Origin of the sequence: Nocardioides kongjuensis (assembly GCF_013409625.1) — a bacterium.
Taxonomy (GTDB): domain Bacteria; phylum Actinomycetota; class Actinomycetes; order Propionibacteriales; family Nocardioidaceae; genus Nocardioides; species Nocardioides kongjuensis.
Window position 1 is genome coordinate 395772 of the sequence record NZ_JACCBF010000001.1, and the last position, 230686, is coordinate 626457.

The window sequence follows — 230686 nt, forward strand, 5'->3', positions numbered from 1 at the left end:
CGCCGACGGCGATCACGGTGGTCGCGGCGAGCGCGGTCGTCGTACGCCGCCGGCGGCGCAACCTGCGTCCGGCCGCTCTCGCCACGCCGGGGTCCGCGGGCGGCACCGCGAAGTCGTCGATCCGCTCGGTGAGGAGGTCGCCCAGGTCGATGCTCATGCTTCGTCTCCCGTCGTGAAGGCGCCGCAGCGGCGCAGGCTGGTCAGGGCGGCCGCGGCCTGGGACTTCACCGTCCCCCGCGAGCAGCCGAGGGCGGTGGCGATCTGCTCCTCGCTCAGGTCCTCGTAGTAGCGCAGCACGATGACCGCACGTTGCCGCGGCGGCAGGGCCCGGACCGCGGCCCACATCCGCTCGCGCTCCGCGACGGCGCCGTCGTGCGCCTCGGCGACCAGGCCGGTGTCGACGGCCGGGTGCGGCCGCTCGCGACGCGACCACGCCTTGCGACGCAGGCCGAGGACCTCGTTGAGGACCATCCGGTGCAGGTACGCCTCCGGGCTGTCGGCCCGTCGTACCCGGCCCCACGAGGCGTAGGCCCGCGCGAAGGCGGCCTGGACCGCGTCCTCGGCGGTGGCCGCGTCGTCGGCGACGGCGCGTGCCAGCCGGTACAGCCGCGGCCACTGCGCTGCGAACAGGTCGGCGTACTCGCGCTCGTCGTCCACCAGCACCTCCTGGACGAAGGATGCCGGAGGGTGCGCGGTCCCGAGGCGTTCCATACCTCCTTGATGTCGGTGGGGGCCGGTTCGGTTGGGTCGGTGTGATGATGCGGGCATGGCCCGACTTGTGGTGCTCGCCGTCCTCGCCGCCCTGCTCACGCCCGCCACCTCGGTGTCAGCCCAGCCGGACAGGCACGCCGACCTCCCGCTCGCCGGTCGGGTGATCGTCATCGACCCGGGCCACCAGCTCGGCAACTCCCGCCACCGTGCCGAGGTCGACCAGCCGGTCCCGGCCGGCAACGGCCAGACCAAGCCCTGCAACACGACGGGCACGGCGACCAACGGCGGCTTCCCCGAGGCCACCTTCACCTGGCGTGTCGCCACTCGGCTCGCCGCCCGCCTGCGCGCCCTCGGCGCCGAGGTCGTGCTCACCCGCACCACCAACAGCCGTGCCGACTGGGGTCCGTGCGTCGACGTCCGCGGCCTGCTCGGCAACGCCGGCTACCGGGGCTGGGACCGCCCGGCCGACCTCAAGATCAGCATCCACGGCGACGGCTCCCTCAGCGGCGGCCGCGGCTTCCACGTCATCGTCGCCGCCAAGGCCGAGGGCCGCGCCGCCTCGACGGCCTTCGGGCGCACCGTCCGCGGCGCCCTCCACGACCGCGGCTTCCGCGACGCCACCTACACCGCCGGCGGCCGCGGGCTCACCCACCGCTCCGACCTCGCCACGCTGAACCTCTCCGAGGTCCCCACCGCGATGGTCGAGCTGGGCAACATGCGCAGCGCCGCCGACGCCCGGGTGATGACGTCACGGAAGGGTCAGCGGCGCTACGCCGCGGCGCTGGCGGCCGCCGTCAGTCGCTACCTGCGGTGAGCCGGGCCACGCCGGCCAGTGGGATCGGCAGCCAGGTCGGCCGGTTCCGGGCCTCGTAGATGCACTCGTAGACCGCCTTGTCGACGACGTACGCCGTCAGCAGGGCGCGCGCCGCGGGCCAGAGCGGCTGCCCGCCGAGGTAGGCGGCCAGGAACGCCTTGCGGTTGCGGCGTGCCCACTCGTCGGCCCGGACGCTGCGCTGGTGCAGCACGTCCGGGTCCTCCTCGGGCATCGACTCGGCGACGGCGTGCGGTGCGTAGTCGAAGGAGCGCAGCATGCCGGCGACGTCGCGCCAGGGGGAGTCGGGCAGCACCCGCTCGGCCAGCGGCTTGGCGGGCTCGCCCTCGAAGTCGACCAGCTTCCAGCCGAGCACGGTGCGCAGGGTCTGGCCGAGGTGGAGGTCGCCGTGCACCCGCTGGACGGGCACCTCGCGCAGCTCTGCCACCGCCGCGAACACGCGCTGGGCCGACGAGGCGTACTCCGCCAGCTCCGGCACCACCTCGAGCGCCGCGGTGAGCCGGTTGCCCATCGCGGTCGCCAGGTCGGTGCCGGCGATGGACGACGTCGGGAAGGACTCGGCCAGCTGGGCGTGCACCTCGGCGAGCGCGGTGCCGAGGCGGGCGGCCTCGCTGGCGAAGTCGCCGCCGACCTCCTCGGCGTGCAGGTCGGCCTCCGCGAACAGGTCGCGCACGCTGGCCAGGGCCAGGTCCCAGCCGTCGCTGGCGGTGCGCAGGAACTGCTGCAGCATCCCGAGCTGCAGGTCCTCGACCTCGATCCACCCGTAGAGCTGCGCGACGTGGGTCGATCCGGCCTCGGTGAGCACCCGGTGGGTGGTGATGTCGGGGTTCTCGCCCGGGGTCACCTTGCGGAACAGCTTGAGCACGGAGTCCTCGCCGAACAGGATCGACGAGTTCGACTGCTCACCGCTGAAGAGCGAGCCCGGTGCGTCGAGGTCGAGGTCGTGGCCCGGCAGGCGCACGAAGCCCGGGCGCTCGCCGAAGGCGTGCAGCAGGTGGGCGGTCGCGGCGCGGTCGCTCGGGGCGTCGTACGCCGGCCGCCCGGCCTCGTCGTCGGCGGGCCAGTGCCCGACGTACGCGTGCTCGAGCCTCTCCTGCGGCTCGTCGTAGAGGGCCAGGGGGACCTGGTAGAGCTCGCGGTCGCCGTCGTCGTCGTAGGTGACCTCGACGAGGAGCACGACCACCTCGGGAGCGGAGCCGAGGCGCAGCAACTCCCGGGTGCCGGTCACGGTGAACGCGCGTCCCTTGCCGCCGAACCAGCGGCGGTGCTCGAGGAACGGGGCGAGGAAGGAAGCAGTCACAGCACCGGCCTCCCCGTCGTCTCCGGATCCGTCAACCGGAACCAGTAGAAGCCGTGCCCGCTCAGCGTCAGGAGATACGGGAGCTCGCCGATCCGGGGGAACGGCACGCCGCCGAGCAGCTCCACCGGCACCCGGCCCTCGAACCGGCGCAGGTCCAGCTCGACCGGCTGCGGGAAGCGGGAGAGGTTGTTGACGCACAGGATGACGTCGTCGGTGTCGTGCTCGCGGACGTACGACAGCACGGTCGGGTTGGACCCGCCGAGGTCGCTGAACGTGCCGAGCCCGAAGGCGTCGTGCTGGCGCCGGATGTGGATCATCCGGCGGGTCCAGTGCAACAGCGACGACGGGTTCTCCAGCTGCGCCTCGACGTTGACGCTCTGGTAGCCGTAGACCGGGTCCTGGATGGTCGGCAGGTGCAGCTTGCCGGGGGTGGCGGAGGAGAACCCCGCGTTGCGGTCGGGGGTCCACTGCATCGGCGTACGGACGCCGTCGCGGTCACCGAGCCAGATGTTGTCGCCCATCCCGATCTCGTCGCCGTAGTAGAGGACGGGGGAGCCGGGCAGCGAGAGCAGCAGCGCCGTGAACAGCTCGATCTGGTTGGTGTCGTTGTCGAGCAGCGGCGCGAGCCGGCGGCGGATGCCGATGTTGGCCTTCATGCGGGGGTCCTTGGCGTACTCGCCCCACATGTAGTCGCGGTCCTCGTCGGTGACCATCTCGAGGGTGAGCTCGTCGTGGTTGCGCAGGAAGATGCCCCACTGGCAGCCCTCCGGGATCGCCGGCGTCTGCTCCATGATCTCCGAGATCGGGAAGCGCGACTCGCGCCGTACGGCCATGAAGATGCGCGGCATCACCGGGAAGTGGAAGGCCATGTGGCACTCGGTCCCGACGAAGGTCCCGTCCGCCTGCTCCTCGGGCCCGAAGTACTCCACGACGTCGGTCGGCCACTGGTTCGCCTCGCAGAGCAGCACCCGGCCGGGGTAGTTCTCGTCGACGAACCGGCGCACCTTCTTGAGGAAGTCGTGGGTCTCCGGGAGGTTCTCGCCGTTGGTGCCGGGGCGCTCGTAGAGGTACGGCACCGCGTCGAGCCGGAAGCCGTCGAGGCCCATGTCGAGCCAGAAGGCCATCGCCTCCAGCATCGCGTCGTGGACCTTGGGGTTGTCGAAGTTGAGGTCGGGCTGGTGGTGGAAGAACCGGTGCCAGTAGTACTGGCCCCGCGTCTGGTCCCAGGTCCAGTTCGACGGCTCGGTGTCGACGAAGATGATCCGCGCGTCCTGGTAGAGCTCGTCGGTGTCGGACCAGACGTAGAAGTCGCCGTACGGGCCGTCGGGATCGCTGCGCGAGGCCTGGAACCACGGGTGCGCGTCACTCGTGTGGTTCATGACGAAGTCGATGATCACCCGGATCCCACGCTCGTGGGCGGCGTCGAGGAACGCGTGGAAGTCGTCGACGGTGCCGATCTCGGGGAGGATCCCGGTGTAGTCGGCGACGTCGTAGCCGCCGTCGCGCAGCGGCGAGGCGAAGAACGGCGGCACCCACAGGCAGTCGACGCCCAGCCACTGCAGGTAGTCGAGCTTCTCGGTCAGGCCCTGGAAGTCGCCGGTGCCGTCGGCGTTGGAGTCGCGGAACGAGCGGACCAGCACCTCGTAGAAGACCGCTGTCCGGAACCACTCGGGCTCCTGGTTGAGCACCGTCGTCGCAGGGGTGGTCACAGGTGCTCCTTCACGGTCAGGATGTGCGCCGGCTGCGCGGGGTCGAGCCGGACGTAGTCGTGCTCGCCCCAGGTCCACTCACCGCCGGTGAGCTCGTCGTGGACCGTGAACGAGGTGCCCGGCTCGAGGCCGAGCGCCGCCAGGTCGAGGTGGACCATCGACTCGCGGACCTGGTGCGGGTCGAGGCTGAGCACCACGATCACCGTGTCGCGGCCCGCCCGCTTCGACCAGCAGACGACGTGGTCGTCCTCGGCCTGGTGCAGGTGCAGGTTGCGCAGCAGCTGCAGCGCCGGGTGGGCACGTCGGATCGCGTTGAGCCGCGTGACGTACGCCGTCAGACCGTTGCCGTTGGTGGCACCCGTCGCGGTCGTCCAGTCCCGGACCCGGATCTGGTACTTCTCCGAGTCGAGGTACTCCTCGCTGCCCGGCTTGACCGCCACGTGCTCGCCGAGCTCGTAGCCGGCGTACATCCCCCACGACGGCGAGGACATCGCGGCCAGCACCGCGCGGATCCGGAAGGCGGCCGGGCCGCCGTACTGCAGGAACTCGTGGAGGATGTCGGGGGTGTTGACGAAGAAGTTCGGCCGGACCCGGTGCGCCGACTCCTGCGACACCTCGCGCAGGTAGTCCTCGACGTCGACCTTCTCGGTGCGCCAGGTGAAGTACGTGTAGGACTGGTGGAACCCGATGGCGCCGAGGGTCTGCAGCATCGGCGGCTTCGTGAACGCCTCGGCGAGGAAGAGCACGTCGGGGTCGGTACGACGGACCTCGGCCAGCAGCCACTGCCAGAACGCCACCGGCTTGGTGTGCGGGTTGTCGACCCGGAAGATCCGCACGCCGTGGGCCATCCAGTGGCGCACGACGCGCAGCACCTCGGCGGAGATGCCGGCGGGGTCGTTGTCGAAGTTGACCGGGTAGATGTCCTGGTACTTCTTCGGCGGGTTCTCGGCGTACGCGATCGACCCGTCGGCTCGGGTCGTGAACCACTCCGGGTGCGTGGCGACCCACGGGTGGTCGGGTGCGCACTGCAGCGCGAGGTCGAGCGCGACCTCGAGGTCGAGGGCCTTCGCGGCGGCGACGAAGGCGTCGAAGTCGCGGATCGTGCCGAGGTCGGGGTGGACGGCGTCGTGTCCGCCGTCCTTGCTCCCGATCGCCCAGGGGGAGCCCTTCCAGTCCGGGGGAGTCGGCTCGCCGTCGGGCAGCACCGTGTTGTTGGGGCCCTTGCGGTTGACCTCGCCGATCGGGTGGATCGGCGGCAGGTAGATCACGTCGAAGCCCATCGCGGCCACCGCGGGCAGGCGTTCGGCCGCGGTGCGGAAGGTGCCGCTGGTGACCTCGCCGGTCGCCGGGTCGTAGGTCGCGCCCTCGGAGCGGGGGAAGAACTCGTACCAGCTGCCGAACAGCGCACGGGGCCGGTCGACGTACACCGGGAACGGGCCCTCCACGGTGAGCAGGTCGCGCAGCGGGTGGGCCTCGAGGGTGCTGACGACCTCGGGCGACTCGAGCTGGGCGAGGCGTGCCTCGACGGGCCGCTGGTCGTCGGCGGCCGCGGCGATCGCGGCCTCGACCGTGGTCTGCTCGGCCGCGGTGAGACCACCGCCGGCCAGGACGCGCTCGAACAGCAGCCGGCCCTCGGCGAACATCAGCTCCACGTCGACGCCGGCTCGGATCTTGATGCCGGCGTCGTGGAACCAGGTCCCCAGCGGGCTCGACCACGCGTGGATCTCGTACGCCCAGGGGCCCTCGGCGTCGGCGCTGACCCACGCCTCGTACCGGTCCACGGTGAACCGGTCGCGGGCCGGCAGCGCCTGCATCCGCACCGGTGGTCGTCGTACGCCGTCCGGGCCGACCAGGACCACCTCGGCTCCGAGGCGGTCGTGTCCCTCGCGGAACACGGTCGCGCTCACCGGGAACGGCTCGCCCAGGGCGGCCTTGACCGGCAGGTGGCGGCTCTCGGTGGGGTTGTTGGTTCCGGCCTCGAGGACCGGCTCGACGTCGATCACGGGGATGCGTCCGACCATGACTCGAACCTATCGAGTCCCCGATGGGGTGCGTCTAGGGCGTGGCCAGGTCCCAGACGTCGACCGGGTCGCCGGCCGCGAGCGGAGCGCCGTCGGCGGGCAGGTCGATCAGCGCGTCGGCACCGGCGAACCAGCCGAGGAAGCCAGAGCCGGGCGGGCCCCACGGGGCGACCGTGCCGGTGGCCCGGTCGAGCCGGGCACGCCGCAGCTGGCGCTTGCCCCGCAGCGGCTCGAGCGGCTCGGTGAGGGTGGCGCGGACGACCGTGCGCTGGGGGCGCGGGTGCCCGAAGGCCAGCCGCAGCGCGGGCCGGACGAAGACCTCCCACGAGGTGAGGGCGCTGACCGGGTTGCCGGGCAGGCACACGACGGGTGTCGTCCGGTGGAGCAGGCCGGAGCCCTGGGGCATCCCGGGCTGCATCGCGACCTTCACGAACTCGACCCCGCGCGGCCCCAGCCCGTCCTTGACCACCTCGTACGCCCCGGCGCTCACGCCCCCCGAGGTGATCACGAGGTCGACGTCGCCCGCAGCGAGCTCGCCGTCGAGCAGCGCCAGGAACGTCGCAACGTCGTCCTCGACCCACAGCTTGCGCACCGCCACCCCGCCCGCCTCCTCGACCGCGGCCGCGAGCAGCGCACCGTTGGCGTCGCGGATCTGGCCGGATCCCGGCGCGGGGTCCTCGGCCAGCTCGCTGCCCGTCGACACGACGAGGACGCGCGGGCGCCGTCGTACGACGACCTCGCGGACGCCGAACGCCGCCAGCACCCCGACCTGCGCCGGCCCGAGCGTGCAGCCCGCCGCCAGGACCTCCTGGCCCTGCGCCACGTCGGAGCCGGCCGTGCGCACGAAGCTGCCGACCGCGCGGGCCTCGCGGATCTCGACGGTGTCGGTGCCGCCGTCGGTCACCTCGACCTCGACGACCGCGTCGGCGCCCGCTGGGACGGCGGCGCCGGTCATGATCCGCCGGGCCGTCCCGGGCGCCAGCTCGCCCACCGGCGCACCGGCGGGGATGTCCTCGCCGACGCTGAGCCTGACGGGGGAGTCCGGGGTGGCTCCCGCGACGTCGGCCGCGCGCACGGCGTACCCGTCCATCCCGGAGTTGTCGAACGCCGGCAGCGGCTCCGGCGCCGCCACGGCCTCGCCCAGGACGCGACCCCGTGCCTGCTCGAGCGGGACCGTCTCGGTCGGCCACGGCCGGTCCGGGCCGTGGCCGGCGGCGAGGAGGGCGGCGACGTGACGCTGGTGCTCGGGGACCGGGCGGAGAGGTGCGGTAGTCATCGGCGCCAGCCTAGGCGCAGACGCCGCCGGGAGAATTGCGACGGGCGAGGCAGCCCCCATGACTCCACCCCGCCCGTCGGTACCACCCCAACGGCCCGGGGTGCGTCCGCGTTACGCGGAACCCGGTGTCACATCTACCGATCACCTCGCGGACGCGTATTGGATCGTTCAAGTGCGATTGGCTACCGTCGGTCCATGCGTGCGATCCGGAGGTTCACGGTCCGCCCCGTCCTGCCCGACGCGCTCGCCTCGCTGGGTGAGCTCGCGGCCAACCTGCGCTGGTCCTGGCACCCGCCGACCCAGGCGTTGTTCGAGACGATCGACGCCGGGCTCTGGCAGGAGTCGGGCCACGACCCGCTGCGGATGCTCGGCGAGGTCAGTGCGGAGCGGTGGGCCGAGCTGGTGGCCGACGACGACTACGTCCGACGGGTGGCGCACGCCCGCGCCGACCTGGCGTCGTACCTCTCCGAGGACCGCTGGTACCAGCGCGCCCGCGCAGCCGAGCCCGACCGCACCTGGCCGACCTCGATCGCCTACTTCTCGCCGGAGTACGGCATCACCGCGGTGCTGCCGCAGTACTCCGGTGGCCTGGGCATCCTCGCCGGCGACCACCTCAAGGCCGCCAGCGACCTCGGCGTGCCGATCGTCGGCGTCGGCCTGCTCTACCGCCACGGCTACTTCAAGCAGGCGCTCTCGCGCGACGGCTGGCAGCAGGAGAGCTACCCGGTCCTCGACCCCGACGAGCTGCCCCTGTCGCTGCTCCACGAGCACGACGGCAGCCGTACGACGATCGCGATCCGGATGCCCGACGGCCCGGACCTGCTCGCCCGGGTCTTCGTGGCCAGCGTCGGCCGGGTGCCGCTGCTGCTGCTCGACACCGACGTCGAGGAGAACCCCGAGGCCTACCGGCTCGTCACCGACCGGCTCTACGGCGGCAACACCGAGCACCGCCTGCGCCAGGAGCTGCTCCTGGGCGTCGGCGGCGTGCGCGCCCTGCGCGCGTACTCCCGGATCACCGGCGCCCCGGCGCCCGAGGTCTTCCACACCAACGAGGGCCATGCCGGCTTCCTCGGGGTGGAGCGGATCCGCGAGCTGACCGCGGAGAGCGACGTCGACTTCGCCACGGCGCTGGAGGCCGGCCGGGCGTCGACGGTGTTCACCACGCACACCCCGGTGCCGGCGGGCATCGACCGCTTCCCGCGCACGCTGGTCGAGCAGTACCTCGGCGAGCACGGTGCGACCCCCGGCGTACCCGTCGACCAGGTCCTCGCGCTCGGCGCCGAGGACTACGACGGCGGCGACCCCGGGGTGTTCAACATGGCGGTGATGGGCTTCCGGCTCGCGCAGCGCGCCAACGGCGTCTCGCAGCTGCACGGCCACGTCAGCCGCGGCATGTTCAACGGGCTGTGGCCCGCGTTCGACGAGGCCGAGGTGCCGATCACCTCGATCACCAACGGCGTGCACGCGCCGACCTGGGTCGCGCCCGAGGTCGTCGCACTCGCCGAGGCGCAGGGCGCCGACTACCACGGCGACGACACGGGCGCGTTCTGGGCGGCCTTCGACAAGGTGCCCGGTCCCGACGTGTGGCGCACCAAGCGTGCGCTGCGTGAGCGGCTCGTCGACGACGCCCGCCGCCGGCTGCGCAAGTCGTGGGAGAAGCGTGGTGCCTCGCCGGCCGAGCTCGGGTGGATCGACGACGCGCTCGACCCCGACGTGCTGACGATCGGCTTCGCGCGCCGGGTGCCGTCGTACAAGCGACTCACGCTGATGCTGCGCGACCCCGACCGCCTCAAGGCCCTGCTGCTGCACCCCGAGCGCCCGGTCCAGCTGGTGGTCGCCGGCAAGGCGCACCCCGCCGACGACGGCGGCAAGCGGCTGATCCAGGAGCTGGTCCGCTTCGCCGACGCCGAGGACGTCCGGCACCGGATCGTGTTCCTCCCCAACTACGACATCGCGCTCGCGCAGCCGCTCTACCCCGGTTGCGACGTGTGGCTCAACAACCCGCTGCGCCCCTACGAGGCCTGCGGCACCTCGGGCATGAAGGCCGCGCTCAACGGAGGCCTCAACCTGTCGATCCTCGACGGGTGGTGGGACGAGTGGTACGAGCCGGAGTTCGGCTGGCCGATCCCGTCCGCCGACGGGCTCGAGGACTACTCCGACCAGCGCGACGACCTCGAGGCTGCCGCCCTCTACGACCTGATCGAGAACGAGGTCGCGCCGCGGTTCTACGACCACGACCACGAGGGCGTGCCCGCGGGCTGGGTCGAGATGCTGCGCCACACCTGGGCCAACCTCGGCCCCAAGGTGCTCGCCACCCGGATGGTCCGCGACTACGTCGAGAAGCTCTACGCGCCTGCCGCCCACAACGCCCGTGCGCTCGCCGCCGTCGAGAACGGCGCCCGCGACCTGGCGCAGTGGAAGGCGCACGTCCGCGGCGCCTGGCCCGGCGTCCGGGTCGAGCACGTCGAGGCCGAGGGCATCGGCGACGTCGCCGAGGTCGGCGCCGTCCTCCACGTCCGCTCCTACGTCGCGCTGGGCGAGCTCTCCCCGCAGGACGTCGAGGTGCAGCTGGTCCACGGCCGCGTCGACGCCGAGGACGACATCGTCGCCGCGTCCGTCGTACCCCTCAGGCTCGTCGAGTCCTACGACGGCGGCCGCCACCGCTTCGACGGGGAGGTCGCCCTCGGCCGCTCCGGCCCGTTCGGCTACACCGTCCGGGTGCTCCCGGCCAACCCCCTGCTCGTCGCACCCGCCGAGCTCGGTGTGGTCGCCCTGGCCTGACCGACCCGGCCCGAACTGGCCTCGAACATCCGCCGACCCGGCAGAAAGTGGCATGACGATGAGCCACTTTCTGCCGGGTCGGCGTGATTTCCGCGCACTTTCCTGCCGGGTCGGCGCACGACGGGAGCCACTTTCTGCCGGGTCGGTCAGGTGTCGGTCTCCTGCATGACGACCACGCTGCGCGCCCCGATGCTCAGCACCGCCCCGACGGCGACCTCGGTGCCGCCCGGGAGCCCGGGGTCGGTGGACAGCACGACCGAGCCGGCGTGCACCCAGTCGTTGTCGGGCAGGTGCACCTCGACGGCCTCGGCGCCGGCGTGGAACCAGATCAGGAACGACGTGTCGATCTGCTGCTCCCCGCGCGGGCCCGGCTCGCGCAGCGGCTTGCCGGACACGAACATGCCGATGGTGCGCAGCGAGGAGTCGTGCCAGTCCTCGTCGGTCATCTCGCGGCCCGACGGGTGCAGCCAGGCCAGGTCCTTGGGGCCGCCGACGATCGCGGGCCGGCCCTCGAACCAGTGCCGCTGGCGCAGCGCGTGGTGCTCGCGCCGCAGCCTCAGCGCCGCCCGGGTCACCTCGTACACGTCCAGCCACGCGTCCTCGGCCCGCCAGTCCACCCACGAGATCTCGTTGTCCTGGCAGTAGGCGTTGTTGTTGCCGCGCTGGGTGCGCCCGCGCTCGTCGCCGGCCGTCAGCATCGGTACGCCGTTCGACAGGCACAGCGTGGCCATCAGGTTCGCCGCCTGCCGCCGCCGCAGCGCCACCACCTCGGGATCGGAGGTCTCGCCCTCGACGCCGTGGTTCCACGACCGGTTGTCGTCGGTGCCGTCGCGGTTGTCCTCGCCGTTCGCCTCGTTGTGCTTCGCGTCGTACGACACCAGGTCGCGCACCGTGAACCCGTCGTGCGCGGTGATGAAGTTGACGGAGTTGTACGCCGACCGGCCGTCGTCGGCGTACAGGTCCGAGGAGCCGGCCAGCCGGGTCGCGACGGAGTGCAGCCCGTCGGACCGGCCGCGCCAGAAGTCGCGGATCGTGTCGCGGTACTGGTCGTTCCACTCGACCCACGGCGGCGGCATCCCGCCGACGAGGTAGCCGTCCATCGAGGTGTCCCACGGCTCGGCGATCAGCTTGACGTGCCGCAACACCGGGTCCTGGCCGATCGCGATGAGCAGCTTGCAGGCCATGTCGACGGGGATGCCGTCGCTGCCGGCGGTGCGGGTCAGGGCCGACATCAGGTCGAACCGGAAGCCGTCGACGTGCATCTCGGTGACCCAGTACCGCAGCGAGTCGAGGATCAGCCGCAGCGCGAGCGGGTCCTCGGTGTTGACCGTGTTGCCGCACCCCGTCACGTCCCAGTACGTGTCGTCGTAGCCCTCGCTCGTCGGCACCCGCCGGTAGAAGCCGCGGTCGTCCAGTCCCCGGAAGGAGTACGTCGGTCCCTCGGCCCCCGCCTCGGCGGTGTGGTTGTAGACGACGTCGAGGATCACCTCGATGCCGGCGGCGTGCAGCGAGCGCACCATCTGCTTGAACTCGCTGACCTGGCCGCCGCGGTCGCCCGACGAGGAGTACGACGCGTCGGGCGCGAAGTAGCTGATCGGGTTGTAGCCCCAGTAGTTCACGCTCCCGCGCTCCAGGAGCGCCGGCTCGGAGAAGAACTGCTGCACCGGCAGCAGCTCGACAGCGGTTACGCCGAGGTCCTGGAGGTACTGGGTCACCACCGGGTGCCCCAGCCCGGCGTACGTGCCCCTCAGCTCGGGAGGGACCCGGTCGTGCAGCTTCGTGAACCCCTTGACGTGCAGCTCGTAGATCACCGTGTCGCGCCAGCGGCGCCGCATCGCGACGTCGTCGCCCCAGTCGAAGGCCGGGTCCACGACCACGCTGTGCGCGTCGTCCTCGGTGCCGGCGACCGCGAGGCCGTAGGGGTCGAGCAGCAGCGTGTCGGGGTCGAAGCGCAGGCCCTCCTCCGGCTGCCACGGTCCCTCCACCCGGAAGCCGTACCGGGTGCCGGGCGCGACGTCGGGTACGGCACCGTGCCAGATGCCGAGGGACTGCTCGGTCAGCGGGAGCCGCCGCTCGCCGGCCTCGTCGTCGAACAGGCACAGCCACACGGCGCTCGCGGCGGGGGAGTGGACGGCGAAGTTGGTGGACTCGGACGACCAGGTCGCGCCGAGCGGCCAGTTGCGTCCGGGCCACACCGGGGCCTGTTCTCCGAGGGTGCGCCAGAGGCCGGGGGTCACCCGGCCCATTGTGCCTGCGCCCCGGTGCGGCACGCCCAAAGGAAGGGTTCAGGTGACCGCGCCGGTCCCGACGCGGCAGAATGCGGACGGGGACGGGGTCCCAACCTCACAACGAGGCCCCAGTACGTCGTGACGAGAGGGAGCAGATGACTGCGGAGTTCGTGCGCCTGGAGGTTGCCGACGGTGTCGGGACCATCCGGCTCGACCGGGCCAAGGCGATGAACGCGATCAGCATCCAGGTCCAAGACGAGCTGGCTCTCGCTGCCGCCGAGGCGACCGACCGCAGCGACGTGCGGGCCGTCGTCGTGTGGGGTGGCGAGAAGGTGTTCGCCGCCGGCAACGACGTCAAGGAGATGGCCGACATGTCCTACACGGACATGGTCGACCGCGTGCAGAAGCTGCAGGACGCCGTCAACGCGGTGGCCCGGATCCCCAAGCCCGTCGTGGCGGCGGTCAACGGCTACGCCCTCGGCGGCGGCTGCGAGCTCGCGCTCGCTGCCGACGTGCGCTTCGCCGCCGACAACGCCGTGCTCGGCCAGCCCGAGGTCCTCCTCGGCATCATCCCGGGCGCCGGCGGAACCCAGCGGCTGCCCCGCCTGGTCGGGCCCAGCAAGGCCAAGGACCTGCTCTACACCGGCCGGTTCGTGAAGGCCGAGGAGGCGCTCGCGATCGGCCTGGTCGACCGCGTCGTCCCCGCCGCCGAGGTGTACGCCGAGGCTGTCGCCTGGGCGTCGCGGTTCGCCACCGCGGCGCCGTACGCGCTCCGGGCGATCAAGGAGACGGTCGACCGTGGCCTCGAGGTCGACATCGAGACGGGCCTGCAGGTCGAGCGGCACAGCTTCGCCGCGATCTTCGCGACCGGCGACAGCCGCACCGGCATGCAGTCCTTCATCGAGAACGGCCCGGGCAAGGCCACCTTCGAGGGACGGTGACGCCGGTGAGCAGCAGCGACGACAAGTTCACCGCGGCCGACGACGCCGCCGTCGACCGCGGCCGCACGACGCCCGGCGCGAGCCGCTCGCTCACCGCCGCACGGGTGCGCGACAACATCGCCCGCGTCGTGTGGGTCGTCTGCATGGCTCTCGCGCTGGTCCTGGCGGTCGCCGCGTTCACCTACGCGCTCGAGGCCAACCAGGACAACGGCCTGGTCAAGCTCGTCCGCGACCTGGCCGACACCTTCGACCTCAGCGTCTTCGACCTCGACAACCCGGTGAAGGCCTTCACGGGCAAGAACGCCGTGGTCAAGACCGCGCTGTTCAACTACGGCCTCGCCTCGGTGGTCTACCTCGTCATCGGCCGGGTCCTCGAGCGCATCATCCGCCCCTGACACGGGCTCGCCCCGGCCCGGCTCCCTGTGGTGGACGCCACGTGGACGAGGTTCCCGTCGTTGGTGACCGGGCGGTAGCCTGCGAGACGCTGTCCTCAGCGGACCAGAGCTGTTCCCTGCCCGACCACGCGGCAGGGCTCACGTTGCACAGGAAGGGGCCGGTCCGGCCACAACCATGACTCTCTCCAACATTGTCGTCCTTGTGAAGTACGTCCCCGACGCCACGGGTGACCGGAAGTTCGAGGCGGACAACACTGTCGACCGCGTCGGCGTCGACGGTCTCCTCTCCGAGCTCGACGAGTACGCCGTCGAGCAGGCTCTCCAGATCAAGGAGAAGCGCGCCGACGAGGAGATCACCGTCACCGCGCTGACCGTGGGTCCGGCCGAGGCCGAGGCCGCCGTCCGCAAGGCGCTGCAGATGGGTGCCGACAAGGCCGTCCACGTGCAGGACGACGCGATCGCCGGCTCGGATGCCGTCGCGACCTCGCTGGTGCTCGCCAAGGCGATCGAGAAGATCGGTGTCCCGGAGCTCGTCGTCGGTGGCCTCGCGTCCACCGACGGTGGCCTGAGCGTCGTCCCGGCGATGCTCGCCGAGCGCCTCGGCCTGCCGCAGGTCACCCTCGCGGCCGTCGTCGAGACCCAGGGCGACCAGGTCCGCATCAAGCGTGACGGCGACACCGCCACCGAGGTCGTCGGCGGCACCCTCCCGCTGGTCCTCTCGGTCACCGACCAGTCGGGCGAGGCGCGCTACCCGTCCTTCAAGGGCATCATGGCCGCGAAGAAGAAGCCGCTGGAGTCGCTCACCCTCGCCGACATCGGCGTGGACGCCTCCGAGGTCGGCCTCGACGCCGCGTGGACCAAGGTCGACAACGTGACCGCCCGTCCCGCGCGCACCGCCGGCGAGATCGTCAAGGACGAGGACGGCTCGGGCGCCACGGCGCTGGTCGAGTTCCTCGCGTCGAAGAAGTTCATCTGAGGAGCCTGATCCATGTCTGAAGTTCTCGTTCTGGTCGACCACGTCGACGGCGCGGTCCGCAAGCCCACCTACGAGCTGCTGGCGATCGCCAAGCGCATCGGTTCCCCCTCGGCCGTCTTCATCGGCGGTGCCGACAAGGCCGCCGCCGCGGCCGACGCGGTCAAGGCGTACGGCGCCGACAAGGTCTACGTCGTCGACGACGCCGAGATCAAGGGCTACCTCGTGGCCCCCAAGGCCGAGGTGCTGCAGCAGCTCGCCGAGAAGACCTCGCCGGCCGCGATCCTGATCCCGGCCTCGGCCGAGGGCAAGGAGATCGCCGGCCGTCTCGCGATCAAGCTCTCCTCGGGCCTGATCACCGACGCCGTCGACGTCCAGGTGAACGGTGGCGAGATCGTCACCACCCAGTCGGTGTTCGCCGGCAACTTCACCGTCGACGCCAAGGTCGTCAAGGGCACGCCGATCATCGCGGTCAAGCCCAACGCCGCCGCCCCCGAGGAGGGCGCGGGCGCCGGTGCCGTCGAGCAGTTCGCCGCCACGATCTCCGACGGTGCCAAGACCGCGCAGATCGTCGCCTCGCAGCCGCGCCAGGCCACCGGTCGTCCCGAGCTCACCGAGGCCGCGATCGTGGTCTCCGGTGGTCGTGGCACCGGCGGTGACTTCACCGCGGTCGAGGGCCTCGCCGACGCGCTCGGTGCCGCCGTGGGTGCCTCGCGTGCCGCCGTCGACTCGGGCTGGAAGCCGCACACCTTCCAGGTCGGCCAGACCGGCAAGGTCGTCTCGCCGCAGCTGTACGTCGCCAACGGCATCTCCGGTGCGATCCAGCACCGCGCCGGCATGCAGACCTCGAAGACCATCGTGGCCGTCAACAAGGACGAGGAGGCGCCGATCTTCGAGCTCGTCGACTTCGGCGTCGTGGGTGACCTCCACACCGTCCTCCCGGCCGTGACCGCGGAGATCGAGAAGCGCAAGGGCTGAGCCAGCCGCTCACCCGGCCGCGGGACGTCGTACTCCGGTACGGCGTCCCGCGCTGCATTTGCCGCGGCTTTGATCGATTAAATCCAGTGGCTTAGTGTTCTTCGCGTGAAGACCGTCGCCGCCCTGCTCCTGGTGCTCGCCACCCTGCTCGTCGCTCCCGCCCCGGCCGCGACTGCCGACGACACCTGGCTGCCCACGACGGGGCCGACCTTCAACAACCCGATGGGCGGGTACAAGGCGCGCACCAAGGTGGTCCGGCGCGTGCACGCCGCGATCCGGCACGCCCCGGCGGGATCGACGATCCGGATCGCGACCTACAACATCGACCGCAACGACACCGCCCGGCTGCTGCTCAAGGCGCACAGGCGCGGCGTGCACGTGCAGATCGTCGTCAACGACAACATCATCGGGAAGACCATCCGGGGGCTCCAGGCGCGCCTGGGAGGCAACCGCAAGTCGGACAGCTTCCTCTACATCTGCACGAGCGCGTGCCGCAACGGCTCCCGCACCGGCAACCTGCACATGAAGGTCTACTCCTTCAGCGAGACCGGGGCCGCCCATGCCGTCGTGATCAGCAGCTCCAGCAACCTCGGGTACGGCGCCGCGGCCGGCCAGTGGAACGACGCGCTCACCGTCAGCGGCGACGACGCCCTCTTCGCCGCCTGGACCCAGGTGTTCGAGCAGCTGAAGCGGGACCGGACCGCTAAGCCTCGCCACCTGGAGTACTCCAGCGAGACCGTGGGTGCCGACTTCCAGCGCGTCCGCGTCGCGCGGGCGGCCACCGGCGACCCGCAGCTCCAGCGGCTGCGCCGCGTCGACTGCGCGGCACCCGGCGGCCTCGGTGACGGCCAGGGGCACAGCGTGGTGCGGGTGAACATGTACGCCTGGTACGCCGGCCGCGGCGAGGCCCTGGCCCGCGAGCTCGCCTCGATGCGCGCCGAGGGCTGCGACATCGCCGTCGTCGGCTCGGTGGTCAGCGGGCCGGTGGTGAGGATCCTGCAGAAGGCCGGCATCCCGGTCCGGATCGCCGACTGGGACTGGGGCGAGAAGCTCTCGACCGCCGGCGACGAGATCGTCTTCGGCGCGCGCTGCTACTCGCACCTCAAGTACGTCACGGTCGACGGCACCTTCCGCGGAGCCGCCACCCACGTGGTCTGGACCGGCTCCGAGAACTGGTCGCCGCCCGGGCTGAGCAGCGACGAGGTCACCTTCGAGGTGCACGACCCGGCGGTCGTGGCGGCCTACGACGCCCAGTGGCAGAAGATGTTCGCCAGCACCCGGATCACCCACAAGCCCGGCATCCAGCCCAAGAGCCGCCCCTGCGCCTGACGCTCCTATCCTTGGTGTCATGACTGCCGAGGTCGAGGTCCGCGAGGTCGCCCAGCGCGCCCGCGTCGCCAGCCGCTCGCTGGCCCTGGCGACGCGCGCCCGGAAGGACGCCACCCTGCACGCGATGGCCGACGCCCTGCTGGCGCGCGCCGACGAGATCCTCGCCGGCAACGCCGAGGACGTCGCCCGCGCCGAGGCCGACGGCACGCCGCCCAACATCATCGACCGGCTCCGGCTGACCACCGAGCGGCTCGAGGGCATGGCCCAGGGCCTGCGCGACGTCGCCGGCCTCGCCGACCCGGTCGGCGAGGTGGTCCGCGGCAGCGTGCTGGCCAACGGCCTCGAGCTGCGCCAGGTCCGGGTCCCGTTCGGCGTCGTCGGCATGATCTACGAGGCCCGGCCCAACGTGACCGCCGACGCGGCCGGGATCTGCCTCAAGTCCGGCAACGCCGTCCTGCTGCGCGGCAGCTCGTCGGCCCGGTCGAGCAACGCCGCGATCGTCGCCGTCCTGCGCGACGCCATCGCCGCGTCGGGCCTCGAGGCCGACGTCGTCCAGCTCGTCCCCGGCGACACGCACGACAGCGTCAAGGCACTGATGCGCGCCCGCGGCCAGGTCGACGTGCTGATCCCGCGCGGGGGAGCCGGCCTGATCCAGTCGGTCGTCAACGAGTCCACGGTGCCGGTCATCGAGACCGGCGTCGGCAACTGCCACGTCTACGTCGACAGGGCCGCCGACCTCGACAAGGCGCTCGCCATCGTGCTCAACGCCAAGACCCACCGCACCAGCGTCTGCAACGCGGCGGAGTCGCTGCTCGTGCACGCCGACGTCTCGGGGGAGTTCCTGCCGCGGGTCGTCGCCGCGCTGCAGGAGGCCGACGTGACCATCCACGGCGACGACGCGTTCGCCGGGTACGACGGCGTCGTGGCGGCCACCGACGAGGACTGGGCGAGCGAGTACCTCTCGCTCGACATCGCCGCGCGCGTCGTACCCGACCTCGACGCGGCGCTGGACCACATCCGCACCTGGTCGAGCGGTCACTCCGACGCGATCGTCACCGAGGACCTGGCTGCCTCACGGCGCTTCGTGGCCGAGGTCGACTCGGCCGCGGTGCTGGTCAACGCGTCGACCCGGTTCACCGACGGCGGCGAGTTCGGCTTCGGCGCCGAGATCGGGATCAGCACCCAGAAGCTGCACGCCCGCGGCCCGATGGGCCTGCCCGAGATGACCTCGACCAAGTACGTCGTCATCGGCGACGGCCACGTCCGCTGACGTCAGGCGCCACAGGCCCCAGGCCATCGCGGCCAGGGCCGCGAGCGACACCGCGGTCGAGACCGGGGTCCGGTGCGGCACCTCGCCGAGCACGAGATGGGCGAAGCCGAGCGTCAGCAGGCAGTTCACGACGTTGAGCACCGGCATCGACGCCGACAGCCGGGCGGCGCGGTAGGCCAGCTGGTTGACCGCGACCCCGCCGACGCCACAGGCGGCCAGCACGACGTACCACCGGTCCGCCTCGACCAGCACCGACATCAGCGCGAACAGGGTCCCCGACGCGGTGCCGAGCAGGAACGCCCGTCCGGTCGGGTGCGGTACGCCGCCCGCCACCGCGACCAGCAGCGCCGCCACCACCGCGCAGGCGCCGACGGTGCCGACCAGCAGCCCGGTGTCCACGGGCGCCCCGGCCTCACGGGCGTCGGTCGCGAGCAGCAGCGCCGCGATCGCGAGCCCGGTGACCGCCACGGCGACCAGCTCGGTCCGGCTCGGGCGGGTGCGGGCCAGTGCTGCGCGCAGCGGGACGGCGAGCACGATGCCCAGGACCCCGATCGGCTGGACCAGCCCGATCGGGCCGTGGTCGAGCGCCAGCACGTGGAAGGTGAACCCGACCGGCCCGAGCACCACCGCGAGCAGCAGCGCGACCAGCGGAGCCCGGGCCGCCGCGAGGTGCTGGCTCGAGGTCGACACCGCGGTGGTCAGCGCGCCCGCGAGCGCGAACACGACGGCCAGCCAGATCACGGTGGCGAGGCTAGGAGCGCGAGGTGGACGGTCGGTGAATCCCCGGTACTCCAGGGGGTCTGGCGTCCGGACAGTTCCCGCGACCGGGTAGGTTTCGCGACATGGCAGGCTCCCCGGACCGGATCTACGCCGACCCCTCGGTCGAGCGACTCTTCACCGGGGCGACCGTCATCACGTTCGTGCGCACCGTCATCACGCTCGCGATCGCGGTGTGGGCGGCGTACGACCACAGCCTGACCCTGATCGTGGTCGGCCTGGTCACCTACTGGGTCGGCGACAGCATCGACGGCGAGTGGGCGCGCTGGCGCGACTGCGAGACCCGGATGGGCGCGGTCGTCGACATGATGTGCGACCGGCTCAGCTGCGGTGCGCTGTACGTCGGGCTGGTCTGGCTGCAGCCCGGCGGCTGGATCAGCGACGAGCCGATGAAGTGGATCGGCATCCCGATCGCGATCTACCTGTTCGAGTTCATGGTCATCGACATGTACCTGTCGCTGGCCTTCCTCGCCTGGCCGATCCGCAGCCCCAACTACTTCCACGTGATCGACCGCCGGATCTACCTGTGGAACTGGTCGCGCATCGGCAAGGCCGCCAACTCCGGCGCCTTCGCCGTCATCCTGCTGGTCAGCGGGTGGGTGTGGCTCGGCACCCTGATCGCGATCGGCCTGCTGGTCCTCAAGTGCGTCTCGCTGGGGTGGCTGCTCAGGCTCGGGCTGCCGGTGCCCACGCGCGAGGCGAGCCCCGAAGGGGCCTCGGCAGCATGATCTTGTGGCTGACGACGTTCGCCTTCAGCATCGCGTCCGCCCTGCTCCCGTTCCTGCCGATCGAGGTCTACATCCTCGGAGCCGGGGCCGCCGAGGCCGGCACGGCCACCGCCATCTCGCTCGGCATCGCCGCCGGCGCGGGCGCCACCATCGGCAAGGTGATCGTCTACGAGGCCGCCCGTCGCGGCTCGGAGTCGAAGTGGGCCCAGAAGAAGCTCTCCGGCCCGAAGATCAAGGCGTCCTACGACAAGTGGATGCAGCGGATGCAGGGCCGGCCCTGGTACGCCGCTGCGATCATGTTCGTCGCCGCCTCGGCCGGCATCCCGCCGCTGCTGGCGATGGCGGCCATCGGGGGCATCCTGAAGATGCCGATGTGGGTGTTCGTGCCCACCGTCTTCCTCGGTCGCACCCTGCGGTTCTCGCTGCTCTTCCTGGGCGTCGACTTCGCCGTGCACTGAGTCGTCCGGCTCGCTCGTTCCTCGCTCGCTCCTCCGCCCAGAAACGGCGGGCGGTGCGGCGATCACTGCGCCGCATGTCGGGGATGCGCCTGGGGTTGGATACGATGCCGCCATGCTCAGCCAGATCAGCCAGGTCGCCCTCCTTGTCGCCCGCGCCGCGGAGGAGCACGGCGAGCCCGCCGTGAACCCGTGGTTCATCGGTGGCGGTGTGCTGGCGTTCCTCCTCTTCCTGCTCCTCGGCCTCGTCTGGTTCGGCGGCGGCCGCGACCACAGCTGAGGCCGGCTGTGTCGTTGGTGAGCCTGTGACAGACGCGCCCCGTCGTCCCCGGATCGGGGTGATGGGCGGCACCTTCGACCCCATCCACCACGGCCACCTCGTCGCCGCCTCGGAGGTCCAGGGCTGGTTCGACCTCGACGAGGTCGTCTTCGTGCCCACCGGCCAGCCGTGGCAGAAGGCGGACCGGGCGGTCTCGCCGCCCGAGCACCGCTACCTGATGACGGTCATCGCGACCGCCGCCAACCCGCGGTTCACGGTGAGCCGGGTCGACATCGACCGGGGCGGGCCGACGTACACCGGCGACACGCTGCGCGACCTGCGCAGGCTGCGACCCGACGCGGACCTGTACTTCATCACGGGCGCCGACGCGCTCACCGACATCTTCAGCTGGCGTGACGCCGACGAGCTCTTCGAGCTGGCGCACTTCGTCGGCTGCACCCGCCCCGGGGCGGAGATGGACCCGGCCACGCTGGCCCGGATCCCGCACGACCGGGTCACCATGGTCGAGATTCCCGCCCTGGCGATCTCGTCCACCGACTGCCGCGAGCGACAGCGGGCCGGCCAGCCGGTCTGGTACCTCGTCCCCGACGGCGTCGTCCAGTACATCACCAAGCACGGCCTCTACCCGGCCGCACCCGGAACGGATACCCCATGACCGCCACCGACCACGCCGTCCGGCTCGTCCACGCCGCTGCCCTCGCCGCCGCCGACAAGCTCGCGACCGACCAGCTCGCCTTCGACGTCAGCGAGCAGCTCGCCATCACCGACGCCTTCCTGCTCGCCACCGGCGCCAACGACCGCCAGGTCCGCGCCATCGTCGACGAGATCGAGGACAAGCTGCGCGAGCTCGACGCCAAGCCGATCCGCCGTGAGGGCCACCGCGACGGCCGCTGGGTGCTGCTCGACTACGGCGACGTCGTCATCCACGTCCAGCACTCCGAGGAGCGCGAGTTCTACGCCCTCGAGCGGCTGTGGCGCGACTGCCCGACCATCGACCTGCCCGCCGAGGTCCACGGTCCCGTGGCGTGACCGCCCGCCGCATCGTCCTGGTCCGCCACGGGCGGACCGCCTGGAACGCCGAGCGCCGGATCCAGGGCCAGCTCGACGTCGAGCTCGACGCCACCGGCCTCGAGCAGGCGCGCGTCGTCGCGCCCCTGATCGCTGCCCTCGACCCGGTCCTGGTCTGGTCCAGCGACCTGGCCCGTGCCCGGCAGACCGCCGACACGATCGCCAAGGAGGCCGGGCTCGTGCCGACGTACGACGAGCGCCTGCGCGAGTTCCGCCTGGGGGAGTACCAGGGCATGACGCACGCCGAGCTCGACGCCCGCGACCCCGCGGCCTTCGACCTCTTCCAGCGCGGTGAGTGGGACTCCATCCCCGGCGCCGAGACCACCCGCGAGGTGGCCGAGCGCTTCACCGCCGCCGTCACCGACCTCGCCGCCGCCCTCGGCCCGGGCGAGACCGGCGTCGCCGTCTCCCACGGCGCCGCCACCCGCTCCGGCCTGGTCACCTTCCTCGGCTGGCCCCTCGAGCTCGCGCACGACCTGCGCGCCCTGGGCAACTGCGCCCGCGTGGTCCTCGAGGAGCGCTCGACGGGGCAGTGGGCGCTCGCGTCGTACAACGGGTGACCCCCCGATTTCACCTTGTGTGGGGGGTGTGGCTAGTATTTCCGTCGTTGCCCCGCTTCAGGGCGGGCGATGACACCCGGGGGTGTGGCGCAGCTGGTAGCGCACCTGCATGGCATGCAGGGGGTCAGGGGTTCGAGTCCCCTCACCTCCACCGAACAGAAGGCCGGATCCGACAGGGTCCGGCCTTCTTCGTCGTCGGGGGGCGTGTGCACGTCGGGTCGTGGTCGCTGTTCCCGACCGGAGACCGTCAGGGCCAAGACCTCAACTGACCCGGGGTGACGCCGATGGGTCGTGCGTCTCCTGTTCCGAGGAGCGTCGATGTCGTCGGGATCCAGCGTCCATCTGGGAGGGCGAGATGGCCGATGGCGCCAGCACCGTCAGAGTGCGGTCCTCGTCGATGCCCGCGTTCTTGATCACCCCTGTCGCCTGTCAGCTGTGGGTCGGGTCGGCCGTCGTCGCAGCGCTGGTCCTCCCGGTGGCCCTCGACCATCGGGTCGGGGAGGGACACACCGCTCACGAGCCGTGGACCGCGCTCGCGATCGTCGCTGCGTCGGTGGTGAACGTCGAGATCGGCAGGGTCCTCGAAGGGGGTGCCGCGTTCAGCCAGCGTCCTCACAAGGCGCTGTCGACGTGGGCCTTCGCATGCGCGATCGTCCTCTCGGTCGGCTGGCTCCTCCCGGTCGTCGCGTGCTGCTACGCCCACGCCCGCTGGCGCGGCCTGCGGGTGCCGCTGTGGAAGTGGGTCGGGTCGGCGGCGTACGTCGTCCTGGCCGGCGTCGCGGCCGCCGGGGTCGTGCACACGGTGCTCGGCGAGGAGAGCCTGACCCGTGGCAACGGTCTGTGCGGGATGGTGGCCGTGCTGGCAGGGACTGCGGCGTTCCTGGCCGTCCAGACGGTCATGTTCCACGGCAGTGCCTACCTCAACGAGGCCGGCGACGAGACCTGGCTGCGACGGACACTCCGGCAACCCACCTTCTACCTCACGGAGGTCGGTGTCCTGCTGGTCGGCGGACTGACGGCCGCGGTCTGGATCGCGGCACCGTGGTTCCTCGTCCTGCTGCTCCCCGTGTTCGTGCTCGCCCAGCGTGCCGCTCTCCACGAGCCCCTGCGTCAGCGTGCCGAGCACGACGACAAGACCGGGCTCCTGCGGTTCGAGGCGTGGGACCGTCAGGCACGTACGGCGGCCGCCCGCTGCAGCCGACACGGACGTCCCTGGAGCGTCCTGTTCGCCGACCTCGACCACTTCAAGCTGTTCAACGACACGTGGGGACACCTCGCCGGCGATCTCGCGCTCGAGGCCGCGGCTGCGGTGATCCGCGACGAGCTGCGCGACGGCGACCTGGTGGCCCGCTTCGGCGGCGAGGAGTTCTGCGTCTTCCTTCCCGGGACGGGTCTGGCCGATGGCCGCGCGCTCGCCGAGCGCGTCCGCGCCGCGGTCGCAGCCACCGACCTTCCCGGGACCCAGGGACTGACGGTGAGCGTCGGCGTCGCCACGGTCGAGCCGGGCTGCGACTCGTCGTCAGGGGCCGGGACGGGCGCACCGGACCTGGCTGACGTCGTCCGCAGCGCGGACCGCGCGTTGTACGCGGCCAAGGAGGGGGGTCGCGACACCACGAGGGCCCACCTCGCGCACTGAGGCCCGCCCGTCACGAGGAGCGCCGAGCGGCTGCCGAGCAGGTCGCTGGGCTTCGCCGCCGATGGGTGCGCAGTCGACTCGTCACCGTCGGCACCGGACTCGACCCGCGTCGGCGTACTGTCAGCCGTGCGCAGCGCGCGCCGTGGCACCCGTCGAGAGCGAAGCGGTGGCGGAGCGGAGCAGGTCGTGCAGGGCCTCGAGTGCCGACTGCATGCGCGCAGGGTCCGGGTCGGCCAGCTCCTGGAAGACCAGCCCGTCGAGCGCGGCGAACACCGCGTGGTCCAGGCCGGGGAGGTCGGCCAGTCCGATGCGTTCCAGCTCTCGCCGAGTGGCGTCTCGGTAGGTGTCATAGAGGCTGGCCACCAGCGGGCGCAGCTCAGGACGCCGCCGGCTCTCCAGGATCAGCTCGTACTGGAAGGCCTGACCGTCTGCATCGCTGGTCGCCATCTCGACCAGGGTCCGCGCGAAGTCGTCGACCGAGCCGGTGCCGGACTCGAGCGTCGATCGGTCCAGGCTTCGCTCGAGGACGTACTTCAACGCCTCGGCGATGAGGTTGTCGCGGTTCCCGAAGTGGTGGCTCACCAAGCCGTGCGTGACGCCCGCCTCCTCGGCCACGGCCCGGTTCGTCACCTTGCGCAGTCCCGCTCGCGCGACCACCCGGATCGTCGCCTCCAGGAGCGCCTCGCGACCTCCGCCGTACTGCACGGCCCGGGATGACTCGTTGCTCATGCTGCTCCTCGCTGATCACCGTCAACCTACCGAACCGCGCGGGGAGAGACGTTCGCCGCGCGCCGTCGCAGAACTAGCCACTTGACAAGTTTGATGTGATCCGGGTTACTTGTCCCAAGAACTTTCCACTTGGATAGTTTAAGTCACGCAACCAATTTCTGCGGGGTGCACATGTCTGTCGCCGAACCCACCGGGCCCACCACTGCGTTGCGCAAGGACGCCGTCGGCGTGGTCGGGATCCTCTTCTTCGTCCTCTCGGCCCAAGCACCCCTGACCGGCATCGTCGGGGCCGCCGCGCTGGCGGTCGCCCTCGGCAACGGCGCCGGCGCACCCGGTGCGTACCTCGTCGTGGGCCTCGTCATCATCCTCTTCGCGGTCGGCTTCACCACGATCACTCGGTACGTCGACAGCGTCGGCGGCTTCTACGCACTCATCCGCGCCGGCCTCGGCGTGAGCGTGGCCCGCGTCGGGTCGTGGCTGGCGCTCATCACCTACAACACGATCCAGGCCGCGATGTACGGCCTGTTCGGAGCGACGGCCAGCGGCCTGATCGCCCGGTACCTGCACGTCGACGTGGCGTGGTGGGTGGTCGTGCTGGCAACCGTGGCCCTGGTCTACGCCTTCGGCCGCCGCAACATCGAGGTCGGGGCACGGGTGATGGCCGTGCTGGTGAGCGCCGAGGTCGCCATCCTCCTGGCATTCGCCATCGGCGTCATCGCCCGGGGGAGTGCTCCGCACGGCTTCGACCTCACCGCCAGCTTCGGCCCGCACGCCGTCACCGCGGGAGCGCCGGGAATCGCGGTGCTGTTCGCGATCGCGTCGATGTTCGGGTTCGAGTCCACGGCGATCTACGCCGGCGAGGCCCGGGAGCCCCAGCGCACGGTCCCGCGGGCGACCTACCTCTCGGTGAGCCTCATCGCCGTCTTCTTCGCCTTCATCATGTGGGTGCTCATCTCCTACTACGGTGCAGGCGCCGCGCAGGGGGCCGCGCTCGACACCCTCGCCACCGACCCGGGCAACTTCGTGCTCGGTCCGGTCAGCAGCGTGCTCGGCAGCTGGGCGGCGGACCTGACGTCCGTGCTGCTGTGCACCTCGCTGCTCGCCGGCCTGCTGGCGTTCCACAACATCGTGAACCGGTACCTGCACGCCATGGCCGAGCACGACGAGCTGCCCCGTCGCCTGTGCCGCACCAACCGGCACCAGGCTCCCGCGGTCGCGGCCGCTGTCCAGTCGATCACCGTCGTCCTGGTGATGGCGTGGTTCATGATCGGGGACAAGAACCCCGTCGCCACGCTGTTCGGATGGCTCAGCGGCCAGGCCGTCGCAGCGCTGGTCGTCCTGTACGTGCTCGTCTCCATCTCGATCATCCGGTACTTCCGGTCCCACCGCGTGCACTCCAACGCGTGGAGCACCACGGTGGCGCCGGCTGTCACCGTGGTGCTGATGCTCGGGGAGCTGTTCGTCATCGTGAAGAACTTCCAGACCCTCACCGGCGGCAGCCAGACCACGTGCGAGGTCCTGCTGTGGTCGGTGCCGGCGGTGACGCTCCTCGGCTGGCTGGTCTCGACGGCCTTCAAGCGCCGGGCACGGTCCGGCGCCGTCGAGGTCGCGGTCGAGACGGCGGCCTGAGATGAGCGTCCAGGTCGCCGTCGTCGGGAGCGGCCCCGCCGGCTGCTACACCGCCCAGGCCCTCCTCAAGGCCCGTCCCGGAGTCGGGATCACCCTCGTGGAGCGACTCCCCGTCCCGTTCGGGCTCGTGCGGTACGGCGTTGCAGCCGACCACCAGGGCACCAAGGCCGTCACCCGGCAGTTCGACCGCGTCCTCGCGCACCCGGACGTGAGCTTCGTCGGCAACGTCGAGGTCGGCACCGACGTCAGCCTCGAGGCCCTGCGCTCGAGCTTCGACGCGGTCGTCATCGCCACCGGCCTCGACCGCGACCGACGACTCGGCATCGCGGGGGAGGACCTGCCCGGTGTGGTCGCGTCCGGCCGGCTGACCCGGTGGGCCAACGGACATCCCGACGCGACCCACGCACCGCCGTGCCTCGGCCGGCGCGTGGTGGTCATCGGCAACGGCAACGTCGCGATCGACGTCGTACGCCTGCTCGCGAAGGAGCAGAGCGACTTCGAGGGCAGCGACCTCCCGGGCGAGGTGGCGTCGGCACTGGCCGCCGCCCGGGTGGAGGAGGTCGTCGTCGTCGGACGAGGAGCGGTGGCGGACGCCAGGTTCGACCCGGCCATGGTCAAGGAGCTGGCCCACATCAGCGGCGCGACGTTCGACGTCGAGGGCCTCACGAGCGGCGACGCGAGCCCGCAGGCGCACGCCCTTCGCCACCTCCGGGACGGCCAGCGGCGCGGGGACCGGGTGACGGTCCGGTTCAGGTTCGGCTGGACCCCGGTGCGGATCGCAGGCAATGGCCGGGTGGAGGAGGTCGTCTTCGCCGACACGACCCGGACCGAGCGCTCCGTCGTCACCGACCTGGTCGTCTCGGCCATCGGGTTCACCGGACCGGCCGCACTCGTCCCGGACGACATGCGGGCCGAGGAGGGGCGGGTCGGATCCGGCCTCTACTGCGTGGGATGGGCGCACCGCGGGCCCCGCGGCACCATTCCCGACGCCCGCGCGGACGCACGCCTCGTCGCAGCCGCCGTCCTGGACGACCTGGACGCACGGCGTACGTCGTCGGTCCGGTCCGATCCGCAGCGATGCTTCGCCGGCGTGCCCGCCACGGATCTGGCCGGCTGGCACGCCATCGACCACCACGAACGGTCCACTGCAGGCCACGGCCGCACGCGCAACAAGGTCACCGACCGTCGGGCGCTGCTCCAGCTGGCCCGCCCCCACCTCAACCACCTCGAAGGAGAACCAGCATGACCATCGACGTCTTGTACGGGACCGAGTCAGGCAACGCCGAGATGGCGGCCGAGGAGATCGTCGCGGCACTCGGCGACGCGCGGGCCGTCGACCTCCAGGACATCGGCCCCGACGACCTGGACCCGACCACCGTGTACCTGGTGCTCTGCTCCACCTACGGCGACGGCGAGCTGCCGGCTTCGGCCCAGCCGTTCGTGGACGCCCTTCACGCGCAGCAGCCCGACCTGACCGGCGTGCGCTACGCGGCCTTCGGACTGGGTGACAGCAGCTACGCAGAGTCCTACAGCCTCGGTGGCAACCAGCTGGCCGAGTGTCTCGACGCCCTCGGCGCCGAGCGCTTCGGTGACTTCGGCCGCCACGACGCGTCGAGCAGCGACGATCTGGTCGCCTCGGCGGTGGCGTGGGCGGAAGCGGTCCTCGCCGATGCCGCCACCGCGGCGGCTTGAGGCGCAGCGATGACGACACTGACGACACTGCAGTCCGCCACCGATCCGCTGCCCTACCTGAGCGCGGAGTACCGGAGGGATCCCTATCCGTTCTACGCGGCCCTGCGCGCGCAGCACCCGGTCCACCGCCATCCTGACGGGTTCTGGGCGATCACCTCCTACGACGCGCTCCGCAACCTGCTCTACGACCGGACGCTGGGGGTCGCCGAGCTCGACTACGGTCCCGCCGGTCCGCTGCACGACAGCATGCTGGGCGCCGACGCCCCGAAGCACACCCGCGTGCGCCGTACCCACAGCCGATGGTTCACCCCCAAGGCGGTGAGGACCTGGACCGACATCACCCGGACCGAGGTCGACGCCCGGCTCGACCGGATCGTTGCGGATCGGGCGAGCTTCGACGCGGTCCACGACCTGGCCTTCCCCGTCACCTTCGCCACCATCAGCCACCTGCTCGGAGTTCCCGACACCGACGGGACCAAGGTGCGGCAGGCGACCTACGACATCGGCAAGAGCCTCGGCCTCGCCCCGACCGAGGCGGAGGCGGCGGGCACCGCTGCAGCGTTCGACTGGTTCGTCGGCCACATCGAGGACCTGATCGCCGACAAGCGGCGCCGGCCCGGTGACGGGCTCCTGGACGCCTTCCTCGGATTCGAGGACGAGGGGACGATGTCGCACGACGAGGTGATCGCCTCGACGACGCTGCTGTTCGCGGTGGGCCACCTCGACATCACCTACCTCATCGCGCACGGCATCAAGCTGATGGCGGAGCATCCCGAGATCCTCGACACCTACCGTGAACGGCCCGACCAGCGCGAGGTGATCGTCAACGAGACCCTGCGTCTCGACACCCCCGAGCAGTTCGTCGTCCGCACCACCACCCAACCGATCACCGTCGGCGGAGTCGACATCCCCGCCGGCGAGGTCCTGGTCCTGTTCATCGGCGCCGGGAACCGCGACCCGCTCGTCTTCGACGAGCCCGACACCTTCCGGCTCGACCGCGACGTCGACCTCAGCAAGCACCTCGCCTTCGGCGGCGGCATCCACGGCTGCGCCGGACAGGTGCTCGCCCGCGCCGAGGCCCACGTGGTCTTCACCGCACTGGCCGAGCGGTTCACCACTCTCGAGCTCGCAGGGCCCGTGGTCCACGACCACTCCGACTTCATCCGCTCGATCACCGCACTTCCCATCGCGGTCCGCTGACCGCCCGACCGAGGAGACGCCTCGTGACCATCCAGACCGACGCGCTGCGCTCGACCCCCTTCTCGCCGCGCTTCCCCGCAACCACGGGCGAATCGATCGACGTGTACGGGTTCGCCGTACCGCTCTGGTACACCGACCCGGAGACGGAGTACGACGCCATCCGCAACCGCGTCGCCCTGCTGGAGTTCTCCATGCTCTACAAGTGGGACCTCACGGGAGCCGACGCGCTCGCCGTCGCCGACGCGGTGTTCTCGCGCAACCTGCGCGACCTCGGCCCGCGACGCATCGCCTACGGCGTCGTCGTGACGCCGGACGGCTACATGCTCGACGACGTCACGGCGGCGGTCCTGGGTGAGGGCCACGTGCGCATCATCGGCGGCAACCCGGCCACCGGCCAGGCACTCGAGGTGGCCGGCGCCGGACGCGACGTCCAGGTCGCCGAGATCCGCGACACGCTGGCGGTGCTGTCCGTGCAGGGACCCAACAGCAGGGCCCTGCTCCAGCGCCTGACGGACCGCGACATGTCCAACGAGGCCTTCCCGTACTACACCTTCGACCCGGCGACCGAGATCGCCGGCATCCCCGCGCACGTCAACCGCATGGGCTTCACCGCCGAGCTCGGGTACGAGGTCATGGTTCCCGTGGAGCGAGCCCTCGAGCTCTGGGACGCGGTCCTCGCGGCGGGCCAGGACCTCGGCGTCCAGGCGGCCGCCGCGGCCGCGCTCATGCAGGTCCGCGTCGAGGCGGGGATGATCATGGGCGACGTCGAGTACGACGAGACCAGCACACCCTTCGAGTGCCGGATGGGCTGGGCCGTCGACCTCGAGAAGGCCGACTTCCAGGGGCGCGGAGCGCTGCTGGCCCACAAGGACGACGTCCGGACCCGGGTGGTCTCGGTGACCCTGGACTGCGCCCCCGACGTCGCGGAGAGGGCCCGACTTCTCCACGACGGATCGGAGGTCGGCTTCGTCACGATGGCGGTGCCCTCGCCGGCCCTCGGCGGTGCGACCCTCGCGCTGGCCCGCGTCGCCGCCCCGGCGGCGAGGATCGGCACCGAGCTCGGTCTCGACGGCGAGGTCGGCCGGGCCGTCGTCGTCCGCACCCCCGTCCACGACCCCGAGCGCACCCGCGTCCGGAGCTGAGAAGAGCTGACATGAACCGCTACGTGCTCACCCTGCGTTGTCCTGACCAGCCGGGCATCATCCGTGCCTTCGCCGACGGCGTGGTCGACGTCAAGGGCAACATCGTCGACAGCCAGCAGTACACCGATCCCGACACCGGCACCTTCTGCCTGCGCGCCGAGTTCGATTCCCCGGAGGTCAGTGCCGAGGCCGTACGCCGCACGCTCGTGGACGCCCTGGCCGACTTCGACCCGATCATCGGCCTGCGTGACGCGGACCATCGCCGTCGCGTGCTCGTGATGGTGTCCAAGTTCGACCACTGCCTCGTCGACCTGCTCTACCGCCACCGCACCGGAGAGCTGCCCGTCGACATCCCGGTGATCGTCTCCAACCACCCCGACCTCGCGCCGATCGCCGCACAGGCCGGCATCGCCTTCGTCCACCTGCCGGTCACCAGGGACACCAAGGCGCAGGCAGAAGCCGATCTCCTCGCCCTCGTGGAGCAGCACCAGATCGACTTCGTGGTGCTGGCCCGCTACATGCAGGTGCTCTCCGACGACCTGTGCGGCAAGCTCTCCGGGCGGGTCATCAACATCCACCACTCGTTCCTGCCCGGCTTCAAGGGCGCCAAGCCGTACCACCAGGCCCACGCCCGCGGGGTGAAGCTGATCGGGGCGACCGGGCACTACGTCACCGCCGATCTCGACGAGGGACCCATCATCGAGCAGGACGTGCACCGCGTGAGCCACGCCTACACCGCCGACCAGCTGGTCGCACTGGGCCGCGACGTCGAGCGCACCGTGCTGTCGCGGGCCGTGCGTCGGCACGCCGAGGACCGTGTGCTGCTGGTCGGCGCGCGCACGGTGGTCTTCGCGTGAGCGCGCGCATCCTCGACGGGGCCGCGACTGCTGCCGCGATCAAGGCCGAGCTCGCCGCCCGCGTGGAGAAGCTCCGCGAGCACGGCGTCGTCCCCGGGCTCGGCACCATCCTGGTGGGCGAGGACCCCGGCTCGACCTGGTACGTCGCCGGCAAGCACCGCGACTGTGCCGAGGTCGGCATCGACTCGATCAGGATCGACCTACCCGCCGACGTCTCCCAGGCGACGGTCGAGGAGGCGGTCCTGCGGCTCAACGCCGATCCGTCGTGCACCGGCTACATCGTGCAGCTGCCGCTTCCGGCGCACATCGACGAGAACGCCGTCCTCGGGCTCATCGACCCCGAGAAGGACGCCGACGGCCTGCACCCCACGAACCTCGGCTGGCTCGTGCTCGGTCGACGAGCTCCCTTGCCGTGCACCCCGAACGGGATCATCGAGCTCCTGCGCCGCCACGGCCTGGACCTCGACGGCGCCGAGGTGGTGGTCGTGGGTCGCGGCGTGACCGTCGGACGACCGCTCGGGCTGCTCCTGACGCGGCGTACGGAGAACGCGACGGTGACCCTGTGCCACACCGGGACCCGCGACCTCGCCGCGCACACCCGGGCTGCCGACGTCGTGGTGGCGGCAGCGGGGGTGGCCGGCATCATCACCGCCGACATGGTCAAGGCCGGCGCCATCGTCCTCGACGTCGGTGTCTCACGCACCGCCGACGGCAAGATCGCGGGCGACGTCGCCCTCGACGTCCACGACGTCGCCGGCTGGGTGTCCCCGAACCCGGGCGGAGTCGGACCGATGACGCGGGCCATGCTCCTGAGCAACGTCGTGGAGGCCGCGGAGGTCCGGTCCTCGGGCACGCTGGAGCGGTGATCTCGCCCAGGGCGAAGGCGTCCCACGCCGCTGACCGGGCCGGGCCGTCACCAACCGCGTGCACCGCTCCGCCCAGCGGGTCGTAGCGAGCGGCACTGCGTTCGTGGCAACGTGTGCGCACCGGTGGAAAGGAGCGCCATGACGTACGGCGTGCAGCAGATCGACGCGCCGCTGACCGCGCACGCGGTGTTCCTGGTGCTCTCGCTCGAGCCCGGTGAGGCGGCCGCGGCCACGGTGCGGGCCGCGTTGGCCGACCTGTCCGGCGTCGTCGAGACGGTCGGCTTCCGGGACCCGGCGGCGATGCTCAGCTGCACGGTGGGCATCGGGAGCGGAGTCTGGACCGCGGTGACCGGGACGCCGCCGCCCGCCCAGCTGCACGCGTTCCGGCCGGTCGTGGGTGCGACGTACACGGCGGCAGCGACGCCCGGGGACCTGCTGGTCCACCTGCGCAGCGACCGGGCCGATCTGTGCTTCGAGACGCAGCGGCTGCTCATGGACAGGCTGCGCGGCGCGGTCCGGGTCGAGGACGAGACGACCGGATTCCGCTACTTCGACCAGCGGGACCTGCTCGGCTTCGTCGACGGCACCGCGAACCCGGTCGGGGACGACGTGCCCGGGGCGACCCGGGTGGGCGAGGAGGACGGCCTGCACGCCGGCGGGAGCTACGTGGTGACGCAGAAGTACCTCCACGCCCTCGACCGCTGGAGCTCGCTGCCGGCCGAGGTGCAGGAGCAGGTGATCGGCAGGACCAAGCTGGACAACGTCGAGCTCGACGACGCGGCGGCGGGGCAGCGCTCCCACAAAACGTTGACGACGATCGTCGACGACGACGGCACCGAGCGCGACATCCTGCGCGACAACATGCCCTTCGGCAGCCCGGGCGCGGGGGAGTTCGGCACCTACTTCATCGGCTACTGCCGTGACCTGTGGGTCATCGAGCGGATGCTGGAGCGGATGTACGTCGGCGACCCGCCCGGCCTGCACGACCGGATCCTCGACTTCTCCGTCGCGGTCACCGGCACGACCTACTTCGCGCCGTCCGCCGCCTTCCTCGACGCGCTGGGTACGCCGACCGCCACCGCCCCGCCCGCCGACGGGTCGCTCGGCATCGGCGGCAACCGGCCGTCGAACCACCCACCGAGCTGACGACCGAACCCGACGACCGCGCCCCCGACGACCGCCCCCCGACGAGAGGACTCCCGATGGACCACCTGATGCGGCACCTCGCCCCGATCACCGCGGCGACCTGGAAGAACCTCGACGACGAGGCCCGCGACCGGCTGGCCCCGGTGCTCGGCGCCCGCCGGCTGGTCGACTTCGGCGGCCCCCTCGGCTGGGAGCACTCCGCCATGAGCACCGGCAGGGTGAGCGCCGCCGAGGACGGCCCGCTCGCCGGCACGTCGCTGCGGCGGCGGGTGGTCCTGCCGCTCGTCGAGGCCCGGGTCCCGTTCTCGCTGTCGCGGGCCGAGCTCGACGACGACGCCCGCGGTGCCCTCGACACCGACCTCGGACCGCTCGACGAGGCGGCGGTCCGGCTCGCCGAGCTCGAGAACCGGGCCCTGCTCTCGGGCGACTCCGGCTTCGCCGGCATCATCGGCTCGACGCCGCACCCGGTGCTCAGCCAGGGCGGCGACCCGGCACTCCTCCCGCGTCAGGTCGCGCAGGCGGTCGAGCTGCTGTCGCGTTCCGGTGTCGGTGGACCGTACGCGCTCGCGGCCGGGTCCACGACCTGGATCGAGGTGCTCGGTGGCAACGACGCGGGTGGCCAGCCGCTGAGGCGCCACGTCGAGCGTGCCCTCGACGGCCCGATCGTGTGGACCCCGGGGGTCGACGGCGCGGTCGTGGTGAGCACGCGTGGGGGAGACTTCCGCCTGGAGGTGGGGCAGGACATCTCCCTCGGCTACGCCGGCCACACCGCCGACACGGTCGAGCTGTACCTCGAGGAGTCCTTCGCGTTCCAGGTCGCCACCCCGGAGGCGGCCGTCGTCATCCGTTAGCGTGCCGGTCGCGTCCGATCTCGGGAGGGCTCGTGCTCAGCCGGTCGGACCGAACCGCTCCACCCGGATCGCGCCCGGCTCCACCCCGCAGTCGAGCAGCAGCTCCTCCGCGTAGGCGGCGAAGCGGGCCGAGCCGCAGACGAACGCGATGTCCGTGCCGGCGAGCAGCGGGGCGAGCTCGTCGGCGGTGAGCGGACCCGCCGCCCGCGTGTCGGTGGCGGTGCGGGTCCAGGCAAGCGTGGCACCGGCGCGGGCGAGCTCGTCGGCGTACGGCAGCTCCTGCGGCGAGCGACCCGTCGCGACCACCCGGAGCAGCGGGGAGCGGCCCAGCCGGCGGGCGGTGCGGGCCATGGCGACGGCGGGGACGACGCCGGTCCCGCCGACCAGGCACAGGGCCGGGGTCGTGGTGTCCCACGTGAACCAGCGGCCGATCGGACCGCGCATCTCCAGCACGTCGCCGACCTCGGCGACGTCGGCGAGGAACTCGGAGACCTCGCCGTCGGGGAGCCGTTCCACCAGGAACTCGACCAGCGGGTCGTCCTCGTCGGAGGCGATCGAGTAGGAGCGCTGGGCGGTGTAGTCGTCGGGTGCCCTGAGCCGGATCAGGTAGTGCTGTCCGGGCCGGTGGCGGTGCCGGTCCTCGACATGCATCCGCAGCCGGACCGTCGAGGGGGTCGGCAGGTCCTTCTCGATGATCCGTCCGGTGGTCCAGGTGGTCTCGAGTGCGCGCACGCCGTCGATGGATCCGCTCATGGTGTGGACCTCAGTCGCCCTGGTAGCGCTGCTCGAGCCACGGGTCGCCACGGTCGTGGTAGCCGTTCTGCTCCCAGAACCCCGGCCGGTCGTGGGCCATCAGCTCCAGCCGCGAGACCCACTTCGCCGACTTCCAGAAGTACAGGTGCGGCACCAGCAGCCGGGCCGGCCCGCCGTGCTGCCGGGGCAACGGCTTGCCGCCGTAGTCCCAGACCACCCAGGCCTTCCCGTCGACGACGTCGCTGAGGGGGAGGTTCGTCGTGTAGCCGGTGCTCGAGTGGGCCATGACGTACGCCGCCTCCGGCCTGGGGCCCGCCGCCGCGAGCAGCTCGTCGACGCTCACCCCGCGGAAGCTGACGTCGAACTTCGACCACGCGGTCACGCAGTGGATGTCGCCGAGGAAGCTCGACCCGGGCAGCCGGTGGATCTCGTCCCACGTCCAGGTCGTGGGCTGGTCGACCAGGCCGTCGACGGTCAACGACCAGCGTGCCGTGTCGACCTCGGGCGTCGCCTCCGCGGTCAGCACGGGCCAGCCGGCGCCGGTGTCGTACTGCCCGGGTGGCAGCCGGCCCTCGTGGCCGCGTCTGCGACCGAGAAATCCACGCGTGACCGGCATGGCTGCTCCTGTGATCGAGGTGGCGGACGTAGCGAACAGCGTGGACCGCCGCCGGGATCGAGGCAAGGCTCTGCTTCCGGCGTTGTCGGGCTCCAGACCGGGGCCGGGGGCGTCGGGAGCCTCCTCAGCGATCGGTGAACCGCACCTTGGGGCTGCGGCAGATCAGCAGGCGGCGCACTCGCGCGCCGTCGCCGGTGAGCTGCGCGCTGGCGTTGAACGAGGCCTCGAACGCCCCGTCGCGGCGGGTCTCGCCGAGCACGAGCTCGGTGCCGTCGATGCGGGCGCCCTGGAGGACGTGGTGGGTCAGGACGCTCACCTCGCGCTGGGCGAGGTAGACCTCGAGGCCTGCCCGGTCCCCGTCGAACTCGGCGGCCCGGTCGCCGGTGGAGAAGAGGATCGAGAGCCGGAAGTCGTCGGTGATCATGTCGAGGACGCGCTCCGGCGTCGTCGAGTCCATGATCTCGAACCAGGCGTGCAGCAGGGGAGTGGTGCTCATCGGGGTCGGCTCCTCAGGCATCGGGCAGCAGGGACAGCTCGGTGTCGAAGGACACCTGGTAGGCCGCGATCAGGCCGGCGTCGTCGATGCGGACCGACGCCAGGAAGTAGCCGGTCGTCGTCCGCTCGTCCTCGACGACCTTGCCGTAGACGAACTCGACGTCGTCGGCGACGCTCTCACGGAGCGGGACGTGGCGGCGGACCACGTCGCCGCGGCCGGACAGGTAGCTGCGCAGGTCCTCGCGGCGGGTGCCGCGCACGGCCTTGCCGGGCAGCAGGATCGCGGATCGCACGTCAGGCGCGAGGAGGTCCATCGCGGTGTCGAGGTCACCGCTGTCGACGGCGGCGTAGTAGCGGACGAGGGTCGTGCTGGGCATGACCTGAACCTAGTTCACTTCGCATTTGCTGTCCAGCGCGCTTGCTCGCGGACGGCGGTGCGCCTAACCTGAACTGAACTCAATCCAATTCGCATGGAGGACGCCGTGGTCCACGCCTGGCCAGAACTCGACCCCGCGCTGATGGCGCCCGTCGCCGAGCGCGAGCAGCTGCGTGAGGTCGTGCGTGACCTGCTGCGCAAGCACGCCGACCACGAGCAGGTCCGCGCGGCGGCCGGGTCCACGGGCGGCTACTCCGCGGACCTCTGGCGCCGGCTCAACGCGGAGCTCGAGGTCGGTCGGCTCGCGGTGCCCGAGCAGGTCGGCGGGCACGGCTTCGGGATCGCCGACCTCGCGGTCGTCCTCGAGGAGTGCGGGGCCGCGCTGCTGCCCGAGCCGGTGCTGAGCTCCGCGGTGCTCGGCTGCCAGGCCCTCGCGGCCGCCGACCAGCCCGCCGGGATCGGCGACCTGCTCGAGCCTGCCCTGGCCGGCGATGCCGTCGTCGCGGTGTCGCTGGGCGGCTCGCGGCTGACGGCCGAGCGAGCCGGCGGTGAGTGGCTGGTCTCCGGCCGTCGCGAGCGCGTGCTGCACGGCGCGGCTGCCGACCTCGTCGTCGTGGACGCCGCGACGCCGGAGGGGATCGCACTGTTCGTGCTGCGAGCCGACGACCTGGCCGTCACGGAGCGGACGACGATCGACCCGACCCGTCGACAGGCCGACCTGGGCGCCGGCGCCGTGCCCGCGCGCTGCGTCGTGGGGCCCGAGCGGTCCCCGCGGGTCGTCGAGCGGCTGCGGTCCCTGGGCGACCTCGCCGTCGCCGCCGAGCACACCGGGATCGTCGGGGAGCTGCTCCGCAGCACCGTGGAGTACGTCGAGCAGCGCGAGCAGTTCGGCCGGGCCATCGGCTCCTTCCAGGCCGTGAAGCACCGTCTCGCCGACGTCCTCGTCGACCGTGAGCGGGCCCGGTCGGCGTCGCGCTGTGCAGCGGTCGCCTTCGACGCGGGTCCGGGTGAGGCTGCGCTGCCCGTGGCGATCGCCGCCGCCGTGTGCGCCGACGCCGCGATGCGGACCGCCCACGAGTCCGTGCAGCTGCACGGGGGGATCGGCTTCACGTGGGAGCACCACGCCCATGGCTACGTCCGCCGGGTGCTGGGGGACGAAGGCCTGTTCGGCTCGTCCCGGGAGCAGCGCGCACGGGTCGCCGACCTGGTCGGCGTCTGATCCCGCACGACGACGAAGGGGCGCCCGGCCGAGCCGGGCGCCCCTTCGTCGCGCACGCGTCAGCTGCTGACGGTCGTGGCGGCACTCAGGCCGAACACCAGGGCCGAGGCGAGGCCGCCGGCATAGGCGCGGTGGTAGAGCCCGCCGGTGTCGGAGCCGGCGCAGAGCAGCCCGGGGATCGGCGTACCGGTGGCGTCCAGGACCCGCGCCTGCTCGTCGATCCGGATCCCGTGGAAGGGGAAGGTCACGGCGGGCACGCACTCGACGACGTACCAGGGGCCCTCCGTCATCGGTGTGGCGTCCTTCGCGCGCCCGGGCGTCAGCGGCTCGCTCCCCGCGGCGGCGCGGTTGAACTCCTCGATGGCGGCCCGGATCGCCGTGCCGTCGTAGCCCCACTCCTCGGGGAGGTAGTCCAGCTCGTCGAGCGTCTCGGCCAGTCCCACCCGGCCGCCGCGCCGACTGGCGAGGGCGTACTTGTCGACGGCGACGGCGCCCTCGACGTACGACGCCACGATCCACTCGCGGTGCACGCGGGCGTCGCAGATCAGCAGCCCTCGCGACTCCGGCTGCTCCAGCAACGCGATCGTCGTGAGGTGGTCGCCCAGCGTCTCGTCGGTGAACCGCTGGTTGTCGAGGTTGAAGAGCAGGGCGTGCTCGCTGTAGTAGAGCGAGAGGTCGACGAAGTCGGCCGGGTCGGCGAACCGGACGCCGCTGGGGACCAGGTGCCCGTAGAAGCCGGCGTCCTCGGCGCCGGTCGCCGCGCCCACGGCCGTGGCGAGGCGGTAGCCCGCACCGGTGCTGCGCGGGTTGGACCGCAGCTGCATCTCCCCGGCCCGCGGGTGCACCTTCTCGGCGAGCAGTGCCGGGTCGCCCTGGAAGCCTCCGGTCGCCAGCAGCGTCCAGCTCGCGCGGATCTCCTCGGGGCCGTCCGCGCCGGCGACCTCGGCGCCGACGACGCGGCCGCCGTCGGTGAGCAGGCGGCTGGTCGCGGTGCGCAGCCGGACCTCCCCGCCCGTCTCGACGACGATCCGGCGGCACAGGTCGACGTACTGGTTGGTGTCGAACTGGTGGCCACTGCCGAAGCCGAGGACCGGGACCGCATCCTGGGCGTCGACGCCGACCGACCGGATCCACGCGACGGCGTCGGCGAACCGGTCGACGAGTGCGTGCCGCAGCCCGACGTCGCCGCGCGGGTTCACCTCGTCCATCACCTCGCGGCTGGGCGCGGTCCAGGCGTAGCCGGCGAAGCGCGCGGACCCGCCGACGTCGTCGCCGACCTCGACGACGACCACGCGCCGACCGTCCTGTGCGGCACGTGCGGCGGCGGTGAGCCCCGCCATCCCGGCGCCGATGACCAGCAGATCCGTCTCGACCATCTCGCTGTCGCCCCTTCCGTTCGTGATGCCCCTCACCTTAAACTAAACTCACTTCAGTTCAAGAGGGTGGTGGGAGATGGGCCGGGAGTCCGGACGCCAGGGCGCCGCGCCAGCCGGCCCGGGCGCGGCGTTGCGCGTGCGGCTCTTCCGGCTGCTGATCGGCGCGCAGCTGGTGAACGCGATCGGCGTGTGGGTCCACGTCGTCGGGGTGCAGTGGCTGCTCACCGAGCGGGGAGAGGCCGCGATCGTCGTGTCCCTCGCTCCTGCGGCGATGTCCCTGCCGTTCATCGTGCTCGCGCTGCCCGTGGGCGTCGTCGTCAGCCATGCGCGGCGCCAGCGACTGATCGGCTGGGCGGTCGCGGTGTCCGCGGTCGCCTCCGTCGCGGCGTCCGTGCTGGTCGCCACGGGGGCCGACCGGGCGATCCCCCTGCTGGTCACCGTCCTCGTGGTCGGCACCGCCCTGGTCGTCGTCGGTGTTGCCTGGCAGTCGCTGCTGCCGGAGGTCGTGCCCCGCGCGGCGGTGCCCTCGGCGGCCATGGTCGACGGAGCCGTGTTCAACATCGCCCGGGCCGTCGGCCCGCTCACCGCCGGCGTCGTGCTCGGCCTCAGCGGTCCGTTCGTCCTCTTCGGCGTGGTCACCGCGCTGTTCGCGGCGGGTGTGCTGCTGCTGATGCTCGCCGGTCCCGCGGGCACGAGCCGCCCGCCACGGACCGAGTCGATCGGTGCCGCGGTCGCAGGTGCGCTCCGCTTCGTCCGGCACTCGCCGTGGACGCGCGGGCTGCTGCTGCGCATGGTGCTGTTCGGGCTGCCCGCCAGTGCGTTGTGGGCCCTGGTCTCGCTGGCGATCCACGACCTGATCGGGCTCGGCGCCGCGGGCTTCGGCATCGCGATGGGCCTGCTCGGGATCGGCGCGGTGACCGCGGCGCTGGCCCTCGGCCGGCTTCGCGCCCGGCTTCGCGCCCATGTCTTCGTCGCCCTCCTCGCCGCCGGGTACGCCGCCAACCTGCTGGCGCTCGGCCTGGTTCGCCAGCTCTGGCTGCTGGCGCCCTTCCTCGTGCTCGCCGGGGTGGGCTGGGTCGCGGTGCAGAGCACGTGGATGATGCTCGCGCACCAGGCGCTGCCGGACTGGGTGCGCCCCCGCGTGATCGCCCTGGTGCTGATGCTCTTCCAGGGCACGCAGGCGCTCGGTGCGCTGTGCTGGGGCGCGGCGGCGGACCTCGTCGGCATCGACAGGGCGCTCGGGACCGCCGCCGCCGTCCTCCTCGGGTACGCCGCCTGGCTGGCCCTGGGTGGCCTGCGCTCGAGCTCCGGCATCGAGCCGGTGCTCGCCACGCCCGACGCCGCGATCCCCGCGCTCGTCGAGCGCGCCGAGGACGGCGAGCTGCTGGTCCGCTACGAGTACCTCGTCGAGCCGGGCCGGGAGGCCGCCTTCCGGCGGGCGATGGCCGACCTGCGGCTGTCCCGGCTGCGGCTCGGTGCACGCGCCTGGCGCCTCGACTCCGAGCAGGCCGAGCGCCACGTCGAGACCTACCGCGTGCGCGACCGCGCGCTGCTCCTCGAGCAGGAGACCACCCGGCTGACGGTGCCCGAGCGACGGCTGCGCGACGCCGTCCGGGCCCTCAGCACCCAGACCTCCGGCCCGCTGCTGACGTCGACGGGACCGGATCGATCAGGAGGAGACGGATGAACGAGAACGCAGTGACCGGTGCCCGGTTCACCGGACGGACCGCGCTGGTGAGTGGTGGTGGGTCGGGGATCGGCGCGGCGGTGGCCCGCCGGCTGGCCGCGGAGGGTGCGACGGTGCACGTCGCCGACGTGGTGGGCGACAACGCCGCCGCGGTGGCGGCGGAGGTGGGCGGCACGCCGTACGCCGTCGACGTCACCGACCCGGCCGCCGTCGACGCTCTCGTCGACGCGATCGCCGCGGCCGGTCCGCTCGACGTGGTGGTCCACACCGCCGGCGTCGACGACCCGGTCGCCAAGGCCTGGATCCGCGAGGCCGGTGAGAGCGGCGACCCGGTCGACGTGATCGGCCGGCTCACCGACGAGCAGTGGCGCCGGGCGATGGCCGTCAACCTCGACGGCACCTTCCACGTGCTGCGGGCCGCCGTGCGGGCGATGCGGCCCCGGGGGAGGGGCGCGATCGTCACGGTCGGCTCCTCGGCCGCCTTCGACACCTTGGTCGGCTATCCCCACTACGCCGCGTCGAAGGCGGCCGTGCACGCGCTGAGCCAGTCCGTCGCGAAGGAGGCCATCGCGTACGGCATCCGGGTCAACACGGTCGCCCCCGGCCCCGTCGACACTCCCATGGCCGGACGTACGCCGGCCTCGGTCCGCGCGGCCATGGAGGCGACCGGCGCGCTCGGCTACGCGAGCGCGGACGAGCTCGCCGACAACATCTGCTACCTCGCCTCGCCCGGCGCCTCGAACGTCGTGGGTGCGGTGCTCCTCAGCAACGGTGGGCGGTTCACCGTCTGAGCCTCGGGCTCGCCCGGCGCCGAGATTTCCTCGAGCCGCCGCTTGACAGGTGTACTGAACTCACTTCAAACTAAACTGAATCCAGTTCGGTTCAGAAAGGACCAATGACATGGTGGACACCGACCACGTTCTTCTCGAGAAGGACGGCGACGTCGCCCGGGTGTGGCTCAACCGCCCCCACAAGAAGAACGCCGTCACGGTGGAGCTGCTGCACCGCCTCGACGAGATCATCAAGGAGGTCGACGAGGACCCCGAGCTGAAGGTGCTGGTCCTGCGCGGCGTGCAGAACCAGTTCTGCTCCGGCTTCGACCTCGACGAGCTGCTCTCCGACTTCATCGGCACCACCACCGCGATGGACGTCGCGGTGCTCAGTGCGCAGGTCTGCGACCGGCTCTACTCGATGAACACCCCGTCCGTCGCGGTCCTCGAGGGCTACGTCACCGCCGGTGGCTTCGAGCTGATGATCTCCTGCGACTTCGCGATCGCCTCGGACGACGCCAAGATCGGCGACTTCCACATCCGCCGCGCGCTCTTCGGTGGCGCCGGCCCGATCTACCGCCTGCCCCGGATGATCGGCCTGCGCAAGACCAAGGAGCTCATGCTCACCGGCAAGCTGCTGTCGGGCCAGGAGGCCAAGGACTTCGACCTGATCAACGACTCGGCGCCGGCCGAGGAGCTCGACCAGCGCGTCGAGGAGTTCATCGGCACCCTGACCGACAAGTCCCCCTTCATGATGAAGCTGACGAAGATGGCCATCAACCAGGGCCTCGACGCCGACGTGAAGTCGCTCATGATCATGGAGCACCTGGCCGTCGGCAACGCGCTGCAGTCCGAGGACGGCAAGGAGGGCGTCCAGGCCTTCCTGCAGAAGCGCGAGCCCAAGTGGGTCGGTCGCTGACCCGTCCGACCCTGTCCGCGCTGGAACCACCCGAGGAGATGACCGCCGTGCCGGCGACGTCCGAAGCACCCCACCTGAGGGGCAGCCGCTGCCGCGCCTGCGCCAACGTCGCCTTCCCGGAGGCGACCGGCTGCCAGCGGTGCGGGAGCACCGACCTGGATGCCGTGGCGCTGGCGCGCACCGGCACCGTGTGGGCCCACACGGTGCAGCGGTTCGCGCCCAAGTCTCCTCCGTACGTGCTCCCGGCGGAGGGCTTCACGCCCTTCGCCGTGGGGTACGTCGAGCTCGCCGACGGCGTCCGGGTGGAGGCCGTGCTCGATGCGACCACGGTGGACGACCCGGCCGAGCTGACCGCCGCGACGGTCACCCTGGTGGCCACCGACCCGGTCCCGCGGTTCGCGACCCGGGAGTGGCTCGCCGGTCGTGACCTCGAGGAGGCCCGGCGATGAGCGACGAGGTCGCGATCATCGGTGCCGGACTGTCGCGGTTCGGCCGTCAGCCCGGCGTCACCGGGCGGACGATGGCGGTCCAGGCGATCCATGCCGCCCTCGCCGACGCCGGCATCACCTGGCCCGACGTCCAGGTCGCCTTCGGCGGCAGCGACGGGGCCGGCCTCGCCGACACCCTGGTCGCCGAGCTCGGCCTGACCGGCATCCCGTTCACGAACGTCAAGAACGGCTGCGCGACCGGCGGCAGCGCCCTGGTCGCCGCGGTCAACGCGATCCGCTCGGGCGCGGCCGAGGTCGCGCTCGCCGTGGGCTTCGACAAGCACCCTCGCGGAGCGTTCGACCCCCGTCCCGAGGACTGGGGGCTGCCCGCCGGCTACGGCGACGCGGGCCTGATGGTGACCACCCAGTTCTTCGCGATCAAGATCGCGCGCTACCTGCGCGAGCACGACCTGCCCGAGAGCCTGCTGGCGCGGGTCGCCGCCAAGGCCTACCGCAACGGAGCGCTCAACCCCAACGCGTGGCGTCAGGAGGCGTTGACCGAGGAGCAGGTCTCCTCCTCCGCGATGGTCAACGACCCGCTCACCCAGTACATGTTCTGCTCACCCGGTGAGGGCGGTGCCGCGATCGTGGTCGCCAGCGCCGCCGCCGCGAAGCGGCTGCAGGCGCGAGCGGTCAAGGTCCTCGCCGTCGCACCACGCACCCGCGCCTTCGGAACCTTCGAGGTGTTCAGCCCCTCGATCCAGGGTACCGGCGACCCGACCAGCGTCAGCACCACCGCTGCCCGGGCGGCGTTCGAGCTGGCCGGCGTCGGCCCGGCGGACATCGACGTTGCGCAGCTGCAGGACACCGAGGCCGGAGCCGAGCTGATGCACCTCGCCGAGTGCGGCTTCTGCGAGCACGGCGATCAGGAGAAGTGGATCAGCGCGGGCGAGACCGAGATCGGCGGCCGGCTGCCCGTCAACACCGACGGCGGCTGCATCGCCAACGGAGAGCCGATCGGCGCCTCCGGGCTGCGCCAGGTCCACGAGATCGTGACCCAGCTGCGGGGCGAGGCCGGCGCGCGCCAGGTTCCCGGCACGCCGCGGCTCGGGTTCACCCATGTCTACGGCGCGCCCGGCGTCAGCGCCTGCACCGTGCTGGGGGTCTGAGATGGGCACACCCGACATCGACACCTTCGTCGCCGAGGCGCGGGCGTGGCTCGCCACCGTGGCCGAGCCCCGCACCCGCCGGGCCTGGGGAGAGGGCTCCGACAGCGTCGCGGTCTTCGAGAACTGGACGGCTGAGGAGGAGCGCGCGCAGACCGACCGGATCCGCGCCTACGAGCAGGCCAAGTTCGACGCGGGCTTCGGTGCGATCACCTGGTCCGAGCAGTACGGCGGCCGCGACCTGCCCACGTCGTACCTGCTCGCCTTCCGCCGGGTCGAGGCCGAGTACGACGTCCCGCGGCGCACCGAGATGTTCCCGGTCACCCAGCAGCTGATCGCCCCGACCATCGCCCAGTGGGGGAGCGAGGAGCAGCGGGCGAGGTACGTCCGCGCGATGCTGCGCACCGACCTCATCGCCTGCCAGCTGTTCTCCGAGACCGGGGCGGGCTCCGACCTGGCGGCCGTGCGCACCCGCGCGGTGCGCGACGGCGACGCGTGGGTCATCGACGGCCACAAGGTCTGGACCTCGGGCGCCCGCATCGCCGACCACGGGCTGGCCATCACCCGCACCGACCCGGCTGCCGCCAAGCACGCGGGACTGACCGCCTTCCTGGTGCCGATGGACGCCGCCGGTGTGCAGGTGCGGCCGATCCGGCAGATGACGGGCGGCAGCTCGTTCAACGAGGTCTACCTCGACGGCGTGCGCCTGACCGACGCGCACCGGCTCGGCCCGGAGGGCCAGGGCTGGAAGGTCGCGCTGACCGTCCTCGCGTCCGAGCGGCTCGACTCGGGCAACCTCGGCCTCGACAACGCCGACCAGGCCGTGGAGCTGGCCCGCAACCTGGGCCGGCCGCTCACCGAGCTCGAGCGGGACCAGGTCGCCGACCTGGTCACCCGCAGCTACGTCCAGCGCCTCACCGGGATGCGGGTCGCGGCGGCCGTCGTCGCCGGGCACGACGCCGGCCCCGAGGCGTCGGTCGGCAAGCTGCTCGCGACCGACACGATGGCCCGCACCTCCGAGGTGGTGCGGACCCTGCTCGGTCCCGACCTCACCGTCGAGAGCGACCGCTGGGGCGCCTGGGCGTGGACCGAGCACGTCATCGGCGCGCCCGGCTACCGCATCGCCGGCGGCACCGACGAGATCCAGCACAACATCCTGGCCGAGCGGGTGCTCGGCCTGCCGAGGGAGCCCCGCTGATGGCCACCGACACCCGGCCCACCCCGGCCGAGCTGCACGCCCTCGACCTCCAGGAGCGGGTCGTCGCCGGCCTGCGCGGCCAGGGGTACGACGGCGCGGCGACCGCGCTCGAGCCGATGCTGGGCGGCCACTCGGGCCTCACCTACCGGATCACGCTCGGCGAGCAGTCCTTCGTGGTGAAGGCCGTCCCGCCGGGCCAACGGGCGATCGGCCGCCACGACATGCTGCGCCAGGCGCGGATCATGGCCGCCCTGGCGGACACCGACGTCCCGGTGCCCCGGATCTGCGCCACCGACGAGACCGAGCCGGGCTGGTTCGCGATGAGCCTCGTGGCGGGGGAGTCCCTGGAGCCGGTGCTCGACGACCCGCCGGTCGAGCCGGACCTCGCGGCGGCACGGATGCTGAGGGCGGCCGAGATCCTCCCGCAGCTGCACCGGGTCCCGCTCGACCGCCTGCCGGTCGACGCCGAGCCGCTCTCGCCGGCCGACGAGCTGGCGCGCTGGAGCCGCACCCTGGGCGCCGTCCCGCCCGAGCTGGTGCCCGGGGCGGACCGCCTCGAGCGGCTGCTCGCGGACGCGATCCCGGCCGCCGTCGCGCCGGTCCTGGTCCACGGCGACTACCGGCTCGGCAACCTGCTGTCCGTCGGCACCGAGCCGGCGGCGCTCATCGACTGGGAGATCTGGAGTCCCGGCGACCCGCGGGTCGAGCTGGGCTGGTTCCTCGTCTTCGCCGACGGCGCCAACTTCCCGGGTGTCGGGAGGGTCGTGCCCGGCCTCCCCACGCCCGACGAGCTGGTCGACCGGTACGCCGACGGCGGCCCGCCGCCGGCCGAGCTCACCTGGTTCGACGCGCTGGGCCGGTTCAAGATGGCCGCGATCATGGGCCACAACCTGCGCCGTCACCGCGAGGGTCGTCATCACGATCCCGCCCAGGAGCTGCTGCCCGCGACCATCGCGCGCCTCATCGAGACCAGCACCGACCGGCTCACCTGACCGCCGTACACCGCACCGACGCGAGAGGCATCCCCCGTGGACTTCCACCTCACCCCCCGCACCGCCGACCTGGCGGCGCGGCTCGAGACCTTCATGACCGAGCACGTCTATCCCGCCGAGGCGGTGTACGACGCCCAGATCGCCGCCAACGCGAACCCGCACGAGCAGCCCCAGGTGATGCGTGACCTGCAGCGGACCGCGCGCGAGCAGGGACTGTGGAACCTGTTCATGACCCACGGCGAGCGCGGGGCGGGCCTGACCAACCTCGAGTACGCGCCCCTCGCCGAGATCGTCGGACGCTCGATCATCGGCAACGAGGCGATCAACTGCTCCGCGCCCGACACCGGCAACATGGAGATCCTCGCCATGTACGGCACGGAGCAGCAGCAGAAGGAGTGGCTCGACCCGCTGCTGGACTGCGAGATCCGCTCGGCGTTCGCGATGACCGAGCCCGAGGTCGCCAGCTCCGACGCCCGCAACATCACCTCCACGATCCGACGCGACGGCGACCACTACGTGCTCAACGGCCGCAAGTGGTACACCTCCGGCGTCCTCGACCCCGACTGCCGCCTGATCATCTTCATGGGGAAGTCCGACCCGCAGGCGCCGACGTACCGCCAGCAGAGCATGATCCTGGTCCCGGCCGACGCGCCGGGCGTCGAGGTCGTGCGGGACCTGCCGATGTTCGGCTACCACGACCGGCTCGGCCACGGCGAGGTCACCTTCACCGACGTCCGGGTCCCCGCGGAGAACATGCTCGGCGCCGAGGGCGACGGCTTCGCCATCGCCCAGGGCCGGCTCGGACCGGGCCGCATGCACTACGCCATGCGCGCGATCGGCATGGCCGAGCGGGCGCTGGAGCTGCTGTGCCGCCGGGCGCAGACCCGTGAGGCGTTCGGCGGACCACTCGCCGACCAGGGCGTGGTCCGCGAGTGGATCGCCCGCAGCCGGATGGAGATCGACCAGATCCGCCTCTACACGTTCAAGGCCGCCTGGCTGATGGACACCACCGGCAACGCGTCCGCGCGCACCGAGGTCGCCGCGATCAAGGTCGCGGCGATGGAGGTCGCCCACCAGGTGGTCAACCGCGCCGTCCAGGCGTGGGGCGCCGCCGGGGTCAGCGACGACACCGTGCTCGCCCGGCTGTTCTCCCTCACCCGCGCCCTGCAGGTCGCCGACGGACCGACCGAGGTCCACCTGCGCAGCATCGCCCTGCGCGAGCTCAAGAAGTACGGCGCGAAGGACGGCGCGAAGGACGGTGCAGCATGACCGGGCTCCTCGACGGCCGGGTCGCCCTCGTCACCGGCGCCACCCGCGGCCTCGGGCGGGCGATCGCCGACGCCCTCGCGACGGCCGGAGCCACGGTCGTCGTCTCCAGCCGCAAGGCCGACGCGTGCGAGCAGGTCGCCGCCGAGATCAGCGCGGCCACCGGGGTCCGCGCCCACCCGCTGCCCCTCCACGTCGGCGACTGGGACGCGATCGAGCCTGCGGTCGACGCGATCGTCGCCGAGCACGGCCGGATCGACGTCCTGGTCAACAACGCGGGCATCGCGCCGCTCGCGCCGTCCGCCAAGGACGTGACCGAGGCACTGTTCGACAAGACGATCGACGTCAACCTCAAGGGCCCGTTCCGGTTGATGGCCGTCGCCGGGGCCCACATGCACGCCGCCGGTGGCGGCTCGATCATCAACATCTCCAGCATCGGCGCCGAGCGGCCCAGCCCGCCCGAGGCGACCTACGCCGCCTCCAAGAACGGGCTCAACGCCCTCACCCGGGCCTTCGCCCAGGAGTACGGGCCGACCGTGCGGGTCAACTGCGTGATGCCCGGCGCCTTCGCCACCGACATGGCCAGCGAGTGGGACGACGAGTTCATCGGCCTGGTCACCCACCGGCTGCCGGCCGGGAGGCTCGGCGACCCGCGCGAGCTGGCGGGCCTGGTCGTGCACCTCGCCTCCGACGTCGCGGGCTACACCACCGGTGCGCTGATCCCCGTCGACGGCGGCCGGACGGCGGTGTACTGATGTCCCTCGCGCAGCCGTTCGCGGCCTTCGACCTGACCGGTCGGGTCGCCGTGGTCACCGGTGCGTCGTCGGGGCTCGGCGCGGGCTTCGCGCGCACCCTCGCGGCGGCCGGCGCCACCGTGGTCGCTGCCGCCCGGCGGGTCGACCGGCTCGCCGAGCTGGCCGCCGACGTACCGGGGCTGGTGCCGCTCGCCTGCGACGTCACCGTCGGCGCCGACCGGGAGCGGCTCGTCGCCACGGCCGCCGAGATCAACGGCGGCGTGGACGTGCTGGTCAACAACGCCGGCATGCCGGGGCCGCCCGACGCGCTCACCGAGTCCGAGGAGGAGTTCGGTCGGATCCTCGACCTGAACCTGACCGCGGGCGTCCGGCTCGCGGTCGAGGTCGTCCGCGCCCTGCCCGAGGACCGCGCCGCGTCGATCGTCAACATCTCCTCCGTGGTCGGGCTGGTCTCCACCGCCCCGATCGGTGGCGCCGGCTACGCCGCGTCCAAGGCGGCCGTCATCGGCGTGACCCGCGAGCTGGCCGGCCAGTGGGGTCGGCGCGGGGTCCGGGTCAACGCCCTGGTGCCCGGCTGGTTCGATACCGAGATGACCGAGGGGCTCTTCACCAACGAGAAGTCGGCCGGGTGGGTCCGGCGCAACACGATCCTCGGCCGCGGGGGCCGGGAGGGCGAGGTCGACGGCGCGCTGCTGTTCCTCGCCTCCGAGGCATCGAGCTATGTGACCGGCCAGGTGCTGGCGGTCGACGGGGGCTGGACCGCGCGATGAGCCTGCCGCGGACGATGCGCGCCCTGCGCCTGACGGCCTGGGGGAGCCCGCCGGAGCTGGTCGAGGTGCCGGTGCCCCGGCCGAGCGCCGGCCAGGTGCTGCTGCGGGTCGGCGCCGCCGGGCTGTGCCACTCCGACCTGCACGTCATGGACTCGCCTCCCGGGCGGATGCCCTACGAGCTGCCGTTCACCCTGGGGCACGAGGTCGTCGGCACCGTCGTCGACGCGGGCCCCGAGGTGGACCCGGTCTGGCTCGGACGGCAGGTCGCCGTGCACGGCGTGTGGTCGTGCGGCCGCTGCCGGGCCTGCCGGCGAGGTCGGGAGAACTACTGCTTCGCCCTCACCGGGCCGGTCGGCTGCGGTCTGGGGTACGACGGTGGTCTCGCCGACTACCTGCTGGTGCCCGACGTGCGCCACCTCGTCGCGGCGCAAGGAGCCGACCCGGTGCGCCTCGCGCCGCTCACCGACGCCGGGCTGACGGCCCAGCACGTGGTGCGCTCGCTCGACGGCGAGCTCGACGGCGCGACGGCGGTCGTGATCGGCGTCGGCGGCCTGGGCCACCTCGCCCTGCAGCTGCTCGCGCCCGCGGACCTCGCCTGCCTGGTCGCGGTGGATCCGCGAGCCGACGCGCGCACGCTGGCCATCCGCCTGGGCGCCGACGCGGTGACCGCGGACGCCGCGGACGCCGCGGAGTGGCTCGACGACCGCGAGGACGGCCACGGCGCCGACGTCGTGATCGACTTCGTCGGCACGCCCGAGACCATGCGCGCCGCGGGCGACCTGCTGGCGCCGGGCGGCCGGATCGTCGTGGTCGGCTCCGGCGGGGGCAGCATCGAGGTGGCCAAGGGCCGTGACCTGCCGCGCGGGTTCGCCGTCGCCGCGCCCTTCTGGGGCACCCGGCGCGACCTCGAGGAGGTCGTCGCGCTCGCCGCGACCGGCGTCGTGCGCGCGGAGACCGAGACATTCACCCTGGACGAGGCGCCGGCGGCCTACGCGCGGCTGCGCGCCGGCGGGGTCCGCGGCCGCGCTGTCGTCGTCCCGGAGCAGTGAGCACAATCAACGTGGAGCAGGAGGCTGGGACATGAGGCAGCTGGCGCAGGAGCTGGTCGAGCGTGCGGAGCTCGAGCCGGACGCCATCGCAGTGGTCGACGGGGAGGGCGTGCACACGCTGCGCGAGGTGGTCGCCCAGGCGGGGGAGGTGGCCGACCTCCTCGACCGCTCGCTGGTCGGTGCGCCCACCGTGCTCGTCCAGGCGGACAACTCCTGGCGCACCCTGGCCGCCGCCGTCGCGGTGGGCCTGCGCGGTGGTCTGATCGCCGTGATCAGCGGGCACGCCGCCCGCTCGGAGTACGACCTCGCGCTCGAGGACATCCAGCCCGACGCGGTCATCGCCTCGGCCCAGGCGATCGCGACCTGGCAGGTCGACGGCGCCACGATGCCCGTCGTCGGCGAGGTGCTCGACGGATGGCCCCTGCGGGCCGCGGCCGGCGGCCGGACCACCGGGGTCGAGCGGTGGAACGGCGGTGTCGTGATCGCGATGACGTCGGGTTCGACCGGCCGTCCCAAGTGCGTCGTGCAGTCCGAGTCTGCCCTGCGCTACGCCGGGCAGGCGACGATCGACGCCGTGGGCCTGGTCCCCGGCGACCCGGTCGGCGCACTCGTCCCGCTGTCCAGCGTCGCCGCGTTCTGCTTCGGCATGCACCTGCCCGCCCTGCTGGGCAGCCCGATGGTCTGCCTCGACAAGTGGAGCCCCGAGGACGCCGTCGCCCTGCTGCGCGAGCACCGGGTCGCCTGGACCATGCTGGTCCCGACGATGGCCCTGCAGCTCTCGCTGGTGGCCGGCTCGGAGGGCTCGCTGGCGTCGTTGAAGGCGATGACCGTCGGCGGCGGCCCGATGAACACCCATGCGCTGGAGACCGCGGAGCTGCACCTCGGCACCCGGTTCCTGCGGGTCTTCGGCATGTCCGAGTGCCTCGGCCACACCACGCCGCTGCCGACCGAGCCGGTGGCGACCCGCCTGGGCCGGGACGGTCGCCCGTTCCCCGGGACGACGGTCCGCGTCGTCGACGCCGGCGGCCGCGTGCTGCCCGACGGGGAGGTCGGCAACGCCCAGGTCCGCGGCCCGTCCCTGTTCGTCGGCTACGCCCGCGAGGGCGCACCGCGGATGCCGGACCTGACCGCCGACGGCTTCTTCCCGACCGGTGACCTGGCGCGGGTGAACGAGGACGGCACCATCAACATCCTGGGCCGCGAGAAGCAGGTCATCATCCGCGGCGGCCGCAACATCGACATCAACGAGGTCGAGGCGGCCCTGGCCGCCATCCCGGGGGTGGCGCAGGTCTGCGTCGTACCCGTGCCCGACGACCTGCTCGGCGAGCGGGCCGCGGCTCTCGTCGTCTCCGCGGGCCCGGTGCTCGACCTCGCCGCCGTGCGCGAGCACCTCGCCGCGGCGGACTTCCCCAAGTTCAAGTGGCCGGAGTTCGTCTACGCCGTACCGGCGCTGCCGCAGAACCGGGTCGGCAAGCTCGACCGCAACGGCGCTGTCGCGCTGGCGACGCGGCTGGCCGCGCCCGGATCCGGCGCGGCCCGCTGAAAACGGGCGGCCCCGCGGGTTACTCTGATCTGAATTCACTTGGAGTCAAGGACGGCCTGATGACGGTAGACGAGCAGGAGCGCACCGAGAGCCCCCGGTCGAAGCGGCGGATGATCCTCGACGCGGCGATCGACAACTTCGGCGGCGTCGGCTTCGAGCACACGAAGTGGGCGACGATCGCCGACGAGGTCGGCATCGGGCAGACCGCGCTCTACCACTACTTCGAGTCCAAGGTGCACTGCCTGCTCACCATCATGAGCACCGAGCTGGAGCGCTCCCTCGAGCGCACCCGCACCGTCACCGCGGGCGTGGACGACCCGGGGGAGAAGATCCGGGTCGCGGTCGCGGCGGCGTTCGACGTGACCCAGCGCGAGGCGCTCCAGGCGCGGATCCTGATGAGCCACCAGGACCTGCTCGTCGGCGAGCGCTCCTCGAAGCGGGAGGAAGCCGAGCGACAGCGGGCGCGCGAGCTGGTCCGCGAGATCGAGCACGAGTGGGCCGGCCTGATCAAGGCCGCCACGACGGCTCGGCGGCGGCGCAAGGACGACCAGATCGTCCTCGCCCGGCTGATGCTCGGCATGATCAACAGCGTGTGGCGCTGGTACCGGCCCGAGGGAGCGCACTCGCTCGAGGAGATCTCCGGCGTCGTCGTCGACTCGTGCGCACGACTGATCGACTGATCGACTGACCGGCTGATCCCTGGCCCCACCGCCAGCAGATCCGGTCGCACGGCAACGGCCGGGACGTCGTAGGACGTCCCGGCCGTGCTCGTCTCGGCTCCCTCACCTCAACCGAATTCAAGTCAGGAGACTGCTGATGTACAACCTCATCGTCCTCGCGTCGAAGCCGTCGGAGTGGACCCACGACGAGTTCATCGCCTGGTGGCGCGGCGAGCACGCCGACGTGACCTACCCGCTGCCGGGCCTGCGGCGCTGGCTGCACACCGAGGTGCTCGGCGCGATGGACGACAAGCGCTCGGCCGGTTGGGACGGCATGTCGGTCCTCAGCTTCGACGACCGGGAGGCGCTGGAGGCGGCCCTGGCGAGCGAGGAGTGGCAGCGGGCCGTCGCCCACGTCGGGTCGATGGGCGGTCGCAGCATCATCGTGACGGGCGACGAGCGGGTCATGGTCCCGCTCGCCTGAGGTGTCCGGGAACGCCAGGAGGCCCCGACGCGACGCGTCGGGGCCTCCTGTGCTCTCGGGAGGAGCAGGGGTCAGCCGGTCACTGCTTCGGGGAGATGAAGTCGCTCTTGGCGACGAACTCGCCGTTCTCGACCTCGACCCGCACGCCGGCGTCGGTGCCGAGGTGGTCGTCGCTGGAGTACGACAGCGGCGGCACGATGCCGGTCTCGACGTCCTGGGCGGACTCGATCGCCTTGGCGATGCTCGCCTTGTCGACCTTGCCGTCGATCGAGCCGAGGATGATCGACAGGGCCTTGGCGTAGCCGTAGGTCGCCAGCGAGTAGAGGTCCGGCTCGGCGCCGTCGCCGTACTTCGCGAGGTCGTCGCGGTACTCCTGGACGGCAGGGTCGTCGGCGGTGGTCGGCTTGGTCAGCGCGACGCCGCGGAAGCCCTCGGCGTTCGCGCCGGCGAGCTCGACGGTGGCCTCGATGACCGCGGGCGCGTACCCGTAGGCCTGGACGTCGACGCGCTGCAGGGCCGCCTCGTTGAGGTAGGCCGCCGCCTCCTGGGGCGGGAGGATGAGGAGGACCGCGTCGGGGTCCTGCTTCTTGACCGCGGCGAGCGCCGGGCCGTAGTCGGTGGTGCCGATCTTGACCTCGACGTTGTCGGCGCTGCCGCCCTCGGCCTGGATGGTCTTGGCGGCGGTGTCCTTGACGGTCACGAAGGCGGCCGGGTCGTCGTGGACGATGGTGATCTTGCGGGCACCCTCCTCGAGGGCCCACTCCGCGGCGATCTTGGCCTGGTTCTCGTACAGCGTCTGGGTGCCGAAGAGCAGGTCCTTCGGCGGGTCGTACCAGCTGGTCAGGCCACCGTAGGTGCCGAAGATCGGGGTCTTGTTCTGCTCCAGCACGAGCGGGAAGGTCGCCTCGGTGGTGGCGGTTCCGTTGGCGTTGGCGATCACGTCGACCTTGTCCCGGGTCACCATCTCGCGCGCGATCTGCAGGGTCTGCTGGGGGTCGAAGGCGTTGTCCTTGTAGACGAAGTCGACCTTCTCGCCGTTGATGCCCCCGTCGGCGTTGACCTTCTTCCAGAAGGTCGAGGCGCCGACCATCTGGGGGTTGCCGCTCGAGGCCTGGGCGCCGCTGAGCGGGAACCAGGCCCCGATCTTGATCGAGTCGTTGCCCGAGGAGGAGTCGCCGTCCGCGCTGCCGCAGGCGGCCAGCATCAGGGTCGCGGACATCGCCAGGGCGGCCGCGCGCAGCAGTTTCATCAAGAACCTCCAAGTTGAGTTGAGTTCACTTCAGTGTAGGCTCCGTCACATCTCGGCTGCAAGAGTTTCCTGAACTGAATTCACTAGCCCGCGTCGTACGGCGCGGCACGAGGAGGATCTCGACGATGACGGACCTGAGCACCATGACCGTGCTGGTGACGGGCGCGACCGGTGGGCTGGGGGAGGCGATCTGCCGCCGGCTCGCGGCCGACGGAGCCGGTGTCGTCGTCACCGACCTCGACCGGGACGCGTGCGCGCACCTCGTCGCGGGGCTCCCCGCCCCGGAGCGGCACCTCGCGCTGGCACAGGACGTGAGCAGCGAGACGGACTGGGAGGCCGTCGTCGACGCCGTCCGGGCCCGCTTCGGCCGCCTCGACGCTCTCGTCAACAACGCCGGCATCGGGGGGATGGCGTCGGTGACCGACGAGACCCTGGCCGGCTGGGACCGGATCGTCCGCGTCGACCAGACCGGTGTCTGGCTCGGGATGAAGCACGCCGGTGCCCTCGTGGAGGAGGGTGGCGGCTCGATCGTCAACATCAGCTCGATCCTCGGGATCGGCGGCGGCCTCGGCAACAGTGCCGCCTACGCCGCCGCGAAGGGGGCGGTCACGAACCTGACCAAGAACGCCGCACTGCACTGGGCGCAGCGCGGGGTGCGGGTCAACTCGGTGCACCCGGGCTTCATCGGCACCCGGCAGCTCCTGGACCGCTTCGAGGGGTCGCCCCGACACGCCGCCATGCTCGCGAACACGCCGATGGGCCGCCTGGGGCGGGCGGAGGAGGTGGCCGCGGTCGTGGCCTTCCTGGTGAGCGACGACTCGTCGTACATGACCGGCAGCGAGGTCCGGGTGGACGGCGGCTGGTCGGCGCGCTGAGCCCGCCTCAGCGGAACAGGTCGACGCCGGAGCGAGTCTCGGCGTCGACCTCGCCCCGCTCCGCGAGCAGGTCCAGGTGCGCGATCGTCTCGCAGATCGCCACCATCTGGTTGAACTGGTCGAGGTGGGCGAGGGGCACCGCGCGACGGGTCCACGACAGCCGGGCCGCGACGGCCGCGGCGCTCTGCCGGGGTGCGGCGGCGACGGCTGCCCGGGTCTGCGCGAGCCGGTCGTCGTGGTGGTCCAGCAGGACGCGGACCCGCTGGTGGACGCTGCCGCCGGGCAGCCCGTGCGCAGGTAGCAGGATCGCGTCCGGCCGGGCCAGGAGCGACTCGAGGGAGCGCAGGTAGTGCCCGAGCGGCAGGTCCCAGTCGCCGAGCTCGAAGCCGATCGACGGGGTGATGGTCGGCAGCACGTGGTCGCCCGAGAACAGCAGCCGCTGCTCGGCGTCGTGGAAGACCAGGTGGCCCTTCGTGTGGCCCGGGGTCGCGACGGCCTCGAGGGTGCGGTGGCCGACCTCGATCGGGCCGGGATCGAGCCAGTGGTCGGGGTCGGCCCAGTCGGCGGCGTCGAACGGCTCGCGGATCGTCGCCGCCAGGACGTCGTCCGCCAGGCGCGCGGCTCCGGACCGGCGCAGCTGGTGGAGCGAGGTGGTCGGCACGTTGCTGCCGAGCCGCTGGACTCCGTGCAGACCGGGTTGCTCCGGGCGGCCGAGGTGCACGCGCGTGCCGTGGCGCTCGCGGAGGCGCACGGCGAAGGTGTAGTGGTCGCGGTGGATGTGGGTCACGTAGACGTCGCGGACGTCGGCGGGCGCGCGGCCGATCGTGGCCAGGCCGGCGGTCAGCTCGGCGAAGGCCGAGGGGACCGCCCAGCCCCCGTCGACGAGGGCGAGGTCGCGTCCCGCGCCCAGCTCGACCGCGTAGACGTTGACCGCGCGGAGCCCGTCGTTCGGCATGCTCAGCACGATCCGGTGCACGCCGTCGGCGACCTCGTGGCAGGCCGGGGCCTGCCACCAGGGCGGCGGCGTGCTCACGCGGGACCGGACGAGCCGACCTCGCCGAAGTAGGCCTCCTCGGCCCGCGCCGCGAAGCCCTCGTCCTCGGCGCTCCCGGTCGCCACCACCTCGCCCTGGCGCAGGACCACCACGGTGGAGCACGTCTGCAGGGCGCGGGGCAGCGACTGGTCGAGCAGCACCGTGGTGATGCCCTGCTCGGCCAGGGCGGTGATCTGGCGGTACACCTCCTGCACCATGGCCGGCGACAGGCCCAGGGCGGGCTCGTCGAGGATCAGCACCTGGGGATCGGCCATCAGCGCACGCGTGATCGCCACGAGCTGCTGCTCGCCGCCCGACAGGGCACCGGCCGATATGTGCATGCGGGTGCGCACCCGCTCCGGCAGCCGTTGGGCCATCTCGTCCAGCGTGCTCGCCAGCCGACGACCGCCCAGGCCCATGGCATAGGCCGACACCTCGAGGTTCTCGCGCACCGAGAGGGTCTTGAACAGTGCCCGGCCCTCCGGGACGAGGCTGATCCGCAGGTCCTCGCCGTCGGCGGCGCGGATCGTCCGCTCGCCCGAGGACGGGGTGAGCGAGCCGTGCAGGAGACGGCCGAGGGTGCTCTTGCCCGCGCCGTTCGCGCCGACGATGCCGACGATGCCGCCCCGTGGGATGGACAGGTCGATGCCCCGCAGCGCCTGCACGCCGCCGTAGTGGTGGCCGACGTCGCTGAGGGTGAGGACCGGCTCGCCGCCGAGGGGGAGGGGCGCGGCGGCAGCGCTCTCCTCGTCGATCACGCCGAGGTACGAGCGGCGCACCTCGGGGTCCTGCAGCACGGTGTCGGGCGTGCCGGTCGTGATCGTGTGGCCGAAGTCGACCGCGACGACCCGGTCGGCGACCGAGAACAGGTCCTCCAGGACGTGGTCGATGATCAGCACCGAGGTGCCCTCGTCGCGGACCCGGCGGATGTGCCCGGCGAGGATCTCGCGCTCGTCGGCGTCGAGGCCGCCGAACGGCTCGTCGAGGATGAGCAGGGCCGGCGACTCCGCGATCGCGCGGGCGAGGTCGGCCCGCTTCTGCAGGCCGAAGGGCAGCTCGGCGGGGCGACGGTGGGCCACCTCGCCGAGCCCGACCGCCTCCAGGAGCGCGAATGCGCGGACCCGGTCGGCCGGGCTGATCCGGCGGCGCACCGCCAGCACGTTCTCGATGACGGTGAGCTCGCCGAAGAGCTCGGCGTGCTGGAAGGTGCGCCCGATCCCGGCGCGACGGCGCCGGGTGGTGCGGACCCGGCGCAGGTCCTGGCCGTCGAGGGTGATCCGGCCCTCGACCTTGCCGTCGCCGGTCAGACCGCTCAGCGCGTTGACGAAGGTGGTCTTGCCGGCGCCGTTGGGGCCGATCATCGCCAGCACCTCCGCGCGAGCCAGCGTCAGCGAGGCGTTGTCGACGGCCTGCAGGCCGCCGTACCGCACGCCGAGCCCGTCGACCGCGAGCAGGTCGTGCCCCGGTCCGCCGGTGCCGTGGCCGGCCGGGAGGGCGACGCCCTCGGCCGCCTCGGTGCTGCCCGCCACCGCGGCGCTGCGCAGCCGCTCGGACCAGTGGGTGAACCGGTCGAGCACGCGGCCCGCCGTGGGAACCACACCGTCGGGCAGGAAGATCAGGGCGAGGATCAGCAGCCCGCCGACGAGGTAGGGCTGGTCGATGCTGAGGTCGGAGGCGATGCTCGGGGCCCAGGCGAGGAAGGCGCCGCCCGCGACGGCACCGACCAGGCTGCCGGTGCCGCCGAGGACGGTCGCGGCGATCAGGTTGATCGCCAGCACCAGCGAGAACGACTCGGGGCTCACGAAGCCCGAGACCAGGCCGAGCATCACGCCGGCGAGGCCCGCGACGGCGCCGCTGAGGGCGAACCCGATGGAGGACTGGGCTTCGGGCGAGATGCCGACGGTGCGCGCCACGATCGGGTGGGTCTTGGCGGCGACCAGCCGCATCCGCACGGGCGTGCGACGGACCAGCTCGGCGAGCGCGATGCAGACGCCGAGCGTGGCGACCACGATCGCGAGCGCGGTGTCGTCGGAGGCGTAGAAGTCCCCGAACAGCCAGCTGAAGCCCATCACCGAGACGCCCTCGTCGCCGTTGGTCACGTCCTTCCAGACCAGGACCACCTCGGTCACGACGAGGGTGAAGGCCAAGGTGAGCAGGGCGACGTAGAGGACGGAGAAGCGGGAGCCGGCGAAGCCGAGGAAGGCGCCGAGCACGCCGCAGGTGGCCATGGCGAGCGCGACCGTCACCTCGAGCCGCCACTCGTGGGAGCTGCCCCACGCGGCGGTGTAGGCGCCGATCGCCAGCAGTGCCGGGTGGCCGATGGACCAGATCCCGCTCCAGTGCGCGAGCAGGCTGATCGAGAGGATCGTGATGGCGTAGACCGCGGCGAGCGCGACCGTGAAGGCGGTGTAGGTCGGGATGCTGCCCGAGGTGATCATCACGACGACGACCACGGCGCCCACCGGTCCACCGAGCAGCCGGGCGAGCAGCCAGGCCTTCACCCAGATCGGTGACATCGTGCGCGCGGGTGCGCTGTTGCTGGCCATCGTCGTCGCCTTCGTCCGGATGTCGTCGTGGTCGGGGGAGGTCAGGGAGGTGCTCACGCCGTCACACCCGCTCGAAGACCGGGCGGCCGAAGATGCCCTGCGGCCGGACGAGGAGGACCAGGATGGCGACGCTGAACACGAAGGTGTCGCGGAAGCTCGCCGAGACGTACGCCGCCGCGAGGTTGTCGAGCACGCCGATGATCAGGCCGCCCACGACGGCGCCGACCATGCTGTTGAGCCCGCCGAGGAAGATGCCGGCGAAGGCGCGGAACATGACCGGTGCCATGACGACCGGGGTCAGGCCGGTCTTGGGGGCGTAGAGGAGCACGCCCAGCGTGGCGAGGGCCAGTCCGAGGACCCACGCGATGCGGGCGACCCGGTGCGCGTCCACGCCCATGATCGCGGCGGTCTCCGAGGACTCGGCCACCGCGCGCATCGCGGAGCCGAGCGGCGTGCGGGTGAACAGGTAGCCGACCAGGCCCATCGCGACGGCAGCCAGCGCCAGCGCCAGCAGGTCCTGCACGGTCACCCGGGAGCTGCCGATCGTCACCGTTCCGTCGACCAGGCGCGGGAACGCCTTCGGCTGCTCGCCCCAGTGCTGGCCGATGTAGTGCTCGACGATCAGGGAGAGTCCCATCGTCACGACCAGGGCCGCGAAGAGCCGCCCCTGGCCGAGCGGGCGGATCAGCACCTCGCGGACGACCAGGCCGCTCACCGACCCGAAGACGATCGCGGCGACGGCGGCCAGCACCAGGGCGAGACCGCTGTCGTGGAGGCTCAGGGCGACGTACGTCGCCATGGTCGCCATGGTCGCGAGCGCGAAGTTCATCACGTCCGTCGATCGGAAGACGATCACGAGGCCCAGCCCGATCAGCCCGTACACGGCGCCGTTGGCGAGTCCTCCGATCAGCGTGATCAGGAGTTGGTCCACGTTGCTGCACCTCCGGCGCGTCGTCAGGCAGGTGTTCCCCTGCCAGGCAAACTGAGATGAGTTCAGTTTAGGTGGTCGAGGGTGTGACCGCAACCACGTCCTCGCGTCGGTCGGCACCGCTCTCGCCGACGACGAGCATCAGCGCCTCCGCGACGCAGGCCGGTCGAGTGCTCGTGTCCAGCTCGAGCGTGTAACGGACCCGCCCCAGTGCGCCCGAGGGGTGGTCGGTGACCTCGACCAGCTCGGCCCGTGCCCGGAGGCGGTCGCCGGGGCGCACGCTCGCGGGGAACCGGACCCGCTCCAGGCCGTAGTTGACAGCGCGATCGATGTCGGCGAACTCGAAGACCTCGGCGCTGAGGCGGGGGATCAGGGAGAGCACCAGGTAGCCGTGGGCGATCGTCGCGCCGAGGTCGCTCGCGGCAGCGCGAGCCGGGTCGACGTGGATCCACTGCCAGTCCTCGGTGACGTCCGCGAAGCCGTCGATCCGCGGCTGCTCCATGGTCAGCCAGCCGCTCACTCCGAGCTCGGCTCCCGCTGCGTCGCGGAACGCGTCGACGCCGCGGAACACCCGGGTCATGCCGCTGCTCCCGTGTCGGCGAGGTGGGTGGCCGGAGGACGGTGCCGGTGGGTCGCCATGGTGTCAGTGTTCATGAACTGAAGTTAGTTCAGGTACGCTGCGGGTGTCCAACCCGAGGAGGGACGCCATGAGGAGTGCGCAGCTGCACGTCGTCACGTACCCGACGGGCCGGATCGGCCCCGAGCAGTTCGCCGTGGTCGAGGTCGACCTGCCCGGTCCCGACGAGCTCGCGGACGGCGAGGTGCTCGTCCGCAACACCTGGACGTCGGTCGACCCGGGCCTGCGGCTGCGGCTGCGGGCCGCGGCTCCCGACGGCTACTTCGCTGCGTTCCCGCTGCGCCGGGCCATGGACGGGATCCTCACCGTGGGCGAGGTCCTCGCCTCCCGGGCCGCCGGCTTCGCGCCCGGCGACACCGTCAGCCACTCGCTGGGCTGGCGCGAGCACGCCGTCGTCCGGGCCGACGAGGCGGCGATGAACGGGATCGGGACGCTGCGGCGCCTCGACCTGTCGGCCGCCGAGGCGCAGTGGTACCTCGGCCCGCTCGGGCCGATGGGCCTGACGGCGTACAGCGGGCTGGCCGTCGTCGACGCGCTCGACGGCGGCGGCGTGCTGTGGGTGTCGGCGGGCGCCGGAGCGGTGGGTTCCCTGGTCGCGCAGATCGCGCGCGAGCTCGGACACCGCGTGATCGCGACCGCGGGCTCGACGCAGAAGGTCGCCTGGCTGCGCGACGAGCTCGGGGTGGAGGCGTTCTGCTACCGCGACGAGTCCCTGCGCGAGGGACTCGCCCGGCTCGCACCCGACGGCATCGACATCTACTTCGACAACGTGGGTGGGGACCACCTCGAGGCCGCGCTCGACGCGTTGCGCCTGCACGGCCGGATCGCGCTGTGCGGCACGGTGTCCGACTACGAGGCGCAGCCGCGCGGGCCGCGCAACATCTTCCTCGCCACGGCCAAGCACCTGACCCTCGCGGGCTTCCGCGGCAGCCTCCACCTGGACCTGCAGCCGGAGATGGAGCAGCGGGTCGGGACGTGGCTGCGCGACGGGAGGGTGGTGCACCGCGAGTCCGTCTACGACGGGCTGGCGAGCGCTCCCGCGGCGATGGCCGACATGCTCGCCGGCCGCACGGTCGGCAAGACGCTCGTGCGGCTCTGAGCCGGACGAGCCTCGGGACGGATCAGACGAACGAAGGTGGAGCAGATGGTGGACGAGACGATCGTGCTGGTCGACGGGGCGCGCACCCCGGTGGGCAGCTTCGGTGGGGTGTTCAAGGAGGTCCCCGGCTTCGAGCTCGGGGCCGTCGCCGCTCGGGGCGCGCTGTCGCGCGCCGGGGTCGAGGCGGCGGACGTCGACGAGGTCGTCATGGGCTGCATCGGTCAGGTCGGCCCGGACGCCTACAACGCGCGCAGGGTCGCGCTCGCGGCGGGGCTGCCGACCGGCGTACCGGCGTACACGGTGAACCGGCTGTGCGGCTCGGGCCTGCAGGCGATCTGGTCGGCGGCGATGGAGATGCGGTGGAACGGCCTCGACATCACGCTCGCGGGCGGGGACGAGTCGATGACCCGGATGCCGTTCTACGACTTCGGCGCCCGCGACGGCTACCGGCTCGGCGACCGGTCGCTGGCCGACGGGACGGTGATGATGCTGACCGACCCGTTCCACGGCTTCCACATGGGCGTGACGGCGGAGCGGGTCGCCGAGAGGTACGGCGTGTCGCGGCTCGAGCAGGACGAGTTCGCCGCGGAGTCGCAGCGCCGGGCCGCGACCGCGCAGGCCAGGGCGGTGTTCGGCGAGGAGATCGTCCCCGTCGAGGTCGGTGGTCGCAGGCCGGTCACCGTCACCGAGGACGAGCACCCCAAGCCCGGCACGACGGTGGAGGCGTTGGCCGGTCTGCGGCCGGCCTTCCAGCGCGACGGCACGGTCACGGCCGGGAACGCGTCTGGCGTCAACGACGGTGCGGCCGCCGTGGTCCTGGCCCGTGAGTCGGCCGCCGCCGATCGTGGCCTGCGACCGCTGGTGGCGCTGGAGGCGGTGGCGACGGCGGCGATGGAGCCGGAGCTGATGGGATACGCCCCGGTGCTGGCCCTGCGCTCCCTGTTCGAGAGGACCGGCACCACACCCTCCGACATCGGCACGATCGAGCTCAACGAGGCCTTCGCCTCCCAGGCGGTCGCGTGCATCCGGGACGCCGGCCTCGACCCGGAGCGGGTGAACCCCTACGGCGGCGCGATCGCGCTCGGTCATCCGGTCGGCGCGACGGGGGCGATCTTGTCCCTGCGGGTCGCGCGCGACCTCGTGCGGCGCGACCTGGAGCTGGGCGTCGTCACCATGTGCATCGGCGGCGGCCAGGCCCTGGCCGCCCTCTTCCGCCGGGTCTGAGCGCCCGAACAACGAGAACAACGAGAGATCGAGGAGAGTCATGGGTCGTTTCGACGGGCGAGTGGCCGTCATCACCGGAGCCGCACGAGGGATCGGGTTCGGCACCGCCGGCCGCTATGCCGAGGAGGGCGCATCGGTCGCGATCGTCGACCTCGACGAGGCCGCTGCCGCCGAGGCCGCGGCCAAGCTGCCCCTGGCCGAGGGCGCCACGGCGATCGGCGTGGGCGCGAACGTCTCCGACGCCGCGTCGGTCGACGCCGCGATCGAGCGGGTCGTCGCCGAGCTCGGCGGGATCCACATCCTGGTCAACAACGCGGGCATCACCCGCGACAACCTGCTGTTCAAGATGACCGAGGACGACTGGGACCTGGTCATGGGCGTGCACCTCAAGGGTGCGTTCTTGATGACCAAGGCCGCGCAGAAGCACTTCGTGGAGCAGAAGTACGGCAAGGTCGTGAACATCTCCTCGATCTCCGCGCTGGGCAACCGGGGCCAGGCCAACTACTCGGCGGCCAAGATGGGCATCCAGGGCTTCACCCGGACCCTGGGCATCGAGCTGGGCCCGTTCGGGATCAACGTCAACGCGGTGGCGCCCGGGTTCATCGCGACCGAGATGACCGACGCCACCGCGGCCCGGCTCAAGCTCGACGTCGACGAGTTCCGCCGCCTCAACGCCGAGGCGGTGCCGGTGAGGCGGGTCGGCCAGCCGGCCGACATCGCGGCGGCGGTGACCTTCCTGTCCAGCGACGAGGCGTCCTACATCACCGGCCAGACGCTCTACGTGGACGGTGGCGCAAGTGTCGGCTGAGCGGGCGCTGGTCGCCGAGACGGAGGAGTTCGTCCGCCGTGAGGTGCTGCCGATCGAGGACGAGCACGACGGCGACGTGGAGGCGGCCGGTGGCGAGGACCTGCGCCGCGAGCTGCAGGCGAAGGCCGCCGCGGCGGGGCTGCTCTCGCCCCACGGGCCGGTCGACTGCGGCGGCCTCGGGCTGGGGATGGTGGATCGGGCCCCGGTCTTCGAGGCGGCCGGGCGTGGGCTGTTCGGCCCGATGGCACTGAACATCAACGCCCCCGACGAGGGCAACATCCACCTGCTCGACCACGTCGCGACCCCCTCGCAGCGGGACCGGTTCCTGCGGCCCCTCGTCGCGGGCACGGTGCGCTCGGCGTTCGCGATGACCGAGCCGGCGCCCGGCGCCGGGGCGGACCCCTCGATGCTGACGACCCGCGCCACGAGGGTCGACGGGGGCTGGGTCGTCAACGGCCACAAGTGGTTCATCACCGGCGCCGACGGCGCGGGCTTCTTCATCGTGATGGCCCGCACGAGCGGCGAGCCGGGAGCCGCCGGCGGCGCGACCATGCTGCTCGCTCCGGCCGACACACCCGGGGTCGAGGTGGTGCGACACATCGGGACCGTGGACCGCTCGATGCTCGGCGGTCACTGCGAGATGCGGTTCACCGACGTCTTCGTGCCCGACGAGGACGTGCTCGGCGGCGTCGACGAGGGCTTCCGCTACGCCCAGGTGCGCCTGGGGCCGGCCCGGATGACCCACGTGATGCGCTGGTCCGGTGCGGCTCGCCGTGCCCACGAGGTCGCGGTGGGCCACGTCGCCGGACGCGAGGCGTTCGGCGGCCGGCTCGCCGACCTCGGCATGATGCAGCAGCTGATCGCCGACAACGAGATCGACCTCGCCGCGACCCGCGCGCTGCTGCTGGCGGCCTGTCGTGAGCTCGACGACGGGGGTCGGGCCTCCGAGGCCACCTCGATCGCGAAGACCTTCGCCGCCGAGGCGCTGCACCGGGTCGTGGACCGGGCGACGCAGATGTGCGGCGGGCTGGGGGTCTCCCGTGACCTGCCGGTGGCGCGGATCGCCCGCGAGATCCGTCCCTTCCGCATCTACGACGGTCCTTCCGAGGTGCACCGCTGGTCGATCGCCAAGCGCGCCGTGCGTCGCATCGCCGGTGGTGGGCGATGAGCGAGCTGACCGCTGCCGAGCTGGCCGCCGTCGCCGACCGCCTCGACCTCGCCGGCGTCAGCACGGCCGGCCCGTTGACCTCGGACCTGATCGCCGGTGGCCGGTCGAACCTGACCTACGCGATCACCGACGGCCGCACCCGGTGGGTGCTGCGCACCCCACCCCGCGCCGGCCGGACCGCGTCGGCCCACGACGTGGCCCGCGAGCACCGGGTCACCGCAGCGCTGATGTCCTCCGGCGTCCCGGTCGCCGACGCGGTGCTGCTCTGCGAGGACGAGGCCGTGCTCGGCGTGCCATTCACGGTCAGTGGCTTCGTCGACGGCGTCGCGATCCGGACCCAGGCCGACCTGGCGTCGTACGACGACGACCGGCTCGCCACCGTGGTCGACAGCCTGCTGGAGACCCTGGCCGCGCTGCACGGCGTCGACCACGTCGCTGCGGGCCTGGAGACCTTCGGCCGGCCCGACGGCTACGCCGCTCGCCAGCTGCGACGATGGTCGGGACAGTGGGACACCGTCGGTGAGGAGCGCCTCGACGGCCTGGCCCGCGAGGTCGTCGCCCGGCTGACCGCGGCCCTGCCCGAGCAGCGCGCCACCGCGGTCGTGCACGGCGACTACCGCGTCGACAACACCCTCCTGGCGCCGCCCGGCACGGCTCGGGCCGACCGCGTCGCCGCCGTCGTCGACTGGGAGCTGTCCACCATCGGTGACCCCGTCGCCGACGTCGCGATGATGTGCGCCTACCGCCACCCGCCGTTCGACCTCGTCGTCGGCGCTCCCAGTGCGTGGACCAGCCCCCGCCTGCCCTCGGTCGACGACCTCGCCACCGGCTACGAGCGGGTCGGCGGCGTCGCCCTCGAGCACTGGGACTTCCACCGGGCCCTCGCCTGCTTCAAGGTCGCGGTCATCTCAGCCGGCATCGACCACCGGCGGCTGGCTGGCTCGGGTTCGGGCACCGGCTTCGACACGGCCGGCGAGGCGGTCGAGCCCTATCTCGAACAGGCAGCCCGGCTCGTTCGGTGAGGGGTGACGCGGTCAGGTCCCGTGCGCAGAGGCGGTGACTGTCACCGGGGCGTCGGTGTCGCACGGCTGGGCCGCGCATCGCGACCCGGATGTTGTCGGTGATGCGGGCCGCCAGCAGGTCGGTGAGGACCGGGTCGCCGTCCAGCTCCGGGATCTCCGCCAGCATCCGCTCGACGAGGTGACCGGCGAGCCCGTTCATCTCGCCGGTCAGCGCACCGCCTGCTCGTCCGCGTCGAGGTCCGGGGTCCGTTCGGCGCCGGTACGACGGGCGCGGACCACGCCGAGGGCGGCGACCACCGGGAGCGGCGCCAGCAGGGCCCAGTTCACCCAGTCGGTGCGTCCGGTCAGCAGGTCGAGGTTGGACAGCATGAGGCAGCCGCCCGCGACGAGTCCGGCCAGGCCGAGCAGCGGCGCGACCACGACGCGCAGCGCGCTGTGACCGCGTCGGTCGCGCAGGAAGAACCGGACGATGCTCACCATGCACACGGCCTGGAGCGCGACGACGCCGATGATTCCCGCACCGTTGGTCCACAGCAGGAGCTCGAGATAGGGGTCGCCCTGCAGGACGAGGGTCAGGACGACGAGCGTCAGGGAGGCGAGGGTGGTCACCATGCTGGCGTTGGCGGGGGAGCGGAAGCGCGGGTGGGTCCGCCCGAGGCGGGCCGGGAGCATCCCGTCGCGGCCGAGCGCGAACAGGTACCGCGACGTGGCGTTGTGGAAGGCGACGGTGGCGGCCAGGATGCTGGTCACGATCAGCGCCTCCATGGTGTGCTGCGCCCACGGGCCGAGGTAGGAGTCGGCGAGCATGAAGTACAGCCCCTGGAAGGCGTCGGACAGCGCGTACTCCTCGAGGCCGGGCACGCCGAGCGCGGCGACGGCGATCCACGCGATGAAGCCGTAGAAGAGCGCGAGGAAGCCGACGGCGGCGTACGTCGCGCGGGGCACCGTGCGCTCGGGGTCGCGGGCCTCCTCGGCGTAGATCGCGGTGCCCTCGAAGCCGATGAACGCACCCAAGGCCAGCACGAACATGGCGCCGCTGGAGCCGTTGAAGACGTGGCTCGGCTCGAACGGCACGGCCGCCTGGTCGGGTGCCCCGTCGGTCACCAGCACCGCCACGGCGAGCACGACCAGGATGAGCACCTCGAGTGACATGAGGACGGCGAGCACCCGGGCCCCGATGTCGATCTGGCGGTAGCCCAGGAACGCCACGACGACAACGCCGGCCAGTGCCCACACCGACCAGTGGGCGTGCAGGCCGAGCAGGTCGTCGGAGGTGGTCGTGGCGTAGAAGCCGAGGAAGCCGTAGAAGCCCGCGCAGATCAGGCCGTAGGACAGCAGCGCCACCAAGGCCGCCGCGCCTCCGGCGCGCGGGCCGAGACCCCGGCCGATGAACGCGTAGAAGGCGCCGGCGTTGCGCACGTGCTGGGCGAAGGCGGTGAACCCGGCCGCGCACAGCACGTAGACGACGCCGCTGAACACGTAGGCGCCCGGCGTGCCGATTCCGCCGAGGCGGAAGGCGAGGGGAGCGGCGCCCGCCATCACGGCCAGCGGAGCCGCAGCGGCGACGACGAAGAAGAAGATGTCGAAGGCGCCCAGCTTGCCGGAGGCGAGGCCGGTCCGGTCCTCCGGCGTGCTCACCGAGCCGCTCCGTCCGTGACGCCCGCGATCGTGGGCCACCACGAGGGATCCGTCCACAGTCCGAGCTCCTGCTCCAGCGCGGCCCCGACGCCGAAGACGGTCGCGTCGTCGTAGGTCCGGCCCACGATCTGGACGCCCGTGGGTACGCCGTTGGGCGCGATCCCCGACGGCACGGCGAGCACGGGGACCCGCCCGATCACGTTGAACGGCAGCGTCATCAGCTTGTCGAACACCGCTCGGGTGTCGGTGCCGGGCTCGTCGGCGGCGAAGCCGGTGGTCGCGATGGTGGGGCACAGGAGGACGTCGTGGTCGGTCATCAGCTCCGCGAAGGGCCGGTAGAAGGCCGACTCGGCGACCAGCCCCTGGACGTGGTCGCCCGCACTCGACGCGGCCGCGGCGAAGGCCCGGGTGTAGGGCATCAGCTGGTCGGCGCGCGTCGGGTCGCCGTGCAGCACCTCCTCGATGAACGGGCCCATGATCGCCCCGAAGTGCGGCCACGCGGTGTCCAGGACCCGTTGCGGTCCCCACGGCAGGTCGACCTGCTCGACGACGGCACCCGCGTCCTTGAGCGCCGCGGCAACGGCGCGGGTGTTGGCCTCGACGGCCGGGTCGACGTCGTACCCGCCGAGGTCCGGGCACAGCGCGACCCGGACCCCCTCGAGACTGCGGACGACGCCCGCGACGTGGGCGCTGTCGCGCAGTGATGCGGCGTCTCCGACCCACGGCCCGGAGATCACGTCCTGGAGGAGGGCGACGTCGGCGACGCTGCGCCCCATCGGACCGTCGGCGCAGTAGGTGTCGGAGTTGAAGGGGGCCAGGCCGGGCACACGGCCGAAGGGCGGCTTGAAGCCGACCACGCCGCAGAAGGAGGAGGGGATCCGGATCGAGCCGCCGATGTCGGACCCGGTGGCCAGCACGGTCGACCCCGCCGCGAGCACCGCGCCCGCGCCGCCGGAGGACCCGCCCGGCGCCAGGTCGGTGTTCCACGGGTTTCGGGTGACGCCCCACAGCTTCGTGTGGGTGACCGGCGCGCAGCAGTACTCCGGTGTCGTCGTCCGGCCGTGGACCACGGCGCCGGCGTCGATGATCCGGTCCACGATCGGGTGGGTCTCGGTGGCGACGTGGCCCTGCTCGAGGAGGCAGCCCTCCTCCTGCAGGTGTCCGGTGATGGGCTGCTCCTCCTTGAGCATCAGTGGGATGCCCTCCAGGGGCCGCAGCGGCTCGCCGGCGGCGATCCGCTCCTGGGAGACGACGGCGGCCGCACGAGCCTCGTCGAGCCACTGCTCGGTGACGGCGTTGATGACCGGCTCGGTGACCGCGGTCCGCGCGATCACCGCCTCGAGCAGGTCGATGGGAGAGAGCTCGCGGCGCCGGAACATCTCGGCTGCCCGCGTCGCGGTGATTCGGAACAGGTCCACGGTGGCCTCCACGAAGTCCGTACACCGTACGGTCCGTACGGTGTACGGACGATAACGTGGCGCCATGACGGCACGTCAAGAGGTCGACCGGGAAAAGTCCGAGGGGCGGCAGTACGTCAGTCGCGACGACGTCGTCGAGGCTGCCTTCGCGCTCGCCGAGAGCGAAGGGCTCGACGCGCTGACGATGCGCCGGCTCGCCGCCCGTCTCGGCCGGGCGCCGATGAGCCTGTACACGCACGTGAAGAACCGGGAGGACCTGGTCGACGCGATGGTCGAGCGGCTGATCGCCCGCCTCGACCTCGGCGAGCGTCCCGGTGAGACCTGGCAGGAGGCGCTGCGCACCGCTCTCGCCGGCTACCGCGACCTCGCCGTGCGGTCTCCCCGGGTGTTCGAGCTGCTGGCCCTGGCGCCCTACGACTCCTCGCCCGTCAGCCCCCACCTCGCCCGGATGATCGCCCGGCTGGAGCGCGGCGGGCTGGACCCCGACCAGGCGCGCCAGGTCCTCGGCATCGTCGACGCCTATGCGTCCGGCTTCCTGGTGGTCTGGGCGCGCACCCGGTTCGAGGGGACCACTGCTGCCGCGGACGTGCCCTCGAGTGTCGCCGGACTGCGGGACCTGGCGACCTTCGAACCGGGGCTCGAGGCGCTCATCGCGGGCCTCGACGCGACGCTGGTCCGTGTTCCCTAGGCTCGCCACCGTGACCGAGACGACAGGCGCACGGACGACAGGCGGGGTCTCGTACTGGTGGGCCGACCTCGGCCTCCCCGAGCCGCAGGACCCGCTGCCCGGTGATGTCGAGGCCGACGTCGTCATCGTCGGGGCCGGCTACACCGGGCTGTGGACCGCGTACTACCTCGCCGGGCTGCGGCCCGACCTCGACGTGCGCGTCGTCGAGCAGCGGTTCGCCGGGTACGGTGCCTCGGGGCGCAACGGCGGATGGCTGTCGGCGTCGGTGACCGGTGGGCTCGACGGCTACGCGCGCACCCACCCGCGGGCCGACGTCGCCCGCTTCCAGCTGGCCATGAACGACGCGGTCGACGAGGTGATCCGGGTCGCCGAGCAGCACGGCATCGACGCGGAGGTGCGGCGGGGCGGCACCTTGCTGGTCGCCCGCAACGCCGCCCAGGCCGGGCGGGCGCGGCAGGCCGCGGAGACCGCCGAGCGGTGGCCGGAGACCGGTGCCCGGCTGCTGACCGCGGCCGAGGCCGACCGGCGGATCCGGGTCGCCGGGACGCAGGCCGCGATCTGGGAGCCGCACTGCGCGCGGATCAACCCCGCCCGGCTGGCCCATGGCCTCGCGCGGGTCGTGCGGGAGCGTGGGGTGCGGATCCACGAGGGCACGACCGTCCGCTCGATCGCCGCCGGCCAGGTGGAGACCGACCGCGGGACGGTCCGCGCGCGGCACGTGATCCGCGCGACCGAGGGGTTCACGGCCGGGCTCGCCGGCGAGCGCCGCACCTGGGTCCCGATGAACTCCTCGATGATCGTCACCGACCCGCTGCCCGAGGAGACGTGGGCCGGGATCGGCTGGGCGCACCACGACACCCTCGAGGACCTCGCCCACGTCTACTCCTACGCGCAGCGCACGCCGGACGGGAGGATCGCGATCGGCGGGCGCGGCAACCCCTACCGCTTCGGCTCGCGCACCGACCTCGACGGCGACATCCCCGACCGCACCGTCCAGCACCTGCGTGGGGTGCTCTGCTCGTGGTTCCCGCAGCTGGCCGACGTCGGTATCGCCCATGCGTGGAGCGGCGTCCTGGGCGTGCCGCGCAACTGGCGCGCGACGGTCGCCTACGACGCCGCGAGCGGCCGGGGCTGGGCCGGCGGGTACGTCGGAACCGGCGTCACCGCGACCAACCTCGCCGGACGCACCCTCGCCGACCTGGTCGCGGGGGAGCGGACCGACCGCACCACGCTGCCGTGGGTCGACCAGCGGGCCCGGCCGTGGGAGCCGGAGCCGCTGCGCTGGCTCGGCATCCACGGCCTGTACCGCGCGTACGGGCTGGCCGACCGGCTCGAGGCGCGCGGCGGGCGTCGTACGTCGTGGGTCGCGACGCTCGCGAACCGCGTCAGCGGTCGGTAGCGCCTTCCTCGCGCAGCCGCGGCTCGGTGCGCAGCTCGGGCCTGATGCCCTGCTTGTCGGCGTAGAACGCACGCACCAGGTCCATGTCGGCGACCACGTCGCCGGTGGGGTGGAAGCTCGGTCCCATGCCGAGCGTGCGGGTCGGGCCGTCGACGAACCCGAGGGTGACCGGCAGCCCGGTCTGCTCGGCGATCCGGTAGAAGCCGGGCTTCCAGAACTCACCCTTGCTGCGCGTGCCCTCGGGCGCGATGACGAGCTGGAAGGCGTCGTCCTCCTCGGCGGCCTTCAGCAGGGCACGGATGGTGGCGCCCGGGCTGGAGCGGTCGAGCGGGATGCCGCCGGTGCGGCGCAGCACCCAGCCGACCGGGCCGTTGAAGTAGTGCGCGGCGACGAGCACGCGCGGCCGGGCGCCGTTGGCCCACGCGATCGCCAGCATGGCGACCCAGTCCCACTGCGAGGTGTGCGGTGCGCCGACGAGGATCCCCGCCTCGGGGACGTCGCCGACCAGTCGCCACCGGGTAGCCCTGAGGGCCCCACGGGCGATCGAGCGGCGGACCCGCATCCTGTGTGCCATGGCGTGACCGTAGCGCGTGGCCGGCGCGCTGTGACGTCCGCCATGATGGCTGGACCTCAAGCCTGCTCGAGGTTCTAGCGTCCTCACCGTGAACGGACCCCTCGCTGACCGGTTCAAGGCCGGATTCCGTCGCCACGCCGCCGGCGTGGCGCTCGTCGTGGGCGAGACCCCGGACGGGCCGGTGGGCGTCACCGTGTCGAGCCTCTCCTCGGTCAGTGCCGAACCTCCGCTGCTGTCCTTCTCGCTGGCTCGCACGAGCAGCGCGGGGCCACGGCTCGTGGGTTGCGACGCGCTGGCGGTGTTCGTGCTGGCTGCGACCCAGGCGGACCTGGCTGCGGCGTACGCCGACCGGGAGGCCGAGCGCTTCACCCCTGGCCAGGGTTGGGTGCGCGAGGGAGGTCGACTGGTGCTGCCCGACGCGGTGGCGACCTTCCGCGGGCGTCCCGGGCACGTCATCGAGGCCGGTGGGTCGTGGGTGGTGCTGCTCGAGGTCGAGCGGGTCGACCTCGGGGCCGCCGCCCCGCCGCTGGTGCACCACGACCGCGCGTACTGGGTGCCCGCCGAGCTGCCCCGCACCCGTGCCCTGCGAGCGGCCGAGGGATAGTCCCACCGCAGCGCGACGGTGGCGCTCAGCGCTCGCCGGGCTCGCGGTACTGCGGGTCGACGTGCAGTCGCTCGTGGCGCGGTCCGGTCGGACCCGACGGCGGTGTGTGGTCGGCCGGGTGGGCGGGCTGGTCGAACCGGTCGGTGTCGTGGGCGACCTGCTCGTTGCGCCGGCGGTCGGCGACGAAGGCCCAGATCATGCCTCCGACGATGAATGCGGCCACGACGACGCCCACGATGAGCCAGGCAGGGGAGATGTCCATGGCGGGGCGGTACCCCCGTGCGCCGGGCGCAGTCCCGACACGCCTCCGCCGAGTCTTGACTCGTTCAAGAAAAGTGGCATGCTGGGTCCCATGACGGCGCCCGACTTCCAGCAGCAGCTGCGGGACGTCGAGCTCCGGGTCACGCGACCCCGGCTCGCGGTCCTCGAGGCGGTGCACGCGCACCCCCACGCGGACACCGAGTCCATCATCTCCGCGGCGCGTGCACTGCTGCCGGAGGTCTCCCACCAGGCGGTGTACGACTCGCTGCACACGCTGACCCACGCGGGGCTGGTGCGCAGCATCAAGCCCGCCGGGTCCGTCGCGCGCTACGAGACCCGCACCGGGGACAACCACCACCACGTCGTGTGCCGGACCTGCGGGTCCATCGCCGACGTGGACTGCGCGGTCGGCCACGTGCCGTGCCTGACCGCGTCCGACTCCCACGGCTTCGTCATCGACGAGGCCGAGGTCATCTATTGGGGCCTGTGCCCCGAGTGTTCATCCCGCCCCCAGTAGGTCCTGAAAGGATCCTGATGTCTGACAGCACCCAGCACACCGAGCCCCTCGTCACCGAGGAGCCGCAGGACGCGCAGCAGGCGGCCGGCAAGTGCCCGGTCATGCACGGTCTGACCCACCCCACGCAGGGGTCGCCGAACCACCAGTGGTGGCCGAACAAGCTGAACCTCAAGATCCTCGCGAAGAACCCGACCGTCGCCGACCCGTTCCACGGTGAGTTCGACTACAAGGCGGCCTTCCTCGCCCTCGACCTCGACGCGGTCAAGGCAGACATCAAGGCGACGCTGACCGACTCCAAGGAGTTCTGGCCGGCGGACTTCGGCCACTACGGTCCGCTCTACGTCCGGATGGCCTGGCACTCGGCCGGCACCTACCGCGCCCAGGACGGCCGCGGCGGTGGCGGCACGGGTCAGCAGCGCTTCGCGCCGACGAACTCCTGGCCGGACAACGGCAACCTCGACAAGGCCCGCCGCCTGCTGTGGCCGGTCAAGAAGAAGTACGGCCGTTCGCTGTCCTGGGGTGACCTGATGATCCTTGCCGGCAACGTCGGCCTCGAGGACATGGGCTTCCCGACCTTCGGCTTCGGTGGCGGTCGCCCCGACGTGTGGGAGGCCGACGACGACATCTACTGGGGTCCCGAGTCGGAGTGGCTCGACGACCAGCGCTACACCGGTGAGCGCGACCTCGAGGACCCGCTCGCGGCGGTCCAGATGGGCCTCATCTACGTCAACCCCGAGGGTCCCAACGGTCACCCCGACCCGCTGGCCTCCGCGGTCGACATCAAGGACACCTTCACCCGGATGGGCATGACCAACGAGGAGACCGTCGCGCTCATCGCCGGCGGCCACACCTTCGGCAAGACCCACGGCGCCGGTGACGCCGCGCTCGTCGGTCCCGAGCCGGAGGCGGCCCCGATCGAGGAGCAGGGCCTGGGCTGGAAGTCCTCCTTCCAGTCCGGCAAGGGCATCGACGCCATCACCTCGGGCCTCGAGGTCACCTGGACCTACCACCCGACCCGCTGGGACAACGAGTTCTTCCACATCCTGTTCGCCTACGAGTGGGAGCTCTTCCAGTCGCCGGCCGGCGCCAACCAGTGGCGTCCGGTCAACGACGGCGGCGCCGACCTCGTGCCCGAGTCCTTCGGTGACGGCAAGCGCGAGCCCCGCATGCTCACCTCCGACATCGCGCTGCGCGAGGACCCGGAGTTCCGCGAGATCTCGCTGCGGTTCAAGGAGGACCAGGCCGCGTTCACCGACGCGTTCGCCCGCGCCTGGTTCAAGCTGACCCACCGCGACATGGGCCCCAAGGCGCGCTACCTCGGTGCCGAGGTCCCGGCCGAGGACTTCATCTGGCAGGACCCGATCCCGGCCGGTACGCCGCTCACCGACGCGCAGGTCGCCGACCTCAAGCAGGCCATCGCCCGCGCCGGTCTCTCGGTCTCGCAGCTGGTCTCGACGGCCTGGGCCTCCGCGTCGACGTACCGCAGCTCCGACAAGCGCGGCGGCGCCAACGGTGCTCGCATCGCCCTCGAGCCGCAGAAGTCGTGGGCGATCAACCGTCCGGCCGAGCTGGCCACGGTGCTCGCGAAGCTCCAGGAGATCGCCACGGCCCAGGGCGCGTCCCTCGCCGACACGATCGTGGTCGCGGGCTCCGTCGGTGTCGAGCAGGCGGCGAAGGCGGCCGGCTTCGACGTGACCGTCACGACCACCACTGGTCGCGGCGACGCCACCCAGGAGCAGACCGACATCGACCTGGTGGGCTACCTCGAGCCCAAGGCCGACGGCTTCCGCAACTTCCTCGCGAAGTCGAGCAAGTTCCCGGCCGAGTTCACGCTGGTCGACCGCGCCAACCTCCTCGGCGTCAGCGCCCCGGAGCTCACCGCCCTCATCGGCGGCCTCCGCGTGCTCGGCACCAACTGGGACGGCTCGGACCTCGGCGTGTTCACCGACACCCCGGGCGTGCTGACGAACGACTTCTTCGTCAACCTGCTCGAGCTCGGCACCACCTGGACGGCGACGGACGCCTCGCAGGAGGTCTTCTCGGGCACCACCGCGGACGGCCGGACCTGGACCGGCACCCGCAACGACCTGGTGTTCGGCTCCAACTCCGAGCTGCGCGCCCTGGCCGAGGTCTACGCCAGTGACGACGCGAAGGAGAAGTTCGTCAACGACTTCGTCGCTGCCTGGGCCAAGGTCATGGACGCCGACCGCTGGGACCTGCGCTGATCGCGTGACCCGCTGACGCACTGAGCGGAGGCCGCCCCACCCGGGGCGGCCTCCGTTCGTTCTTCCGGCCCTACGGCAGGATGTGAGCCATGACCGACGCTCCGGACAACAGCGGCATCGCCTACGTCCACGCCCCCGAGAAGCACCGCTACGAGATCCGCGACGGCGAGACCCTCGCCGGGTTCACGCAGTACCGACTGCCCGACGACGTCCACGTCGACTTCGTCCACACCGAGGTCGACGACGCGTACGGCGGCCGCGGGCTCGCCGGTGAGCTGGTCGCTGCCGCGCTGGCCGACGTCCGCGAGCAGGGCAAGCGGATCATCGCGCACTGCCCCTACGTCGCCCGGTGGCTGACCAGGCACCCGGAGTACGACGACATCACCGACCCCGCGCTGTGAGCGCCACCCCGCGCCGGCACGTCTTCCTCGACAAGGCGCGGCCGGAGGCCTACAAGGCGGCGCTGGCGCTGTCCGAGCAGGCCGGCGCGGCCGCCGAGGCCGCCGGTCTCGACCGGCGGTTCGTCGAGCTGATCAACCTCCGCGTCTCGCAGATCAACGGCTGTGCCTACTGCCTGGACCTCCACCACCGCAACGCGATCGAGGCGGGGGAGTCGGAGCGGCGGATCGCCGTGCTGGATGCGTGGTCGGAGACCGGGCTGTTCGACGAGCGGGAGCGGGTGGCGCTCGCCCTGGCCGAGTCGATCACGCGGCTGCCCGAGCCCGAGGAGCGCCTCTACGCCGAGGACATGGCGCGCGCGGTGCTGGGTGACGAGGCCTACAGCGCGGTCGCGTGGGTCGCGATCACGATGAACGCCTTCAACCGGATCTCGATCACCAGCCACCACCCGGTGCGGTAGCGCGAGCCGTTCACCTCGCGCACGCCTCGCGGCCAACTGCTGCTGGTGACCGGTTGACGCGGGCTCCCTAGCCTCCGGGCGATCGCGCCGAACAGCGGCGCGGAGGAAAGGGACATCCCGAGCATGCGATCTCGCATCAAGACGACCGCACTGGCCGCGGTGCTGCTGGCCGGAACCGCCGGTGTCGGCGCGGGCCTGGCCAACCAGGCCACCGCCGCCGAGCCCGCCGCGGGCAAGGCGAAGAACGTGATCTACCTGCTGGGCGACGGCATGGGCCGCACCCACGTGACGGCGGGCCGCGAGCGCTTCTACGGCGCCGACGGCAAGCTGAACATGGAGACGATGCCGGTCGTGGGCCAGGTGTCGACGTACGCCGTCGAGAAGAACTCCGGCCAGCCCGGTGCCGCCGACTTCCACCCCAACCTGGTCACCGACTCCGCCTCGGCCGCCACCGCGTGGTCCTCCGGCGTCAAGACCTACAACGCCGCGCTCGGCATCGACGGCAAGGGCAACCTCGCGCCGACGGTCATGGAGCAGGCCCACGCCGCCGGCCTGGCGACCGGCAACGTGTCGACCGCCGAGATCACCGACGCGACCCCCGCAGGCCAGATGTCGCACGCGCTCGCGCGCGGCTGCCAGGGCCCGACGTACTCGGCCGCCAGCTGCCAGGACAACGCGATCACCGGCACCGACCTGCCGACCAGCGACGTCCGGGTGACCCCGATCGCCGACCAGATCGCGCGCAACCAGACCGCCGACGTCATCCTCGGTGGCGGCCTGTCGCGCTTCGACGCCGCCGACGAGAGCGCGCTCGAGGCGAACGGCTACAACGTGCTCGGCTCGCCGGCCACCCAGACCGTCGCGACCGAGACGGACCTCAACGGGGCGAGCGGCCAGAAGGTCTTCGGCCTGTTCAACAAGGGCAACATGACGATCGAGAAGTCCAAGCAGGACAACCCGGCGTCGCCCGAGGCTCTCGAGCCGACCGTCGCCGAGATGACCAGCAAGGCGATCGACCTGCTCAAGGCCAAGAGCGCCGGCAACGGCGGCAAGGGCTTCTACCTCCAGGTCGAGGGCGCGCTCATCGACAAGCGCTCGCACGCCAACGACGCCGCGCAGACGCTCGAGGAGATCAAGGCGTTCGACGACGCGGTCAAGGTCGCGCTCGACTTCGCCAAGGCCGACGGCCACACCCTCGTGATCGTCACCGCCGACCACGAGTGCGCCGGCTTCAACATCATCGAGAAGGGCACCTTCACCAACGCCGAGGCCGACGTCCCCCCGGTCAACAAGGACTCGGGCAACCCCGCCAACAGCTCGACCCCGCTGCGCACGGCCAACCAGGCCAGGGCAGCCGGTCGTGAGGCGTTCGCCCCGGCGACCTTCCGCACCAAGGACGACCCGGCGTCGGTCCACGACGGCGACGCCTCGGCCAGCCTGTGGCTGACCTACCTGTCGGGCAACCACACCGGCGCGGACGTCCCGATCTTCGCCTACGGTCCCGGCTCGTCCGCGATCAGCGCCGAGATCGACAACACCGACCTGTTCGGCATCGTCCGCAGCGCGCTGAGCCTCGACGGCTCGGGCAGTGCGGTGAAGACCGCGTCGACCACCACGCTCCAGGCGCCCAAGACGGCCAAGGCGGGCAAGAAGGTGACCATCAGCGTCGCCGTCACGCCGGCCGCCGCGACCGGCTCGGTGAAGATCCTCGACAAGGGCAAGGTGGTCAGGACGGTCGCCGTCTCGGGCACCGCCGTCAAGGTCAAGGTCAAGCTCAAGAAGGGCAAGCACAAGCTGACGGCGCAGTACGCCGGCAGCACCTCGTACGACCCGTCGACGTCGCCGACCGTGAAGGTCCACGTGCGCTGACATGAGGTTCCGTATCACTGCCGTCTCGGTCGCCGCCGCACTCGCCCTCGCGGGTTGCGGCGGCGCCGGGAACGGCGGCTCCGCCGCCTCCTCGACCCCGTCGACCACCCCGAGCCCGGTGATGGTCACGTCCTTCCCCGACCTCCCGGCCGCGACCGGGGAGCCGGACCTGCCGGGCATCGCCACGGCGGCGCCCGCCTCGGCCGACACCGTGGGCCACATCCCCGGGCCGTTCGACGACCGCTTCCGGCTCGGCGAGGTGAGCTTCGACGGCCAGCGCGTCGTCGGCGCGCTCGAGGTCACCAGCGACGTCTCCGACCTCCTCGAGCTGCAGGTGCTCGCCGGGTTCTACGACGCCTCGGGCACCCTGATCGGCCGCGGCCGGTTCACCCACCACCTCGACGAGGAGACCCACCACGACGACGGCCCCCCGTCCGAGCACGAGTCGTTCACGATCGCCGTACCGATGAGGCTGCGCGGTCAGGCCGTCTCGGCCGCCGTCGGCGTGCCGGTCCTCGTCAACGAGTAGCCGGCCGAGCGCCGACCCGGCACGAAGTGGCTCCTCAAACGCGCTGACCCGGCAGAAAGTCGCACGACAAGAGCCAGTTTCTGCCGGGTCGGCGCAATTCCCGGGCCAGTTCCTGCCGGGTCGGCGGGAGCCGGGGGTCAGGTGATGGTCATCCCGCCGTCGACGGCGAGGGTCTGGCCGGTGACGTAGCCGGCGGCGTCCGAGGCGAGGAAGACCACGGTGGCGGCCAGCTCGCGCGGGTCGCCCTTGCGGCCGGCGGGGATCCGGGCCTGCTGGGCCTCGAGGTAGCCCGGGGGGTAGCTGTCGGTCATCTCCGAGACGAAGAAGCCGGGGGCGATCGCGTTGACCCGGATGCCCTTGCGGCCGGTCCACTGCTGCGCCAGGTCACGGGTCAGGCCGATGACGCCCGCCTTGGAGGCGGCGTACGCAGCCTGGGGGAGGCCGGCGGTGGTGATGCCGAGCACCGAGGAGATGTTGACGATGCTCGAGCCCGGCTGCATCACGCGGCCGCAGGCCTGGGCCATCCAGTAGCTGCCGTTGAGGTTGATGTCGATGACCTGGGTGAACTGCTCGGGCGTCTCCCGCGTGGCCGGTACGGCGGTCCCGACGCCGGCGTTGTTGACCAGGATGTCGACCCGCCCGAACTCCGCCATGGTCGCGTCGACGAGGGCCTGGCAGGAGGCGGGGTCGGCGACGTCGGTGGCGACGCTGAGCGCTCGGCGCCCCGCGGCCTCGACGAGCGCGGCGGTGTCGGCGAGCCGGTCGACGCGGCGCGCGCCCAGCGCGACGTCGGCGCCGGCCTCGGCCAGCGCCTTGGCGAAGTCGACACCCAGCCCGGAGCTGGCGCCGGTGACGACGGCGACCTTGCCGTCGAGGCGGAAGAGATCGGTGACGGTCATGCCCCGACGGTAGCGGCCCCGCCTGCGGCACGACCGCGGGCGGCAACTAAGGTTCACCTAACTCTCCTGACCCCGAAGTGGAGGCCCGGTGCAACCGGTCGTCGACCGCCCGCTGGCAGCGCTGTGGCAGCGCTACGGCCGCTTCCGCGGCCGGTTCGTGCTCGCCGTCGCCATGTCGACCCTCAACAAGGTCGCCGACGTCGTTCCCGAGCTGCTCATCGGCGCGGCCGTCGACGTCGTGGTCCGGGGGGCGGACTCGTTCGTCGCAGACGTGCTCGGCGTCGAGTCACGCTACGCCCAGCTCGGCTGGCTCGCGGTGGTCAACCTCCTGGTGTGGGTCGTCGAGTCCGCCTCGGAGTACGCCGCGGACGTGCTCTGGCGCGGGCTGGCCCAGGGCATCGAGCACGAGCTGCGGATCGAGGCCTACGACCACGCGCAGCACCTGCACCTGGGCTGGCACGAGTCCCGCCCGCAGGGCGCGACCCTGGCCACCCTCAACGACGACGTCAACCAGCTCGAGCGGATGCTCGACGTCGGACTGCCGCGGATCTTGCAGACGGCCCTCAACGTGCTGCTCGTCGGCGCGGTCTTCGCGGCGGCCTCCTGGCAGCTGATGCTCTACGCCTTCGTGCCGATCCCCGTCATCGTGGTCGGCTCGCTGGTCTTCCAGCGGCGCCTCGAGCCGCTCTACGACCGGGTCCGGGTCGCGGTGGCCGACCTGTCCGGCGCCCTCGGAGCCAACCTGGCGGGCATCGCCACGATCAAGGCGTTCACCGCCGAGGACCGCGAGCGCGACCGGATCGCGACCGTCTCCGCGGCCTACCGGGAGGCGAACGTCGCGGCCATCCGCTCCTCGGCCGCGTTCGTCCCGCTGGTGCGGATGGCGATCCTCGCCGGCTTCACCTGCACCCTGCTGCTCGGCGGCCGGGCGACCCTCGACGGCGACCTCGAGCTCGGCCTGTACTCCGTGCTGGTCTTCATGACCCAGCGGCTGCTCTGGCCGCTGACCGAGATCGCGGAGGTACTGGACCTCTACCAGCGCGGCCGCGCCTCCACGGCCCGGATCCTGGACCTGCTGGCCGTGCCGGTCGACGTGCCCGCCGGAGCGGTGCGGCCCACCGGACCGGTCGGTGGGCGGGTCGAGCTGCGCGGGGTCCGGGCCGGGTACGCCGACGGGCCGGACGTGCTGCACGACCTGGACCTCGTCGTACCGGCGGGGGAGACGCACGCGATCGTCGGCCCCACCGGCGCCGGCAAGTCCTCGCTGCTGCGGCTGGTGCTGCGCTTCGACGACCCGCGCGCGGGCCAGGTGCTGCTCGACGGCACCGACGTGCGCGACCTCGCCTGGGACGCGCTGCGCGGCTCGATCGGCTACGTCGCCCAGGACGTCTACCTGTTCAGCGGCACGATCGCCGACAACATCGCCTACGGACGGCCCGACGCGAGCCGCGAGGAGGTCCGCGCCGCGGCGCAGGCGGCGGCCGCGGCCGAGTTCGTCGAACGCCTCGACGGCGGGTACGACGCGTGGGTGGGGGAGCGCGGCATCACCTTGTCGGGCGGGCAGCGGCAGCGGATCGCACTGGCCCGTGCCCTGCTGCGCGAGCCGGCGCTGCTCGTGCTCGACGAGGCCACCAGCGCGGTCGACAACGAGACCGAGGCGGCCATCCAGCAGTCCCTGCGCCGAGCCGGCGAGCGGTGCACGACGATCGTGGTCGCGCACCGGCTCTCGACCGTGCGCCACGCCCACCGGATCTGGGTCCTCGACGGCGGTCGGGTGGCCGAGGCCGGCACCCACGACGAGCTGGTCGCCCGCGACGGTGCCTACGCCGCCCTGTGGCGTGTCCAGACGGGTGAGGCCGCGGTCTGAGCAGCCCTCCTCGGCGACTATCCTTTGGCCGTGAGTGAAACGGCTGCATCCCCCGAGGTCCACTACGACGCCCATGCCGTCGAGGAGAAGTGGCTTCCGGTGTGGGAGCGCCTCGACCCCTTCCGCGCCGACGACGCGGCCGTGCTGACAGGGGAGAAGCCCAAGTTCTACGGGCTGACGATGTTCCCCTACCCCAGCGGCGACCTGCACATGGGCCACGCCGAGGTGATGGCGCTGCACGACGTCCTGTGCCGCTACAAGAGGTTCCGCGGGTTCGAGGTCCTCAACCCGATGGGCTGGGACTCCTTCGGCCTGCCCGCCGAGAACGCCGCGATCAAGAACGACGAGCACCCGGCGACCTACACCTACGCCAACATCGAGACCCAGTTCACCTCGTTCCAGAAGTACGGCCTGAGCTTCGACTGGTCGCGCCGCCTGCACACCTCGGACCCCGAGTACTACAAGTGGACCCAGTGGCTGTTCCTCAAGCTGCGCGAGCAGGGCCTGGCCTACCGGAAGAACTCGCCGGTCAACTGGTGCCCCAACGACCAGACCGTGCTGGCCAACGAGCAGGTGCTGGCCGACGGCACCTGTGAGCGGTGCGGCGCCGTGGTCACCAAGAAGGAGCTGACGCAGTGGTACTTCCGGACCACGGCGTACGCCCAGGAGCTCTACGACTCGCTCGATGACCTGCAGGACAGCTGGATCGCCAAGGTCGTCAACGCGCAGCGCAACTGGATCGGTCGCTCCGAGGGCGCCCACGTCACCTTCGACGTCGCGGGGCACGACCCGATCAAGGTCTTCACCACGCGCCCCGACACGCTGGTCGGCGCGACCTTCATGGTCGTCGCGGCCGACGCCAAGCTGGCCCAGGAGCTGGTCGCGCCCGAGCGTGCGCAGGCGCTGGAGGACTACCTCGCCGAGGTCCGCAAGTCGTCCGACATCGACCGCCTGGCGACCGACCGGCCCAAGACCGGCATCGACCTGGGCGTGACGGCGACCAACCCGCTGACCGGCGAGGAGATCCCTGTCTGGGCGGCCGACTACGTGCTGGCCGACTACGGCACCGGCGCGATCATGGCGGTCCCGGCCCACGACGACCGCGACGGCGAGTTCGCCGAGAAGTTCGGCCTCCCGATCGTGCCCGTGTACGACGCCGAGCAGCCCTACGACAAGGCCGCCGAGGTGTCGAGGGCGATCGCCGCCATCGAGGCCAGCGGCCACGGCGAGGGCACCGTCAACTTCCGGCTGCGCGACTGGCTGCTGTCCCGCCAGCGCTACTGGGGCGCGCCGATCCCGATCATCCACTGCCCGGTCGACGGCGAGGTCCCGGTCCCCGAGGACCAGCTGCCCGTCGAGCTGCCCGAGCTGCGCGGCGCCGACCTCAAGCCCAAGGGCACCTCGCCGCTGGGCGCGGCGACCGAGTGGGTCAACGTCACCTGCCCGACCTGTGGTGGTCCGGCGACCCGCGACACCGACACGATGGACACCTTCGTCGACTCGTCCTGGTACTTCTTCCGCTACCTCTCGCCCCACGACAGCACCCAGGCCTTCGACCCCGCGCTGGCCAAGGCCTGGGGGCCGGTCGACTTCTACCTCGGCGGCTCCGAGCACGCGGTGCTCCACCTGCTCTACGCGCGCTTCTTCACCAAGGCGCTGCGCGACATGGGCCTCATCGACTGGGACGAGCCCTTCTCGGCGTACCTGTCGCAGGGCACGGTCATCAACAACGGCCACAAGATGAGCAAGTCGCTCGGCAACGGCGTCGCGCTCGGCGCCCAGCTCGACGAGTTCGGCGTCGACGCCGTCCGCCTCACGCTGGTCTTCGCGAGCCCGCCGGAGGACAACATCGACTGGGCCGACGTCTCGCCGGCCGGCTCGGCGAAGTTCCTGCAGCGCGCCTGGCGGCTGTCCGGTGACGTGACGTCCGCCGTCGGCGTCGACCCGGGCACCGGCGACGCCGCGCTGCGCAAGGTCACCCACAAGACCGTGCACGAGGCGGCGCAGCTGCTCGACACCTACCGGTTCAACGTCGTCGTCGCGCGCACCATGGAGCTGGTCAACGCGACCCGCAAGGCGATCGACTCCGGCTGCGGCCCGGCCGACCCCGCCGTCCGCGAGGCCGCCGAGACGGTGGCGATCCTGCTGTCGCTGGTGGCGCCGTACACCGCCGAGGAGATGTGGGAGCGCCTCGGCCACGAGCCGTCGGTCGCCCAGGCCGCCTGGCCCACCGTCGACCCGGCGCTGCTGGTCGAGGACTCGGTCACCGCGGTCGTCCAGATCCAGGGCAAGGTCCGCGGTCGGCTGGAGGTCGCGCCGGACATCAGCGAGGCCGACCTCGAGGCCGCCGCGCTCGCCGACGCGGCGGTCGTCAAGGCGATCGACGGGCGTGCGGTGCGCAAGGTCATCGTGCGGGCCCCCAAGCTCGTCAACATCGTCGTCTGAGCCGAAGCGGCTCCCCCAGGTGGGGGAGCCGCTTTGGTGCTCCCTTGCGGGAACCCTCCCCGAATGATTGACTGGTCAGTCAAACAACCGGAGGAGCAGTCATGGCCAGGGCGAGCGTCGAGGCGGAGCGCAAGGAGCAGATCCTCGCGGCCGCTTGTGAGGTCGTGTCGGAGATCGGCTTCAAGTCGCTGCGCATCGCAGACGTCGCGAAGCGGGCCGGCACCAGCACCGGCACGGTGCACTACTACTTCGACACCAAGCGCGACCTCATGCACGCCGCCTTCGACTGGAACTTCGCCCAGTCGCTGGGGCGGCGGCGCGAGATCCTCGAGAGCGATGCCTCGCCGAGCCAGCGGCTGCGCGACTTCGTCGAGTCCTACCTGCCCGAGGGGTCGGCGACGGTCGGCGCCTGGCACGTCTGGGCCGAGCTCTGGGTCGAAGCGCTGCACGACCCTGACCTGCAAGAACTCAATGAGCGCGTGTACGGCGAGTGGCGTCGCGCCGTCGCCGCGATCATCCGCGACGGGCAGGATGCGGGGGAGTTCCGCGAGGGCGACCCGGTCATCTTCGCCAACGGCCTGATCGGCATGATCGACGGCCTCAGCCTCCAGGTCCTCCTCGGCTCGCGCAGCATGACCGCCGACCGGATGCGCGCGGTCTGCGAGCAGGTCCTGGGCTGGTTCCTCCTGGCGCCCTGACGACGCTCCTTCCCCGACGTCTCGCGAGGGGCCGGCGGCCGCGTGCCGCCGGCCCCTCGCGGCATTTCTGACTCGCCGGTCAAGAATCTTGGGTGTAACCCTTGACACACCCCTGTGGCGACGATCACGCTGAGGACTCATAACTGACGCACCAATCAACTTTGGAAACCAGGGGTCTCACATGAAGCGAGTTCTGTCGGCAGGTGTCGCACTTTCGGCCGTGCTGGGCCTGGCGGCGTGCGGTGCTGCCGGCGGCAGCGGCGACCAGCTCACGGTCGTGATGTGGGGTGGCCAGGACCAGAAGACCCACGTCAAGGAGGCCGTCCAGCCCTGGGGTGACGAGGCCGGCGTGACGATCAAGCAGGACTCCCCGAGCGACTACGCGAAGTTCCGCGCCCAGGTCGAGTCCGGCAAGGTCAGCTGGGACGTCGTCGAGGTCGAGCCCAACTTCGCGCACACCGCCTGCGACAAGGGGTGGGCCGAGAAGCTCGACACCGGCATCGTCGACACGGCCGACCTCAACCCCGAGGAGGTCACCGACTGCGCGATCCCGGTCCTCGAGTACGCCTTCACGATCGGCTACAACACCGACACCTTCAAGGACGCGCACCCCACGACCTGGGCGGAGTTCTTCGACACCGAGAAGTTCCCGGGCAAGCGCGGCTTCTGGAAGTACGCCACCGGCGCGATCTTCGAGGCCGCCCTGCTGGCCGACGGCGTCAAGCCCGACCAGCTCTACCCGCTCGACATCGACCGCGCGTTCAAGAAGCTCGACACGATCAAGGACGACATCGTCTTCTACGAGACCGGCGAGCAGCAGCAGCAGCTGGTCGCGTCCGGCGAGGCGCCGCTCGTGCAGGCGTGGAACGGCCGCATCTACTCCGCGGCCAAGGAGGGTCAGCCTGTCGCCAACGAGTGGAACGAGCACTTCCTCTCCTACGACCAGCTCGTCATCCCCAAGGGTGCGAAGAACGCGGCCAACGCCCAGAAGTGGATGAAGTGGTACGTCGAGCACCCCGAGGCCCAGGCCGGCTACTCCAACGCCACGGCCTACGGCCCGATCACGCAGGCGGCGCTCGAGCACGTGAAGCCCGAGGTCCTGGCCGAGCTGCCGACGTCGCCGGAGAACGCCCCCAAGCGCGCCGCGATCATCGACTACGCCTGGTGGGCCGACAACTACGACGAGGTCTCGGAGCGGCTCAACGAATGGGCCGCCCAGTGAGCTCGACGGTCACCCCGACGGTGCCGCAGGAAGCGGGCCGCGCGCCCGCCGCCGGGAGCTCCCCGGCGCCGGCGCGGCGCCGGCCCCGGATCCTCGACGGCTGGGGCCTGCTGGTCCTGCCGCTCGTGGCCTTCCTGCTGGTCGTCTTCGTCGCGCCGCTGGTCTCGATCTTCGCGCGCAGCTTCACCGACCCGACGACGGGCCTGGGCAACTACCGCGACTTCCTCGGCTCGCCGGTCTACCTCGACGTCCTCGGCAACACCTTCCGGATCTCCGGCCTGGTCACCCTCGTGACCCTGCTGCTCGGCTTCCCCTACGCCTACCTGATGACGCTGGCACCGCCGTTGTGGCGCAACCTGATGCTGGTCGCGGTGCTCATCCCGTTCTGGACCAGCCTGCTGGTCCGCACCTTCGCGTGGGTGCTCATGCTCGGCGACACCGGCGTGATCAACCAGTTCCTGATGTCCGTCGGTCTGATCGACGAGCCCGCCCAGCTGATCCGCAACCAGACCGGCGTCCTGGTCGGCATGGTCCAGGTGATGCTGCCGTACGCCGTGCTCCCGATGTACGCCACGATGCGGCAGATAGACCGCCGTCTGGTGCAGGCCGCCGAGGGCCTCGGCGCGCGCCCGATCTCCGCCTTCTGGCGGGTCTACGCACCGCTGACCGCGCCCGGGGTCGCCGCGTCCTGCCTGCTGGTCTTCATCTCCTCGATCGGGTTCTACGTCACGCCGGCCCTGCTCGGCGGACCGAAGGACATGATGATCGGCGAGCTCATCGTCCAGCAGCTCTCCGCCGTGCTGCGGTGGGGATTCGCCGCCGCGCTGGCCGTGATCCTGCTGCTGGTGACCGCCGCCCTGCTGCTGCTCGTCTCGCGCATCGTCAACATCGGCAAGTTCATGGGAGGCGAGCGATGAACACCAAGCTCCTGTGCCGCGGCGGTCTGGTCGCCCTGGTCGTCCTGACGGCGCTCTACCTGGTCGCGCCGGTCTTCTTCGTGATCCCGACGTCCTTCAACGACAGCTCCTTCCTGGAGTTCCCGCCGAAGGCGTTCTCGACCCGCTGGTACCAGGCGTACTTCGAGGACCCGGCCTGGATCAACGCCACCCTCAACTCGCTGCAGATCGGCTTCTGGGTCACCCTCCTGTCCGTCGTCCTCGGTACGGCGGCCGCGCTGGCGATGGTCCGTGGGCGCTACCCGGTCAAGGCGCTGGTGAGCGGGCTGGTGCTCGCCCCGGTGCTGGTGCCCTACGTGATCATCGGCCTCGCCGTCTACGCGGTGTTCCTCAAGATCGGTCTGACCCAGTCGGTGCTCGGCTTCGTGCTCGTCCACACCGCGTTGGCGGTGCCCTTCGTCGTGATCAACGTCAGCGCGGCGCTGGTCAGCTTCGACGAGCGGCTCGAGATGGCGGCGATGAGCCTGGGCGCCAACCGGGTCACGACCTTCCTCAAGATCACGCTGCCGTGCATCGCACCGAGCGTGGCCGCCGGGGCCCTGTTCGCCTTCATCACCTCGTTCGACGAGGTCGTGACCAGCGTCTTCCTCGCCGGGCCCGACCTGAGCACCCTTCCGGTGCAGATGTGGAGCGGGGTGCGGGTGCAGATCGACCCGACGGTCGCTGCCGTCAGCACGATGCTCCTGCTCGTCACCCTCGCCCTGTTCGCCTCGGCCGGCCTGGTGCGCCTGTTGCGCGCCCGACGGCTGGCCAAGACCTCCTGACCACCCTCCACGCACTCGCCACGGAGAACTCCCATGTCCCAGAGCACCAGCGCCACCAGCACCCTCGCCGGAACCGGCGTCTCCATCGACATCCGCAACGTCGTCAAGACCTACAAGACCATGACCGCGGTCGACGACGTCTCCCTCACGATCGAGCCGGGGGAGTTCCTCACCCTGCTCGGCTCCAGCGGGTCGGGCAAGTCGACCCTGCTCAACATCATCGCGGGCTTCATCAGCGCCGACAGCGGCTCGATCGAGGTCGGCGGCAGGGACCTGACCAAGGTGCCGCCGTACCGCCGTGACCTGGGCATGGTCTTCCAGCACTACGCGCTGTTCCCGCACATGTCGGTCTGGGACAACGTCGCGTTCCCCCTCAAGCGCCGCGGGGTCGCGAAGGCGCAGGTCGCCGAGCGGGTGCAGCGTGCCCTCGACGTCGTCGAGCTCGGTCACCTCGGCAAGCGCCGGCCGGCACAGCTCTCCGGCGGTCAGCAGCAGCGGGTCGCGCTGGCCCGGGCGATCGTCTTCCAGCCCCAGGCCCTGCTCATGGACGAGCCGCTCGGCGCCCTCGACAAGCGGCTGCGCGAGCAGCTGCAGCTGGAGATCAAGCGGCTGCACCGCGAGCTCGGCACGACCTTCGTGTTCGTGACCCACGACCAGGAGGAGGCGCTCGCCATGTCCGACCGGATCGCGGTGCTGCGTGACGGCGCGCTGGTCCAGGTCGGGACCCCGGTCGAGCTCTACGAGCGCCCGGCGAGCCGCTACACCGCCGAGTTCCTCGGCGAGTCGAACATCTTCACCGGTCGCAAGCACGGCGTCGACGACGGCTCGGCCCTGGTCGTGCGCCCCGAGCACGTCCGGCTCAGCGCTGCCGGTGCGGACCTGCCCTCCGGCCACAACGCCATCGACGGCGTCGTGCGCGAGGTCGTCTACCTCGGCTCCGGCCTCCGCGTCGAGGTCGCGCTGCCCGACGGGCGCCACCTGATCACCCGCTCCGAGGTCCGCGGAGCGCTCACCCCGAGCCCCGGCCTGCCGGTCGCCGCCCACTGGCACCCCGAGCACGCCCTCGTCGTCCGCGACGACACCGCCGCCTGACACCCCTCCCACCCAGAACTGAGGAACACCCAGATGAGCCACACCATCCGCGACGGCATCGCACTGACCGAGGAGCAGCAGGAGTTCGTCGCGCTGGCGCGTGACTTCGCCGAGCGCGAGATCCGGCCCCGGGCCCGCGAGGTCGACGAGGCCGACACCGAGTCGCCCCTGGACCTGTGGCAGAAGGCCGCGCAGATCGGCCTGGCGTCGTACATGCTCCCGGCGGAGTACGGCGGCGGCGGGATCACCGACCTCGTCACGCAGTGCCTCGTCCAGCAGGAGCTCTGCTACGGCGACGTGGGCATCGGCAACTTCTTGACCTCGAGCGCGTTCTTCGCAGGCCCGGTGGAGGCCCTCGGCAACGAGGAGCAGAAGAAGCGCTGGCTGACCCCGCTCACGGGCGACAACCCGCCGATCACCGCCCTGGCCGTCACCGAGCCGGGCGTCGGCTCGGACTCGGCCGCGCTGCAGACCCGTGCCGTCCGCGAGGGCGACGAGTACGTCCTCAACGGCCAGAAGACGTGGATCTCCAACGCGCCGTACGCGAAGTGGATCATCGTGTTCGCCACCGTCGACCCGGCGCTGCGCTCGCGTGGCGTCACGGCCTTCGTCGTCGATCGCGACATGCCCGGCGTCACCATCGGCCAGCCGATGAGGAAGATGGGCCAGCGCGGCATCACCAACGCCGAGGTCTTCCTCGAGGACGTCCGGGTGCCGCTCGACCACCGCCTCGGCGAGGAGGGCCAGGGCTTCTACGGCCTGATGCGCACCTTCGACGCCTCACGCATCCTGATCGGCGCCGGCGCCACCGGCCTCTCGCGGGCCGCTCTCGACCAGTCGGCGAGGTACGCCCAGGAGCGCACGCAGTTCGGCAAGCCGATCATCGAGCACCAGGCCGTTGCCTTCCGTCTCGCCGACATGGCTGCCAGGACGGACGTGTCGCACCTGGTGACGATGCGCGCCGCGCGCCTCTACGACCAGGGCGAGATGACCGCCATGGAGTCGGCCGTCGCCAAGCTGACGGCGTCCGAGAACACCTCGTGGGTCACCAACGCGGCGCTCTCGATCCACGGCGGCTGGGGCTACAGCCGGGAGTTCCTGCTCGAGAAGTGGGTCCGCGACGCCAAGCTCGAGGAGCTCGAGGAGGGCACCAGCGACATCCAGCGGCTCATCATCTCCCGGGCAGTCGCCGCGCGATGACACTGAACGTCTTCTCCGACCCGCGCTCGGTGGCGGTCGTCGGAGCCTCCGCCGACCCCGCGAAGTGGGGCTACTGGCTGGCCCGCGGCGCCCTGCGCGGCGACGGGCGCCGCCGGGTCCACCTGGTCAACGCCAAGGGCGCGAGCATCGAGGGCGCGGCGTCGGTCCGCTCGCTCGACGAGCTGGCGGCCCACGGCGAGGCTCCCGAGCTGGTGGTGCTCTGCGCCCCCGCCGCGAGCGTCCCCGCCGTCATCGACCAGGCGCTCGCGATGGGCACCAAGGGCTTCCTCGGCATCACCGCCGGCATCGACGCGGCCCATGGCGAGCCCGGACTCGAGCGCCGGCTGGCCGAGCGCATCCGGGCCGCCGGTGCCCGGATCGTCGGCCCCAACTGCCTGGGCCTCTACGACGCCGCGACCGACCTCGAGCTGGCCTGGGGGACCTTCGCGCCGGGCCACCTCGCGGTCGTCTCGCAGTCCGGCCAGCTCGGCCTCGAGCTCGCCGGCCTGGCCGCCCACGAGGGACTGGGCGTCTCCCGGTTCGTGTCCGTCGGCAACCAGGTCGACGTGACCGCTGCCGAGCTGCTCGACGACCTCGTCGACCACGAGCAGACCCGCGCGGTCGTGCTCTACCTCGAGAGCTTCGCCGACGCCCGAGGCTTGGTCGCGACCATGGCCCGGCTCCGCCAGGCCGGCAAGCCGGTGGTCGTGCTGACCGTCGGTGCGTCGGAGGCCAGCCGCGCGGCCGCTCAGTCCCACACCGGCGCGCTGACCGCGGCGACCGACGTCGTCCGCGCCGCCTGCCGGGCGGCCGGCGCCTCGCTGGTCGAGACCCCGGCCCAGGCGGTCGAGCTCGCGCACCTGCTGCTCGGCGGACCGCTCCCGAGCGGGCGCCGGGTCGCGATCGTCAGCGACAGCGGCGGCCAGGGCGCCATCGCGGCCGACACCTTCGCCCGCCACGCCCTGCAGGTCCCGCGGCTCAGCGACGTCACCCGTGGCGCGCTCGCCGACCTGCTGCCGGCCGCGGCAGCCGTCGCCAACCCCGTCGACCTGGCCGGTGCGGGCGAGCAGGACCTGTCGACGTACGCCCGGGTCGTCGACGTCCTCGCCGCCAGCGGTGAGGTCGACGCCGTGGTGCTGTCCGGCTACTTCGGCTGCTACGGCGCCGACACCCCCGAGCTGGTCGAGCGCGAGCTCGAGGTCGTCGGGGCGCTCGCCGGCGTCGTCGGGGCGCAGGGCCGACCGGTGGTGGTGCACAGCATGAGCCACGACTCCGTCGCGGTGCGCTCGATGCGCGAGCAGGCGGTGCCGACGATGCACACCATCGATGCGGTCGCCCGCTCCCTGGAGCTGGCCACCACCATGGCCGAGGACGCCTCCCGGCTCGTGCCCGGCCCGGTCCCGGCGCCGACCGCCGAGAGCGGCAAGGCGCTCGACTACCTCGCCGGACGCGACCGGCTCGCCGCCGCCGGCGTCGCCTACCCGGGCGCGGCTGCGGTGCGGACCGCAGCGGACCTGCGGGACGCGGCGGCCCGCCTGCGGGCGCCGTACGTCCTCAAGGCGGGCTGGCTGGAGCACAAGACCGAGGTCGGTGGCGTCGCCGTCGGACTGGCCGACGCCACCGCTGCCGAGAGCGCCTTCGTCGCGATGAGCAGCCGGCTCGGTGAGGGCGAGTACGTCCTCGAGGAGATGGACCGCCAGGCCGACACGGTCGAGCTGATCGTCGGCGCCCGGCGTGACGGCTCGTTCGGCCCGGTCGTGCTGGTCGGGCTCGGTGGCGTGCAGGCCGAGGTCTACCGCGACGTGCAGGTCGCCCTCGCCCCGGTGGGCGAGGCCGAGGCGCGCACCATGATCGAGTCCCTGCGGGCCCACCCGCTCCTCGACGGATGGCGCGGCCGGCCGGCGGTCGACGTCGACGCCGCCGCCCGTGTGGTCGCGGCGCTCTCGCGACTGCTGGCCGAGGACCCGGACCTCGTCGAGTGCGAGATCAACCCCCTGCGGGTCGGACCGGAGGGCGCTGTCGCCGTCGACGCGCTCGTCCTCGCCGCCGACCGCGCGCACCCAGGAGAGAGGCCATGACCGACATGACGACCATGACCGGGGGAGAGGCGCTGGTCGCCTCCCTCGCAGCGCACGGCGTCGAGGTCGCCTTCGGCATCCCCGGCACCCACAACCTCGAGATCTACAAGCACCTGCCGGCCCACGGCGTGCGGCACGTCAGCACCCGCCACGAGCAGGGTGCCGGGTACGCCGCCGACGGCTACGCCCGCACCACCGGCCGCGTCGGCGTCGCGATCGTCACCAGTGGTCCTGCCCTGCTCAACGCGGCGACCGCGGTCGGGCAGGCGTACTCGGACTCGATCCCGGTCCTCGTCGTCTCGCCGGGCCTGCCGCTGCGACACCCGGCGACCGGCAACGGGCTGCTCCACGAGACCCGGGACCAGCAGGCCGCGATGGCCGCCGTGGCCGCGGCCAGCCTGCGCCCGACCAGCGTCGCCGAGATCCCGACGGCCGTCGCCCAGGCGTTCTCGATCATGACCTCGGGCCGGCCGCGCCCGGTGCACCTCGAGGTCCCGCTCGACGTGCTGGAGGAGAGTGCCGAGGTCGCCCTCGTGGCACCGGTCCTCGCCGCACCCGCGCCGGCCCCGGAGGCCTCCGTCGCCGCTGCCGCGGCGATGCTCGCGTCCGCCACGGCTCCCGTGGTGCTGGTCGGCGGCGGAGCCCGGGGGGCGGCCGCGCAGGTGCGGGCGCTCGCCGAGCGCCTCGGTGCGCTCGTCGTCTCGACCACCAACGGCAAGGGCGTGCTGCCCGAGGACCACCCGCTCGCCCTGGGGGCCGGCATCCACCTGCCGGCCGTCGAGGCGCTCGTCGACGAGTCCGACGTCGTCGTCGCGGTCGGCACCGAGCTCGCCCCCGCGGACCTCTGGTACGGCGCCCTGCCGGTCGCCGGCAAGCTCGTGCGCGTCGACGTCGACCCGGTCGGCATGCTCACCAACGCGACGCCGACGGTCGCCGTGCTCGGTGACGCAGCACTCGCGCTCGACGCCCTGCTCGGCGCCATCGGCCCGGGGGAGCCGGCCCGGCCGGACGCCGGTGCCTGGCGCGAGCGCAAGGCCAAGGACGCGCAGGCGGAGGGAGCCGAGTGGCTCGACGTCGTCGCGGCGCTCACGGCCGCCGTACCGCGCGACGTGGTGATGGCGACCGACAACGCGATGGCGTGCTACCTCGGCACGCTCGCGAACCTCGCCACGCACACCCCGGCGTCGTACCTGTTCCCGACGGGCTACGGCACCCTCGGCTTCGGCCTGCCGGCCGGCATCGGCGCCAAGGTCGGCAACCCGGACCGACCCGTCGTGGCGATGCTGGGCGACGGCGGCGTCATGTTCACCGTCGCCGAGCTCGCCACCGCCGCGGAGCTGCGGATCGCGCTGCCGGTCGTGGTCGTCGACAACTCCGGGTACGGCGAGATCCGCAACGAGATGGCCGAGCGCCGCGACCCGGTCCACGCAGTGACCTTCCCGGCGCCCGACTTCGCGGCGCTCGGCCGCTCGGTCGGCTGCCACGGTGTCACGGTCGACCTCGGTCGCGACGGCACGCCCGCCGACCTCACCACCGCGGTCCGCGACGCCCTCGTCGCCGAACGGCCCACCGTGATCCACGTCCGCATGCCCCATGACGTCTCCCGTGAAGGAGGAGCCCGATGACCAACCCCGAGAGCCTGCTGGAGATCACCTGGACCGACCCGGTCACCGGCCGCAAGGGGTACGTCGTCATCGACACCCTCGTGCGCGGCCTGGCCAGCGGCGGCCTGCGCCTGCGCGAGGGCTGCTCGCTGGCCGAGGTGCGCGGCCTCGCGCAGGGGATGACCCGCAAGGAGGCGCTCGTCTACGACCCCGCGGACCGCTACCTGCCGCTCGGCGGCGGCAAGGGCGGCATCGACATCGACCCGGCCGACCCGCAGGCCACCGAAGTGCTGCACCGCTTCCTCGCGGCCGTCCTGCCCGTCGTGCGGGAGCAGTGGAACACCGGTGAGGACTTCGGCCTGCGCCAGGAGACGATCGACAAGGTGGCCGCCGACCTGGGCCTGCCCTCGACGGTCGAGGCGGTGTTCGCGACCCTCGACGACGCGCCCGCCGCCCGCGAGCGCCTGGCCACCGCCTTCGCCGACATCGTCGGTGGCATCTCGCTCGGTGACCTCGTCGGCGGGTACGGCGTCGCGCAGGCGGCCCTCGTCGCGGCCGAGCGCCAGGGCATCGAGGCCGGCGGGGCCACCGCGGTGGTGCAGGGCTTCGGCTCCATCGGCGGCGCGGCCGCGCGCTACCTCGCCGAGGCGGGCGTCACGGTGGTCGCCGTCGCCGACCGCGACGGGCTGATCCGCGACGACCGCGGGCTCGACGTCGAGGCGCTGCTGGCAGCCCGCGACGGCCTGGGCGTCATCGCGCGGGACGCACTGCCCGACGGTGTCGAGCTCGGGGACCGCGACGCGTGGCTCGAGGTGCCGTGCGACCTGCTCGTGCCGGCCGCGATGTCCTACGTGATCGGGCCCGACGACGTCGACCGGGTCCGGGCCCGGATCGTGGTCGAGGGCGCCAACATGCCGACCCTGCCCGAGGCGGAGGCGGCCCTCGTCGCGCGCGGGATCCCCGTCGTACCGGACTTCCTGGCCAACGTGATGACCAACGCCTGGTGGTGGTGGGTCGTGTTCGGCGACGTCGCGCCGACCGCGGAGTCGTCCTACGACAAGATCCGCACGGTCATGCGCCGCCTCGTCACCGAGGTCGGCGAGGCCGCCGACGCCTCCGGCCGCACCCTGCGGGAGTGCGCGCTCGAGCTGACCGCGCGCAACTCGGCCGCCCTGCGGGAGCGGTTCGGGGTCACGGGGTGAGCGCCCGTCCGGGTCGTCGGACGTGACGGTCGTCGTCGCGGAGGGACAGCGGACCCGTCGTACCGCTGCGCTCGCGCTGGTCGCGGTCACCGCGGTGTGGGGCTCGACCTTCGGGTTGTCCAAGGACCTGATCACGCGCCTGCCCGTGGCCGACTACCTCGGGCCGCGCTACCTGGTCGCTGCCACGGTCCTGCTCACCGTCTGTCCGCGGCTGCTGCGCGGCATGACGCCGCACACGCTGAAGGTCGGGATCGGCCTCGGCACGCTGTACGCCGCCGCACAGCTGCTGCAGTTCCACGGCCTCGCCCACACGGCACCGACGGTGTCGGCGTTCGTGGTCGCCATGTACGTCGTGTTCACGCCGCTCCTCGCAGCCACCGTCCCGGGGCGCGGGGTCGACCGGAGCACCTGGCTGGCCGTGGCGGTCGCGACCGCCGGTGTGGGCGTGATGTCCCTGCGGGGCTGGGCGTTCGGAGGCGGCGAGGCGATGACGCTCCTGGCGGCGCTGCTGTACGCCGTGCACATCCTGGCCCTCGGGCGCTGGGCCCGGGCGGGCGAGGCGTTCGCGGTCACCTTCCTCCAGCTCGCGACCATGGGCGTGCTGCTCACCACGGTGGGGGCGGCCGACGGCCTGACCCTGCCCAGCCGCGCGGACCTGCCGACCTTCGCCTACCTCGCGGTCTTCGCGGGCACGATCACCCTGCTCGTGCAGACGTGGGCCCAGGGCCACCTCGACTCCGGCCAGGCCGCGGTGCTGATGGTCCTCGAGCCGGTGTGGGCCGCCGTCTTCGGTGCGCTGCTCTGGCACGAGGCGCTCGGGCCGCGCACCCTGGGCGGTGGCGCCCTGGTCCTCGCGGCGATGCTCATGGTCGTCGCCCGGCCGGCCGCCGAGCCGCTGCCCGAACCCCCGACCTCCCACGCCTGAGAAGGAACCTCCCATGCCCGACGTCATCGTCGTCGGCGGCGGCATCGCCGGCGCCTCGATCGGACACGAGCTCGCCGGCCGCGGCCGCACCGTCTGCGTGCTCGAGGCCGAGCCCGAGCTCGCCCGGCACACCACCGGGCGCTCCGCCGCGACCTGGATCGGCGGCTACGGCCCGCCCGAGGTACGCCGGCTCACCATGGCCAGTCGGCCGTTCCTGGACGACCCGTCGATCGACGTCGCCGGTCCGCTCCTGACGCCGCTGCCGTGCCTGTACGTCGGTGGCCCGGACGCCTCACCCGCGGCGGCCGCCGACATCCCCGGTGTGGTCGTCGACCCGGCCGAGGCGGAGCGGCTCAACCCGCTGCTGCGGCCGGGGTGGACGAGCGTGGCGGTCGTCGACGACACGGCCTGCGAGCTCGACGTGGCGGGGCTGCACCAGGGCTACGTCCGTGCGCTGCGCGCCGCCGGGGGAGAGCTGCGACTCGGCGCCCGCGTGAGCGGTGCGGTCCGGGAGGCCGGGCTGTGGCGGCTCTCCCTGGTCTCGGGCGACGTGCTGTCCGCCCCGGTCGTCGTGGTCGCGGCGGGGGCCTGGGGCGACGAGGTCGGCCGCCTCCTCGGCTCGGCGGGCGTCGGGCTGGAGGCCCGCCGGCGCACCATGTTCGGCTCACCGGCCGCCGTACCGCTGGCGGGGATGCCGTTCACCTGCGACCTCGAGGGCGGCTGGTACGTCAAGGCCGAGGGCGAGCTCGCCCTCTGCTCGCCGGAGGACGCCGAGCCGCACGCACCCGGCGACCCGAAGCCCGACGAGCTCGAGATCGCCCGCACCATCGAGGCTCTCAACGAGGCGACCGTGCTCGGGCTGCGCAGCGTGCGCACCGCCTGGGCCGGGCTGCGCACCTTCGCCCCGGACGGCAACCCGGTCGCGCGCTACGACGACGACGTCGAGGGACTGTTCTGGTTCGTCGGCCAGGCGGGGTACGGGATCCAGATGGCGCCGGCGCTCGCCGTCGAGGCGGCGCAGCGGCTGGTGGCTCAACCGGTGTAGTCGGCTGGCGGACGTGCATGCGCTGGGCGTCGGCGCGCCCGCACCTCCCCAGCGTCCGGCCGTCCCACACGGGCAGCGGGCTGTGGTCGGCCTGCGCCACGAGGGTCGTCATGCGCCCGGCGGTGGACCGGTTCCTCTAGCATCGGCGGCACCCGGGCCCCCGGGGCTGACGGAGGAGGGGACATGGCGGCGGACGCCGAGTCGCGACGGCAACGCATCATCGACGCGACCCTCGACGTGATCCGCGACCACGGCCTCGCCGGGACCCGGACCCAGGAGATCGCTCGCCGCGCCGGGGTGAGCTCGGGCCTGCTGCTCTACCACTTCACGACGCTCGACGGCGTGATCGCAGCGGCGATGACCGAGTCCGAGGACCGCTACTACCGCAGCCTCGAGGAGGAGTCCTCGTCCGGACGACCGGCTGTCGAGCGCCTCCGGCTGCTGGTGGAGCGCTCCGGCGACGCCGCGAGCGTGATCTCCGCCTGGACGCTGTGGATGGAGTTCTGGGTGCGCGCGCTGCGCGACCCCGCGACCGCCACGCTGTGCACGACCCTCGAGGCGAGGTGGCGCGCGGTGCTGCTCGACGTGATCGAGCAGGGCGTGCGCGAGGGTGCCTTCACCTCCGCGTCACCGCGGATCTCGACGATCCGTCTTGCAGCGATGCTCGACGGGCTCTCGGTCGCGGCGACGCTCGGCGACCGCGAGGTCCCCGTCGACGCCGTCCCGGACCTGTGGCTCGCCGCGGCCGCGCTCGAGCTGGGGTGTGACCCGGCGCTCCTGGGGGTCGGCTGAACGGTGCCGGCGTCGCGGCGCAGCAGGCGGCACCGTTCGGCCGAGCCCCCGTGGGTCTGACAGGGGCACCGGGTCGGCTCGTCACCCGAGGGCGGCCAGCACCTCGGCAGCGACCCGCTCGCCCGAGCGGATCGCGCCGTCGATGTAGCCGTTGCCGACGCCGGCGGTCTCGGTGCCGGCCCAGTGCAGCGGGCCGACCGGGTCGCGGCGTCCGGCGGAGTGCTCGTGCCAGGTCCCCGGCGACGGCACGGCGGCATAGGCGCCTTCCGCCCAGGGCTCCTCGGGCCACCGCCGCTCCAGGTAGCCCGTCGGCTCGCCGGCCTCGGCGCCGAGCACCGCGAGCACGTCGAGAACCGCCTTGCGTCGCGCCTCGGGCGCCTGCACCGACCAGGAGCGGTAGTCGTCGGCGTACACGAAGGCTGCGATCACCCCGCAGGACTCGTCGGCCGGGGAGCTGTCGAAGGTGTACGCGACCGGGCTGCCGTCGTACGTCGTCACCTGGCCGGACAGCCCGCGCTCGCGCCAGAACGGCCGGTCGTAGGTGACGTGCACCTTGGCGACGTCGCCCATCGGGCTGCGCGCCAGCCACCGCCGCCGCGGCGTCGGGAGCAGCGGCGAGAAGGCGATCCGGGCCTGCGCGGGCGGCGTCCCGGTGACGACCGCGCGACGGGCCCGCACCGGGCCGGTGGGCGTGGTGAGGGTGACGCCGTCGTCGTCCCACACGACCGCGGTGACGGGCGTCCGGAGCCGGACGGCGTCGCCGAGCGAGGCCGCCGCGGCGCGGGCGGGGCCGTCGGCGCCGTCGACGAGACGGCTGTCCTGGGCGCCGCCGGCCGTCGCGAGCAGCGGGTCGAGCCCGCCGCCGGCAGCGACGTAGAACAGCACGTGGAACAGGGAGACGTCGCGCGGCTCGCAGGCCCACAGCCCCTGGATCACCAGGCGCATCCGCCGGTGCGCGTCGGCGGAGGGGGCCTCCGCCTGCAGCCAGTCCTCGAAGGTCCGCGAGTCCCATGCGGCGAGGTCCGGGCAGGCCTCGGGGTGCTCGGGGTCGACCTGGGCGGCGAGCGCGTCGACGCGGGCCACGAGGCCGTCGTACCCGGCGGAGTCGTGCTCGGCCGGGTGCTCGCCGCTGGTGTGGGGGAGCGGGGCCGACCCGGGCCACAGCTCGAGGTGGGTGCCGGCGTCGTAGGTGGGGAAGCGGGCACACCCGAACCGGTCCACCCAGCGCAGGAACGCGGTCTGCGCCGGCCCGACCCACTGTCCACCGTGGTCGACCGGCACGCCGCCCTCGTCGCGGGTCCAGACCCGGCCCCCGACCCGGTCGGCCGCCTCGAGGACGACCACCTCCAGCCCGGCGGTGGTCAGCTCCAGGGCGGTCGCGAGGCCGGCGTACCCGGCCCCGACGATCGCGACGTCGACGTGCTCCATGCGGTCCTCCATTGCAGGTTCCTCGGTGGCAGAACGGCTCTTGACAGGTGTGAGCGGTGTCACTGATCCTAACTTGACTGAACGTTCAGTCAATACCTGAGGAGAATCGGATGGACGACGCGATGCGCGCCGAGCTCGAGCACCGGCTGGCCCTGATCGAGGACCCCGGGGGAGCCGAGGCCGCGCTGCCACCGCTGCCGCTGCTGGACCTCGTCGTCGCGATCGCGGGCCTCGTCCTGATCACGGTCACCCTGCTGTGGTGGGCCCTGTGAGCGCCGCTGCGCAGGCGCCGGAGACGCCCGACCAGGACGCCACGCTCAACGAGCTGCCGTTGCTGCGCCGGGAGCGGATCTGGGGGTTCTGGGACTACTCGTCGGTCAACATCGGCCTCGCGATCGCCACCTGGGCCTTCCTGCAGGGCGGTGCGGTCGCCTACTACGTCGGCGCGAAGCAAGCCATCGCCAGCATCGTGATCGGCTACGGGATCAGCGTCCTGCTCGTCTCGCTCGCCCCGTGCCTGCCGTGCGGGAGGTACGGCGTCGAGCAGTTCGTCTCCATGCGCAGCGTGCTGGGGGAGCGCGGAGCACGGGTGCTGATGGTGGTGATGTCCGCGCTGCTCGCCGCCGCCTGGTCCGCGGTGCTGGCGATCATGTGCGGGCACGCGCTGGCCAACGTCGCCAACCAGGTCCTCGGCACGGAGATCTCCTCGGGCGCCGGCATCGTCAGCGTGCTGGCGGTCCTCGCCCTGTCCGCGTCCTGGGCGATCGTCGCGCGCGGCCCCCGCTCGATCGAGCTGGTCAACCGGTTCGTCGCGCCCGGCCTGGTCGTCGTCACGCTGGTCATGCTGGCGCTGGTGTTCACCCGGACCAGCTGGTCGGACCTCGTCGCCACCCCCGCCCTCGACCCGTGGGGCGACAGCCACCTCGACTTCATGCTCGCCGTGGAGCTCAACATCGCCGGCGGCTTCGCCTGGTGGCCCAACGTCGGCAACCTGGCCCGGCTCACCCGCACGACCCGCAGCGCCTTCTGGCCCAACGCGATCGGCCTCTTCCTCGCCTCCGTGATCGCCGCCATCGTCGGGGTCTTCGCCGCGCTGGCCCTCGGCTCGGAGGACCCGACGCTGTGGATGGTCCCGCTCGGCGGCGCCCTGCTCGGGGTGCTCGCGCTCGCCTTCGTCGGGATGGCGAACGTGACCAGCGTCGTCGCGCAGAGCTATGCGGCGCTGGTCGCGATCAAGGGCGGCGGCGGGAGCGCCGTACGCCGGGTGTCCTGGTCCCTGCTCGCCGCGATCATCCTCGCCCCGGCCGCCGTGCTGGTGTTCTTCCCCGAGGCCGTCTACGACAACTACGCGCGGTTCGTCTCGTGGGGCGCGATCGTCGTCGCGCCGCTGTGCGCGGTCCAGGCCGTCGACTTCTTCGTGCTGCGCCGCCAGGTGCTCGACGTGCGCGCGCTGCACCTCCCGCACGCCGAGTCGCGCTACGGGTTCCTGCGTGGGTGGAACCCGGTCGCCGTCCTGGCCGTCGTGCTCGGTGCCCTCACCTACGCGCTGCTGCTCAACCCGGTGACCTACGAGCCCGCGGGGTGGTTCCGCCACCTCACCGCCTCGCTCCCGGCGTTCGCGGTCGCCGCGGTCGTGCACTGGGTGGGGACGCGACTGGTGCTCACGCGCCGGGCGGACTGGGGCGGCTACCGATAACCTCTGCGGCATGTCGATCGTCGTGGTCACCGACTCCACCTCGACCGTCCCGGCCGAGGTCGCGGAGGCCAGCGGGGTGCACGTCGTACCGCTGCAGGTGGTCATCGACGACGACGTCTACGACGAGGGTGCCGAGGAGGTCACCCCCGAGCGGCTCGCCGCTGCGCTGAAGGGCAAGCACGCCGTCAGCACCTCGCGGCCCGCGCCGACGGTGTTCGCCGAGCTGTACGCGAAGCTCGCGGCCGAGGGGGCCACCGAGATCGTCTCCATCCACCTCTCGGCCGAGGTCAGCGGCACCTTCGAGTCGGCGCTCGTCGGCTCCCGCCAGGCGCCGGTCCCGGTGACCTGCGTCGACACCCGGCAGGTCGGGGTCGCGACGGGGTACGCCGTCGAGTCGGCCCTCGACGTCATCGCTCGTGGCGGTACCTCCGCCGAGGCCGCCGAGGCGGCGCGGGCCAGGGCTGCGGGCGCGACGTCGCTGTTCTACGTCAACACCCTCGAGTACCTCCGCCGTGGTGGCCGGGTCGGAGCCGCTGCTGCGGTCTTCGGCGGGGCGCTCGCGGTCAAGCCGCTGCTCGGCATCGTCGACGGGGTGATCTCGCCGCAGGCCAAGGTCCGCACGGCCGCGAAGGCGATCGCCCGGCTCGAGGCGCTGGCGGTCGAGGCTGCGGGAGACGGCCCGGTCGAGGTGTGCGTCGCGCACCTGGCCGCCGAGGAGCGGGCCGCGGCCCTGGCCGCGCGCCTGACCGAGGTGTTGGGCGACCAGGTCGTGCCGGCGTGCTCGGGCGAGGTGGTGCGCTGCGTGGAGCTCGGCGGGGTGCTCGGTGCGCACGTCGGTCCGGGCATGCTGGCGATCTGCGTGGCGCCCGTCCTCGGCTCGCACTGAGCTGCTCCCGCGTCACTCCGGTCGCGGACGGTGACGTCGACCGTCCACAGGCGGCGCCCGGGGTGCTGGTCATCCCCAGGCCTCCTCGCTGCGCCGGCTCGACGACCGGAGGCCGACCTAGCGTGCCGCCATGTCCGCACGTCGCTCCGCCGCCCGCTCCGATCCGCCTGCCGCCGACGCTGCGGCGCGCCGGCTGGCGCTGATCGCGGCCGACCTGGGGGTCGGGCCGTCGGCAACGTCGCACGCTCCGGCGGACCCGGTCGAGCCCTGGTGGGCCGACCACACCCGGGTCGCCGAGCAGCCGGACGCCCGGCCGTCGCCGGCCCCGGCGCCACCCGCGCCGAGGGCTCCGTCCGTGGCCGGGGCTCCTGCGCTGCCCGAGCCGGGCCGCCACGCCGCCCGCCGCCGACGGTCCCGGCCCGCCCCAGGGGCCGTCCTCGCCCCGCTCGCGGACCGGCTCCCTACCCTCGGGGTGTCCCAGGTCGCCGTGGTGGCGCTGGCCGTCGCCCTCGGCCTGGCCGTCACCACCTGGTGGGTGCTGCGCGACCGGACCGAGGCGCTGTCGCCGGTCGCGGCCGAGCCGACCGCGCCGCTGGTGACGACCACGCCCACCGGACCGGGCGGCACGGCCCCGTCCGCGGCCCCGTCCGCCGGCACGACCGCCGGCGCGCCCGCCGCGAGCCCCGCGAGCGTCACGGTCGACGTGGCGGGCAAGGTGCGCCGGCCGGGGATCGTCGTACTGGGTGCGGGGGCGCGGGTCACCGACGCGCTGGCCGCTGCCGGCGGCGCCCGCAAGGGGGTGGACCTGACCCCGCTCAACCTGGCCCGGGTCCTGGTCGACGGTGAGCAGATCGTGGTGGGCGGACCCGCCCGGCCACCGGGCGCCGCCGGTGCCGCGGCAGGGACCGGGACCGGGAACGGCGGAGCCGCCGGCCCGCTGGTCAACCTCAACACCGCCGGTCAGACCGAGCTCGAGTCGCTGCCGCAGGTCGGCCCGGTCACGGCCCAGTCGATCATCGCCTGGCGCGACGCCCACGGCGGCTTCACGAGCGTCGACGAGCTGCTCGAGGTCGACGGGATCGGGCAGAAGACGCTCGAGCAGATCACTCCGCACGTGACGGTGTGACCGGTGGCTGACGCGGTGCGGGGCTCAGGCGGCGCCGAGGAGCGCGCGGTGCAGCACGGCGATCAGCTCGCCCCGGGTGATCATGCCGACGAGTCGGCCCTCGTGGTCGACCACCGGGACGTTCTTGTACCCCTCGGTCGTCATGAGCGGGACGAGGTCGGCGACAGGGGTCTCGGCGGCGATGGTGGTGACGTCGGTCCGCATGATCGAGTCGACCGACTCGAGCTCGACGATGTCGCGGGTGAACAGGTCGATGATCGAGACCACCCCGACCACGTGCCGATCGTCGTCGACGACCGGCAGTGTCTTGACCTGGCGCTGCACGAGCAGGGTCCGGGCCCGGTAGATCGACTCGAACGGGTGCACCACCACGACGTCGGTGCTCATGATCCGCGAGACCGGGACCGAGCCCAGCCGCCGGTCGAGGGCGTGGGTCTCGGCGTCCCGGACGATCGAGACGATGTCGGCCGGCAGCACGTCGAGCCGGTCGGCGAGGCGCTTCATCGCCTGCTCGACGTCGGGCGCCGTGATGCCGAGGGCCGCGGCGGCGGGCGAGGCAGCGGCGGCCGCGGCCGGCCGGTGCGGGTACCTGCGTCCGCTGAGGTTGTTGACCGCGATCGCGACCAGCAGCAGCACGACCGTGTTCACCGCGACCGGCGAGAGGACGAAGAGCAGCCCCTGCTCGTGGACGGCGGGCGTGGCGGTGGCGGCCAGCAGGGCGCAGGCGCCGCCGGGCGGGTGCAGGCAACCGAGCAGCATCATCGCGCCGATCGCGGTCCCCACGCCGAGGGCGGCGGCGAGCAGGACGTCGTCCACGACCCAGTGCGCGCCCAGGCCGATCGCCGTCGACACCAGGTTGCCGGCGAGCACCGGCCACGGCTGGGCGAGCGGACTGGCGGGCACCGCGAAGAGCAGCACGGCGCACGCGCCCATCGGGGCGACGATGAACGGCAGCAGCTCGGGGCCGCCGGGGACGGCCCGGGCCGTGGCGCCGGCGACGGCGATCCCGAGCAGGGCGCCGAGCGCACCGCGGGCGAGCTCGGCGCGGCTGTAACGGGTCACCCGCCGAACCCTAGTGTCGTCGCCCCGCCACCGGCGCCCGACCTGCGGATGCCGGCCCTGGGGGCGGCGGCCTGGCTCGGTGGCATCGCCGCCCAGCAGTCCGGACGGGCCACGTACGCCGGCCTGGCCGGTCTCGGCCTCATCGTGTGGGTGCTCGCACCACGGTTCGGGGCCGGTGGGCTCCGGCTGCTGCTCGCGGTCCTCGTGGTCGCGGGCGCGGCGGTGACCGGCACGGTGCTGCGCCACGACGCGGTCCGGGGCTCCCCGCTCCACGACCTGGCCGCCGAGCGCGCCACTGCCGACCTGGTCGGCACGGTCGTCTCCGACCCACGGCAGGTCGCGGGGCGAGCGGGGCCGCAGGTCGTGGTCCGCCTCCGGGTGCGCGAGGTGACCTCCCGCGGGCACCGGTTGCGCACCGGCGGCAGCGTGGTCGTCATCGGCGCCCCGGGCTGGACCACGGCCGAGCTCGGCTCCCGGGTCCTCGCCGAGGGACGGCTCGCCGCCTCCGGCGACCCGGGCACGGCAGCGCTGCTCACCGGAGCGCGCGACCCGGTCAGGATCCGCGGCCCCGATCCGTGGTGGCGGGCCTCCGCGGCGGTGCGCGCCTCGATCAGGCGTGCCGTCGCGCACCGGCCGCCCGACCAGGCCGGCCTGGTGCCCGCGCTCGTCGACGGCGACGACGCCGGGCTGCCCGACGCCGTCGAGCGGGACTTCCGCACGACGGGTCTGACCCACCTGACCGCCGTCAGCGGTACGAACCTGACGCTGGTGGTCGGCTCGCTGCTGCTGATCGCCCGAGCGGCAGGGGTCCGCCGCCGCTGGCTCGCGGTGGTCGGCCTGGCCGGAATCGTCGGGTTCGTGCTGCTGGCCCGGACCGAGCCGAGTGTGCTCCGGGCGGCGGTGATGGGGTCCGTCGGGCTGTTCGCCTTCGGCCCGGACGGTCGCCGACGAGGCCTGCGTGCCCTCGGCGTCGCGGTCGCCGGGCTGGTGCTGGTGCAGCCGGAGCTGGCCGTGGCCGCCGGCTTCGCTCTCTCGGTGCTCGCCACCGCGGGCATCGTGCTGCTCGGCCCGCCGCTCGCGCGCGCCCTGGCGAGGTGGCTGCCGCGCGCCGTGGCGGAGGCGGTCGCGGTGCCGAGCGCCGCTCAGCTGGCCTGCACCCCGGTCATCGCCGCTCTGTCGGGCCAGGTGAGCCTGGTGGCGGTCGGCGCCAACCTGCTCGCGGGTCCGGCGGTCGGTCCGGCGACGGTGCTCGGTCTCGCCGGCGGGCTGGTCGGGCTGGTGTGGCCGTGGGTGGGGATGCTGTGCGGCACGGCAGCGGGCTGGAGCGTGGGGTGGATCATCGCCGTCGCCGAGCACGCCGCGGCGCTGCCCGGCGCCGCCGTCGGGTGGGGGACGGGGGCACTGGCGGTCGGCGTGCTCACGGTGCTGTGCCTGCTGCTCGGCCTTGCTCTGCCGCGGCTGCTGCGCCGTCGCTCCGCCGGAGCGGTCCTCGGCGTCCTGCTGCTGCTCGTCGTGCTCGGCGTGCCCGGGCGGCTCTGGTCGGCGACCTCGGGACCGTGGCCGCCGGCGGGCTGGCTGCTGGCGGCCTGCGACGTCGGGCAGGGTGACGCGCTGGCGCTCGCCGTGGGCCCCCGCTCGGCGATCGTGGTCGACGCCGGCCCCGACCCGCAGGCGGTCGACCGCTGCCTCGACCGGCTGGGGGTCGAGCAGGTGCCGTTGCTCGTGCTCACGCACTTCCACGCCGACCACGTCGACGGGATCGACGGGGTCCTCGACGGTCGGAGCGTGGGCGCGATCGAGACGACGGAGCTGGCCGACCCACCCGGCGGGGTGGAGCTCGTCCGACGGGCGGCCGCGGCCGCGGGTGTGCCGGTGACGGTGGCGCCGTACGGCGCCACGCGGCGCGTCGGCGAGGCCACCGTGCAGGTGCTCCATCCCGACCTGCCCGGGGCTGCCGGAGCAGCCGACGGGACCGTGGCGGGTCCGGGAGACGGCAGCACCGCCAACGACGCGAGCGTGGTGCTCCTGGTCGAGGTGGCCGGCCGGCGCCTGCTGCTGACCGGCGACCTCGAGCCGCCGGGGCAGGCCCAGGTGGCTGCGCTGGTGGGGGACCTCGACGTCGACGTGCTGAAGGTGCCGCACCACGGCAGTCCCCACCAGGACCTGGCCTGGCTGACCGGCCTGCGGGCCGAGGTGGCCCTGGTGTCGGTGGGCGCCGACAACGACTACGGGCACCCGTCGGCACAGGTGGTGCGCGGGCTGGAGGCGGCAGGGGCCGAGGTGCTTCGGACCGACCGCGACGGCGACATCGTGGTGGTCGCCGACCCGGCGGGCGGGGTGCGGGCGACCACCCGGCGGTGACCGCCCGGTCAGCCGGAGGTGGGCGCCGAGGTGCCCGGAGTCGTGTCGGAGGCGTGTGGGAGGGTGGGCACATGCGGGCCGAGGACGTGCTGGGTCGGGTCATCCTGGTCACCGGCAAGGAGGAGTACCTCGGTGCCCGGACCGTCGACGAGGTCAAGGCGGCGGTGCGCGCCCACGACGCCGAGGCCGAGTTCGCCGACAGCTCGGCCGCCGACCTGACCCTGGCGACGCTGGGGGAGATGGCGGCGCCGTCGCTGTTCTCCGCCGTGCGCTGCGTCGTGGTCCGTGGCCTGGAGAACCTCCCGGACGAGTCGGTCGAGGGCCTGCTGGGCTACGCCGCCGCGCCGGTCGACGAGGTGGCCCTGGTGCTCGTCCACGGTGGTGGCCAGAAGGGCAGCGGCGTGCTCACCAAGCTGCGCAAGCTGAAGGCCGTCACCGAGCACAAGTCCGAGGAGCTCAAGCCCTCGGACTTCCCGGGCTTCGTGGCCAACGAGGTACGCCGCCACGGCGCGACCATCGACCGCGAGGCGGCCGACGTGCTGATCGAGGCGATCGGCCGCGACCTGCGCTCGCTCGCCGGTGCCGCCCACCAGCTCACCAACGACTTCCCGGGCGAGCGGATCAGCGAGGACCAGGTCCGCCGCTACTTCGGCGGCCGGGCCGAGGCGAAGTCGTTCGCCGTGGCCGACGCCGCCTTCGCCGGGCGCGACCGGGTCGCGCTCGAGGAGCTGCGCTGGGCCCTCGACGCCGGCACGGCCGCCGTGCTCATCACCTCCGCCTTCGCGGGCAGCGCCCGCGGGCTGGCCCGGATGGTCAGCGCCCCGCGCGGCATGCGCGACGCCGACCTGGCCCGCGAGGTCGGCGTCCCGCCGTGGAAGCTGCGCTCGCTGCGCGACCAGGCCCGCGGCTGGACCGACGTCGGTCTCGCCCGAGCCATCCGCGCCGTCGCCCAGGCCGACGCCGACATCAAGGGGGCGGCCAGCGACGCGTCGTACGCCCTCGAGCGGCTGGTCCTCACCATCACGGCCCTGCGCCAGCGTTGAGCCGAGGTCGTCGAGCAGCCCGAGCCCCTGGGCGATCTCTCGTGAGGGACGAGCGACGATGTGTCGAGACGCCCTCGCCCAGGTCTCGATACGCGCGTCGACCTCTCCGCCTGATCCGTGGCGCCGCTCGTTCCTCGCAGCGTCACGGGCCGGTGAAATCACGAAGGGAGCCCCCGCGGACGGGGACTCCCTTGACGTGATGGCTCAGGACCGGAGCCAGCAGGGTGGTCTCAGAGAGAGGCGGCCTGCTTCGCGATCGACGACTTGCGGTTCGCAGCCTGGTTCTTGTGGATGACGCCCTTGGAGGCGGCCTTGTCGAGCTTCTTGCTGGCCTCACGGCCGAGCGCGACGGCAGCGTCCTTGTCGCCGGCCTCGGCGGCCTCGCGGAACTTGCGGATCGCGGTCTTCAGGCCGGACTTGACGGCCTTGTTGCGCTCGTGACGCTTCTCGTTCTGCTTGTTGCGCTTGATCTGGCTCTTGATGTTCGCCACGGGTTACTCGCCTCTGTGTCAGGTGGAAATACTGGTTCTGGTCCGGAGCGCGCCTCGGTCACCGTGATCCTGACCTTCCCGGACGGGTCCGAGGGCGGGCAGGAGGGAACGCGTAGTCGCGACCAGCAAGGTTAACAGCGCTCGATGCGCCGCCAAAATCGGGCAGGATGACCGTCGTGCGCGCACCCTCCCAGCCGCCGTTCCCGCTCGGCGTCCTGTTCGTCCTGCCGACCATCTTGTTCTGGTTCCTCGTGATCAAGGGTGCCACCAGCGGGGACGAGGGTGCTGCGGGGAGGTACGCCGCGTACGCGTTCGGGATCGCCGGTCTCACGCTGGCGGTGTTCGCCTTCCTCAAGGTCCGCCAGGTCCGTGCGCGCAACGCCGACCAGCGTCGGGCCGTGCGCGACGGGGTCCGCACGACGGCCCGGATCGTGAGCACCCGGGTCAAGGGCCACCTCAACCAGGACCTGTACGTCGTCTTCGACCTCGAGGTGAGCCCCGAGTCCGGCGCGAGGTACCGCACGAGCGTCACCGAGCTGGTCTCGCAGCTGGCGATCCCGCGGATCCAGCCGGACGCCGTCATCGACGTGCACGTCCATCCCGACGACGACCGGTTCGTCGTCATCGACCGCGCCGCGCTCGGGCGCAGCTGACCTCAGCGGTCCCAGCCGCGCCGCTCGGCCAGCCAGTGGTCGACGACGTCGCGCTGCCAGGCCTGTGCCGCGCGCAGGTGCGGCGACGTGGCGGGGACGGGCTGGTCGGCGCTGGCGGCGAAGTAGCCGAGCACCAGCGCGAGGAAGACGTCGACGTCCTCGGCCGGCACGCCCGCGAGCAGGGGGTGGGCCGCGATGTGGGCCTCGACGTCGAGACCGTCGCCGCGCGGGCCGATGAGGAGGATCACCGAGTCGAGCCAGGCGGCGCCCACCGTGGGCCAGTTCCAGTCGCACAGCAGCGCGCTGCCGTCGGGGCCGATCAGGATGTTGTCGTCGCGGATGTCGGTGTGGACGAGCGTGTCGCCGGCGACCACCTCGGCGTACCGGTCGGCCAGGGCGCGCAGCTCGTCGCGGCGCGGGTGGGCCACGCGGTCCCACAGGGCCGGCCACGACGCGAAGTCGTCGACGGCGCTGTCGAGCGCGATGCCCGGAGCGGGGGTGAGGGTCTCCGCGATGGCCACGGTCATCGCGGACGCCGCGGCGAGGTCCTCGGCGGTCCAGGGGCGGTGCGGGGCGCGCGCCTCGACGTACTCGGTCGCGAGCAGGAACCAGTCGGCGACGTCGTCGGTCCACAACAGCCTCGGAGCCGGTACGCCGGCCGGGAGCCCGGCGAGCTTGCGCGCCTCCTCGCGGTAGGCGTCGGCGAAGACCCGTTGTGCCTTGGTCGAGGCCGCCTTGACGAACGTTCGCGTGCCGTCGGCGCAGGTGAGCACCGAGGCGAACCCGGGCGTGAACCCGCTGTCCTGGGAGACCGCGTCCACGACCGGCGAGCCGAGCCGCTGCTCGACCGCACGCCGGACGAGCGGGGGCAGGTGCACCCAGGACAGGCGTCGTGCGGTCCGGCCGTGGGGGATGACGGTGGGGAACACGCGGCCCATCATGGCTGAGGCGCCGGAGGGGCCGAGGAGGCCCGTACGACCAGGCGCCCCACCCGGTGCTGAGCGTGGTCGGGGACCGGGCGGCCGTCGAGACGGGCGGCGAGCAGCTCGACGGCGCGGCGGGCGAGCTCGTCGGGCTGCAGGTCGATCGAGGAGATGGGCGGGTGGGCGGCACGCAGGCTCTCGGCGTCGGACCCGGCGACGATCCGGACGTCGTCGGGGACGCGCAGGCCCTGGTCGGTGAGGACCTCCACCGCACCGAGCGCATGGTTGCTGGTGAGCGCGTAGATGCCGTCCGGCGCCGGCCCGGAGGCCAGCAGGGTGGCGGCGGCGCGGCGGCCGCCCTCGTCGTCGAGGTGCTCGGGGACGTGGACCATCGACGGCGTGATCCGGCGGTACCGGGCCCAGCGCCGGTAGACCGCGGCGCTGCGCAGGTTCCACTCGTTGCGGTCGGTGCCGGTGACCAGCGCGATCCGGCGTGCGCCTGACTCCCAGAGGTGGTCGAGGGCGAGCGTGGTGAGCCGGCCGGACTCGATGTCGACGTGGGGAGGGGAGCCCGGCGCGAGCGGCGCGCCGGGTGTCTCGCCGACGGTGACGAACGGGATCCCGGCGCTCGTGAGCATGGCGACCAGCGGGTCGTCGGTGACCGGCTCGGTGACGATGAAGCCGTCGCTGGCCAGGGCGGCGCCGGCGGCACGCGGTCCGGTGGGGTCGGAGACGAGCATCAGGCCGAGCCCCTCGGCGAGCGAGGCGACGGCGGCAGCGCCGGCGAAGCGGGCGAAGTAGTCGACGTCGTAGAGGAGCTCCGGGTGCAGGGTGTCGAGCTGGCGGGCGACCAGGGCGATGACGCCCAGCCGGTTGCGCCGCAGGCCCTGGGCGATCACGTCGGGGCGGTAGCCGAGGTCCTGGGCGGCCGTGCGGACCCGCTGCTGGGTGGCCGGCGCGACGGTGCCGTTGCCGGTGAAGGTGTGCGACACCGTGGTCACCGAGACGCCGGCGCTGCGTGCGACGTCGCGGATCGTCGGGCGGCGCGTGGTCACCTCGCCACGCTAGGTGGCCCAAACCGTTTTGGCCAGTCGACCGCAAGGTCTGGTCCAAATCGTTTTGGCTCCCTAGCGTGACCGCCGACACACCGATCGAGCCACCGATCGAAACACCGACCGAGCCGCTGACCGAGACCGGGGGAGCCATGGCCATCGACCACACCCAGGCGGAGCCCGCCGCCGACGAGGGGCTGCTGCCCGGGCACGTCGAGGCGCACGGCATCGACGTCATCCCGGACGGCGAGCGCACCGGCACCGCCCGCAGCCTGTTCGCGCTGTGGGTCGCGCCGAACGTCAACTACCTCTCGTTCGTCGTCGGCGGTGTGCTCGTGCTGATGGGCCTGAGCCTGGTCCAGGCGATCGCCGCGGTCGTCGTCGGCTGCCTGTTCTCGATCGCCACCGGCATCGTCGCGGTGACCGGACCGGTCTCCGGCACGCCCAGCCAGGTCGCCACCCGGGCCATGTACGGCGTCCGGGGCAACCGGGTCGCGATCGCGGTCAACGGCTGGTTCGTCTCGGTCTGCTACATCGCCCTGAACTGGCTGACCGCCTCGGTGATCGGCTTCGCGCTCACCGAGCGCATCGGGCTCGGGTCCTCGACGCCGGTCCAGGTGGTGGTCGTGCTGGTCATCGCCTCCGCGACGACCGCGATCTCGGTCTACGGCCAGGGCCTGATCATGCGGCTCTACGGCCCGCTCTCGGCCGGCCTGACCCTCGTCTTCCTCCTCGTCTCGGGCTTCCTCGTCGCGAAGGCCGACTTCTCCTACACGCCGCCGGTCGCCCTGCACGGCGCCGACCTCTGGCTGACCTGGATCGCCGGTGTCACCCTCATCGCCGCGACGCCGCTGTCGTACACGATCAGCTCCGACTTCGCCCGCTACCTGCCCCGCGACACCAGCCCGGTGGCGGTCGCGACCTGGACCGCGCTCGGCAACGCGGTCCCCGGCATCGCCCTGCTCACCGTCGGCATCCTGGCCGCCACCGTCACCGACCTGTCCGACCCGGAGGCCGGCCTGAGGGGCATCGTCCCCGGCTGGCTGGTCACGGTCTTCCTGGTCGCCATCATCGTCGGCATCCTCGCCAACAACGCGCTCACGACGTACAGCTCCGGCCTCGCGCTCCAGGCCGTCGGGCTGCCGTTCTCCCGCGTGGCCAGCGTCGCCGTCACCGCCGTCGTCGGCGTCGCCATGACGCTCTACGCGCTGTTCGTCTTCGACTTCCTCGACACCGTCAGCAGCAGCCTGGTCCTGCTGGTCAGCCTGGTCGGCCCGATCATGGCGATCTACGTGACCGACGTGCTCCTGCGCCGCAACGCGTACGACGGCGTCGAGCTCAGCGACAGCACCCCCGGCTCGCGCTACTGGTACACCGGCGGCGTCAACCTCGCCGGCGCCATCGCCTGCCTCGCCTCGTTCGTCGCCGCGCTGATGTGCGCCAGCACCGAGGCCTTCACCGGCCCGGTCGCTAAGTCCCTCGACGGCCTCGACCTGTCCGTCCCGGTCGGCATGATCGGTGCCTCGGTGCTGTACGTCGCCCTGACCCGCCTCTTCTACGGAAAGCACGCCCGATGACCACCGAGACCGTCGTCCTGCGCAACGCCCGGATCTTCACCGCCGATCCCGACCGCCCGTGGGCCGAGTCCGTGACGCTGGCCGGCGGCCGGGTCCACGGCCTCGACCAGCCCGTGCCCGAGGGCGCCGAGGTCGTCGACCTCGAGGGCGCATTCGTGCTGCCGGGCTTCGTCGACGCCCACACCCACCTCGTCGAGATGGGCGCCTCGGCCGAGGAGGTCGGCCTCGTCGACGCCGGCGACATCGCCGAGATCCAGGCCCGCGTGGCTGCCGCCGCAGCCGAGGGCCGCACTCGGGTGATCGGCAACAGCTGGCTGTTCCCGGCGCTCGAAGGCCGGGAGCCGCACAAGGACGTCCTCGACGCGGTCGTCCCGGACGTCCCGGTCTACCTGCAGGCCAACGACCTGCACTCCACGTGGTGCAACTCCGCCGCACTGCGCGAGCTCGGCATCGATGCGGACACCCCGGACCCGATCGGCGGCACCATCGAGCGCGACGCCGCCGGCGAGGCGACCGGCCTGCTCAGCGAGATGGCCGCCCTCGGCCTGGCCCGCAGCTTCCTCGCCTCCCAGGTCACCGACGCCGACCGGGACGCCTGGCTGCAGGCCGGCATGGCCCGCTACCTCGCCGACGGCGTCACCACGGTCGTCGACATGGGCGTCGAGGAGCACGACCTCGCCGCCTTCGAGCGCGCCCTGGCCGCCGACGCGCTGCCGCTGCGGGTCATCGGGCACTGGCTGGTGAAGCCGTCCGCGACCGAGGCCGAGAACCTCGCCCAGGTCGAGACCGCGGTTGCCCACGCCCGCCGCCTCGACGGCGACCGGCTGCGGATCACCGGCATCAAGATCATGGCCGACGGCGTCATCGACAGCTGCACGGCCTCGATGGCCAAGCCGTACGCCGACGGCAGCAACGCCGCGCCGATCTGGGACCGCGACGCGCTGATCCCGGTCGTCGTCGCCGCGGACGCGGCCGGTCTCCAGATCGCGATCCACGCGATCGGCGACGAGGCCTCGGCCATCGCCCTGGACGCGCTGGAGGAGGCGATCCGGGTCAACGGCCCGCGCGAGCGCCGGCACCGGATGGAGCACCTCGAGGTGGTCTCCGAGGAGAGCGTCGCCCGCCTGGCCCGGCTCGGAGTGGTCGCGTCGATGCAGCCGGTCCACGCCGACCCCGCCGTCCAGGACAACTGGCGCGCGATGCTCGGCGACGATCGGGTCGAGCGCGGCTACCCGTGGCGCGAGATGACCGACGCCGGCGCCGTGCTCGCCTTCGGGACCGACGCGCCCACGGCGCCGCACCTCCCGCTGCACAACATGTACGTCGCCACCACGCGCCGCTCCGCCCTGGTCGAGGGACTGCCCGCCAACACCCCGCACCTCGCCGTGCCCCTGGCCGAGGCGCTGACCCACGCCACCCGGGACGCGGCGTACGCGTCCCGGATGGAGGGGATCATCGGCACCATCGCGCCGGGCCGCGCGGCCGACCTCGTGGTGCTGGCTGCCGACCCGTTCGCGACCGGCCCCGAGGAGCTGCTGACCACCGAGGTGCTGCGCACCTTCGTGGCCGGTGCCGAGCAGCGCGTCGAGCGGGCTCAGCGCGCCGCCGGCGCCAGCGTCCTGGTGTAGATCGCCGCTCCGGCCACGTCCCGCAGGGTGACGGTCAGCTGCCCGCTGCTGCCGTCGACCTCGACCTCGCCGAAGAACTGGAAGCCCTGCGCCGGGGAGGCGTTGGGTGCGGGCGGCGCCGCGACGAAGTCGGCGACCGGGCCGAACGTGCCGTCCAGCGCGTTCGGCCCGAACGCACCCGCGTTGAGCGGTCCGGAGACGAACTCCCAGAACGGGTCGAAGTCCTGGTACGCCGCCCGGTCCGGCGAGTAGTGGTGGGCCGCCGTGTAGTGCACGTCGGCGGTCAGCCACACGTGGTTGCGGATGCCGGCCCGCTGCAGCGCGGTGAGCACCCGCGCGATGTCGATCTCGCGACCCAACGGCGCTCCCGGGTCCCCCTGGGCGAGACCCTCCTGCGCGCTGGCGCCGTCCGGCACCACCAGCCCGAGCGGCAGGTCGTTGGCGATCACCTTCCAGGTCGCCCTCGAGCGCCGCAGCTCGCGGATCAGCCACGCCGTCTGCTCCTCGCCGAGGACGCCGCCGTCGCCGACCGGCTCGCGGTTGCCGGTGTTGGGGTCCTTGTGGGTGCGCATGTCGAGCACGAACAGGTCGAGGTGCCGGCCGTAGTGGATCACCCGGTAGACCCGGCCCTCGGGGTCGGGCGAGATCTCGGCGACCGGGACGTACTCGTGGAAGGCCCGGTGTGCCCGCGCCGCGAGGACGTCGACCCGCTTCTCGGTGTAGCGCGCGTCGTCGAGGACCTGGCCCGGGAACCAGTTGTTGCGCACCTCGTGGTCGTCCCACTGGGTGACCTGGGAGGTCTCGGCGAGGAAGGCGCGCCAGTTGTCGGCCATCAGGTTGTAGCGGTACTGGCCCCGGTACTCGTCGAGGGTCTCGGCGACCTTGGTCTTCTCCGGGATCACCAGGTTGGTCCAGGTGCCGCCGCCGGGCAGGGCGACGGAGGGCTGGACCGGGCCGTCGGCGTACACGTTGTCGCCGCTGCACAGGAAGAAGTCGGCGTCTCGCGAGCGCATCGCGTCGGCGATCCGGAAGCCGCCGTACGCCGGGTTCACGCCCCAGCCCTGCCCGGCGATGTCGCCCGACCACAGGAACCGTACGTCGTCGCGACGGCCGGGCGCGGTGCGGAGCCGGCCGACGGCCGGCTCGCTGGCGGCCCGGTGGTCGTGGAGGTCCACGGCCCGGATCCGGTAGTGCAGGTCGGTGCCCGTGGGCAGGTCGCCCAGCACGACCTGCCCGGTCAGATCGGTGTCGGGCGTCACGACCGGGCCCCGCACGGTGCGGGCCCTGCGGAACGACGGGTCGCGGCTGATCTCGGCGACCAGCCGCGAGGGCCGGTCGGCCTTCGACCAGAGCACCGCCGAGCCGGGCCGGACGTCGCCGGACTGGACGCCGAGCGGCAGGACGGGGCGGTCTCGGCGGACGAGCAGCGGAGCGGCGGCGGCCCGGCCGGGCAGCCGGCCGGTGACCAGTCCGGAGGTCGCCGCGGTGCCGGCGAGGAGGGCGGCGCCGCGCAGCAGGTTGCGGCGGGAGGTGGGGGCGGGGGGAGTCCGAGGTCATGGCCCCCAGCCCACCGTTCGCGGACGAACGGCGACCCACGACGAGGTGCCGCAGGGGAGAGCCGACGGTGAATCGCTGGCGGCGAATTCCTGAACCCGTCCCGCTTTGGGAGAATGGGCCCACCATGTCTGCCGCCGCCCCGCAGCCGGGTCACACCGACCCCGCGATCATCCGCAACTTCTGCATCATCGCGCACATCGACCACGGCAAGTCGACGCTCGCCGACCGGATGCTGCAGCTCACCGGCGTGGTCGGCGAGCGCGAGGCGAAGGCGCAGTACCTCGACCGGATGGACATCGAGCGCGAGCGCGGCATCACCATCAAGAGCCAGGCCGTCCGGATGCCGTGGACGGTCACGGCCGGCAACGAGGCGGGCGCCGAGCCGGGAACCTACATCCTCAACATGATCGACACGCCCGGCCACGTCGACTTCACCTACGAGGTGTCCCGGTCGCTGCAGGCGTGCGAGGCCGCGATCCTGCTGGTCGACGCCGCCCAGGGCATCGAGGCGCAGACCCTCGCGAACCTCTACCTCGCGATGGGCGCCGACCTCCACATCATCCCGGTGCTCAACAAGATCGACCTGCCGAGCGCCAACGTCGAGAAGTACGCCGCCGAGCTGGCCAACCTGGTCGGCTGCGAGCCCGAGGACGTGCTGCTCACCTCCGCCAAGACCGGCGTCGGCGTCGAGCGGCTGCTCAACGAGATCGTCAAGCAGGTCCCGGCGCCCGTCGGCGACGCGGACGCCCCGGCCCGCGCCCTGATCTTCGACTCGGTCTACGACACCTACCGCGGCGTGGTCACCTACGTCCGGGTCGTCGACGGCGAGCTGTCCCACCGCGACAAGATCAAGATGATGTCGACCGGGGCGCTGCACGAGATGCTCGAGGTGGGTGTGATCAGCCCCGAGCCCATGAAGGCCGGCAAGCTCGGCGTCGGCGAGACCGGCTACCTGATCACCGGCGTGAAGGACGTGCGCCAGTCCCGGGTCGGCGACACGGTCACCGTCAGCTCCCGCCCCGCGGCCGAGCCGCTCGGCGGCTACGAGCACCCGAACCCGATGGTCTTCGCCGGTCTCTACCCGATCGACGGCGACGACTACCCGACGCTGCGCGACGCGCTCGAGAAGCTCCAGCTCAACGACGCCGCCCTCACCTTCGAGCCGGAGACCTCCGGCGCCCTCGGCTTCGGCTTCCGCTGCGGCTTCCTCGGCCTGCTCCACATGGAGATCACCCGCGAGCGGCTCGAGCGCGAGTTCAACCTCGACCTCATCTCGACCGCGCCCAACGTGGTCTACGAGGTCGTCATGGAGGACGGCACCAAGCTCACGGTCACCAACCCGAGCGAGTACCCCGACGGCAAGATCGCCGAGGTCCGCGAGCCGATCGTCGACGCCACCGTGCTCGCCCCGGCCGACTACATCGGCACGATCATGGAGCTGTGCCAGCAAAAGCGCGGCAACCTGCAGGGCATGGACTACCTCTCCGAGGACCGGGTCGAGATGCGCTACACGCTGCCGATGGGCGAGATCGCCTTCGACTTCTTCGACCAGCTCAAGTCCAAGACCAAGGGCTACGCCTCGCTCAACTACGAGTTCTCCGGCGACCAGGCCGCCGACCTGGTGAAGGTCGACATCCTGCTCCAGGGCGAGCCGGTCGACGCCTTCTCCGCGATCGTCCACAAGGACGCCGCCTACTCCTACGGCGTGATGATGGCCGGCAAGCTCAAGGAGCTGATCCCCAGGCAGCAGTTCGAGGTGCCGATCCAGGCCGCCATCGGCGCCCGGGTGATCGCGCGCGAGAACATCCGCGCCATCCGCAAGGACGTGCTGGCCAAGTGCTACGGCGGTGACATCACGCGCAAGCGCAAGCTGCTGGAGAAGCAGAAGGAAGGCAAGAAGCGGATGAAGATGGTCGGCCGCGTCGAGGTGCCCCAGGAGGCCTTCGTCGCCGCGCTGTCGACCACCGGCCCCGCGGGCGACAAGCCCAAGAAGTAGCCGCCCGGAGCTTCATCAGGGCTCCCACACCGCCGCGTCGTGCGCGAACACGACGCGGCGCGGGTCGAGGGCCAGGATCCGCCGCATCCACGGGCTCGGCTCGTCGGCTGCGGCGTGCGCCGCCCACTCCGCGGCGGTGTCGTGCGCCTGCCCGGCCAGCACGACCGTCCCGTCCGTGCAGGCGACGACGAGCGACTGGTGGCCCTCGACGTGCCCCGGGGTCGGGACGACGAGCACGCCCGTGGCGATCTCGGTCTCCCCGTCGAGCAGCTCGTAGCGGGCGCCCGGGAAGTCGACGAGCTCCGGCACGGTGTAGTCCGGTCGCCGTGCCGCCTCCAGCTCGCCGCGCTGGGCGAGGACGGGGCGTCCGGCGAGGAGCGGGTTGCCGCCGATGTGGTCGAAGTGCAGGTGGCAGTTGACCACGAGGGCGACCTCGTCGAGGCCGACACCCACGCGCGCCAGGGCGTCGGGGAGCGGGACCCGCGAGGGGCGGTAGTGCGCCTCGGTCTCGGCGCCGGCCTCGCCCATCCCGGTGTCGAGCAGGACCAGCCCGGCGGGAGAGCGCACGACGTACCCCAGCACGTGCTCGACGCGCGGCTGCCCGGTGCCGGTCTCCTCGGCCGGGCGCACGAAGCTGCCGAGCTGCACGCGTCGTACGTCGTCGATCCGCACGCCACCACGCTAGATGAGCAGGATTGCCGGTCGCGGCGCGGGGACAGGATGCCGCCGTGCGTCCGACGACCCGCGGCTCCCGCCTGCTCGCCCTGCCTGCGCTGTGCCTGCTCCTCCCGCTGTCCGGGTGCGGCGGCGACCCTGCCGGCGAGGACGGCGGCGATGGGGAGGCCGACACGACGCCGTCCCGGATGGCCGACCTGCGCTGGGACATCGACGACTCCGTCGCCACGTCCGACGCCTGCGGCACGTGGGTGGTCCGCGCGGACATCGGTGAGCCGCTCCAGGTGGTCGACGTGGCCAACGACCGGGTCCTGCTGCCCCGGGTCACCCCGCCGCCGGGCTCGGGCCTGGAGCCCGACGAGGGCTGGCTGACCGACGGCGGCTGCGTGCCGACCCCCGACGGTCCGGTCGTCGTGGTCGAGACCCAGGACCTGTACACCGACCTCGACGAGGCGCCGCCCAAGCTGGTCGCCGGCCTGACGCCCGAGGGCGAGCAGCTGTGGGTCCGCGAGGAGCCCGGGCAGGTGCTCGGCCGCTACGACGGCACCGGCTCCTTCGTGCTCGACGAGGTCGGCGCCCGCCCCGGCCGGTGGGTGGTCGTCGACGCGCGGACGGGGGAGACCGTGGCCGAGGGCGCGGGCGACGCCGACGACCCGGCCGCCCGTCGGGTGCAGCTGACGCTGTCGCGGGACCTGGTCGCGACCACCGACGCCACCGTCGTGCGCCTGCCCGACTGGTCGACGTACCTCGAGGGAGTGGTGGCCGGCGTCGACGCGGACCGCGCGCTGCTGGCCGGGGCCGGTGGCCTGAGCCTGGTGCGGCTCGCGGACGCCGTGGCGCTGTGGGCGCGCACCGACGTCGGCTACGCCGCGGTCACGGGCGGCTCCACGGACCTGTCCACCGGCACCGTGCTCGCCACCGACCGCGACCGCCGGCTGGTCGGGCTCGACCTCGTGTCCGGCGCGACGAGGTGGACGTCGGACCTCGCGTTCGGGGACGTCAACCTGTCCGACCCGCAGATCGGGGCGGGCGTCATCGTGGTCCGCGACGGTCGGGACCTCGACCGGCAGGTCGTGCTCGACGCGGCGACCGGAGAGCGGCTGCCCGACCCGGACGGCACCCTGGTCGTGGGCCAGGACGTGCTGCTCCTGGTCGACGACGAGGGGCGGCCCACCCCGATCACCGTGGACGACCTACGGTGAGGCCGTGCCGCTGACCGTCCCGCCCGAGCTCGACGCCCAGCGTCACCTCGGACCGGAGTGGGCGGCGTGGCTGGACCGGCTGCCCGCGACCACGCAGTCGGTGCTCGACGACTGGGAGCTCACGCCCGAGGGCGAGAGCTGGCACGGCTTCTGCTCGCTCGTGCTGCCCGTCACCACCGCCGACGGCACCCCGGCGGCGCTCAAGGTCGGGCTGCCCGACGACGAGTCGCAGCACGAGCACCTCGCCCTCCGGCGTTGGCGGGGCAGGGGCGCTGTCGAGCTGCTGCGCGCGGATCCGGGCCGCCGGGCGCTGCTGCTCGAGCGCCTCGAGCGCGAGGACCTCACCGCGGCCTGGGACGTCGAGGCGTGCGAGATCGTCGCGAGCAGGTACGCCGACCTGCACGTGGCCCCGATGCCGCAGCTGCGCGCCCAGGCGTCGTACGTCGAGCGCTGGGGCACCGCCCTGGCCCGCGACGCCGCAACCGTGCCGGTCCCGCGCCGGCTCGTCGAGCAGGCCCTCACCCTGGCCCGGGACCTGGTCGCCGAGCCAGCCACCGCGGTCATCCACGGCGACCTCCACTACGGCAACGTGCTGCGCGGTCGCCGCGACGGCGAGGACGCGTGGCTGGTCATCGACCCCAAGCCGGCCAACGGCGACCCGCACTACGAGCTGGAGCCGATGCTGCGCGACCGGTTCGAGGAGTACGCCGCCCCGTGGGCGGTGGGCTCGGTCCGCGACGGGATCCGCCGCCGCTTCCACGCCCTCGTCGACGCCGCCGGACTCGACGAGGCCCGCGCCCGCGACTGGGTCGTGGTCCGCTCGGTCCTCAACGCCCACTGGGCGCACGAGGACGCCGTGCGCGCGCAGCGACCGCTGGACGCCGAGGAGCGCGCCCACGTGACCGCGTGCATCACGGTGGCGAAGGCGGTGCAGGACTGATCGAGCGCACCGAGGCGACCAGGTCGTCGTAGGTCGACCGGTGGGTCCGCCACCACTGCGGCGTCCCGCCCCACTCGACCCGGGCGGCCCGGCTCTGCAGGACGACGATGCGCCAGGTGCCGGGCGGCTCGTAGCTCTCGGTCTCCTCGGTCCGCACGACCGTCCAGGTCAGCCGGTCGGCGCGCCGGCCGTCGATCCGACCGGCGTTGCGCACCAGCCGGACGCGGGTGGCCTCCGGGTCGCGGCGCACCCGGGCCGCCAGTCGCTCGAGCGGAGGGGGAGTCGGGTCGACGGCGCCGTGCTCCAGCACGGTCGGCGCGCCCTCGACGTAGATCCGGCAGTGGTCGCCCTCCCGCTCCACCCAGCCGACGTCCTTCGGCGGGGTGAAGGTGAGCTGCGGTCCCTCTGCCGGTCCCCACGACGGGCACAGCGACGTGGTTGCTTCCCGCACCTCCAGGGAGCGTCGTACGACGTCGAGGGCGTCGAGGCGTCGTGGCTTCTCGTCGGGCACGCTCAGGCTCAGGCGCACCCCGGCGGACTGGATCGCGACCTCCCGGAACGGCAGCCCGTCGTTGTAGACGCGCCAGCGGAGCTCCTCGGCCGGCTGCCCACCCAGGCCGGGGACGCCGCTGCGGTAGTGGATGTCGCTCACGTCGTCGTCCCCGCCGGTGTCCTCGAAGGGATCCAGCGACTTCCTGCGGAACGCGGCGAGGGTCGTGGGCGGCTCGATCTCGACACCCACCCCGCCGACGTAGCCGTGGCTGAAGGAGCAGGCCCGGCCGCCCTGCTGGCCGCCCGTCGTCGCGAGCGGTACGACGAGTCGCACCGTCAGCCCGGTGCCCTCGCCCCGCAGGTCGGGGCAGAGCACCTCCCGGAAGCCGGCCGGCACGTCGGTCGACTCGGCGGGGAACGGGTGCAACGGCACCGGGGCGGGCTCCGCACCGGGCGATCGGTGGGTGCCCGTGCAGGCGGCGAGCCCCAGCAGCAGCGAGGAAATGATGAGGATCCGCGCCATGTCCCGACGGTAGCCTCACGCCATGGCGTTCGTACGGAGCATCAGTGTCGGCCAGCCGCAGGACAAGGACTGGGCGGCGCTCGGTCGCAGCTCGATCGACAAGCGCCCCGTGGGCGGGCCGGTCGCGGTCCACGAGCTCGGCATCGACGGCGACTCGGTGTGCGACACCCAGCACCACGGCGGCCCCGACCAGGCGGTCTACGCCTACGCCCGCGAGGACCTGGACTTCTGGGAGACCGAGCTCGGGACGCCCATCCGCGACGGTCAGTTCGGCGAGAACCTCACCACCGAGGGCATCGACCTCAACGCCCTGCCGATCGGGACCCGGCTGCAGGTCGGGGAGGCCGGGGTCGGCGTCGTGCTCGAGGCGGTCTACGTGCGCACGCCGTGCAACGACTTCAAGGGCTGGATGGGGGAGAGCGGCTACGAGCCGCGTGCGTGGGTGAAGAGGTTCACGCGCGAGGCGCGCCCGGGGCCCTACCTGCGGGTCCTGGAGACCGGCACCATCGCGCCCGGCGACCCGATCGAGGTGGTCCACCTCCCGAGCCACGGGAAGACGATCCGCGACATGTTCGTCGCGCTCAACACCGACCGGAGCCGCCTGCCCGAGCTGCTCGTGGTCGAGGGCCTGCTGCCCAAGGTGCGCGCAAAAGCGGAGGATTTCGTCCAGAGGACGGCTGGTTCGCTACCCCCTGCGGAGCCGGTGGCTTAGGTTACTGCCCAGTCACTGTCTCGGACGAGCACCAACAGGGAGCGACATGCCCGTCATCCACGACACCAATTTCCTCGAGCACATGCCGTCGAACTGCGCCGTTCAGTTCCTCGACCGGGTCGAGAAGAGTGCCGACCGGGAGGCCTTCCGCTTCCCGCGTGGTGAGGCGTGGGAGTCGGTGACCTGGCGCCAGGCCGGTGACCGCGTGCGCCGCCTCGCGGCGGGCCTGCTCGCCCTGGGCCTCGAGCCCGAGCAGCGCGTCGGCATCGCGTCGTCGACCCGCTACGAGTGGATCCTCGCCGACCTGGCCGTGATGTGCGCGGGCGGTGCCACCACGACGGTGTACCCGTCGACGGGCGGCGACGACACGGCGTACATCCTCAGCGACTCCGCGTGCCGGATCGTGTTCGCCGAGGACGAGTCGCAGCTGGCCAAGCTGCGCGAGCACCGCGCCGAGCTGCCCGAGCTGATGAAGGTCGTCAGCTTCGACGACGCGCTCGCCGACGGTGCTGACGGCGACTGGGTGATCTCGCTCGACCAGCTCGCCGAGCTCGGCGACGCACACCTCGCCGCGACCCCCGACGCGGTCGACGCCGTCGCGAAGGCGATCGGCCCCGACCAGCTCGCGACCCTGATCTACACCTCCGGCACCACCGGCAAGCCCAAGGGCGTGCGCACCCTGCACCGCGCGTGGGTGTTCGAGGGCGAGGCGATCAAGGCGCAGGACATCCTCCACGAGGACGACCTGCAGTTCCTGTGGCTGCCGATGGCGCACTCCTTCGGCAAGGTGCTGCTCTCCACGCAGCTCGCCTGCGGCTTCGCCACCGCGATCGACGGCCGGGTCGACAAGATCGTCGACAACCTGGGCATCGTGAAGCCGACGTTCATGGGCGCGGCGCCCCGCATCTTCGAGAAGGCGCACGCGCGCATCGTCACCATGCAGGCGGCCGAGGGCGGCGCCAAGGAGAAGATCTTCCTCAAGGCGTTCGAGGTCGGCCGCAAGGTCGACGCGCTGCGCCTGGCCGGGAAGTCCGTCCCGCTGCCGCTCAAGGTCCAGCACGCGCTGTTCGACAAGCTGGTCTTCAGCAAGGTCCGCGAGCGCTTCGGCGGCCGGGTGAAGTTCTTCATCTCCGGCTCGGCGGCGCTCAACGCCGACATCGCCGCCTGGTTCCACGCGGCCGGCGTCCTCATCCTCGAGGGCTACGGCATGACCGAGAACGCCGCCGGTGCCACGGTCAACCACCCCGATGCCTACAAGCTCGGCACCGTCGGCCAGCCGTTCCCCGGCACCGAGGTGCGCATCGGCGAGGGCGGCGAGGTCCAGCTCAAGGGCCCGCACGTCATGGCCGGCTACCACAACCGCCCCGAGGCGACGAGCGACGCGCTCACCGAGGACGGCTGGCTGCGCACCGGGGACAAGGGCGAGCTCGACGCCGACGGCTTCCTCAAGATCACCGGCCGGATCAAGGAGCTCTTCAAGACCTCCGGCGGCAAGTACATCGCCCCGCCGGCGATCGAGGCCAAGTTCAAGGCGATCTGCCCGTACGTCAGCCAGTTCATGGTGTTCGGCGCGGAGCGCAACTTCGTCTCCGCGCTGATCACCCTCGACCCCGACGCCATCGCCGGCTGGGCCGCCGAGAACGGCAAGGAGGGCAAGGACTACACCGCCCTCGTCAACGACGACGCCGTGCAGGCGATGGTCGCGGAGTACGTCGACGAGCTCAACGCCCAGCTCAACCGCTGGGAGACGATCAAGAAGTGGAAGCTGCTCGACCACGACCTGACCATCGAGTCCGGTGAGCTCACCCCCTCGCTGAAGGTCAAGCGCAACGTCGTCGAGAACAACAACGCCGAGCTGATCGACTCCTTCTACTCCTGAGGTCGTGGAGCCGGCCGGAAGTCAGTTTCACCGGCCGGCCGGTGAAACTAGCGCTGGGACGAGGAAGCATCCTCGTCCCAGCGCTAGTTTTGTCGTCCAACCCTGTCAGTTTCACCGGCCGGCCGGTGAAACTGACACCTCGTCGACGATGGACAACCGCCGCACAGCAGCTGCACAGGATCGGCCCCGAGACTCGGGTCCATGAGCCACCACAGCCACGGAACCGACGAGCACGACCTCGGACTGTCCCACGACCTGCCGAGGATCATGGCCCGGCGCAGGATGTTCGGTCTCCTGGGCGGCGTCGGCGCCGCTGCTGCGCTGACCGCGTGCGGAGCCGACGGCACGGCCGCGCCCAGCGCGAACGGCACGACCGGTACGACGGGTCGGCCGCCCGACGGTGCGCCTGCCGGCGGGACGGGCGGGGACAGCAGTGTCGCGGTCGCCGACGGTGAGATCCCCGAGGAGACGGCCGGTCCCTACCCCGGCGACGGCAGCAACGGTCCCGACGTGCTCAGCGAGTCCGGCGTCGTCCGCAGCGACATCACCTCCAGCTTCGGCACCGCCTCCGGGGTCGCCGAGGGAATCGCGACCACCGTGACGCTCAAGGTCTACGACCTGAACGGCGACGAGGTCGCCCCGCTGGCCGGCGCGGCGATCTACCTGTGGCACTGCGACCGCGAGGGCCGCTACTCGATGTACGACGACGAGATCGCCGACGAGAACTACCTGCGCGGCGTCCAGGAGGCCGACGCGGACGGCACCATCACGTTCACCACGATCTTCCCGGCCTGCTACCCGGGCCGCTGGCCGCACATGCACTTCGAGGTCTACGCGAGCCTCGACGCCGCGACCGACGTCGCCAACAAGCTGCGGACCTCGCAGCTCGCCCTGCCCGCGGACGTGTGCAACGAGGTGTATGCGACCGAGGGCTACGAGCAGAGCGTGGAGAACCTCACGAAGCTCAGCCTCGACACCGACGGCATCTTCCGCGACGGGTACTCGCTCCAGCTCGCGAAGGTCACCGGCTCGGTCGACGAGGGCTATGCGGTCACCCTGAACGTCCCGGTCTGACCGGTCGGCTGGGAGGATGGCGCTCGTGCCGTCCGCCCTGCCTGAAGGTGATCCCGTCCCGACCGACGGGTCGCTCCCGACGTCCGCCCTGGCCGAGCTCGGCACCAAGCCGTTCGCGTTCTACGTGCACGTCCCGTTCTGCCGGGTCCGGTGCGGCTACTGCGACTTCAACACCTACACCGCCGAGGAGCTCGGTCCGGGCGTCTCGCGGGCGTCGTACGCCGACCAGGCGGTCGCCGAGGTCCGCCTGGCCCGCCGCGTGCTGGGGGAGCGCGACCTGCCGGTCGACACGGTCTTCCTCGGCGGCGGCACCCCGACGCTGCTGCCGCCCGAGGACCTCGGGCGGGTCCTGCGGGCCATCGACGACGAGTTCGGCCTCGCGCCGCACGCCGAGGTGACCACCGAGGCCAACCCCGACTCGGTCGACCGGTCCTACCTCGAGCGGTTGCGGGAGGCCGGCTACACACGGGTCTCCTTCGGCGTGCAGTCGGCGGTGCCGCACGTGCTGGCGGTCCTCGACCGCACCCACGACCCGCTCCGCGTGCCCGGAGTGGTCGAGGCAGCACGTGCCGCGGGCTTCGAGCAGGCGAGCCTGGACCTGATCTACGGGACGCCCGGGGAGAGCAACGACGACTGGGAGCAGACCTTGGAGGCGGCGCTCGCGTGCGCGCCGGACCACGTCTCGGCGTACTCCCTCATCGTCGAGGACGGCACCGCGCTGGCCCGCCGGGTACGGCGCGGCGAGCTGGCGATGCCGGACGACGACGACCTGGCCGACAAGTACGTGCAGGCCGACGAGCGGCTCGTCGGCGCCGGTCTGGGCTGGTACGAGGTCTCGAACTGGGCGCGTGACGACGCCGCGCGCTGCCGCCACAACCTCGGCTACTGGGCGGGCGCGGACTGGTGGGGGATCGGGCCGGGCGCCCACTCGCACGTCGGCGGGGTGCGCTGGTGGAACGTCAAGCACCCGGCGGCGTACGCCGGCCGGCTGGCCGAGGGCGTCACGCCGGCCCACGCCCGGGAGGTCCTCGACGCGGGGACGCGGCGCGTGGAGCGGGTGCTGCTGGAGGTCCGGCTGCGTTCCGGCCTCCCCGTCGACATCCTCGACGACGATGCGCGCGGCGCGCTCCCGGGGCTGGTCGCCGACGGCCTGGTCGAGGACCGGGACGACCGTGTGGTGCTCACGCTGCGCGGGCGGCTGCTCGCGGACGGGGTCGTGCACCGGCTGCTGACGTGAACTCCTATTAAATGTAGTGTTACACTCGACTTTATGAAGAAGTCGGGTGACGTCGTCGGCTCCGTGAACGGCCCGGTCATCGGGTACGTCCCGGGAGCCTTCGACCTGTTCCACGTCGGGCACCTCAACGCGCTGCGCCAGGCGCGGCAGTGGTGCGACGTGCTGGTCGCCGGGGTCGTCGCCGACGAGGTGTGCGTCGCCACCAAGGGCGTGCTCCCGACCGTGCCGCTCGCCGAGCGGCTGGAGATCGTCGAGGCGATCGGCATCGTCGACGCGGTCTACGCCGAGAACACCCCGGACAAGACGGACTCCTGGCGCGACGTGGGCTTCCACCGGATCTTCAAGGGCGACGACTGGCAGGGCACCGCGAAGGGCCGGCGACTCGAGGAGCAGATGGCCGCGCTCGGCGTCGAGGTCACCTACTTCCCCTACACGCTGCAGACCTCCTCCACCGCGCTGCGCAAGGCCCTCGCCCACCGCGGGGCCTCCACGGCATGAACCACCCCACGACGTTCCCCTCCTCCGCTGCGCTCCCCCGGACAACGCCGCGGGGACCCCGGGTGCCTGTCGCCGTCGGTGTCGTCGTCTCCGACGACGGCCTGCTGGTCCCGCCCGGGGAAGCACCGCTGGTCGTCGAGATCGACGGGCACTACGTCTGGTCGCTGACCCCGCTGCGCGACGGCAGGCCCGCCGCCGGGGGAGTGCTGGTGCCGTGGCCCGGCGTGCTGCGCCCGCACCTCAGCGGTCGCGGACGGGTCCGGGTGACGGACGCCGCCGGCGACGACGTGCTGTACGACGACGAGGTCGGCCTCGGCGCCGGCGAGGGCACCCTCGCCGTGGTCGACGCCGCCGGCCACCGGCTCAGCGTCGACAAGGTGGGCCACCTGGCCCGCTCCTTCGCCGCGACCGACGAGGGCGTGCGCGACGAGATCCTCGCCGGGACCCGCCGGGCGATCGACGACCTGCGCGAGCACGCCGGCGTGGCGGCGTACCTCAACTACGGCGCGCTCCTCGGCGCGGTCCGCGAGGGCCGGATGCTCGCGCACGACTCCGACACGGACCTGTGCTACCTCTCCGAGCACACCTCGCCGGCCGACATCGTCCTCGAGTCGTACCGGATCACCCGCGCCATGCGCGCCCGCGGCTGGCGGGTGCTGCGGATGTCGGGCGGCGACGTGAAGCTCCTGCTGCCGCTCTCCGACGGCCGGGTCTGCCACATCGACGTGTTCTCGGCGTTCCACATCGACGGCACGTTCTACCAGTTCGGCAACCGCAGCGGACGCCTGCCGAGGGCGGCGATCGAGCCGTTCTCGACGATCACCCTGCACGGGCACGAGTTCCCGGCGCCGCGCGACCCCGAGGCCATGCTCGCCTTCCTGTACGGCCCGGGCTGGCGCAGCCCCGACCCGTCCTTCAAGTACGCCGACCCGCCGGCCGGCGTACGTCGCCTCGACGGGTGGCTGCGCGGCTTCCGCACCGAGATGGGGCGCTGGACCGAGTTCCACAACGGTCCGCGCCGTGCAGCGGTCCCGAGGACGCCGTCGTCCTTCGCGCAGTGGGTGGAGCCGCAGCTCGGCTCGTTGCCCGTCGCGGACCTCGGCACCGGCACCGGGCGGGACGCGATCTGGTTCGCCTCGAGCGGGCGCCGCGTCGCCGCCCTGGACTTCTCGCGCGGTTCGCTCGGCGTCGTGCGGCGCCGGGCCCGGCGCCGCGATGTCGAGGTCGGCGTGGACCAGCTGATCCTCGGCGAGCTCCGCTCGACCCTGCTGCACGGCACCCGCCTGGCCCGCGACCCGCACCACCTGCACGCCCGCCACCTCGTCGGCTGCCTCGACCCGGCTGCCCTCGACCAGCTGTGGCTGCTCGCCCGGATGGCGCTACGCCCCGGTGGCCGGTTGTTCCTCGAGTTCGCCGCCGGCGAGCCGTCCGCGACCGACGGCCTGGTCCGTCGCACGCCGATCGAGGTGGTCCGCCGCGGCATCGAGGCATCGGGAGGCCTCGTCGAGAGCCTCACCACCGGCCCCGGCGAGGACATGTTCGACCTGCCCGACCCGGCCGTGTGCCGGATCCGCGCCGCCTGGCCGGCGACTGCCGCCGCGCACGACCCGAAGGAGACCCCATGACCGACCTCGCCCACCGCGCCCGCGAGGCCCGCCGCCGACTCCGCGAGCGCGCCGGCCTGCGCGAGCGGGTCCGCGTCCTCGAGGCCGAGGTGCAGGAGAACCGTCAGCTCAACCGCCGCATCGCCGAGCTCACCGACATCGTCACCGAGCTGCTCATCCCCCTCGAGGCCCGTGACCAGGACCGCGTCGACGACGTACTCGCCCGCTTCCGCAGCGGGCTCTGAGATCTGCGGTTTGGGACCAAACCGCATCATTTTTGCCCGAATTGTTGCGGTTTGGGACCAAACCGCAGGTGGTCAGACCAGTGTGACGAAGTCGATGAGCTCCTCCACCCGGCCCAGCAACGCCGGATCCAGGTCCTGGAACCCCCGCACGCCACCGAGGATGTGCTTCCACGCGCGGGCGATGTCAGCCTGGTCGCGGTGCGGCCAGCCGAGCTGCTGACAGGTGCCCTTCTTCCAGTCGATGCCCTTGGGCACCTTCGGCCACTCCGCGAACCCCAGCCGCGCCGGCTTGACCGCCTGCCAGATGTCGATGAACGGGTGGCCGACGATCAGCACGTCCTTGCCGACCGGCGACTTCATGATGTTCTGCGCGATCCGGCTCTCCTTGGAGCCGGCGACCAGGTGGTCGACCAGGACGCCGACGCGCCGGTTGGGGCCGGGCTTGAAGTCGCGCAGGTGGTCGGCGAGGTCGTCGACGCCGCCGAGGTACTCCACGACCACGCCCTCGATGCGCAGGTCGTCGCCCCAGACCTTCTCGACGAGCTCGGCGTCGTGGCGGCCCTCGACGAAGATCCGGCTGGCCCGGGCGACCCGCGCCTTGGCGTCGTGCACCGCGATCGACCCGCTCGCCGTGCGCGTCGGTCTCACCGGGCCAGCCTTGGTGATCGGCGCGGTGAGGATGACCGGCTTGCCCTCGAGGAGGAAGCCGGTGCCGAGCGGGAAGGTACGTCGCTTGCCGCGTCGGTCCTCGAGGGTGACCGTGTCGAGGTCGCGGTCGACGGCCACGATCTCGCCGCACCAGTCGGTGGTGACCTCCTCGACCACGAGACCGGGATCGGCCGGCGTCTCCACGGCCCGGCCCCGCTTGGGGACCCTCCAGTCGCCTGACAGCACATCGGTCCCGTAGCGATCCACGACGGAGCAGCCTACGGATCGAAGGGCGTGACCGGTGGCCCTGACACACCGCGTACCTGACGAATGGGCTGTCGATCCGGCGAATTCGCAGCCGATTCGTCAGGTGCGACGCGCAGGCTCAGGCCAGGGGCAGCTGACGCCGCGCGGGCGGCAGCTGGGCGTACCCCCGCCCGATCGCGTGGTGCAGCGCCTCGACCGGGAACGGCCACTCGGCCGACGCGAGCGCCTCGGCCTCGGGGACGCCGCGGGCGGCGAGCTCGCGGATCGTCTCGGCGACCGCACGCAGGTCGTCGCACTGGTCCTCGACGAAGCGCCGGTCGACGATGCCGCCGTGGCCGGGGACGACGACGGTCGAGGGCGTCGTCAGCCCGAGGACGAGGTCGAGGGTCTGCGGCCAATCCATCGGCCAGGAGTCGCTGCCGATCGACGGGGGAGCGGACTCCTCGACGAGGTCGCCGGCCAGCAGCACGTCGGCATCGGGGACCCGGACCACGAGGTCGCCGGCGGTGTGCCCGCGGCCCGGGTGCACGAGCTCGAGCTGGCGGTCACCGAGGTCGATGACGGCGGCGCTGGAGAAGGTGTGGTCCGCCGGTGGCGCGGCCGGGTCGGTGCGGGCGGCGGCCTCGTCGGTCGCGTGGACCGGCGGGTCGTCGTAGCGCGCCTTGAAGGTGGCGTTGCCGAGCACGTGGTCGAAGTGGTCGTGGGTGTTGACGACCGCCACGACCGGCCCGGCACGCAGGTCGCCGATCGCGGCGATCGCGGCGCGCGCCTCGGCGGCGGTGGCCAGCGTGTCGACGACGACGAGACCGCGCTCGCCCCCGACGGCGACCAGGTTGACGTCGTACGACGGAACGCGGCGGACCCAGACCCGGTCCGCGACCTCGGTGAACGGCACGCCCTCACCGTAGTCGGCTCACCACCCGGGCGAGCCAGTCCGTGCGGGTACGACGGGCCGTCGTCGACATCGGCGCCTGCGGGAACAGCGTGTCGAACCCGTGGCAGCCGCCGGCCCAGACGTGGAGCTCGGCCTGCCCGCCGGCCGCCCAGATGGCGGAGGCGAACGCGACGTCCTCGTCGCGGAACACCTCGGCGCTCCCGGTGTCGACGTAGGTCGTCGGCAGGCCGGTGAGGTCGCCGGCCAGGGCCGGTGAGACGTACGGCGAGACGGGTCCCGAGGTGCCGTGGAGGACGGCGTCCCAGCCGAACTCGTTGGCCGCACGGGACCAGACCGCGGGGCCGGCGTACTGGTGGCTCGACACGGTGGCGTTGCGGTGGTCGAGCATGGGGCAGACCAGCACCTGGGCGGCGACCGCCGGGCCCCGGCGGTCCCGAGCGAGCAGCGTGGTGCCCGCGGCGAGCCCGCCGCCGGCGCTGGTGCCCGCGACGACGATCCTTCCGGGGTCGACGCCGAGCTCGTCGGCGTGGTCGGCCACCCAGGACAGTCCCGCGTAGCAGTCCTCGACCAGCGTCGTCCCGGTCACCTCGGGAGCGAGGCGGTAGTCGACCGTGACGACCACGGCGCCGAGCTCCTCCAGCCAGTCGAGCGGGATGTCGATCTGCGAGAACCGGTCGCCCAGCACCATGCCGCCGCCGTGGATCCAGTAGACGCACGTCGCCGGCGCCTCAGCGACGGCGGAGGTCGGCGTGAGCACGCTCAGCGTCAGTGGCGTGCCGTCGGCGGCCGGCACCACGACGTCGCGCCGCTCCAGCGCCCGGTCGGCGAGGGCGACCTCGGGTGGGACGGTGGCGTACGGGCGGAGCACGTCGAGCGTCGTGGGACCGAGCGGAGGAAGCTCGGGGAACGCGGCCAGCGCGGCCGCCAGGTCCGGGTCGAGCTCGGGTCCGGGGCGCACCGGCGCGCTCATCGCGCGACCGCCTCGAGGTCGGCCTTGCCGCCGAGCGGCACCAGGTCGGCGTACTGTGCGTCGGCCACGAGCGCCGCCGAGCGGTCGATGTAGGCCTGCGAGGCCGGATCGGCGAACACAGCGTGGTGCACCTCCTCGCTGACCCAGCCCTCGACCAGGTGCACCACGTCCGGATCGGCGGCCGACCGGCTGACCAGGAACACGCGGCAGCCGTCGTGCGCCGACGGACCGCTCACCGGTCCGGAGAGCAGCAGCTCGACGAGCTCGTCCCCCTTGCCCTCGTGGGCGGTCATCGTGGCCTGGAATCCGTAGCCGATGGTCATGACTGTTCCTCTCGTCCGGTGGCGTCGGGTGGCACCGTCGCGGCGCCGCACCGAGCGAACCACCCGGGCGCACCGCCGCAGGAGACCAGAACCCGCAGGTGATTGCCTGTTCCTGCTCGGTTGGGCAGGAACAGGCGACAACCGGGTCGCCTGCCTCCTACCGTCGGGGCATGCCCCAGCACACCGCCGCCCTCGACGAGCTCCGCGACCTCGTCGCACGACACGCCCGCCCGGACCAGGGCACGGCGATCGACGGCCTCCTGCTCGCCCGCGCGGACGCTGCCGAGGCGCCGTCGACCAGCCCGTCCGGAACCGTGCTCGCGCTGATCGTGCAGGGCAGCAAGCGGGTCTCGGTGGGGGAGAAGGTGCTCGAGTACGGGCCGGGGCAGTACCTCGTCGCGTCCGTGGACGTGCCGATCACGGGCCACTACGTCGACGTCGACGCGTCGCGGCCCGCGCTCGGCGTCGGGCTGGTGCTCACGCCCGCGAGCATCGCCGAGCTCCTGCTCGCGGCGCCGCCCGGCGCCGTCCCCGTGCGCGGCAGCGACGCACCGCTGGCCCTCGGTGTCGCGGATGCCACGCCCGAGCTGCTCGACGCGACCGCACGGATGGTGCGTCTCCTCGACCGGGCACACGACCGCGCGATCCTGGCGCCGATGATCCAGCGGGAGATCCTGTGGCGGGTGCTCACCGGTCCGCTCGGCCCGAGCCTCGCCCAGATCGGCATCGCGGACAGCTGCACCACCCAGATCAGCCGCGCCGTGCGGTGGATCACCGACAACTTCGCCGAGCCGTTCCGCGTCGACGAGCTCGCCGCGAGCTGCGGCCTGAGCCCGTCTGCGTTCCACCGCAAGTTCCAGGGCGTGACCGCGTCGAGCCCGATCCAGTTCCAAAAGCAGGTCCGGCTGCACCAGGCCCGGCTCCTGCTGGTGTCCGGGGACGACGACGTCGCGACGATCGCCCACCGGGTCGGCTACGACAGCGCCACCCAGTTCAGCCGTGAGTACCGACGGCGGTTCGGCGAGTCGCCGGGCCGCGACGGGGCGCGACTGCGCAACCACGCCGGACGGACGGCCTGAGGCGATGAGTGCGCTGAGCCCGGCTCCGGTCCTCAACCACCCCCGTCGCCGCCTCGTCGGGCGCGACCCGTCCGAGGCCCACCGGGCCGCCACCCCGCTCGAGCTGCTCTTCGACCTCGTCTTCGTCGTCGCGTTCGGCGAGGCCGCCGACGGGCTGGCCCACCACCTCGCCGAGGGCCACGTCCGCGTCGGCGTGCTCGGCTTCGGCATCGCGATGCTCGCCGTGTCGTGGGCCTGGGGCAGCTACAGCTGGTTCTCCTCCGCGTACGACGAGGACGACTGGCTGAGCCGGATCGCCACCGCGGTCCAGATGCTCGGAGTCGCCATCGTGGCCCTCGGCCTGCCCGACGTCTTCGCCTCGCTCGACCACCACGAGCCGCTCGCGTACCAGCTCCTGGTCGTCGGGTACGTCGTGATGCGCGTGCCGATGGCACTGCAGTGGCTGCGCGCCTCGCAGCACGACCCGGGCCGTCGTACGACGCTGCGGAGCTACGCCGCGACCATCGCTCTGGCTCAGGCGGGCTGGACCGCGCTCGTGGTGCTCGCGCCGCCGGGACGGGTTGCGGTCCCCGTCGCGGTCCTGCTCGCCGGACTGGAGGTCTCCGGGCCGCTGGTCGCCGAGCGCCGCAAGGGCGGCACGCCGTGGCACGCGGGGCACATCGCGGAGCGCTACGGCCTGCTGACGATCATCAGCCTCGGCGAGGGCGTGTTCGGGACCGTCGCTGCACTGTCGGCACTGGTCCACGGACCTTCGGGCTGGACCGTGGACGCCGCCCTGGTCGGGGTGGCGGGCCTGGGCCTGACCTTCGCGGTCTGGTGGATGTACTTCACCGTTCCGTCCGGATCGGTGCTGGAGCGGCACCGAGCGCGGGTCCTCCACTGGTCCTACGGCCACCACCTGCTGCTGGCATCGATCGTGGCCATCGGCGCAGGACTGCACGTGGCAGCGCTCGCGCTGGAGGGCCACACTCGCCTCGGCGCCACGGGCGTGGTGCTCACGGTCGCGGTCCCCCTGGGTGTGGTGATGGTGGTGCTCCACGTCCAGTGGACGGCGCTGGCCCGGCCCGGGCACGCCCTCGGGCGCACGTTCGACGTGGGGCTGACCTGCGGTGGCGCGCTGGTGCTCGCCGCCGCTGTGGGGCTGGCGGCGCTCGGCGCACCGATCGCGGTGTGCCTGGTCGTCGTGGCCGTGGCGCCCGCGGTGGCGATCGCCGGGTTCGAGACGGTCGGGCACCGTCAGCTCGCGCTCGCCCTCGAGCGCTGACCGGCCGGGACTCAGCAGAGCCCGGCGTGCAGCTCGGCGCGCAGCAGCTCGCCCAGGTCCTGCGTGGAGCCGGCAGCGCGGGCGAAGCGGAGCACGCTGCGGTGCGCGCCGGTGGGGTCGACCCAGTGCACCTCGACGCCTTCGGGACGCAATCGCGTGAGCTGCACGCCGACGACCTCGCCGAGGCGCGTGCGCGTCATCGAGGCGACCGCGCGACGCAGCTCGTCCTGGTGGCAGCGGTTGGCGTGCTCGGTCGAGCGCTGGAGGAAGCCGCGGTTGAGGTCGTGCTCGGGGGAGGCGTACGCCGCGAGCGGGACCCGGAGGCGGGTCCGGTCGGGTGCGTCGTCCGGGGCGCTGGCCCGGGAGAGCAGAACGAAGTCGAGCTCGACGCCGATCCGCATCCGGACCTCGTCGCAGCACTCGCACTCCTCGAGCCCGAGCGCCTCGAGGCGTCCGGACAGGGTGAGCGTGGCGTCCCGGTCGGCGGAGCCGGGCTCACCGAGGCCGCTGGCGACGGTGAGCAGGGCGCCGCGCCCGTCCGTCGCCGCGACGGCCAGGGCGGAGTCGGCGGGACAGCTGAGCACCGGGCGGCCGCCGTGGTCCTGCATCTCGAGCGCGTCGTCGTCGAGACCGGCGGTGACGTCGTCGAGGCCGTCGACGACCAGCTGCACCTCGAGCGAGCAGGCGAGGATGCTGCGCGCCGCGGCAGCGAGGCGTCGTACGTCGAGACCGGGGTCGAGCGTCATGTCCGCTCCTTGCAGCTGGGGACCATGAGATTAGGTGAGCCTAACCTACTGGAATCCTGGTGGACGAGGAAGGGCGTGTCCCGCGGGTCCGGGGATTCGACCGGGTCAGGGCTAGGATTGGCACTCCCAGCGGTGGAGTGCCAGGTCCACCGGCGCTCGGCAACGTTCAGGAGGTGGGCATGCAGGAGGAGCGCAGGCTCGCCGTGCTGCGAGCGATCGTCGAGGACTACGTCTCGACCGAGGAGCCGGTCGGTTCCAAGGCGCTCGTCGAGCGTCACCACCTCAACGTCTCTCCGGCCACGATCCGCAACGACATGGCGGCGCTCGAGGAGGAGGGCTACCTGCACCAGCCGCACACCAGCGCCGGCCGGGTGCCGACCGACAAGGGCTACCGGCTCTTCGTCGACCGGCTCTCCACGGTCAAGCCGACCACCCAGGCCGAGCGCCGCGCGATCGCGGGCTTCCTGGAGGGTGCGGTCGACCTCGACGACGTCGTGCACCGCTCGGTCCGGCTGCTCGCCCAGCTGACCCGGCAGGTCGCCGTCGTGCAGTACCCCACGCTCTCGCGCTCCACCGTGCGCCACATCGAGGTCGTGGCACTCACGCCGGTGCGGCTGCTGCTGGTGCTGATCCTCAGCTCGGGCCGCGTCGAGCAGCGCCTGGTCGAGCTCGACGCCGACATCAGCGACGACGAGCTCGCAGCGCTGCGCTCGCGGATCAACCTCGCCGCCACCGGCGAGGTGATCGCCGACGCCGCCAGCGCGCTCCACGCGCTGGTCCCCGGCGCTGGTGACGAGGGCGGTGCGTCGCCCGCGTCGCCCGCCACGACCGCGGTCGTCGAGACCCTGGTCGAGGCGATGAGCGACCACCGCTCCGACGAGCGGGTCGTCGTCGGCGGCACGGCCAACCTGGCCCGCTTCGGCGACAGCTTCGAGACCTCGGTCCGCCCGCTGCTCGAGGCGCTCGAGGAGCAGGTCGTGCTGCTCAAGCTGCTGGGCGAGGCGACCTCCGGCGGCGCGGTGACGGTCCGGATCGGCGCCGAGGGGCCGTACGAGAACCTCGCCTCCACCAGTGTGGTCGCCACCGGCTACGGCCCCGACGACGCGCTCGCCGCGCTCGGGATCGTCGGCCCCACCCGCATGGACTACCCCGGAACGATGGCGGCGGTGCGTGCCGTGGCGCGCTACGTCTCCCGCATCCTCGACGAGAGCTGAGAAGAAGAGAAGTGAGCCAGGACCCCTACGAGCTGCTGGGCGTCGGCCGCGACGCGGACGCCGACACGATCAAGAAGGCCTACCGCAAGCTCGCCCGCCAGCTCCACCCCGACGTCAACCCCGACCCGGAGAGCCAGGAGCGGTTCAAGCAGGTCACCGCGGCCTACGAGGTGCTGTCCGACCCGCAGAAGCGGGCGGCGTACGACCGTGGCGGCGACCCGTTCGGCGGCGGCTTCGGCGGCCAGGGTGCGGGCTTCTCGTTCACCGACATCATGGACGCCTTCTTCGGCGGCCAGGGTGGTGGCCAGGGCGCTGGACGCGGTCCCCGCTCCCGCGTGCGCCGCGGCCAGGACGCCCTCATCCGGATCGAGGTCGAGCTCGCCGAGGCCGCCTTCGGCGTCTCCCGCGAGCTCAAGGTCGACACCGCGGTTCGGTGCACCACCTGTGGCGGCGAGGGCGCCGCGCCCGGCAGCCACGCGGTCCCGTGCGACACCTGCCACGGGCAGGGCGAGGTCGCCCACGTGCAGCGCTCGTTCCTCGGCGAGATCCGCACGCTGCGCCCGTGCGCGGCCTGCCGCGGCTTCGGCACCGTGATCCCCGACCCGTGCCGCGAGTGCGCGGGCGACGGTCGGGTCCGCTCACGTCGTACCCTCACCGTCAAGATCCCCGCCGGCGTCGACAACGGCACCCGCGTCCAGCTCAGCGAGCAGGGCGAGGTCGGGCCGGGCGGTGGCCCCGCGGGCGACCTGTACGTCGAGATCCACGTCGCTCCCCACGAGGTCTTCGAGCGCCACGGCAACGACCTGCACTGCACGGTGTCGGTGCCGATGACGGCGGCCGCCCTCGGCACGACGATCGAGCTGCCCACCCTCGAGGCCGACCTCCCCGAGAGCGAGGACGTCGAGCGGTCCTTCGACCTGCAGGTGCCCACCGGCACCCAGTCCGGTCACCAGGTGCTGCTCCGCGGCCGCGGCGTGCCCGGCCTGCGCGGCGGGCGCGGCGACCTCGCCGTGACGATCGCGGTCGAGACCCCGACCCGGCTCGACCCGCGCCAGGAGGAGCTGCTGCGCGAGCTGGCGGCCATCCGCGGCGAGGAGCAGCCGACCGGTGACGTCCGGCCGGCGCACAAGTCGATGTTCGGCCGGCTCCGCGACGCGTTCACCGCGCACTGATCCCCCGAGCCCCCGATGACGCTGCCGCAGCACCTCGTGCCGTCCCTGGACGGCGTCCGCGTCGGTGACGCGGTCACCGTCGAGGGCGACGAGGCGCACCACGCGGTCGTCGTACGACGCCTGCGGGTGGGGGAGCAGCTGCTGCTCACCGACGGGCTCGGACGGGTCGCGACCGGTGAGGTGAGCGAGACCGCCAAGCGCGCGTTCACGGTCGTGGTGGCCGACGTGGTGGACCACCCCGAGCCGCGGCCGTCGGTCACCGTCGTCCAGGCGTTGCCGAAGGGCGAGCGCGGCGAGCTCGCCGTCGAGGTGCTCACCGAGATCGGTGTCGCCCGGATCGTCCCGTGGGCCGCGGCCCGCAGCGTCGCGGTCTGGAAGGGCGAACGCGCGACCAAGTCGCACGCCAAGTGGCAGGCCACCGCCCGCGAGGCGGCCAAGCAGGCCCGCCGCGCCTGGCACCCGGCCGTGCTGCCGCTGGCCGCGACCGACGAGGTCGTCGGCCTGATCGGCTCGGCCGACGTCGCGATCGTGCTGCACGAGGACGCCACCGAGCCGATCGGTGCCCTCGCCCTGCCCGCCGACGGCGACCTGGTCGTCGTGGTGGGTCCCGAGGGCGGGCTCACCGAGGAGGAGGTCGGCCGGTTCGTCCAGGAAGGTGCGGTCGCCGTCCGGCTCGGCACCGAGGTGCTGCGCACCTCCACCGCCGGTGTCGCCGCCGTCGCCGCGCTGCTGTCGCGGACCCCCCGCTGGGGTGGTCTGACCAGCTAGGGATTGGGCACAGACCGCAGCAGATCGGCCCGAATTGTTGCGGTTTGGGACCAAACCGCGACGACTCAGCGGGCCAGCAGCGCCTCGACCCGCGCGACCTCCTCGTCTAGACCGGCCTTCTCGCCCCGGGTCAGGTCTCGGACCAGCTCGACGACCTCGACCCGGCCGTCCTCGATCCGCCACAGCCCGGCGAACCAGCCGTCGACGTGGATGGACATCGCCTGGGCACCGTTGACGCCCATCCACAGCTTGCGGTGATCGGGCTCCATCACCCGGTCCCGCGAGGCGTGGGAGAGCCAGAGGTTGTCGTAGGTGCCGAACAGGCGGACCGGAGCGGGAGTGTCCTCGTCCGCGACCGGGGCCCCGGCGACGTCGTACAGCACCTTGCCGTCCTCGTCCTCGTGCACCTCGAGGTCGTCCATCGCCTTGACGACCGGGCCGAGCCGGGTGATCCCCGACCAGGCCGTGACGTCGGCGGCGGTGCCGGGACCGTAGGCACGCAGGAAGCGGCGCACGATCGCCGGCACGTCGGGCTCGGCCAGCGGGAGGCCGGTCCAGCGATCCGCGTGGTCGTAGGCGACCGCGGTCGACGCGGCCGGCTTCCAGCACCCGCGCGGCGGGAGCTGGACCAGCACCTCGGCGACGCGGGCGACCTGGCCGAGCTGGGTGGCGGTGTACGCCGGGAAGCGCTCGGCCAGTGCGGCTCCGAGCTGGCGCTGGGGGAGCGGGCCGTCGGCGAGGACCTCCTGCACCGCGGCGGAGAACGCCGCCCGGTCGACCTCGCGCGCCGAACCGATCGTCTGGCTGGCCTTCAGCTCGCGCTCGCGCACCGGTGCCGCCCAGACCGGCAGCGTCACCGCGTCGGCCGGCAGGTGCAGGTGGACGGTGTCGCGCAGGCTGAGCACCCGGACCAGCGAGCGGTCCTCGATCGCCCTGCTGACCTGCCACGGGTCGACCTCGGTGAGCCGTGCCGCCAGGGAGAGGTACGGCGGCAGCGGCTCCTGGGCCTGCAGGCCGACCAGGTGCTCGACCATCGCGGCCGGCTCCATCGCGACCCGCTCGAGGAGGTGCTGGCGCAGCAGCAGGGTCCGGTTCAGCCGGCGGCGGGTGAACCTCACTTGATCGTGATCCGCTTGGTGTCCTCGGTCGGGCCGCCGCCCTCACCGCCCGACGGGTCGTCGGTGCGGGCGACGAAGGTGTAGCTCCCCGGCGGCAGCTCGCTGGCGTCGACCTCGGCGGTCCACGGGTAGAGCTTGTCGGTCCAGCCGTCGGCCATCGCCGAGCTCTCGAGCACGACCTTGCCGGAGGAGTCCTGGAGCTCCCATGGGACGGTCGCCTCGAACGAGCTCGCGCGACCGGAGGCGGTGAAGGTGCCGCTGACGACGCTGCCCTCCGCGGGCTCGGTGATGTTGACCAGGGCCAGCACGTCGAGCTCGGGAGCGGCGGTGAGGCCGTCGCCGACGGGGACGCCGAGCAGGGTCGTGGCCGGCTGTCCGTCGTAGGTCACGCGGACCGGGAGGCGCTCGCCGATCACGCCCTGCAGGGAGTAGACGAGCTGCTGGACGGCGAGCTTCGCCTGCGCGGGCTGCAGCGAGCCGGGCGTGAGCCACGCGTCGCCGGACAGCCCGACCTCGATCGCGTCGGCGGTCCTGGTGACCGACGCGAACCGGCCCTTCGGCCACAGCGTGCGGTAGTCGGGGTCGACCGGGTCGCCGCTGGTGATCGCGGCGGCGGTCGCGACGAGGCGGTCGGCGCCGGCCACCTGGATGAACTCGCGGTAGAGCCGGTCGCCCTGCGGCGTCGTGCCGACGTAGTACGCCGGCACTGCCGATGCCTCGTCGCTCGGCATGCCGGTCGCCGACGCCGTGGCCGAGCCGCTGTCGGTGGCGACGTCGGAGGTGGCGGCGCTGGGCGTCGGCTTGTCGGTGGGCTCGTCGTCTCCGCAGCCGGCCAGCACGCCCAGGGCGAGGACGGCGCCGGTGGCGGCGAGGGTGCGGGGGAAGGTCATGCCTCGATCCTCCCCGATGCCGCGGACGCTCGGCGGAGGACGCCGACCCGCGTGTCGGCGCACCGCGGCGCGCACCACCGGCAGACCGCGTCCGGGCCCGGTCGGCCGGCGTGCCGTGGGAGCGGTGAGCCGGGCTCCGGCCAGGGTCCTAGGGTGGTGCCCGTGACGGATCCCGACTGCCTGTTCTGCAAGATCGTCGCCGGTGACATCCCGGCCGAGATCGTCCACACCGGCGAGCGCACGGTCGCCTTCCGCGACATCAACCCGCAGGCGCCGCTGCACGTCCTCGTCGTGCCGCGCGACCACGAGCCGAACGCCGCCGCCTCGGCCACCGCCGACGCCTCGATGTTCGCCGAGATCGCCACCACCGCGCGCACCGTCGCCACCGGTGAGGGGTACGACGACTACCGGCTCGTCTTCAACACCGGCGCCGGTGTCGGGCAGACGGTCTTCCACACGCACTGCCACGTCCTCGCCGGTCGCCCGATGGGCTGGCCCCCGGGCTGAGCAAACGAGTGGGCGCCGCGACGCCCCGCCACGTACCATGGTGGGGCCGCATCGTCGTACCTGAAAGGCCGCCCGTCCTCGGGCATCCATGACCGACTCACTCCCTCACGCCACCACCGCCGCCGTCACGCCCACGGCACCCACCCGTCACACGGTGGTCGTGCCCAACAGCATCGACATGGTCACCCTGTTCGGCCCCGGTGACGAGCACCTCGGCATCATCGAGAAGCGGTTCGGCATCACCGTCCACGTCCGCGGCAACCGGATCACGCTGGCCGGTGACCCCCAGGAGATCGAGCTGGCCGAGAAGCTCATCGACGAGCTGGTGGCCATCCTGCGCACCGGCCAGGGCATCACCGCCGAGGTCGTCGAGCGCGTCGAGGCGATGCTGCGGGTGCAGACCGCGACCTCCGAGCGGCCGGCCGACATCCTCTCGCTCAACATCCTCAGCAACCGTGGTCGCTCGATCCGGCCCAAGACGCTCAACCAGAAGCGCTACGTCGAGACCATCGACAAGCACACGATCACCTTCGGCATCGGCCCGGCCGGCACCGGCAAGACCTACCTCGCCATGGCCAAGGCCGTGCAGGCGCTGCAGGCCAAGCAGGTCAACCGGATCATCCTCACCCGTCCGGCGGTCGAGGCCGGCGAGCGTCTGGGCTACCTGCCCGGCACGCTCAGCGAGAAGATCGACCCCTACCTGCGCCCGCTGTACGACGCGCTGCACGACATGCTCGACCCCGAGTCGATCCCCAAGCTGCTCGCGGCCGGCACCATCGAGGTCGCTCCGCTGGCCTACATGCGCGGCCGCTCGCTCAACGACTCCTTCATCATCCTCGACGAGGCGCAGAACACCACGCCCGAGCAGATGAAGATGTTCCTCACCCGCCTCGGGTTCGGCTCGAAGATCGTGGTGACCGGTGACGTCACCCAGGTCGACCTGCCCTCGGGCACCACCTCGGGCCTGCGGATCGTGGAGAAGATCCTCGACGGCGTCGAGGACCTCGCGTTCGTGCGGCTGACCAGCCACGACGTCGTCCGCCACCAGCTGGTGGCGCGGATCGTGGCGGCGTACGACGAGTTCGACGCCGTGAAGGAATCGCAGAAGGTGGCCAGGAAGGCCGTCAAGAAGGGCGACCAGGAGTGACCATCGAGATCCTCGACGAGTCCGGCAGCGGGCTCGACGTGAAGCACTTCTCCCAGCTGGCCCGGTTCGTGATGGACCAGATGCGTGTCCACCCCCTCGCCGAGCTGTGCATCAAGGCGGTCGACGAGGACACCATCGCCGAGCTCAACGAGAAGTGGATGGAGAAGGAGGGGCCGACGGACGTGCTCGCCTTCCCCATGGACGAGCTGCGCCCCGGACTGGTCAACGAGGAGCCCGAGGAGGGCGTGCTCGGCGACCTGGTGCTGTGCCCGGCGGTGGCCGAGCGCCAGGGCGAGGCGGCCGGTCACGGCACCCTCGCCGAGCTCGAGCTGCTCACGACCCACGGCATCTTGCACCTGCTCGGCTACGACCACGCCGAGCCCGAGGAGCACAAGGTGATGTTCGGGCTCCAGGACCAGCTCCTGGCCCAGTGGCGGGCCCAGCCAGCCACATGATCGCCGACAGTCTCTGGCCGCTGGGAGCAGCGGCCGTCCTGGTGGTGCTGGCGGGCCTGTTCGCGGCAGCGGACGCAGCCCTCGCCGGGTTCTCGCGCGCCCGTGCGCAGGAGATGCTGGCGGAGGGGCGTGCCGGCGCGCAGCGTCTCGTCGCCGTCCTCGAGGACGCCCCGCGCCACCTCAACACCGCGTTGCTCCTGCAGCTCCTCTGCGAGATCGCGGCCATCGTCGTCGTCACGCTGTACGTCGACGACCGGCTCGACTCCTCCTGGTGGGCCCGCGCAGGCGTCGCCCTCGGGATCATGCTGGTGGTGTCCTTCGTCGTGATCGGCGTCGCGCCGCGCACGGTCGGCAAGCAGCACGCCGAGACGGTCGCGCTCTGGTGTGCCTGGCCGCTGTCCGCGCTCACCACCGTGCTCGGCCCGATCCCGCGGCTGCTCATCCTGGTCGGCAACGCGATCACCCCCGGCCGCGGCTTCCGGGAGGGCCCGTTCCAGACCGAGACCGAGCTGCGTGAGCTGGTCGACATCGCGGAGGCCACCGAGCTGATCGAGGCCGACGAGCGCAAGATGATCCACTCGGTCTTCGAGCTCGGCGACACCACCGTTCGCGAGGTGATGGTGCCGCGCGGTGACGTCGTCTACATCGAGTGCCACAAGAACCTGCGCCAGACCATGTCGCTGTTCCTGCGCTCCGGCTTCTCGCGCGTCCCCGTCGTCGGAGAGAACCTCGACGACGTGCGCGGCATGGCGTACCTCAAGGACGTCGTCCGCCGCGACTTCGAGGCGCCCGACGTCGAGCTCACCCAGAAGGTCGAGGAGGTCATGCGACCGGCCATCTGGGTGCCCGAGTCCAAGCCGGTCGACGACCTGCTCCGCGAGATGCAGCTGCGGCGGCTGCACGTCGCGATCGTCGTCGACGAGTACGGCGGCACCGCCGGCCTGATCACCATCGAGGACCTGCTCGAGGAGATCGTCGGTGAGATCACCGACGAGTACGACGAGGCCGAGGTCGAGGTCGAGATCCTCGGTGACGGTCTCGACGACCCCGAGGCCCGGGTGCGTGTCTCCTCGCGCTACCCGGTCGACGACCTCGACGAGCTCTTCGGCTTCACGATCGAGGAGGAGGACGTCGACTCCGTCGGCGGCCTGCTCGCCAAGCACCTCGGCCGCGTCCCGATCCCCGGGTCCGTGGTCGAGGCGCACGGGCTGCGCTTCGAGGCCGAGCACGCCGCCGGGCGCCGCAACAAGATCGGGACCGTGCTCATCTCGCGCGTTCCCCAGGACGAGCCGGCCGGCGACTGACAGGATGCGGGCCGTGCCCCTGCTCCGTCGGGCCGCAGTCCCGCTCCTGCTCTGGGCGGTCGCTGCGGCGTACTGCTGGTGGCGGGTCCCCGCAGCCGCCCGCGACCGGATCTGGGCCGAGGACGGTGCCGTCTTCCTGAACGGCAGCCTGTCCGGCGCGCCACCGTGGCGGCCGTACGACGGCTACCTGCACGTCGTTCCTCGTCTGGTGACCGATGCGATCGCCCTGGTCGTGCCCGCCGGGCGGTGGGACATCGCGATCACCCTCGCTGCGGTCGCGCTCGTCGCTCTGGTCTGCGCACTGACCTGGCTCCTCACCGCGGACGTGATCGAGCGACCGTGGGTGCGCGCTGTGGTCGCCCTCGCCCCGGTCCTGCTGCCGGCCGGCGCGACCGAGGCGCTCGGAAACCTCGCGAACCTGCACGGTTTCGGGCTGTGGCTGGCCTTCTGGTTGGTGCTGCACCGACCGGCGAGCCGCGCTGCAGCGATCGCCTGGGCCGTCGCAGGCCTGCTGGTCGGCCTGACCGAGGTGGCCGTCGTCCTGCTGGTCCCGCTGATGGTCCTGGGTTGGCGAGACCGGCTGCGCTGGATCCCGCGCGCCGGACTCATCACCGGAGCGCTTGCCCAGCTCCTCGCGACGCTGCTGCAGCCGCGCCCTGACAAGGGTGATGCCGCCTTCTCGCTCATCGACCTGGTCGCGGGGTACGCCGGCCACGCCGGTGGGGCAGCATGGACGGACGACGGCGGGCTCGCGGGCCTGCTGGTCGACCTCGTGGGACCCGTCGGTCTGGTCGTGCTCCTGCTGCCGGCTCTCGTCGCGGCCGGCCTGGCGCTCCGGGGTGGCGGGCCCGGCGTCCGCGCTGCAGCCCTCGGCCTGATGGTCGGGTCCGTCCTGCTCTGGACCGCCAGCATCGCCGCCAACGGCTACCCGATGGTGTTCGCCGGCTGGAGTGGAGACCAGTGGCGCGCTGGCGGAGTGCTCCGGTACGGCGCCAGCTCGGGGCTGTACCTGTTCGCGGTCCCCCTCGTCGTGCTCGACCTGGCGCGGTCCCGCAACCAGCGCGTCGTGGCGGCCGGTGCCGCACTGCTGGTACTGGCTGCTTCGCTTCTCGCTGCGCGACCTGCGACGGTGGCCCGCGAGCAGGGGCCGCCGTGGCCGGCGACCGCGGAGCTGGTCGAGCGCTGCTCAGCTGCTGCGGGCACTGCTCCCCGCGAGATCGCCGTCCAGATCGCGCCGGATCTCCCCGGTTGGCGGGTCGTGCTGCCCTGCGACCGCGTCCGGTAGCCGCGCGCAGCGCTCAGCCGAGCAACGCCCAGGGGTCCTCGCGCCTCCACACGCTCGGGAAGTGCAGCCCGACGCCCTGGTGCCCGGCGAGCCGGGTGAGCACGTCCATCGTCGCGTCCAGGTCGTCGCCGAGGTAGGGCAGCGCGCGCAGCGGCTTGTCCAACGGGCGGAAGAAGTCGTCCCAGTGGATCAGCACGACCTGCCGGGCGCCGACGGTCTCGACCGTCTCCGCCCAGTACTGCTCGATGTACGCCCGGTCCTGCACGCCCAGCTGGCCGATGCCGAGGTAGGCGACCTCGGCACGGTGCCCCGCGAGCGCCCCGGGGCGGAACCCGGCGCTGCCCTGGACCAGTGCGGTGCGGCCGCTGTCGTGCTCGACCAGGATCGACCAGGCCTCGCCGCAGCGGTACGCCTCGGTCCTGACCGGCGGAACGACGGGCGCGGTGATCGTCCCCGGGTACCTGTCCGGCGGGCAGTGCTCGCCCTCGACCCAGGTCAGCCGGAAGCCGCCCACCCTCATCGGCGCACCGGGGACGACGACCTCGACCTGCTCGTCGGGAAGTCCGCCGCCCTGGCCGACCTGGGCGACCGACGTACCTCCGACGAGACGCGCGCCGGTCCGCTGCGCGACGACGGCGGAGTCCATGACGTGGTCGAAGTGGGTGTGCACCGGCGCCACCACGTCGACCCGGTCGATCCCGGCCCGGGCCAGGGTGGCGTCGATCCGCGCCTCGTCGGGAGCGATCGTGCCGAGTGCGACGCGGCGGAGCGAGGGACGCGAGAAGAAGCCGTCGGTGAGCACGGCCGTGCTTCCGTCGTCGATCAGCAGGCTGGCGACGCCGAGGAAGGTCACCCCGACCCCGTCACCCTGCTCACGGGTCGACCGGGGGAGCCCGAACCGGTCGGCGTACCGACCGATCTCGGGGCGGCCGAGCCGCAACCGCAGGCCCAGTGCCACGTCCCGGCCGCCTCAGGCGCCCGGGACGATCCGGATGTCGCGCTCGGCGCCGTCGCCGAGGGCGGCCAGGGCCTCCTGGTAGGCCGGCGTGTCGTGGGCGGCGACCGCGGCCTCGACGCTGTCGAACTCGATGACCACGACCCGCTCCTGGAGGCCGGCCTCGTAGACCTGCTCGGGCAGGCCGCGGGCGAGGAACCGGCCGCCGGCGTCGATCAGGGCCGGGGCAGCCAGGGCCGCGTAGGCCGCCATCTTCTCGTTGTCGCGAACGGCGCGGTAGTTGCTGATCCAGTAGGCAGGCATGCCGCCATCCTGCCGCAGCGTCGGCGGCCGCGCGGCACGGGGCAGGTCGGAGCGCGTCCGGTGGGTGGGACGCCCGTTGACCTTGACTGACCGTTCAGTCACCGTGGTCGGCGTCACATTTGTACGTTGTTCAAAGTCGAGGTTGCGATGACCGCTGTGTCCCCCTCCGAGCCCGTCGACCCGGTCGAGCTCACCGCGCCGGTCGCCGGCCTGACGCCCGTCCTCGGCCTCAAGGCGGCGATCCTGCTCACCATCTCGTGCATCACCCCGGCATCGAGCCTGTTCATCATCGTGCCGACCCTGCTGGCCTCCCAGGGCTCGGGCGTGGTGCTGACGATCCTCGCCGGCGTCCTCGTGTCGGTCGGCGTCGGTGCCTGCTACGCCGAGCTGGGCACGCGCACGCCCAGCTCCGGCGGCGAGTACGCGATGGTCACCCACACGCTCGGGCGCCGCCTGGGCTGGCTGACCTTCGTGCTGACCTGCGCGACGCTCGTCGTCATCCCGCCGGTGATCGCCCTGGGCACCGCCGACTACCTCGCGCCGGTCCTCAGCCTCGACCGGGCGACCACGGGCGCCGTCGTCATGCTGGTCGCCACCGCCACCGCGGTGCTCGACATCAAGGCGAACGCGATCGTCACCAGCGCCTTCCTCGCCATCGAGACCGTCGCCGCCGCGGTCGTCGCCTACCTCGGCTTCACGCACAGCGAGCGCAGCGTCAGCACGTTGTGGCACCCGCAGGCGCTCGACAGCGCCGGGAACCTCGCACCCTTCTCCCTCGGCATCCTCCTCTCCGGCCTCGCCGTGGCCATGTTCGTCGCGAACGGCTTCGGCACCGCGTCCTACCTGGCCGAGGAGATCATCGACCCCCGACGCAACGTCGCCCGTGCCGTGTTCGGCTCGCTGTTCATCGGGTCGCTGATCATCGTGGTCCCCACGGCGGCGACCGTGCTCGGCGTCGCGGACCTGCACGACCTCGCGACCGGCACCTTCCCCGACTTCGTGACCGCCTGGGGTGGCTCCCGCGTCTCCGCCGCGATCAGCGTCGGCATCGCCGTCGCGATCCTCAACGCAGTGATCGTGATGGTCCTCCAGAACGGCCGCGTCATCTACGCCTCCGCACGCGACCGGGCCTGGCCCGACGTCGTCAACAAGCGACTCAGCCGCCTGCACCCGCGGTTCAACTCGCCGGCCGCCGCCACCCTCGTGATCAGCCTGCCCGGAGCCGTGCTCGCCTACCTGGTCGACATCGAGTCGCTGCTCGGCGTCACCTCGGTGACCGTCTCCGCTGTCTACCTGCTCCTCGCGTTCGCCGGCCTCGCGGTCCGTCGTACGCCGCACGCCGGCTGGCGGATGCCGCTGTGGCCGCTGCCGTCGGTGCTCGTGATCCTGGGCGTCGGCTACGCGCTGCTCGAGTCCGCACGTGCCGACCTGGTCATCGTCGGCGGCATCGTGCTCGCCGCCCTCGTCTACGACCAGCTCTACCTGCAGCCGCGCCGCGACACCCACTTCGTCGTCGACGCCAAGGAGGACCGGTGAGCGTCGACACCCTGCTCACCGGCGGCATCGTGCGGCCCCTCGCGGGCGAGCGCGAGGTCGTCGACAGCATCGCCCTCGCCGGCGACCGGATCGCGTGGGTCGGCGACCTCGTCGACGCCCCGGACGACGTACGCCGTGCGGCCCGGAGGGTGGACCTCGCCGGCTGCACCGTCCTGCCCGGCTTCGTCGACGCGCACAACCACGTGCGGCTCGGTTCCGACGCCGCCTGCGCGCAGCTGGCCGGTGCCGAGACGCTCGACGAGGTCGCGGCTCGGCTCCACGACTGGTGCGCGGCCAACCCCGGCGACGGTTGGGTGGAGGGCGAGGGCTACGGGTACGCCGGGCTCGCGGACGGCGCCCACCCGACCGCCGCGATGCTCGACGCCATCGTCGCGGACCGGCCGGCCGCCGTCTTCAGCTACGACGTCCACACGCTGTGGCTCAACACCGCCGGTCTCGCGGCGCTGGGCGTCACCGGGGCCGACCAGCCGTTCGGCACGGCCGAGCTCGACGACGACGGCAGGCCGACCGGCTTCGTCGCCGACTTCGCGGTCAAGGGACTGGCTCGCGCCGGCATGCGCGCCCTCAAGGAGCGGGGCCTGCCGTGGGCGAGCACGGAGCGTCAGTACGAGCGCCTGCTGTCCAGCCTCGACCTCGCCGTCGCCAGCGGCATCACCACCGTCGTCGAGCCGCAGAACTCGCCCGACGACCTCGCCCTGTTCCAGCGAGCCCGTGACGAGGGCCGGCTCGGGCCACGCCTGGTGCTCGCGATGTTCCACCCGCCCACCACGACCGATGCGGACCGGGCCGAGTTCAAGGCCCTCGCGACGGAGTTCGCCGACGACCGGATCCGGGTGGGTCCGCTCAAGCTCTACATCGACGACGTCGTCGAGCCGCACACCGCGGCGCTGCACGAGCCGTACGCCAACGAGCCCTCGACCCGCGGGCGCACGTACTACGCCCCGGAGGTCTTCGCGGACCTGGTCACCCGGCTCGACGCCGACGGCTTCCAGCTGTTCGTGCACGCCACCGGCGACCGCGGCATCACGACGGTCCTCGACGCGGTCGAGGCGGCCCGCACGGCCAACGGCCCCAGGGACGCACGCCACCAGGTCGTCCACGTCGAGTGCCTGCGTCGCGCCGACCTGCCTCGTTTCGCGGAGCTGGGCGTGGTCGCGTGCATGCAGCCGCGCCACGCCAGCCCCGAGATCGCCGGGCCCGGTCATGCCTGGGCCGAGGCCGTCGGCGAGGGGCGCTGGCACCAGGCGTGGCCGCTGCGCTCGCTGCAGGAGCACGGAGCCGTGCTTGCCTTCTCCAGTGACTGGAACGTCGCCGAGATGGAGCCGATGATCGGCGTCCAGTGCGCCGTCACGCGGGCCCCGCTCGACGGTGGTGCGCCCTGGCAGCCCGAGGAGGCCGTCACCGTGGACGACGCGATCCGCGGGTACACCATCGGCAGCGCGGCCTCCGTGCACGCCGAGGACGACCGCGGCACCCTCGAGCCCGGCAAGCTGGCCGACCTCGTCGTCCTCGACCGCGATCCGTACGACGTCGCGCCGGCCAAGCTCGCCACCGTCGCCGTGCGCGAGACCTGGGTGGCGGGGGAGCCGGTCCACCGGGCCTGACCGGAACGGGGAGATCGGGCTCTGGGAGGATCGTGCCCATGCCCGACCTCTCCACCGAGGACCAGAAGCTCGTCACCCTCGCCCGTGCCACGCGGGCCCGCATCCAGGCCGCGGAGGGCGCCGCCGTCCGCGACACCGACGGCCGCACGTACGCCGCCGCCACCGTCGACCTGCCCTCCCTGCAGCTGACCGCGGTCCAGGCCGTCGTCGCGATGGCCGTAGCCTCGGGCTCGACCGGCGTCGACGCGTGCGTCGTGCTCGGCGACGCGCAGGACCTCACCGAGCCCGATGCCGCCGTGCTCGGCGACTTCTCCGGCGCGAGCGGGGTCGTCGTCCACCTCGGTGACGCCCGCGGCACCATCTCCGCCACCGTCTCGCCCTGACCTGACGCCAACCTGGACGAGAAAACTCGCGCTTGGACGAGGATGCTTCATCGTCCCAGCGCGAGTTTCACCGGCCGACCGGTGAAACTCGCGCGCCGGCCATGACAGATGTCATGCCCGGGTCGTGACGCCTGCCAGAGGCACCGGGCCCCGCCGCCGACGAGGCTGGGGGACATGACGACGACCACGAACCTGCTGGCAGTCCGGCTGGCCGGGGTGACCAAGGACTTCGGCCGGGTGCAGGCGGTGCGGGGCATCGACCTCGAGCTGCACCCGGGCGAGATCGTGGCCTTCCTCGGCCCGAACGGGGCCGGCAAGACCACGACGATCGACATGGTGCTCGGCCTGAGCCGGCCCACCACCGGCACCGTCGAGGTCCTCGGCCTCGAGCCGCGCAAGGCGATCGCCCGCGGCCTGGTGTCGGCGGTGATGCAGACCGGCGGCCTGCTCAAGGACCTCACCGTGCGCGAGACGGTCGCCTACACGGCCAGCCTGTTCGCCGACACGCGTCCGGTCGACGAGGTGCTCGAGCGGGCGGGGATCAGCGGCATCGCCGACCGGCGGGTCGGGAAGTGCTCGGGCGGCGAGCAGCAGCGGCTCCGGTTCGCGATGGCGCTGCTGTCGGACCCGGCACTGCTGCTGCTCGACGAGCCGACCACGGGCATGGACGTCGAGGGCCGCCGCTCCTTCTGGAGCGCGATCCGCGCGGACGCCGCCACGGGCCGCACGGTCATGTTCGCGACGCACTACCTCGAGGAGGCCGACCAGTACGCCGACCGGATCGTCCTCATCAGCAAGGGCCGGGTCGTCGCCGACGGCACCGGTCCGCAGATCCGCGCGCTCGCCTCGGGCCGCACGATCCGCGCCTGGCTGCCCGGCGCCGACGAGACCGCCGTCGCCGCGATCACCGCGCTCGGCGGCGTCGACCACGTCGACCTGCGCGGCGAGTCGGTGACGATCCACGCCAAGGACTCCGACTCGGTCGCCCGCTACCTGTTGACCGAGACCGACGCCCGCGACGTCGAGATCACCGCCCAGGGCATCGAAGAGGCCTTCCTCAGCCTGACAGGAGACAACGCATGAGCACGAGCGCCACCACCGCCACCATCGACCCGGCCACCCGCCGGGTCCCGCCGCTGGGAGGCTTCAACACCACCGTGCTGCGCATCGAGCTGCGCCGCATGCTGCGCAACCGCCGCACCATCGTCTTCACGCTGCTCTTCCCCGGGGCGATGTTCCTCGCCTTCGGCGGCCAGCACGGCTGGCAGGACAAGGTCGGCGACGGCAACGTCGCGGCGTACATCCTCGCCTCGATGGCGCTCTACGGCTCCGCCCTCACCGCAGCCGCCGGGGGCTCGATGGTCGCCCTCGAGCGTTCCCTCGGCTGGTCGCGCCAGCTGCGTCTCACCCCGCTCAACCCGGTCGTCTACATCCTGATGAAGGCGCTCGTCGCGCTGGTCATGGGCGGCCTCGCCATCGCCGCGGTCAACCTGGTGGGCATCGTCCAGGGCAAGGCGCAGATGCCGACCCACGTGTGGATCGAGTGCGCCGTCGTCACGCTCTTCTGCACCCTGACCTTCGCCGCCCTCGGCGTCTTCATCGGCTACGTGGTCCCCGGCGAGAACGCCATGCAGATCCTCGGTCCCGGCCTCGCCCTCCTCTCGTTCCTCGGTGGGGTCTTCGTCCCGCTCGACAACTATGCGGAGACGGTGCGACAGATCGCCTACTGGACCCCGATGTACGGCGTCGCCGAGATCGCCCGCTGGCCGCTCACCCACGAGCTGCCGTGGTACGCCGTCCTCAACGCGGTCGCCTGGTTCGCGATCTTCGTGGCCGGCGCCGCGTGGCGGATGAGCAAGGACACCGCACGCGTCTGATGCCGTCGATCGATAGCGTGAACACCATGGAGACAGCGGCCCCCAACCCCCTGCAGCGCCCGCTCGGGAGGTGGGGGCCGCTGTTCGCCGCCGTCTGGCTGACCTTCCTCGTCGACCCGCTCCGCACCGCCTGGAGCGGGCTGCCGGCCCCGCACGCCTGGCTCGGCCTGGTCGCCACCGTCCTGTTCGCGGCGAGCTACCTCGGCCTGTGGATCACGCTGCGCACCGGCCGGGCCCGGCTCGCGATGGCCCCGCCGGTCCGCACCCGGATCGCCTGGACCGTGGGCCTCGGCGGCCTGGCGGTGGTCATGGTCGCGACGCTCGGCCAGGTCGGCACGGCCAGCGTGGTCTACCTGGCGGTGACCTTCGTGATGCTCTACCCGGCGCGGATCTTCCTGCCCCTCGTGCTCGCGCTGACGGCGAGCGTCCTCGTCCTCGGCGTGGTCGTCCCCGGCTGGGAACACAACACCTGGCTCGCGTTCTCGGTCGTGGCGGCGTCGATCGCGGTCTTCGGCGTGCGCTCGATGATGAACCGGAACATCGAGCTGATCCGCGCGCACGCCACCAACGCCGAGCTCGCCGCGGAGAGCGAGCGCAACCGACTGGCCCGCGACCTGCACGACATCCTCGGGCACTCGCTGACCGTCATCACGATCAAGGCCGAGCTCGCCGGCCGGCTCTTCGACGCGGATCCCGAGCGTGCCCGCCAGGAGATCGCCGACCTCGAGCGGTTGAGCCGCGACGCCCTGGCCGACGTACGGCGCGCGGTCGAGGGCTATCGAGAGCTCACCCTGCCCGGCGAGCTGGCCCGGGCCCGGACCGCGCTCGAGGCCGCCCAGATCGAGGCCCGGCTGCCCAACAGCACCGACGAGGTCCCCAGCGAGCTGCGCGAGCTGTTCGCGTGGACCGTGCGCGAAGGCGTGACCAACGTGGTGCGCCACTCCGGAGCCCACCGCTGCGAGGTGCTGCTCGCCCCGGACCGCGCGGAGGTGCGCGACGACGGCACCGGCCCGGACGGCGCACCCGTGCGGGGCTCCGGACTCACCGGCCTGCAGGAACGGGCGGCGACGCTGGGTGCACGGCTGGTCACGACCCGGCTCGACCCCGGCTGGTCGCTCGCGGTGGTCGTCGAATGAGCATCAGGCTGCTGCTCGCCGACGACCAGGCCCTGGTCCGCGGCGCCCTCTCCGCCCTGCTCGGCCTCGAGCCCGACCTCGAGGTCGTCGCCGAGGTCGGCACGGGTGAGGACGCCGTCACGGCCGCCGCCGAGCACACGCCCGACGTCGCCCTGCTCGACGTGGAGATGCCCGGCATGGACGGGATCGCCGCCTGCGCGGCGGTGCGCGAGGCCAGCCCCGGCACCCGCGTCCTCATCGTGACGACCTTCGGCCGTCCCGGCTACCTGCGCCGGGCGCTGCAGGCCGGTGCCGCGGGGTTCGTCGTCAAGGACACCCCGGCGCCCCAGCTCGCGGACGCCGTACGCCGCATCCACCAGGGTCTGCGCGTCGTCGACCCGGCGCTGGCCACCGACTCGCTGCTGACGGGGGACTCGCCCCTGACGGCGCGGGAGACCGACGTGCTGCGCGCGGCCCGCGACGGGGCCTCGGTGGCGGCCATCGCGGCCGAGCTGTTCCTGTCCGAGGGCACCGTGCGCAACCACCTCTCGGCCGCGATCGGCAAGACCGGCGCGAGCAACCGCACCGAGGCCGTCCTCGTCGCCGTCGGGAATGGCTGGCTCTGAAAACGACTTGGCCCCCCAGGGAGCCAACTGGTTGAGTGAGGTCAACCACCCGGCTGCCCGTTGTCGGCGGACAGGAGTAATTTCGAACCATGGCAAACCGCTCTTGGGATGAGCACGCGCGGGCTGTCCAACGGCTCTCCGACTCGTACGCCGCGATCCCGGCAGGCCAACCGGTCCGCCTCGCGAAGCGGACGACGAACCTGTTCCGCGCGCGTGCCGCGACCACCGCTCCGGGCCTCGACGTCAGTGGCCTCGCCGGCGTGATCGAGGTGCTGCCGGACAGCCCCGACGGCCCCGTCGCCGAGGTCCAGGGCATGTGCACCTACGAGGACCTGGTCGACGCGACACTGCCCCACGGCCTGGTCCCGTACGTCGTCCCGCAGCTGCGCACGATCACCCTCGGTGGCGCGGTCACCGGCCTCGGGATCGAGTCGACGAGCTTCCGGCTCGGCCTGCCGCACGAGTCGGTGCTCGAGATGGACGTGTTCACCGGCAGCGGGCAGGTCGTCACCACGTGCCCCGGCGACGACCTCTTCGACGCCTTCCCCAACTCCTACGGCTCGCTCGGCTACGCCACCCGGCTGCGGATCAAGCTGGCCGCGGTGCCGCCGTACGTCGCCCTGCGCCACGTCCGCATCGACGACGCCGACCTGCTCGCCAAGACCATCGCCGAGATCGCCGCCACCCAGGAGTACGACGGCGAGCCGGTCCACGGCCTCGACGGCGTGTCCTTCGGTCCGGGCGAGCACGTGCTCACCCTGGCGCGGTGGACCGACGAGCCGGGCCCGACCTCCGACTACGCCGGGCAGCAGATCTACTACCGCTCGCTGCAGACCTGCGACCGCGACCGGCTCACCTTCCACGACTACCTGTGGCGCTGGGACACCGACTGGTTCTGGTGCTCGGGCGCATTCGGCGCGCAGGACCCGCGGATCCGCCGGTTCTGGCCACGCCGCTACCGCCGCTCCGACGTCTACATGCGGCTGCTCCACCTCGACCGGCGCTTCGGCATCGCCGACCGGCTCGACCGTCGCGCCGGGCGCCCGCTGCGCGAGCGCGTGGTGCAGGACATCGAGGTCCCCGTCGAGCGCCTCGGCGAGTTCCTCGCCTGGTTCGACGAGGAGGTCGGGATGCGCCCGGTCTGGCTGTGCCCGCTCGCCACCACCCGGCCGTGGCCGCTGTACCCGCTCGAGACCGGCAAGGTCTACGTCAACGTGGGCTTCTGGGGCACCGTCCACGTCGGCCCGGAGGCCGTCGACGGCCCTCGCAACCGGGCGATCGAGGCCAAGGTCCACGAGCTCGGCGGCCACAAGTCGCTCTACTCCGACGCCTACTACGACAAGGACACCTTCGACGCGCTCTACAACACCGCCCGGCTCGCGGCGGTCAAGCGCGTCCACGATCCCGACGACCGACTGACCACTCTCTACGACAAGGCGGTGAGGAGCCGATGACGGCTCAGCCTGGCAAGGGCATTGCTCCCACGATCGCATCCCTGTTCCCCGGGGGCCTGCCCCTGTGGCTCAAGGCCTACGACGGATCCTCCGCGGGCGACCTCGACCTTCCGTTCGGCATGGAGCTCGTCAACGAGCGCGGCCTGTCCTACATCATGACCGCGCCCGGCGACCTCGGCCTGGCCCGCGCCTACGTCGCCGGCGACCTGGTCCTGCACGGGGCCCATCCCGGCGACCCGTACCCCGCGTTCTCGCTGCTGAAGGACCACACCGACTTCGGCATCCCCGGTCCGCTCGAGCTGGTCGGCATCCTGCGCTCGCTCGGCCTGAGCCACCTCGTCCCGCCGCCGCCCCCGCCGCAGGAGCACCTCCCGGCCTGGCGCAACCGGCTCGAGGGCCTGCGCTCGCTGCAGTGGTGGGGCCGCCACTCCGAGGGCCGTGACGCCGACGCCATCCACCACCACTACGACGTCTCGAACACGTTCTACGAGCACGTCCTCGGCCCCTCGATGACCTACACCTGCGCGGTCTACCCGACCGACGACGCCACCCTCGAGGAGGCGCAGGCACACAAGTACGACCTGGTCTGCCGCAAGCTCGACCTGCAGCCGGGCCAGCGCCTGCTCGACATCGGCTGCGGCTGGGGTGGGATGGTCCGCCACGCCGCGAAGCACTACGGCGTCCAGGTCCTCGGTGTGACGCTGTCGCGCGAGCAGGCCACGTGGGCGCAGGAGGAGATCAAGAAGCAGGGCCTCGACGACCTCGCGGAGGTCCGCCACTCCGACTACCGCAAGGTCGAGGAGGGCGACTTCGACGCGGTCAGCTCGATCGGCCTGACCGAGCACATCGGCATCGCCAACTACCCGGCGTACTTCTCCTTCATCCACGGCGTGCTGAAGCCGCAGGGCCGGATGCTCAACCACTGCATCACGCGCCACGACAACATCGACCGTCGTACCGGTGCCTTCATCGACCGCTACGTCTTCCCCGACGGCGAGCTGGCCGGTTCCGGCACGATCGTCACGGCGGTCGAGGACGCGGGCCTCGAGGTGCAGCACCACGAGAACTTCCGCGTCCACTATGCCAAGACACTGGCCGGCTGGTGCCAGAACCTCGTCGACAACTGGGACGCCTGTGTCGCCGAGACCGACGAGGGCACCGCACGGGTGTGGGGCCTCTACATGGCCGGCTCCCGGATCGCCTTCGAGCGCAACGAGATCCAGCTCCACCACGTGCTCGCGACGAAGTCCGTCGACGGGGTCAGCGGCTACCCGCTGCGGCACGACTTCTGACCGCTCCGCGCTGAGCGCGCCGCGACGACCCGGGACCTTGGTCCCGGGTCGTCGCGTTCTCGCCCGCGCTGGTTCCGCAGGTGCCAGACTCGGCGACCTGGGGGCGGTGCTGCGTCGTGCGCACTGGACGACAACACAGCTTGGGGACGATCATGTCGATCGGTCGTGTGACGACGCGCGCAGTGGCAGCGACGAGCTGGGTCGGAGCGGGGGTGCTGCTGGTCGTCTCGGCCCTCCCGGCCACGGCCGTCGCGCCGAGCGTCCCGGCGCGCAGCGCCTGCACGATCGCCGGCACCCCGGGGCCCGACGTGCTCGTCGGGACCTCCGGCCGCGACGTCATCTGCGGCCTCGGCGGGAACGACCGCATCACCGGCGGAGGCGGTGACGACGCCATCAGCGGTGGCCCCGGCGACGACGTGATCGACGGCGGCGCGGGCGACGACCTGCTGTGGGGAAGCAGCGGCGACGACGTCCTGCGTGGTGGCGGCGGCTCGGACCGGCTCTACGGCGGCACCGGCGACGACGACCTCCGCGGGGAGGCCGGCGACGACCAGCTGCACGGCGGACCCGGTGCCGACGACCTCCGGGGCGGCCCCGGGGCCGACGCGCTGTACGGCGGCCGCGGCGACGACCGGCTCGACGGCGGACCGGGCGCCGACGACCTCGGCTGTGGTCGCGGCACCGACGCGGCCGTGGACTCAGCCGACGACGACCTGGGTCGCAGCTGCGACGACGACGTCACCCCGCCCGTGACGCCGGAGCCGCCGAAGGTGCCGGGTGCGCCCGTCGCGCTCGACGACACCGCGACGACCGACGAGGACACCGTCCTCGAGCTCCCCGGCAGCGGTGCCGGCAGTCCGGTCGCGAACGACACGGACCCCGACGGCGACCCGCTGACGGTGACCGCGGTCGCCGCACCCGTCGGCGGCACGGTGGCCCTGACGGGCGGCGTCATCCGGTTCACGCCCCAGCCCGACCTCTGCGGTGCCGGTGCCGGCAGGTTCGACTACACCGTCGGCGACGGAACCGGCCGCACGGACCTCGGCCGGGTGACCGTCGACATCACGTGCCAGCCCGACGACCCGACGGCCGTCGACGACGTCGCGACGGTCGGTGAGGACGCTCCGGCAACCACGGTGGGCGTGCTCGCCAATGATGACGACGTCGACGGCGACCCGCTCATCATCGCGTCCGTGACCCAGCCGGGTGACGGCGCGGTCGTCGTCACCGGCGGTGGGACCGGACTCACCTACCAGCCGGACGCCGACTTCTGCACGGACCCGCCGGGAACCAGCCCCGACACCTTCACCTACACGCTCGCACCCGGCGGCGCCACCGCGACCGTGTCGGTGCACGTCACCTGCGTCGACGACACGCCCGTGGCCGTCGCGGACGCCGCGACCGTCGGCGAGGACGCGCCGGCCACCGCCGTCGACGTCCTGGCCAACGACACCGACGTCGACGGTGGCCCGAAGGGCATCGTCTCGGTGACCCAGCCCGGCCACGGCACGGTCGCGATCACCGGTGGCGGGACGGGGCTCACCTACCGACCCGTGGCCGACCGCTGCACCACCGGCCCCGGTGGCGTGCCGGACACCTTCACGTACACGATCAACGGCGGCACGACCGCGTCGGTCGCGATGACGGTCACCTGTGTCGACGACCTGCCGGTCGCCGTCGACGACGAGGTGACGGTGCTGGAGGACTCCGGCCCGACCCAGGTCCTCGTGCTCGCCAACGACAGCGACGCCGACGGCGACTCGTTTCTCGTCGGTTCCGTCGCGCAGCCGACGAACGGCACGGTCGCCCTGGTCGGCGGCGGCACGGCGCTGACCTATACGCCGTCCGCGAACTACTGCAACAGCGCGCCCGGAGGCACGACCGACACGTTCACGTACACGCTGGCTCCGGGTGGGGCCTCCGCGACCGTCGCCGTCACCGTCACCTGCGTGGCCGACGCCGCCACCGCGGTCGCCGACACCGCCACGGTGGGCGAGGACAGCGGTGCGACTCCTGTCCCGGTCCTGGCCAACGACCTCAACCCCGACGCTGTGAGCCTGTCGATCACGGCCGTGACCCAGCCGCTCAACGGCACCGTGGCGATCACGGGCGGCGGTACGGGGCTGACCTACGCACCCTCGGCCAACTACTGCAACAACCCGCCCGGCGGCGCTCCCGACACCTTCACGTACACGATCACCGGCGGCACGACCGCGTCGGTCGCGATGACGGTCACCTGCGTGGTGGACCCGTCGGTCGCCGTCGACGACGCCGTGACGATCACCGAGGACCAGTCCGGAACCCTCACGGTGATGGTGAACGACCAGATCGGCGACGACTCGCCCCAGATCCTGTCGGTCACCCAGCCGGTCAACGGCACGGCGACCACCAACGGATCCACGGTCGGCTACTCGCCCAACGCGAACTACTGCAACACCGGCGGGACGGCCGACACCTTCACCTACACGATCACCGGCGGCTCCACTGCGACCGTCTCCGTCACGGTCACCTGCGTCAACGACGCACCGACGGTGGCTGCGCTCACCCTGAGCGCTGCGGCCGTCGGCAACACGGTGCTCGTCGTCGACGACCCGACCGACGGCGTGCCGTCGGCGAGCGGACCGCGCAAGACCACCACGGCTGACCTGCTCTCCGGCGCGGGCGACGTGGAGACGCCCGGCCTCGTCACGGTGGTCGCCGACACCGTCAGCACGACCCAGGGTGGATCGGTCACCCTGCAGGCCGACGGCGACTTCGTCTACACGCCACCGGCCGGCTGCATCAGCACCGACACCTTCAGCTACCAGGTCACCGACAACGACCCGGACGGCGCGGCCACCGGCACCGGCACGGTGACGGTCCCGGTCAGCGGCTGTGTCTGGTACGTCGCCAACGACGGCCCCGGCAACAGCGGCACCTCGACCGCACCCTTCGACACCCTGGCCCAGGCCCAGGTGGCGTCGGGCACCGACCAGACCATCTACGTGGACGCCGGCGACGGCACCAGCACCGGGTACGCGGCCGGGATCGCCCTGAAGGCGGACCAGCGGCTCCTCGGCGAGGCCGAGGACCTGGTGGTCGGCGGGGTGACCCTCAGCGCCGGTGTCGCCGGTCAGCGGCCCCTGCTCACGGCGAGCGGGACCGACGTGGTGAGCCTCGCCGCCGGCAACACCGTCGCGGGCCTGACCATCGACCCGTCCGGGACCAGCAGCGGTGTCGCCGGCGGAGCCGGTGACGTGGGCGGCGTGCTCAGGAACCTGCGCGTCATCGACACCGGCACCGCCGGTACGAAGGCCGCTGTCTCCCTGGTGAGCACGACGGGTGCCTACTCGATCCAGGACGTGGTCATCGACGACACCGCGACCTCCGGGTCGGGCGGGGCCGCCGGCCTCCTGCTGCAGGACACCGGCGCCGTCACCGTCCAGACCACCGACGTACGCACCAAGGGCGGCCCAGCCGTCGATGCCACCAACGCGGGCGGTTCGACCCTCTCCTTCGGCGAGGTGACGTCGACGGGCAGCGCCACGAAGGGCATCAACCTCGACGGCCTCGGCACCGGCACCTTCAGCGCCAGCAGCGGATCCGTCTCCGGCTCCCAGGTCATGGCGTTCGACGTCAACGCCGGCAGCGGTGCGATCACCTACCCCGGCCCGATCACCGACGGGACGGGTGGCACCCTCGAGGTGACCGGACGCACCGGCGGCACGATCACCCTCAGCGGCTCGCTCACCGACGGCGCGGACGCCGGCGGCGGCATCGCCCTCAGCGGCAACACCGGCGGCACCACCGTCCTCAGCGGCGCGGCCAAGACGTTCAGCACGGGTGCGAGCACCGCGGTGTCGATGACCTCCAGCGGCGCCCACACGCTCACCATCAGCGGCGGCGGCCTCGCCGTGACCACCACCACCGGTGACGGCATCCGGGCGGCCTCCAGCGGCACGATCACCGTGACCGGCACCGGCAACACGATCAGCTCGGGCGCAGGTCGTGCCCTGTGGGTCACGTCCACCGGCATCGGCGCCTCCGGCCTGACCTTCGCCCGGATCGACTCCACCGGTGGCGCCGGCGGCATCCTGCTCGCCGACACCGGGAGCGCCGGATCGCTCACCGTCACCGGCACCGGCGGCACGTGCACCGCGGCGAACACCAGCGGGTGCACCGGCGGCACGATCAGCGGCAGCACCGGCGCCGACAGCTCGAGCAGCACCCCCGACGGTGCCGGCGTCGTCCTGAGCAACACGAAGGCGCCGTCGCTGACCCGGATGTGGATCCACGACCACAGCAACTACGCGATCCGCGGGTCCGGCGTCTCCGGCCTGACCCTCGCCAACAGCGTGGTCAACGGGACCAACGGGACCACCGGAGCAACGCCGTACGACGACTCGGCGATCCTGCTGCAGAACGCCACGGGCGCGGTCTCGGTCACCGACACCCACGTCAGCGGCGGCGTCGAGGACGGCCTGCGCGTCGACAACACGAGCGGCTCGGTCACCCTGACCGTCGACCACGTCACGTTCGGTGCCAACGGCGCGTTCACCGCCAACGACGCCCTGTCGATCATCACCGAGCCGGGCGCGGGCGCAGTGGACGCCACGGTCACCGCCAACACGTTCAGCAGTGCTGCCGGCGACCTGCTCGGCGTCGACCTCAACGGCGCCGGGACGTCGTCCCTGACGGTCACCGGCAACACCCTCTCGAACAGCCACCCGGCGATCGCCACCGGCGGCGGTGGCGTGTCGATCTTCCAGAGCGGCACCGGTGGCAACGCGACGATGGACGTCGAGAACAACACCTTCCGCGACGCCGTCGGGCCGGGTGTGCTGATCGTCAAGCGGGTCGGCAACGCCGTCCAGCAGGGCCTGTTCAAGAACAACACCATCGGTGTCAGCGGCGTGGCCAACTCGGGCTCGGCCGAGGGATCGGCGCTCAAGCTCCAGCAGATGGGTGGGGGTGTGTCGACCTGGTCGGTCACCGGCAACGCGATCCGGCAGTACAACAACTTCGGCATCGAGGTGGAGGCCGGCGGTGGGAGCAGCGCACAGTCCGGCTTCGTGAACACCACCGTCACCGGCAACACGGTGGCCGAGCCCGGCACGACGCCCGGCACTCTGGCGATCGCGAAGAACGGCATCCACTACAACATCGGCACCCAGATCGGCGACACCTTCACCGCCTGCGCCGACATCCGGACCAACGACGTCGCGGCGAGCGGGTTCGACCAGGCCGGCCTGGCGTCGACGTACGACATCCGAGTGCGGCAGCGCCAGGCGACCACCATCCAGCTCCCGGGCTACACCGGAGCGGCGGGGGACACCACCGCGGTGCAGACCTTCCTGGTGGCCGACAACCCGACCGGTGGACCGACCGCCGCGGCGAGCAGCACGTTCCCCACGGGCGCTGGCTTCGTGAACGTCGCGTCCTGCCCCGCCCCGGCGGTCCCATGAGCCGCCGGCTGTTCCCCGCCCACCGCCCCACGACCGCCAGGAGGCCCCGTGGCTGAGCCCTTCCTCTCCGAGATCCGGCTGATGTCGTTCAACTTCCCGCCCAAGGGCTGGGCGTTGTGCAACGGCCAGTTCCTGCCGATCAACCAGAACCAGGCACTGTTCTCGTTGCTCGGCACCTCCTACGGCGGCAACGGCCAGACCACCTTCGCCCTGCCGGACCTGCGCGGCCGCGTGCCGATCCACACGGGCAACGGGTTCTTCATCGGGCAGGCGGGCGGCCAGGAGTTCCACACCGTGACCGCCAACGAGCTCCCGGCCCACACCCACGCGGTCCGGGTCTCGGCCACCGCGACCGGGGGCACGGCCAGCCCGGCCGGCGCGTACCTGGGCGGCGCCAACAACGCCTACCGCTCGGGCCCGGCGTCGACGACCCTGAACCCGGCGTCCGTGACGTCCGTCGGTGGCAGCCAGCCGCACGAGAACCGTCAACCGTTCCTGACCCTGAGCTTCTGCATCGCGCTCCAGGGCATCTTCCCGAGCCAGACCTAGGAGAACCGGTGGCACAACCCTACGTCGGCGAGATCCGGATGTTCGCGGGCAACTTCGCCCCCGCGGGATGGGCGTTCTGCAACGGAGCGCTGCTGCCCATCAGCGAGAACGACGTCCTGTTCCAGCTGATCGGCACCACCTACGGCGGCGACGGCCAGGAGACCTTCGCACTGCCCAACCTGCAGAGCCGCATCCCGATCCACATGGGCACCAATCCCACGACCGGGACCACGTACCAGATCGGCGAGGCCGACGGCGTCGAGACGGTCACCCTGAGCACGCAACAGATCCCGTCGCACACGCACGCGCTGACCGCCGTGGGCGGCCAGCCCGGCAACCAGGTGTCCCCGGTCGGCAACCTGCCCGCGATGTCGCTCAACGTCGTCCCGTTCATCAACGACGTACCCACCGCCGGCTTCGCAGCGGGGGCGATCGACCCGGTGGGCGGTTCCCAGCCGCACGAGAACATGCAGCCGTTCCTGTGCGTGAGCTTCATCATCTCCCTGTTCGGCATCTTCCCGAGCCAGACCTGAGGACGGACCATGGCCGACCCCTTCGTTGCGGAGATCCGCATCTTCCCCTTCAACTTCGCCCCCAAGGGCTGGGCACTCTGCGACGGTCAGCTGATGCCGATCTCCCAGAACACGGCCCTGTTCTCGCTGCTCGGCACGATGTACGGCGGCGACGGGAAGTCGACCTTCGCGCTGCCGAACCTGCAGGGCGCGGCGCCGCTGGGTCAGGGGCAGGGCCCGGGCCTCTCCGAGCGGTTCATCGGCGAGATCTCGGGGTCGGAGACGGTCACCCTGATCCAGTCCGAGATCCCCGTGCACACCCACGCCCTGCGCGCCGACACGGCCGACCTCGCTGACACCAGCACGCCGAACCCGAACGCCTCGTTCGCCCTGTCCTCGGGTGGCACGCTCTACCAGAGCGCCCCGACCGGGACCGACGCACTCGCCCTCTCGGCGCTGTCCGTCGCCGGCGGTTCGCTGCCCCACAACAACATGCAGCCCTACCTGACGTTCAACTTCTGCATCGCGCTCCAGGGCGTGTTCCCGCCGCGCGGATGAGGCCGCGATGACGACCCTGACCGTGCACGGCCGGACCGTTCGGCTGCGGCCGGCGACAGCAGCGGACACCACGCTGCTGGTCGAGGTGTACGCCGCCAGCCGGGCCGACGAGCTGGACCGGGCGACCTGGCAGCCTGGTCAGCGCGAGGCGTTCGAGCGGATGCAGTTCGACCTCCAGGACCGGCAGTACCGGGCCGCCCACCCGCACGGGTCCTTCGACGTCGTCGAGGTCGACGGCCACCCGGCCGGCCGGCTCTACCTGTCGGACCCGTCCGAGAGTGACGACGACATCCGGATCGTCGACATCGCCCTCCTGCCGGCCTTCCAGCGCCAGGGGATCGGTGGCGCGCTGGTGCGCGCGGTGACCGACCGGGCCGCGGCCGAGGGCCGGACCGTCAGCCTGCACGTCGAGACCGGCCACCGGGCGAGCGGTCTCTACGAGCGGCTCGGGTTCCGGCAGGTCGAGGACCGGGGGATCCGCCGGCTCCTCGAGTGGCGCTCAGGCGAAGACGGCCTGGTAGCGCAGGCCCTCGGCGTCGCCGCCGACGGGGACCAGGAACAGCGCGACCGCGCCGAGGCCGGCGTGACTGAGCTCGCGGGTGCCCTGGCCGAGCGCGGGCTGCGCCGGCCCCGCGAAGACCAGCGAGAACTGGCGTCGCGGGGTGCCATCCGGGCCGGGACCTCCCAGCTCCGCACCGAGCGTGGCCTCGGCGAGCGTGAGGGTGACCTCGGCGCCGTCCTCGACCACCGTGCTGAAGGGCTCGCCCACGAGGCCGGAGAAGTCGTCGAAGTCCAACCACGCAGTCATGAAGCCAGCCTAGGAGAACGTCGATGACCGAGCTGACCCGCCGTACCGTCCTCGGTGCGACCGCCACCGGAGTCGCCGTGGCCGCCGTCGGCATCACGCTTCCGCCGGCCGGTGCCGCCCCGGACCTGGTGGTCGCGCCGGCCGAGGTCGCCGAGCGCGCGATCACCCGCGACGCGAAGCTCTACCGCCGCAAGCGATTCACGAAGCACCGCAAGGCGCGGTTCACCGTGTCCGGGCCGGGTGTGCGGCTGAAGATGAAGCTGGTCGACATCTCGAACATCCCGCTCGTGACCAAGGGCTCCAACCGCAGCTTCGAGCTCACCTTCACCACGAAGAGGCCGGGACCGGGCCAGGGGACCTACTCCGTGAAGCGCCGCAAGTTCCGGCGTACCTCGCTGTTCCTCGTCCCCACCGACGCCTCGCACCGGCGCTACCGGGCCACCATCAACAACCGCTGAGTGGGTGTCGCGCGCGCTGACCACTAGCCTTGGTGGGTGAGCACCCGGGCCCAGCAGTACGACGCCACGGTCCGCGGCCGTGAGCAGGTCACCCCGCACCTCGTGCGGCTGACGCTCGACGTGCCCGGCTTCACCTCGACCGGCATCGCCGACGAGTGGGTCGGCCTGGTCGTGCCCGGCCAGTTCCAGAGCCGCTACTACACGGTGCGCTCGTTCGAGGCCGGGCAGATGGTGCTCGACGTCGTCGTCCACGACGTCGGCCTGGTGACCGAGTGGGCCTCGGGCCGCTCGGGCGACGTGGTCGGCCAGCAGGTCGTGCTCACCGAGGCCAAGGGATCCTTCCTGCCGCCCGACGACGCTGCCTGGCTGCTGCTCGTCGGCGACCTCACCGCGCTGCCGGCCATGGCCCGGATCGCCGCCGAGCACGGTGACCGGCTGCCGGTGCGGATCCACGCCGAGGTGCCGGCCGACTCGCGGATCGAGGACTACTTCCCCGCGGGCGTCGACGTCACCTGGCTGCCGCTCGGTGACGAGAGCCGCCTGGCCGAGGTGGTCGAGGGGATCGACTGGCCCGAGGGCGAGGGCTACTTCTGGATGGCGGGGGAGTCCGCGCAGATGCGGGCGATCCGCAAGCACCTGATGCGGGAGCGCAAGCTCCCGAGCACCCACTACGACGTCATGGGCTACTGGCGCTCGGTCGCGAAGCGCCAGCCCCGTGCCGTCGACCCCGGCCCGATCTGGCGGGCCGGCAAGGCCGCGGGGAAGTCCGACGAGGAGATCTGGGCCGACTACGACGCCGCGCAGGCAGGAGCTGAGCAGTGACCGACCAGCACGAGCCGGAGCAGCACGAGCCCGACGACCTCGAGGACGATCTCGAGGACGACGAGGACTTCGACGACGAGTTCGACGAGGACTTCGGCGCCCTCCCGCCGCCGGCCGCGCCGGTGTTCGGGCTGGGCGACGTGCCCGACGGCTACCGCAGCGGGTTCGCCTGCTTCGTCGGACGCCCCAACGTCGGCAAGTCCACGCTGACCAACGCACTCGTCGGGCAGAAGATCGTGATCACCTCCGACAAGCCGCAGACCACCCGCACCGTGGTCCGCGGCATCGTGCACCGCCCCGACGGCCAGCTGGTGCTCGTCGACACCCCCGGCCTCCACCGCCCCCGCACCCTGCTCGGCGAGCGCCTCAACGACCTGGTGAAGACCACCTGGGCCGAGGTCGACGTCGTCGCCGTCTGCTTCCCCGCGGACGAGAAGATCGGCCCCGGCGACAAGTTCCTCGTCAACGAGCTGGCCAAGGTCCGTCGTACGACGAAGATCGCCGTCGCCACCAAGACCGACCTCGTCACCGCCGACCGGATCGGCGAGCACCTCCTCGACATCGCCGAGCTCGGCCGCGAGACCGGCACCGACTGGGCCGAGATCGTCCCCGTCTCCTCCGTCGCCGGCGACCAGATCGACCTGCTCGGCGACCTGCTGGTCGGCCTGATGCCCGAGGGCCCGCCGCTCTACCCCGACGGCGACCTCACCGACGCCCCCGAGGAGATCCTGGCCGCCGAGCTGATCCGCGAGGCCGCCCTCGACGGCGTCCGCGACGAGCTCCCGCACTCCATCGCCGTCGTCGTCGAGGAGATGGGCCTGCGCGAGGGCCGCCCCGACGACAAGCCGCTGCTCGACATCCACGCCAACCTGTACGTCGAGCGCGACTCCCAGAAGGGCATCGTGATCGGCAAGAAGGGCGCCCGCCTGCGCCAGGTCGGCACCGCCGCCCGCCAGCAGATCGAGGCGCTCCTCGGCACGCCGGTCTACCTCGACCTGCACGTCAAGATCGCCAAGGACTGGCAGCGCGACCCGCGGCAGCTGCGCAAACTGGGCTTCTAGCGCGACCCGGCAGAAAGTGGCTCGAGACGTGCGCCGACCCGGCAGAAAATGGCGCCGGGGATGACGTCGTGCGTCGGCTACTCAGCCGTCCAGCACCGGCCGAACTTCTGGCCCATCGCCCACTGCTCCTTGGTGGGCCACTCGTAGCCCCACTTGAAGGTCAGCGGGTCCTTGGCGACGTCCGCGGCAGCGTCCTCGCACCGCGTCCGGCCGGCCTCCTGCACCTTCTTGGCGCCGGGGTAGTCGTTCTCCTGGAAGGCGACCACGTCGATCGCGCGCCAGGAGTGCTTGGCCGAGCAGCGGACCCGCTCGAAGGCGGGGGCGTCGGGGGCGGCGGTGCCGCACATGGCGTACGCGTCCGGCACGCCCTTGGCCAGCACGCCCTTGAGATCGCCGTCGAGGTCGGCGAGCCGGGAGGCGCCGTCGAGGACGACGGCGTCGCAGCGGTACCAGGTGGCGCCGGCGTCGGACTGCTCGACGGTGGGGGTGAACCAGATCGAGCGGATCATGCTCAGCCGCAGGCTCGTGAGCGTGCCACCGACGTACGTCAGCAGCTGGGCGGGGCAGGCGGACGAGACCTGGGACTGGACGCGGTCGGAGTCGACGGCGAGCAGGTGGCCGTCGACGACGGCGTCGATGGTGCCGATCGCGAAGGTGACGCTGGTGTGGGCCTGGCCGCAGTCGACGGGCTCGACCTTGGACGTCGGGGCGACGGCGGCGTCGTACGGCAGCGAGTAGCAGGCGCCGGTGGCCGGACCGGGGTCGGGCGCGGCCGCGGTGGTCTGCGTCGTCGGCTCCTGCTTCGGCGCCTTGCTGTCGTCGTCACCGCTGCTGCAGGCGGCGAGCCCGGTCAGGGCGAGGAGCGCCGCGGCGACGGCGCCGGCACGGCGAACCAGGGGAGTGCGGCTGCTCATCGGGTCACTCACTCGTCCTCGCCCAGCACACCGAGCGCCGGATCCCCGCGTCCCACTCGGCCTTGTGGAAGAAGGTGTAGCCGTACTCGAACTCGGAGGGGTAGTTCAGCCACGCCTTGACCGAGCCGGAGCAGAACGACTCGGTCCGGCTCTCCATCACGCGGTCTCCGGGGTACGGGTCCTCGGGCTGCCCGAGCTTGACGGTCGTGACCGCGCGCCAGTCGTGCTTCTGCGAGCACGGCACCTTCTCGCCCTCGCCGACCGACGGACCGCGAGCGCAGCTGAGCCACACGTCCGGTGGCCGGCCGGCCAGCATGCCCTTCGCCGTCTCCGGGAGGGGCCGGTACGACGTGCTCGCGGTGCTCCCGCCGAGCACGTCGCAGCGGTACCAGCGCGCGCCCTTGCCCCACGCCTTCTCCGAGGGCCTGAACCACGCCCAGCTCAGCGTCGTGCGCAGCACCAGGCTCTCGTCGGCACCGACGAAGGTGGCGAAGGCGGTCGAGCAGGTCTTGTAGGCGAACCGGCCGAGCTCCTTGTCGTCGTAGTCGGCGTCGTCGAACTCCGAGGGCAGCTCGCCGGTCGCGAAGGTCTCGGCCGTGTGCTCCTTCGAGCACGGGACCGTGCGGGTCGCGTTGGCGGGGTGGGCGACGTCGTCGGGGGTCAGCGAACGGCACACACCGTTCGCGGGCACCTCGAGCGAGTCGACCAGGTCGTCGTCGGTGTTGCTGCCCTGGCTCGTGGTGCCGCACGCGGCGAGGGCGGGTGCCAGCAGCGCGAGCGCGATCAGCACGACGGCTCGGTGCAGCACGCGGTCAGCCCCTCGGTGGTCAGTCGGTCAGGAGTGCCGCGATCGTAGCGCCCAGGGCGTAGGCAGCCTCCAACGCCGCCTCGTCCAGGTCGCCGAGCACGCCGAGCACGTCGTACCCCTGACGCCAGCCGAGCGCCCCCACGATCGACTGCACCGAGCGCTCCGCACCGGTGAGGTCGTAGCGGCCGTGCAGCCACAGTCCGTACGGGCGCCCGGCGGTCGTGCCGGCGCCCGCGTCCTCCCCGGGCGCGCCGCTCGGGTCGAGCGCACCACCGACCGCGAGGAAGGTGGAGTCGAAGAAGTGCTTGAGCGCGCCGCTCATGTAGCCGAAGTTGGCGGTGGTGCCGAGGACGTACCCGTCGGCGGCCAGCACGTCGTCCGCGGTCGCCTCCAGCGCCGGCCGTACGACGACCTCCACCGGCGTGCCGGCCTGGACGTCCTCGTCGTGGGCACCGGACACCACCTGCTCGAGCAGCGCCTGCATCGAGCGGCTGGGGGAGTGGTGCACGATCAGGAGCCGGGACACCCCGTCAGGCTAGAGGTCGACCTGCCCGGCCGTCATGAACCGCTCCCAGGCCCGGTGCGTCCCCGCCAGGGCGAGGACCTCGTCCAGCACGCCGATGCCCGCGCTGCCGGTGACGACCCCGGGGGCGTCCTCGGGCACGCCTGCAACGGTGAGCGCGCGGACGCCCTCGCCCCACGCGCCGATCACCTTCGCGTGGCGGTGTGCCTCCTCCAGCAGGAGCACCACGCGGGGGTCGAGCGTCGAGGTCGGTGCGGCACCGGCCTTGGCGTCGCGCGCCGGCAGGGCGTCCGGGGCGGCCACGGGGGAGCCGTCGACGAGCACCGCGTCGAGCTCCACCGACCGCACGGTCGCGAAGGTCCGCTGCACGGCCAGCTCGCCCACGGTCCCGCCGTGCGGCGCGATCAGCAGGGGCACCATTCCCGCGTCCAGGACCGTGGAGCGCACCTCGGACACGTCCGCGAGGTCGCCATCGGGGTCGACGACGATCCCGACGACCCGACCATCGCCCGGCCACGGTCCGCCGACGAGCTGGGAGAGCGCGGGGCTGGGTGTCACGACGGCGAGCTCGCCGGTGGGCTCCGGGGCGGGGAGGCCCAGCGCCGTGGCGACCTCGGCGCAGAGCCGGGGATCGATGTTCGCCAGCGCCTGGAGCTGGCGCTCCTTGACGGCCTGCTCGAAGCACTTGCCCAGCTCGAAGCTGTACGCCCGGATGATGTGCTCCTGCTCGACCGGGCTCATGCTCTCCCAGAACAGCCGCGGCTGGGTGAAGTGGTCGTCGAAGGTCGCCGGTTGGGCGCGGACCTTCGGGCCGGCCACGTTGCGGGCCGCGTCCACGAACGCGCGGGTCTGCTCGTCCGACAGGTCGCCTCCGGCCGTGAACGGGCAGCCGCCGTCGAGCGAGTTCGGCCGGTACGGCGCGACCCCGGCGTGCACCGCGTGCTGGTGGAACCCGTCGCGGAGCATGTCGTTCACCGGCGCGTGGGTGCGGTTGACCGGGATCTGGTTGAAGTTCGGGCCGCCGAGACGGGTGAGCTGGGTGTCGACGTACGAGAACAGCCGGGCCTGGACCAGCGGGTCGTCGGTGACGTCGATGCCGGGCACCAGGTGACCGACGTGGAAGGCGACCTGCTCGGTCTCGGCGAAGAAGTTCGTGGGGTTGCGGTCGAGCACCATCCGCCCGATCGGCTGGACCGGGGCGAGCTCCTCGGGCACCAGCTTCGTGGGGTCGAGCAGGTCGATGCCCTCGAAGAGCTGGTCGTCGGTGTCCTCGAAGACCTGGATGCCGAGCTCCCACTCGGGGTGGGCGCCCGCCTCGATGGCGTCGGCCAGGTCGCGGCGGTGGAAGTCCGGGTCCAGGCCGCCGATCAGCTGCGCCTCCTCCCAGGTCAGGGAGTGGACGCCGAGCCGCGGCTTCCAGTGGAACTTCACCAGCGAGGTCTCACCTGCGGCGTTGACGAGCCGGAAGGTGTGGACGCCGAAGCCCTCCATCATCCGGTACGAGCGCGGGATGCCCCGGTCCGACATGTTCCACAGTGCGTGGTGCTGGGCCTCGGTGTGCAGCGACACGAAGTCCCAGAAGGTGTCGTGGGCGCTCTGCGCCTGGGGGATCTCACGGTCGGGGTGCGGCTTGCCGGCGTGGATGATGTCGGGGAACTTGATGCCGTCCTGGATGAAGAACACCGGCATGTTGTTGCCGACCAGGTCCCACACGCCCTCGTCGGTGTAGAACTTCGTCGCGAACCCGCGGGTGTCGCGCACCGTGTCGGCCGAGCCGCGCGAGCCGAGCACGGTCGAGAACCGCACGAAGACCGGCGTTCGCTTCCCCTCCGCGAACAGGCCGGCGAAGGTGACCGAGGCGGCGGTGCCGTAGCCCTCGAAGTAGCCGTGGGCGCCGGCGCCGCGGGCGTGCACCACGCGCTCGGGGATCCGCTCGTGGTCGAAGTGCGTGATCTTCTCGCGCAGGTGGTGGTCCTGCAGCAGCGTCGGGCCGCGCTCGCCGGCCTTGAGCGAGTGGTCGGTGTCGCGCAGCCGGGTGCCGGTGGACGTCGTGAGCCAGCGGCCCTGCTGACCGGCGGAGCGGGGGTCCTCGCTCGCCGGTGCGCCGGTCGGCGTCCGCGTGTCCGGGGTCGCCTGGTCCGGCTTCGGCGGCAGCGGGTCGACGGGCTCGGTCGGCTCGGCCAGGCTCGGCGGTGCGGCAGCGGGAGCACCCGGGATCTCGGGGGTGTCCGCGGCGAGGGCCTTGTCGGCGACGCTCTCGGCGGCGTCGGCCACCTTGTCGAGTGCGTCCTTGGCGACCTGCTTCGGGTCCATGCGGGGGTTCCTTCCGGTCGAGGTCCCCGCGTGGTACCCGCGGCTCCCGGCCGGAGACCGGGTGCTGCTAACCTGACTTCCATCATGACGCGAGCCCTCCTTCTTAGCGGCCGCAGCGAGGTCTGAAGCCGGACCCCTCGTTGCGGAGTGAGTCGCGCGCCCGGCGCCCCTCTTGAAACTCACCAACCCGAGGAAGTCATGACCAAGCCGAGCGTCACCATCCCGTCCCAGCAGCCGAGCGGGATGCCGTACCACCGCTACACCGCCTTCGAGCCGGTCACCGTGCCGGACCGCACCTGGCCGGACCAGAAGATCACCCGCGCACCCCGGTGGCTGTCCACCGACCTGCGCGACGGCAACCAGGCGCTCATCGACCCGATGAGCCCCTCGCGCAAGATGAAGATGTTCGAGCTCCTGGTCCAGATGGGCTACAAGGAGATCGAGATCGGGTTCCCGGCCGCGAGCCAGACCGACTTCGACTTCGTGCGCCAGCTCGTCGAGGAGGACCGGATCCCCGACGACGTACGCGTCTCCGTGCTGACCCAGGCCCGCGAGGACCTGATCGCGCGCACCGTCGAGTCGCTGAAGGGCGCCGACAAGGCGACGGTCCACCTCTACAACGCCACCGCGCCGCTGTTCCAGCGCGTCGTCTTCAACGTCACCGAGGCCGAGTGCATCGCGATCGCGACCCGCGGCACCGAGTGGGTGATGAAGTACGCCGACCAGCTGCTGGAGGGCACCGACTTCGGCTACCAGTACAGCCCGGAGATCTTCACCCAGACCCCGACCGACTTCGCCCTCGAGGTCTGCGAGCGGGTCTCCGACGTCTGGCAGCCGGAGGCCGGCCGCGAGATCATCCTCAACCTGCCGGCGACCGTCGAGATGTCGACGCCGAACACCTACGCCGACCAGATCGAGTACTTCTCACGCCACCTGACCCGCCGTGCCCACTCGGTGATCAGCCTGCACCCGCACAACGACCGCGGCACCGCGGTCGCCGCCACCGAGCTGGCCCTGATGGCCGGTGCCGACCGGGTCGAGGGCTGCCTGTTCGGGCACGGTGAGCGCACCGGCAACGTCGACCTGGTCACCCTGGCGATGAACCTGTTCAGCCAGGGCATCGACCCGCAGGTCGACCTGTCCGACATCGACGAGATCCGCCGCACGGTCGAGTACTGCACGCAGCTGCCCGTCCACCCGCGCCACCCGTACGCCGGCGACCTCGTCTACACCGCCTTCTCCGGCTCCCACCAGGACGCCATCAAGAAGGGCCTGGAGGACCTCGACCGGATCGCGGCCGAGCAGGGCAAGCCGGTCGGCGAGATCCCGTGGGAGGCGCCCTACCTGCCGATCGACCCGAAGGACGTCGGGCGCACCTACGAGGCGGTCATCCGGGTCAACAGCCAGTCCGGCAAGGGCGGTGTCGCGTACGTCCTCAAGGCCGAGCACAGCCTGGACCTGCCGCGGCGCGCGCAGATCGAGTTCAGCCGCGTGATCCAGCAGCACACCGACGCCCAGGGCGGTGAGGTCACGCCGGAGGCGATCTGGCAGATCTTCCGCAACGAGTACCTCGACCGCGAGTCGCCGTACAACCTGGTCTCGTTCTCCTCCTCGACCAGCGAGGACGGCGACGACCGCCAGGAGGTCCGGCTCGCCGTGCGCGGCGAGGAGCAGACCTTCACCGGCATGGGCAACGGCCCAGTCGCCGCGTTCGTCGACGGGATGCGTCAGGCGGGGGCCGACATCCGGGTCCTCGACTACGCCGAGCACGCCCTCTCCTCGGGCGGCGACGCGCTCGCGGCGGCGTACGTCGAGTGCGAGATCGCCGGCGAGATCGTCTGGGGCATCGGGATCCACCACAACATCGTCACGGCCTCGCTCCGTGCGGTGGTCTGCGCCGCCAACCGCGCGCGGGCGACGACCATCCCGGCCGCCCCCGTCGAGCCGATCGGCTGACCGGCATGGGTCGCGCCGCGCTGGCCTCCGAGCAGGTCGGACAGGTCTTCGTCGAGGGCCGGCGCGGTCGCGACCGCCTGGAGTTCACCGAGTACGGCGCCGGGGACGCCTGGGTCGTGCTCGTCCCGCCGTTGCTGGTGCCGCGGCGGGTGCACGACCGCACCGCCCGGATGCTCGCCTCCAGCGGGCTGCACGTCCTCGTCCTCGACCCCCTCGGTCACGGCCGGTCCGACAAGCCGGCGGACCCGCTGTCCTACTCGGTGACCGCGTTCGCCGACCAGGTCGTGGCCCTGCTCGACCACGTCGGCGCCGCGCGGGCGGTCGTCGGCGGCAGCTCGATCGGCGCGAACGTCGCCCTCGAGGTCGCCGCCCGCGCCCCCGAGCGGGTCGCCGGCCTGCTCCTCGACGGCCCGGTCCTCGAGAACGCCCTGGGCGCCCAGCTCTCCGTGCTGACCCCGGTCCTCACCACCGCCCGGTTCGCGCCCTTCGCGCTCAGCGCGCTGCGCCTGGTCACCCGCCCGCTCCCACACCGCCTGGCCCCCGAGTGGGTCCGGCTCGTGCTCGAGACCCTCGACACCCGCCCCGGCCCGGTCGCCGCGGTTGTCCACGGCGTCCTGTTCGGCCGCTTCGCGCCGTCGTCGGCCGAGCGGGCCGCGATGACGGTGCCCACGCTGGTGCTCTCCCGCACCGCCGACCCGTTCCACCCGGTGGGCGACGCGGAGACCGTGGCGGGAGAGATCCCCGGCGCGGTGCTGGAGCGGACCGAGGTGCCCCTCGAGTGGCGGCGGCGGCCCGAGCGGCTCGACCTGGTCGTCACCCGGTTCGCGCTCGCGTGCGTGCGCCCGGCGCGGCGGGGGCGGCGTACCCGTTCGTCCTGAAGCCCCGCGAACCGGTCGGTGCCGGCGTAGGGTCCCGGCAAGGGGAACCTTCACCGATTGCTCTCGGTCATCGGCCTGAGCGCCGCACCCCTGCTCTCGTCCGCCGGCGTCGCCGTGGCGGACACGTGGTCCCACGCCGACGCGACCGGCGATGTCCTCGACCTCGCGCTGTTCGACGGCGACGTCACCGGCACCACTCCTGCGCCGGACCGCGCGGAGGGCGACATCCAGGCCGTGGTGGTCAAGCACACCCGTCGCGACGTCCGGGTCCGCACCGCCATGCGCGCGCTGCCCGCCGCTCGCGGCTGGGTCACGGTCGGCCATGTCGTGACGCCCCGGGGCAGGTACGAGGCGCGTGCGATCTGGCTGGTCAAGGGCGGGCGGGTGCTGGTGCTCGTCCGCAAGCCCGGCCGCAAGGAGACGGTCAGGCGTTGTGACGGCCTGCGCGGTGTCTACGACCGAAGCGCCGCCACGGTCGCCATGAGGATCCCGCGCTCGTGCCTCGGCAACCCGCGCTGGGTCCGCGTCAACGTCTCCGTCTACGACTGGAACGGGGACTCCAGCACCCTCGCTGACGACGGGATGGACGCCACGGGCTGGGAGCAGCAGGTCCTCTCGCCGAAGGTGCGGCGCGGCTGAACGGGGTGGCGGCGCGCGAGGTCACCCCCGAGGCCGCACAATGGGAGCGTGCCGCTCTACCGTGACGAGGCGATCGTCCTGCGCACCCGCAAGCTGGGTGAGGCGGACCGCATCGTCACGCTGCTGACCCGCGAGCACGGCGTGGTCCGGGCGGTCGCCAAGGGTGTGCGCCGTACGACGTCGCGGTGGGGTTCGCGCCTCGAGCCGTTCACCCACGTCGACCTCCAGCTCGCCGAGGGCCGCAACCTCGACACGATCACCCAGGCCGAGACCCGGGCCGCGTACGCCGCTCCGCTGGGCGCCGACTACGACCGCTACACCGCCGGCACCGCGATGCTCGAGACAGCCGAGCGGCTCGTCGTCGAGGAGCGGGAGCCCGCGCGGCAGCAGTTCGCGCTGCTGCTCGGCGGGCTCAACGCGATGGCGGCGGGGACGCGCAACCAGTGCCACGTCCTCGACTCCTACCTGCTGCGCGCGCTCGCCATCGCCGGCTACGCCCCGGCCTTCGTCGACTGCGCCCACTGCGGCCGCCCGCCGGTGACCGCGACCGGCGAGCTCGGCCACCACCGCTGGTTCAACCCGTCGATGGGCGGCGTGCTCTGCTCGACCTGCCGGATCCCCGGCTCGGCCACCCCGGCCCCCGAGACGCTCACCCTGCTCGGCGGCCTGCTCTCCGGCGACTGGTCGGTCATCGAGGCTGCCGACCCGCGCCACGTCCGCGAGGCCAGCGGCCTGGTCGCCGCGTTCGTGCAGTGGCAGCTGGAGCGGGGGCTCCGGTCGCTGGCGTACGTCGAGCGCTGACAGACTGCTCCCCGTGACCCGCTCGACCCGTCGTACCCGTGCCGCCGCAGCCGCCGCTGCTGCTGCCGCCCGGGGCCCGGTCCGCCCGCCCACCCCGCACCCGTCCGGCGCCCGGCCGCCCGCCGTGCCTGCCGAGCTGGTCCCGCACCACGTCGCCGTCGTGATGGACGGCAACGGCCGGTGGGCCAAGGAACGCGGGCTGCCGCGCACGAAGGGCCACGAGGAGGGGGAGTCGAGCCTGTTCGACGTGGTCGAGGGCGCGATCGAGATCGGCGTGAAGGCGATCTCGGCGTACGCCTTCTCCACCGAGAACTGGTCCCGCAGCCCGGAGGAGGTCAAGTTCCTCATGGGCTTCAACCGCGACGTGATCCGCCGCCGTCGCGACGAGATGCACGAGCTCGGCGTCCGGGTCCGCTGGGCCGGCCGTGCACCGCGCCTGTGGAAGTCGGTGATCACCGAGCTCCAGGTCGCCGAGGAGATGACCCGGCACAACGACGTCCTGACCCTGACGATGTGCGTCAACTACGGCGGTCGCTCCGAGCTCGGCGACGCCGCCAGGGCGCTGGCCCGCGACGTCGCGGCGGGCCGGGTCAACCCCGACAAGGTCGACGAGCGCACGCTGGGCCGCTACCTCTACGTGCCCGAGCTCCCCGACGCCGACCTGATCTGGCGCACCTCGGGGGAGCAGCGGCTCTCGAACTTCATGCTCTACCAGGCGGCGTACTCGGAGTTCGTCTTCTCCGACGTGCTCTGGCCCGACGTCGACCGTCGCCACCTGTGGGCGGCCATCGACGAGTACGCCCGACGCGACCGGCGCTACGGCGGCGCGGAGCCCAACCCCGTCGGCTGAGCGCCGGCCGGCTCAGTGCTCGTCGTAGTGCCCGCCGTGCACGGCGTGGCGGTGCCCGTCGTGCACGTAGTCGACGTGGTCGTCGTGGGGTACGGCGAGGTGGCCGCACCCGGGGCCGTGGGCGTGCGGGTGCTCGCCGCAGGCGTCGTGCAAGGGGACTGCCTGGCCTGAGGCGAAGGGCTCGCGCAGCCGGGCCCGGCGGCGCTGCCAGGTGCCGATCGGCCAGGCGACGGCGTAGCACGCGAGGGCGAGCAGCACGATCGTCGGGCCGGGCGCCACCGTCGCCTGGTACGACGCGAAGGTGGCCGTCACCAGCCCGCCGACCGAGGCCAGGGTGCCGAGGACCATGGCGGCGCCGATGGTCGTGCGGAAGGACCGGGTCAGCTGCTGGGCGGTGGCGACCGGGACGACCATCAGCGCGGAGACGAGCAGCAGGCCGACCGTGCGCATCGCGACGGTCACCGACACGGCGGCCAGCACGGCGACGAGCACGTTGTAGACCCGCACCCGCAGCCCCGCGACCCGCGCGAACTCCTGGTCCTGGGCGACCGCGAACAGCTGTGGCGCGAGGCCGACGCACAGTCCGACGACAGCGACGGCGAGCACCATCGTGATCAGCACGTCACCGGGCGAGATGGTGGTCAGCGAGCCGAAGAGGTAGCGGTTGAGCGCAGCAGCGCTCTGCCCGCCGAGTCCGCTGACGAACACGCCGCCGGCCAGGCCGCCGTAGAACAGCAGGGCCAGGGCGACGTCGCCGTTGGTCTGGCCGCGCTCGCGGATCACCTCGATCAGGACGGCGCCGAGGACGGCGACCAGGACGGCCGTCCACAGGGGGGAGGCTCCGGTGGCGAGGCCGAGCGCGACACCGGTGACGGCGACGTGGCCGATCCCGTCGCCCATCAGCGCGAGGCGGCGCTGGACGAGGAAGGTGCCGATCGCCGGCGCGGCGAGGCCGGTGAGCAGGGCGGCGATCAGCGCGCGCTGCATGAACGGCTGGCTGAACAGCTCGATGGCGCTCACAGCATGTCTCCCGGCAGGTGCGGCTCGGTCCCCAACGGCGTCGACGGGTGCGGCACGTGGTCGTGATGGTGGTGGTGCGTGTGCGGTTCGGCGAACCAGGGCTGGTGCACCTCGTGGTCGCGCAGCGCGGCGCCGTCGTAGGCCACCCGGCCGTCGCGGAGCACCACGGCCCGGTCGACGAGCGGCGCCAGCGGCCCGAGCTCGTGGGCGACGAGCACGATGGTCGCGCCGCGCTCCTTGAGCCGGCGCAGCGTGTCGGCGAGCACCTGCTGGTTGGGCAGGTCGACCCCGGCGGTCGGCTCGTCGAGGAAGAACAGCTCCGGCTCGCCGGCCAGGGCGCGGGCGATCAGCACCCGCTGCTGCTGCCCGCCGGACAGGTTGGTCACCGCGTCGCGGCGCCGGTCGGCGAGCCCGACGACCTCGAGGGCCTCGTCGATGGCGGCACGGTCGAGCTTGGACAGCGGGCGCAGCAGCCGACGCCGGGTCAGCCGGCCGGCCGCGACGACCTCCCACACCGAGGCCGGGACGCCGGAGCCGGCGGTGGCGCGCTGGGGGACGTAGCCGATCCGGCTCCACGCGTCGTACTCGTCCAGCGGGGTGCCGAACAGCCGCACCTCGCCGCTGATGAGCGGCCGCAGGCCGACCATCGCCCGCACCAGGGTGGACTTGCCGGAGCCGTTGGCGCCCATCAGGGCCACGAAGTCACCGGGGACGACGGCCACGTCGATGCCCCGCAGCACCGGCCGCCCGCCCAGCGCGACGCTCGCGTCGCGGACCTCGACCGCCGGGACGACGCTCATCGGCATCCGTTCGCGGTGCGCAGGGTCGCGAGGTTGTTCTTCATCAGCGACAGGTAGTCCTCGTCGGCGGTCGCGTCGGTCAGCCCCTCGACCGGGTCGAGGACCCCGTTGGTCAGGCCGAGGTCGGCGGCGAAGCTCTCCCCGAGCGCCGGCTTGAGCGGCTCGCTGAACACCGTCGTGATGCCTTCCGTCTTGATGAGCTCCTGCAGCTCCCCGAGGACCGCGCCGGTCGGCTCGGCGTCGGGGGAGAGGCCCACGATCGAGGCGACGTGCAGGCCGTACTTCTCCAGGTAGCCGAACGCGTCGTGGGACACCACGATGGTGTCACGCTCGCAGTCGGCCAGACCAGCGGTGTAGGCCTCGTCCAGCGAGGTGAGGTCGGCGCGCAGCTCCTCGGCGTTGGCGCGGTAGCGGTCCGCGTGCGCGGAGTCGACGTCGGCGAGCTTGCCTGCGACGGCGTCGGCCAGCTCGGCGACGCGGACCGGGTCCTGCCAGAAGTGCGGGTCGAGGTCGCCGTGGTCGTGGTGCTCGCCCTCCTCCGCGTGGTCCGACTCGTCGGCGTGCTCGTCGGCGTGCTCCTCGAACGGGACCGGGTCGACCACCTTCGTGGCGTCCAGCGTCGCGCCGGTCGCGTTCTGCTCGACGGCGTCGTCGACGGCCGGCTGGAAGCCCGACTCGTAGACGACCAGGTCGGCGTCCGCCAGGTCCGCGGTCTCCTTGATGGTGAGCTCGAGGTCGTGCGGCTCGGTCCCCGGCTGGGTGAGCAGGTCCACCCGTGCGCCGGTGCCCTCGGTGACCCGCTCGGAGACGTACGCCAGCGGGTAGAACGCCGCGGCCACCGTGACCTTGCCGTCGTCGGCCGGGTCGCTGAACGCCGAGCAGCCCCCGAGGAGCGGGCCGGCGAGGGCGACGGCGGACAGGGTGACGAGGCCGGAAGACAAGCGCATGAGAATCATTCTCAACAACGGCGGGTGTCCGGTCAAGCCGGCGCCGCCGTTCGCCTGCGTAGAGTGCGGCCGTGCTCGTCGTGAACCGCTTCCGCGCAGGGCAGGACCCGGCCGGTCTCCGGGCCGAGCTCGAGCTCGTCCACGGACTCCTCGCCGGCCAGACCGGGTACGTCGACGGCTGGGTCGGCCGCAACCTGGACGACCCTGACCTGTGGACGCTGACCACCCGCTGGGTCAACGTCGGCGCCTACCGGCGCGCCCTGTCGACCTACGACCTCAAGCTGCACGGCGTGCCCGTGCTCAGCCGGGCCGTCGACGAGCCCGGCGCCTACGAGGTCGTGGAGCCCGGCGGAGTGCTGAACGTGGTGGAGCCTCGCGTAACCTAGGCACTTGCTCCGCGCGCCCGAGCGCGCCGTCATCACACACCCGCCCGACAGCCAGCCGGGCTCGTCCCACACAAGGAATTCACCGTGGCCAAGCCGCCCCCGTCCACCGTCGACCAGGTCGTCTCCCTCGCGAAGCGTCGAGGCTTCGTCTACCCCTGTGGCGAGATCTACGGCGGCACCCGCTCGGCCTGGGACTACGGCCCGCTGGGAGTGGAGCTCAAGGAGAACATCAAGCGCCAGTGGTGGCGCTCGATGGTGCAGAGCCGCGACGACGTGGTCGGCCTGGACTCCAGCGTGATCCTGCCGCGGCAGACCTGGGAGGCGTCGGGCCACGTCGCGACGTTCACCGACCCGCTGACCGAGTGCCAGTCGTGCCACAAGCGGTTCCGCGCCGACCACCTGCAGGAGGCGTACGCCGAGAAGAAGGGGATCGAGGACCCCGACACGGTCCCGATGTCCGAGATCGCCTGCCCCAACTGCGGCAGCCGTGGCGCCTGGACCGAGCCGCGCCAGTTCTCGGGCCTGCTCAAGACCTACCTCGGCGTCATCGAGGACGAGTCGGGCCTGCACTACCTGCGTCCCGAGACCGCGCAGGGCATCTTCCTCAACTTCGCCAACGTGGTGACCTCGCAGCGGATGAAGCCCCCGTTCGGCATCGCGCAGATCGGCAAGAGCTTCCGCAACGAGATCACGCCGGGCAACTTCATCTTCCGCACCCGCGAGTTCGAGCAGATGGAGATGGAGTTCTTCGTCAAGCCGGGTGAGGACGAGGAGTGGCACCAGTACTGGATCGACACCCGCACGAAGTGGTACACGGACCTCGGCATCAACCCCGACAACCTGCGCCACTACGAGCACGCCAAGGAGAAGCTGTCCCACTACTCCAAGCGGACCGTCGACATCGAGTACCGCTTCCGGTTCGCCGGCTCCGAGTGGGGTGAGCTCGAGGGCATCGCCAACCGCACCGACTTCGACCTGTCGACCCACGCCGAGGCGTCGGGCAAGGACCTGTCGTACTTCGACCAGGCCTCCAACACCCGCTACGTCCCCTACGTCATCGAGCCGGCAGCCGGTCTCTCGCGCAGCCTGATGACCTTCCTCGTCGACGCCTACGCCGAGGACGAGGCGCCCAACACCAAGGGCGGCGTCGACAAGCGGACCGTGCTGCGCCTCGACCCGCGCCTGGCCCCGGTCAAGGCCGCGGTGCTCCCGCTGAGCCGCAACGAGGACCTCACCCCGAAGGCCAAGGCCGTCGCGACCGAGCTGCGCGCCCTGTGGAACGTCGACTTCGACGACGCCGGCGCGATCGGCAAGCGCTACCGCCGTCAGGACGAGATCGGTACGCCGTACTGCGTCACCGTCGACTTCGACACCCTCGAGGACCAGGCCGTCACCGTGCGCGACCGCGACACCATGTCCCAGGAGCGGGTCTCGCTGTCCAAGCTGACCTCCTACTTCGCCGAGCGGCTCGTCGGATGCTGAGCGTCCGGTCCGTCGCCGTGCCGGTGGTCGCCCTCGCGGTGGCCGCCGGCCTCTCGGGCTGCGGATCGGACGACCCGAAGGGCACGAGGAAGCCGAAGCCGACCGAGGCGACCTCGAGCGCCGCGGCCGACTACCTGCCGGTGCCCAGCGACGTCACCCTCACCGAGCCGGGCACGCAGCTCGGCCTCGGCGAGGAGGGCGTCGTCGCCTTCCAGCGCCGCCAGGACGAGGTCGGCGTGCTCGCGGTGAGCGTCGAGCGGATCGAGCGCACCTCCTTCCAGGAGTCCTTCCCGGGGTGGAACGTCGACGCGGCCACGGCCGCGCGGACGCCGTACTTCGTCCGGGTGAGGCTCACCAACGTCGGTGACACCGACCTCGGGGGGCTGCGGCTCGACAACGTGCTGTGGGGTGACGACGGCACCACGCTCGAGGCGCCCAACTACTACAAGGCCGACCAGCTGCCGGTCTGCTCCGGCGACCCGCTGCCGACGCCGTTCGCGGCCGGCGCCACCGCCGAGCTGTGCCAGGTCTACTTCATCGCCCCGACCCACGCGCTCGAGAACGTCTCGTTCCCGCCGTTCGGCGGCCTCGACCCGATCACCTGGAGCGGCGAGCTGAGCCCGGTCGAGAAGCCGGGCAAGAAGAAGGGCAAGAAGCACGAGGCCGGCGAGCAGCCGTCGGAGTCGGCGTCGGCACAGGGGACGGCGTCCGGCACCCCCTCCGGCGCCCCGTCCGACGAAGCGTCGTGACCGGCCTGCGCCTGGGCACCCTCGACGTGCCCACCCCGGTGGTGCTCGCCCCCATGGCGGGCATCACCAACGCGGCCTACCGCCGCCTGTGCGCCGAGCACGGTGCCGGGCTGTACGTCTGCGAGATGATCACCAGCCGCGGGCTGGTCGAGGGCGACGAGACGACGAAGCGGATGCTCGTCTTCGACGAGGCCGAGACGGTCCGCTCCGTCCAGCTCTACGGCACCGACCCGACCTACGTCGGCCAGGCGACCAGGATCCTCTGCGAGGAGTACGGCGTCGCGCACGTCGACCTCAACTTCGGCTGCCCGGTCCCCAAGGTCACCCGCAAGGGCGGCGGCGGCGCGCTGCCGTGGAAGCGCAACCTGCTCGGGGCGATCCTCGAGGAGGCGGTCGCCGCCGCGGCGCCCTACGACGTCCCGGTGACGATGAAGACCCGCAAGGGCCTCGACGACGACCACCTCACCTTCCTCGACGCCGGCCGGATCGCCCAGGAGACCGGCGTCGCCGCGATCGCGCTGCACGGGCGGACCGTCGCCCAGGCCTACTCGGGCCAGGCCGACTGGGACGCGATCGGCGAGCTGGTCGCGAGCGTCGACATCCCGGTCCTCGGCAACGGTGACATCTGGGAGGCGGCCGACGCGCTGCGGATGATCGAGGAGACCGGTGCCGCCGGTGTCGTCGTCGGCCGCGGCTGCCTGGGCCGGCCCTGGCTGTTCCGCGACCTCGCCGCGGCCTTCTCCGACGACGGGCCGGGCGAGACCACGCTGCCGACCCTCGGCGAGGTGGCCGCGATGATGCGCCGGCACGCCGAGCTGCTGTGCGAGCACATGGGGGAGGAGCGGGGCTGCAAGGAGTTCCGCAAGCACGTCACCTGGTACCTCAAGGGCTTCCGGGCGGGCGGCGAGCTGCGCCGCTCGCTCGGCCTGGTCGACTCGCTGGCGGCCCTCGACCGGCTGCTGGCCGAGCTCGACCCGGCCGAGCCGTTCCCGGCCTCCGAGCTGGGCGCGCCGCGCGGCCGGCAGGGTGCGCCGCGCTCGCGGATCGTGCTCCCGGAGGGCTGGCTCGACGACACCGACGGGCTCTCCGGCGGGGGCGTCGGCGTGCTCGAGGACGTCGACGAGACCACCGGCGGGTGAGCCGTGGGGTGAGCCGACTCACCTCGGTGAGCGGTCTCACCAATTGGTTGAAGGCTTGATCGTTGTGCTCTAGTGGCACGATGCTCTGGCGCAGGTCAGGGTTCTCGGGACGCATCTGCAAGCAACAGCAAAGGATCAGCGCGTGGCCACCAGCCACAAGCGGGAAACCGCGCGACGTACCCCCCGAGCCGCCGTACTGGCCGGCTCCCTCGCCGCCCTCGCGACCACCGCGGTCGTCACGGGAGGCGTCCTCAACTCCTCGGCCCCCAGCTCCGACCTCGTGGCGGTCGACCGTTCCAAGGCCGCTGCCGGCTCCGTCGGCGACACCGGCAACCGGCTCCCGCTCATCTCCCGCAGCACGGACCGCTCCGCCGACGCCATCGGCACCAAGCTCGACGCCCTGCTCTCCGACTCGGCGACCGCGCAGGCCGTCGCCGAGGCGAGGAAGCGGTGGACCTCCACCTCCCTCAACCTGTGGTCGCGGCCCGACAAGCGCGGCAAGGAGGTCGGCGAGATCGACGAGGGCGAGAAGGTCCTCGTCACCGGACGGAAGTACGCCGACCGCGCCGAGGTCGTCGTCGACGGCAAGTCCCGCTGGGTCACCGCGGGCTACTTCACCGACGAGAAGCCTCCGACGCTCGGTGGTCCGTGCACCAACGGCACCTCGGTGCCCTCGGCCGTGAGCCCGAGCATCAAGAAGATCCACGAGGCCGTCTGCGCCAACTTCCCCGACATCAGCGTCTACGGCACCTTCCGCGGCGCCTCGATCTCCGGGGACCACGAGACCGGCCACGCCGTCGACATCATGACCTCGGGCGCCGAGGGGTGGAAGGTCGCGGAGTTCGTCCGCGCCAACTACGCCGCGCTCGGCGTCTCCTACATCATCTTCTCCCAGAAGATCTGGTCGGTGGAGCGCTCCGGGGAGGGCTGGCGGGGCATGCCGAACCGTGGTTCGGCCACCGCCAACCACTACGACCACGTGCACGTCTCGGTCTACTGAGGCTGCTCCAGGTGCGCGCGTAGCGTCGCGAGCGTCGCGCGGGCGGCGGCCGACGGCGGCGGGTCGGCGCGCCAGACCAGGCCGAGCCGCGACGTGGCGTGCGCCGAGGCGATCCGCACCTGGTGCAGGTCGCTGGGGGCGTCCGCCGACGAGCTCGTCACGACGGCGACGCCGAGGCCCCGCGCGGCCAGGGCGCGTGCCGTGGTCGGCAGGGTGACGTCCCAGGACACCGGCGCGGCCAGGCCCTCGGCCCGCATCAGGGTCGAGTAGGCCAGCCGCATGCCGGTGCCCTCGGAGGTGCAGATCACCGGCACGTGGAGGAGCTCTGCGGCAGAGACCTGCGCCCGCGCCGTCCACGGGTGCCGGGGACCGACGACGGCGACGACGCGCTCGTCGAGGGCCACCCAGGACGACAGCCCGGCCAGCGGCTGGTCCGGCCACGAGACCAGCGCGACGTCGAGGCGCCCGGCCACGACGTCGGCCTGCAGCTCGAAGGAGCGTCCCTCGCGCAAGGAGAGCTCCAGGCCGGGGTGGTCGTCGTGGACCGACTGGATCCCGTCGAGGAACGCCGGCCAGGACAACCCGGCGACCGTGCCGACGGCGACCGTCCCGCTGACCAGGCCGTTGATCTCGTCTGCCGTCGTCCGCACCCGGTCCAGCTCGGCGAGAGCACGACGGACCTGGTCGAGGACCGGGACCGCCGACGGGGCGACCCGCGTCCCCTTCGGCGTCCGGTCGAAGAGCCGCGTGTCGAGCTCACGCTCGAGCAGCGCGACCTGGGCGCTGACGCCGGACTGCGTGACGTGCAGGGCCTGGGCAGCCGCCGTGAACGAGCCCTCGTCGGCGACCGCGAGTGCGTACCGGAGCTGGTGCACCTCCATGAGCAGAGATACTAGCTGGCATCAGCAGCATCTGTTGGACTACTGGGTAGCCGCGGCGCACGCTGGGGTCATGGAAACCACCACCCGGCAGCGGCTGATCCGCACCGTCCAGCTCGGCACCGCGACGGTCGAGGGCATCGTGCTCTCGACGGTCGTCCTGCACGCCACCGTCGCCCTCGACCTGCCACCCGCGACCGTCGGCCTCGTCCTGGCCATGGGCGCGGGTGCCGCGATCGCCCTGGCGGTCCCGCTGGGCCTGCTCACCGACCGGCTCGGGCTGGGGCGGGCCGCCGCCGCGTTCTCCGCCCTGGCGGCCGCCGCTCTCGCCGGATACGCCCTCGCCGACACCGGCGCCGGGTTCACGACCGCGGCGATCGCGTTCGCGGTCGCCCAGTCCGCCTCGGGGGCCGCGCGCCAGGCGCTCGCGGTCGACGGCGCCGAACCTGGTGACCGGCTGGCCATCCGGGCCACCATGCACATGCTGCTGAACGCCGGCATCGGAGGCGGCACGACGATCGGCGCCCTCCTGGCCGCCGTCGACCTCGGGCCCACCACCGCGACGGCGTACGGCGTCGGCGCGGTCACCATGGTGCTGGCCGCCGTCCTCCTGGTCGCCCTGACCGGCCGTCCCGGCGCCGGTGCCCCGGCCGGGAGCGCCGCCCGTGGCGGGATGCTGCTCGCCCTGCGCGACCGCCGGTTCGCGACGGCCCTCGGGCTCGCTGCGGCCATCCAGCTGACGATGCCGGTGCTCTCGGTGATCCTCCCCGTGTGGGTCGTGGTCCGGGCCGGCGGTCCGGCCTGGTTGTCCGCGGTGGCGCTGGCGCTCAACACCGTCGCGGTGATCGTCGGGCAGCGGCCGTGGGCGGCGCGGGTGACCTCGACGCGGACCACGGTTCGCACGGCACTCGTCGCCGCGCTCGCCCTGGCTGCCGCCGGCACGCTGCTGGCCCTCTCGGCCCGGGCCGAGTCGCCGGCCGCGTTCAGCGTCGTGGTGATCGCCGGCGTCCTCGCCCTGACCGTCGGCGAGGTCGGCGGCGGGCTGGCCACCTGGCGGGTCGCGCTCAGCGACGTCCCCGCAGCGGCGGAGGGCCGCTACCAGGCGGCGTACTCCATGTCGACCAGCGCGGCCCGCATCGTCGGCCCCAGCATCGCCCTCCCGCTCGTGCTCGCCCTCGGCCCGCTCGGCTGGTTGGTCCTCGGAGCCACGATGGCGGCCGGATGCCTCGGCATCGCGGGACTGGCCGCGGCCGACGGTCCCGTGCTCAGCGGCGTGTCCGCTCGTGGATCGCGTCGAGGCGCTCTCTCAGCGCCGGCGGTCCGTGCACGGTGAACCCGCAGTCCAGCAGGAGCAGCCGCATCGCCAGCCACTCCGGGGTGTCCTCGGTGCTGCGCCACCGGGTGTGCTCGCCGTCGGGGGCGAGCGTGCCGTCGCCGAGGTGGTCCCGGAGCCGCTCCCTGGCCGTGGCGACGGGCAGGTGCAGGGTCACGTCGGCGCGGTACGTCGTGCCGAGCGCCTGCTCGCCCTGCTCGAGGTGGGCCGACACGTCCGGTGCCGGCAGGTCGTGTCGGGCCCGGGCGCCGGTGGCACGGGGCTCGAGGATCCGGTCGACCCGGAAGGTGCGCCAGTCGTCGCGGTCGAGGTCGAACGCGACGAGGTACCAGCGCCGGTGGGCGCTGACCAGGTGGCGGGGCTCGACGTGGCGGGGCCCGTGGCGGCCGTCTCGGGTCTCGTAGTCCATCCGGACCCGTTCCCGGTTGGCTGCCGCGGCGGCCAGGACCGTCAGCACCTCGGGGTCGGCGGCGCTGCCGGTGGGGGAGCGCCAGGTGGTGGTGCTCGCAGCGAGGGTGCGGACCCGGTGGCGCAGGCGTGGGGGGAGGGACTGGCCGAGCTTGGTGAGCGCCCGGACGCCGGCGTCCTCGAGCTCCGGCAGGCCGAGCACGGCGATCGTGCGCAGGCCGAGCGCGACGGCGACCGCCTCGTCGTCCTCGAGGAGGAGTGGGGGCATCGACGTACCGGCGACCAGGCGGTAGCCCCCGTGGACCCCCAGGTCGGCCTCGATCGGGTAGCCCAGCTCGCGCAGCCGGTCGATGTCGCGCCGCACGGTGCGCTGGGTGACCTCGAGCCGCTCGGCGAGCTCGCTGCCGGACCAGGTCCGGGCGGTCTGCAGCAACGACAGCAGCGAGAGGAGGCGCGAGGTCGGTCCGGACATGTCTCCATCCTCTCCCGAAATGAGGACAGGAACGGTCCTATATCCGTCCTAGCGTGGGCCGCGACATCCCCCACGGAAGGAAACCGCCATGACCGAGCCCCACGTCCCCGCGGGCTACACCACCGTCGCGCCCTGGGTCGTCACCGACGACACCGGAGCCTTCCTCGACTTCGTCACCGAGGTCCTCGGTGGCGAGGAGCTGGCCCGGGTCGCGACCGCGGACGGCACCATCGGTCACGGCGAGGTCCGCGTCGGTGACACCGTCGTGCTCGCCTTCGACCGCCGCCCCGAGTGGCCCGCGATGCCCAGCCTGCTGCGGGTCTGGGTCCCCGACGCCGACGCGGCCTTCGCCCGGGCGACCGGTGCCGGTGCCACCGTCGTGACCGAGCCGGGCGACAGTGCCTTCGGGCAGCGTGGTGGCCGGATCAAGGACCCGTTCGGCAACATCTGGTGGGTCGTCAGCCAGGTCGAGGACGTGCCGGAGGACGTCATGTGGCAGCGCCTCCAGGAGCCCCGGTACGCCGAGCTGATGCGTGTCGCGCAGGAGACGCTCGACGCCGAGCTCAGCGGACGCGCCGAGGGACGAAGCAGCGCGCCCGTGCGCTGAACCCGACTAGGGTCGCTGCGTGGACCCGGTCGAGCAGGGGTACGACGCGCACGCGCGCGACCGGATCGTGCCCGAGCCGCCGAAGCGGGTGGAGGCGCCCGAGCGGCTGCCCTTCGAGCGCGACCGGGCGCGGGTCGTGCACGCGGCGTCCTTCCGGCGCCTCGCCGCCAAGACCCAGGTGGTCGGCCCGCAGAGCGACGACTTCGTCCGCAACCGGCTGACCCACAGCCTGGAGGTCGCCCAGATCGCGCGGGACCTGTCACGCGCGATGGGCATCCACCCCGACATCACCGAGACGGCGGCCCTGGCCCACGACCTCGGCCACCCGCCGTTCGGCCACAACGGCGAGCGCGCGCTGGCCGAGCTGGCGTCCACCTGCGGCGGGTTCGAGGGCAACGCACAGACCCTGAGGCTGCTCACCCGGCTCGAGGCCAAGACCCCGGGCGCCGGGCTCAACCTGACCCGAGCCACGCTCGACGCCTGCACGAAGTACCCGTGGGGGCGAGCCGAGGCAGAGGCGCACGCCGGCAAGTTCGGGGTGTACGACGACGACCTGCCCGCCTTCAACTGGCTCCGGGCCGGCGCGCCCGCCGGGGGCCGCTGCCTCGAGGCACAGGTGATGGACCTCGCCGACGACGTCGCCTACTCCGTCCACGACGTCGAGGACGGCACGGTCGCCGGCAAGGTCGACCTGACCCACCTCGACACCGCGGCCCTGTGGGACACGGTCCGCGTCTGGTACCGCCCCGACGCGACCGACGCGGAGCTGGACGCCGTGCTCGACCGGCTGCGTGCCGTCGGGAGCTGGCCGCGGACGCCGTACGACGGAGGCCGGGCGGGCCTCGCCGCGCTCAAGAACCTCACCAGCGACCTGATCGGCAGGTTCTGCGGCGCCGTGCAGCAGGCGACCTTCGCCGCCACCGAGGGCCCCTTCGTCCGCTACGCCGGCGACCTCGTCATCCCGGCCGACACCTGGGCCGAGATCACCGTGCTCAAGGGCATCGCCGCGCACTACGTGATGGAGGCGGCCGACCGGGTCGCGCTCCAGGTCCGCCAGCGCGAGCTGCTCTCCGCCCTGGTCGAGATGCTCCTCGACCGCGGCCCGGACGCCCTCGACGAGACGTACGCCGCCGACTGGCACGCCGCGCCCGACGACGCGGCCCGGACCCGGGTCGTCATCGACCAGGTCGCCTCGCTGACCGACGCCAGCGCCGTCGCCTGGCACGACCGGCTGCTGGGCTGACGAGGTACGACGAGACAGGAGCTCGCGATGCGCAAGGTCACCTACTCGATGGGCGTCTCCCTGGACGGCTTCGTGATCGGGCCGGACGGCGAGTTCGCCTGGACGGCGCCCGACGAGGAGGTGTTCGGGTTCAGCACCGAGGAGGTCGCCGGGGTCGGCGTCCACCTGCTGGGGCGCCGCCTCTACGAGGCGATGCTGGTGTGGGAGACGGTCGACGAGATGCCCGGGCTCGGCTTCTCCACCGGCGAGTTCGCCCGCCGCTGGCGCAGGATCCCGAAGGTCGTCTTCTCCACCACGCTCGCCGAGGTCGAGGGCAACGCCCGGCTCCTGCCCGGTGGGCTGGTCGACGAGGTGGAGCGGCTGCGGGCCGAGCCGGGGGAGGGCGACATCGCCGTCGGCGGCGCCGACCTCGCGGCCCAGCTCCTCGACGCGGGCCTGGTCGACGAGTTCCGGATCCGGGTCTACCCGGTCCTGGTCGGCGGCGGCACGCCGTACTTCCTGCGCGACGAGCGCCGTGTCGACCTCGAGCTGGTCGAGACCCGCACCTTCGGCTGCGGCGTCGTCTTCCTGCACCACCGGGTCGTCCGCTAGCCGGAAAGCCGGTCGGCCCGCCGCGCTGGTGCGCGACGGGCCGACCGGGGCGATTCAGGGTGCCGGTGTCAGCCGGTGACCGCGACGTGCTCCTTGACCGGCTTCGGCGCCGGGGCGTCGCCGGGGACCGGCGCCTTGTCGCTGGTGACGTTGCCGCAGGTCGCCGAGGCGACGGTGAGCTTCACCTGGTCGAGGATGTTGACGTAGAGCGCGTCGACGGTGAAGGTGCCGTCGGCGTTGGCCGTCTGCCGGTTGACGACCAGCTCCACGACGGGCGGGACACCGGGGACGTCGAAGACCTTGACCGACTGGTTGGCCTTCTTGGTGTCGACGTTCACCGGCAGGCCGAGGGCCTTGAGGTTCGCGATGGTGGTGGTGCCGGTGTTGCCGGTGCACCTGGCCTCGACCGCGCCCGCGCCGACGACCTTGAGGTCACCGGTCAGCACGTCGCACAGCGCCTTGAGCTGGTCGGGGTCGGTCAGCTTGGTGATGTCGAGGGCGCCGAGAGCGCTCAGGTTGAGCGGCGTGCCCTTGGTGGCGTCCGCGACCTGGTCGAGCCCGCCCTGCAGCTGCGGCAGGATCGTGTCGAGCGCGTCGCCGACCGGCCCGGTGATCGCCTCGAGGGCGGTCGTGAGCTGGGTGCAGCCGGACTTGAGCTGCTGGGTGGCGCTGTCGGGCAGCTTGAGGGTCTTGATCAGGCCCTCGCCGACGGCAAGGTCGGTGACGCTCGCGCTGGCCGCACCGTTCTGGGCCGACGCGTTGACGATGCCGCCGCTGGCGACCGGGTTGGTGGGGAGCCCGATGAGGGAGTCGGTCTTGAGCGAGCCGTCCGTCGAGCTGACCGCGGGGGTCCGCGGGATCACCCCGTTGCCGGCGATGGACAGCTCGAGGCCGAAGGCAGACGACGGGGAGCCCGCCGCGGTCGCCGTGCCGCCCGTGAGGACGGCCGCGGACGTCGCCGCTCCCGCCACCAGGACGAGGGCGCCGGCCAGCGGAGCCAGATGCCGCTTGTTCTTCATGGTGTTCCCTTCATCTTCATCACTTGTCCCCGAGGTGGAGCAGTTCGTGGGCGTCAGGCCTCGTCGACCATGACCGGGGTGCCGATCGGGACGGTGCGCAGCAGGTCGAGGGCGTCATCGGGCACCCGCACGCAGCCGTGGCTGATCGCCTTGCCGAAGACCGACGGGTCGGTCCAGCCGTGCAGGGCCACCGTGCCGGGCCCGCCGCCGTAGGAGTCGAGGGTCTCGCTGTGCGTGCCGAGCGGCATGATCACCGGCGAGAACGGCTGCTTGTCGTCGATGATCTGACCGAGCACGAAGGTCCGCCCGACCGGCGTGGGGGTGCCGCTGGCACCGATCGCCACGGTCCAGGTCCCGACCAGTGCGTCGTCCTCGAACAGCCTCAGCGTGCGCTCGCCGAGGTGCACCTCGACGCGGAAGCGGCTGTGCGCCTCGGCCAGCTCGGAGCCCCGGATCCACCCCGTCGAGCCGTTCGGCTTCGACGGCAGCAGCACCTGCACCCAGTCGCGGTTGCGGGTGATCACCGGCAGCCAGACGTCGCCGAACTCCGTGGGCCGCACCTTGCCGAACGGCTTGCCGTCGGGCTCGTCGTACAGCGCCGTGACCCGTTTGGGGTGCACCACCGTGCCCGAGGGCGTCCTGGTCGGGCGCGGGTCCTGCGGCGCCGCCTCGATCGTGGTGTGCGTGGTGCTGACCGGCAGCTTCTTCAGGTCCAGGTCCACCGACGCCGCCGGTGTCGCTCCGGGCGCGGTCTCGTCGTCCCCACCGTCCTTGAGGACCATCACCAGGGTCGAGAGGGCGAAGATCATCACGACGAGGGTCACCGGCCAGCTGGTACGGCGGCGTGACTGCTCCATGCCCGGCCCCTCCCCGAACGTTCATCCCCAGACCCCTTCGTGCGGTCCTCCCGATCGAGCAACGAATCCGAGCGACGAAGGTCACGCCGACGCGCGAGAACGCGTCCCCGTCGGCCCGCCCCTCCACAGGCGGGTCGGCTGCCGCTCGGCGCCCGCGGACCGCTCAGTAGGATCGCCGCATGGTGGGCCGGATTCGTGACGAGGACATCGCCGCGGTCCGCGAGCGGGTCAAGATCGACGAGGTCGTGTCGTCGTACGTCACTCTGCGCAACGCCGGCGGCGGGTCGATGAAGGGCCTGTGCCCGTTCCACGACGAGAAGTCCCCGTCCTTCCACGTCACACCCAGCCGCGGCTTCTTCCACTGCTTCGGCTGCCAGGAAGGCGGCGACGTCTTCACCTTCTTGATGAAGATCGACGGTCTCAGCTTCGGCGAGGCCGTCGAGCGGATGGCCGACAAGTACGGCGTCCAGCTGCGGCGCGACGAGACCGGCCAGGACGACCGGCCCAAGGGCCCGCAGCGCCGCCGCCTGGTCGAGGCGCACGCCGTCGCCCAGGAGTTCTACGCCGAGCAGCTCGCCACCCCCGACGCGCTCGCGGCCAGGCAGTTCCTGGCCGAGCGCGGGTTCGACCAGAACGCCGCCCTGAAGTTCGGCGTCGGCTTCGCGCCGCGCGACGGGGAGGCGCTGTGGCGCCACCTCAGCGGCCGCAAGTTCACCCGCGAGGAGGTGATCGCCGCCGGACTCGTGGCGATGGGCCGCTCGCTCTACGACAAGTTCCGTGGTCGCCTGCTGTGGCCGATCCGCGAGACCAACGGCGACACCATCGGGTTCGGGGCCCGCCGGATCTTCGAGGACGACCGGATCGAGGCCAAGTACCTCAACACCTCCGAGACCCCGATCTACAAGAAGAGCCAGGTCCTCTACGGCATCGACCTGGCCCGCAAGCCGATCGCGCTCACCTCCAAGGCCGTCGTCGTCGAGGGCTACACCGACGTGATGGCCTGCCACCTCGCCGGCGTCGAGACCGCGGTCGCCACCTGCGGCACCGCCTTCGGCGACGACCACGCCCGCGTCCTGCGCCGCTTCCTCGACGACCACGCCGAGCTGCGCAGCGAGGTCGTGTTCACCTTCGACGGCGACGAGGCCGGCCAGAAGGCCGCGCTGCGCACCTTCGAGGGCGACCAGCGCTTCGTGTCCCAGACCTACGTCGCGGTCGCCCCCGAGGGCATGGATCCCTGCGACCTGCGGATCAAGAAGGGCGACGACGCGGTCCGCGAGCTGATCGCCAGCCGCCGCCCGCTGTACCGCTTCGTGCTCGAGAACGTCGTCAAGCGCCACGACCTCGACCGCGCGGACGGCCGCATCGACGCCGTCCGCGACGCTGCCGCGCTGGTCGCCTCGGTGCGCGACCAGTCCAAGGTCACGGCCTTCGCGCAGGAGATCTCCCGGTTGGTCGGAGCCGACATCGACACCAACCAGGTCCTGGCCGCCGTACGACGTGCCGCGGCCAAGGGCCCCCAGCCCGACCGGGGCATGAAGACCCCCCGCGCCGCCGAGCGGACCCCCGAGGCGCCGCCGCCCGCGGCCCGGGTCCCGGACCTACGCGACCCGCGGTTCGGCATCGAGCGCGAGACGCTCAAACTCGTCCTCCAGCACCCGGTGGCGATCGGCCGCACCAGCGCCGACATCGGCCTCAACGACTTCGTGCACCCGACCTACCGGGGCGTCTGGGAGGCGATCACCGCAGCCGGCGGTGCGGTCGCGGGCCAGAACGACGCCGGCTGGGTCGCCCATGTCCGCGACGCCGCCACGGACCCCGCCGTGTCCTCGATCATCAGTGCACTCGCGGTCGAGCCGATCCCCGCCAACCGTGACATCGACGCCGGCTACATCGCGACCCACCTGTTCCGGCTCCAGGAGCTCACCGTCCTGCGCCGCATCGACGAGGTGAAGTCGCGGCTCCAGCGCACCAACCCGCTCGACCACCCGACCGACTACAACAAGATGTTCGGCGAGCTCGCCGCGCTCGAGCAGCACCGGCGCACCCTGCGCGAGAAGATCGTCGGCAGCCAGTGAGGCCGTGGACATGAGGTGGGCACCCTTGCCGCCGCGCCGCCCGCCGTTCCCGGTCGCCCCGGGGGAGCGGCTGCTCGCCCGGGCCAGGGTCCGGCAGCCCGGCGACGGCCCGCGCCTGGTCGGCGGCACCCGCGACGCGCTCTACCTGCCCGACCGGGTCCCGTGGGAGCAGGTCGCCAGCGCCGACTGGGACCACGAGGAGTCCACGCTCCGCGTGGTCGAGGTCGCGGGCTTCGGTGAGCCGAGCCCGGTCCACCTGCTGCGCCTCGACGACGCCGGCCGCCTCCTCGAGCTGGTCCGCGAGCGGGTCACGGCCAGCATCGCCGTCCAGCGCCACGTCGCGGTCTCGGGCCGCCGCCAGGTGCGCATCCTCGCCCGTCGCGCGCCCGGCACCCGTGGCGAGCTGGCCTGGTTCGTCGAGTACGACGACGGCCTGGACCCTGCCGACCCGCGGGTCGACGCCGTCGTCCAGGAGGCGCTGGCCGCCGCCCGGGCCGACGTCACCCCCTGAGCGCCACCTCGATTTCAGGCGACGGCCGCCTCCTTGCTAGTGTTTCCCCGCTTCCACCACGCGGTGGAGAGCAGCTTTCCCCCGTAGCTCAACTGGCAGAGCATGCGACTGTTAATCGCAGGGTTATTGGTTCGAGTCCAATCGGGGGAGCCAACGCGAGAGCCCCGCCGGGACCACCCGGCGGGGCTTCGTCGTTCCCGGCCCCCGGGACGGCCCGGCTCAGCTGCTCGACGGGGCCTGCGACGTACCGCTGGAGGGGTCGTCCTGGTCCTGTGGCGACCCGGGCGGGACCTGGCCCATCCCGGGCGGCGGAGCGCCCTGGTCGTCGCGCCCGTCCCAGCCGGGGAACTCGCGCTCGCCGGGCCCGCCTATCCGCTGGTGGCGGAAGTCGGGGCCGTCGTCGTGTCCGGCGACCAGCGCCGTCCCCGCACCGGCGCCCGCGCCGAGCACGAGACCGGCCAGGCCGACCGCGACCATGGCGCGCAGGTTGAACGCCCGGTCGCGCCAGCGCGTCTTGAGGACCGGCGCGGGCGCCGGGGGAGCGGGCGGCACGTCGGGCGGCCGCTGGACGTCGGCCGTCGCGGGCACCGGCTCAGGTGCGGGGGTCGGGTCGGGGGTCGGGTCGTCGTGCTGGGTCATGTCCCCACGCTCGCCCCGGACCCTGTGCTGACCCTGTGACCCGGCCGTGAGGAGCCGCAGGATCCGCACAAGGGATCCACAGGATCCGCACAGGTTGGTGGCACAGTCTCCTGTCATGACCCAGGCCGCGACCCGCCCCGACGGCACCCCGCTGCGCGCCCTCGTCGTCGACGACGAGGTCAACATCGCCGAGCTCGTGGCGATGGCGCTGCGCTACGAGGGCTGGGCGGTCGAGACCGCCCACACCGGCGCCGACGCGGTCGCGGCGGTGCGCAGCCAGGGGCCGGACGTCGTCGTCCTCGACATGATGCTGCCCGACCACGACGGCATGGAGGTGCTGCGCCGGATCCGTGCCGACGACCCGAGCGTCCCGGTGCTCTTCCTGACCGCCCGCGACGCCGTCGAGGACCGGGTTGCCGGCCTCACGGCAGGCGGCGACGACTACGTCACCAAGCCGTTCTCCCTCGAGGAGCTCGTCGCCCGCCTGCGGGCGCTGGTACGCCGTGCCGGCACCGCCGTGGAGCAGAGCCGCTCGACGCTCGTCGTCGGCGACCTGGTCCTCGACGAGGACAGCCGCGAGGTCACCCGTGCCGGCGAGGAGATCGCGCTGACCGCGACGGAGTTCGAGCTGCTGCGCTACCTCATGCGCAACCCGCGCCGGGTCCTCAGCAAGGCCCAGATCCTCGACCGCGTCTGGAACTACGACTTCGGCGGCCAGGCCAACGTCGTCGAGCTCTACATCTCCTACCTGCGCAAGAAGATCGACGCCGGCCGCGAACCGATGATCCACACGATGCGCGGCGCGGGCTACGTGCTCAAGCCGGCCGGATGACGGCCGGATGATGGACCGGCTCTGGCCGCACTCGCTCACCGCACGGCTCGTCATCACCGCCGTGGCCCTGGTCGCGGTGGTGTCGCTGCTCGTCGGCACGGTGACCACGCTCGGCATGCACGCCTGGCTGACCCACCGCCTGGACTCCGACGTCGTCCAGACGCTGCGCCGCGGTCCCGGCCCCGACCGCGGCCTGGCCGGGGCGCCCGGCACCCTCCAGGCGATCTTCGTCAACGGCGACCGCCAGGGCAGCGTGGTCGCCGTCGACAGCACGAGCTACGTCGACCGCGCCCTGGGCGACGACGTCCTCGACGCCCTCGAGCACGTCGGGCAGGAGCCGTCCACCGTCGACCTGCCCGGTCTGGGGAACTACCGGGTCGTCGCCGGGCGCACTCCGGACGGCGTCCGCGTCGTCGCCGGGCTGCCCACCGAGGACGTCGACGAGGCGACCGGCTCCCTCGTCCGGCTCGAGATCGTCCTCGGCCTGCTCGGCACGGTGGTGGCGGCGCTGGCCGGCACCGCCGTCGTACGCCGTCAGCTGCGTCCCCTCACCGAGGTCGCCGCCACCGCCCACGCCGTCGCCGTGACCCCGCTCGACGAGGGCGAGATCGCCATCGCCGAGCGTGTTCCCGAGCGCCTCACCGACCCGCGCACCGAGGCCGGCCAGGTCGGCCTCGCCCTCAACCAGCTGCTGGACCACGTCGAGTCCTCGCTCTCGGCGCGGCACCGCAGCGAGCAGCAGGTCCGCCAGTTCGTGGCTGATGCGTCCCACGAGCTGCGCACGCCGCTGACCACGATCGCCGGCTACACCGAGCTCGCGCGACGCCGCGGCGACGCCGAGACCACAGCCGTCGCGTTGGCCAAGGTCGAGGAGGAGGCCGGCCGGATGACCGCCCTGGTCGAGGACCTGCTCCTGCTGGCGCGCATCGATGCGGGGCGCCCGCTCGCCGCCGAGCCGGTCGACCTGACCCGGCTGCTGCTCGAGGCCGTGGACGACGCCCGGGTCATCGCCCCGGACCACCGCTGGCGGATCGTGCTGCCCGACGACGGCGAGCCCGTCGAGACCACGGGCGACGAGCACCGCCTGCACCAGGTCGTGACCAACCTGTTGACCAACGCCCGCAAGTACACGCCCGCCGGCACCACCGTCACGGTGACGGTCCGCCCCGACGGCTTCGACGTCCACGACGACGGACCGGGCTTCCCGCCCGACCTGGTGGACACCGCCTTCGAGCGGTTCACCCGCGGTGACGCGTCCCGGCACCGCTCCGACGGGATCGGCCTCGGTCTCGCGCTGGTGCAGGCGATCGTCAGCGCGCACGGCGGATCGGTCACGCTGCACAGCGTGCCCGGCGACACGCTCGTGAGCGTGAGGCTCAGCTAGCCAGGCCGTCGGCGAGGACGACGGCGTGCTGTGCGTGCAGGTGGTACTCGGCTCTGGTGATGGTGGTCGTGCCGCTGCCGGTGACGAGGCGGTGGAGGCCGTGGGGTGTGCCCCAGACCCAGCGGTCGGGTCCGAGCTGCAGGACGGTGTAGCCGAGGTGGGTCTTGGCTCGGTGGTGGTGCCGGGTGAGTGGGGTGTCGTTGTGGTCGCCGGTCTGGCCGGGCGGGCCGTGCCGGTCATACGGGACTGTGTGGTCGTGGTCGGGTGCCCGGCCGTGCCGGGTGAAGAGGCCGGTGGCGTGGGGGAACACGTCTCCGATGGTGCGCAGCTCGGTGCGGTGTTTGACGTCGGTGGGGTGCTCGTAGCCGTTGACCGAGCGGCCGGTGTGGAGGTCGATGACCGGGGTGAGGGTGATGGTGGTGTGGCGGCGGAGCAGGTCGCGGACCTGGTCGAGGAGCCGCGGGCCGAGGCCTTCGACGCGGGACAGGGGGCCGAGGGTGCCGTCGGCCTGTTGGGCGAGGTGGACGACGATCTCCGCAGCCGGGATGGGGCTGGGTTCGGGCTCAGCGTCTTCGTCGTTGGTTCCGTGGAGGAACGCGAGGACGGCGGCGGGGTCGGCGAGCATCGCGAAGGCCTCGGCGCGCCAGTGGTCCATCCCCAGGGGCGCTTCGCCGTCGGCGGGCGGTGCTGCCTGCTCAGCCAGGGCGGTGGCGAGGTGCTCGACCATGGCGGCGTGCTCGAGGGCGTCGGCCTCGTCGAGACGGGCGAACACCGTTGCGATCCCGGCAGTGGTGCCGGTGCCGTCGGTGTCGTCGACCTGGGAGCCGGGTCGGGGTGTGGGGTACCAGACGCCCTTGGTCTTCTGGTTGTCGCTGATCCGCTTCGCGTGGGCGACCGGGTCGGCCTCGATGATCTTGGCTTCGGCGATCGTGAGGATCCGTGAGGGTGCCTCGTCCAACGCGGCGGCGACCGCGTCGTCGACGACCTTGACCTGGTGAGGGTCGAGCTTGCGGGACCAGCGGGCGACCTTGCGGACCACCCACACCTCGCACCGACCGGCCTTCACACCGGCCCACACAGCAGGGAGGCGGTGGCGCAGGTCGAACGCGTCGGCCAGGGCATTGCGGGTGGTCAGCACGCCCTCGTGGCGGGCGATCGCGATCTCGACCAACGCCAGGTCCTGGACCTCGGGGGTGCCGTCCCCACCGAGGGCGATCAGCCGCGGACCACCGAACCGGACCGGTACGGCACCGGGCTCGGCTTGCGGGTCTCCGGAGTGGAGGTCGGCCCAGGCGAGCAGCAGCTCGAGCTTGTCGACCTCGACCTGGCGGGCCATGCGGACGCGGTCTTCGGCCGCGTGGAGCAGCTGCTCCGGCGTGGCTTCCGAGAGGTCCGAGATCATGGCTTGATTCTATCGCACACATGTTCGAACGGCCAGTGTCGTGCGGCGAGTTTCGCCTTGTTTCTAGCGGGTTTTGAGGGTGAGCCGCGCTTCTCGTGACCGCCGGCCGCGCGACTTCCTCGACCCCGGGGGAACCGTAGCCCGACCGCGGAACCCGACCCCTACGCAGCTCTCTCGTCGCTGCGCCTTTCACGACGGTGCCACCTATGCAACCGAGACTCACGGGCGAGCGGCCGGGACGGACCCGGTGCCGAGGCTCAACACCGGTACTCCTCACGCCTCAACCACCGGAGCGGGCAGCGCGCTCTCACAGGATCCCCATAGGGCGGCCAGACCAGGGCCACAGCCGACGACGACATCGTCGCCCCCGTGATCGCCTCACTCATCCGACGGGTGCGTCCGCCGCGGCGCAGACGCCGCCTCGTGCTCTCCCTGGTCGCTCTCGTCCTGGTCGCCGGCGCTGCCGGCGGCTGGCTGCTGCTCCGTGACGGTGAGCCGGCGGCTGCCGCGACGACCACGGCCACCGTCGCGACCCAGACCCTCAAGCAGACCGTGACGGCCAGCGGCACGGTGGAGGCCGCGACGACTGCGGACCTGTCCTTCGACGTCAGCGGCACCGTCTCGGCGGTGTACGTCGAACCGGGCGACAGGGTCAAGAAGGGCCAGAGACTCGCCGCGCTCGACGACGACGTGCTCCAGGCCGAGCTCGACGCCGCCGAGAGTGCCCTCGACGCCGCGCAGACCGCGCGCTCCGAGCACCTCTCCGACGGCGCGTCCGCGGAGCAGACGAGTGCCGACAAGGCGGCGGTCCTCGCCGCCGAGTCGAGCCTGGCCCAGGCGGAGGAGGCGGTGGCAGACGCCGTGCTCCGCTCGACGACGGCCGGCACGGTCACCGCGGTCGGCGTCGAGGTCGGCGACCCGGTCGGCTCCTCGGGGAGCCCGTCGAGCTCCGGCGACAGCGGGGACGGGACCATCACCGTCGTCTCCACGGGCACGTACGTCGTCGAGGCGAGCGTCGCCAGCAGCGACGTGCAGGAGGTGAAGAAGGGTCTGCAGACCGAGATCACCGTCAGCGGGATCGACGACACCGTCTACGGCACCGTCTCCGAGGTCGGCCTGGTCGCCGAGGCCGACTCCTCCGGCGCCGCGGTCTTCCCGGTGACGATCGCGGTCACGGGCGAACGCGACGACCTGTACACCGGCACCTCGGCCGACATCGCCATCGTCGTCAGCCAGCGCGCCGACGTGCTCACCGTCGACAGCCGCGCGCTGCGGACCGACGGCGACACGACGTACGTCGAGAAGGTCACCGACAGAGCCACCGGCGCGACCGAGCGGGTCGAGGTCACCACCGGTGAGGTGTCGGGCATGACCACGGAGGTCCTCAGCGGCCTGGTCGAGGGCGACGTCGTCCAGGTGCCCGGCTTCTCCGGCCCCGGTGGCTCCGGCGGCAACGAGCAGATGCAGGACCTGCGCCGCCAGATCGAGCAGGGCGGCGGCTTCCCCGAGGGCTTCACCCCGCCCCAGGGCGGCTTCCCGGGCGGGGCACCGCAGTGAGCGCCATCATCGAGCTGACCGGCGTGCGCAAGACCTACCGCTCCGGCAGCGTCGAGTTCGAGGCGCTGCGGGGGATCGACATCCGCATCGACGGGGGCGAGTACGTCGCCGTGATCGGTCCGTCCGGATCCGGCAAGTCGACGCTGATGAACCTGCTCGGCTGCCTGGACCTGCCCACCGAGGGCCGCTACGTCCTCGCCGGCGAGGACACCTCGAGCCTCGACGAGGCGGCCCTGGCCGCGATCCGCAACCGCCGGATCGGGTTCGTCTTCCAGCAGTTCCACCTGCTGCCGTCGATGACCGCGTGGCGCAACGTCGAGCTCCCGCTGGTGTATGCCGGCCTGCCGCGCCCCGAGCGCCGCGAGCGTGCGATCGCCGCGCTCGAGAAGGTCGGTCTCGGCGACCGGGTCGACCACCGACCCGGCGAGCTCTCCGGCGGCCAGCAGCAGCGGGTGGCGGTCGCCCGTGCCCTGGTGACCGAGCCCGCCCTCCTGCTCGCCGACGAGCCGACCGGCAACCTCGACTCGCGCTCCACGAGCGACGTGCTCGGTCTCTTCGACGAGCTGCACGCCACCGGCCGCACGATCGTGCTGATCACCCACGAGCCCGACGTCGCGGCCCGCGCGGGCCGCAACCTCGTCATCGACGACGGCCAGATCACCGTCGACCGGCCGACGCGAGTGGGAGCGACGGCATGAGCTGGTGGGAGACCGTCCGTTCCGGGCTGGCCGCGATCAGGGCGCACCGGCTGCGCTCGTCGCTGACCGTGCTCGGCATCGTCATCGGCATCTCGTCGGTGATCCTCACCGTCGGACTGGGCCAGGGCGCGCAGAAGGAGGTCGAGGACCAGATCGACGCGCTCGGCTCCAACCTGCTCATCGTGTCCCCGGGCAGCACCACCGACAGCTCGGGTGTCCGCGGTGGGTTCGGCTCGGCCTCGACCCTGACCTACGCCGACGCGAGGGCCATCGCCGACCGCGGCGTCGTACCGGATGCCGTGGGGGTCGCCCCGGCCACCACCAGCTCGGTGTCGCTGGTCAACGGCGACACCAACTGGACGACCTCGCTCGTCGGTACGACGACCGACTGGCTCGCCGTCCGCAGCCGCGAGCTGTCCGCGGGCAGGTTCTTCACCGCCGACGAGGCGGCCCGTGGCGCGGCGGTCGCCGTGATCGGACCCGACACCGCATCCGAGCTCTTCGGTCGGCAGAGCCCGGTCGGCCAGCAGGTCACGGTCAACGGCACCCGGGTCACCGTGGTCGGCGTCCTCACGTCCTCGGGTGCCTCCTCGTCGGGCAGCAGCGAGGACGACCAGGCGGTCGTGCCCGTCGGCACGGCCAGCCGGCTGAGCGGGAGCACGAAGGACACCGTCTCGACGATCTACGTCGAGGCGGCGAGCGAGGCCCGGCTCTCGGCCGCCTACCAGGAGGTCCAGGCGCTGCTCGCCAACCGTCACGACGTGACCACGGCCGACGCGGACTTCTCGATCTCGACCCAGGACTCCCTGGTGGAGACGGCCAACGAGACCAACCGGACCTTCACGGTGCTGCTCGGCGGTGTCGCCGCGATCTCCCTGCTGGTCGGCGGCATCGGCGTCATGAACATCATGCTGGTCTCCGTCACCGAACGGGTGCGCGAGATCGGTCTGCGCAAGGCGCTCGGCGCGGCGCCGAACGTGATCCGCCGCCAGTTCCTCGTCGAGGCGTCCCTCCTCGGCCTGACCGGCGGCCTGGTCGGTGTCGTGATCGGCATCGTCGGCGCGCAGGTCCTGCCCCACTTCATCGACCAGGCCGTCGCGGTCTCCGCGCTCGCCACGATCGCCGCCCTCGCCACCTCCCTGGCGCTCGGCGTCGGGTTCGGGGTGTACCCGGCCGGCAGGGCGGCCCGGCTCACCCCCATCGACGCCCTCCGCAGCGAATGACCACCCCGAACGAACCAGGAGCACCCATGTCCCTCTCCCTCCTCCGTCCTCTCGCCGCGGGCGCCGTCCTCGCCGTGCTCCTCACCGGCTGCGGCGACGACGTCTCCACACCCGCCGTGAGCGCGGGCACGGCGGACGACACCGCACCGAGCACCGCCGGCATGCCCGGCACGTTCGGCGAGATCGCGGCCGCCGATGGCGACGTGCTCCAGGTCCGGAACCAGATGACCGGGCAGGTGGCCGTCACCGTCACCGGCGACACCACCATCACCAGCCAGGCCGCGGCCACGCGCGGGGACGTCGCGGCGGGTGTGTGCGTCGTCGTGCGCAGTGCGGACGCCGACGACGCCAGCGACGCCGCTGCCGTGACGGCGGCGTCGGTGGCCGTGTCACCGGCCGGCGACGAAGGCTGCACCGGTGGCTTCGGCGGCCCGGGCGGCGGCACCGGCCGGCGTCCTGCCGACATGCCGACCGAGCGGCCCTCGGGGATGCCGAGCCGGCCACCGGGTGGTGGGCGGGGCGGGTTCGGCACCGTCGGCCGGGTCAGCTCGGTGACCGACGGCGGGTTCGTCGTCGACGGCCCGAACGGCTCGGTGACGGTCACCGTCGGGACGGACACCACCTACACCAAGCAGGTCTCGGCCGCGGCCGGTGCGCTCACCGTCGGTCGGTGCGTCCGGGTGCAGGGCGACGCCGACGACACCGGGGCCGTCACCGCCACCTCGGTGCAGGTCAGCGACAAGGTCGACGACCAGTGCGGCCTGTGATCCGGTCGCGGCGCGTCGCCGTCCCTCTCGCGGTCCTGGCTCTCGCCGGGACGGGCGTGGCGGCTTACGGCGCCGCGTCCGACGACAGCGTCCACTACGGCACCGTCGCCGCGACCCGGGGTGACGTCTCCGAGGAGCTGACGCTCTCCGGCACGATCTCGCCGAGCGGCACGTCCGAGCTGGCCTTCGGAACCGACGGCACCGTCGCACGGGTGCCGGTGGGTCAGGGGGACGAGGTGCACCGGGGTGCGGTGATCGCGGTCCTCGACCGGGCCTCGCTGCGCGCCGCGGTCGACCGGGCGCGGTCGGACCTGGCCGAGGCGAGGGCGCAGCTGGCGTCCGACCGCGACGCCCAGTCGAGCGCCGTCGACACCGCGACCAGCCCGGCCACGACGAGCAGCGACGACGCGAAGGGCCAGGGCGGCAAGCCGGAGGAGAACCCCGCGAGCACCGGCGCGAACGCCGAGCTGCTGGCCCAGCTGCGCACCCAGCAGGACGCCGTGGTCGCCGCCCAGTCCGCCGCGACCACCGCCCTGGCCACCGCCGCGGACCGTCTCGCCGAGCAGCAGAAGGCCTGCGCCGACCCGGCGGAGGTCGAGCCCGAGCCCAGCGACGACGCGACCGAGCCCACCCCTGCCGCCACCGGGTCCGTCGCCACCAGCGCCGTGATCAGCGACGCCTGCACCAGCGCCCTGGCCGCCGTGCAGGGCGCCCAGTCGGCGGCCTCGGCCGCACAGGCCACGCTGCAGACCGCACTCGAGGCCCTCGGCACGACCCTCACCGCCGCGCTGTGCACGGCAGCGGCCACGCCGCAGGCCACGCCGACGCCGAGCCCGACGCCGGCCACGCCGAGCGCCACGTCGACCGCCCCGAGCGCCTCCACCCGGACCGTCACCGCGGCCACCCTGGCCCAGGACCAGTCCACGATCGACAAGGCGATCGCCTCGCTCGCCTCGGCGCGCGCCGACCTCCGTGGCGCCGTCGTGCGCGCACCCGCCGACGGCACGGTGGTGTCCCTGGGCATCGGTGCCGACGACGAGGTCTCGGCCGGCGACCCCGTGGCCACCCTGGTCGCGCCCGGCCTGACCACGGTCGCGCTCGAGGTGACCGCCGACCAGGCAGCCGAGCTGGAGACCGGCGCGGCGGTGCAGGTCACGCCGGCCGGCGCCACCGACGCCCTGGCCGGGACGATCGGACGGATCGAGCACACCGCGACCAGCGACCCGGACGCGGGCACGATCTCGGACCCGACGTACGCCGTGCAGGTCGTCCTCGACGACCGCGACCTCGCTCTGCCCGACGGCCTGCCGGCCAGCGTCGCCATCGAGGTCGGTTCGGCCGACGACGTCGTCGTGGTGCCCGCGTCGGCGATCAGCAACGGCACCGTCACCGTGCTCGACGACACCGGCACCGCCCGGCGTACCCCGGTCACCACCGGTGTCGCTGGTGCCACCGAGGTCGAGATCACCGACGGCGTCGACGTGGGGGACCGGGTCGTGCTCGCCGATCTCGATGCCGCACTTCCGACCGGCGACTCGAGCCAGCAGGGCGGTGGCCTCAGTGGCTTCGGCGGTGATGGCGTGAGGATGGGACCTCCCGGAGGAGGCATCACGATCCGCCGGTGAGCGCGTCGTCAGGGAAACCGGTGGCGCCACCGGCCCCCGCGGGGCGACGCTGCAGGGGTGAGCACGAGCACCTGGACCAGCGCGCTGTGGGCGACGGAGCAGTTCCGCGCCGAGCTGTGCGCGTTCCTGACCGCCGCGGTCGGGACCCCCGAGCGGGTCGAGGTGGTCGCGCTGCGGCCGTGGTCGGCGCTGTGGCGGGTCGCGGCGGGTGGCCGGACGTCGTACGCCAAGCAGAACTGTCCCGGCCAGGCCCACGAGGCCCGGCTGGTCGCGCGACTCGCGCAGGTCGCCCCCGACCACGTCGTCCCGGTGCTCGCCGCCGACGCCGACCGCGACCTGCTGCTCACCGCCGACCTCGGCCCGACCGTGCACCAGCGCGGGGGAGCGGGCGATCCCGCGATCTGGGCCCGGATCGCCGCCGGCGCGGCAGACCTGCAGCGCCGCCTGGTCGGCAGGATCGAGGACCTCCACCTGACCGTCCTCGCCCCGGCCGACGCCACGACGTACGTCGCCGACGCGGTCGGCCGCCTCACCGCGCTCGGCCCCGACGACCCGCGCCGGCTGGCACCCGAGGTCGCCGTGCTGCTCGAGGCGCTGCTGCCGACGGTCGAGCGCTGGTCCGACCGGGTCGAGGACCTCGAGCTCCCGCTCACCCTGCTGCACAACGACCTGCACGCCGAGAACGTCGTGCTCGCCCCTGACGGCGGGCTGCGCTTCCTCGACTTCGGCGACGCCGTCGTCGGCGACCCGCTCGCCGGCCTCTACGTCCCCCTCGCCATGGCCCGCGAGTCCCTCGGGCTCCCCACCGACGACCCCGTCCTGTGGCGGATCGCCGACGCCGCCCTCGAGGTCTGGTCCGACCTCGCCAGCCCGGCCGACCTGCGCGCCGCCCTGCCCGCCGCGCTCCAGCTCGGCCGCCTGGCCCGCGTCGAGTCGTGGCGCCGGTGCGTGGCCACGATGACGCCCGGGGAACGCGTCGAGTTCGGCTCCGCGCCCGCCGTCCGCCTGGCGTCGCTGCTCGACCCGCCGCCGGTGGGCGGGCGCGCCGCACTAGGGTGATCTGCGCGGGCCGGTAGCTCAGTCGGTCAGAGCAGAGGACTCATAATCCTTGGGTCGTGGGTTCGAGCCCCACCCGGCCTACTCCGCGTCATTCGCCCCAGCCCATCGGGAACACCTCGAACGGCGCTGCGAAGGTGACGCCCAGCCGCGAGCCGGTGGCCCGGGCCATCCCCTCGAGGAACTCGCGCGGGTCCCAGTTCTCCCAGCCCAGGCCGTCGATGTAGGCCGCGTGCGCCTCGAGCGACTCGACGCCGGCGTCGAACGTGGCGGTCGTGTCGACGGCGTGGGTCGAGTCGGGCGAGCCGAACGCCCAGACCTCGCGCACGCCGCCCCACGGCTCCAGACCGTCGGCACCGCCGAGCTGGTCGGCGAACACCCACCGGTTCCCCGCGTCCCGTACGGCGTCCACGACCGCGCGGCCCACCGCGATGTGGTCGGCCTGGTTGAGGTTTCGCCCGCCCCACGTGTCGCGGAAGTTGCCGGTGATCACGACGTCAGGGCGGTGCCGCCGGACAGCGGCGGCGATCACCGCGCGCAGCGCGACGCCGTACTCCAGCACGCCGTCGGGCTGGTGCAGGAAGTCGACGACGTCGACGCCCACGACCCGCGCGGAGGCGACCTGCTCGGCCTCGCGCACCTCCCGGCAGGCGTCGGGGTCCAGCCCGTCGATGCCGGCCTCGCCACTGGTCACCATGCAGTAGGCGACGCTCTTGCCCTGCCCGGTCCAGCGCGCGACCGCGGCTGCCGCGCCGAACTCCATGTCGTCGGGGTGGGCGACGACGCACAGCGCCCGCTCCCAGGTCTCGTCGAGCGGCTGCAGCGGGGACGGGTTCTCGGCCATGCGCCGAGCATGTCACCCGTCGAGCCGCTTTCGCAGCGCCACGGCGTCATGGGGTGCACGTCCACGGGCGTCGTTGTCGAAGTAGACGAAGACGTCGGCGCGCCCGGCCCAGCGCCTGCACTTCTCCGCCCACCGGTCCAGCGACCGCGGCGCGTACCCGCTGGCGTAGAGCTCGGTGTGCCCGTGCAGCCGCACGTGCACGACGTCGCTGGTCACCACCTCGACCATCGGCCACCGACCGGGGGAGTCCGACACGACGCAGCCGATCCCGTGCTCGCGCATCTGCGCGAACGCCTCGTCGACGCAGAAGCTGCGGTGGCGCGGCTCGACGACGTGCCGCACGCCCTCGGGCAGCAACCGGTAGAACGAGCCCATCAGTGCGGCGTCGTACGACATCGACGCGGGCAGCTGCCAGAGCACCGGCCCCAGCTTCGGACCGAGGTCGAGCACTCCCGAGCCGAAGAACCGGGCCAGCCCGTCCTCCACGTCGCGCAGCCGCTTCAGGTGGGTGATGAACCTGCTGCCCTTCACTGCGAGCACGAAGTCGTCGGGCGTCTCGTCGCGCCACCGGTGGTACGTCGAGGGCCGCTGCAGCGCGTAGAACGACCCGTTCACCTCGACCGTGCTCAGCCGCTCGGCCAGGTAGGCGAGCTCGCGGCGCTGCACCAGCCCCTTCGGGTAGAAGTCGCCGCGCCACGATGCGTACGACCACCCCGACGTGCCGACCCGGATGCTGCCCATGCCGCGAGCAGTACCCGCTGGGGCCGGTCTAGCGCGCCGTCGCGTCGGCGATGAGCAGCCGGTGGCCGTCCTGCACGAGGAACAGCGTGATGTCCTCGGTCCGCGAGCCACCGCCGACGAGCCGGTACCGGTACGTGTACCGGACCGTCATCGCCGCCGGGTCTCCGCTCACCGACAGGATCCGGGGGTTGCGGATCGACGCCCACACCTCCCGGTACCTCGGGCTGCGCTGCTGGTAGGCCTCGGTCAGCCAGGTGAACCCGACCGCGGGGTCGCCGCTGGCGGTGGCGACGTAGTCGCGTGCGAAGTTCTCCAGCTCCGCAGCAGTCGGCGGTGTCGGCTCGCTCGACGGCACCGCGGACGTCGGTTCGCTGTCCCGGGGACGCGTCGGGTCCGCCGTCTCGGCGCGCGGACCGGGGGACTCGTCCCCACCGGTGAACAGCAGCGCCGCGCCGACGATCCCGAGCAGCGCGATCACCGCGGCGCCGGCCAGGGCGAGTCCGGCGACCGGGACCCGCCGGCGTTCACCCTCCGGCGCGACCCGGGCCCGCAGGTAGGCAGCCAGGTCCTCCGACGACGGACGCTCGCGCGGGTCGGCCCGGAGCCCGAGCTCGATGAGGGGTGCCAGCCACCCGCTCGAGCGCGGTACGACGGGCGGCTCCCCGTGCGCGGCCGGTGGTTCGCCGGTCGTGGCGTGCAGGAGCACGGCAGCCAGGGACCAGACGTCGTCGGGTGCGCCGGGAGCGGAGAACGCCGGGTCGGGCGCGACCCGGGTGCGGTCGACGAGGAGCGCCCGGCCGCTGTCGTCGACCTCGATCGCCGCGGGCGAGATGGCGCCGTGCCGGCCGGAGGCGGCGTGCACGGAGGCGACGGACTCGGCGACCGGCAGCAGCAGCCGGGCCGCGTCATCCGGTGACAGCACGCCGTACCCGCTCACGGCTCGCAGGCTACCCAGACACGGCGTTGTCGATCAGCAGGTTTCCGCCCTGGTCGACCAGGAAGAGGGTGACCCGCTCGGTCCGTCGTCCACCACCCTTGAGCACGTAGGAGTAGCGGTAGGTCACCGTCATCTGCGCCGGGTCCGCCGAGATCTCGAGGATCTCCGGCTTCTTCACGCTGCCCCAGAAGCCGCTGTAGCCGGTGCTCCGCGCCTGGTACGACGGCGTCAGCATCGTGAACCCGCGGTCCGGGTCGCTGCTCGCCGTGGCGACGTAGGTCCGGGCGAACTGCTCGAGCTCGGCCGCCGTCGGCGTGCTCGCGGCGCTCGACGTCTCCGTCGGAGTCGTCGGCGAGCTCCCGGGCTCGCGTGCAGCCGGCGTGTCGTCGCCGCCGGGGCGCAGCACCAGGAAGGCCACGACGAGCAGCAGCACCACGGCCGCAGCCACGGCCGCCACGACCACGCCGGTCGAGCGCCGGGCGGCGGGCACCGCCGCCAGCGTCATGGTGTGGTCGGCCGTGCTGGCCGTCCGGGCCAGCTGGTCGCGCACCTCGGCCATCGTGGGCCGGGCCTGCGGGTCCTTCGCCATCGTCCGGGGCAGCAGCGGCGCCAGCCAGCCGGCGCCGGTCACGGCCGGCGGGTCCTCGTGCGCGATCCGGTAGACCACGGCCAGCGGGCCGTTGTCGAGGTCGTCGCGGTGGTAGGGCGGCCGCCCGGTCAGCAGGTGCACGATCGTCGCGCCCAGCGACCACACGTCGCTGGCCGCCGTCGCCTGCCCGCCCAGCGCCACCTCGGGCGCGAGGTAGGCCGGCGAGCCGGTCACCAGCCCCGTGCGGGTCAGGGTCGCGTCGCCCGAGCCACGTGCGATGCCGAAGTCGGTCAGCTTCGCGCCGTCCGGCCCGGCCAGGATGTTGGACGGCTTCACGTCGCGGTGCACGATGCCGAGCGCGTGCGCCTGGGTCAGCGCGTCCGCCACCGGCGCCAGCAGCCGGGCGGCGTCGTCGGGGGAGAGGGGCGCCTCGCGGACCATGGCCGAGAGCGGCTGGCCCTCGACCCGCTCCATCACCAGCCAGGTGCCGCCGTCGTCGGTGACGAGGTCGTAGACGGCCACCACGTTCGGGTGTCCCAGCTGCGCGGCGAGTCGCGCCTCGCGCTCGGCCCGCTCCTCGCCGTCGTCGAGCCCGGCCGTGGTGCCGAGCCGCTTGAGCGCCACGGTCCGGCCGAGGACCTCGTCGTACGCCGCCCACACGGCGCCGTGCGCTCCGTGGCCGATCTGCTCCTGGAGGGTGTAGCGCCCCGCCACTCGTTGGTTGGTCATCGCCCTCGCAACGTACCCGCGTCCACCGAGGCGAACCCAGTGGGCGGCCCGGCAGCCCATGGGGCACCCTAGGTGCGGGGACCTTCCCCCACCTGACTAGAGAGAGGACCGACGTGTCCGTCGACACCACGCTTCTGGACGACCTCGAGTGGCGCGGCCTGCTGGCCGAGTCCACCGACCGCGAGGCGCTGCGCACAGCGCTGAGCGAGGGGAGCGTCCGGTTCTATGTGGGCTTCGACCCGACCGCGCCGAGCCTCCACATGGGCAACCTGGTCCAGATCGTCACCGCGATGCGCCTGCAGCGCGCCGGCCACACGCCGTTCGCCCTCGTCGGCGGCGCCACCGGCATGATCGGCGACCCGAGGGACTCGGGGGAGCGCACGCTCAACTCGCTCGACACCGTCCAGGAGTGGACCGCCCGGGTCCGCGGCCAGATCGAGCCGTTCCTCTCCTTCGACGGCGACAACGCCGCGACCATGGTCAACAACCACGACTGGACCGAGGGCCTGTCGGTCATCGACTTCCTGCGCGACATCGGCAAGCACTTCCCGGTCAACCGGATGCTCGCCCGTGAGACCGTGAAGCGTCGCCTCGAGTCCGGCATCAGCTACACGGAGTTCTCCTACGTCCTGCTGCAGTCGATGGACTTCCTGACCCTGTTCCGCGAGCGCGGCGTCACCTTGCAGTTCGGCGGCTCCGACCAGTGGGGCAACCTCACCGGCGGTGTCGAGCTGATCCGCCGCGCCGAGGGCGCCACCGCCCACGCGTTCGCGACGCCGCTCATCACCAAGGCCGACGGCACCAAGTACGGCAAGACCGAGGGCGGTGCGCTCTGGCTCGACGCGGAGATGATGCCGCCGTACGCCTTCCACCAGTTCTGGCTCAACGTCGAGGACGAGAAGGTCGGCGAGCTGCTGCGCGTGTTCACGTTCCTGCCCCGCGAGCAGATCGAGGAGCTGGAGGCACGCCACGCGGAGAAGCCGTTCCTGCGCGAGGCGCAGAAGGTGCTGGCCGACGAGGTCACCACGCTGGTCCACGGCGAGGCGGAGACCGCCAACGCCAAGGCAGCGGCCGAGGCACTCTTCGGCGGAGGTGACGTCACCCTGCTCTCCGGTACGACGCTCGAGGCCGCGCTCGGCGAGGCCGGCACCGTCGACGTCGACGGCAGCGCCGGGATCCCTGACGTCGTCGAGCTGATGACGCTCACCGGGCTCGCCAAGTCCAAGGGCGAGGCCCGGCGCACCATCGCCGAGGGCGGCGCGTACCTCAACAACGTCCGGGTGGACGACCCCGAGCACGTGCCGGCACTCGGTGACCTGATCGCCTCGTCCTGGCTGGTCCTGCGCCGCGGCAAGAAGCGGTTCGCCGGCGTGCGCGTGCGCTGAACCGGGTCCCCGGGACCCCCGCCCGTCGAGCGCACGTCGTCTCGATTTGTGCTGTCGCGGTGGTGTGCGTAATGTTCTCTTCGTCGCCGGGTGCGGCGGGGAGCAAGACGGCTGTCGGTCGGAGGGCTTCCGGTTACCCGGGATCGCTTGGTCTTGGATCTTTGGTTCGGGGCGTCGGTCAGAAAAGCAGGTCCACACGGATTTGGCACAGGCTGGGGTCTGGTTCTAGGTTTCGGGGCTGCATCTGCTCGAAGTTGATCTGCGCGGGGTTTGTTCGTGTGGTGATCTTTGGTGCGTGTGATGTTTGAGAACTCAACAGTGTGTCATGCATAGATTGTTGTGACGTTTGTGTGCATGCGGTCTTTTGATCGTGTGTGTGTTTTCGGCAATGATGATTCTGATGACGAGTTTGTCAGCAGGTCTGAATGCTGGGTTTGGATTTTCTTATGGAGAGTTTGATCCTGGCTCAGGACGAACGCTGGCGGCGTGCTTAACACATGCAAGTCGAGCGGAAAGGCCCTTTCGGGGGTACTCGAGCGGCGAACGGGTGAGTAACACGTGAGTAATCTGCCCTGTGCTCTGGGATAGCCACCGGAAACGGTGATTAATACCGGATATAACCACTGTCCGCATGGGTTGGTGGTGGAAAGTTTTTTCGGCGCAGGATGTGCTCGCGGCCTATCAGCTTGTTGGTGAGGTAATGGCTCACCAAGGCTTTGACGGGTAGCCGGCCTGAGAGGGTGACCGGTCACACTGGGACTGAGACACGGCCCAGACTCCTACGGGAGGCAGCAGTGGGGAATATTGGACAATGGGCGGAAGCCTGATCCAGCAACGCCGCGTGAGGGATGACGGCCTTCGGGTTGTAAACCTCTTTCAGTACCGACGAAGCGCAAGTGACGGTAGGTACAGAAGAAGGACCGGCCAACTACGTGCCAGCAGCCGCGGTAATACGTAGGGTCCGAGCGTTGTCCGGAATTATTGGGCGTAAAGGGCTCGTAGGCGGTTTGTCGCGTCGGGAGTGAAAACACCGGGCTTAACTCGGTGCTTGCTTCCGATACGGGCAGACTAGAGGTATGCAGGGGAGAATGGAATTCCTGGTGTAGCGGTGAAATGCGCAGATATCAGGAGGAACACCGGTGGCGAAGGCGGTTCTCTGGGCATTACCTGACGCTGAGGAGCGAAAGTGTGGGGAGCGAACAGGATTAGATACCCTGGTAGTCCACACCGTAAACGTTGGGCGCTAGGTGTGGGGCCTATTCCATGGGTTCCGTGCCGTAGCTAACGCATTAAGCGCCCCGCCTGGGGAGTACGGCCGCAAGGCTAAAACTCAAAGGAATTGACGGGGGCCCGCACAAGCGGCGGAGCATGCGGATTAATTCGATGCAACGCGAAGAACCTTACCTGGGTTTGACATACACCGGAAGCCCCCAGAGATGGGGGTCTCTTTGATACTGGTGTACAGGTGGTGCATGGCTGTCGTCAGCTCGTGTCGTGAGATGTTGGGTTAAGTCCCGCAACGAGCGCAACCCTCGTTCCATGTTGCCAGCGGGTTATGCCGGGGACTCATGGGAGACTGCCGGGGTCAACTCGGAGGAAGGTGGGGATGACGTCAAGTCATCATGCCCCTTATGTCCAGGGCTTCACGCATGCTACAATGGCCGGTACAAAGGGCTGCGATCCCGTGAGGGGGAGCGAATCCCAAAAAGCCGGTCTCAGTTCGGATTGGGGTCTGCAACTCGACCCCATGAAGTCGGAGTCGCTAGTAATCGCAGATCAGCAACGCTGCGGTGAATACGTTCCCGGGCCTTGTACACACCGCCCGTCACGTCACGAAAGTCGGCAACACCCGAAGCCGGTGGCCTAACCCTTGTGGAAGGAGCCGTCGAAGGTGGGGCTGGCGATTGGGACGAAGTCGTAACAAGGTAGCCGTACCGGAAGGTGCGGCTGGATCACCTCCTTTCTAAGGAGCACACCCTCATCGACAGCCGGGTGCGTTGTCGGTCTTCAGGGGTGTTCGGATAGTGGAACGCAACAATCGTGGGACGGTCATTCCTTTGTGGGGTGTCTTGTTCGGTAGGTGTGGCACGCTGTTGGGTGTCTGAGGCATCAGACGCCTGCTCGGGTTGGTCCGGGTGTGGGGCTGGTTGGCTTCTGGTTGTTTGATTTCTTCATAGTGGACGCGAGCATTAATATTAGTGTTTGTTTCGTGATTGTTTTGTGTGTTCTCTTAATTGGTTTGTTCCATGAGGGCTGCTGACAGTTCATGATTGCTCGGCTCGTCGCTGCTGTGCCCTTGTGGGGGTGGTGGTGGGGGTGGGGTTGTTGTGTGTGTTGGTGGTTTGTTGTGGGCAAGTTGTTAAGGGCACATGGTGGATGCCTTGGCATCGAGAGCCGATGAAGGACGTTGGAGCCTGCGATATGCCCTGGGGAGTTGGCAACCGAGCGTTGATCCGGGGATGTCCGAATGGGGAAACCCAGCTGGAGTCATGTCCAGTTACCCGCATCTGAATGAAATAGGGTGTGTGGAGGGAACACGGGGAAGTGAAACATCTCAGTACCCGTAGGAAGAGAAAACAAAAGTGATTCCGAGAGTAGTGGCGAGCGAAATCGGATGAGGCTAAACCCATGTCGTGTGATAGCCGGCAGGCGTTGCGGTGTGGGGGTTGTGGGAGTGTTGTTGCTGTCTCTGCCGGGATGGCGCGCAGTAAGAAACCAGACGTGAGGTCGAAGTCCGTTGGAAAGCGGTGCCGTAGCGGGTGATAGCCCCGTAGACGACAGTGTCTGGCTGTGTTCAGCATTTCCCAAGTAACACGCCACCCCTGAAATGGTGTGTGAATCTGGCGGGACCACCCGTTAAGCCTAAATACTCCTCGATGACCGATAGCGGACCAGTACCGTGAGGGAAAGGTGAAAAGTACCCCTGGCGGGGAGTGAAATAGTACCTGAAACCATGTGCCTACAATCCGTTGGAGCCTGTGAGGGTGACAGCGTGCCTTTTGAAGAATGAGCCTGCGAGTTAGCGATACGTGGCGAGGTTAACCCGTGTGGGGTAGCCGTAGCGAAAGCGAGTCCGAATAGGGCGTTTGAGTCGCGTGTTCTAGACCCGAAGCGGAGTGATCTATCCATGGGCAGGTTGAAGCGCCGGTAAGACGGCGTGGAGGACCGAACCCACTTCAGTTGAAAATGGAGGGGATGACCTGTGGATAGGGGTGAAAGGCCAATCAAACTCCGTGATAGCTGGTTCTCCCCGAAATGCATTTAGGTGCAGCGTTGCGTGTTTCTTGCCGGAGGTAGAGCACTGGATAGCCGATGGGCCCTACCAGGTTACTGACGTTAGCCAAACTCCGAATGCCGGTAAGTGAGAGCGTGGCAGTGAGACTGTGGGGGATAAGCTTCATAGTCGAGAGGGAAACAGCCCAGACCATCGGCTAAGGCCCCTAAGAGGTGGCTAAGTGGAAAAGGATGTGGAGTCGCAGTGACAACCAGGAGGTTGGCTTGGAAGCAGCCACCCTTGAAAGAGTGCGTAATAGCTCACTGGTCAAGTGATTCCGCGCCGACAATGTAGCGGGGCTCAAGCCATCCGCCGAAGCCATGGCAATCGTATTCAACCCAGGCCACTACTTGATGGTGGTCCAGGGGTACGGTTGGGTAGGGGAGCGTCGTGTCACGGGTGAAGCGCCGGAGTGATCCAGGTGTGGATGTGACACGAGTGAGAATGCAGGCATGAGTAGCGAATCACGGGTGAGAAACCCGTGCGCCGATTGATCAAGGGTTCCAGGGTCAAGCTAATCTGCCCTGGGTAAGTCGGGACCTAAGGCGAGGCCGACAGGCGTAGTCGATGGACAACGGGTTGATATTCCCGTACCGGCGAAATGGCGCCCATGACGAGCCCGGTGATGCTAACCACCCAAAGCATCTCGTACCGATGTCTTCGGACAAAGGGCGTGGTGTGGAGCGTGGGATCCGATCCGGTAGTAGTCAAGCGATGGGGTGACACAGGAAGGTAGCCCAACCGCCGCGATGGTAGACGGCGGGTAAGCATGTAGGGGGTGTGGTAGGCAAATCCGCCACGCAGCCGTTGGATCGGTGGCCCTGAGATGTGATGCCGACCCCGTAGGGGGGAAGTGGGTGATCCTATGCTGTCGAGAAAAACCTCTAGCGAGCCATGAGCCGCCCGTACCCGAAACCGACTCAGGTGATCAGGTAGAGAATACCGAGGCGATCGAGACAACCATGGTTAAGGAACTCGGCAAAATGCCCCCGTAACTTAGGGATAAGGGGGGCCCGATGTGTGAACCCACTTGCTGGGGGAAGCACAGGAGGCCGCAGAGACCAGGGGAAAGCGACTGTTTACTAAAAACACAGGTCCGTGCGAAGTTGTAAGACGATGTATACGGACTGACTCCTGCCCGGTGCTGGAAGGTTAAGAGGACGGGTTAGACGCAAGTCGAAGCTCAGAATTTAAGCCCCAGTAAACGGCGGTGGTAACTATAACCATCCTAAGGTAGCGAAATTCCTTGTCGGGTAAGTTCCGACCTGCACGAATGGAGTAACGACTTTCCTACTGTCTCAACCATGGACTCGGCGAAATTGCACTACGAGTAAAGATGCTCGTTACGCGCGGCAGGACGGAAAGACCCCGGGACCTTTACTATAGTTTGGCATTGGTGTTTGGTTCGGCTTGTGTAGGATAGGTGGGAGACTGTGAAACCTTCACGCCAGTGGGGGTGGAGTCATCGTTGAAATACCACTCTGGTCGTACTAGATGTCTAACCTAGGGCCATGATCTGGTTCAGGGACAGTGCCTGATGGGTAGTTTAACTGGGGCGGTTGCCTCCCAAAATGTAACGGAGGCGCTCAAAGGTTCCCTCAGCCTGGTTGGCAATCAGGTGTTGAGTGTAAGTGCACAAGGGAGCTTGACTGTGAGACAGACATGTCGAGCAGGGACGAAAGTCGGAACTAGTGATCCGGCCACTGCGAGTGGAAGCGTGGTCGCTCAACGGATAAAAGGTACCCCGGGGATAACAGGCTGATCTTCCCCAAGAGTCCATATCGACGGGATGGTTTGGCACCTCGATGTCGGCTCGTCGCATCCTGGGGCTGGAGTAGGTCCCAAGGGTTGGGCTGTTCGCCCATTAAAGCGGCACGCGAGCTGGGTTTAGAACGTCGTGAGACAGTTCGGTCCCTATCCGCCGCGCGCGTAGGAAACTTGAGAAAGGCTGTCCCTAGTACGAGAGGACCGGGATGGACGAACCTCTGGTGTGCCAGTTGTACCGCCAGGTGCATGGCTGGTTGGCTACGTTCGGAAGTGATAACCGCTGAACGCATCTAAGCGGGAAGCACGTTTCAAGATGAGGTTTCCCACCCCTTGTGGGTTAAGGCCCCCAGCAGAACACTGGGTTGATAGGCCGGAGGTGTACAGCAGTAATGCCCAGCCGACCGGTACTAATAGGCCGAAGACTTGCCACAACAAACCCCCAACACACTCAACAAACCACGTATACAGCACTGTGTTGGTGCGCGCGTCCACATGAAGAAGACCAACCCCGGAAACCATGCACGGGGTTCATAGAGTTACGGCGGCCATAGCGGCAGGGAAACACCCGGTCCCATCCCGAACCCGGAAGTTAAGCCTGCCAGCGCCGATGGTACTGCAACCGAGAGGATGTGGGAGAGTAGGACGCCGCCGGACAAACATTCAGGCAGGGGCCACCCGGGAGGGTGGCCCCTGCTCTGTTTTGGACCTAAATTCCTCAATAGCGATCTCGAGAAGTCCCAGGAGACTGACGTGGCAGACCAGCGTGGCCGTCGTGACGGCGCGGGTGCCCCCCGCAAGGGTGGCCCTCGACAGGGTGGAGCTCCCCGCAAGGGTGCGAGCTCCCGCAACGGTGAGGACCGCAAGCCCTACGACCGCAAGCCCAGCGGAGATCGCAAGCCGACCGGCGACCGCAAGCCGACCGGTGACCGGAAGCCCAGTGGCGACCGGAAGCCCAGCGGTGACCGGCGCTGGTCGGACGACCGCAAGCCCGCGGGGCGCGGCGGCAAGCCCACGGGGGAGCGCCGGCCGCGCATGGAGCCGGCCGAGCGCACCGAGAAGCAGGCGATCTACGACGGTCCGCCGCTGCCCGAGGACGTGACCGGCTCCGAGCTCAGCGCCTCGGTGCGGGCGCAGCTCAAGGGCCTGCCGGAGAAGCTGGCGGCGCGCGTGGCCCGCCACCTCGCGGCGGCCGGTCAGCTGGTCGACGACGAGCCGGAGACGGCCTACCAGCACACGCTGGCCGCGAAGGCGCGTGCACCGCGGATCGCCGCCGTGCGCGAGGCCGTCGGTGAGGCTGCCTACGCGGCCGGTCACTACGCCGAGGCGCTCTCCGAGCTGCGGGCGGCGAAGCGGATGAACGGTGTGACGGCGTACCTGCCGATCATGGCCGACTGCCACCGCGCACTCGGCAACCCGACCCGTGCCCTCGAGCTCGCCAAGAGCCCGTCGGTGGTGAAGTTCGTGCCGGCCGCCAAGGCCGAGATGACGCTCGTGGAGGCCGGCGCGCGCCGCGACCTCGGGCAGCTCGACGCCGCGCTGCGCACGCTCGAGGTCTCCCCGCTCAACACCAAGACGAGGGAGCCCTGGGTGGTCCGGCTGCGCTACGCGTACGCCGACACCCTGGAGGAGGCCGGTCGTCTCAACGACGCGCTGACCTGGTTCCACAAGACCAACGCGATCGACGCCGACGAGCTCACCGACGCTGCGGAGCGGGCCGAGTCGCTCGAGAAGAAGATCGACCGGAGCTGATCAGGGGCGGTCGGCGATGGTGACGATCGCCTGCTGGTTGCCGGCCGGCTGGGTGTCCCACCGGATGTCCTCGCGGTAGGCGATCCGCACCCTGTCGATCACGGCCAGGGCGGCCTCGTCGGCCTCGACGCGCAGGACGATCGAGTCGCCGCCGACGAGGCGCTGGCCCTCGGGGTCGACGAGGTCGGCGCAGAACTGGTCGGGCTGGGTGGTGACGCCGACCGTGCCGCGGCGGCAGAGCATCGGGGTGACCTTCAGCTTCACGTCGCTGGTGGTGTGCACCCGGACCCCGGAGATGCGCAGGGTCCGCCCGAAGTCGGCGGGAGCGGCGAACATGCCGACGTACAACGGTGCTCCGACGACGCCGTTGGCGTTGACGACCCTCTTCGAGACGGCGAGCTTCTCGGGGGTCATCGCGTACCAGACCAACCAGGTCAGGGCGAGGACCAGGGCGAGCACGAGAGCGGCGATCCGCCAGCCTCGGGACTGGAAGCTGGGGTGGGGGACCCGGGAGGTGTCGAGCTCGCGGTCCTTCGCCCGGGTGGGGCGCTCCGCGCGTCGGCGCCCTGGTGCCGGCGTGGTGCTGGGAGCGGTTCCTCCGTCGGTCATGGCCGAAGCGTAGGACACCCGAACCCGCTCGCGGCGCACCTGCCACACTCCTGCGCATGACGTTCCCCGCTCCCCGGATCCCCGAGCAGCCGAAGCGCCCCACGCTGGAGGGCAACGTCGCCGTCCGCGACGGACGGCGGCTCAGCTTCGCCGAGTACGGCTCGCGCCGGGGACCGGCCATCGTGTGGATGCACGGCACTCCGGGCGCGCGCCGCCAGATCCCCGTCGACGCGCGGGCGTACGCCGAGGAGGTGGGTGCCCGGATCATCGGGGTCGACCGTCCGGGGATCGGGTCGTCGACGCCGCACCTCTACGACAACGTCCTGGACTGGACCGGCGACCTGGCCCTGCTGCTCGACGCCCTGGCGATCGACAGTGCCCGGGTGATCGGCCTCTCCGGCGGTGGTCCGTACGCCCTGGCCGCCGGCGCTGCCCTGCCCGACCGGGTGCCCGGCGTCGGCGTGCTCGGCGGTGTGGCGCCCACCCGGGGTGAGGACGCGGCGGAGGGCGGCATCATCCAGCTGGCCGTGCATGCCGCGCCGCTGCTGGCCGCGACCCGGGTGCCGCTCGGGATCGCGCTCACCGGCGCGATCCGGACGGTCAAGCCGCTCGCCGGCCCGGCCCTCGACCTGTACGCCGCGGTGCAGCCCCCGGGGGACAAGAACCTGCTCGGGCGCCCGGAGTTCAAGGCGATGTTCCTCGACGACCTGCTCAACGGCAGCCGGTTCCAGACCTCGGCCCCGCTGGCCGACCTGCTGCTGTTCACGCGGGACTGGGGATTCCGGCTCGCGGACGTCAAGGTGCCGGTTCGTTGGTGGCACGGCGACGACGACCACATCGTCCCGTTCCGGCACGGCCAGCACTGCGTCGAGCGCCTCCCGGACGCCACGATGACGATCATCGACGGCGAGAGCCACCTCGGCGGCCTCGGCATCGCCGTGAAGGTGATGGACGAGCTGCTCGCGCTCGGGGGCTGATTGCGGCAGGGTGTGACCCAGACACGCGGCGGTTGCGCTGGTGTCGCGCCGTCCCATGGGCCACAATGGGAACACAACATCACAGGTGTCACTCCGCAAACGGTGTCCGCACGCGTTCGCATCCGACATCTCCGTTGAGACCGCTGGGGAAGGCGTATCTCGCGCCGGAGGTAGAGGAAGCGAGGGTTCGTGGTGACCGGAAGCATGAGTGCGACCAGGGGCGTGTTCTACGTCCACTCCGCGCCGTCCGCGCTGTGCCCGCACATCGAGTGGGCCGTGGGCGGCGTCCTCGGCGTACCCGTCAACCCGGACTGGACGCCGCAGCCGGCGCAGTCGGGGACCTACCGGGCCGAGTTCTCCTGGACCGGCAAGGTCGGTGCCGCCGCCGAGATGGCCTCCGCGCTGCGCGGCTGGAACCACCTGCGCTTCGAGGTGACCGAGGAGCCGACCTCGTCGACCGAGGGCGCCCGGTTCTCCTACACGCCCGACCTCGGTGTCTTCCACGCCGTGATGGGCCTGCACGGCGACATCATGATCCCCGAGGACCGGCTCAAGGCCTCCGTGGTCCGTGCCGCGCTCGGCGAGGTCACCCTCGAGAACGAGATCGACAAGCTCCTCGGCAAGCCCTGGGACGACGAGCTCGAGACCTTCCGGCACGCCGGTGAGGGCGCCCCCGTCCGCTGGCTGCACCAGGTGGTCTGACCCCGCCGACCGGCTCCACGACCTACGACGAACGCCCCGGCTCGATCACTCGAGCCGGGGCGTTCGTCGTTGTGGGAGCACTCGGTGGTCAGGGCCGCTGGACGGGAGGTGTTCCAGCGGCCCTGGAACGGGGGGAACGCCGCGACGCAGGGGCGGCCGGAACCGCCACCCGTCGGGTCAGGACGGCGAGCCGAAGACCACGGCGACGTTGGCGCCGCCGAAGCCGAACGAGTTGTTGATCGCCGCGATGTCGCCGATCGGCAGGTCGCGGGGCTTGGTCGCGACGTCGAGCTCGACGCGCTCGTCCTGCTCGTCGAGGTTGATGGTCGGCGGCGCGGTCCGGTGGTGGATCGCGAGCACGGTCGCAACCGCCTCGAGCGCGCCGGCGCCACCGAGCAGGTGACCGGTCATCGACTTCGTCGCCGAGACGACGAGGTCGTTGGCGGCCGAGCCGAGGATGGCGTGCAGCATCAGCGACTCGGCGACGTCACCCTGCGGGGTCGAGGTCGCGTGCGCGTTGACGTGGGCGATGTCGGTGGGGGCGACGCCGGCGTCCTGGACGGCGGCCTTGATGGCGCGGGCGCCACCGCGGCCGGCCGGGTCCGGCTGGGCGATGTCGTGCGCGTCGGCGGTGATGCCGGTGCCGAGGACCTCGGCGTAGATCCGGGCGCCGCGGGCCTGGGCGTGCTCGAGCGACTCGAGGACGAGGGCGCCGGCGCCCTCGCCGAGCACGAAGCCGTCGCGGGCCACGTCGAAGGGACGCGACACCTTGGTCGGGTCGCCGTCGTTCTTCGACAGGGCCATCATGTTGGCGAACGCGGCGATGGGCAGCGGGTGGATGGCCGCCTCGGTGCCGCCGGCGATCGCGACGTCGACCCGGCCGAGCCGGATCTGGTCGGCGGCCAGGGACACCGCCTCGTTGCCCGACGCGCACGCCGAGACCGGCGTGTTGACCGGGCCGCGGGCGCCCAGCTTGAGGCTGATGGTCGCGGCCGGGGCGTTGGCCATCAGCATCGGGACCGCGATCGGGGAGACCCGGCGCGGACCCTTCTCGAGCAGGACCTCGTGGTTGGACAGCAGCGTGTGCACGCCGCCGATGCCCGAGGCGAAGGCGACCCCGAACCGGTCGCCGTCGAGGTCGCCGGCCTCCTTGACGACGTCGAGGCCCGAGTCGGCCCACGCCTCGAGCGCCGCCACGAGGGCGAGCTGCGAGGAGCGGTCGAGCCGACGGGCGACGACGCGGTCGAGGACCTCGGACGGGTCGACGGCGGCCGGGGCGCCGATCTTCACGGGGAGACCGTCAGCCATGTCGCCGAGGGGACGAACCCCCGAGCGACCGGCGAGCAGGCCCTCCCAGGTGCTGGCGACATCGCCGCCGAGCGGGCTGGTGGTGCCCAGGCCGGTCACGACGACACGAGTGCGGGACATGGCTGTCGGTCTCCTTGGTGAGTCAGGTGGGGATCAGGCGGCGCGGTTGCGCTCGATGTAGGCGACGGCGTCGCCGACGGTCTTGAGGTTCTTGACCTCGTCGTCGGGGATGGTGACGCCGAACTTCTCCTCGGCCTCGACGACGACCTCGACCATGGAGAGCGAGTCGACGTCCAGGTCGTCGCTGAACGACTTGTCCAGCTGAACGCTGTCGGCCGGGATACCGGCGACCTCGTTGACGATCTCGGCGAGGGCGGCGCGGATCTCTTCGGTGCTCATTTTCTTGTTCTCCCGTGGTTGGTGGGTGGTGCGGGGTGGTGCAATCCGTGGGCGGGGCGCGGGGCGACCCGTCAGGGGACGACGACGACCTGGGCGGCGTACGCCAGGCCGGCGCCGAAGGCGATGAGGAGGGCGGTGTCGCCGCTCTTCGCGTCGCCGTCGTCGATCATCCGGCGCAGGGCCATCGGGACCGAGGCGGCCGAGGTGTTGCCGGCGTCGATGATGTCGCGGGCGATCCTGACCGACTCGGGCAGCCGCAGCGAGCGGGCCATGGCGTCGGTGATGCGGTTGTTGGCCTGGTGGGGGACGAACACGTCGAGCTCGTCGACGCTGATCCCGGCGCGGTCCAGCGCCTGCTGGGCCGTCTTGGCCATCGTGAACGACGCCCAGCGGAAGACCTCGTTGCCCTTCATGGTCAGGCACGGCATCGTCGGGTTGTCGGACGCGAGCACGTCGCGCCAGTCGGCGGTGCGGATGTGGTCGTAGTGCTCGCCGTCGGAGCCCCAGACGACCGGACCGATGCCGGGGGTCTCGGACGGCCCGACGAGGACCGCTCCCGCGCCGTCGGCGAAGATGAACGCCGTGCCGCGGTCGGTCGGGTCGGTGATGTCGGAGAGCCGCTCGACGCCGATGACCAGCGCGTAGCCGGCGGTGCCGCCGCGGACCATGTCGTTGGCCAGCGCGACGCCGTGGCAGAAGCCGGCGCACGCGGCCGAGATGTCGAAGGCCGCGGCCTGCTCGGTGCCGAGCTCGTGGGCGATCATCGTCGCGGCGGACGGGGTCTGCAGCAGGTGGCTGACGGTCGCGACGACGACACAGTCGACCTGGCGCGCGTCGACGCCGGCGGCGTCGAGGGCCTGCTGGGCGGCAGCGACGCTCATCGAGACGATGGTCTCGTCGTCGGTGGCGAAGCGGCGGGTCTTGATGCCCGAGCGCTGCTGGATCCACTCGTCGCTGGAGTCGATGGCGTCGATGACCTCGGAGTTGGGCACCAGGCGCGAGGGGCGGTACGCGCCGACGCCCAGGATGGCGGCGTACGACGGTCCGGTCTCGGTCCGCAGGGTCGTCATGCCGGCACGACCTCGGACTCGAGGGCGTGCCGCTCGCAGAACGCGCGGGCCTCGTCGAGCTGCTCGGGCCCGGTGAGCGCGAAGGTCTCGACCTCCTGCTCGCCGCCGCGGAAGTAGCGCTTGGCGATCCCCGTCAGGGTGCCGGCCGGCGGCAGCTCCAGGATGCCGGTCACACCGAGGTCGGTCATCCGCGCCAGGCACAGGTCCCAGCGGACCGGGCGGGCGATCTGCCCGACGATCCGGTCCAGCACCTCGCGGCCGTCGGTGAGCGTGGTGCCGTCGGAGTTGGTGATGAACGGCGTGTGGGCGTCGGCGACGGCGACCGCACGGGCCAGGCCCGCGACGTGGTCGACGGCCGGGGCCATGTGGGGGGAGTGGAACGCGCCGGCGACCGAGAGCGGGCGCAGGCGGCCGCCCTTCGGGCCGTTCTCGGCGAACGCGGCCAGCTGCTCGGTCGTGCCGGCGGCGACGATCTGGCCGGGGCCGTTGTCGTTGGCGGCGGTCAGGCCCTGCGCGGCGATCGCCGCCAGCACCTCGTCGCGGTCGCCGCCGAGGACGGCGGTCATCCCGGTCGGGGTGACCGCGGCAGCGTCGGCCATCGCGTTGCCGCGCTCGCGGACCAGGACCATGGCCTGCTCGGCGCTGAGCACGCCGGCGCCGACGGCGGCGGTGATCTCGCCGACGCTGTGGCCGGTCACCGCGCCCGGCGTGGCGCCGAGCTGGCGCGCGGCGACGAGGCCGGCGGCGACCAGCAGCGGCTGGGCGATCTTGGTGTCGCGGATCGTTTCCTCGTCGGCCTCGGTGCCGTAGTGCGCCAGGTCGAGGCCGGCGACGGCGGACAGCCAGTCGACGTAGGCCGCGACGGCGTCGTCCTCCAGCCAGGGCGAGAGGAATCCTGGCGTCTGTGCGCCTTGTCCGGGGGCCACGATCACGAGCACGGATCCAGACTGCCGTCCGGGGGCGGAGGACCGCGCCTGCACCGTCCACGAACTTGGCGCCGCGTCCTTGTGGGAGTCCTACAAGGACGCGAGGGTGGCGACCACGGGTCGGTGGTCGGAGCCCGGCGCGTTGCGTCGCAGGTCGGGATCGTCGGCGACCGACGGGGTGGCCGCGACGGCCGTCGGACCGCCCGTCGTGACCGATCGGACGGTGCCGACCAGGGCGTGGCTGACCAGGAGGTGGTCGATGAGCTCGTGGCGCCCGCGGTAGATCCGGCTGAAGCGCTGGTCCTCGGGGATGAGCGGCGCGAGGTTCCACAGCCGGGCCGCGTCCCCGGCGTCGGGCCGGTCGAAGCCGGCGGTGCCGATCTCGGAGCCGCCCGGCCCGAGGAGGATCTGGGTGGTCGCGGCCTCGGGCTCGTCGTTGAGGTCGCCGGCCACCAGCAGGCGGCGTCGGGGGCCGTCGTCCGGGTCGGCGAGGAGGTGCGTCACCGCATCCCGTACGGCGGCCGCCTCCGCTGCGCGCCGGTGGAGCGCGTAGACGGCGTACCGGGCGCGCTCGCCCTCGTCCCGCGGACCGAACCGGCCGCCGGGATAGGTCAGCAGCTTCGACTTGAGGTGGGTCGAGACCAGGTCGAGGGCGTCCGCGCCGTCGCCGATCCGCACGTGCAGCGCGGGGCGGCCCATGGCGTCCATCGTCTCGCCGTGGTCGCCGACCTGGACCGGTTGCAGGCCGGCCGGGAACGAGGTGACCTGCGCGACCACGCTGAGCGGGAGCCGGGAGATGCAGCCGACCCGGATCCCGCGCCCGTCGGGACCGGCGACCTCGGCGGTCCAGGAGCCGTCGAGCAGGTCGAGGAGGTCCTGGAGCGCGTCGGGGTCGCCCACCTCCTGGACGGCGAGCGCGTCGGGGTCGAGCGCCGTGATCGTGGCCGCGAGCGCGGCGAGCTTGGCCTCGTAGGCGCCGGCGGTGGTCGGCGCCGCGTCGGTCACGCTCGGCCGGAACAGGTTCTCCAGGTTCCAGGTACCGATCCGCATGGCTGTCCCTCTCGGTCGACGAGGGCGGGTGCCCCTGGGAGGAGGAGCGTCGAGGGTGTGGTGGTGATACGTCCCGGAGGACTCAGGCGGACTGACGGCCCAGCACGAGCGCCAGCTGCAGCGTCAGCGCGTCGCGGGGGACCGACGGGGTGAGGCCGGTGAGGTCGGCGATCTGGCCGAGCCGGTAGCGCACGGTGTTGGCGTGCACGAACAACGTGCGGGCGGTGGCCTCGATGCCGGCGCCGTTGGCGAAGTAGGCGACGAGGGTCTCGACCAGCTCGCCGCGCGACTCCGCGAGCGGGCGGTAGAGGTCGTCGATCGCCTCCCAGCGGGCCAGGTCGTCGCCGGCGAGGATCCGCTCGGGGAGCAGGTCGTGGGCGGAGACCGGCCGCGGTGCGTCCGGCCAGCCGACGGCCGCCCGCAGCGCGTCGAGGGCGACCCGGGCGGACACGTGGGCGTGGGCCAGGTCGGTGGCGGTGGGGCCGACGACCACGGCGCCCTCGCCGAACAGGTCGACCACGGAGCTCGCGTCCTTCTCGAGCTGGTCGACGCCGCCGAGGATGACCACGAGCAGGTGGCCCTGGACGGCGCTGAGGGCGTCGAGACCACCCTCGCGGGCGGCCCGTCGTACGTCGTCGAAGACGCCGGTCTGGCCGGCCGCGGCCTCGGGCGGGGCGGTGCCGACGACGACCGCGACCTCGCCGCGGGAGGACCAGCCGACGGCGCTGGCCCGGGACAGCACCGCCTCGTCGGTCTCGGCGCGCAGCACGGCGTCGACGGCGAGCGCCTCGAGGCGGGCGTCCCAGCGGCCACGCACCTCGGCGGCGCGGGCGTAGACCTCGGCGGTCGCGAAGGCGACCTCGCGGCCGTAGCGCAGCACGGCAGCATGCACGTCGGGCAGCACCTCGGGGTCGAGGAGGCGCTCGATGTTGGCCTCGACCTCGTCGATGGTGAGCTTGATCAGGTCGACGGTCTGGTGCAGGTCGACCGTGCCGGCCATCGCCCGCGGTGCGGCGCCGAAGACCTGGCCGACCAGCGCGTGGTCCTGCGGGTCGGAGGCCCCGGCGTCGGCGAACCAGTCGACGAAGCCCCGCACGCCGGCCTGGACGATCATCGCGACGTACGAGCGCTCCTCGGCGCTCAGGTCGCGGAACCAGGGCAGGTCGGTGTCCATCCGGGCGGTCGCCGCGGTGCTCAGTGAGCCGGTCGCGGCACGCAGCTGCCGGGTGGCCTCGGCCCGCTGTGCCGAACCGGTGGGGGACATGGTCAAAGCCTAGGGGTCAAGGCCTCGCCCGCGATGCGGAGGCAGGGGTGTCGGGCCGGCGGGTTCGCGTGGTTGAATCGTTCACCATTGCTAGCAGGAGTGAGCATTTGCTAGCCGAGCGTGAGGGGGCGCCGCGATGTCGGTGGGGAACGACGTCCAGCACGAGGTCCGGCACGAGGTCCAGTACGTCACGCTGCACGGCAAGCGCCGCGCGTACGTCAAGAAGGGCTCCGGCCCGGCCCTCCTGCTGCTGCACGGCCTGGCGTGCGACCACACGACGTGGGCGCACGTGATCGACGACCTCGCGCAGTGGTACACCGTGATCGCGCCCGACCTGCTCGGGCACGGCCTGTCGGACAAGCCGCGCGCCGACTACACGCTCGGCGGGTACGCCAACGGGATGCGTGACCTGCTCACCGTCCTGGGGATCGACAAGGTCACCGTCGTCGGCCACAGCTTCGGCGGCGGCGTCGCGATGCAGTTCGCCTACCAGTTCCCCGAGCGCACCCAGCGGGTGATGCTGGTGTCGACCGGCGGCCTCGGGCCCGAGGTGACGCCGATGATCCGGCTGATCCAGGTGCCCGGCTGGTTCCGTGCCGTCGGCCTGCTGACGCTCCCCGGCATCCGGCACGTCGAGACCTTCGCCCTGCGCACGGCGTCCGGGCGGCTCACGTTCGGGCCGCTGCGCAAGTACACCCGCGACCTCGACGAGGTCGCCGACATCGTCGAGTCGTGGAAGGACCGCCGCACCCGCTTCGCGATCCGCCACCTGGTCCGGGCCGTGATCGACTGGCGCGGCCAGATCGTGACCATGTCCGACCGTGCCTACCTCAGCGAGGCCATGCCGATGGCCGTGCTGTGGGGCGTGGAGGACCAGGTCATCCCCGCCACGCACGCCGAGAACGCGCGGGCGCTGGCGCCCGACGTGCGCGTCGACGTGCTGGCGGACGCCGGTCACTTCCCGCACAAGGACCACCCGGACGAGTTCGTGCGGCTGCTCCACGACTTCATCTCCACGACCGAGCCGGCGTCCTACAACCGGGCCAGGTTCCGCCGGATGCTCAAGGCCGGCGCGACGGCCCCACTCGGCCCGCTGGCCGCGGTCGCGGTCGCCGAGGCGCGCGACGAGGCGGTCACCTCCGCCTGACCCGCCCGGGCGGTAGCCCGTCCGGGCCATTGCCACGGGGCGGTCCCAGGCGCCTCAATGGCCTATGGCCGCAGGACCGGTGCAGCCACGGACACTCCGCCACCCCGACGCGGTGCGCCTGCTGGCGTTCGTGCTGGCGGTCATGGGGCTGTTCGTCGTCGCACGACAGGGACAGACGCAGGTGGCCATGTACGCCGCGTTCGCGGCCTTCCTGATCACCGCGACGCTGTGGGTGCGCGGTCTCGACGCGAACTGGGTCGATGGTCAGGAGGACTACCGCAGCTGGCCGCTGCTCGCGCTGGCCCTCGCGGTGCCGGTCGTCGTCACGATCCTGATCGGGGTCTTCCTCGAGCGCTCGCTGTCCACGTTCGTCCTCGGTGCGCTGATCACGGCGTACATCGGCGCCGGGCTGGCCATCCGCAAGCTGCGGTGGCGGGTGATCCAGGGTGATCCGGTCGCGCCACGGCTCTTCGGCTGGCACTCGCTCGCCGGCCTGCTGCTGGTCGCGTACGCCGCGCTGTGGTTGCTCGGTCGCGCCCCGACGATGCTGGCGGGTCCGTTGCTCGTGCTGGCCGTCGTACCCGTGCCGGCGCTGGTGCACGTGCTGTCCGAGCGCCGGATCATCGCGCAGTCCCAGCCCGACGGTGACCGGGAACGGCAGCTGTGGATCCTCGGCGGTGCCTGCGCGACCGGGCTCAGCCTGGTGGTGGGCGTGGTCTTCCTCGAGCAGACGCGCTACCTGCTGATCCTCGTGGTGGTCGTCGTCGTGCTCACCTGGGCGTTCGCGGTCGGCAGCCTGGCCGACATCGCCGTCGTGCTGGCGATCCTGGCGCTGATGGGCCTCACGCCGGCCTCGCAGGACGTGAAGCCGGTCGTGCTGTCCGCGAGGGCCTCGCCGGCGAAGGCCGGCGTCGCGGAGCCGGTCGTGGTCTCGCTCGGCGACTCCTACAGCTCGGGGGAGGGCGCCGCGCGCTACCTCGACCGGACCAATGTCGCGGGCGGCAACCAGTGCCGCCGGGCGGCCACGGCGTGGCCGGTGCTGGTCGCGCAGGCGCTGGACGCCCACCGGCTGGTGTTCCGGGCGTGCTCGGGCGCGCGGGCCCGCAACGTGGTGGGGCGCGCCGGCGTCGACCAGCAGTACGCCGGCGAGGGCATCCAGGTCGGCCACGCCCTCGCCGAGGTGAAGGCGGCCGATCCCGGCCTCGAGCCGGAGCTGGTGCTGCTCAGCATCGGCGGCAACGACTCCGGCTTCCGCCAGGTCGGGTCGTCCTGCCTGTCGCTGGGCAGCTGCGACGACACCCGTGTGGCGGCCTACTTCACCGACAACCTGCCGGCCGTGGAGGAGGCGCTCCGGGCGACGTACCTGGCGATCGCCGCGGCGTTCCCGGGGTCGCCGGTCGCCGTGATGCCCTACCCCGACGCGTTCGCCACCGAGGACGGGTGCGTCCGGGCGCCAGTGGAGGCGGGCGACATCCGCTTCGTGCGCAGCTTCACCGACCGGCTCGACGACACGATCGAGAAGGTCGCGAAGGAGACGGGCGTCTACTACGTCGCACCGATGCGCTCCGCGCTGACCGACTCGCACCTCGCGCTGTGCGACCCGTCGGGTACGCCGGGCCTGAACTTCCTGGACCTGCGGGGCGTCGGAGGGGCCGCGCTGGACCGGTTCAACCCGGGCAACTGGATCCACAGCAGCCTGCACCCCAACGAGCGCGGGCACGCCGCGCTCGCCGCGGCCTTCACCGGCTGGCTCTCGTCGCAGTACCGGCTCGACGACACCGGGACCGAGATCGTCGGGCTCCCGGCCCTGCTGCCGCCCGCGGCCCTGCGGGAGGCCGACGGGGTGCCGGCGCCGCCGACGGACCTGCCGGTGCCGACCCGCTCGACGAGCACCCTGTGCTTCGAGAAGGGCGGGACGTGCGGCCCGGAGGCCGACGCCTGGGCGCTCGGCCGGCTCGGGCCGGGCACGGTCCTCCCGCTCCTGCTGGCGGCCCTGGCCGCCGGGGGCGCGTGGGTGCTCGCGGTCGCCACGAGCGCCCAGCGGTTCCGGCGGCGGGCCGCCCCACCGTGAGTCGGCGGGCCCTCAGGCGTCGCCGCCCTCCTGGAGGACGCCGGCGACGGCGGTCGGGTCGTCGATGCGGTACCGCTCGACGGCCTCCTTGACCCGGCCCGGGTCGATCTCGCCGGCGTCGGCCAGGGCAGCGAGCGCCTGCACGACGACGGACTGCGCATCGACCTGGAAGAACCGGCGTGCGGCAGGACGGGTGTCGGCGAAGCCGAAGCCGTCGGCGCCGAGGACTCGGTAGTCCGCGGGCACCCACTGCGCGATCTGCAGCGGGACGGCCGTCATGTAGTCGGAGACGGCGACGACCGGGGCGTCGGCGTTGGCGCCCGCTCCCAGTGCCTCGGTGACGTACGGCGTCCGGTGGGCCTCGTCCGGGTGGAGGAGGTTCCACTTCCCGGTCGCGATGCCGTCGCGGGCCAGCTCGTTCCACGAGGTGACCGACCAGGTCTCGGCCTGGACGCCCCAGTCCTCGGCGAGGATCCGCCTCGCCTCGTCGATCCACGGGAAGCCGACGCCCGAGGCGAGCAGGCGCACCTGCGGGCCCTCGGATGCGGGGGCATCGGTGACCTTGTACATGCCCTTGAGCAGCCCGGAGACGTCGAGGCCCTCGGGCTCGGCGGGCTGGGCGACCGGCTCGTTGTAGACGGTGAGGTAGAAGATCACGTCCTCGCCGAGCGGGTGCTCGGCGTTCACGCCGTACATCCGCTCGAGACCGGAGCGCATGATGTGCCCGACCTCGTAGCCGAACGCCGGGTCGTAGTGCACGACGGCCGGGTTGGTCGCGGCGAGCAGCGGGGAGTGGCCGTCGGCGTGCTGCAGGCCCTCGCCGGTGAGGGTCGTGCGGCCGGCGGTGGCGCCGATCAGGAATCCGCGCGCGAGCTGGTCGGCCATCGCCCAGATGGAGTCGCCCGTGCGCTGGAAGCCGAACATCGAGTAGAAGATGTAGAACGGGATCATCGGCTGCCCGTGGGTGGCGTACGACGACCCGGCGGCGATCGCGGAGGCCATCGCGCCGGCCTCGGAGATGCCCTCGTGGAGCATCTGGCCGCTCGTCGACATCTTGTACTGCAGCAGCATGTTGCGGTCCACCGACTCGAACTGCTGGCCGTGCGGGTCGTAGACCTTGGCCGACGGGAACATCGCGTCCATGCCGAAGGTGCGGTACTCGTCGGGGGCGATCGGCACGAGCCGCTCGCCGATCTCGGGGTCCTTCATCCAGTCCTTGAGCAGCCGGACGGCGGCCATGGTGGTGGCGACCTTGTGGGTCCCGGCGCCCTTCTTGAGCTCGGCATAGACGCTGTCGCCGGGAAGCTTGAGGGCCTTGGCGCGGATCACGCGCCGGGGGAGCGAGCCGCCGAGCTGGCGCCGCCGCTCCATCATGTACTCGATCTCGGGGGAGTCCGCGCCCGGGTGGAAGAACGGCGCCGCGCCGGTGGCCTCGTAGGCCGTCTCCAGGTCCCGGTCGCTGATCGGCAGGTAGAGCCGGTCGCGGAACTTCTTGAGGTCGTCCTGGGTCAGCTTCTTCATCTGGTGGGTGGCGTTCTTGCCCTCGAGGGCGTCGATCGTCCAGCCCTTGACCGTGTGGGCCAGGATCACCGTCGGCTGGCCGACGTGCTTGGTCGCGGAGTCGAAGGCGGCGTACACCTTGCGGTAGTCGTGGCCCCCGCGGGGCAGCTTCTCGATCTGCCGGTCGGTCATGTGCTCGACCATGGCGCGCAGCCGGGGGTCGGGGCCGAAGAAGTGCTCGCGGTTGTAGGCGCCGGACTCGACCGAGAAGGTCTGGAAGGCGCCGTCGGGCGTGGAGTTCATCTTGTTGACCAGCACGCCGTCGACGTCACGGGCGAGCAGGGCGTCCCACTCGCGGCCCCAGACGACCTTGATCACGTTCCAGCCCGCACCGCGGAAGTTGGCCTCGAGCTCCTGGATGATCTTGCCGTTGCCGGTGACCGGCCCGTCGAGCTGCTGCAGGTTGCAGTTGATCACCCAGGTGAGGTTGTCGAGCTCCTCGCGGGCGGCGATCCGGATGGCACCCAGCGACTCCGGCTCGGCCATCTCGCCGTCGCCGAGGAAGGCCCAGACGTGCTGCTGGCTGGTGTCCTTGATGCCGCGGTTGTGCAGGTAGCGGTTGAACCGCGCCTGGTAGATCGAGTTGATGCCCGTCAGGCCCATCGAGACCGTCGGGAACTCCCAGAAGTCCGGCATCAGCCGCGGGTGGGGGTACGACGACAGCCCGGCGCCCTTGCCGTGCTGGACCTCCTGGCGGAACCGGAACAGCTGCTCCTCGCTCAGCCGGCCCTCGAGGAACGCGCGGGCGTAGATGCCGGGGGAGGCGTGGCCCTGGATGAAGACCTGGTCGCCGCCGCCCGGGTGGTCCTTGCCGCGGAAGAAGTGGTTGAAGCCGACCTCGTAGAGGCTCGCGCTCGACTGGTAGGTCGCGATGTGACCGCCGACCTCCAGGCCCTTGCGGTTGGCGCTCGAGACCATGACGGCGGCGTTCCAGCGGATGAACGCCCGGATCCGGCGCTCGGCGTCCTCGTCGCCGGGGAACCACGGCTCGCGCTCCGGCGGGATGGTGTTGATGTAGTCGGTGCTGCGCAGGGCGGGCACGCCGACCTGGGCCTCGCGGGCGCGCTCCAGCAGACGCAGCATCACGTAGCGGGCCCGCTCCCGGCCGCGCTCGTCGACGAGCGCGTTGAACGAGTCGATCCAGTCCTGGGTCTCGTCGGGGTCGATGTCGGGGAGCTGGGTCGGCAGGCCCTCGTGGATGACCGAGGGCGTCGACGCCGCGCGCACGGCCGGGGTGGTGCCGTCGGTGTTCGTGTCGGAGGTCACGTCGCCCATCGTTGCACCTCTCAGAAGGGCAGAAAATCTACCCGTGAGTACTTCCCGGGGGACGTTCTGCGGGCGTGAGGGTTGCGCCGCGCCCCCTGACTCCGCTGGACTACTCCCCAACCCGCACCAGCGGGACGTTCGTCGTACCCGACCACTGGAGGACTCACCGTGACTTCGACCGCCACCGGCGGCACCAGCTCATCCGGCCCGACCGGACCCGCCGAGAGGATGGGCCTCAAGCAGGGGATGGTGGTCCAGGAGCTCGGCTGGGACAACGACACCGACGACGAGCTGCGCGTCGCGATCGAGGACGCCATCGACGGCGACATGGTCGACGGTGACTACGGCAACGTCGTCGACGCCGTGGTGCTGTGGTGGCGCAACGACGACGGCGACCTGGTCGACGGCCTGGTCGACGCCCTCACCGACCTCGTCGGCGGCGGCGTGATCTGGCTGCTGACGCCCAAGATCGGGCGCCCCGGCGCGGTCGACGCGGCCGACATCGCGGAGGCGGCCCCGATCGCCGGCCTCTCGCAGACCTCCGCGGCGGCCGTCAGCAAGGACTGGGCAGCGAGCCGACTGGTGGCACCGAAGTCCGTCTCCTGAGCCGGTGGGCTTGAATAGGGGCATGGGGAAGCTCGCGCACCTGGTCACCAGCCGGGTCAAGGACACCGGAACCAGCCTCAAGATCCTGACCGAGTCGGGGATCGTGCGCCCCTACTCGCCGGTCGTGATCGCCGGCATGGCCAACGCCCTGCGGCAGTGGAGCACCACGCCGGCGGGCGGGTTCAAGACCATCGCGCTGCGGATGCCCCAGCAGGTCGCGATCATCGACGAGCGTGGCTCGCTCACCTTCGGCGAGCTGCAGGAGCGCACCAACGCGCTGGCCCACGGGCTGCGTGCCCGCGGCGTGAAGCCGGGCGACGGCGTGGCGGTCATGTGCCGCAACCACCGCGGCTTCATCGAGGCCTCGATCGCGATCAGCAAGCTCGGCGCCGACGTCCTCTACCTCAACACCGCCTTCGCCGGCCCCCAGCTGGCCGACGTCATCGCGCGGGAGAAGCCGCGCGTCGTCGTGCACGACGAGGAGTTCACCGGCCTGCTGTCCGG

At 72.1% G+C, this 230686-nt stretch carries 211 protein-coding genes, 3 tRNA genes and 3 rRNA genes (2 of these 217 only partly in view); 152 read left to right on the top strand and 65 right to left on the bottom strand.

Annotated elements, in window-relative coordinates; genetic code table 11:
* Together BJ958_RS01900 and BJ958_RS01905 are read right to left on the bottom strand one after the other, a co-directional pair.
* Positions 1-157, bottom strand: partial view of a hypothetical protein gene (locus BJ958_RS01900; protein WP_179725040.1) — the start only. 935 nt of this gene lie to the left of the window's left edge; the window shows 157 of its 1092 coding nt (coding positions 1-157); its start codon is at positions 155-157; the stop codon falls past the left edge of the window.
* Positions 154-657, bottom strand: coding sequence for a SigE family RNA polymerase sigma factor (locus BJ958_RS01905; RefSeq protein WP_218865551.1), 504 nt, complete (start codon positions 655-657; stop codon positions 154-156). The genes BJ958_RS01900 and BJ958_RS01905 overlap by 4 nt, the downstream gene beginning before the upstream one ends.
* Before the next feature lie 109 nt (positions 658-766).
* On the opposite strand from BJ958_RS01905, the gene BJ958_RS01910 reads away from it, so the two are divergent.
* Positions 767-1525 (top strand): N-acetylmuramoyl-L-alanine amidase family protein, encoded by a 759-nt coding sequence (locus BJ958_RS01910; protein WP_179725044.1) that lies wholly within the window; start codon positions 767-769, stop codon positions 1523-1525.
* Here the strand turns inward: BJ958_RS01910 and BJ958_RS01915 are convergent.
* Genes BJ958_RS01915 through BJ958_RS01930 form a run of 4 tightly spaced genes read right to left on the bottom strand, consistent with a single transcriptional unit; the run spans position 1506 to position 7849 of the window.
* Positions 1506-2843, bottom strand: a complete 1338-nt coding sequence (locus BJ958_RS01915) for a maltokinase N-terminal cap-like domain-containing protein (RefSeq protein ID WP_179725046.1) — start codon at positions 2841-2843, stop codon at positions 1506-1508. The genes BJ958_RS01910 and BJ958_RS01915 overlap by 20 nt on opposite strands.
* Positions 2840-4552, bottom strand: a complete 1713-nt coding sequence (gene treS, locus BJ958_RS01920) for a maltose alpha-D-glucosyltransferase (protein WP_179725048.1) — start codon at positions 4550-4552, stop codon at positions 2840-2842. Before treS ends, BJ958_RS01915 begins: the two co-directional genes overlap by 4 nt.
* Complete coding sequence (locus BJ958_RS01925; protein WP_179725050.1) at positions 4549-6573, bottom strand: alpha-1,4-glucan--maltose-1-phosphate maltosyltransferase; 2025 nt, start codon at positions 6571-6573, stop codon at positions 4549-4551. Before BJ958_RS01925 ends, treS begins: the two co-directional genes overlap by 4 nt.
* A gap of 34 nt (positions 6574-6607) precedes the next feature.
* Entirely contained in the window at positions 6608-7849 is a 1242-nt protein-coding gene (locus BJ958_RS01930) for a molybdopterin molybdotransferase MoeA (protein ID WP_179725052.1), read from the bottom strand.
* Positions 7850-8044: 195 nt separating this feature from the next.
* On the opposite strand from BJ958_RS01930, the gene glgP reads away from it, so the two are divergent.
* Positions 8045-10630: an alpha-glucan family phosphorylase gene (gene glgP / locus BJ958_RS01935; protein WP_179725054.1), complete on the top strand. Its 2586-nt coding sequence runs from the start codon at positions 8045-8047 to the stop codon at positions 10628-10630.
* A gap of 146 nt (positions 10631-10776) precedes the next feature.
* Here glgP and glgX read toward each other — a convergent pair whose 3' ends face one another.
* The gene (gene glgX, locus BJ958_RS01940; protein ID WP_179725056.1) at positions 10777-12867 is read right to left on the bottom strand and encodes a glycogen debranching protein GlgX; all 2091 of its coding nucleotides are present in this window, start codon (positions 12865-12867) and stop codon (positions 10777-10779) included.
* A gap of 146 nt (positions 12868-13013) precedes the next feature.
* On the opposite strand from glgX, the gene BJ958_RS01945 reads away from it, so the two are divergent.
* The 14 genes from BJ958_RS01945 to BJ958_RS02010 all read left to right on the top strand — a co-directional run bounded on the left by BJ958_RS01945 (position 13014) and on the right by BJ958_RS02010 (position 24248).
* A complete protein-coding gene (locus BJ958_RS01945; protein ID WP_179725058.1) occupies positions 13014-13799 on the top strand; it encodes an enoyl-CoA hydratase/isomerase family protein in 786 nt (261 codons plus the stop codon).
* 5 nt (positions 13800-13804) lie between these two features.
* Positions 13805-14194, top strand: coding sequence for a hypothetical protein (locus tag BJ958_RS01950; RefSeq protein WP_218865554.1), 390 nt, complete (start codon positions 13805-13807; stop codon positions 14192-14194).
* 202 nt (positions 14195-14396) lie between these two features.
* The gene (locus BJ958_RS01955; protein ID WP_425489738.1) at positions 14397-15170 is read left to right on the top strand and encodes an electron transfer flavoprotein subunit beta/FixA family protein; all 774 of its coding nucleotides are present in this window, start codon (positions 14397-14399) and stop codon (positions 15168-15170) included.
* A gap of 12 nt (positions 15171-15182) precedes the next feature.
* Positions 15183-16145, top strand: coding sequence for an electron transfer flavoprotein subunit alpha/FixB family protein (locus tag BJ958_RS01960; RefSeq protein WP_179725060.1), 963 nt, complete (start codon positions 15183-15185; stop codon positions 16143-16145).
* 105 nt (positions 16146-16250) lie between these two features.
* Entirely contained in the window at positions 16251-17474 is a 1224-nt protein-coding gene (locus tag BJ958_RS01965; protein WP_179725062.1) for a phospholipase D-like domain-containing protein, read from the top strand.
* Between the two features lie 19 nt (positions 17475-17493).
* Positions 17494-18744: a glutamate-5-semialdehyde dehydrogenase gene (locus BJ958_RS01970; protein WP_179725065.1), complete on the top strand. Its 1251-nt coding sequence runs from the start codon at positions 17494-17496 to the stop codon at positions 18742-18744.
* A gap of 842 nt (positions 18745-19586) precedes the next feature.
* Entirely contained in the window at positions 19587-20249 is a 663-nt protein-coding gene (locus tag BJ958_RS01975; protein ID WP_179725067.1) for a CDP-alcohol phosphatidyltransferase family protein, read from the top strand.
* The gene (locus BJ958_RS01980) at positions 20246-20707 is read left to right on the top strand and encodes a hypothetical protein (protein WP_179725069.1); all 462 of its coding nucleotides are present in this window, start codon (positions 20246-20248) and stop codon (positions 20705-20707) included. The genes BJ958_RS01975 and BJ958_RS01980 overlap by 4 nt, the downstream gene beginning before the upstream one ends.
* Positions 20708-20819: 112 nt before the next feature.
* Positions 20820-20984 (top strand): hypothetical protein, encoded by a 165-nt coding sequence (locus tag BJ958_RS01985; RefSeq protein ID WP_174245230.1) that lies wholly within the window; start codon positions 20820-20822, stop codon positions 20982-20984.
* A 25-nt stretch (positions 20985-21009) separates the two neighbouring features.
* Positions 21010-21639 (top strand): nicotinate-nucleotide adenylyltransferase, encoded by a 630-nt coding sequence (gene nadD, locus BJ958_RS01990; protein WP_343052529.1) that lies wholly within the window; start codon positions 21010-21012, stop codon positions 21637-21639.
* Entirely contained in the window at positions 21636-22013 is a 378-nt protein-coding gene (gene rsfS, locus BJ958_RS01995) for a ribosome silencing factor (protein ID WP_179725072.1), read from the top strand. The genes nadD and rsfS overlap by 4 nt, the downstream gene beginning before the upstream one ends.
* Positions 22010-22612, top strand: coding sequence for a histidine phosphatase family protein (locus tag BJ958_RS02000; RefSeq protein ID WP_179725075.1), 603 nt, complete (start codon positions 22010-22012; stop codon positions 22610-22612). The genes rsfS and BJ958_RS02000 overlap by 4 nt, the downstream gene beginning before the upstream one ends.
* Positions 22613-22690: 78 nt before the next feature.
* Positions 22691-22763, top strand: a tRNA-Ala gene (locus tag BJ958_RS02005).
* Positions 22764-23009: 246 nt separating this feature from the next.
* On the top strand, positions 23010-24248 hold the full coding sequence (locus tag BJ958_RS02010) for a GGDEF domain-containing protein (RefSeq protein WP_179725076.1): 1239 nt from the start codon (positions 23010-23012) through the stop codon (positions 24246-24248).
* Between the two features lie 120 nt (positions 24249-24368).
* Here BJ958_RS02010 and BJ958_RS02015 read toward each other — a convergent pair whose 3' ends face one another.
* Positions 24369-24977: a TetR/AcrR family transcriptional regulator gene (locus tag BJ958_RS02015; RefSeq protein WP_179725078.1), complete on the bottom strand. Its 609-nt coding sequence runs from the start codon at positions 24975-24977 to the stop codon at positions 24369-24371.
* A gap of 171 nt (positions 24978-25148) precedes the next feature.
* Between BJ958_RS02015 and BJ958_RS02020 the strand changes: the two genes are divergently transcribed.
* From BJ958_RS02020 to BJ958_RS02060, 9 genes are all read left to right on the top strand, one after another.
* On the top strand, positions 25149-26606 hold the full coding sequence (locus tag BJ958_RS02020; RefSeq protein ID WP_179725080.1) for an APC family permease: 1458 nt from the start codon (positions 25149-25151) through the stop codon (positions 26604-26606).
* Between the two features lies 1 nt (position 26607).
* Positions 26608-27852, top strand: coding sequence for an FAD-dependent oxidoreductase (locus BJ958_RS02025; protein WP_179725082.1), 1245 nt, complete (start codon positions 26608-26610; stop codon positions 27850-27852).
* Positions 27849-28298 (top strand): flavodoxin domain-containing protein, encoded by a 450-nt coding sequence (locus tag BJ958_RS02030; protein WP_179725084.1) that lies wholly within the window; start codon positions 27849-27851, stop codon positions 28296-28298. Before BJ958_RS02025 ends, BJ958_RS02030 begins: the two co-directional genes overlap by 4 nt.
* Before the next feature lie 9 nt (positions 28299-28307).
* A complete protein-coding gene (locus BJ958_RS02035; protein ID WP_179725086.1) occupies positions 28308-29498 on the top strand; it encodes a cytochrome P450 in 1191 nt (396 codons plus the stop codon).
* Between the two features lie 23 nt (positions 29499-29521).
* Complete coding sequence (locus BJ958_RS02040; RefSeq protein ID WP_179725088.1) at positions 29522-30640, top strand: glycine cleavage T C-terminal barrel domain-containing protein; 1119 nt, start codon at positions 29522-29524, stop codon at positions 30638-30640.
* 11 nt (positions 30641-30651) lie between these two features.
* The gene (gene purU / locus BJ958_RS02045; protein WP_179725090.1) at positions 30652-31497 is read left to right on the top strand and encodes a formyltetrahydrofolate deformylase; all 846 of its coding nucleotides are present in this window, start codon (positions 30652-30654) and stop codon (positions 31495-31497) included.
* Positions 31494-32363, top strand: coding sequence for a bifunctional methylenetetrahydrofolate dehydrogenase/methenyltetrahydrofolate cyclohydrolase (locus BJ958_RS02050; protein ID WP_179725092.1), 870 nt, complete (start codon positions 31494-31496; stop codon positions 32361-32363). Before purU ends, BJ958_RS02050 begins: the two co-directional genes overlap by 4 nt.
* 138 nt (positions 32364-32501) lie before the next feature.
* Positions 32502-33509: a Dyp-type peroxidase gene (locus BJ958_RS02055; protein ID WP_179725094.1), complete on the top strand. Its 1008-nt coding sequence runs from the start codon at positions 32502-32504 to the stop codon at positions 33507-33509.
* 56 nt (positions 33510-33565) lie between these two features.
* Entirely contained in the window at positions 33566-34360 is a 795-nt protein-coding gene (locus tag BJ958_RS02060) for a family 1 encapsulin nanocompartment shell protein (protein WP_179725096.1), read from the top strand.
* Positions 34361-34396: 36 nt separating this feature from the next.
* On the opposite strand, the gene BJ958_RS02065 is transcribed toward BJ958_RS02060, so the two are convergent.
* From BJ958_RS02065 to BJ958_RS02080, 4 genes are all read right to left on the bottom strand, one after another.
* Positions 34397-35113, bottom strand: a complete 717-nt coding sequence (locus tag BJ958_RS02065) for an FAD-binding oxidoreductase (protein ID WP_179725098.1) — start codon at positions 35111-35113, stop codon at positions 34397-34399.
* Between the two features lie 10 nt (positions 35114-35123).
* Positions 35124-35729 carry a sulfite oxidase-like oxidoreductase gene (locus BJ958_RS02070; protein WP_179725100.1) on the bottom strand — a complete coding sequence of 202 codons (606 nt, stop codon included), beginning with the start codon at positions 35727-35729 and terminating at the stop codon, positions 35124-35126.
* A gap of 124 nt (positions 35730-35853) precedes the next feature.
* Entirely contained in the window at positions 35854-36225 is a 372-nt protein-coding gene (locus BJ958_RS02075) for a hypothetical protein (protein ID WP_179725102.1), read from the bottom strand.
* 13 nt (positions 36226-36238) lie between these two features.
* Positions 36239-36601 carry a nuclear transport factor 2 family protein gene (locus tag BJ958_RS02080; RefSeq protein ID WP_179725104.1) on the bottom strand — a complete coding sequence of 121 codons (363 nt, stop codon included), beginning with the start codon at positions 36599-36601 and terminating at the stop codon, positions 36239-36241.
* 93 nt (positions 36602-36694) lie between these two features.
* Between BJ958_RS02080 and BJ958_RS02085 the strand changes: the two genes are divergently transcribed.
* Positions 36695-37819 (top strand): acyl-CoA dehydrogenase family protein, encoded by a 1125-nt coding sequence (locus BJ958_RS02085; protein ID WP_218865556.1) that lies wholly within the window; start codon positions 36695-36697, stop codon positions 37817-37819.
* A 59-nt stretch (positions 37820-37878) separates the two neighbouring features.
* Here the strand turns inward: BJ958_RS02085 and BJ958_RS02090 are convergent, their stop codons facing one another.
* Entirely contained in the window at positions 37879-39195 is a 1317-nt protein-coding gene (locus BJ958_RS02090) for an FAD-dependent oxidoreductase (protein ID WP_179725106.1), read from the bottom strand.
* A 76-nt stretch (positions 39196-39271) separates the two neighbouring features.
* Here BJ958_RS02090 and BJ958_RS02095 point away from each other — a divergent pair, with 76 nt between their 5' ends.
* From BJ958_RS02095 to BJ958_RS02160, 14 genes are all read left to right on the top strand, one after another.
* On the top strand, positions 39272-40882 hold the full coding sequence (locus BJ958_RS02095) for an MFS transporter (RefSeq protein WP_179725108.1): 1611 nt from the start codon (positions 39272-39274) through the stop codon (positions 40880-40882).
* Positions 40879-41673, top strand: a complete 795-nt coding sequence (locus BJ958_RS02100; RefSeq protein ID WP_179725110.1) for an SDR family NAD(P)-dependent oxidoreductase — start codon at positions 40879-40881, stop codon at positions 41671-41673. Before BJ958_RS02095 ends, BJ958_RS02100 begins: the two co-directional genes overlap by 4 nt.
* A gap of 109 nt (positions 41674-41782) precedes the next feature.
* On the top strand, positions 41783-42571 hold the full coding sequence (locus BJ958_RS02105) for an enoyl-CoA hydratase/isomerase family protein (protein WP_179725112.1): 789 nt from the start codon (positions 41783-41785) through the stop codon (positions 42569-42571).
* Positions 42556-43020 (top strand): Zn-ribbon domain-containing OB-fold protein, encoded by a 465-nt coding sequence (locus BJ958_RS02110; RefSeq protein WP_343052530.1) that lies wholly within the window; start codon positions 42556-42558, stop codon positions 43018-43020. The genes BJ958_RS02105 and BJ958_RS02110 overlap by 16 nt, the downstream gene beginning before the upstream one ends.
* Complete coding sequence (locus BJ958_RS02115) at positions 43017-44168, top strand: thiolase family protein (RefSeq protein ID WP_179725113.1); 1152 nt, start codon at positions 43017-43019, stop codon at positions 44166-44168. The genes BJ958_RS02110 and BJ958_RS02115 overlap by 4 nt, the downstream gene beginning before the upstream one ends.
* 1 nt (position 44169) lies before the next feature.
* On the top strand, positions 44170-45363 hold the full coding sequence (locus tag BJ958_RS02120) for an acyl-CoA dehydrogenase family protein (protein WP_179725115.1): 1194 nt from the start codon (positions 44170-44172) through the stop codon (positions 45361-45363).
* Positions 45363-46355, top strand: a complete 993-nt coding sequence (locus tag BJ958_RS02125) for a phosphotransferase family protein (RefSeq protein ID WP_179725117.1) — start codon at positions 45363-45365, stop codon at positions 46353-46355. Before BJ958_RS02120 ends, BJ958_RS02125 begins: the two co-directional genes overlap by 1 nt.
* Before the next feature lie 36 nt (positions 46356-46391).
* A complete protein-coding gene (locus BJ958_RS02130) occupies positions 46392-47624 on the top strand; it encodes an acyl-CoA dehydrogenase family protein (RefSeq protein ID WP_179725119.1) in 1233 nt (410 codons plus the stop codon).
* Positions 47621-48376 (top strand): SDR family NAD(P)-dependent oxidoreductase, encoded by a 756-nt coding sequence (locus tag BJ958_RS02135; RefSeq protein ID WP_179725121.1) that lies wholly within the window; start codon positions 47621-47623, stop codon positions 48374-48376. Before BJ958_RS02130 ends, BJ958_RS02135 begins: the two co-directional genes overlap by 4 nt.
* A complete protein-coding gene (locus tag BJ958_RS02140) occupies positions 48376-49146 on the top strand; it encodes an SDR family NAD(P)-dependent oxidoreductase (protein WP_179725123.1) in 771 nt (256 codons plus the stop codon). The genes BJ958_RS02135 and BJ958_RS02140 overlap by 1 nt, the downstream gene beginning before the upstream one ends.
* Positions 49143-50195, top strand: coding sequence for an NAD(P)-dependent alcohol dehydrogenase (locus tag BJ958_RS02145; protein ID WP_179725124.1), 1053 nt, complete (start codon positions 49143-49145; stop codon positions 50193-50195). The genes BJ958_RS02140 and BJ958_RS02145 overlap by 4 nt, the downstream gene beginning before the upstream one ends.
* 31 nt (positions 50196-50226) lie before the next feature.
* Complete coding sequence (locus BJ958_RS02150; RefSeq protein WP_179725127.1) at positions 50227-51738, top strand: class I adenylate-forming enzyme family protein; 1512 nt, start codon at positions 50227-50229, stop codon at positions 51736-51738.
* Positions 51739-51797: 59 nt separating this feature from the next.
* Entirely contained in the window at positions 51798-52418 is a 621-nt protein-coding gene (locus BJ958_RS02155; RefSeq protein WP_179725129.1) for a TetR/AcrR family transcriptional regulator, read from the top strand.
* A gap of 136 nt (positions 52419-52554) precedes the next feature.
* Positions 52555-52881 (top strand): EthD domain-containing protein, encoded by a 327-nt coding sequence (locus tag BJ958_RS02160; RefSeq protein WP_179725132.1) that lies wholly within the window; start codon positions 52555-52557, stop codon positions 52879-52881.
* Positions 52882-52960: 79 nt separating this feature from the next.
* On the opposite strand, the gene BJ958_RS02165 is transcribed toward BJ958_RS02160, so the two are convergent.
* Positions 52961-54130 carry an ABC transporter substrate-binding protein gene (locus BJ958_RS02165; protein WP_179725134.1) on the bottom strand — a complete coding sequence of 390 codons (1170 nt, stop codon included), beginning with the start codon at positions 54128-54130 and terminating at the stop codon, positions 52961-52963.
* Between the two features lie 125 nt (positions 54131-54255).
* Between BJ958_RS02165 and BJ958_RS02170 the strand changes: the two genes are divergently transcribed.
* A complete protein-coding gene (locus tag BJ958_RS02170) occupies positions 54256-55005 on the top strand; it encodes an SDR family NAD(P)-dependent oxidoreductase (protein ID WP_179725136.1) in 750 nt (249 codons plus the stop codon).
* A gap of 7 nt (positions 55006-55012) precedes the next feature.
* Here BJ958_RS02170 and BJ958_RS02175 read toward each other — a convergent pair whose 3' ends face one another.
* The 4 genes from BJ958_RS02175 to BJ958_RS02190 all read right to left on the bottom strand — a co-directional run bounded on the left by BJ958_RS02175 (position 55013) and on the right by BJ958_RS02190 (position 60092).
* Positions 55013-56038 carry an MBL fold metallo-hydrolase gene (locus BJ958_RS02175; RefSeq protein WP_343052531.1) on the bottom strand — a complete coding sequence of 342 codons (1026 nt, stop codon included), beginning with the start codon at positions 56036-56038 and terminating at the stop codon, positions 55013-55015.
* Positions 56035-58641, bottom strand: coding sequence for an ATP-binding cassette domain-containing protein (locus BJ958_RS02180; protein WP_218865557.1), 2607 nt, complete (start codon positions 58639-58641; stop codon positions 56035-56037). Before BJ958_RS02180 ends, BJ958_RS02175 begins: the two co-directional genes overlap by 4 nt.
* Before the next feature lie 4 nt (positions 58642-58645).
* Positions 58646-59515: an ABC transporter permease subunit gene (locus tag BJ958_RS02185; protein WP_179725138.1), complete on the bottom strand. Its 870-nt coding sequence runs from the start codon at positions 59513-59515 to the stop codon at positions 58646-58648.
* A gap of 67 nt (positions 59516-59582) precedes the next feature.
* Entirely contained in the window at positions 59583-60092 is a 510-nt protein-coding gene (locus BJ958_RS02190) for a MaoC family dehydratase (RefSeq protein WP_179725140.1), read from the bottom strand.
* A 127-nt stretch (positions 60093-60219) separates the two neighbouring features.
* On the opposite strand from BJ958_RS02190, the gene BJ958_RS02195 reads away from it, so the two are divergent.
* The 5 genes from BJ958_RS02195 to BJ958_RS02215 are packed head-to-tail and all read left to right on the top strand — an operon-like array spanning position 60220 to position 65470.
* Complete coding sequence (locus BJ958_RS02195) at positions 60220-61248, top strand: NADP-dependent oxidoreductase (RefSeq protein WP_179725142.1); 1029 nt, start codon at positions 60220-60222, stop codon at positions 61246-61248.
* Between the two features lie 45 nt (positions 61249-61293).
* Positions 61294-62472 (top strand): thiolase family protein, encoded by a 1179-nt coding sequence (locus BJ958_RS02200; protein WP_179725144.1) that lies wholly within the window; start codon positions 61294-61296, stop codon positions 62470-62472.
* A 40-nt stretch (positions 62473-62512) separates the two neighbouring features.
* On the top strand, positions 62513-63280 hold the full coding sequence (locus BJ958_RS02205) for an SDR family NAD(P)-dependent oxidoreductase (RefSeq protein ID WP_179725146.1): 768 nt from the start codon (positions 62513-62515) through the stop codon (positions 63278-63280).
* The gene (locus BJ958_RS02210; protein ID WP_273518231.1) at positions 63270-64448 is read left to right on the top strand and encodes an acyl-CoA dehydrogenase family protein; all 1179 of its coding nucleotides are present in this window, start codon (positions 63270-63272) and stop codon (positions 64446-64448) included. Before BJ958_RS02205 ends, BJ958_RS02210 begins: the two co-directional genes overlap by 11 nt.
* Positions 64445-65470 carry a phosphotransferase family protein gene (locus tag BJ958_RS02215; RefSeq protein ID WP_179725150.1) on the top strand — a complete coding sequence of 342 codons (1026 nt, stop codon included), beginning with the start codon at positions 64445-64447 and terminating at the stop codon, positions 65468-65470. Before BJ958_RS02210 ends, BJ958_RS02215 begins: the two co-directional genes overlap by 4 nt.
* 207 nt (positions 65471-65677) lie before the next feature.
* Here the strand turns inward: BJ958_RS02215 and BJ958_RS02220 are convergent, their stop codons facing one another.
* Together BJ958_RS02220 and BJ958_RS02225 are read right to left on the bottom strand one after the other, a co-directional pair.
* Positions 65678-67108: an amino acid permease gene (locus BJ958_RS02220; RefSeq protein WP_179725152.1), complete on the bottom strand. Its 1431-nt coding sequence runs from the start codon at positions 67106-67108 to the stop codon at positions 65678-65680.
* The gene (locus tag BJ958_RS02225; RefSeq protein ID WP_218865559.1) at positions 67105-68526 is read right to left on the bottom strand and encodes an amidase family protein; all 1422 of its coding nucleotides are present in this window, start codon (positions 68524-68526) and stop codon (positions 67105-67107) included. Before BJ958_RS02225 ends, BJ958_RS02220 begins: the two co-directional genes overlap by 4 nt.
* Before the next feature lie 64 nt (positions 68527-68590).
* On the opposite strand from BJ958_RS02225, the gene BJ958_RS27530 reads away from it, so the two are divergent.
* Both BJ958_RS27530 and BJ958_RS02230 read left to right on the top strand, forming a co-directional pair.
* Positions 68591-69214: a TetR/AcrR family transcriptional regulator gene (locus tag BJ958_RS27530; protein WP_246318995.1), complete on the top strand. Its 624-nt coding sequence runs from the start codon at positions 68591-68593 to the stop codon at positions 69212-69214.
* Positions 69215-69224: 10 nt separating this feature from the next.
* Positions 69225-70613: an NAD(P)/FAD-dependent oxidoreductase gene (locus BJ958_RS02230; RefSeq protein WP_343052532.1), complete on the top strand. Its 1389-nt coding sequence runs from the start codon at positions 69225-69227 to the stop codon at positions 70611-70613.
* On the opposite strand, the gene BJ958_RS02235 is transcribed toward BJ958_RS02230, so the two are convergent.
* A complete protein-coding gene (locus BJ958_RS02235; RefSeq protein ID WP_218865561.1) occupies positions 70600-71187 on the bottom strand; it encodes a 1-acyl-sn-glycerol-3-phosphate acyltransferase in 588 nt (195 codons plus the stop codon). The genes BJ958_RS02230 and BJ958_RS02235 overlap by 14 nt on opposite strands.
* A gap of 88 nt (positions 71188-71275) precedes the next feature.
* Between BJ958_RS02235 and BJ958_RS02240 the strand changes: the two genes are divergently transcribed.
* Entirely contained in the window at positions 71276-71791 is a 516-nt protein-coding gene (locus BJ958_RS02240) for a flavin reductase (RefSeq protein WP_179725156.1), read from the top strand.
* A gap of 25 nt (positions 71792-71816) precedes the next feature.
* Here BJ958_RS02240 and BJ958_RS02245 read toward each other — a convergent pair whose 3' ends face one another.
* Positions 71817-72053 (bottom strand): hypothetical protein, encoded by a 237-nt coding sequence (locus BJ958_RS02245; RefSeq protein WP_179725158.1) that lies wholly within the window; start codon positions 72051-72053, stop codon positions 71817-71819.
* A gap of 90 nt (positions 72054-72143) precedes the next feature.
* On the opposite strand from BJ958_RS02245, the gene BJ958_RS02250 reads away from it, so the two are divergent.
* The 6 genes from BJ958_RS02250 (at position 72144) to BJ958_RS02275 (ending at position 78051) form a co-directional block, all read left to right on the top strand.
* A complete protein-coding gene (locus tag BJ958_RS02250) occupies positions 72144-72569 on the top strand; it encodes a Fur family transcriptional regulator (protein ID WP_179725160.1) in 426 nt (141 codons plus the stop codon).
* Between the two features lie 17 nt (positions 72570-72586).
* On the top strand, positions 72587-74794 hold the full coding sequence (katG, locus tag BJ958_RS02255; RefSeq protein ID WP_179725162.1) for a catalase/peroxidase HPI: 2208 nt from the start codon (positions 72587-72589) through the stop codon (positions 74792-74794).
* Between the two features lie 89 nt (positions 74795-74883).
* Positions 74884-75195, top strand: a complete 312-nt coding sequence (locus BJ958_RS02260) for a GNAT family N-acetyltransferase (RefSeq protein ID WP_179725164.1) — start codon at positions 74884-74886, stop codon at positions 75193-75195.
* Positions 75192-75653 (top strand): carboxymuconolactone decarboxylase family protein, encoded by a 462-nt coding sequence (locus BJ958_RS02265; RefSeq protein ID WP_179725166.1) that lies wholly within the window; start codon positions 75192-75194, stop codon positions 75651-75653. The genes BJ958_RS02260 and BJ958_RS02265 overlap by 4 nt, the downstream gene beginning before the upstream one ends.
* Before the next feature lie 123 nt (positions 75654-75776).
* Positions 75777-77522 (top strand): alkaline phosphatase, encoded by a 1746-nt coding sequence (locus tag BJ958_RS02270; RefSeq protein ID WP_179725168.1) that lies wholly within the window; start codon positions 75777-75779, stop codon positions 77520-77522.
* Position 77523: 1 nt separating this feature from the next.
* On the top strand, positions 77524-78051 hold the full coding sequence (locus tag BJ958_RS02275) for a hypothetical protein (protein WP_179725170.1): 528 nt from the start codon (positions 77524-77526) through the stop codon (positions 78049-78051).
* A gap of 137 nt (positions 78052-78188) precedes the next feature.
* Here the strand turns inward: BJ958_RS02275 and BJ958_RS02280 are convergent, their stop codons facing one another.
* A complete protein-coding gene (locus BJ958_RS02280) occupies positions 78189-78950 on the bottom strand; it encodes an SDR family NAD(P)-dependent oxidoreductase (RefSeq protein WP_179725172.1) in 762 nt (253 codons plus the stop codon).
* Positions 78951-79038: 88 nt separating this feature from the next.
* Here BJ958_RS02280 and BJ958_RS02285 point away from each other — a divergent pair, with 88 nt between their 5' ends.
* The 14 genes from BJ958_RS02285 to BJ958_RS02350 all read left to right on the top strand — a co-directional run bounded on the left by BJ958_RS02285 (position 79039) and on the right by BJ958_RS02350 (position 96840).
* Positions 79039-80817, top strand: coding sequence for an ABC transporter ATP-binding protein (locus BJ958_RS02285; RefSeq protein WP_343052533.1), 1779 nt, complete (start codon positions 79039-79041; stop codon positions 80815-80817).
* A gap of 30 nt (positions 80818-80847) precedes the next feature.
* Positions 80848-83262 carry a leucine--tRNA ligase gene (gene leuS, locus BJ958_RS02290; protein WP_179725174.1) on the top strand — a complete coding sequence of 805 codons (2415 nt, stop codon included), beginning with the start codon at positions 80848-80850 and terminating at the stop codon, positions 83260-83262.
* 101 nt (positions 83263-83363) lie between these two features.
* Complete coding sequence (locus BJ958_RS02295; RefSeq protein ID WP_179725176.1) at positions 83364-83960, top strand: TetR/AcrR family transcriptional regulator; 597 nt, start codon at positions 83364-83366, stop codon at positions 83958-83960.
* Between the two features lie 181 nt (positions 83961-84141).
* On the top strand, positions 84142-85182 hold the full coding sequence (locus BJ958_RS02300; protein ID WP_179725178.1) for an ABC transporter substrate-binding protein: 1041 nt from the start codon (positions 84142-84144) through the stop codon (positions 85180-85182).
* Positions 85179-86099 carry an ABC transporter permease subunit gene (locus BJ958_RS28915; RefSeq protein WP_218865565.1) on the top strand — a complete coding sequence of 307 codons (921 nt, stop codon included), beginning with the start codon at positions 85179-85181 and terminating at the stop codon, positions 86097-86099. The genes BJ958_RS02300 and BJ958_RS28915 overlap by 4 nt, the downstream gene beginning before the upstream one ends.
* Positions 86096-86902: an ABC transporter permease gene (locus tag BJ958_RS02310; protein ID WP_179725183.1), complete on the top strand. Its 807-nt coding sequence runs from the start codon at positions 86096-86098 to the stop codon at positions 86900-86902. The genes BJ958_RS28915 and BJ958_RS02310 overlap by 4 nt, the downstream gene beginning before the upstream one ends.
* Positions 86903-86935: 33 nt before the next feature.
* The gene (locus BJ958_RS02315; protein WP_179725185.1) at positions 86936-87994 is read left to right on the top strand and encodes an ABC transporter ATP-binding protein; all 1059 of its coding nucleotides are present in this window, start codon (positions 86936-86938) and stop codon (positions 87992-87994) included.
* Between the two features lie 33 nt (positions 87995-88027).
* On the top strand, positions 88028-89194 hold the full coding sequence (locus BJ958_RS02320; protein WP_179725187.1) for an acyl-CoA dehydrogenase family protein: 1167 nt from the start codon (positions 88028-88030) through the stop codon (positions 89192-89194).
* Positions 89191-91272: an acetate--CoA ligase family protein gene (locus BJ958_RS02325; RefSeq protein ID WP_179725189.1), complete on the top strand. Its 2082-nt coding sequence runs from the start codon at positions 89191-89193 to the stop codon at positions 91270-91272. The genes BJ958_RS02320 and BJ958_RS02325 overlap by 4 nt, the downstream gene beginning before the upstream one ends.
* On the top strand, positions 91269-92897 hold the full coding sequence (locus BJ958_RS02330) for a 5-guanidino-2-oxopentanoate decarboxylase (RefSeq protein WP_246318996.1): 1629 nt from the start codon (positions 91269-91271) through the stop codon (positions 92895-92897). Before BJ958_RS02325 ends, BJ958_RS02330 begins: the two co-directional genes overlap by 4 nt.
* Positions 92894-94078: a Glu/Leu/Phe/Val dehydrogenase dimerization domain-containing protein gene (locus BJ958_RS02335; RefSeq protein ID WP_179725191.1), complete on the top strand. Its 1185-nt coding sequence runs from the start codon at positions 92894-92896 to the stop codon at positions 94076-94078. The genes BJ958_RS02330 and BJ958_RS02335 overlap by 4 nt, the downstream gene beginning before the upstream one ends.
* A gap of 22 nt (positions 94079-94100) precedes the next feature.
* The gene (locus BJ958_RS02340) at positions 94101-95003 is read left to right on the top strand and encodes an EamA family transporter (RefSeq protein ID WP_179725193.1); all 903 of its coding nucleotides are present in this window, start codon (positions 94101-94103) and stop codon (positions 95001-95003) included.
* Between the two features lie 13 nt (positions 95004-95016).
* A complete protein-coding gene (locus tag BJ958_RS02345) occupies positions 95017-96048 on the top strand; it encodes an NAD(P)/FAD-dependent oxidoreductase (RefSeq protein WP_179725195.1) in 1032 nt (343 codons plus the stop codon).
* A gap of 183 nt (positions 96049-96231) precedes the next feature.
* Complete coding sequence (locus BJ958_RS02350) at positions 96232-96840, top strand: TetR/AcrR family transcriptional regulator (RefSeq protein ID WP_179725197.1); 609 nt, start codon at positions 96232-96234, stop codon at positions 96838-96840.
* A gap of 81 nt (positions 96841-96921) precedes the next feature.
* Here the strand turns inward: BJ958_RS02350 and BJ958_RS02355 are convergent, their stop codons facing one another.
* A complete protein-coding gene (locus tag BJ958_RS02355; RefSeq protein ID WP_179725199.1) occupies positions 96922-98280 on the bottom strand; it encodes a flavin monoamine oxidase family protein in 1359 nt (452 codons plus the stop codon).
* Positions 98281-98378: 98 nt separating this feature from the next.
* On the opposite strand from BJ958_RS02355, the gene BJ958_RS02360 reads away from it, so the two are divergent.
* From BJ958_RS02360 to BJ958_RS02375, 4 genes are all read left to right on the top strand, one after another.
* Entirely contained in the window at positions 98379-98540 is a 162-nt protein-coding gene (locus BJ958_RS02360; RefSeq protein ID WP_179725202.1) for a hypothetical protein, read from the top strand.
* Positions 98528-99964, top strand: coding sequence for a cytosine permease (locus BJ958_RS02365; protein WP_218865567.1), 1437 nt, complete (start codon positions 98528-98530; stop codon positions 99962-99964). The genes BJ958_RS02360 and BJ958_RS02365 overlap by 13 nt, the downstream gene beginning before the upstream one ends.
* A gap of 10 nt (positions 99965-99974) precedes the next feature.
* Complete coding sequence (locus BJ958_RS02370; protein WP_179725205.1) at positions 99975-100850, top strand: DegV family protein; 876 nt, start codon at positions 99975-99977, stop codon at positions 100848-100850.
* 130 nt (positions 100851-100980) lie between these two features.
* Entirely contained in the window at positions 100981-101976 is a 996-nt protein-coding gene (locus BJ958_RS02375) for a ComEA family DNA-binding protein (RefSeq protein ID WP_179725207.1), read from the top strand.
* Between the two features lie 24 nt (positions 101977-102000).
* Here BJ958_RS02375 and BJ958_RS02380 read toward each other — a convergent pair whose 3' ends face one another.
* Positions 102001-103038 (bottom strand): HPP family protein, encoded by a 1038-nt coding sequence (locus BJ958_RS02380; RefSeq protein WP_179725209.1) that lies wholly within the window; start codon positions 103036-103038, stop codon positions 102001-102003.
* Positions 103039-103086: 48 nt separating this feature from the next.
* Here BJ958_RS02380 and BJ958_RS02385 point away from each other — a divergent pair, with 48 nt between their 5' ends.
* Complete coding sequence (locus tag BJ958_RS02385) at positions 103087-105399, top strand: ComEC/Rec2 family competence protein (RefSeq protein ID WP_179725212.1); 2313 nt, start codon at positions 103087-103089, stop codon at positions 105397-105399.
* Positions 105400-105470: 71 nt separating this feature from the next.
* On the top strand, positions 105471-106442 hold the full coding sequence (gene holA / locus BJ958_RS02390; RefSeq protein WP_179725214.1) for a DNA polymerase III subunit delta: 972 nt from the start codon (positions 105471-105473) through the stop codon (positions 106440-106442).
* A 230-nt stretch (positions 106443-106672) separates the two neighbouring features.
* Here the strand turns inward: holA and rpsT are convergent, their stop codons facing one another.
* Positions 106673-106933, bottom strand: a complete 261-nt coding sequence (gene rpsT / locus BJ958_RS02395) for a 30S ribosomal protein S20 (RefSeq protein ID WP_179725216.1) — start codon at positions 106931-106933, stop codon at positions 106673-106675.
* Positions 106934-107109: 176 nt separating this feature from the next.
* Between rpsT and BJ958_RS02400 the strand changes: the two genes are divergently transcribed.
* Positions 107110-107586 (top strand): hypothetical protein, encoded by a 477-nt coding sequence (locus BJ958_RS02400; protein ID WP_179725219.1) that lies wholly within the window; start codon positions 107110-107112, stop codon positions 107584-107586.
* Between the two features lie 2 nt (positions 107587-107588).
* On the opposite strand, the gene BJ958_RS02405 is transcribed toward BJ958_RS02400, so the two are convergent.
* On the bottom strand, positions 107589-108515 hold the full coding sequence (locus tag BJ958_RS02405; RefSeq protein WP_343052534.1) for a phosphotransferase family protein: 927 nt from the start codon (positions 108513-108515) through the stop codon (positions 107589-107591).
* Between the two features lie 8 nt (positions 108516-108523).
* Positions 108524-109564: a substrate-binding domain-containing protein gene (locus tag BJ958_RS27540; protein WP_179725221.1), complete on the bottom strand. Its 1041-nt coding sequence runs from the start codon at positions 109562-109564 to the stop codon at positions 108524-108526.
* A 77-nt stretch (positions 109565-109641) separates the two neighbouring features.
* Between BJ958_RS27540 and BJ958_RS02415 the strand changes: the two genes are divergently transcribed.
* Together BJ958_RS02415 and BJ958_RS02420 are read left to right on the top strand one after the other, a co-directional pair.
* A complete protein-coding gene (locus BJ958_RS02415) occupies positions 109642-111138 on the top strand; it encodes a cytosine permease (protein WP_218865568.1) in 1497 nt (498 codons plus the stop codon).
* Entirely contained in the window at positions 111135-112766 is a 1632-nt protein-coding gene (locus tag BJ958_RS02420; protein WP_179725223.1) for an amidohydrolase, read from the top strand. The genes BJ958_RS02415 and BJ958_RS02420 overlap by 4 nt, the downstream gene beginning before the upstream one ends.
* On the opposite strand, the gene BJ958_RS02425 is transcribed toward BJ958_RS02420, so the two are convergent.
* On the bottom strand, positions 112733-114283 hold the full coding sequence (locus tag BJ958_RS02425; RefSeq protein ID WP_179729939.1) for an alkaline phosphatase D family protein: 1551 nt from the start codon (positions 114281-114283) through the stop codon (positions 112733-112735). The two genes, BJ958_RS02420 and BJ958_RS02425, sit on opposite strands and share 34 nt — an antisense overlap.
* A gap of 164 nt (positions 114284-114447) precedes the next feature.
* Between BJ958_RS02425 and lepA the strand changes: the two genes are divergently transcribed.
* Positions 114448-116319 (top strand): translation elongation factor 4, encoded by a 1872-nt coding sequence (gene lepA / locus BJ958_RS02430; RefSeq protein WP_179725225.1) that lies wholly within the window; start codon positions 114448-114450, stop codon positions 116317-116319.
* Between the two features lie 15 nt (positions 116320-116334).
* On the opposite strand, the gene BJ958_RS02435 is transcribed toward lepA, so the two are convergent.
* The gene (locus BJ958_RS02435; RefSeq protein WP_343052535.1) at positions 116335-116991 is read right to left on the bottom strand and encodes an MBL fold metallo-hydrolase; all 657 of its coding nucleotides are present in this window, start codon (positions 116989-116991) and stop codon (positions 116335-116337) included.
* Positions 116992-117047: 56 nt separating this feature from the next.
* Between BJ958_RS02435 and BJ958_RS02440 the strand changes: the two genes are divergently transcribed.
* Entirely contained in the window at positions 117048-118196 is a 1149-nt protein-coding gene (locus BJ958_RS02440) for a PQQ-binding-like beta-propeller repeat protein (RefSeq protein ID WP_179725227.1), read from the top strand.
* A gap of 4 nt (positions 118197-118200) precedes the next feature.
* A complete protein-coding gene (locus tag BJ958_RS02445; protein WP_343052536.1) occupies positions 118201-119136 on the top strand; it encodes an aminoglycoside phosphotransferase family protein in 936 nt (311 codons plus the stop codon).
* On the opposite strand, the gene BJ958_RS02450 is transcribed toward BJ958_RS02445, so the two are convergent.
* Complete coding sequence (locus BJ958_RS02450; protein WP_179725229.1) at positions 119108-120151, bottom strand: hypothetical protein; 1044 nt, start codon at positions 120149-120151, stop codon at positions 119108-119110. The genes BJ958_RS02445 and BJ958_RS02450 overlap by 29 nt on opposite strands.
* Positions 120152-120173: 22 nt before the next feature.
* Between BJ958_RS02450 and BJ958_RS02455 the strand changes: the two genes are divergently transcribed.
* The 7 genes from BJ958_RS02455 to BJ958_RS02485 all read left to right on the top strand — a co-directional run bounded on the left by BJ958_RS02455 (position 120174) and on the right by BJ958_RS02485 (position 127400).
* Positions 120174-120863 carry an MOSC domain-containing protein gene (locus BJ958_RS02455; RefSeq protein WP_179725231.1) on the top strand — a complete coding sequence of 230 codons (690 nt, stop codon included), beginning with the start codon at positions 120174-120176 and terminating at the stop codon, positions 120861-120863.
* A 46-nt stretch (positions 120864-120909) separates the two neighbouring features.
* Positions 120910-122742 carry an AMP-dependent synthetase/ligase gene (locus tag BJ958_RS02460; protein ID WP_179725233.1) on the top strand — a complete coding sequence of 611 codons (1833 nt, stop codon included), beginning with the start codon at positions 120910-120912 and terminating at the stop codon, positions 122740-122742.
* Positions 122743-122943: 201 nt separating this feature from the next.
* On the top strand, positions 122944-123816 hold the full coding sequence (locus tag BJ958_RS02465) for a dioxygenase family protein (RefSeq protein ID WP_179725235.1): 873 nt from the start codon (positions 122944-122946) through the stop codon (positions 123814-123816).
* Between the two features lie 25 nt (positions 123817-123841).
* The gene (gene hemW / locus BJ958_RS02470) at positions 123842-125053 is read left to right on the top strand and encodes a radical SAM family heme chaperone HemW (protein ID WP_179729942.1); all 1212 of its coding nucleotides are present in this window, start codon (positions 123842-123844) and stop codon (positions 125051-125053) included.
* A gap of 33 nt (positions 125054-125086) precedes the next feature.
* The gene (locus BJ958_RS02475; RefSeq protein WP_179725237.1) at positions 125087-125551 is read left to right on the top strand and encodes an FAD synthase family protein; all 465 of its coding nucleotides are present in this window, start codon (positions 125087-125089) and stop codon (positions 125549-125551) included.
* 62 nt (positions 125552-125613) lie between these two features.
* Positions 125614-127176 carry a class I SAM-dependent methyltransferase gene (locus BJ958_RS02480; RefSeq protein WP_179725239.1) on the top strand — a complete coding sequence of 521 codons (1563 nt, stop codon included), beginning with the start codon at positions 125614-125616 and terminating at the stop codon, positions 127174-127176.
* Positions 127173-127400 (top strand): DUF6752 domain-containing protein, encoded by a 228-nt coding sequence (locus BJ958_RS02485; protein ID WP_179724389.1) that lies wholly within the window; start codon positions 127173-127175, stop codon positions 127398-127400. The genes BJ958_RS02480 and BJ958_RS02485 overlap by 4 nt, the downstream gene beginning before the upstream one ends.
* A 72-nt stretch (positions 127401-127472) precedes the next feature.
* Here the strand turns inward: BJ958_RS02485 and BJ958_RS02490 are convergent, their stop codons facing one another.
* From BJ958_RS02490 to BJ958_RS02505, 4 genes are all read right to left on the bottom strand, one after another.
* Positions 127473-128315: a DUF3097 family protein gene (locus BJ958_RS02490; RefSeq protein WP_179725240.1), complete on the bottom strand. Its 843-nt coding sequence runs from the start codon at positions 128313-128315 to the stop codon at positions 127473-127475.
* Positions 128316-128433: 118 nt separating this feature from the next.
* The gene (locus BJ958_RS02495) at positions 128434-129210 is read right to left on the bottom strand and encodes an MBL fold metallo-hydrolase (RefSeq protein ID WP_179725242.1); all 777 of its coding nucleotides are present in this window, start codon (positions 129208-129210) and stop codon (positions 128434-128436) included.
* Positions 129211-129214: 4 nt separating this feature from the next.
* Positions 129215-130180 (bottom strand): alpha/beta hydrolase, encoded by a 966-nt coding sequence (locus BJ958_RS02500; protein ID WP_179725244.1) that lies wholly within the window; start codon positions 130178-130180, stop codon positions 129215-129217.
* Entirely contained in the window at positions 130177-130503 is a 327-nt protein-coding gene (locus tag BJ958_RS02505) for a putative quinol monooxygenase (protein ID WP_179725246.1), read from the bottom strand. Before BJ958_RS02505 ends, BJ958_RS02500 begins: the two co-directional genes overlap by 4 nt.
* A gap of 170 nt (positions 130504-130673) precedes the next feature.
* Here BJ958_RS02505 and BJ958_RS02510 point away from each other — a divergent pair, with 170 nt between their 5' ends.
* Positions 130674-131582 carry an AraC family transcriptional regulator gene (locus tag BJ958_RS02510; protein WP_179725248.1) on the top strand — a complete coding sequence of 303 codons (909 nt, stop codon included), beginning with the start codon at positions 130674-130676 and terminating at the stop codon, positions 131580-131582.
* A gap of 4 nt (positions 131583-131586) precedes the next feature.
* The gene (locus BJ958_RS02515) at positions 131587-132846 is read left to right on the top strand and encodes a low temperature requirement protein A (RefSeq protein ID WP_179725250.1); all 1260 of its coding nucleotides are present in this window, start codon (positions 131587-131589) and stop codon (positions 132844-132846) included.
* Positions 132847-132857: 11 nt separating this feature from the next.
* Here the strand turns inward: BJ958_RS02515 and BJ958_RS02520 are convergent, their stop codons facing one another.
* Positions 132858-133592: a hypothetical protein gene (locus BJ958_RS02520; RefSeq protein WP_179725252.1), complete on the bottom strand. Its 735-nt coding sequence runs from the start codon at positions 133590-133592 to the stop codon at positions 132858-132860.
* A gap of 179 nt (positions 133593-133771) precedes the next feature.
* Here BJ958_RS02520 and hrcA point away from each other — a divergent pair, with 179 nt between their 5' ends.
* Genes hrcA through BJ958_RS02535 form a run of 3 tightly spaced genes read left to right on the top strand, consistent with a single transcriptional unit; the run spans position 133772 to position 136746 of the window.
* Positions 133772-134806 (top strand): heat-inducible transcriptional repressor HrcA, encoded by a 1035-nt coding sequence (gene hrcA, locus BJ958_RS02525; protein WP_179725254.1) that lies wholly within the window; start codon positions 133772-133774, stop codon positions 134804-134806.
* Between the two features lie 11 nt (positions 134807-134817).
* Complete coding sequence (gene dnaJ / locus BJ958_RS02530; protein ID WP_179725256.1) at positions 134818-135978, top strand: molecular chaperone DnaJ; 1161 nt, start codon at positions 134818-134820, stop codon at positions 135976-135978.
* 15 nt (positions 135979-135993) lie between these two features.
* Complete coding sequence (locus tag BJ958_RS02535; RefSeq protein WP_179725258.1) at positions 135994-136746, top strand: 16S rRNA (uracil(1498)-N(3))-methyltransferase; 753 nt, start codon at positions 135994-135996, stop codon at positions 136744-136746.
* A 65-nt stretch (positions 136747-136811) separates the two neighbouring features.
* Here BJ958_RS02535 and BJ958_RS02540 read toward each other — a convergent pair whose 3' ends face one another.
* On the bottom strand, positions 136812-137864 hold the full coding sequence (locus tag BJ958_RS02540; RefSeq protein WP_179725260.1) for a DNA glycosylase AlkZ-like family protein: 1053 nt from the start codon (positions 137862-137864) through the stop codon (positions 136812-136814).
* Complete coding sequence (locus tag BJ958_RS02545; RefSeq protein WP_179725263.1) at positions 137861-138754, bottom strand: Gmad2 immunoglobulin-like domain-containing protein; 894 nt, start codon at positions 138752-138754, stop codon at positions 137861-137863. The genes BJ958_RS02540 and BJ958_RS02545 overlap by 4 nt, the downstream gene beginning before the upstream one ends.
* A gap of 162 nt (positions 138755-138916) precedes the next feature.
* On the opposite strand from BJ958_RS02545, the gene BJ958_RS02550 reads away from it, so the two are divergent.
* The 5 genes from BJ958_RS02550 to BJ958_RS02570 all read left to right on the top strand — a co-directional run bounded on the left by BJ958_RS02550 (position 138917) and on the right by BJ958_RS02570 (position 143452).
* Positions 138917-139261 carry an HIT domain-containing protein gene (locus BJ958_RS02550; RefSeq protein ID WP_179725265.1) on the top strand — a complete coding sequence of 115 codons (345 nt, stop codon included), beginning with the start codon at positions 138917-138919 and terminating at the stop codon, positions 139259-139261.
* Between the two features lie 88 nt (positions 139262-139349).
* The gene (locus tag BJ958_RS02555; protein ID WP_179725267.1) at positions 139350-140408 is read left to right on the top strand and encodes a PhoH family protein; all 1059 of its coding nucleotides are present in this window, start codon (positions 139350-139352) and stop codon (positions 140406-140408) included.
* Positions 140405-140863: an rRNA maturation RNase YbeY gene (gene ybeY / locus BJ958_RS02560; protein WP_179725269.1), complete on the top strand. Its 459-nt coding sequence runs from the start codon at positions 140405-140407 to the stop codon at positions 140861-140863. The genes BJ958_RS02555 and ybeY overlap by 4 nt, the downstream gene beginning before the upstream one ends.
* Complete coding sequence (locus BJ958_RS02565) at positions 140860-142167, top strand: hemolysin family protein (protein ID WP_179725271.1); 1308 nt, start codon at positions 140860-140862, stop codon at positions 142165-142167. The genes ybeY and BJ958_RS02565 overlap by 4 nt, the downstream gene beginning before the upstream one ends.
* Before the next feature lie 13 nt (positions 142168-142180).
* Entirely contained in the window at positions 142181-143452 is a 1272-nt protein-coding gene (locus tag BJ958_RS02570; RefSeq protein ID WP_179725273.1) for a hypothetical protein, read from the top strand.
* A 13-nt stretch (positions 143453-143465) separates the two neighbouring features.
* Here BJ958_RS02570 and BJ958_RS02575 read toward each other — a convergent pair whose 3' ends face one another.
* Both BJ958_RS02575 and BJ958_RS02580 read right to left on the bottom strand, forming a co-directional pair.
* Positions 143466-144410, bottom strand: a complete 945-nt coding sequence (locus BJ958_RS02575; protein ID WP_218865570.1) for an MBL fold metallo-hydrolase — start codon at positions 144408-144410, stop codon at positions 143466-143468.
* A gap of 12 nt (positions 144411-144422) precedes the next feature.
* Positions 144423-144710, bottom strand: coding sequence for a DUF1330 domain-containing protein (locus tag BJ958_RS02580; protein ID WP_179725275.1), 288 nt, complete (start codon positions 144708-144710; stop codon positions 144423-144425).
* Positions 144711-144857: 147 nt separating this feature from the next.
* Between BJ958_RS02580 and BJ958_RS02585 the strand changes: the two genes are divergently transcribed.
* The 17 genes from BJ958_RS02585 (at position 144858) to era (ending at position 164830) form a co-directional block, all read left to right on the top strand.
* The gene (locus BJ958_RS02585; RefSeq protein ID WP_179725277.1) at positions 144858-146246 is read left to right on the top strand and encodes an APC family permease; all 1389 of its coding nucleotides are present in this window, start codon (positions 144858-144860) and stop codon (positions 146244-146246) included.
* Complete coding sequence (locus tag BJ958_RS02590) at positions 146243-147871, top strand: amidohydrolase (RefSeq protein ID WP_343052538.1); 1629 nt, start codon at positions 146243-146245, stop codon at positions 147869-147871. The genes BJ958_RS02585 and BJ958_RS02590 overlap by 4 nt, the downstream gene beginning before the upstream one ends.
* A 38-nt stretch (positions 147872-147909) precedes the next feature.
* On the top strand, positions 147910-148254 hold the full coding sequence (locus BJ958_RS02595) for a cytidine deaminase (RefSeq protein ID WP_179725279.1): 345 nt from the start codon (positions 147910-147912) through the stop codon (positions 148252-148254).
* A 174-nt stretch (positions 148255-148428) separates the two neighbouring features.
* Positions 148429-149337, top strand: a complete 909-nt coding sequence (locus tag BJ958_RS02600; RefSeq protein WP_179725280.1) for an ABC transporter ATP-binding protein — start codon at positions 148429-148431, stop codon at positions 149335-149337.
* The gene (locus BJ958_RS02605) at positions 149334-150131 is read left to right on the top strand and encodes an ABC transporter permease (protein ID WP_179725282.1); all 798 of its coding nucleotides are present in this window, start codon (positions 149334-149336) and stop codon (positions 150129-150131) included. Before BJ958_RS02600 ends, BJ958_RS02605 begins: the two co-directional genes overlap by 4 nt.
* A gap of 26 nt (positions 150132-150157) precedes the next feature.
* Positions 150158-151267 carry a sensor histidine kinase gene (locus BJ958_RS02610; RefSeq protein WP_179725284.1) on the top strand — a complete coding sequence of 370 codons (1110 nt, stop codon included), beginning with the start codon at positions 150158-150160 and terminating at the stop codon, positions 151265-151267.
* Positions 151264-151872 carry a response regulator transcription factor gene (locus BJ958_RS02615; RefSeq protein WP_179725286.1) on the top strand — a complete coding sequence of 203 codons (609 nt, stop codon included), beginning with the start codon at positions 151264-151266 and terminating at the stop codon, positions 151870-151872. The genes BJ958_RS02610 and BJ958_RS02615 overlap by 4 nt, the downstream gene beginning before the upstream one ends.
* Before the next feature lie 89 nt (positions 151873-151961).
* Positions 151962-153326 carry an FAD-binding oxidoreductase gene (locus BJ958_RS02620; protein ID WP_179725288.1) on the top strand — a complete coding sequence of 455 codons (1365 nt, stop codon included), beginning with the start codon at positions 151962-151964 and terminating at the stop codon, positions 153324-153326.
* Entirely contained in the window at positions 153323-154618 is a 1296-nt protein-coding gene (locus tag BJ958_RS02625; RefSeq protein WP_179725290.1) for an SAM-dependent methyltransferase, read from the top strand. The genes BJ958_RS02620 and BJ958_RS02625 overlap by 4 nt, the downstream gene beginning before the upstream one ends.
* Before the next feature lie 152 nt (positions 154619-154770).
* Complete coding sequence (locus BJ958_RS02630; protein ID WP_179725292.1) at positions 154771-160062, top strand: Ig-like domain-containing protein; 5292 nt, start codon at positions 154771-154773, stop codon at positions 160060-160062.
* A 48-nt stretch (positions 160063-160110) separates the two neighbouring features.
* Entirely contained in the window at positions 160111-160611 is a 501-nt protein-coding gene (locus BJ958_RS02635; RefSeq protein ID WP_179725294.1) for a tail fiber protein, read from the top strand.
* Positions 160612-160619: 8 nt separating this feature from the next.
* A complete protein-coding gene (locus BJ958_RS02640) occupies positions 160620-161144 on the top strand; it encodes a tail fiber protein (protein ID WP_179725296.1) in 525 nt (174 codons plus the stop codon).
* A 9-nt stretch (positions 161145-161153) separates the two neighbouring features.
* Positions 161154-161681 (top strand): phage tail protein, encoded by a 528-nt coding sequence (locus tag BJ958_RS02645; RefSeq protein WP_179725298.1) that lies wholly within the window; start codon positions 161154-161156, stop codon positions 161679-161681.
* A 7-nt stretch (positions 161682-161688) separates the two neighbouring features.
* Complete coding sequence (locus BJ958_RS02650) at positions 161689-162516, top strand: GNAT family N-acetyltransferase (RefSeq protein ID WP_179725300.1); 828 nt, start codon at positions 161689-161691, stop codon at positions 162514-162516.
* The gene (locus BJ958_RS02655; RefSeq protein WP_179725302.1) at positions 162513-162947 is read left to right on the top strand and encodes a DUF6916 family protein; all 435 of its coding nucleotides are present in this window, start codon (positions 162513-162515) and stop codon (positions 162945-162947) included. Before BJ958_RS02650 ends, BJ958_RS02655 begins: the two co-directional genes overlap by 4 nt.
* Positions 162948-162983: 36 nt before the next feature.
* On the top strand, positions 162984-163769 hold the full coding sequence (locus tag BJ958_RS27550) for an SIP domain-containing protein (RefSeq protein ID WP_179725304.1): 786 nt from the start codon (positions 162984-162986) through the stop codon (positions 163767-163769).
* Positions 163766-164830: a GTPase Era gene (gene era, locus BJ958_RS02665; protein WP_379144497.1), complete on the top strand. Its 1065-nt coding sequence runs from the start codon at positions 163766-163768 to the stop codon at positions 164828-164830. Before BJ958_RS27550 ends, era begins: the two co-directional genes overlap by 4 nt.
* A gap of 77 nt (positions 164831-164907) precedes the next feature.
* On the opposite strand, the gene BJ958_RS02670 is transcribed toward era, so the two are convergent.
* Genes BJ958_RS02670 through BJ958_RS02685 form a run of 4 tightly spaced genes read right to left on the bottom strand, consistent with a single transcriptional unit; the run spans position 164908 to position 169388 of the window.
* Positions 164908-165744 (bottom strand): septum formation family protein, encoded by an 837-nt coding sequence (locus BJ958_RS02670; protein WP_179725307.1) that lies wholly within the window; start codon positions 165742-165744, stop codon positions 164908-164910.
* A gap of 4 nt (positions 165745-165748) precedes the next feature.
* Positions 165749-166552 (bottom strand): septum formation family protein, encoded by an 804-nt coding sequence (locus BJ958_RS02675; RefSeq protein ID WP_273518324.1) that lies wholly within the window; start codon positions 166550-166552, stop codon positions 165749-165751.
* A 19-nt stretch (positions 166553-166571) separates the two neighbouring features.
* A complete protein-coding gene (locus BJ958_RS02680; RefSeq protein WP_179725308.1) occupies positions 166572-167078 on the bottom strand; it encodes a flavodoxin family protein in 507 nt (168 codons plus the stop codon).
* Between the two features lie 9 nt (positions 167079-167087).
* Positions 167088-169388: a catalase gene (locus tag BJ958_RS02685; protein WP_179725310.1), complete on the bottom strand. Its 2301-nt coding sequence runs from the start codon at positions 169386-169388 to the stop codon at positions 167088-167090.
* Positions 169389-169586: 198 nt separating this feature from the next.
* On the opposite strand from BJ958_RS02685, the gene leuA reads away from it, so the two are divergent.
* Genes leuA through BJ958_RS02710 form a run of 5 tightly spaced genes read left to right on the top strand, consistent with a single transcriptional unit; the run spans position 169587 to position 174512 of the window.
* On the top strand, positions 169587-171344 hold the full coding sequence (gene leuA, locus BJ958_RS02690) for a 2-isopropylmalate synthase (RefSeq protein WP_179725312.1): 1758 nt from the start codon (positions 169587-169589) through the stop codon (positions 171342-171344).
* Between the two features lie 5 nt (positions 171345-171349).
* Complete coding sequence (locus BJ958_RS02695; RefSeq protein WP_179725314.1) at positions 171350-172222, top strand: alpha/beta fold hydrolase; 873 nt, start codon at positions 171350-171352, stop codon at positions 172220-172222.
* Between the two features lie 57 nt (positions 172223-172279).
* Positions 172280-172861 (top strand): hypothetical protein, encoded by a 582-nt coding sequence (locus BJ958_RS02700; protein ID WP_179725316.1) that lies wholly within the window; start codon positions 172280-172282, stop codon positions 172859-172861.
* 48 nt (positions 172862-172909) lie between these two features.
* Positions 172910-173662, top strand: a complete 753-nt coding sequence (gene recO / locus BJ958_RS02705; protein WP_179725318.1) for a DNA repair protein RecO — start codon at positions 172910-172912, stop codon at positions 173660-173662.
* 13 nt (positions 173663-173675) lie between these two features.
* Positions 173676-174512 (top strand): isoprenyl transferase, encoded by an 837-nt coding sequence (locus BJ958_RS02710; protein WP_179725320.1) that lies wholly within the window; start codon positions 173676-173678, stop codon positions 174510-174512.
* A gap of 12 nt (positions 174513-174524) precedes the next feature.
* Here BJ958_RS02710 and BJ958_RS02715 read toward each other — a convergent pair whose 3' ends face one another.
* Genes BJ958_RS02715 through BJ958_RS02725 form a run of 3 tightly spaced genes read right to left on the bottom strand, consistent with a single transcriptional unit; the run spans position 174525 to position 177279 of the window.
* Positions 174525-175532: a metal ABC transporter permease gene (locus tag BJ958_RS02715; protein WP_273518334.1), complete on the bottom strand. Its 1008-nt coding sequence runs from the start codon at positions 175530-175532 to the stop codon at positions 174525-174527.
* Complete coding sequence (locus BJ958_RS02720; RefSeq protein WP_246318997.1) at positions 175529-176332, bottom strand: metal ABC transporter ATP-binding protein; 804 nt, start codon at positions 176330-176332, stop codon at positions 175529-175531. Before BJ958_RS02720 ends, BJ958_RS02715 begins: the two co-directional genes overlap by 4 nt.
* A complete protein-coding gene (locus BJ958_RS02725; protein ID WP_179725324.1) occupies positions 176329-177279 on the bottom strand; it encodes a metal ABC transporter substrate-binding protein in 951 nt (316 codons plus the stop codon). Before BJ958_RS02725 ends, BJ958_RS02720 begins: the two co-directional genes overlap by 4 nt.
* Before the next feature lie 71 nt (positions 177280-177350).
* On the opposite strand from BJ958_RS02725, the gene BJ958_RS02730 reads away from it, so the two are divergent.
* From BJ958_RS02730 to BJ958_RS02750, 5 genes are all read left to right on the top strand, one after another.
* Complete coding sequence (locus BJ958_RS02730; RefSeq protein ID WP_179725326.1) at positions 177351-177665, top strand: antibiotic biosynthesis monooxygenase family protein; 315 nt, start codon at positions 177351-177353, stop codon at positions 177663-177665.
* A gap of 84 nt (positions 177666-177749) precedes the next feature.
* Entirely contained in the window at positions 177750-179147 is a 1398-nt protein-coding gene (locus tag BJ958_RS02735; protein ID WP_179725328.1) for a glycine--tRNA ligase, read from the top strand.
* A complete protein-coding gene (locus BJ958_RS02740; RefSeq protein WP_179725330.1) occupies positions 179141-179896 on the top strand; it encodes a hypothetical protein in 756 nt (251 codons plus the stop codon). The genes BJ958_RS02735 and BJ958_RS02740 overlap by 7 nt, the downstream gene beginning before the upstream one ends.
* Positions 179893-181035 carry a tRNA dihydrouridine synthase DusB gene (dusB, locus tag BJ958_RS02745; RefSeq protein WP_179725332.1) on the top strand — a complete coding sequence of 381 codons (1143 nt, stop codon included), beginning with the start codon at positions 179893-179895 and terminating at the stop codon, positions 181033-181035. Before BJ958_RS02740 ends, dusB begins: the two co-directional genes overlap by 4 nt.
* 142 nt (positions 181036-181177) lie before the next feature.
* On the top strand, positions 181178-182035 hold the full coding sequence (locus tag BJ958_RS02750; protein WP_179725334.1) for a VldE C-terminal domain-containing protein: 858 nt from the start codon (positions 181178-181180) through the stop codon (positions 182033-182035).
* Here the strand turns inward: BJ958_RS02750 and BJ958_RS02755 are convergent.
* Complete coding sequence (locus BJ958_RS02755; protein ID WP_179725336.1) at positions 182029-182916, bottom strand: LysR family transcriptional regulator; 888 nt, start codon at positions 182914-182916, stop codon at positions 182029-182031. The two genes, BJ958_RS02750 and BJ958_RS02755, sit on opposite strands and share 7 nt — an antisense overlap.
* A gap of 70 nt (positions 182917-182986) precedes the next feature.
* On the opposite strand from BJ958_RS02755, the gene BJ958_RS02760 reads away from it, so the two are divergent.
* Positions 182987-184246, top strand: a complete 1260-nt coding sequence (locus BJ958_RS02760; RefSeq protein ID WP_179725338.1) for an MFS transporter — start codon at positions 182987-182989, stop codon at positions 184244-184246.
* On the opposite strand, the gene BJ958_RS28355 is transcribed toward BJ958_RS02760, so the two are convergent.
* Entirely contained in the window at positions 184179-185126 is a 948-nt protein-coding gene (locus BJ958_RS28355) for a helix-turn-helix transcriptional regulator (protein ID WP_179725340.1), read from the bottom strand. The genes BJ958_RS02760 and BJ958_RS28355 overlap by 68 nt on opposite strands.
* 88 nt (positions 185127-185214) lie before the next feature.
* Between BJ958_RS28355 and BJ958_RS02770 the strand changes: the two genes are divergently transcribed.
* From BJ958_RS02770 to BJ958_RS02780, 3 genes are read left to right on the top strand one after another with little or no spacing between them, the layout of a single operon-like run.
* Complete coding sequence (locus tag BJ958_RS02770) at positions 185215-185733, top strand: VOC family protein (RefSeq protein WP_179725342.1); 519 nt, start codon at positions 185215-185217, stop codon at positions 185731-185733.
* A 19-nt stretch (positions 185734-185752) separates the two neighbouring features.
* Positions 185753-186976 carry a deoxyguanosinetriphosphate triphosphohydrolase gene (locus BJ958_RS02775; protein ID WP_179725344.1) on the top strand — a complete coding sequence of 408 codons (1224 nt, stop codon included), beginning with the start codon at positions 185753-185755 and terminating at the stop codon, positions 186974-186976.
* A 27-nt stretch (positions 186977-187003) separates the two neighbouring features.
* Positions 187004-187567 carry a dihydrofolate reductase family protein gene (locus tag BJ958_RS02780; RefSeq protein ID WP_179725346.1) on the top strand — a complete coding sequence of 188 codons (564 nt, stop codon included), beginning with the start codon at positions 187004-187006 and terminating at the stop codon, positions 187565-187567.
* A gap of 68 nt (positions 187568-187635) precedes the next feature.
* On the opposite strand, the gene BJ958_RS02785 is transcribed toward BJ958_RS02780, so the two are convergent.
* Positions 187636-188586, bottom strand: a complete 951-nt coding sequence (locus BJ958_RS02785; protein WP_179725348.1) for a hypothetical protein — start codon at positions 188584-188586, stop codon at positions 187636-187638.
* Between the two features lie 53 nt (positions 188587-188639).
* A complete protein-coding gene (locus BJ958_RS02790; RefSeq protein WP_179725350.1) occupies positions 188640-189443 on the bottom strand; it encodes a L,D-transpeptidase in 804 nt (267 codons plus the stop codon).
* A 179-nt stretch (positions 189444-189622) separates the two neighbouring features.
* Here BJ958_RS02790 and dnaG point away from each other — a divergent pair, with 179 nt between their 5' ends.
* The 3 genes from dnaG (at position 189623) to BJ958_RS02805 (ending at position 192182) form a co-directional block, all read left to right on the top strand.
* A complete protein-coding gene (gene dnaG / locus BJ958_RS02795) occupies positions 189623-191518 on the top strand; it encodes a DNA primase (RefSeq protein ID WP_179725352.1) in 1896 nt (631 codons plus the stop codon).
* A gap of 10 nt (positions 191519-191528) precedes the next feature.
* Positions 191529-192029: a hypothetical protein gene (locus BJ958_RS02800; RefSeq protein WP_179725355.1), complete on the top strand. Its 501-nt coding sequence runs from the start codon at positions 191529-191531 to the stop codon at positions 192027-192029.
* Between the two features lie 77 nt (positions 192030-192106).
* Positions 192107-192182 (top strand) — tRNA-Asn (locus tag BJ958_RS02805).
* A 66-nt stretch (positions 192183-192248) separates the two neighbouring features.
* Here the strand turns inward: BJ958_RS02805 and BJ958_RS02810 are convergent.
* Positions 192249-192668: a hypothetical protein gene (locus BJ958_RS02810; RefSeq protein ID WP_179725357.1), complete on the bottom strand. Its 420-nt coding sequence runs from the start codon at positions 192666-192668 to the stop codon at positions 192249-192251.
* A gap of 115 nt (positions 192669-192783) precedes the next feature.
* On the opposite strand from BJ958_RS02810, the gene BJ958_RS02815 reads away from it, so the two are divergent.
* Together BJ958_RS02815 and BJ958_RS02820 are read left to right on the top strand one after the other, a co-directional pair.
* On the top strand, positions 192784-193500 hold the full coding sequence (locus BJ958_RS02815) for a response regulator transcription factor (protein ID WP_179725359.1): 717 nt from the start codon (positions 192784-192786) through the stop codon (positions 193498-193500).
* Between the two features lie 7 nt (positions 193501-193507).
* Positions 193508-194884, top strand: coding sequence for a sensor histidine kinase (locus BJ958_RS02820; protein ID WP_246318998.1), 1377 nt, complete (start codon positions 193508-193510; stop codon positions 194882-194884).
* Here the strand turns inward: BJ958_RS02820 and BJ958_RS02825 are convergent.
* Positions 194877-196286 (bottom strand): hypothetical protein, encoded by a 1410-nt coding sequence (locus BJ958_RS02825; RefSeq protein WP_179725361.1) that lies wholly within the window; start codon positions 196284-196286, stop codon positions 194877-194879. The genes BJ958_RS02820 and BJ958_RS02825 overlap by 8 nt on opposite strands.
* 369 nt (positions 196287-196655) lie before the next feature.
* Here BJ958_RS02825 and BJ958_RS02830 point away from each other — a divergent pair, with 369 nt between their 5' ends.
* The 7 genes from BJ958_RS02830 to BJ958_RS02860 all read left to right on the top strand — a co-directional run bounded on the left by BJ958_RS02830 (position 196656) and on the right by BJ958_RS02860 (position 203296).
* On the top strand, positions 196656-197843 hold the full coding sequence (locus tag BJ958_RS02830; protein ID WP_179725363.1) for an efflux RND transporter periplasmic adaptor subunit: 1188 nt from the start codon (positions 196656-196658) through the stop codon (positions 197841-197843).
* The gene (locus tag BJ958_RS02835; RefSeq protein ID WP_343052540.1) at positions 197840-198541 is read left to right on the top strand and encodes an ABC transporter ATP-binding protein; all 702 of its coding nucleotides are present in this window, start codon (positions 197840-197842) and stop codon (positions 198539-198541) included. The genes BJ958_RS02830 and BJ958_RS02835 overlap by 4 nt, the downstream gene beginning before the upstream one ends.
* Positions 198538-199764, top strand: coding sequence for an ABC transporter permease (locus tag BJ958_RS02840; protein WP_179725365.1), 1227 nt, complete (start codon positions 198538-198540; stop codon positions 199762-199764). Before BJ958_RS02835 ends, BJ958_RS02840 begins: the two co-directional genes overlap by 4 nt.
* 26 nt (positions 199765-199790) lie before the next feature.
* A complete protein-coding gene (locus BJ958_RS02845; RefSeq protein ID WP_179725367.1) occupies positions 199791-200531 on the top strand; it encodes a DUF5666 domain-containing protein in 741 nt (246 codons plus the stop codon).
* A 56-nt stretch (positions 200532-200587) separates the two neighbouring features.
* Entirely contained in the window at positions 200588-202156 is a 1569-nt protein-coding gene (locus BJ958_RS02850; RefSeq protein WP_179725369.1) for a permuted SH3 domain-containing protein, read from the top strand.
* A gap of 57 nt (positions 202157-202213) precedes the next feature.
* The gene (locus BJ958_RS02855) at positions 202214-203215 is read left to right on the top strand and encodes a phosphotransferase (protein WP_179725371.1); all 1002 of its coding nucleotides are present in this window, start codon (positions 202214-202216) and stop codon (positions 203213-203215) included.
* 7 nt (positions 203216-203222) lie between these two features.
* Positions 203223-203296 (top strand) — tRNA-Ile (locus BJ958_RS02860).
* 7 nt (positions 203297-203303) lie between these two features.
* Here BJ958_RS02860 and BJ958_RS02865 read toward each other — a convergent pair.
* The 4 genes from BJ958_RS02865 to BJ958_RS02880 are packed head-to-tail and all read right to left on the bottom strand — an operon-like array spanning position 203304 to position 207052.
* Positions 203304-204056, bottom strand: coding sequence for a PIG-L deacetylase family protein (locus BJ958_RS02865; protein WP_179725373.1), 753 nt, complete (start codon positions 204054-204056; stop codon positions 203304-203306).
* Positions 204057-204068: 12 nt separating this feature from the next.
* Complete coding sequence (locus tag BJ958_RS02870; RefSeq protein ID WP_179725375.1) at positions 204069-204797, bottom strand: DUF72 domain-containing protein; 729 nt, start codon at positions 204795-204797, stop codon at positions 204069-204071.
* A gap of 28 nt (positions 204798-204825) precedes the next feature.
* Positions 204826-205734, bottom strand: coding sequence for a protein kinase family protein (locus BJ958_RS02875; protein ID WP_179725377.1), 909 nt, complete (start codon positions 205732-205734; stop codon positions 204826-204828).
* Between the two features lie 10 nt (positions 205735-205744).
* Positions 205745-207052 (bottom strand): serine/threonine-protein kinase, encoded by a 1308-nt coding sequence (locus BJ958_RS02880; protein WP_179725379.1) that lies wholly within the window; start codon positions 207050-207052, stop codon positions 205745-205747.
* A 113-nt stretch (positions 207053-207165) separates the two neighbouring features.
* Between BJ958_RS02880 and tyrS the strand changes: the two genes are divergently transcribed.
* The 5 genes from tyrS to BJ958_RS27565 all read left to right on the top strand — a co-directional run bounded on the left by tyrS (position 207166) and on the right by BJ958_RS27565 (position 215227).
* Positions 207166-208437 carry a tyrosine--tRNA ligase gene (gene tyrS / locus BJ958_RS02885; protein WP_179725381.1) on the top strand — a complete coding sequence of 424 codons (1272 nt, stop codon included), beginning with the start codon at positions 207166-207168 and terminating at the stop codon, positions 208435-208437.
* Between the two features lie 443 nt (positions 208438-208880).
* Positions 208881-210400: ribosomal RNA gene (locus tag BJ958_RS02890) — 16S ribosomal RNA — on the top strand.
* A gap of 386 nt (positions 210401-210786) precedes the next feature.
* A 23S ribosomal RNA gene (locus tag BJ958_RS02895) occupies positions 210787-213909 on the top strand.
* A gap of 106 nt (positions 213910-214015) precedes the next feature.
* Positions 214016-214132, top strand: a 5S ribosomal RNA gene (gene rrf, locus BJ958_RS02900).
* The 16S, 23S and 5S rRNA genes sit together here, the layout of an rRNA operon.
* 96 nt (positions 214133-214228) lie before the next feature.
* Positions 214229-215227, top strand: a complete 999-nt coding sequence (locus tag BJ958_RS27565) for a tetratricopeptide repeat protein (protein WP_179725383.1) — start codon at positions 214229-214231, stop codon at positions 215225-215227.
* Here the strand turns inward: BJ958_RS27565 and BJ958_RS02910 are convergent, their stop codons facing one another.
* A complete protein-coding gene (locus tag BJ958_RS02910) occupies positions 215228-215836 on the bottom strand; it encodes a hypothetical protein (RefSeq protein WP_179725385.1) in 609 nt (202 codons plus the stop codon).
* Between the two features lie 56 nt (positions 215837-215892).
* On the opposite strand from BJ958_RS02910, the gene BJ958_RS02915 reads away from it, so the two are divergent.
* The gene (locus BJ958_RS02915; RefSeq protein ID WP_179725387.1) at positions 215893-216813 is read left to right on the top strand and encodes an alpha/beta fold hydrolase; all 921 of its coding nucleotides are present in this window, start codon (positions 215893-215895) and stop codon (positions 216811-216813) included.
* A 204-nt stretch (positions 216814-217017) separates the two neighbouring features.
* Positions 217018-217515: a DUF3145 domain-containing protein gene (locus BJ958_RS02920; RefSeq protein ID WP_141799365.1), complete on the top strand. Its 498-nt coding sequence runs from the start codon at positions 217018-217020 to the stop codon at positions 217513-217515.
* A 177-nt stretch (positions 217516-217692) separates the two neighbouring features.
* Here the strand turns inward: BJ958_RS02920 and BJ958_RS02925 are convergent, their stop codons facing one another.
* The 6 genes from BJ958_RS02925 to BJ958_RS02950 all read right to left on the bottom strand — a co-directional run bounded on the left by BJ958_RS02925 (position 217693) and on the right by BJ958_RS02950 (position 223532).
* Positions 217693-218943 (bottom strand): beta-ketoacyl-[acyl-carrier-protein] synthase family protein, encoded by a 1251-nt coding sequence (locus tag BJ958_RS02925; protein ID WP_179725389.1) that lies wholly within the window; start codon positions 218941-218943, stop codon positions 217693-217695.
* Between the two features lie 33 nt (positions 218944-218976).
* Entirely contained in the window at positions 218977-219222 is a 246-nt protein-coding gene (locus BJ958_RS02930) for an acyl carrier protein (protein WP_141799363.1), read from the bottom strand.
* A 71-nt stretch (positions 219223-219293) separates the two neighbouring features.
* Positions 219294-220292 (bottom strand): beta-ketoacyl-ACP synthase III, encoded by a 999-nt coding sequence (locus BJ958_RS02935; protein ID WP_179725391.1) that lies wholly within the window; start codon positions 220290-220292, stop codon positions 219294-219296.
* Positions 220289-221230, bottom strand: a complete 942-nt coding sequence (locus tag BJ958_RS02940) for an acyltransferase domain-containing protein (protein WP_179725393.1) — start codon at positions 221228-221230, stop codon at positions 220289-220291. The genes BJ958_RS02935 and BJ958_RS02940 overlap by 4 nt, the downstream gene beginning before the upstream one ends.
* A 78-nt stretch (positions 221231-221308) precedes the next feature.
* Positions 221309-222268, bottom strand: a complete 960-nt coding sequence (locus tag BJ958_RS02945; RefSeq protein ID WP_179725395.1) for an endonuclease/exonuclease/phosphatase family protein — start codon at positions 222266-222268, stop codon at positions 221309-221311.
* An 82-nt stretch (positions 222269-222350) separates the two neighbouring features.
* Positions 222351-223532, bottom strand: a complete 1182-nt coding sequence (locus BJ958_RS02950) for a PucR family transcriptional regulator (protein ID WP_179725397.1) — start codon at positions 223530-223532, stop codon at positions 222351-222353.
* A 136-nt stretch (positions 223533-223668) separates the two neighbouring features.
* On the opposite strand from BJ958_RS02950, the gene BJ958_RS02955 reads away from it, so the two are divergent.
* Together BJ958_RS02955 and BJ958_RS02960 are read left to right on the top strand one after the other, a co-directional pair.
* The gene (locus BJ958_RS02955; RefSeq protein ID WP_179725398.1) at positions 223669-224679 is read left to right on the top strand and encodes an alpha/beta fold hydrolase; all 1011 of its coding nucleotides are present in this window, start codon (positions 223669-223671) and stop codon (positions 224677-224679) included.
* Positions 224680-224743: 64 nt separating this feature from the next.
* Positions 224744-226750, top strand: coding sequence for an SGNH/GDSL hydrolase family protein (locus BJ958_RS02960; protein ID WP_179725400.1), 2007 nt, complete (start codon positions 224744-224746; stop codon positions 226748-226750).
* 12 nt (positions 226751-226762) lie between these two features.
* On the opposite strand, the gene aceE is transcribed toward BJ958_RS02960, so the two are convergent.
* Positions 226763-229576 carry a pyruvate dehydrogenase (acetyl-transferring), homodimeric type gene (aceE, locus tag BJ958_RS02965; RefSeq protein WP_425489740.1) on the bottom strand — a complete coding sequence of 938 codons (2814 nt, stop codon included), beginning with the start codon at positions 229574-229576 and terminating at the stop codon, positions 226763-226765.
* 168 nt (positions 229577-229744) lie between these two features.
* Here aceE and BJ958_RS02970 point away from each other — a divergent pair, with 168 nt between their 5' ends.
* Both BJ958_RS02970 and BJ958_RS02975 read left to right on the top strand, forming a co-directional pair.
* Positions 229745-230182, top strand: a complete 438-nt coding sequence (locus BJ958_RS02970; protein ID WP_425489741.1) for a DUF3052 domain-containing protein — start codon at positions 229745-229747, stop codon at positions 230180-230182.
* 22 nt (positions 230183-230204) lie between these two features.
* On the top strand, positions 230205-230686 hold the 5' portion of the coding sequence (locus BJ958_RS02975) for an AMP-binding protein (protein ID WP_179725404.1). 1171 nt of this gene lie beyond the right edge of the window; 482 of the gene's 1653 nt are visible here — the first part of the coding sequence; the start codon lies at positions 230205-230207; its stop codon lies off the right edge, out of view.

Coding starts and splice junctions, on each gene's coding strand:
- BJ958_RS01910 (WP_179725044.1), top strand. CDS start 767: ATGGCCCGACTTGTGGTGCTCGCCGTCCTCGCCGCCCTGCTCACGCCC.
- BJ958_RS01925 (WP_179725050.1), bottom strand. CDS start 6,573: ATGGTCGGACGCATCCCCGTGATCGACGTCGAGCCGGTCCTCGAGGCC.
- BJ958_RS01930 (WP_179725052.1), bottom strand. CDS start 7,849: ATGACTACCGCACCTCTCCGCCCGGTCCCCGAGCACCAGCGTCACGTC.
- glgP (WP_179725054.1), top strand. CDS start 8,045: ATGCGTGCGATCCGGAGGTTCACGGTCCGCCCCGTCCTGCCCGACGCG.
- BJ958_RS01945 (WP_179725058.1), top strand. CDS start 13,014: ATGACTGCGGAGTTCGTGCGCCTGGAGGTTGCCGACGGTGTCGGGACC.
- BJ958_RS01960 (WP_179725060.1), top strand. CDS start 15,183: ATGTCTGAAGTTCTCGTTCTGGTCGACCACGTCGACGGCGCGGTCCGC.
- BJ958_RS01970 (WP_179725065.1), top strand. CDS start 17,494: ATGACTGCCGAGGTCGAGGTCCGCGAGGTCGCCCAGCGCGCCCGCGTC.
- BJ958_RS01975 (WP_179725067.1), top strand. CDS start 19,587: ATGGCAGGCTCCCCGGACCGGATCTACGCCGACCCCTCGGTCGAGCGA.
- BJ958_RS01980 (WP_179725069.1), top strand. CDS start 20,246: ATGATCTTGTGGCTGACGACGTTCGCCTTCAGCATCGCGTCCGCCCTG.
- BJ958_RS01985 (WP_174245230.1), top strand. CDS start 20,820: ATGCTCAGCCAGATCAGCCAGGTCGCCCTCCTTGTCGCCCGCGCCGCG.
- rsfS (WP_179725072.1), top strand. CDS start 21,636: ATGACCGCCACCGACCACGCCGTCCGGCTCGTCCACGCCGCTGCCCTC.
- BJ958_RS02010 (WP_179725076.1), top strand. CDS start 23,010: ATGCCCGCGTTCTTGATCACCCCTGTCGCCTGTCAGCTGTGGGTCGGG.
- BJ958_RS02015 (WP_179725078.1), bottom strand. CDS start 24,977: ATGAGCAACGAGTCATCCCGGGCCGTGCAGTACGGCGGAGGTCGCGAG.
- BJ958_RS02020 (WP_179725080.1), top strand. CDS start 25,149: ATGTCTGTCGCCGAACCCACCGGGCCCACCACTGCGTTGCGCAAGGAC.
- BJ958_RS02025 (WP_179725082.1), top strand. CDS start 26,608: ATGAGCGTCCAGGTCGCCGTCGTCGGGAGCGGCCCCGCCGGCTGCTAC.
- BJ958_RS02030 (WP_179725084.1), top strand. CDS start 27,849: ATGACCATCGACGTCTTGTACGGGACCGAGTCAGGCAACGCCGAGATG.
- BJ958_RS02035 (WP_179725086.1), top strand. CDS start 28,308: ATGACGACACTGACGACACTGCAGTCCGCCACCGATCCGCTGCCCTAC.
- purU (WP_179725090.1), top strand. CDS start 30,652: ATGAACCGCTACGTGCTCACCCTGCGTTGTCCTGACCAGCCGGGCATC.
- BJ958_RS02055 (WP_179725094.1), top strand. CDS start 32,502: ATGACGTACGGCGTGCAGCAGATCGACGCGCCGCTGACCGCGCACGCG.
- BJ958_RS02060 (WP_179725096.1), top strand. CDS start 33,566: ATGGACCACCTGATGCGGCACCTCGCCCCGATCACCGCGGCGACCTGG.
- BJ958_RS02065 (WP_179725098.1), bottom strand. CDS start 35,113: ATGAGCGGATCCATCGACGGCGTGCGCGCACTCGAGACCACCTGGACC.
- BJ958_RS02070 (WP_179725100.1), bottom strand. CDS start 35,729: ATGCCGGTCACGCGTGGATTTCTCGGTCGCAGACGCGGCCACGAGGGC.
- BJ958_RS02075 (WP_179725102.1), bottom strand. CDS start 36,225: ATGAGCACCACTCCCCTGCTGCACGCCTGGTTCGAGATCATGGACTCG.
- BJ958_RS02080 (WP_179725104.1), bottom strand. CDS start 36,601: ATGCCCAGCACGACCCTCGTCCGCTACTACGCCGCCGTCGACAGCGGT.
- BJ958_RS02085 (WP_218865556.1), top strand. CDS start 36,695: ATGGAGGACGCCGTGGTCCACGCCTGGCCAGAACTCGACCCCGCGCTG.
- BJ958_RS02090 (WP_179725106.1), bottom strand. CDS start 39,195: ATGGTCGAGACGGATCTGCTGGTCATCGGCGCCGGGATGGCGGGGCTC.
- BJ958_RS02095 (WP_179725108.1), top strand. CDS start 39,272: ATGGGCCGGGAGTCCGGACGCCAGGGCGCCGCGCCAGCCGGCCCGGGC.
- BJ958_RS02100 (WP_179725110.1), top strand. CDS start 40,879: ATGAACGAGAACGCAGTGACCGGTGCCCGGTTCACCGGACGGACCGCG.
- BJ958_RS02105 (WP_179725112.1), top strand. CDS start 41,783: ATGGTGGACACCGACCACGTTCTTCTCGAGAAGGACGGCGACGTCGCC.
- BJ958_RS02115 (WP_179725113.1), top strand. CDS start 43,017: ATGAGCGACGAGGTCGCGATCATCGGTGCCGGACTGTCGCGGTTCGGC.
- BJ958_RS02120 (WP_179725115.1), top strand. CDS start 44,170: ATGGGCACACCCGACATCGACACCTTCGTCGCCGAGGCGCGGGCGTGG.
- BJ958_RS02125 (WP_179725117.1), top strand. CDS start 45,363: ATGGCCACCGACACCCGGCCCACCCCGGCCGAGCTGCACGCCCTCGAC.
- BJ958_RS02135 (WP_179725121.1), top strand. CDS start 47,621: ATGACCGGGCTCCTCGACGGCCGGGTCGCCCTCGTCACCGGCGCCACC.
- BJ958_RS02140 (WP_179725123.1), top strand. CDS start 48,376: ATGTCCCTCGCGCAGCCGTTCGCGGCCTTCGACCTGACCGGTCGGGTC.
- BJ958_RS02145 (WP_179725124.1), top strand. CDS start 49,143: ATGAGCCTGCCGCGGACGATGCGCGCCCTGCGCCTGACGGCCTGGGGG.
- BJ958_RS02150 (WP_179725127.1), top strand. CDS start 50,227: ATGAGGCAGCTGGCGCAGGAGCTGGTCGAGCGTGCGGAGCTCGAGCCG.
- BJ958_RS02155 (WP_179725129.1), top strand. CDS start 51,798: ATGACGGTAGACGAGCAGGAGCGCACCGAGAGCCCCCGGTCGAAGCGG.
- BJ958_RS02160 (WP_179725132.1), top strand. CDS start 52,555: ATGTACAACCTCATCGTCCTCGCGTCGAAGCCGTCGGAGTGGACCCAC.
- BJ958_RS02165 (WP_179725134.1), bottom strand. CDS start 54,130: ATGAAACTGCTGCGCGCGGCCGCCCTGGCGATGTCCGCGACCCTGATG.
- BJ958_RS02170 (WP_179725136.1), top strand. CDS start 54,256: ATGACGGACCTGAGCACCATGACCGTGCTGGTGACGGGCGCGACCGGT.
- BJ958_RS02190 (WP_179725140.1), bottom strand. CDS start 60,092: ATGACCCGGGTGTTCCGCGGCGTCGACGCGTTCCGCGACGCAGCGGGA.
- BJ958_RS02195 (WP_179725142.1), top strand. CDS start 60,220: ATGAGGAGTGCGCAGCTGCACGTCGTCACGTACCCGACGGGCCGGATC.
- BJ958_RS02200 (WP_179725144.1), top strand. CDS start 61,294: ATGGTGGACGAGACGATCGTGCTGGTCGACGGGGCGCGCACCCCGGTG.
- BJ958_RS02205 (WP_179725146.1), top strand. CDS start 62,513: ATGGGTCGTTTCGACGGGCGAGTGGCCGTCATCACCGGAGCCGCACGA.
- BJ958_RS02215 (WP_179725150.1), top strand. CDS start 64,445: ATGAGCGAGCTGACCGCTGCCGAGCTGGCCGCCGTCGCCGACCGCCTC.
- BJ958_RS27530 (WP_246318995.1), top strand. CDS start 68,591: ATGACGGCACGTCAAGAGGTCGACCGGGAAAAGTCCGAGGGGCGGCAG.
- BJ958_RS02235 (WP_218865561.1), bottom strand. CDS start 71,187: ATGGCACACAGGATGCGGGTCCGCCGCTCGATCGCCCGTGGGGCCCTC.
- BJ958_RS02245 (WP_179725158.1), bottom strand. CDS start 72,053: ATGGACATCTCCCCTGCCTGGCTCATCGTGGGCGTCGTCGTGGCCGCA.
- BJ958_RS02250 (WP_179725160.1), top strand. CDS start 72,144: ATGACGGCGCCCGACTTCCAGCAGCAGCTGCGGGACGTCGAGCTCCGG.
- katG (WP_179725162.1), top strand. CDS start 72,587: ATGTCTGACAGCACCCAGCACACCGAGCCCCTCGTCACCGAGGAGCCG.
- BJ958_RS02260 (WP_179725164.1), top strand. CDS start 74,884: ATGACCGACGCTCCGGACAACAGCGGCATCGCCTACGTCCACGCCCCC.
- BJ958_RS02270 (WP_179725168.1), top strand. CDS start 75,777: ATGCGATCTCGCATCAAGACGACCGCACTGGCCGCGGTGCTGCTGGCC.
- BJ958_RS02275 (WP_179725170.1), top strand. CDS start 77,524: ATGAGGTTCCGTATCACTGCCGTCTCGGTCGCCGCCGCACTCGCCCTC.
- BJ958_RS02280 (WP_179725172.1), bottom strand. CDS start 78,950: ATGACCGTCACCGATCTCTTCCGCCTCGACGGCAAGGTCGCCGTCGTC.
- BJ958_RS02295 (WP_179725176.1), top strand. CDS start 83,364: ATGGCCAGGGCGAGCGTCGAGGCGGAGCGCAAGGAGCAGATCCTCGCG.
- BJ958_RS02300 (WP_179725178.1), top strand. CDS start 84,142: ATGAAGCGAGTTCTGTCGGCAGGTGTCGCACTTTCGGCCGTGCTGGGC.
- BJ958_RS02310 (WP_179725183.1), top strand. CDS start 86,096: ATGAACACCAAGCTCCTGTGCCGCGGCGGTCTGGTCGCCCTGGTCGTC.
- BJ958_RS02315 (WP_179725185.1), top strand. CDS start 86,936: ATGTCCCAGAGCACCAGCGCCACCAGCACCCTCGCCGGAACCGGCGTC.
- BJ958_RS02320 (WP_179725187.1), top strand. CDS start 88,028: ATGAGCCACACCATCCGCGACGGCATCGCACTGACCGAGGAGCAGCAG.
- BJ958_RS02325 (WP_179725189.1), top strand. CDS start 89,191: ATGACACTGAACGTCTTCTCCGACCCGCGCTCGGTGGCGGTCGTCGGA.
- BJ958_RS02330 (WP_246318996.1), top strand. CDS start 91,269: ATGACCGACATGACGACCATGACCGGGGGAGAGGCGCTGGTCGCCTCC.
- BJ958_RS02335 (WP_179725191.1), top strand. CDS start 92,894: ATGACCAACCCCGAGAGCCTGCTGGAGATCACCTGGACCGACCCGGTC.
- BJ958_RS02345 (WP_179725195.1), top strand. CDS start 95,017: ATGCCCGACGTCATCGTCGTCGGCGGCGGCATCGCCGGCGCCTCGATC.
- BJ958_RS02350 (WP_179725197.1), top strand. CDS start 96,232: ATGGCGGCGGACGCCGAGTCGCGACGGCAACGCATCATCGACGCGACC.
- BJ958_RS02355 (WP_179725199.1), bottom strand. CDS start 98,280: ATGGAGGACCGCATGGAGCACGTCGACGTCGCGATCGTCGGGGCCGGG.
- BJ958_RS02360 (WP_179725202.1), top strand. CDS start 98,379: ATGGACGACGCGATGCGCGCCGAGCTCGAGCACCGGCTGGCCCTGATC.
- BJ958_RS02370 (WP_179725205.1), top strand. CDS start 99,975: ATGTCGATCGTCGTGGTCACCGACTCCACCTCGACCGTCCCGGCCGAG.
- BJ958_RS02375 (WP_179725207.1), top strand. CDS start 100,981: ATGTCCGCACGTCGCTCCGCCGCCCGCTCCGATCCGCCTGCCGCCGAC.
- BJ958_RS02385 (WP_179725212.1), top strand. CDS start 103,087: ATGCCGGCCCTGGGGGCGGCGGCCTGGCTCGGTGGCATCGCCGCCCAG.
- holA (WP_179725214.1), top strand. CDS start 105,471: ATGCGGGCCGAGGACGTGCTGGGTCGGGTCATCCTGGTCACCGGCAAG.
- BJ958_RS02420 (WP_179725223.1), top strand. CDS start 111,135: ATGACCACCGAGACCGTCGTCCTGCGCAACGCCCGGATCTTCACCGCC.
- lepA (WP_179725225.1), top strand. CDS start 114,448: ATGTCTGCCGCCGCCCCGCAGCCGGGTCACACCGACCCCGCGATCATC.
- BJ958_RS02450 (WP_179725229.1), bottom strand. CDS start 120,151: ATGGCGCGGATCCTCATCATTTCCTCGCTGCTGCTGGGGCTCGCCGCC.
- BJ958_RS02455 (WP_179725231.1), top strand. CDS start 120,174: ATGGCGTTCGTACGGAGCATCAGTGTCGGCCAGCCGCAGGACAAGGAC.
- BJ958_RS02460 (WP_179725233.1), top strand. CDS start 120,910: ATGCCCGTCATCCACGACACCAATTTCCTCGAGCACATGCCGTCGAAC.
- BJ958_RS02465 (WP_179725235.1), top strand. CDS start 122,944: ATGAGCCACCACAGCCACGGAACCGACGAGCACGACCTCGGACTGTCC.
- BJ958_RS02475 (WP_179725237.1), top strand. CDS start 125,087: ATGAAGAAGTCGGGTGACGTCGTCGGCTCCGTGAACGGCCCGGTCATC.
- BJ958_RS02485 (WP_179724389.1), top strand. CDS start 127,173: ATGACCGACCTCGCCCACCGCGCCCGCGAGGCCCGCCGCCGACTCCGC.
- BJ958_RS02500 (WP_179725244.1), bottom strand. CDS start 130,180: ATGAGCGCGCCGGTGCGCCCCGGACCCGAGCTCGACCCGGACCTGGCG.
- BJ958_RS02505 (WP_179725246.1), bottom strand. CDS start 130,503: ATGACCATCGGCTACGGATTCCAGGCCACGATGACCGCCCACGAGGGC.
- BJ958_RS02510 (WP_179725248.1), top strand. CDS start 130,674: ATGCCCCAGCACACCGCCGCCCTCGACGAGCTCCGCGACCTCGTCGCA.
- BJ958_RS02515 (WP_179725250.1), top strand. CDS start 131,587: ATGAGTGCGCTGAGCCCGGCTCCGGTCCTCAACCACCCCCGTCGCCGC.
- BJ958_RS02520 (WP_179725252.1), bottom strand. CDS start 133,592: ATGACGCTCGACCCCGGTCTCGACGTACGACGCCTCGCTGCCGCGGCG.
- hrcA (WP_179725254.1), top strand. CDS start 133,772: ATGCAGGAGGAGCGCAGGCTCGCCGTGCTGCGAGCGATCGTCGAGGAC.
- BJ958_RS02535 (WP_179725258.1), top strand. CDS start 135,994: ATGACGCTGCCGCAGCACCTCGTGCCGTCCCTGGACGGCGTCCGCGTC.
- BJ958_RS02545 (WP_179725263.1), bottom strand. CDS start 138,754: ATGACCTTCCCCCGCACCCTCGCCGCCACCGGCGCCGTCCTCGCCCTG.
- BJ958_RS02555 (WP_179725267.1), top strand. CDS start 139,350: ATGACCGACTCACTCCCTCACGCCACCACCGCCGCCGTCACGCCCACG.
- BJ958_RS02565 (WP_179725271.1), top strand. CDS start 140,860: ATGATCGCCGACAGTCTCTGGCCGCTGGGAGCAGCGGCCGTCCTGGTG.
- BJ958_RS02580 (WP_179725275.1), bottom strand. CDS start 144,710: ATGCCTGCCTACTGGATCAGCAACTACCGCGCCGTTCGCGACAACGAG.
- BJ958_RS02585 (WP_179725277.1), top strand. CDS start 144,858: ATGACCGCTGTGTCCCCCTCCGAGCCCGTCGACCCGGTCGAGCTCACC.
- BJ958_RS02595 (WP_179725279.1), top strand. CDS start 147,910: ATGCCCGACCTCTCCACCGAGGACCAGAAGCTCGTCACCCTCGCCCGT.
- BJ958_RS02600 (WP_179725280.1), top strand. CDS start 148,429: ATGACGACGACCACGAACCTGCTGGCAGTCCGGCTGGCCGGGGTGACC.
- BJ958_RS02605 (WP_179725282.1), top strand. CDS start 149,334: ATGAGCACGAGCGCCACCACCGCCACCATCGACCCGGCCACCCGCCGG.
- BJ958_RS02610 (WP_179725284.1), top strand. CDS start 150,158: ATGGAGACAGCGGCCCCCAACCCCCTGCAGCGCCCGCTCGGGAGGTGG.
- BJ958_RS02615 (WP_179725286.1), top strand. CDS start 151,264: ATGAGCATCAGGCTGCTGCTCGCCGACGACCAGGCCCTGGTCCGCGGC.
- BJ958_RS02620 (WP_179725288.1), top strand. CDS start 151,962: ATGGCAAACCGCTCTTGGGATGAGCACGCGCGGGCTGTCCAACGGCTC.
- BJ958_RS02625 (WP_179725290.1), top strand. CDS start 153,323: ATGACGGCTCAGCCTGGCAAGGGCATTGCTCCCACGATCGCATCCCTG.
- BJ958_RS02630 (WP_179725292.1), top strand. CDS start 154,771: ATGTCGATCGGTCGTGTGACGACGCGCGCAGTGGCAGCGACGAGCTGG.
- BJ958_RS02645 (WP_179725298.1), top strand. CDS start 161,154: ATGGCCGACCCCTTCGTTGCGGAGATCCGCATCTTCCCCTTCAACTTC.
- BJ958_RS02650 (WP_179725300.1), top strand. CDS start 161,689: ATGACGACCCTGACCGTGCACGGCCGGACCGTTCGGCTGCGGCCGGCG.
- BJ958_RS02655 (WP_179725302.1), top strand. CDS start 162,513: ATGACCGAGCTGACCCGCCGTACCGTCCTCGGTGCGACCGCCACCGGA.
- BJ958_RS02670 (WP_179725307.1), bottom strand. CDS start 165,744: ATGAGCAGCCGCACTCCCCTGGTTCGCCGTGCCGGCGCCGTCGCCGCG.
- BJ958_RS02685 (WP_179725310.1), bottom strand. CDS start 169,388: ATGGACCCGAAGCAGGTCGCCAAGGACGCACTCGACAAGGTGGCCGAC.
- leuA (WP_179725312.1), top strand. CDS start 169,587: ATGACCAAGCCGAGCGTCACCATCCCGTCCCAGCAGCCGAGCGGGATG.
- BJ958_RS02695 (WP_179725314.1), top strand. CDS start 171,350: ATGGGTCGCGCCGCGCTGGCCTCCGAGCAGGTCGGACAGGTCTTCGTC.
- BJ958_RS02720 (WP_246318997.1), bottom strand. CDS start 176,332: ATGAGCGTCGTCCCGGCGGTCGAGGTCCGCGACGCGAGCGTCGCGCTG.
- BJ958_RS02725 (WP_179725324.1), bottom strand. CDS start 177,279: ATGCGCTTGTCTTCCGGCCTCGTCACCCTGTCCGCCGTCGCCCTCGCC.
- BJ958_RS02740 (WP_179725330.1), top strand. CDS start 179,141: ATGCTGAGCGTCCGGTCCGTCGCCGTGCCGGTGGTCGCCCTCGCGGTG.
- BJ958_RS02755 (WP_179725336.1), bottom strand. CDS start 182,916: ATGGAGGTGCACCAGCTCCGGTACGCACTCGCGGTCGCCGACGAGGGC.
- BJ958_RS02760 (WP_179725338.1), top strand. CDS start 182,987: ATGGAAACCACCACCCGGCAGCGGCTGATCCGCACCGTCCAGCTCGGC.
- BJ958_RS28355 (WP_179725340.1), bottom strand. CDS start 185,126: ATGTCCGGACCGACCTCGCGCCTCCTCTCGCTGCTGTCGTTGCTGCAG.
- BJ958_RS02770 (WP_179725342.1), top strand. CDS start 185,215: ATGACCGAGCCCCACGTCCCCGCGGGCTACACCACCGTCGCGCCCTGG.
- BJ958_RS02780 (WP_179725346.1), top strand. CDS start 187,004: ATGCGCAAGGTCACCTACTCGATGGGCGTCTCCCTGGACGGCTTCGTG.
- BJ958_RS02785 (WP_179725348.1), bottom strand. CDS start 188,586: ATGAAGAACAAGCGGCATCTGGCTCCGCTGGCCGGCGCCCTCGTCCTG.
- BJ958_RS02790 (WP_179725350.1), bottom strand. CDS start 189,443: ATGGAGCAGTCACGCCGCCGTACCAGCTGGCCGGTGACCCTCGTCGTG.
- dnaG (WP_179725352.1), top strand. CDS start 189,623: ATGGTGGGCCGGATTCGTGACGAGGACATCGCCGCGGTCCGCGAGCGG.
- BJ958_RS02800 (WP_179725355.1), top strand. CDS start 191,529: ATGAGGTGGGCACCCTTGCCGCCGCGCCGCCCGCCGTTCCCGGTCGCC.
- BJ958_RS02810 (WP_179725357.1), bottom strand. CDS start 192,668: ATGACCCAGCACGACGACCCGACCCCCGACCCGACCCCCGCACCTGAG.
- BJ958_RS02815 (WP_179725359.1), top strand. CDS start 192,784: ATGACCCAGGCCGCGACCCGCCCCGACGGCACCCCGCTGCGCGCCCTC.
- BJ958_RS02820 (WP_246318998.1), top strand. CDS start 193,508: ATGATGGACCGGCTCTGGCCGCACTCGCTCACCGCACGGCTCGTCATC.
- BJ958_RS02825 (WP_179725361.1), bottom strand. CDS start 196,286: ATGATCTCGGACCTCTCGGAAGCCACGCCGGAGCAGCTGCTCCACGCG.
- BJ958_RS02840 (WP_179725365.1), top strand. CDS start 198,538: ATGAGCTGGTGGGAGACCGTCCGTTCCGGGCTGGCCGCGATCAGGGCG.
- BJ958_RS02845 (WP_179725367.1), top strand. CDS start 199,791: ATGTCCCTCTCCCTCCTCCGTCCTCTCGCCGCGGGCGCCGTCCTCGCC.
- BJ958_RS02865 (WP_179725373.1), bottom strand. CDS start 204,056: ATGGCCGAGAACCCGTCCCCGCTGCAGCCGCTCGACGAGACCTGGGAG.
- BJ958_RS02870 (WP_179725375.1), bottom strand. CDS start 204,797: ATGGGCAGCATCCGGGTCGGCACGTCGGGGTGGTCGTACGCATCGTGG.
- BJ958_RS02880 (WP_179725379.1), bottom strand. CDS start 207,052: ATGACCAACCAACGAGTGGCGGGGCGCTACACCCTCCAGGAGCAGATC.
- BJ958_RS02910 (WP_179725385.1), bottom strand. CDS start 215,836: ATGACCGACGGAGGAACCGCTCCCAGCACCACGCCGGCACCAGGGCGC.
- BJ958_RS02915 (WP_179725387.1), top strand. CDS start 215,893: ATGACGTTCCCCGCTCCCCGGATCCCCGAGCAGCCGAAGCGCCCCACG.
- BJ958_RS02920 (WP_141799365.1), top strand. CDS start 217,018: ATGAGTGCGACCAGGGGCGTGTTCTACGTCCACTCCGCGCCGTCCGCG.
- BJ958_RS02925 (WP_179725389.1), bottom strand. CDS start 218,943: ATGTCCCGCACTCGTGTCGTCGTGACCGGCCTGGGCACCACCAGCCCG.
- BJ958_RS02930 (WP_141799363.1), bottom strand. CDS start 219,222: ATGAGCACCGAAGAGATCCGCGCCGCCCTCGCCGAGATCGTCAACGAG.
- BJ958_RS02935 (WP_179725391.1), bottom strand. CDS start 220,292: ATGACGACCCTGCGGACCGAGACCGGACCGTCGTACGCCGCCATCCTG.
- BJ958_RS02945 (WP_179725395.1), bottom strand. CDS start 222,268: ATGCGGATCGGTACCTGGAACCTGGAGAACCTGTTCCGGCCGAGCGTG.
- BJ958_RS02950 (WP_179725397.1), bottom strand. CDS start 223,532: ATGTCCCCCACCGGTTCGGCACAGCGGGCCGAGGCCACCCGGCAGCTG.
- BJ958_RS02955 (WP_179725398.1), top strand. CDS start 223,669: ATGTCGGTGGGGAACGACGTCCAGCACGAGGTCCGGCACGAGGTCCAG.
- BJ958_RS02960 (WP_179725400.1), top strand. CDS start 224,744: ATGGCCGCAGGACCGGTGCAGCCACGGACACTCCGCCACCCCGACGCG.